Origin of the sequence: Spirosoma oryzae, assembly GCF_003002825.1 — a bacterium.
Classification (GTDB): Bacteria; Bacteroidota; Bacteroidia; order Cytophagales; family Spirosomataceae; genus Spirosoma; species Spirosoma oryzae.
Genome location: NZ_PVTE01000010.1, coordinates 56,678 through 224,105 on the forward strand (window position 1 = coordinate 56,678; position 167,428 = coordinate 224,105).

142 protein-coding genes and 2 tRNA genes (1 of these 144 only partly in view) are annotated in these 167,428 nt (G+C 55.5%); 50 read left to right on the top strand and 94 right to left on the bottom strand.

The features are described 5' to 3' along the window. Positions 1-71 carry the final stretch of a hypothetical protein gene (locus CLV58_RS13265; RefSeq protein ID WP_106138309.1) on the top strand. The gene continues 136 nt to the left of window position 1, outside the view, so only the last 71 of its 207 coding nucleotides appear in the window; its start codon lies beyond the left edge, outside the window; the stop codon is at positions 69-71. A 44-nt stretch (positions 72-115) separates the two neighbouring features. Here CLV58_RS13265 and CLV58_RS13270 read toward each other — a convergent pair whose 3' ends face one another. From CLV58_RS13270 to CLV58_RS13280, 3 genes are all read right to left on the bottom strand, one after another. After that, the gene (locus CLV58_RS13270) at positions 116-1,201 is read right to left on the bottom strand and encodes a complex I subunit 1/NuoH family protein (RefSeq protein ID WP_106138310.1); all 1,086 of its coding nucleotides are present in this window, start codon (positions 1,199-1,201) and stop codon (positions 116-118) included. Between the two features lie 163 nt (positions 1,202-1,364). Continuing rightward, positions 1,365-2,834: an asparagine--tRNA ligase gene (asnS, locus tag CLV58_RS13275; RefSeq protein WP_106138311.1), complete on the bottom strand. Its 1,470-nt coding sequence runs from the start codon at positions 2,832-2,834 to the stop codon at positions 1,365-1,367. A gap of 247 nt (positions 2,835-3,081) precedes the next feature. Then, positions 3,082-3,501 (bottom strand): hypothetical protein, encoded by a 420-nt coding sequence (locus CLV58_RS13280; protein ID WP_106138312.1) that lies wholly within the window; start codon positions 3,499-3,501, stop codon positions 3,082-3,084. A gap of 190 nt (positions 3,502-3,691) precedes the next feature. Here CLV58_RS13280 and CLV58_RS13285 point away from each other — a divergent pair, with 190 nt between their 5' ends. From CLV58_RS13285 to gloA2, 3 genes are all read left to right on the top strand, one after another. Then, positions 3,692-4,195, top strand: coding sequence for a SixA phosphatase family protein (locus CLV58_RS13285; RefSeq protein WP_106138313.1), 504 nt, complete (start codon positions 3,692-3,694; stop codon positions 4,193-4,195). Positions 4,196-4,285: 90 nt separating this feature from the next. Then, positions 4,286-4,489, top strand: coding sequence for a hypothetical protein (locus CLV58_RS13290; protein ID WP_106138314.1), 204 nt, complete (start codon positions 4,286-4,288; stop codon positions 4,487-4,489). Positions 4,490-4,492: 3 nt separating this feature from the next. Further along, entirely contained in the window at positions 4,493-4,882 is a 390-nt protein-coding gene (gloA2, locus tag CLV58_RS13295; protein ID WP_106138315.1) for an SMU1112c/YaeR family gloxylase I-like metalloprotein, read from the top strand. Positions 4,883-4,958: 76 nt separating this feature from the next. Here the strand turns inward: gloA2 and CLV58_RS13300 are convergent, their stop codons facing one another. From CLV58_RS13300 to CLV58_RS13310, 3 genes are all read right to left on the bottom strand, one after another. Then, positions 4,959-6,149, bottom strand: coding sequence for an aminotransferase class V-fold PLP-dependent enzyme (locus CLV58_RS13300; protein ID WP_106138316.1), 1,191 nt, complete (start codon positions 6,147-6,149; stop codon positions 4,959-4,961). A gap of 80 nt (positions 6,150-6,229) precedes the next feature. Further along, positions 6,230-6,688, bottom strand: a complete 459-nt coding sequence (locus CLV58_RS13305; RefSeq protein ID WP_106138317.1) for a hypothetical protein — start codon at positions 6,686-6,688, stop codon at positions 6,230-6,232. 85 nt (positions 6,689-6,773) lie between these two features. Continuing rightward, the gene (locus tag CLV58_RS13310; protein WP_342748907.1) at positions 6,774-8,477 is read right to left on the bottom strand and encodes an Ig-like domain-containing domain; all 1,704 of its coding nucleotides are present in this window, start codon (positions 8,475-8,477) and stop codon (positions 6,774-6,776) included. Between the two features lie 198 nt (positions 8,478-8,675). Between CLV58_RS13310 and CLV58_RS13315 the strand changes: the two genes are divergently transcribed. From CLV58_RS13315 to CLV58_RS13335, 5 genes are all read left to right on the top strand, one after another. Continuing rightward, on the top strand, positions 8,676-10,187 hold the full coding sequence (locus tag CLV58_RS13315) for a hypothetical protein (RefSeq protein ID WP_106138319.1): 1,512 nt from the start codon (positions 8,676-8,678) through the stop codon (positions 10,185-10,187). 77 nt (positions 10,188-10,264) lie between these two features. Further along, positions 10,265-10,708: a hypothetical protein gene (locus CLV58_RS13320; RefSeq protein ID WP_106138320.1), complete on the top strand. Its 444-nt coding sequence runs from the start codon at positions 10,265-10,267 to the stop codon at positions 10,706-10,708. Positions 10,709-10,809: 101 nt separating this feature from the next. Then, positions 10,810-12,300 carry a hypothetical protein gene (locus CLV58_RS13325; RefSeq protein WP_106138321.1) on the top strand — a complete coding sequence of 497 codons (1,491 nt, stop codon included), beginning with the start codon at positions 10,810-10,812 and terminating at the stop codon, positions 12,298-12,300. 117 nt (positions 12,301-12,417) lie between these two features. Continuing rightward, positions 12,418-15,855, top strand: a complete 3,438-nt coding sequence (locus CLV58_RS13330) for an acetate and sugar kinases/Hsc70/actin family protein (RefSeq protein ID WP_106138322.1) — start codon at positions 12,418-12,420, stop codon at positions 15,853-15,855. 115 nt (positions 15,856-15,970) lie between these two features. Then, positions 15,971-17,362 carry a hypothetical protein gene (locus CLV58_RS13335; protein ID WP_106138323.1) on the top strand — a complete coding sequence of 464 codons (1,392 nt, stop codon included), beginning with the start codon at positions 15,971-15,973 and terminating at the stop codon, positions 17,360-17,362. Between the two features lie 81 nt (positions 17,363-17,443). On the opposite strand, the gene CLV58_RS13340 is transcribed toward CLV58_RS13335, so the two are convergent. Next, positions 17,444-18,001 (bottom strand): thioredoxin-like domain-containing protein, encoded by a 558-nt coding sequence (locus tag CLV58_RS13340; protein WP_106138324.1) that lies wholly within the window; start codon positions 17,999-18,001, stop codon positions 17,444-17,446. A gap of 47 nt (positions 18,002-18,048) precedes the next feature. Here CLV58_RS13340 and CLV58_RS13345 point away from each other — a divergent pair, with 47 nt between their 5' ends. Both CLV58_RS13345 and CLV58_RS13350 read left to right on the top strand, forming a co-directional pair. After that, positions 18,049-18,615, top strand: a complete 567-nt coding sequence (locus CLV58_RS13345) for a retropepsin-like aspartic protease family protein (protein WP_106138325.1) — start codon at positions 18,049-18,051, stop codon at positions 18,613-18,615. An 89-nt stretch (positions 18,616-18,704) separates the two neighbouring features. Continuing rightward, positions 18,705-20,099, top strand: a complete 1,395-nt coding sequence (locus CLV58_RS13350) for a WG repeat-containing protein (protein WP_106138326.1) — start codon at positions 18,705-18,707, stop codon at positions 20,097-20,099. A 7-nt stretch (positions 20,100-20,106) separates the two neighbouring features. On the opposite strand, the gene CLV58_RS13355 is transcribed toward CLV58_RS13350, so the two are convergent. The 3 genes from CLV58_RS13355 to CLV58_RS13365 are packed head-to-tail and all read right to left on the bottom strand — an operon-like array spanning position 20,107 to position 22,323. Next, on the bottom strand, positions 20,107-21,012 hold the full coding sequence (locus CLV58_RS13355) for a hypothetical protein (RefSeq protein ID WP_106138327.1): 906 nt from the start codon (positions 21,010-21,012) through the stop codon (positions 20,107-20,109). Between the two features lie 12 nt (positions 21,013-21,024). Then, positions 21,025-21,981 carry a hypothetical protein gene (locus CLV58_RS13360; RefSeq protein ID WP_106138328.1) on the bottom strand — a complete coding sequence of 319 codons (957 nt, stop codon included), beginning with the start codon at positions 21,979-21,981 and terminating at the stop codon, positions 21,025-21,027. Positions 21,982-21,990: 9 nt separating this feature from the next. Further along, positions 21,991-22,323: a PKD domain-containing protein gene (locus CLV58_RS13365; RefSeq protein ID WP_106138329.1), complete on the bottom strand. Its 333-nt coding sequence runs from the start codon at positions 22,321-22,323 to the stop codon at positions 21,991-21,993. Positions 22,324-22,544: 221 nt separating this feature from the next. On the opposite strand from CLV58_RS13365, the gene CLV58_RS13370 reads away from it, so the two are divergent. Beyond that, positions 22,545-26,174: a PAS domain S-box protein gene (locus CLV58_RS13370; protein WP_425443522.1), complete on the top strand. Its 3,630-nt coding sequence runs from the start codon at positions 22,545-22,547 to the stop codon at positions 26,172-26,174. 115 nt (positions 26,175-26,289) lie between these two features. Further along, positions 26,290-27,786, top strand: a complete 1,497-nt coding sequence (locus CLV58_RS13375; RefSeq protein ID WP_106138331.1) for a helix-turn-helix domain-containing protein — start codon at positions 26,290-26,292, stop codon at positions 27,784-27,786. Positions 27,787-27,895: 109 nt separating this feature from the next. Here the strand turns inward: CLV58_RS13375 and CLV58_RS13380 are convergent, their stop codons facing one another. Beyond that, positions 27,896-29,602: a glutamine--tRNA ligase/YqeY domain fusion protein gene (locus CLV58_RS13380; RefSeq protein WP_106138332.1), complete on the bottom strand. Its 1,707-nt coding sequence runs from the start codon at positions 29,600-29,602 to the stop codon at positions 27,896-27,898. Between the two features lie 196 nt (positions 29,603-29,798). Here CLV58_RS13380 and CLV58_RS13385 point away from each other — a divergent pair, with 196 nt between their 5' ends. The 4 genes from CLV58_RS13385 (at position 29,799) to CLV58_RS13400 (ending at position 36,445) form a co-directional block, all read left to right on the top strand. Next, the gene (locus tag CLV58_RS13385) at positions 29,799-31,139 is read left to right on the top strand and encodes a TolC family protein (protein WP_106138445.1); all 1,341 of its coding nucleotides are present in this window, start codon (positions 29,799-29,801) and stop codon (positions 31,137-31,139) included. A 140-nt stretch (positions 31,140-31,279) separates the two neighbouring features. Then, positions 31,280-32,401 carry an efflux RND transporter periplasmic adaptor subunit gene (locus CLV58_RS13390; RefSeq protein WP_106138333.1) on the top strand — a complete coding sequence of 374 codons (1,122 nt, stop codon included), beginning with the start codon at positions 31,280-31,282 and terminating at the stop codon, positions 32,399-32,401. A 91-nt stretch (positions 32,402-32,492) separates the two neighbouring features. Further along, positions 32,493-35,690 carry an efflux RND transporter permease subunit gene (locus CLV58_RS13395; protein ID WP_106138334.1) on the top strand — a complete coding sequence of 1,066 codons (3,198 nt, stop codon included), beginning with the start codon at positions 32,493-32,495 and terminating at the stop codon, positions 35,688-35,690. A gap of 320 nt (positions 35,691-36,010) precedes the next feature. After that, complete coding sequence (locus CLV58_RS13400) at positions 36,011-36,445, top strand: DUF4890 domain-containing protein (RefSeq protein ID WP_106138335.1); 435 nt, start codon at positions 36,011-36,013, stop codon at positions 36,443-36,445. Positions 36,446-36,528: 83 nt separating this feature from the next. On the opposite strand, the gene CLV58_RS13405 is transcribed toward CLV58_RS13400, so the two are convergent. Next, positions 36,529-37,119, bottom strand: a complete 591-nt coding sequence (locus CLV58_RS13405) for a hypothetical protein (protein WP_106138336.1) — start codon at positions 37,117-37,119, stop codon at positions 36,529-36,531. 269 nt (positions 37,120-37,388) lie between these two features. Here CLV58_RS13405 and CLV58_RS13415 point away from each other — a divergent pair, with 269 nt between their 5' ends. Next, on the top strand, positions 37,389-38,570 hold the full coding sequence (locus CLV58_RS13415; protein ID WP_106138338.1) for an MFS transporter: 1,182 nt from the start codon (positions 37,389-37,391) through the stop codon (positions 38,568-38,570). Here CLV58_RS13415 and CLV58_RS13420 read toward each other — a convergent pair. From CLV58_RS13420 to CLV58_RS13455, 8 genes are all read right to left on the bottom strand, one after another. Further along, a complete protein-coding gene (locus CLV58_RS13420; protein ID WP_106138339.1) occupies positions 38,565-39,143 on the bottom strand; it encodes a chemotaxis protein CheB in 579 nt (192 codons plus the stop codon). The genes CLV58_RS13415 and CLV58_RS13420 overlap by 6 nt on opposite strands. Next, positions 39,125-39,934: a CheR family methyltransferase gene (locus tag CLV58_RS13425; protein ID WP_106138340.1), complete on the bottom strand. Its 810-nt coding sequence runs from the start codon at positions 39,932-39,934 to the stop codon at positions 39,125-39,127. The genes CLV58_RS13420 and CLV58_RS13425 overlap by 19 nt, the downstream gene beginning before the upstream one ends. A gap of 9 nt (positions 39,935-39,943) precedes the next feature. Continuing rightward, the gene (locus CLV58_RS13430) at positions 39,944-40,309 is read right to left on the bottom strand and encodes a response regulator (protein WP_106138341.1); all 366 of its coding nucleotides are present in this window, start codon (positions 40,307-40,309) and stop codon (positions 39,944-39,946) included. Positions 40,310-40,442: 133 nt separating this feature from the next. Continuing rightward, on the bottom strand, positions 40,443-44,048 hold the full coding sequence (locus CLV58_RS13435) for a response regulator (protein WP_106138342.1): 3,606 nt from the start codon (positions 44,046-44,048) through the stop codon (positions 40,443-40,445). A 70-nt stretch (positions 44,049-44,118) separates the two neighbouring features. Continuing rightward, positions 44,119-45,696: a sensor histidine kinase gene (locus tag CLV58_RS13440; protein ID WP_106138343.1), complete on the bottom strand. Its 1,578-nt coding sequence runs from the start codon at positions 45,694-45,696 to the stop codon at positions 44,119-44,121. A 233-nt stretch (positions 45,697-45,929) separates the two neighbouring features. Further along, positions 45,930-48,164, bottom strand: a complete 2,235-nt coding sequence (locus CLV58_RS13445) for a xanthine dehydrogenase family protein molybdopterin-binding subunit (protein WP_106138344.1) — start codon at positions 48,162-48,164, stop codon at positions 45,930-45,932. 26 nt (positions 48,165-48,190) lie between these two features. Continuing rightward, a complete protein-coding gene (locus tag CLV58_RS13450; RefSeq protein ID WP_106138345.1) occupies positions 48,191-49,192 on the bottom strand; it encodes an FAD binding domain-containing protein in 1,002 nt (333 codons plus the stop codon). Next, the gene (locus tag CLV58_RS13455) at positions 49,189-49,809 is read right to left on the bottom strand and encodes a (2Fe-2S)-binding protein (protein WP_106138346.1); all 621 of its coding nucleotides are present in this window, start codon (positions 49,807-49,809) and stop codon (positions 49,189-49,191) included. The genes CLV58_RS13450 and CLV58_RS13455 overlap by 4 nt, the downstream gene beginning before the upstream one ends. 214 nt (positions 49,810-50,023) lie before the next feature. Here CLV58_RS13455 and CLV58_RS13460 point away from each other — a divergent pair, with 214 nt between their 5' ends. Continuing rightward, the gene (locus CLV58_RS13460) at positions 50,024-51,061 is read left to right on the top strand and encodes a spore photoproduct lyase family protein (RefSeq protein WP_106138347.1); all 1,038 of its coding nucleotides are present in this window, start codon (positions 50,024-50,026) and stop codon (positions 51,059-51,061) included. Here CLV58_RS13460 and CLV58_RS13465 read toward each other — a convergent pair. Together CLV58_RS13465 and CLV58_RS13470 are read right to left on the bottom strand one after the other, a co-directional pair. Next, positions 51,058-51,474, bottom strand: a complete 417-nt coding sequence (locus tag CLV58_RS13465; protein WP_106138348.1) for a DoxX family protein — start codon at positions 51,472-51,474, stop codon at positions 51,058-51,060. The genes CLV58_RS13460 and CLV58_RS13465 overlap by 4 nt on opposite strands. A 79-nt stretch (positions 51,475-51,553) precedes the next feature. Then, positions 51,554-51,748: a hypothetical protein gene (locus tag CLV58_RS13470; protein WP_106138349.1), complete on the bottom strand. Its 195-nt coding sequence runs from the start codon at positions 51,746-51,748 to the stop codon at positions 51,554-51,556. A 123-nt stretch (positions 51,749-51,871) separates the two neighbouring features. Between CLV58_RS13470 and CLV58_RS13475 the strand changes: the two genes are divergently transcribed. Beyond that, positions 51,872-52,582, top strand: coding sequence for a DUF2461 domain-containing protein (locus CLV58_RS13475; protein WP_211300857.1), 711 nt, complete (start codon positions 51,872-51,874; stop codon positions 52,580-52,582). Positions 52,583-52,637: 55 nt separating this feature from the next. Beyond that, positions 52,638-53,096 (top strand): RidA family protein, encoded by a 459-nt coding sequence (locus CLV58_RS13480; protein ID WP_106138351.1) that lies wholly within the window; start codon positions 52,638-52,640, stop codon positions 53,094-53,096. Between the two features lie 57 nt (positions 53,097-53,153). Here the strand turns inward: CLV58_RS13480 and CLV58_RS13485 are convergent, their stop codons facing one another. The 10 genes from CLV58_RS13485 to folP form a co-directional block, all read right to left on the bottom strand. After that, positions 53,154-54,641 carry a glutamate synthase subunit beta gene (locus tag CLV58_RS13485; protein ID WP_106138352.1) on the bottom strand — a complete coding sequence of 496 codons (1,488 nt, stop codon included), beginning with the start codon at positions 54,639-54,641 and terminating at the stop codon, positions 53,154-53,156. Between the two features lie 10 nt (positions 54,642-54,651). Next, positions 54,652-54,900: a DUF4926 domain-containing protein gene (locus tag CLV58_RS13490; protein WP_106138353.1), complete on the bottom strand. Its 249-nt coding sequence runs from the start codon at positions 54,898-54,900 to the stop codon at positions 54,652-54,654. Positions 54,901-54,903: 3 nt separating this feature from the next. After that, positions 54,904-55,230, bottom strand: coding sequence for a DUF6883 domain-containing protein (locus tag CLV58_RS29150; protein WP_353887416.1), 327 nt, complete (start codon positions 55,228-55,230; stop codon positions 54,904-54,906). Between the two features lie 3 nt (positions 55,231-55,233). Further along, on the bottom strand, positions 55,234-59,835 hold the full coding sequence (gltB, locus tag CLV58_RS13500) for a glutamate synthase large subunit (protein ID WP_106138354.1): 4,602 nt from the start codon (positions 59,833-59,835) through the stop codon (positions 55,234-55,236). A gap of 522 nt (positions 59,836-60,357) precedes the next feature. Continuing rightward, positions 60,358-61,614 (bottom strand): arsenic transporter, encoded by a 1,257-nt coding sequence (locus CLV58_RS13505; RefSeq protein WP_106138355.1) that lies wholly within the window; start codon positions 61,612-61,614, stop codon positions 60,358-60,360. A gap of 26 nt (positions 61,615-61,640) precedes the next feature. Further along, a complete protein-coding gene (locus CLV58_RS13510) occupies positions 61,641-62,762 on the bottom strand; it encodes a metallophosphoesterase family protein (protein WP_106138356.1) in 1,122 nt (373 codons plus the stop codon). A gap of 19 nt (positions 62,763-62,781) precedes the next feature. After that, positions 62,782-63,228 (bottom strand): DMT family transporter, encoded by a 447-nt coding sequence (locus CLV58_RS13515; protein ID WP_106138357.1) that lies wholly within the window; start codon positions 63,226-63,228, stop codon positions 62,782-62,784. Positions 63,229-63,368: 140 nt separating this feature from the next. After that, complete coding sequence (locus CLV58_RS13520) at positions 63,369-63,938, bottom strand: hypothetical protein (protein ID WP_106138358.1); 570 nt, start codon at positions 63,936-63,938, stop codon at positions 63,369-63,371. Between the two features lie 504 nt (positions 63,939-64,442). Beyond that, positions 64,443-64,518, bottom strand: a tRNA-Lys gene (locus CLV58_RS13525). A 60-nt stretch (positions 64,519-64,578) separates the two neighbouring features. Continuing rightward, positions 64,579-65,451, bottom strand: coding sequence for a dihydropteroate synthase (gene folP / locus CLV58_RS13530; protein ID WP_106138359.1), 873 nt, complete (start codon positions 65,449-65,451; stop codon positions 64,579-64,581). 91 nt (positions 65,452-65,542) lie between these two features. Here folP and CLV58_RS13535 point away from each other — a divergent pair, with 91 nt between their 5' ends. The 3 genes from CLV58_RS13535 (at position 65,543) to CLV58_RS13545 (ending at position 67,945) form a co-directional block, all read left to right on the top strand. Then, positions 65,543-66,097, top strand: a complete 555-nt coding sequence (locus CLV58_RS13535; protein ID WP_106138360.1) for a DUF1599 domain-containing protein — start codon at positions 65,543-65,545, stop codon at positions 66,095-66,097. A 106-nt stretch (positions 66,098-66,203) separates the two neighbouring features. Next, complete coding sequence (locus tag CLV58_RS13540; protein WP_106138361.1) at positions 66,204-67,349, top strand: BT_3928 family protein; 1,146 nt, start codon at positions 66,204-66,206, stop codon at positions 67,347-67,349. Positions 67,350-67,438: 89 nt separating this feature from the next. Further along, positions 67,439-67,945, top strand: coding sequence for a shikimate kinase (locus CLV58_RS13545; RefSeq protein ID WP_106138362.1), 507 nt, complete (start codon positions 67,439-67,441; stop codon positions 67,943-67,945). Between the two features lie 84 nt (positions 67,946-68,029). On the opposite strand, the gene CLV58_RS13550 is transcribed toward CLV58_RS13545, so the two are convergent. Continuing rightward, positions 68,030-69,652 (bottom strand): hypothetical protein, encoded by a 1,623-nt coding sequence (locus tag CLV58_RS13550; RefSeq protein ID WP_106138363.1) that lies wholly within the window; start codon positions 69,650-69,652, stop codon positions 68,030-68,032. 153 nt (positions 69,653-69,805) lie between these two features. Next, on the bottom strand, positions 69,806-71,167 hold the full coding sequence (locus tag CLV58_RS13555) for a hypothetical protein (protein ID WP_106138364.1): 1,362 nt from the start codon (positions 71,165-71,167) through the stop codon (positions 69,806-69,808). Positions 71,168-71,383: 216 nt separating this feature from the next. Between CLV58_RS13555 and proS the strand changes: the two genes are divergently transcribed. Next, positions 71,384-72,856: a proline--tRNA ligase gene (gene proS / locus CLV58_RS13560; protein WP_106138365.1), complete on the top strand. Its 1,473-nt coding sequence runs from the start codon at positions 71,384-71,386 to the stop codon at positions 72,854-72,856. A 159-nt stretch (positions 72,857-73,015) separates the two neighbouring features. Here the strand turns inward: proS and CLV58_RS13565 are convergent, their stop codons facing one another. Together CLV58_RS13565 and CLV58_RS13570 are read right to left on the bottom strand one after the other, a co-directional pair. Beyond that, positions 73,016-73,537 carry a hypothetical protein gene (locus CLV58_RS13565; protein WP_106138366.1) on the bottom strand — a complete coding sequence of 174 codons (522 nt, stop codon included), beginning with the start codon at positions 73,535-73,537 and terminating at the stop codon, positions 73,016-73,018. A 49-nt stretch (positions 73,538-73,586) separates the two neighbouring features. After that, positions 73,587-73,952: a PadR family transcriptional regulator gene (locus CLV58_RS13570; protein ID WP_106138367.1), complete on the bottom strand. Its 366-nt coding sequence runs from the start codon at positions 73,950-73,952 to the stop codon at positions 73,587-73,589. A gap of 175 nt (positions 73,953-74,127) precedes the next feature. Between CLV58_RS13570 and CLV58_RS13575 the strand changes: the two genes are divergently transcribed. Then, positions 74,128-74,580 carry an FKBP-type peptidyl-prolyl cis-trans isomerase gene (locus CLV58_RS13575; RefSeq protein ID WP_106138368.1) on the top strand — a complete coding sequence of 151 codons (453 nt, stop codon included), beginning with the start codon at positions 74,128-74,130 and terminating at the stop codon, positions 74,578-74,580. A 63-nt stretch (positions 74,581-74,643) separates the two neighbouring features. On the opposite strand, the gene CLV58_RS13580 is transcribed toward CLV58_RS13575, so the two are convergent. After that, complete coding sequence (locus CLV58_RS13580) at positions 74,644-75,045, bottom strand: hypothetical protein (protein ID WP_106138369.1); 402 nt, start codon at positions 75,043-75,045, stop codon at positions 74,644-74,646. Positions 75,046-75,171: 126 nt separating this feature from the next. Here CLV58_RS13580 and uvsE point away from each other — a divergent pair, with 126 nt between their 5' ends. Then, the gene (gene uvsE / locus CLV58_RS13585; RefSeq protein WP_106138370.1) at positions 75,172-76,071 is read left to right on the top strand and encodes a UV DNA damage repair endonuclease UvsE; all 900 of its coding nucleotides are present in this window, start codon (positions 75,172-75,174) and stop codon (positions 76,069-76,071) included. A gap of 53 nt (positions 76,072-76,124) precedes the next feature. Here the strand turns inward: uvsE and CLV58_RS13590 are convergent, their stop codons facing one another. The 3 genes from CLV58_RS13590 to CLV58_RS13600 form a co-directional block, all read right to left on the bottom strand. After that, positions 76,125-76,874: a hypothetical protein gene (locus CLV58_RS13590; protein WP_106138371.1), complete on the bottom strand. Its 750-nt coding sequence runs from the start codon at positions 76,872-76,874 to the stop codon at positions 76,125-76,127. A gap of 24 nt (positions 76,875-76,898) precedes the next feature. Continuing rightward, positions 76,899-77,954: an AMP-binding protein gene (locus CLV58_RS13595; protein ID WP_106138372.1), complete on the bottom strand. Its 1,056-nt coding sequence runs from the start codon at positions 77,952-77,954 to the stop codon at positions 76,899-76,901. Between the two features lie 91 nt (positions 77,955-78,045). Continuing rightward, positions 78,046-78,501 carry a QcrA and Rieske domain-containing protein gene (locus CLV58_RS13600; RefSeq protein ID WP_170108702.1) on the bottom strand — a complete coding sequence of 152 codons (456 nt, stop codon included), beginning with the start codon at positions 78,499-78,501 and terminating at the stop codon, positions 78,046-78,048. Positions 78,502-78,612: 111 nt separating this feature from the next. Here CLV58_RS13600 and CLV58_RS13605 point away from each other — a divergent pair, with 111 nt between their 5' ends. From CLV58_RS13605 to CLV58_RS13615, 3 genes are all read left to right on the top strand, one after another. Further along, positions 78,613-79,071 (top strand): DUF2452 domain-containing protein, encoded by a 459-nt coding sequence (locus CLV58_RS13605; protein WP_106138374.1) that lies wholly within the window; start codon positions 78,613-78,615, stop codon positions 79,069-79,071. 99 nt (positions 79,072-79,170) lie between these two features. Next, entirely contained in the window at positions 79,171-79,995 is an 825-nt protein-coding gene (menB, locus tag CLV58_RS13610; protein WP_106138375.1) for a 1,4-dihydroxy-2-naphthoyl-CoA synthase, read from the top strand. A 433-nt stretch (positions 79,996-80,428) separates the two neighbouring features. Then, on the top strand, positions 80,429-81,151 hold the full coding sequence (locus tag CLV58_RS13615; RefSeq protein WP_106138376.1) for a YqjF family protein: 723 nt from the start codon (positions 80,429-80,431) through the stop codon (positions 81,149-81,151). A 76-nt stretch (positions 81,152-81,227) separates the two neighbouring features. Here the strand turns inward: CLV58_RS13615 and CLV58_RS13620 are convergent, their stop codons facing one another. The 18 genes from CLV58_RS13620 to CLV58_RS13700 form a co-directional block, all read right to left on the bottom strand. Continuing rightward, positions 81,228-82,901 (bottom strand): IPT/TIG domain-containing protein, encoded by a 1,674-nt coding sequence (locus CLV58_RS13620; protein WP_106138377.1) that lies wholly within the window; start codon positions 82,899-82,901, stop codon positions 81,228-81,230. A 255-nt stretch (positions 82,902-83,156) separates the two neighbouring features. Beyond that, positions 83,157-84,359, bottom strand: a complete 1,203-nt coding sequence (locus CLV58_RS13625; RefSeq protein ID WP_106138378.1) for a glycosyltransferase family 4 protein — start codon at positions 84,357-84,359, stop codon at positions 83,157-83,159. Between the two features lie 51 nt (positions 84,360-84,410). Next, positions 84,411-85,652, bottom strand: a complete 1,242-nt coding sequence (locus CLV58_RS13630) for a glycosyltransferase family 4 protein (RefSeq protein WP_106138379.1) — start codon at positions 85,650-85,652, stop codon at positions 84,411-84,413. Positions 85,653-85,663: 11 nt separating this feature from the next. After that, on the bottom strand, positions 85,664-85,795 hold the full coding sequence (locus CLV58_RS28980; protein WP_281257910.1) for a hypothetical protein: 132 nt from the start codon (positions 85,793-85,795) through the stop codon (positions 85,664-85,666). A gap of 10 nt (positions 85,796-85,805) precedes the next feature. Continuing rightward, complete coding sequence (locus CLV58_RS13635; protein WP_106138380.1) at positions 85,806-87,065, bottom strand: glycosyltransferase family 4 protein; 1,260 nt, start codon at positions 87,063-87,065, stop codon at positions 85,806-85,808. Between the two features lie 153 nt (positions 87,066-87,218). Then, entirely contained in the window at positions 87,219-88,523 is a 1,305-nt protein-coding gene (locus CLV58_RS13640) for a glycosyltransferase family 4 protein (RefSeq protein ID WP_106138381.1), read from the bottom strand. Between the two features lie 41 nt (positions 88,524-88,564). Beyond that, positions 88,565-89,449 carry a glycosyltransferase family 2 protein gene (locus CLV58_RS13645; RefSeq protein ID WP_106138382.1) on the bottom strand — a complete coding sequence of 295 codons (885 nt, stop codon included), beginning with the start codon at positions 89,447-89,449 and terminating at the stop codon, positions 88,565-88,567. Between the two features lie 23 nt (positions 89,450-89,472). Then, positions 89,473-90,702 (bottom strand): O-antigen ligase family protein, encoded by a 1,230-nt coding sequence (locus CLV58_RS13650; RefSeq protein WP_106138383.1) that lies wholly within the window; start codon positions 90,700-90,702, stop codon positions 89,473-89,475. Next, a complete protein-coding gene (locus CLV58_RS13655; protein ID WP_106138384.1) occupies positions 90,699-91,865 on the bottom strand; it encodes a glycosyltransferase in 1,167 nt (388 codons plus the stop codon). The genes CLV58_RS13650 and CLV58_RS13655 overlap by 4 nt, the downstream gene beginning before the upstream one ends. 9 nt (positions 91,866-91,874) lie before the next feature. Continuing rightward, complete coding sequence (locus CLV58_RS13660) at positions 91,875-92,783, bottom strand: glycosyltransferase (protein ID WP_106138385.1); 909 nt, start codon at positions 92,781-92,783, stop codon at positions 91,875-91,877. Positions 92,784-92,881: 98 nt separating this feature from the next. After that, positions 92,882-94,261 carry a flippase gene (locus CLV58_RS13665; RefSeq protein WP_106138386.1) on the bottom strand — a complete coding sequence of 460 codons (1,380 nt, stop codon included), beginning with the start codon at positions 94,259-94,261 and terminating at the stop codon, positions 92,882-92,884. Between the two features lie 28 nt (positions 94,262-94,289). Further along, complete coding sequence (locus CLV58_RS13670; RefSeq protein ID WP_106138387.1) at positions 94,290-95,051, bottom strand: WecB/TagA/CpsF family glycosyltransferase; 762 nt, start codon at positions 95,049-95,051, stop codon at positions 94,290-94,292. A 27-nt stretch (positions 95,052-95,078) separates the two neighbouring features. Next, on the bottom strand, positions 95,079-95,774 hold the full coding sequence (locus CLV58_RS13675; RefSeq protein WP_106138388.1) for a sugar transferase: 696 nt from the start codon (positions 95,772-95,774) through the stop codon (positions 95,079-95,081). A gap of 75 nt (positions 95,775-95,849) precedes the next feature. Further along, entirely contained in the window at positions 95,850-98,144 is a 2,295-nt protein-coding gene (locus tag CLV58_RS13680; protein ID WP_106138389.1) for a GumC family protein, read from the bottom strand. Positions 98,145-98,179: 35 nt separating this feature from the next. After that, positions 98,180-98,941, bottom strand: coding sequence for a polysaccharide biosynthesis/export family protein (locus CLV58_RS13685; RefSeq protein WP_245882315.1), 762 nt, complete (start codon positions 98,939-98,941; stop codon positions 98,180-98,182). 786 nt (positions 98,942-99,727) lie between these two features. Then, positions 99,728-103,147, bottom strand: a complete 3,420-nt coding sequence (locus CLV58_RS13690; RefSeq protein ID WP_106138391.1) for a right-handed parallel beta-helix repeat-containing protein — start codon at positions 103,145-103,147, stop codon at positions 99,728-99,730. A gap of 287 nt (positions 103,148-103,434) precedes the next feature. After that, positions 103,435-104,331 carry a glycosyltransferase family protein gene (locus tag CLV58_RS13695; RefSeq protein WP_106138392.1) on the bottom strand — a complete coding sequence of 299 codons (897 nt, stop codon included), beginning with the start codon at positions 104,329-104,331 and terminating at the stop codon, positions 103,435-103,437. Positions 104,332-104,437: 106 nt separating this feature from the next. Continuing rightward, complete coding sequence (locus tag CLV58_RS13700; protein ID WP_170108703.1) at positions 104,438-104,758, bottom strand: LytTR family DNA-binding domain-containing protein; 321 nt, start codon at positions 104,756-104,758, stop codon at positions 104,438-104,440. A 633-nt stretch (positions 104,759-105,391) separates the two neighbouring features. Between CLV58_RS13700 and CLV58_RS13705 the strand changes: the two genes are divergently transcribed. Both CLV58_RS13705 and CLV58_RS13710 read left to right on the top strand, forming a co-directional pair. Further along, on the top strand, positions 105,392-106,288 hold the full coding sequence (locus CLV58_RS13705; protein ID WP_106138394.1) for a hypothetical protein: 897 nt from the start codon (positions 105,392-105,394) through the stop codon (positions 106,286-106,288). Between the two features lie 513 nt (positions 106,289-106,801). Then, complete coding sequence (locus CLV58_RS13710; protein WP_106138395.1) at positions 106,802-109,948, top strand: right-handed parallel beta-helix repeat-containing protein; 3,147 nt, start codon at positions 106,802-106,804, stop codon at positions 109,946-109,948. Here CLV58_RS13710 and CLV58_RS13715 read toward each other — a convergent pair. From CLV58_RS13715 to CLV58_RS13730, 4 genes are all read right to left on the bottom strand, one after another. Continuing rightward, entirely contained in the window at positions 109,932-111,008 is a 1,077-nt protein-coding gene (locus CLV58_RS13715; RefSeq protein ID WP_106138396.1) for a hypothetical protein, read from the bottom strand. The two genes, CLV58_RS13710 and CLV58_RS13715, sit on opposite strands and share 17 nt — an antisense overlap. Further along, positions 110,992-111,639: an ABC transporter ATP-binding protein gene (locus CLV58_RS13720; RefSeq protein WP_106138397.1), complete on the bottom strand. Its 648-nt coding sequence runs from the start codon at positions 111,637-111,639 to the stop codon at positions 110,992-110,994. Before CLV58_RS13720 ends, CLV58_RS13715 begins: the two co-directional genes overlap by 17 nt. Positions 111,640-111,708: 69 nt before the next feature. Continuing rightward, the gene (locus CLV58_RS13725) at positions 111,709-113,832 is read right to left on the bottom strand and encodes a TonB-dependent receptor (protein WP_342748908.1); all 2,124 of its coding nucleotides are present in this window, start codon (positions 113,830-113,832) and stop codon (positions 111,709-111,711) included. 237 nt (positions 113,833-114,069) lie between these two features. Beyond that, complete coding sequence (locus tag CLV58_RS13730) at positions 114,070-115,155, bottom strand: SMP-30/gluconolactonase/LRE family protein (RefSeq protein ID WP_106138399.1); 1,086 nt, start codon at positions 115,153-115,155, stop codon at positions 114,070-114,072. A 204-nt stretch (positions 115,156-115,359) separates the two neighbouring features. Between CLV58_RS13730 and CLV58_RS13735 the strand changes: the two genes are divergently transcribed. Further along, positions 115,360-116,406 (top strand): SMP-30/gluconolactonase/LRE family protein, encoded by a 1,047-nt coding sequence (locus CLV58_RS13735; RefSeq protein ID WP_342748909.1) that lies wholly within the window; start codon positions 115,360-115,362, stop codon positions 116,404-116,406. Between the two features lie 28 nt (positions 116,407-116,434). Here the strand turns inward: CLV58_RS13735 and CLV58_RS13740 are convergent, their stop codons facing one another. Further along, the gene (locus CLV58_RS13740) at positions 116,435-117,718 is read right to left on the bottom strand and encodes an erythromycin esterase family protein (RefSeq protein WP_146141438.1); all 1,284 of its coding nucleotides are present in this window, start codon (positions 117,716-117,718) and stop codon (positions 116,435-116,437) included. Between the two features lie 143 nt (positions 117,719-117,861). After that, complete coding sequence (locus CLV58_RS13745; protein ID WP_106138401.1) at positions 117,862-118,767, bottom strand: LytR/AlgR family response regulator transcription factor; 906 nt, start codon at positions 118,765-118,767, stop codon at positions 117,862-117,864. Between the two features lie 153 nt (positions 118,768-118,920). Between CLV58_RS13745 and bioB the strand changes: the two genes are divergently transcribed. The 3 genes from bioB to CLV58_RS13760 all read left to right on the top strand — a co-directional run bounded on the left by bioB (position 118,921) and on the right by CLV58_RS13760 (position 122,226). After that, positions 118,921-119,916 (top strand): biotin synthase BioB, encoded by a 996-nt coding sequence (gene bioB / locus CLV58_RS13750; RefSeq protein ID WP_106138402.1) that lies wholly within the window; start codon positions 118,921-118,923, stop codon positions 119,914-119,916. 191 nt (positions 119,917-120,107) lie between these two features. Then, positions 120,108-121,616, top strand: coding sequence for a glycosyltransferase family 39 protein (locus CLV58_RS13755; protein WP_106138403.1), 1,509 nt, complete (start codon positions 120,108-120,110; stop codon positions 121,614-121,616). Positions 121,617-121,854: 238 nt separating this feature from the next. Then, positions 121,855-122,226: a hypothetical protein gene (locus CLV58_RS13760; protein WP_106138404.1), complete on the top strand. Its 372-nt coding sequence runs from the start codon at positions 121,855-121,857 to the stop codon at positions 122,224-122,226. Between the two features lie 115 nt (positions 122,227-122,341). Here the strand turns inward: CLV58_RS13760 and CLV58_RS13765 are convergent, their stop codons facing one another. Further along, the gene (locus tag CLV58_RS13765; RefSeq protein WP_106138405.1) at positions 122,342-123,235 is read right to left on the bottom strand and encodes a bestrophin family protein; all 894 of its coding nucleotides are present in this window, start codon (positions 123,233-123,235) and stop codon (positions 122,342-122,344) included. A gap of 262 nt (positions 123,236-123,497) precedes the next feature. Here CLV58_RS13765 and CLV58_RS13770 point away from each other — a divergent pair, with 262 nt between their 5' ends. Next, positions 123,498-123,926 (top strand): GNAT family N-acetyltransferase, encoded by a 429-nt coding sequence (locus tag CLV58_RS13770; RefSeq protein WP_106138406.1) that lies wholly within the window; start codon positions 123,498-123,500, stop codon positions 123,924-123,926. Positions 123,927-124,035: 109 nt separating this feature from the next. Here CLV58_RS13770 and CLV58_RS13775 read toward each other — a convergent pair whose 3' ends face one another. The 4 genes from CLV58_RS13775 to CLV58_RS13790 all read right to left on the bottom strand — a co-directional run bounded on the left by CLV58_RS13775 (position 124,036) and on the right by CLV58_RS13790 (position 126,789). Further along, positions 124,036-124,566: an outer membrane beta-barrel protein gene (locus CLV58_RS13775; protein ID WP_245882316.1), complete on the bottom strand. Its 531-nt coding sequence runs from the start codon at positions 124,564-124,566 to the stop codon at positions 124,036-124,038. A gap of 145 nt (positions 124,567-124,711) precedes the next feature. Next, positions 124,712-125,320 (bottom strand): outer membrane beta-barrel protein, encoded by a 609-nt coding sequence (locus CLV58_RS28040; protein WP_146141439.1) that lies wholly within the window; start codon positions 125,318-125,320, stop codon positions 124,712-124,714. 177 nt (positions 125,321-125,497) lie between these two features. Next, positions 125,498-125,734 carry a heparin lyase I family protein gene (locus CLV58_RS13785; RefSeq protein WP_170108704.1) on the bottom strand — a complete coding sequence of 79 codons (237 nt, stop codon included), beginning with the start codon at positions 125,732-125,734 and terminating at the stop codon, positions 125,498-125,500. A gap of 320 nt (positions 125,735-126,054) precedes the next feature. Beyond that, the gene (locus tag CLV58_RS13790; RefSeq protein WP_106138410.1) at positions 126,055-126,789 is read right to left on the bottom strand and encodes a hypothetical protein; all 735 of its coding nucleotides are present in this window, start codon (positions 126,787-126,789) and stop codon (positions 126,055-126,057) included. Between the two features lie 265 nt (positions 126,790-127,054). Here CLV58_RS13790 and CLV58_RS13795 point away from each other — a divergent pair, with 265 nt between their 5' ends. Next, on the top strand, positions 127,055-127,876 hold the full coding sequence (locus tag CLV58_RS13795) for a UDP-2,3-diacylglucosamine diphosphatase (protein WP_106138411.1): 822 nt from the start codon (positions 127,055-127,057) through the stop codon (positions 127,874-127,876). 80 nt (positions 127,877-127,956) lie between these two features. On the opposite strand, the gene sucC is transcribed toward CLV58_RS13795, so the two are convergent. After that, positions 127,957-129,180 (bottom strand): ADP-forming succinate--CoA ligase subunit beta, encoded by a 1,224-nt coding sequence (sucC, locus tag CLV58_RS13800; RefSeq protein ID WP_106138412.1) that lies wholly within the window; start codon positions 129,178-129,180, stop codon positions 127,957-127,959. Positions 129,181-129,367: 187 nt separating this feature from the next. Between sucC and CLV58_RS13805 the strand changes: the two genes are divergently transcribed. Beyond that, entirely contained in the window at positions 129,368-130,027 is a 660-nt protein-coding gene (locus CLV58_RS13805) for an ABC transporter ATP-binding protein (RefSeq protein WP_106138413.1), read from the top strand. A 508-nt stretch (positions 130,028-130,535) separates the two neighbouring features. Here CLV58_RS13805 and groL read toward each other — a convergent pair. Then, a complete protein-coding gene (groL, locus tag CLV58_RS13810) occupies positions 130,536-132,176 on the bottom strand; it encodes a chaperonin GroEL (RefSeq protein WP_106138414.1) in 1,641 nt (546 codons plus the stop codon). A gap of 82 nt (positions 132,177-132,258) precedes the next feature. Further along, complete coding sequence (locus CLV58_RS13815) at positions 132,259-132,555, bottom strand: co-chaperone GroES (RefSeq protein WP_106138415.1); 297 nt, start codon at positions 132,553-132,555, stop codon at positions 132,259-132,261. A 264-nt stretch (positions 132,556-132,819) separates the two neighbouring features. Between CLV58_RS13815 and CLV58_RS13820 the strand changes: the two genes are divergently transcribed. Beyond that, positions 132,820-133,500, top strand: a complete 681-nt coding sequence (locus tag CLV58_RS13820; RefSeq protein WP_342748910.1) for a hypothetical protein — start codon at positions 132,820-132,822, stop codon at positions 133,498-133,500. Between the two features lie 237 nt (positions 133,501-133,737). Here CLV58_RS13820 and secG read toward each other — a convergent pair whose 3' ends face one another. From secG to tamL, 6 genes are all read right to left on the bottom strand, one after another. Next, complete coding sequence (secG, locus tag CLV58_RS13825) at positions 133,738-134,130, bottom strand: preprotein translocase subunit SecG (protein ID WP_106138417.1); 393 nt, start codon at positions 134,128-134,130, stop codon at positions 133,738-133,740. A 62-nt stretch (positions 134,131-134,192) separates the two neighbouring features. Further along, complete coding sequence (locus CLV58_RS13830) at positions 134,193-135,023, bottom strand: hypothetical protein (RefSeq protein ID WP_106138418.1); 831 nt, start codon at positions 135,021-135,023, stop codon at positions 134,193-134,195. Between the two features lie 98 nt (positions 135,024-135,121). After that, positions 135,122-135,751, bottom strand: a complete 630-nt coding sequence (lptE, locus tag CLV58_RS13835) for an LPS assembly lipoprotein LptE (RefSeq protein WP_342748911.1) — start codon at positions 135,749-135,751, stop codon at positions 135,122-135,124. Beyond that, positions 135,732-137,108 carry a sigma-54 interaction domain-containing protein gene (locus CLV58_RS13840; RefSeq protein ID WP_106138419.1) on the bottom strand — a complete coding sequence of 459 codons (1,377 nt, stop codon included), beginning with the start codon at positions 137,106-137,108 and terminating at the stop codon, positions 135,732-135,734. Before CLV58_RS13840 ends, lptE begins: the two co-directional genes overlap by 20 nt. Before the next feature lie 128 nt (positions 137,109-137,236). Next, positions 137,237-138,691: a tRNA (N6-isopentenyl adenosine(37)-C2)-methylthiotransferase MiaB gene (miaB, locus tag CLV58_RS13845; protein ID WP_106138420.1), complete on the bottom strand. Its 1,455-nt coding sequence runs from the start codon at positions 138,689-138,691 to the stop codon at positions 137,237-137,239. Between the two features lie 185 nt (positions 138,692-138,876). Next, entirely contained in the window at positions 138,877-141,474 is a 2,598-nt protein-coding gene (gene tamL, locus CLV58_RS13850) for a translocation and assembly module lipoprotein TamL (RefSeq protein ID WP_106138421.1), read from the bottom strand. 9 nt (positions 141,475-141,483) lie between these two features. Here tamL and CLV58_RS13855 point away from each other — a divergent pair, with 9 nt between their 5' ends. Continuing rightward, positions 141,484-142,245 (top strand): TrmH family RNA methyltransferase, encoded by a 762-nt coding sequence (locus CLV58_RS13855; RefSeq protein WP_106138422.1) that lies wholly within the window; start codon positions 141,484-141,486, stop codon positions 142,243-142,245. Positions 142,246-142,255: 10 nt separating this feature from the next. Here the strand turns inward: CLV58_RS13855 and CLV58_RS13860 are convergent, their stop codons facing one another. Beyond that, positions 142,256-143,044, bottom strand: coding sequence for a queuosine precursor transporter (locus CLV58_RS13860; RefSeq protein WP_106138423.1), 789 nt, complete (start codon positions 143,042-143,044; stop codon positions 142,256-142,258). Between the two features lie 28 nt (positions 143,045-143,072). Beyond that, positions 143,073-144,479: a hypothetical protein gene (locus CLV58_RS13865; RefSeq protein WP_106138424.1), complete on the bottom strand. Its 1,407-nt coding sequence runs from the start codon at positions 144,477-144,479 to the stop codon at positions 143,073-143,075. A 192-nt stretch (positions 144,480-144,671) separates the two neighbouring features. On the opposite strand from CLV58_RS13865, the gene rbfA reads away from it, so the two are divergent. Both rbfA and CLV58_RS13875 read left to right on the top strand, forming a co-directional pair. After that, positions 144,672-145,052, top strand: a complete 381-nt coding sequence (rbfA, locus tag CLV58_RS13870; RefSeq protein WP_106138425.1) for a 30S ribosome-binding factor RbfA — start codon at positions 144,672-144,674, stop codon at positions 145,050-145,052. Between the two features lie 78 nt (positions 145,053-145,130). Continuing rightward, on the top strand, positions 145,131-146,348 hold the full coding sequence (locus CLV58_RS13875; protein WP_106138426.1) for an ABC transporter permease: 1,218 nt from the start codon (positions 145,131-145,133) through the stop codon (positions 146,346-146,348). A gap of 162 nt (positions 146,349-146,510) precedes the next feature. Here the strand turns inward: CLV58_RS13875 and CLV58_RS13880 are convergent, their stop codons facing one another. The 6 genes from CLV58_RS13880 to CLV58_RS13905 form a co-directional block, all read right to left on the bottom strand. Further along, entirely contained in the window at positions 146,511-147,194 is a 684-nt protein-coding gene (locus CLV58_RS13880) for a hypothetical protein (RefSeq protein ID WP_106138427.1), read from the bottom strand. 95 nt (positions 147,195-147,289) lie between these two features. Then, entirely contained in the window at positions 147,290-148,576 is a 1,287-nt protein-coding gene (locus CLV58_RS13885) for an adenylosuccinate synthase (RefSeq protein ID WP_106138428.1), read from the bottom strand. Between the two features lie 62 nt (positions 148,577-148,638). Continuing rightward, positions 148,639-148,989: an HNH endonuclease gene (locus CLV58_RS13890; RefSeq protein ID WP_245882317.1), complete on the bottom strand. Its 351-nt coding sequence runs from the start codon at positions 148,987-148,989 to the stop codon at positions 148,639-148,641. Beyond that, positions 148,973-149,206: a hypothetical protein gene (locus CLV58_RS13895; RefSeq protein ID WP_106138429.1), complete on the bottom strand. Its 234-nt coding sequence runs from the start codon at positions 149,204-149,206 to the stop codon at positions 148,973-148,975. Before CLV58_RS13895 ends, CLV58_RS13890 begins: the two co-directional genes overlap by 17 nt. Before the next feature lie 30 nt (positions 149,207-149,236). Further along, positions 149,237-149,776 carry a Fur family transcriptional regulator gene (locus CLV58_RS13900; RefSeq protein ID WP_106138449.1) on the bottom strand — a complete coding sequence of 180 codons (540 nt, stop codon included), beginning with the start codon at positions 149,774-149,776 and terminating at the stop codon, positions 149,237-149,239. A 106-nt stretch (positions 149,777-149,882) separates the two neighbouring features. Then, positions 149,883-152,171, bottom strand: coding sequence for a RelA/SpoT family protein (locus tag CLV58_RS13905; protein ID WP_425443521.1), 2,289 nt, complete (start codon positions 152,169-152,171; stop codon positions 149,883-149,885). 186 nt (positions 152,172-152,357) lie between these two features. On the opposite strand from CLV58_RS13905, the gene CLV58_RS13910 reads away from it, so the two are divergent. The 3 genes from CLV58_RS13910 (at position 152,358) to CLV58_RS13920 (ending at position 154,559) form a co-directional block, all read left to right on the top strand. After that, a tRNA-Leu gene (locus tag CLV58_RS13910) sits at positions 152,358-152,439 on the top strand. A gap of 106 nt (positions 152,440-152,545) precedes the next feature. Further along, the gene (tig, locus tag CLV58_RS13915) at positions 152,546-153,913 is read left to right on the top strand and encodes a trigger factor (RefSeq protein ID WP_106138431.1); all 1,368 of its coding nucleotides are present in this window, start codon (positions 152,546-152,548) and stop codon (positions 153,911-153,913) included. Positions 153,914-154,067: 154 nt separating this feature from the next. Continuing rightward, on the top strand, positions 154,068-154,559 hold the full coding sequence (locus CLV58_RS13920; protein ID WP_245882318.1) for a DUF2147 domain-containing protein: 492 nt from the start codon (positions 154,068-154,070) through the stop codon (positions 154,557-154,559). Positions 154,560-154,631: 72 nt separating this feature from the next. On the opposite strand, the gene CLV58_RS13925 is transcribed toward CLV58_RS13920, so the two are convergent. The 6 genes from CLV58_RS13925 to mltG all read right to left on the bottom strand — a co-directional run bounded on the left by CLV58_RS13925 (position 154,632) and on the right by mltG (position 160,283). Continuing rightward, positions 154,632-155,633 (bottom strand): hypothetical protein, encoded by a 1,002-nt coding sequence (locus CLV58_RS13925; protein ID WP_106138432.1) that lies wholly within the window; start codon positions 155,631-155,633, stop codon positions 154,632-154,634. 52 nt (positions 155,634-155,685) lie between these two features. Next, positions 155,686-156,306, bottom strand: coding sequence for an L-threonylcarbamoyladenylate synthase (locus CLV58_RS13930; RefSeq protein WP_106138433.1), 621 nt, complete (start codon positions 156,304-156,306; stop codon positions 155,686-155,688). A gap of 56 nt (positions 156,307-156,362) precedes the next feature. Then, a complete protein-coding gene (locus CLV58_RS13935; protein WP_245882319.1) occupies positions 156,363-157,406 on the bottom strand; it encodes a glycosyltransferase in 1,044 nt (347 codons plus the stop codon). Positions 157,407-157,802: 396 nt separating this feature from the next. Next, positions 157,803-158,720: a YihY/virulence factor BrkB family protein gene (locus CLV58_RS13940; protein WP_106138434.1), complete on the bottom strand. Its 918-nt coding sequence runs from the start codon at positions 158,718-158,720 to the stop codon at positions 157,803-157,805. 107 nt (positions 158,721-158,827) lie between these two features. After that, positions 158,828-159,241, bottom strand: coding sequence for an acyl-CoA thioesterase (locus tag CLV58_RS13945; protein ID WP_106138435.1), 414 nt, complete (start codon positions 159,239-159,241; stop codon positions 158,828-158,830). 4 nt (positions 159,242-159,245) lie between these two features. Further along, positions 159,246-160,283, bottom strand: a complete 1,038-nt coding sequence (gene mltG / locus CLV58_RS13950) for an endolytic transglycosylase MltG (protein WP_106138436.1) — start codon at positions 160,281-160,283, stop codon at positions 159,246-159,248. Between the two features lie 217 nt (positions 160,284-160,500). Here mltG and CLV58_RS13955 point away from each other — a divergent pair, with 217 nt between their 5' ends. From CLV58_RS13955 to CLV58_RS13965, 3 genes are all read left to right on the top strand, one after another. Continuing rightward, entirely contained in the window at positions 160,501-161,622 is a 1,122-nt protein-coding gene (locus tag CLV58_RS13955; protein WP_245882320.1) for an MFS transporter, read from the top strand. A 75-nt stretch (positions 161,623-161,697) separates the two neighbouring features. Next, positions 161,698-161,943, top strand: a complete 246-nt coding sequence (locus CLV58_RS13960) for a hypothetical protein (RefSeq protein WP_106138438.1) — start codon at positions 161,698-161,700, stop codon at positions 161,941-161,943. Positions 161,944-162,286: 343 nt separating this feature from the next. Then, on the top strand, positions 162,287-162,706 hold the full coding sequence (locus tag CLV58_RS13965; protein WP_106138439.1) for a hypothetical protein: 420 nt from the start codon (positions 162,287-162,289) through the stop codon (positions 162,704-162,706). Here CLV58_RS13965 and CLV58_RS13970 read toward each other — a convergent pair. Together CLV58_RS13970 and hslU are read right to left on the bottom strand one after the other, a co-directional pair. Beyond that, positions 162,683-163,645, bottom strand: coding sequence for a YihY/virulence factor BrkB family protein (locus tag CLV58_RS13970; protein WP_245882321.1), 963 nt, complete (start codon positions 163,643-163,645; stop codon positions 162,683-162,685). The two genes, CLV58_RS13965 and CLV58_RS13970, sit on opposite strands and share 24 nt — an antisense overlap. A 129-nt stretch (positions 163,646-163,774) precedes the next feature. Beyond that, entirely contained in the window at positions 163,775-165,172 is a 1,398-nt protein-coding gene (hslU, locus tag CLV58_RS13975; protein ID WP_106138440.1) for an ATP-dependent protease ATPase subunit HslU, read from the bottom strand. A 200-nt stretch (positions 165,173-165,372) separates the two neighbouring features. On the opposite strand from hslU, the gene CLV58_RS13980 reads away from it, so the two are divergent. Continuing rightward, on the top strand, positions 165,373-167,253 hold the full coding sequence (locus tag CLV58_RS13980) for a beta-N-acetylhexosaminidase (RefSeq protein WP_106138441.1): 1,881 nt from the start codon (positions 165,373-165,375) through the stop codon (positions 167,251-167,253). Positions 167,254-167,428: the final 175 nt, after the last annotated feature.

Consider the following 167,428-nt stretch of genomic DNA (forward strand, 5'->3'; position numbering starts at 1 on the left):
AAATGCAACGTCAATTCAAGCAGGATGATATCCGGCTCACGCGGGTACGTATTGGCTTTGCCGGTGCTTAAGCGGGCGTTGGTTTGAACAGCAGCAGGCTGATCGAGACAGTCCGTCAGACCATTAACAGCCGCCAGATGCCGGAGAGCAGCAGTAGTAGCAGGCCGATGGGAGTAAGCACTTTCCAGCATAGAAACATCATCTGATCGACGCGGACGCGCGGAAAAGTCCAGCGAACCCACATCTGAACCAGAACCGCCAGGAAAGCCTTGCTCAGCAGCCAGAAAGCACCCGTGACATTGCCCCAAACGGTACCGGGTGCACCGCTTGTCCAGTCGGCCAGCCGAACCGGTCCTATGTTCGGTAGGGGAGTGTTCCAGCTACCCAGGAAGAGTACCGCGCCGAGAAACGACACCAGTAACATCATGGCGTATTCGGACAGATACAGCAGGGCGAAGCGCATGCCGGAGTATTCCGTGTGAAAACCGGCCACGATCTCCGATTCACCTTCAGGCAAGTCGAAGGGAGCGCGGTTGCTTTCGGCCAGCGTGCAGATAAAAAAGATGACGTAGGCAATGATCAGAAAGGGGTTACGAACGATGTTCCAACTGAAAATACCGCCCCAGTCCGTCACATTGATGTTTAGCGCTTTCAGACCGAACAGGTAGTTCGCATCCGTCGTGAAGATACCCTGCTGTCTGCTAATTTCTTGCAGATCAAGCGTTTGGCAGATCATTACAGCGCACAAAATCGTTAGCCCCAGCGGTATTTCGTAGGAAATAATCTGCGCGACCGACCGCATCGCGCCAAACAGCGAGTACTTGTTGTTTGATCCCCAGCCCGCCATCAGAATACCGACAACGTCGAACGAGACGATGGCCATCAGGTAAAACACACCCACAGCCGCGCCGGACGCCTGTAGGTCGGGGGTGAGCGGCAGTACGGCAAAACCGGCGAAGACCGAGGCAAAGATGACCGCCGGAGCCAGCAGGAACAACCGCCGGTCGGCGGCCGTCGGAACGATGTCCTCTTTTTGCAACAGCTTCAGCAAATCGGCAAATAGCTGCAACAGTCCCCATTTCCCCGTCTCCATCGGGCCCAAACGGTCCTGCATAAACGCCGAGATTTTCCGCTCGGTATACACGCCGACGACGACAAACCCAGACGACAACGCAAGAAAGATAGGAAGGGCGAGGAGCATGACGGTTTACGGTTTACGGTATGCGGTTTTCAGTGTGCGGGGTGCGCGTGTTGGTTTTGCACATAAGACGTATAAAGGGACGCTCACCGTGCGACGGACCGCGCCACGGTGGCCGCCGTGCGACGGACCGCCGTAAACCGTACACTGAAAACCGTAAACCGACTTAAAATTCTGCCTGCTTGGGGGCGCGGGGGAAGGGGATAACGTCGCGGATGTTGCCCATGCCCGTGACGAACAGCACCAGCCGCTCGAACCCTAAGCCGAAGCCGGCGTGTGGGGCCGAGCCAAACCGACGCGTGTCAAGGTACCACCACAGGGCGTCGGGCTCGATACCGACTTCTTCCATGCGGGCTACCAGCTTGTCGTAGTTGTCTTCCCGTTGCGATCCGCCGATGATTTCGCCGATACCCGGAAAGAGTACGTCCATCGCCCGGACGGTAGGCCCGAACACGTCGCCCCGCCCGTTGGTAGCCGGCTCGTCGTCCTGCTTCATGTAGAACGCCTTGATTGCCCGGGGGTAGTTGGTCAGGATTACCGGCTTCTTGAAATGCTTCTCGACCAGGTAGCGCTCGTGCTCCGACTGGAGGTCGACCCCCCAGCTCACTTCGTACTGAAACTGCCCTTTCTTGGCTGGTTTCGAATTGAGAAGAATCTCGATCGCTTCGGTGTAGGTCAGCTTCTGAAACTCGTTGTCGACAACGAAACGCAGCTTTTCGAGTAGGCTGAGTTCGCTTTGCTCTTCTTTCTTTTTGGTTTTCTCTTCCTCTTTAAGCCGGTTATCGAGGAAGGCCAGATCATCAGCGCAGTGATCGAGGGCGTAGCGAATTACGGTCTTGACGAAATCTTCGGCCAGTGCCATGTTGTCGTCCAGTTCGTAAAAGGCTATTTCCGGCTCGATCATCCAGAACTCGGCGAGGTGACGGGTCGTGTTGGAGTTTTCGGCGCGGAACGTTGGCCCGAAGGTGTAGATTTTGCCCAGCGCCATCGCGCCCAGTTCACCTTCCAACTGCCCGGAAACGGTCAGGTTGGTTTCGCGCCCGAAAAAGTCCTGACTGTAGTCGACGGCTCCGTCATCAGTGAGGGGCGGTTTGGTAGCGTCGAGCGTCGTCACGCGAAACATCTCGCCGGCTCCTTCGGCATCGGATGCCGTAATAATCGGTGTGTTGAGGTAGTAGAAACCGTTGTCGTTGAAGTACTTGTGTACGGCAAACGCCAGCGCATGCCGAATGCGCAACACGGCACTGAACGTATTGGTACGGGGCCGCAGGTGCGCAATCTCGCGCAGAAACTCCAGTGAATGCCGCTTGGGTTGGAGGGGGTATTTGTCCGGATCGGCGGGACCGTAGACGAGTACGTCGCTGATTTTCAGTTCGACGGCCTGACCAGATCCCTGCGATTCGACCAGTTCGCCCGTTACCGACAGGCAGGCTCCGGTCGTAATCAGCCGCAGCACGTCATCAGCGAGCTGATCTGGCTGCGCTACGGCCTGAATTGTATTGATGGTTGAGCCATCGTTCAGGGCGATGAAGACGGCGTTTTTGCTTTCCCGCTTGGTGCGCACCCATCCCTTTACGGTAACGACCGTGCCGACGGGGGCGGTTTTCAACAACTGCTGTATGGATTGATAAGGCATAGACTCGAAAGATACCGGCTTGCGTTCGGAGCGCAAAAATAGGCATTGTCGGCCGAACCGCCGAGTCTAGGGCTAAGTTGAAGGTTGCTTCCACAAAATGGCACTTATTGACGTATAAGCGTAACTCGTACTATATACGCTTGGTATAGGCCCGTTTGTGTCACGATACACGACCTTCTATTAAACAGATCGTTATGAATCAGTCGGCTGACGGACAGGCGGCCCTATCGACGCTTGTCCGACACTGTCAATTCGCAAACCAGTGTTGTTTGTTGAGCGACTCCGCTAAAAAACTAACTTCGCGCTGCCGAACGTCGAGACGAACGGACAAGGGAAAAGATGTGTCCCAGTGCCACCAGGCCGGTATTTCGGACAGATCGAACTGAATTTCAAACAGAAGCGGATCGCTGCCAGCGGGAGAAAGGCGACGGGCTAGTTGAAGGGGCTCGGGGAGTCTGATGTCGCCGTCGGCACCCGTCAGCAGCCACTGCTGCAATAGGTCGAGATCAGTTTCGCGAAACAGTGTGCTGAACCGAACAGCGGGGCGTATGGCATCGTAATATGGGTTTGCCGAGTCTTGGGGCCACAAGGTGCCCAGCAGCTGTACCTGGTTCTGGCGGGGGTGGAGGCCGAAAGACAGCGTACAGGTATCGCCTTCAAAGTGCATGTCGCTGTCACCCGTTTCAGGGCGGTTTGTTTACCGGTAAAACTAGTCGTTCTGTAACAGATACTACAAAAAAAGCCGATTTCTGTTTAGGACCATCCAAACAAAAATCGGCGCATAAACTTAGTTAAAACAAAAAAAACAACCGTTGACTGCCTGTTCATCGGGTGCACGAGACACAGAATCAGATAGTATGGCGCTTACCCTTTATATCGTTCGTCACGCGAAGGCCGAAGATCGGGCCACGTTCATGAGCGATCACGACCGCGAATTGATTTCGGAAGGCATTATGGCCGCTGCCCGCATCGGGCGATTTCTGCGGGAGAAAACCGTTCAACCCGATCAGATCGTCAGCAGCACCGCTCCCCGCGCCCGCGACACGGCAAAGGTTGTCGCGGAACAGATTGGCTTCGACCGGGAGCAGATTCAACTCGACGATGCGCTGTTCGAGGGTGGCCCCAAAGCGTACCTCGCAGCCGTCAACCGTCTGCCGGCTTCGGCGCAGTCGGCCATGATCGTGGGGCATAATCCCGATGTGTCGTACTTTGCTGAGTTTCTGACGCATCAGTCGGTTGGCTCGATGAGTAAAGGAGCGGTGGTGGCCGTACAATTCGAGGGGCTAAGCTGGGCCGAAATCTCCGGTCGTACCGGCTCGATTCTGTTCACCATCGCGCCAAAGGAACTGCGCAATAGCTAAAAAAAAGGTTACGGTATACGGTGGGGCAACTGAATCAACAACCTACTTCCCGTAAACTGAATACCGTAAACCGAAAACCGTACATCGATTATGAACCGCAACCGACGCATCTTTATCGTCGTTTTTATTGTCTTCACGACCGTTGTTGCCTTACTGGCGATCGATATGGGGCGACGGACGACGGCCCCCTGGAACCGGCGACGGGAAGCCGAACGCGCTTTCGACGGGACCAACAAAACAAAGAAGGACGGTACGAAGGTCGATACCCTGGGCGATACCTTACTGACTCCCTAACGTATGTCATTACTGAAAGCCATTCACCACGTCGCCATTATCTGCGCTGACTACGAGCGATCGAAGCAATTCTACACCGAGACGCTGGGGCTGACCATCGTGCAGGAAACGTACCGTGCCGAACGACAGTCGTACAAGCTTGACCTGGCCGTCAACGGACACTATCAGATCGAGCTGTTTTCGTTCCCGAACCCGCCCGCTCGCCCGTCGAAACCGGAGGCTTTGGGACTGCGGCATCTGGCGTTCGCCGTTACCGATATCGATGCTGCTATTGCCGACCTGAACAGCAAAGGCGTGGAAACGGAACCCGTTCGTATCGACGACCTGACCGGCAAACGCTTTACGTTTTTTGCCGACCCCGACGGGTTGCCGCTTGAACTTTATGCGGTATAATGAAACACGGCCATCGGTTTGCTTTGCTTGAAAATCAGCTGAGCAAAACGATGGCCGTATTCGGGTAAGTCGTGACTTAACGGAGCGCAACGCGCAGTGCGTCGACCAATGCCTGCGCATCGTCGGGGGTGTTGTAGAGGTGTGGTGCAATTCGCAGCACACCCGACCGGGCTGAAATCGACACGTTTCGTTCGTGCAGCACCTGTGCTACAGCCATCGGGTCAGCCCGTTCCGGTAGCCACACCCCAACCAGGTGATGACTCCGGCCGACCGTCCCGTCGATAGCGTCGACATGGCAACCCAGCGGCTCCAGTTCGGCCCAGACAGGGGCCATCAAGGCTTCGGTATAGGCTTGAATACGAGCGGGTTGCCAGTCGAGCAACTGCGTCAGAGCCGCGTCGAGCATTGGCATCTGAATAAAGTGTGTCTGTTCGCCGACATTGTAGCGGTACGCCTTCGGGCGATACAGCGGCTGGTAGTCCATGAGTCGGTGAAACTGATTGCTATCGAGTCGGTTCATCCAGCCTTCTTCCAGTGGGACACCGCCGTCGAAGGCGGGGCCGAAGCAGGCCAGCCCCATCGAATAAGGGCCCATCAGCCATTTGTAGCCGGCGCAGATCAGCACGTCGGGCTGTACTTGCTGCCAATCAAACGGCAACGCCCCGACCGACTGCGTACCGTCGACGGCCAGCCAGGCCCCGACTTCCCGCGCCCGTTGGCCAATCGCCACCAGGTCGAAGCGGGTGCCGTACATCCAGTGGGCCGGTGGCGCTACGACCAGGGCCGTATCGGTTGTGATAGCATCGAGCAACTGCTCGTTCCAGCGTGACCCTTTAGGGAATCCCTGCGGCATCGGCACCGTGCGGATGGTCAGACCCAGCTCAGCCACGACCCGGTCCCAGGCATACACATCGCTTGGGAATTCATCACCCACCAGCAGAATGTGCTGCCCCGCCCGGATACCCGGCTTGTGGGGTAGGTTACGGGCAACGATCGCCATACCATACGAAACGGACGGAATCAGGGCCACCCGCTCCGGGTCCGGCAGGTTGATTAGTTGCGCAAACTTCGTCCGGACAGCGTTGCTACCGTCAAAAAAGTCATCGGGTCGTAATCCGAACGGATTAGCATGCCGTGTCAGCGCATCGTGCCCGGCCTGTTCAACCGATAGGCTGAATGGCGAACGCGTGGCGCAGTTTAAATAATGGACACCATCAGGCAGGCGGAAGAACTGTTTCTGGCAGAAGAGGGGCGTGGACTGGGACATATAAGCAGGTTATAATGACTGGCTAAAACGATAGGATACCAGTTGGCGCTATGGTGTTGGAGACGTTTTGGGAACAACGATTACTTTATCCGAACGTACCGTTCGCTATTCAGCCGGTCGATCCCGGCAGCCGGGATTTTCTCGACGCCCTGCTGAACGAGGGTATCGTTTTTGATCGTGATGGTAAACGGAAAGGTATGTCCTTCCCACTGCCGATCCGTGCAGTATTCCAGTTGTTCGGTGTAGGTGCTGTCGGTCAGGGTATAACGCCCTCCGCCGGAATTGTAGCTGGGCGACGGGCCTTTGCCGTTGGTCAGGTCGTGGTTGAAAAAGGCGAAGTGGGTGTCGTTAATGATTTTGATGAACGACGCGCCTTTTGTGTAGTCGGTCACGGCCGTATCGCCTTTTTCGATAAGCGTCCCCGACAGCAGTTTCCAGGTCCCGACGATGGGTAGTTTGTCCTGACCCTGGTCAGCCGCCTGCTTCGGCTCCGTCTTACAGCCGATAAGCAGGGTAGTCAGTAGAAGTAGTTTTTTCATGGTAGTACTTGTAGAGACGCGACCCTTCGCGTCTCAGCATGCGTTAGCAAAACCATCCGGCGCTGAGACGCGAAGGGTCGCGTCTCTACTGAAAATCGATATCAGTCAACTCGAAATTCTGTTTGAGGGGTATCAGGCCGCCCTCCTCGGCACCGGGGTGATAAATAATGGTTTCGGGTTGAATGCCCTTCTGCACATTACCGATGTCGCGTCGTCGGTTGCCGTTGGCGTCGATGACCAGCCGAACCCGATAGCGACCGGGTTTCAGTCGGGCAAAGCTGTACGACTTCGTGCCATACGCTGTTCGAATAACGGTATACTTGTCGTCCAGCAACTCGACAATAAACTTGTCGTCCGGGCGGTTGACGCGTCCGGCAATCAGGCCGAAGCTCTCGTCATCGGCCAGTCGGTACTTCGAGAAAAAGCGAGGCAAGGTGTCGCCCTGTACACTGATGAATGAGCCTTTTTCCAGCAACACGACCAGACTATCACGCAGGTTCGTTTTCTGCTTGATGTTCAGCCGGGAATAGCTGTTGCTCCAGCGCAGCATGCTGGTGTCCAGCTTGATGGGCTTGGTTGTGTCGGGGCCAATAATAATCGATGGGAGCGCGTACCGCAAGACGGGTTTGTTGAACGTCAGCGTGAAGTCAAGGTCGTTGTCGATGGGGTCGCCACTCGTGGGCGTTATCTGCACCGCCAACGGTTTACGATCACGGGCGCGGGTCTTCAGCGGTGAGAAATACACGCGTTCCTTCAAATCCGTGGTATTACCGACGGAGTCGACGGCCGTTATGCCGACGTTGATCGTATCGCCGGCAGCCCGGTTAGCCGGTCGGTAGATACGAATGAGTTTGGGCGATTCCAGAAACGAAATCAGGCTGTCACTGGCCGTTGTCGATGCGGGTTTCGTCACGCGCAGGGTGTAGCTGGCAATACCGCTGCTTAGTTCGAGACCAAGCGTTTCATCGGTACGCTCGCGCCGGCTGACGCGTGGCTTGCCATATCCCCGAAAAGCTACCAGGTCGATACCCGTATAATCGCGGGTCAGATTGAGTACACTGTCGCGGAAGGCTACCCGCTCACCCGGCGTGTTGTTGACCAGATTCAGGTCTTTGTCGTCAAACCCGTATACTTTGTAGCGGCCGGCCCGGACGTTTTCGATGCGGAAGTTGCCGCTACTGTCGGTCCGGTCGAAATACTGCGGCCGTTTGCGATTGATGGGCAGCGTGTCGGTAGGCGCAAACAGGCCGACCACAAAACCCAGAATCGGCTGGCGGGTTTCATCGTCGATAACCGTTCCCGACAGGTAGAGCGAATCGATTGTCGGGCCGGTGCTGAACACGATTTTCGCGTCTTTGGCAATGTTGCCTTCCGAGATGTCCTTGATCCCATCCGAAAAATCGATGGTGTAGGTTGTGTTGGGCTGGAAAGGCCGGGCGAAGGTCAGCCGCACCCCTTCCGGCAGCGATTTGACGATGTACGTGTTGCTGTCCTGGGGGGTAACCGTAATCTTTTGCTGAATATTTTCCGTCTTGACGTATTCGTCGAAGTACAACTCTACCGTCTTGCCTTCGTAATTCAACTGCCGCATGGTGGGAACGGTAGCGACGACTTTCGGGGCCAGCGAATCTTTCTTGCCACCCGGCGGCTGAGCAACCTGTGCGCAGTTCTGAAGCAGGAAAGGAAGCGTTGTCAGAAGAAAAAGAACCAGCCAGCGAAGCGCTCTATGTACGGACCCAGCCGTAGAAAAGGGATATGGAATCAGACTTTCGCTCGTTCGCTCTTTCACTCTTTCGCACATTAGTTACGTCTACAAAGGTAAACGCCCGTTCATCGTTAAACCGTACCGGCCGACATAAAATGGGTACCTGCTTCGTTACGTTTACTAGAAATTTAAGAAAATTTAGGCATTGTCGGTAGCCGTGCGGGTAAGCCGTTAGTTTTGCCAGTACGGAACCTAGTACCAATCCCACCTAATTAGCTACGAATGACCCGTAATTCTGTTTACCTGTCGGCGCTGCTGCTGGCGTCGGTCTGCACATTGAGTGGCTGCTCCAGTCCCGCCGACGACCTCGATTCGCAGGTGTCCGACGCCCTCAGCGACAACGCCATCGACGTATCGGAAGCCGACGCCCTGCGCGTGTACATCGGCCGCGAGAACCGCGAACTCGGTAAAGACGACAAAACCAAAGCCATCATTCTACCCGATGGTAAGATCGACGAGTCGGCGCTGCTGGCGTTCGTCAAGCGCAACCGCACCTACCGAAAGCTGGCCAAAGAAGGGAAGACACCCAGCGTTGCGCTGTCGGGTGGAGCCACTGCCGCCACGAAGCCGATCAGCCTGAACCTGTACCTGGAAGCCAGCGGTAGCATGTTTCCCTACGACGCGCCAAGCGGCAACGGAACGTTCAAGCGGACGCTCAACGACCTGCTCACCGGCTTCGACGCGACCAACGCCGGGCAGGGGAAAATCTACGTCGTGAATACCGAGGTAAATCCGTTGGGCTTGTCGCTGTCGCAGTTTTTTAAAGAGCGCAATATTTTCACCGTTGCCAAAACGAAGGGAAAAACGACGAGTACCGACTTCGAGAAGATCTTCAAAACGATACTATCGGAAACGTCGGGGAATAACCTGAGCGTCCTGGTCTCGGACCTGATTTATTCCGACCCGGCCCTGACGGGCATGAGCGCGCAGAAAACACTCGATGCGGCTAGTTCGCTGCTGACGACGGTATTCAATCCCTACGTCAACACCCACTCAATGCTGGTGCTCAAACTCGACGCTGACTTCGACGGTACGTACTACAGCTGGAACAATGTCAAGCGGACGTACAAGGGGGAGCGGCCCTACTACCTCTGCCTGATTGGTCGCAACGAGGTGATGCAGCAGTTGTACGCCAGCCCGACCTACGCGCAGATTCGGCGGTTCGAGCAACTGCCGGGTTTCGCCGACTCGTGGTTCTTCGGGAGAACCGACGGGGCAGCCGCGCCCGCATTTACGGTCCTGGTAAACGACCCCACGAAGAAAGGCCGTTTCAAACGATCAGCTGACGAAGTACGGGAACGGGCTAAAGTTGTTCATGCCCTGACGGATGTACAGCCCGACGTTGCCGATAAAAACCTGACCATCCCCGTGGCGGTCGATCTGTCGGCGCTGCACCTGCCTACGTCCGTGCTGACCGATCCCAGCCAGTACGTTGTTGATGGGAAAGATAATTTCAAGGTGACGGCGGTACAGCCGTATCAGGGGGCTAACGGCATGACGCACAAGCTGCTGCTGACGTCCGACCGGCCGGCGCGGGGCGACCGCACGGCCAGCATCCGGCTGCGTCGTCAGTTTCCGCCCCGCTGGATTGCCAACACGACCACGACCAACGATCAACAACCCGACGCGAACTCGACGTTCGGCCTGCAAAACCTGCTTCAGGGCGTCGACCGTGCCTACAACCCCAACAACCAACCCGAGTATTTCACGCTAACAATTGAATTGAAAGAGTGAAAGAGCGAATGAGCGAAAGAGTGGCTGCCGCCAGTAACTTTCGCTCATTCACTCTTTCGCTCTTTCGCTCTTTGACTATGGAAGAATCACTCTATAATTTTTACAACCTGTTTGTTAACAGCAATTTGCTGGAAGATCTGTATCAGGAAGAACTGCTGTCGCCGTTGACCTGGACAGCCATCGGGATCGCTTTCGTCGTGGCGTTCGCGTTTTACATCTGGCCATTGAACAAGGTCAGTTTTAGCGGGATGGGGCACTGGCTGCTCATGATGGGTATCAGCGCCCTGTCGATGTTTGTGATCTCGCTGGTAACGCTCTATCAGAAAGCTGGTCAGGAAATTCCGCGCGACGAATCGGATCTGGAGCAGGGGAATCTGTTCGACGAGGGCGTTAGTGTATTCCTGAGCTATTCCTTCACGATGGCGCTGCTGGCGGCCGTCATCTTCTTTATCATCTCACTCATTCTCAAAAATTTCAGCAAAAACGCCAAGCACCGCCCCATGCTCTGGCCTTCGAAATAAGGGTATACGGCTTACAGTTTTCGGTTTACGGTGCATTGCTTACCGATACTGGCGCTGACAGGAAACTGTAAACCGTATACTGAAAACTGAAAACCGAACTTATGGCTAAACTATTTGTCTTTGCGATTGGCGGAACGGGGTCGCGGGTGCTGAAGTCGCTGACGATGCTGCTGGCGTCGGGCGTCACGCTCAGGAATACCGACGAGGTGATCCCGATCGTACTCGACCCGCACGCGACGAACGATGATCTGCTGCGAACGAAAGAATTGCTGCGCGAATACGGCAACATTCGGGCAGGGTTGCAAACCAAGCCGTCGTCAGGCTTCTTTGGTACCGAAATCAAAACGCTGAACCGGTCGATCGGCGGTAACGCGACCATTGCCGACACCTACGTGTTCGAGTTGCAGGGTGTTCAGCAGGAGAAATTCCGCGACTATATCAACTACGAAGGACTCGATACGCCAAGTAAGGCTTTTGCCAGTCTGTTGTTTTCGGAGGAGAATCTGGAAACCAAGATGGACATTGGCTTCGTCGGCAATCCGAATATTGGCAGCACGGTGCTCAATCAGTTCCGGTATTCCGACGTGTTCCAGGCGTTTGCGGAGAATTTCGGAGCCAACGACCGCATCTTCATCGTCAGTTCGATCTTCGGCGGGACGGGGGCGGCAGGCTTCCCGATTCTGCTGAAAAATATCCGGGGGGCGCAGGCCATCGGGCAGATTCCGAACCCGGCTTTCCTGCGCGATGCCAAAATCGGGGCCGTGACGGTGATGCCGTATTTCAGCCTGACAACGAACGATAACAAGCTGATCGACCCGGCTTCGTTCATAGCTAAAACCAAGGCGGCACTCAACTACTACCAGAAAGGAGTCAACCCGTCGGTGAATGCGCTGTACTACATCGGCGACGATCAGACGAAGGCATACACCTACGACCCCGGCGCGGGTGGGCAGAAAAATGAAGCCCACTTCGTTGAACTGGCGTCGGCGCTGGCGATTGTCGACTTCATGAACATTGACGACAGTAGCCTGAGCGTGTCGAACGGTCGGCCGACGAGCCCGGTTTACAAGGAGTTTGGCGTGGAGCAGGACGGTACGACGCTGCAACTGGGTAATCTGGCCAGTGCCACGAAGGAGCAGATCAATCTGCCCCTGACGAAAATGGCGCTGTTCAGTACGTACCTCAGTCAGCGAATCAAGGCAGCGGCCGGTACCGTGCAGTGGGCCAAGGCGAACCCGCCCATTTCGAGTTCGTTCCTGAATTCCGGTTTTTTCAACAGCGTCAAAAATTTCGACATCGGCTTCCGGCAGTGGTTGTCGGAGATGGGGGCCAACAAACGCGCCTTCGATCCGTTCGTGCTCGACGCGGGCAATCTGGGGCATACCGTCCGGGGTTTCGAACCCAAAAAGCGCGGCCTGTTCGGTGGAGAGTCCGACGTCAAGCTCGACATTGTCGACGACTTCGATCAGACGCTTAACAAGACAGCCGAGGGGAAAGCGTACCCCAGCGAACCCGATAAATTCGTCCAACTGTTCTCGGAAGGTACCGAGCGTTTCGCCCGCGAACGACTCCCCAAGGTGCTGGATTACTAAATCAGTTTGTGGTTTACGGTATTCAGTTTACGGTTTGTAGCCTGCGCCAACTGACGTATGCCTCCCACCGCAAACCGAATACTAAAAACCGTATCCCGAAAACTGTACACCGACATTATGCCCACAACATTCAGCTTACATAACCCGACGCCGGGGCTGCACTGGTACGTCAGCAAACCGCTCGGTACGGATCAGATTGCCGCCATCCGCGACCCGCAGGGCGGACAGACCGTCAAGCAGCCGACGTCGATACCGAGTCCGTTTGCGCGCATCGACCTGGTGCGGTCGGCCTTTCTGAACCTGGCCCTGCGTCCCGACCTTAACGGCACAATCAACGATCAGCGTGTTGTCTCCGATGCGCTCGACGTAGGTGAACTGTTTTTCAACTACGACAAGCTCAAAACCTACGTCACGATTACGCCCTTCGACGTACGCACCGACCTCGACCGGCTGCGAAGCTCGATGAACACGGGGCACCGGCGGCTGGGCGATGCGCTTAAACTGTTTCTCGATCAGGACGCTGCCGAGTATAACTTCAACGAGATCAACCGGTTGTTTATCCTCAGCTATCGGGGCCGTGTGGTCGGTGGTACGTCGCCCAAGACGCTGTTTTTCAGTGGTGGAAATGATCTGAGCTGGGTCGATGTATCCATTGGTAACGACCGGTTGTTCGATCCGTCGACAACACCGCTGTACCAGCGTGATATCGAGTATCAGAAATTCTGGTACGCCATCAAACTGTTCATGCCCAACTTCCGGGAGCGGTTCCGGGAAGTGGACGATTACCTGAACCGGAGTCGGACGCTGCTGCAACAGCAGAATCCGACGCTGTTCTACCAGCACATTGAAGCGCAGAACGGGCAATCGCTGCTGACCCGCGAACAGTTCGATAACGAATTCGAAGAGCTGATGACCGGCCCCGGTGACATCGTCGAGGTGTTGGGCTTTCCGCTGCGCAAGAAAAAGTCGGACTCGCGGGCTATCAGTCAGGTCAGTGATTTTATCATCAAGTCTGACAAGTACAACCGGATTTACGGCAGCAGTCTGCCGCGCCCGATGGTCTTGCAGAACCGCTTTTTTCGGCAGTTTACCTACGTGCCGCAGGCGCAGTGGAACCCCAACACGCCCGTGCCGTACTATGTCCGGGAATCGTGGCGCGACAACCAGCGGTCATTACCCGGTCAGCCCGGCAACTACCCCTGGCTGACGGTCAGCGACTTTCTGGAGCCGTACCTGATTCGGTTGCCGTACCCCACCGACCGGGGGCGCTTCTACGACGGAAATCTGCAAACGCCCGCCACTGACAAAGGCTTTCTGATTCCGCTGAAACGCGACTTCTTCGATTTCTTCGATGTCGACGATCTGTTGACGGGACGCGTGCGATTGAAGATGGTCCCGCAGGGCAGCGGCATTCAGGTCTCGCTCGACATTCCTGTTACGGCACCCGGTCAGCCCGGCAACCAGTTTGTGACGTTCGAGCGTCAGTACAGCCCCGCCATTGGGCAGTCGGCCGCGCCAAACGAAACAACCAATGAGGGCATTATTCTCGAAAACTCGTTCACTGTCAATGTCTATCCATTCGTGCGGTCTGGCTCGGTTACTGTTCCGGCCGACTACCGCGTGCAGTTGATCGAATCGGGCTTCGACAGCCAGAATCAGTACAAGCTGACCTACTACAAGCAGCAGGATAACGCGGACGTGGTGCCCGAATCGACGCATCAGCGTACGGTCCGGCAGCAAAACACCGACGGGTCGAGCGTGTACGACGTGCTTCGGCAGGAGTTCGATTACATGCAGACCAACATCCGGGCCGACGGGCGGGAACTGAACGGATTGCTCATTCCCCGCTGGCAACTCTACAACGGCGGCAGTAAGCAGTTCGCCTTCTCGGTCGATTTCGGTACGACCAACACGCACATCGAATACAGTGTCGACGGTGGGACGCCCCGGCCGTTCGACGTTGCGGAGATTACGCCACAGGTCGCGACGCTGGTGGCCCCGGCGCAGTACAACCCGGCCCTGTTTGAGCTGTTTCTGCTGTACGATCTGGAGTTTGTGCCGCCCACGATTGGCCCCGGCAAACCCGATAGTTTCCCAACGCGTACGGCTATTGCCGAGCCGCTGAACCTGAGCTTTAACCAGCAGACGCAGGCCCTGGCCGACTTCAATATTCCGTTCTACGTCGAGCGGCAACCGGCCGGGTCGAACCGTATCACGACGAACCTGAAATGGGCCAAGAACAACGATCAGACCGAACGGCGGGTCGAGGCTTTTCTGGAAGAACTGCTGATGCTGATCAAAAACAAGGTGCTGACCGAAGGGGGCAACCTGTCGCAGACGACTGTGTTCTGGTTTTTCCCGGCCAGTATGACGCCCGGCCGCGTCAGTCAGCTCCGGGCCGACTGGCAAACCCTCTATGACCGCTACATCGGCGGAGCACCGGGGCGACTACGCGAAGTATCGGAGTCGGTCGCACCGTTTTACTATTACAAGCAGAACCCTACGCTCAGCGCGTCGGCCCGGCCGGTTATTAACGTCGACATCGGCGGGGGAACGTCGGATGTGGTGGTCTACGAACGCAACGAACCGCGTCTGCTGACGTCGTTCCGCTTTGCCGGTAACGCCATCTACGGCGATGCCTTTAGCGAATACGGAGCTGCCAGTCATAACGGCTTCGTTCGCAAATACGCCGATCGGATACAGACGCTGCTCGATAGTCAAAGCCTGGGTAACCTAAGCGATAACAATCGCCGGATGCTTGACACCAACCGGTCGGAGGATATTCTGGCGTTCTGGTTCTCGATTGAGAAGAGCAATGACGTGAAGGCGAAGAACATGCTGTCGTTCAACGGCATGCTGGCCAAGGACGAGGACCTGAAGGTGGTGTTCGTGCTGTTCTACACCGCGCTGATTTACCACATCGCGCAGTTGATGAAGCATAAGGGAATCGGGTTGCCGGGGGCCATCACGTTCAGCGGTACCGGCTCGAAACTGCTCACCATCATCAGTACCGACGATCAGATGCTGGGCAAACTGGCCCGGATCATTTTCGAGAAGGTGTACGAACAAACCTACGACGCCAGCGGCCTGACGCTTTTCTACGAACGGAAAGGGCCGAAGGAAGTGACTTGCAAAGGGGCGCTGATGCAGCCGACCAACAGCCGTCCGGTCGATACTGAAGCGATCAGCTATGTGTATCCGGCCACCTTCCAGGATGAGTATTCGGCGCTGACCTATGCTGATCTGCGGAAACCGGAGGTGACGAACTCGCTCCTGAAAGAAACCGCTGCGTTCATCGACTTTTTCTTTGCGCTAAATCAGGAGTTCAGTTTTGCCCGGAATCTGAACGTATCGGCCCGGTCACTGGCGATTGCGCAACAGGAACTACGGACGCATCTGGACACGTCGCTCATGGATGGTATTCAACGGAAAGAAAACGAAGTAGCGGCTGAATTCAGCGGTATGGCCGATGCGCTGTCGTCACCCATCGAGGAAACGCTGTTTTTCTACCCGCTGATCGGCGCGATCAATAAACTGGCTAATGCGCTGGCATAGTAGAGACGCAACCCTTTGCGTCTCACTGACCGGATGGTGTCGCCTGCCGGATGGTGTTGCTGACGCGTGCTGAGACGCAAGGGGTTGCGTCTCTACATAAAAAAACAATGGCTGTATGCGAACAAACATTCTTTTCCTGACCCTGCTGGTCGGGGTTGGGACAGTACCAGCGATAGGCCAAACCGCCAACGATAACCAGGCGGCTGTCGATACGCTGACGAAGGAAGTGGCTAAAGCTGTCTTCAGGACGATCGATCAGCCAAAAGCACAGGCCATCTACGCCCAGTTGTTGACCTGTGACGACGGCTGTGATGCCCGCGATATCATCCGAACGGTGGGCAGCTGGGATCAGGTAGGGCAGCGCATCGAAGAACTGGCTACGCTGAAGAATACGAAGAATTTCGTGAGCATGAGTCCCGCCGATGCCAATGTGGCCATTCGGCAGCAACTGGCGCAGTTCTACCAGAAGAACCGGGCCTACGCCAGTTATGCCAAGGCGCTGCCACCCGCAGTGCAACAGGGCATTTTGGCCAAGATCGACGCGATGCTGCCGCCCAACGCAACGGCGTCGACGGACGACGTACCACCCAGTGATGATCCGGCGGTAGAAGATGCCGACGCCCAGTCACCAGGTATTACAGGCGGTGCTGCTGAAGGCGACAACATCTCAGGGTCGGCGCTGCAACTAAGCAAACTGGAACGGGGTCTTAACGACGCAAAAGACAAACAGATGTGGCTATTGCTTGGGGGCTTACTGGCAGGTTTGATCGTTGGCGCTGGCGGCATGTGGGCATTAGCCAGAAAGCAGCGAAACAACGATGCTGACGATTACCAGCGGCAGATTGAGCGGCTAGCTGCTCAACTGGATAGCGAAAGCCGAAAAGCGAAGGCGGCAACGAGCACTCCGGCCAAGCCGACACCCGTCCAGGCAACGGAGACCGAGCGCGTAACGCCCAAACCTGCACCAGCTCCAACGCCAGCTACTGCACCGCCGGTTTCTACCGACTCCACGACGGTCGCGGAGTCGGCTACGGTTGAGCCAGCCGTTGGGCCGTCGAAACCAATACGAACGGGCGATATCAGCACGAGCAGCGAACCAGCACCTGTGACTGTCGTACCGGAATCGTCCGGGCAGGTGCAGTCGCAGGGGAGTGGGCCGATTGCTACGCCTACACCACCCCGTAGTCAGGTGTTTTACTGTCCGCCCCCCGATCCGAGTGGTCAGTTCGACCCCAGTCAGCAGACCGACATGCTATCACCCGAATCCGCTTATCGCTTCAGTGTCGATGCGACCCAGCCCACTACGGCAACCTTCCGGTTTGAAGCCGAGCCGGGTCGGCTAGCCCGCCTGTTGACTTATCGTAATTACATGATCGAGCCGGCCTGCGAGAGCGAGAACACTTACGCGAACGGACACACGCGTGTGGCCATGCGTCGCGATGGCGTAGCCGTACAGGAAAATGGCGTCTGGCGAGTCAAGACAAAGGCGCTGATCCGCTATGAATAACGGTTTATGGTATTCAGTCTACGGTTGACGGTCGTCAGCATGCGATAGCCGCCGTCAACCGTCAACCGAATACCGTAAACCCTAATTGATTAAACAGCCGACTGGCGTTGTGCGGGGTATGGCGACGGGCTGATTCGTCAGCGTTGCATCGATCGCATCACGGAGATAGAAAGCCGTGGGAGCCGGTCGGGCGCGGCCAAGGCGGTAGAACTGATCGTCGACACTGCCCTGATAAAGAACCTTTCCATCGGCCGACAACAGAACCACCTCGGGCGTTGTCGTGACGCGGTATCGCTTGACCAGCTTATGGCGTGGGTCGAGCTGGTAGGGCAGGCGTAGCGAGTAGGCTGTTGCGAACGCCTGTGCTTCTGCCTGCGTTACCGTTTCGGCTGGAAACACGGCCTCGAAGCGTACCTGACCCGCATACGTGTCTGCTAACTGCTGCGTCCGTCCCGTCGTTTTCTGGCAAATCGGACATTCCGTTTCCAGAAAAATAAGCACTCGCAGTGGGGCTGCATCCGGCTTTGGTCGGGCCGATACAAACAGAAGACTAAGTGCAATCAGATTCAGCCAGGTGGCCCAGGGTCGTTTAAACGTCAGCCGCCTTTTTCGATCTACGGTACAGGTCGATGGAAGCATGTGTAACGGGTAATCCATTTACCAAACTACGAACAACGAACGAAATTATGCCAACAGGAACGCGATACATCGTCTGGTTTTGCCTGCTCGTACTGAGTCAGCTGGCGGGCTGCTCCGGCTGTTCGCGTTCGGGTAGCCATCAGCCACGACGGACAAAACGAAAGCCAGCTCCGGATACGGTCAGCACCCGGACGACGGCTCCGCCGGTATTGAAACAGATCGGCGATGGCCCCACGGAAGTGGCGATGGAAAAGCGAAACGGCGTCTACGTTGTCCCCGTCACGATCAACGGGCAACCGATGCACTTCATTCTCGATACGGGGGCCAGCCTGATTTCCATGTCGACGACGGAAGCTGAAACCTTATTCAAACAGGGAACGATCACGAGCCGTGATATTATCGGGCAGTCACGATTTCAGGATGCCAACGGCGATATTTCCCCCGGTTCTATCGTTCGGCTGCGTTCCGTTCAGATCGGTGACCGGGTGCTGGAGAATGTCAGCGCCAATGTGGTTGGCAATACGAAAGCCCCACTACTGCTGGGGCAGTCGGCGCTGTCGAAGTTCGGACGGATTTCGCTCGATTATCGGCGGAACATCGTGACGTTTGACTGACGTTGGGTGTTTTGCTGGTATAGGCCGAACTTTGCCGTCATCACTAGTGCAAATTACCCAACGGGTCGGCTCGTTGGCCCCACTCAATCATGACCGAAACGGAACTCACCGACCGACTGCGTGAACAGCTTATACTGAACGGACCCGATGCGTGGCAGACGGGCGATTACCCATACCAGGCCGCTCAACTGGGCCTGTCGGATGAAGACGCCCGGAAGCGGGCAATGGTTGTGCGCGACGAGGTGCTGGCCAACAGCCTGCTGCTGGATCAGATTCGGGCCCGTATCGCGCGGCTGATCGAACCGTCGCGGGTACACCTCTACGAGCAGGATCTGAGCAAGATCATCAATGCCGCCGGCTCGCTGGGTCTCTCCCCCGATTTTGTCCGTTCGCGCTGGATTCCGGCCGAGAAGGCGCGTCTGATGCCAACCCCGCCGGTTCAGCCACCTATGGACATGGTGCAACCGACACCTGAACCGCGCGTTGTCGACGAACCGGTCAAGCCCGTTGTCGTACCGCCCGTGGTAGTTCTCCCTCCCGTTGAGGAGCCGCCAGCGCCCGTCGTTGTTCCCGAGCCAGTTATCACGCGGTCCGAGCCGGTTTTGCCGCCGGAGCCAGCGCCGATATCCCGTCGGGAACCCGAACCCACTGTCGGCCCCCCGCCGGTCGTTCGTTCGTTCACGGCTACGCCGGCCCGCGTGAAGCGGGGGCAACCGGTAACGCTCGACTGGGATGTTGTCAATGTGCTGGCCGTCACGATCGATGACCTGGGCGAAGGACTTTCACCGAAAAATCGCGGCTGGGTGAAACCGTCCAAATCGACTGATTATACCTTGTTCGATGCCAACAACAATCCGCTCAGCACGGTGCGTGTCGAGGTGATAAAGCCGGATAGAAGTGGCCTCTACGGTGTGCTGTTCGCCCTGGCACTACTGGTGATTATCTACTGGTTTGTCCGATCGAGCAACACGCGGCAACCGCCCAAACGGGAAGAAACGCGGCAGGAAGAAACCCTGAACCGGCAACTGCCCTACACCGAGCGTGAACCGGTGACATCCGCTGCTGATGAGCCGGTACCCGCCAGTACGGATACGGTGGCCACGTCTGTTGCGGAAGCACCTGTAGCAACCGAAGCCAGCCCGGAAAAAACGACGAAGGAGTCGGAACCCGCCGTCGAGCAGACTACCGATACGCGGACAGCCTCGACTGATAACACACCGACTACCCCCAGCGACGCCCGGCAGGGACGCTACGAAGAATCGTTTGGTAACAGCCCGTACGACAAAGTGGAGTTGGGTGTCGACGATCACGGCTGGCGTCGGGCCCGCAAAAATGGCCGGTGGGGGTACATCGATCAGCACGACAACTGGGTTATCGAGCCCCGCTTCGAAGCCATCACGCCCTTCCGCAACGACATCGCATCGGCTTTCCTCGACGGTCAACTGCTAAAAATCGACCGCTCGGGCGAGCCTGTTCGTCCCTGAAAATCCCTCACCGATCGATCCAGTCGTCGGGGCCGAGTGTGACAAGTAACTTCTGGAAGGATGTCCAGTCGCCCGAACTTGTCACGCCAATGCGATTGCCGGGCAAGGGCTCGAACACGAATGGACTGCCCCGCACCTCCCGCTGATTGATGTACACATGCAACGCTTTCTCGACGCGCCGGATTACCAGCTGATTCCGGTTTGGCTCGACAGGTACGCCCGGTCGAAAGAAATCGTCGGTCATTACCGAATCGGTAGCCTGCCCGTCAATCAGTCGGGTGAGCGCCATCGTGCCGTCGCTGCGCAGGCGGAAGGCGCACAGATTCAGCGAGTCACGAACCCCGAATAGTAGCCCACCCGACGGTACCCGGCCCGAATCCGCCACCACGTCGATTCGGATCGTGAAATAGGGGGCCAGGTTGAGGTTCATCTCCGTGGGTAGCGGCACGACGCTGTAGGCTACTTCGCCGGGTGCCGGGCTTAGTCGCCGGATGTTGTACTTGCCGAAGCCAATCTGATAGTGGTAACCGCCCTTCCGGCCACCGCGCCAGCCACTGCGGTTCGTGGCAAAGTCGCCCGAGAAGGCAGGGCGGTAGCTCTGGGGCCGTGCTGGCACGCGCCCGATTGCCGGTGCCGGACGGGTTGGCAGCGTCGATGCGGTAGGCGCGGAAGCGGGTACTGTAACTGTAGCAACAGCCGTAGTGGGTGCTGGTGTTGGCCGGGTTGGGTTAGGAACGTTGGTCGGGGCGGGGGAGGCATGCGTCGCATGTCGGGACAGCGATACCTGTTGCCACTCGCTGCTGGTCGATTCGGTTTCTTCTACGGTTTGCGTGGAGTCCGGCTGCGTTTGCGCGTAGCTTACCACCGAACCAACTAGTCCGGATAAAAGCACGAAAACAGCCAGATAGCGCATAGACGAATTAGGTTAGAATGTATACCGAAGTTGCGCCGTCGGTTGCCCGGCCTGCAAACCGGGCCGGAGCGTAACACCCTCTACCCGTAGCGACCGCTTTTGCCGATTGTTGTTAAGGCCGCGCAGAAACGTTAGCACGACATCGGCCGCTGCAATGGCAATCGCGCCCCGTGTCGCCACATAATAACGATGGTAATGGGTATTTGCTGTCTGATAGTAGGGTTCGGCAACCGTACTATTTCGTTGTTGCTCATAAAGCGCATAGGCTGCATCAGCATCACGCTTTTCCTTTAACCCGTAGAGAATCAGGCTGTACGTCGTAGCAAACACGATCGGACGAAAGCCAACGCGCGGACGGGGTGTCTGGACGAAAATATTTCCGATGCCCGGTGCCACAGCCGATAACAACGCCCAGGCCGGCCCCACATACCGGTTCGAAGACCGCGTACTAGCGGGAACAGTCTCCGTATCGGCCAAATCAGGTGACGTTGCTGGTGCTGCCGCGATCGCTGTTGTAGGGGTGGGGGGCGTCTGTACGGCTTCCGTCGGTACAGGTGTAGCCGCCGGTTTAGGCGTTACTGACGGTTCAGGCGCTGTCGGCTGGCTGGGGCGGGACGTTCGGCGCGCAGCCGCAATCGGCACGTGCGTGCGAATCAGCACCGATACTTTGATTTCTTCGTTCAGTGTGTAGCCGTTGGCGCGGGCATTCCAGACTACGCGCCGGTCTGATCCGGCGGGGACGTTCATCCCGATGTCGCCCTGAATCAGCTCGGGTCGAATGCGGAGTAGTCCCCGAATCCGACTACGAATCTGAACATAAACGGAATCGCCGGGACGGGTATTGAGCAGGTCGTACTGGATTTCCAGCCGTGCCGAATCGATACTGCGAAAGCGGATGTTGCTGACCCGGTTTTGCGCTGTTGCCGACAGGTAGAAACAGCAAAAAATGAGCAGGTAAAAAAAACGCATGGTCGGTGGTTAGCGGACGGTAATCTGGCGAGTAGTGGTAAACGTATCGTCGCAGGTATTGACAAGGGTGAGCCGGACGGTATACGTACCCGCCTTTGCGTAATTGTAAATCACCCGCAGGCCGACCCGGTTGACGCCGGAATCATCGCCAAAGTCCCAGCCTGCCAGTCCGATGTCGCCTTGTGGGTTGTCGACGAAAAAAGCGAGGTCGAGGCCGGTACCGGATACGCCGATCGTAGCCGCAGGACTGGCACAGCTAGGAAACGACTTCCGTTCTAGGTTGTATGGTTCGCAGCCGGTTAGCAGCAGCATAGCGAGAAATAACACGTAACAGTTGCGCATTGGGGAGGATCGGATCGTTATGTAGGCGATGCCAGCGCGAGGTGCGGCCCGAATACGACCCCGTTACCCGCTGATTTTGCCCGAAAGCAGTAATTTTTTGTAAATTTAATGGTTTGACGGTCACACCTCCGTGCCACCCCACTATGCAAAGGTCTGTAAAAACCAAACGTGAACCGATTTCGGATAGTAAACCCGCTACTGCACAGCCCGACGCCGGACTGATGGCCGACGAGGCCATGCGGCAGCATACCCGGCAAACGGTCGACCAATTAAACCTGATCGGTATCACCATTGATCGCGACGGAACGCTCAGCTACGCCAACCCCTACACGGTACGGGTGACGGCCTGGCAGGCGGACGAAATCGTGGGCAAAAACTTCTTCGATATATTTGTTCCGGCCACCGACCGCGCCCGGCTTGAACTGGATTTCGACGACCTGCTGTTGCGCGGTAAGCTGCCTGAGAACCGGGAAATCGCCCTGCTGACCCGGAGCGGCTCACTGCGAAACGTGCAGCTTAACTCGCTGCTCGTTGATCGTGACGAACACGCCAGCGAAGTCATTACGGCGATCACGCTGATCGGTGAGGATATTACCAACAAACGCCGGGTCGCGTCGGCGCTGTCGAATACCAACGCGCAATTGCAGGATCTGGTCGACAACACCTCCGATCTGATTCAACTGCTGACGCTCGACGGTAAGTTTATCTTCGTTAACCGGGCGTGGCGCGAAGTGCTGGGCTACGCGTCGAGTGAGATTGCGTCGCTCAACCTGCGCGACGTGCTGCACCCCGACTACGCCGACAGTACGATTGCCCTGCTGAAACGTATCGAGTCGGGGTCGATGCTGCCGTATTTCGAAACGGTATTCCGCGACAAATCCGGCAAAACGATCTTTCTGTCGGGAAGCGTCAACTGCCGGTTCGACAACGGACGGCCAACGGCGTTCCGCTGTATTCTGCACGATACGACCAGCCGGATACGGGCGGAAAAGTCGCAGAAACTGTACTACAGCATCGCCAACTGGACCATCAACACGCCCAATCTGGATGATCTGTACCAGAAAATTCACCACGAACTGGGCAACATCATCGACGCGCGCAATTTCTTTATCGCGCTCTACGATTCAAGCAAGACGTACCTGTCGTTTCCCTACTACGTCGATGAATATTTCGGCAACAGCATGCGGTTTACGAAGCGCCGGCTGGGAAACGGCCTGACGGAATACACGATCCGGGCCAACAAACCGCTGTTTCTGTACGAAAAAGATATTCGCCAACTGGCCGAGCAGCACAAAATTGACCTGTACAATCAGCGGCAACCGCAGGTGATGCTGACGGCTCCGCTGCGCATTGGCGACGAGATTACGGGGATTATCGGGGTGAAGTCGTACAACGATGCCCGCACCTATGGCCCCCGCGACCTCGAACTGCTTGAATTTATTTCGGGGCAGGTGGCGCTGGCGATTGCCCGCAAGCAGTCGGAACTGGTACTCGATAAGCAGAACGCCCGACTCAACGCCATCTTCGACAGCAGCACGTACCTGATCTGGTCGGTCAACAAGGGGCTGCTACTGACGTCGTTTAATAAAAACTACCTGCGGCTGATCGAAAACCAAACCGGCGATCAGCCACGGCTGCATACCAGTGTGCTCCAGAATGGCTGGCGCATGCTCAACGCCGATAGCCGCCGGATGATGGAAGATCATTACCGGCTGGCTTTCAAGGGGGCTGCCCAAAGTTTTGAACTCCATTTTACGACTGGTAAAGGCGAAACCTACCTGGAAATTCACCTCAACCCGATTCTGCTGACAGGGGGCGTTATCGAAGAGGTGTCGGGCATTGCGCGGGACATCACTAACCGGAAACGGGCCGAAATTGCGACGCTGCGCAGTGAGGAAAAATTCCGGGGAATCTTCGAAAACCTACAGGACATCTACGCCCGTGTCGACCGGAAGGGGAAGATTACGATGGTCAGTCCGTCGGTGTTTAAACGGCTGGGCTACACGCCCGACGAGGTGCTGGGGCAGGACGTTACCCAGTATTTTGTCGACAAGAGCGTGATTCACCGGGCCATGATCAAACTCGGCCGGACGCACAGCCTGCGCAACTTCGAGGTGAGCATGCGCCGAAAAGACGGTACGGAGCGGCAGTTTATGTTCAACATGCTGCTGCTTCAGGACGATGCCGGCCATTACTCGGTTGTTGCCGTATTGGCCCGCGATATTACCGAGTTGAAGCGGCAGTCGGCCGAACTGGTGAAAGCCCGCGATGAAGCCGAACGGTCGCTGAAAGTGAAAGAGCAGTTCCTGGCCAATATGAGCCACGAAATCCGGACGCCGATGAACGGGGTAATTGGCATGATCGACCTGCTCAACGACACCCAACTCGACGACGAACAGCGCAGTTACGTCAAGACGATCAAGCGGTCGTCGGAAACGCTGCTCAATATTCTCAACGATATTCTCGACCTGTCGAAGATCGAAGCGGGCAAGATGGTGCTGCACGAAGCCCCGATTGCCTTCCGCGAAATTTTCGAGAAGCTTATCGCCCTGTTCGGGCAGCAGGCGCATTCGAAAAACAACGATCTGACCTATCACCTCGCACCCGATCTGCCTACGTTCGTGATCGCCGATCAGACGCGATTGCTTCAGATTCTGTCGAACCTGACGTCCAACGCCATCAAGTTTACGGAGAATGGTACGGTGCAGGTCAAGGCGTCGCTTGTCAGCAAACGGGGTAAGTTCAACCGGATTCGGGTAGCTGTCGAAGATTCGGGTATTGGCATTTCTCCCCAGAACATCAATCTGCTGTTCAACTCGTTCAGTCAGGTCGATACCTCGTCGCGCAAGTCGTTTGGTGGTACGGGGCTTGGGCTGTCCATCTCGAAAGAACTGGCGCACCTGATGAAAGGCGAGGTTGGCGTCGAGTCAGTGGTAGGGAAGGGGAGCACGTTCTGGTTTATCATCGAACTAAAGGAAACGGCTATCAGTCCGTCGCAGCAAACCACTGAAGCCGCCGAGATTACGCTGGCCAACTTCTTCAGCACCTACCACCCGCAGGTGTTGCTGGTCGACGATAATGCTGTCAACCGGAAAGTCGCCAGCGAAATTCTGCGGAAAGCGGGCTGCGTGGTGACGACGGCCGATAGTGGACCGGCGGCTATCGCGCAGGTAAGCGAGCGATTCCAGGCGATCGAGAAGGGTGAATCGGACTCGTTTGACGTAATCTTCATGGACATTCAGATGCCCGACATGGACGGTGTTGAAACGACCCGGAATCTGCGCGAGCAGTTCGGTAAGCGCCTGCCGACGATCGTGGCCATGACGGCGTACTCGATGCGCGAAGACCGCGAACGCTTCATTCAGCAGGGACTGGACGATTACATTGCCAAGCCGATTCGGGCGCAGAGCCTGATAGCGAAAGTCAAGGAATTATCGGATGCGAACCGGGCCCGGCAGAAAACCGACGCGCCCGTGGCGGCTCCGATACCGGTAGTAGTGCAAAGTGACCCAGCGCTCCCCATCATCGACCCGGAAATCATCGGGCAACTGCGCGACATCGGCGGGCAGGAACTGGTCGACAGTATTCTGGACGAATTTGTCACGGAAGCGGCCGAGCTGGTCAACGGCGCGATCGACGCGTACAAACTGGGCGATATTCCGACCGTAAAGAGCCACCTGCACACGCTGAAAGGCTCTGCCGGTACGATTGGTGTCTCCCGCGTGGCCGACATTGCCCGTACGGCCGAGGGGAAGCTGAAAGTGGCCGATACCAGTGGGTTATCCGATGCGCTCGACGCACTTAGCGCAGCCTTCAACGACTTTCTGGCAGAACGCGAAAAACCGGCGTAACTTTGTGAAGTCAGTTTACGGTATACAGTATACAGTTTTCGGTGGCTATCGCACGATCGGTCCCGGCGGCCGTAAACTGCATACCGTAAACCGTATACTGTAAACCGATCCAATTTTGACCCTTCCTGCTGATCATATTCGCCTGCTGTTTGGCTTGAAATTAAGGCAGCTTCGACTCGACAAGGGGCTGTCGGCCAGCGATCTGGCGCAGCAGTCTGGTATGTCGGTGTCGTACATCACCGAAATCGAAAAGGGGCGGAAGTACCCGAAAGCCGACAAGATTGCGGCCCTCGCCAACGCCATGCAGGTCGACTACGACTCGCTGGTGTCGCTGAAACTGAGCAAGAAGCTGGAACCCATATCCGATCTGCTCCGGTCCAAATTCCTGACCGAGATTCCACTCGAACTGTTCGGCATCGACCCGTCGGATCTGCTGGAACTGCTGGCCGAAGCACCCGCCAAGGTCAGCGCCATGATCCGCACGTTCATGGATATTGCTCTGACGTACAACATGAGCGTCGAACGGTTGTACATGACCATGCTGCGGTCGTATCAGGAGATGCACGACAACTATTTCCCGGAGATCGAAGCCGACGCCGACCGATTTCTGGCGGAGTACACGGCGTCGGGGCAGGCCGTGTCGGAGAATCTGCTGGTCAATCTACTCAAGATAAAATACGACGTGCAGATCGTGCCGTTCGATCCGGCCGAGCAGCCCGAACTGACGGCGCTGCGCTCGGTGTACCGTCCCGAACGGCGTACGTTGCACCTGAACGCCAGCCTGAATACGGCCCAGCGGACGTTTATTCTGGCGCGGGAAGTCGCGTTTCAGTACATGGGACTGAAAATTCGGCCTTATACCTATTCGTGGGTCGAAGCCGAATCGTTTGAGCAGATTCTGAACAACTACCGGGCTTCGTATTTCGCCGGTGCTATCCTGATCCGTCGCGACGTACTCGTCGCCCGGTTGACGGAACTATTCGACCGCGATACCTGGAGCAACGACGCTTTCCTCGACCTGATCCGGGATTTCAACTCAACGCCCGAACGTTTCTTCTACCGGCTCAGCAATGTGTTGCCCAGTCAGTTCGGCATCGATCAGCTGTTTTTTTACCGGTTCAACCATACGGCTGGCGAAACGGATTTTCACCTGTCGAAAGAAATGCACCTGTCGCGATTACAGGGTAGTCAGGGTGGGCCACGCGGTATCATCGACGAACACTACTGCCGTCGCTGGATTGCGCTGACGATCTTGCAGGAACTGCATTTCCTCCAGCAGAACAAAGGCGTCGACAGTACCCTGTGCCGGGCGCAGCTATCGGAATACGCCGATTCGGGCGTGCAATACCTGATCGTCTCGGTAGCCCATTCGCACCGGCCCGACGTGCAGCAGAACATGAGTGTGTCGATGTGTTTTGCCGTCAACGATGCGCTGCGGAGCCGGATGAAGTTCATGCAGAAGCCCACCCCCGACATTCCGGCCCGGCTGGTCAACGAAGCCTGCGAGCGCTGCGGTATTTTCGACTGCCGCGAACGGGTGGCCGCGCCTACCGTACTCCAGAAGAAGCGGCAGTTTGCCGGTATGAAGCAGGCGCTGGAGAAATTGGCTTGAGTCTGATTGTCTTGAACTGTGATTCTTGTGATTACGCTGATAGACTGTGATTATTTAAATCAACGAAATCAGTAAATCAAACGAATCACAGTTCAAGACAATTCGAACGTCATCCCTTCTTTTGCTCTTTCGCCCAGCCGTCTTTGAGGGTGGCGGTGCGGTTGAAGACGGGCAGCGCGTCGGTGGAGTCGGCGTCGAGGATGAAATAGCCTTTACGCATGAACTGTACGTTGGTCAGTGAGCCAGACCGGGTGGCCGCAACCAGGGCGGGTTCGACAAAGGCGCGGACCGTTTCGAGCGAGTTGGGATTGATAAGCTCTTTAAAATCCCGTTCGTCGGCGGCTGGGTTCTCGACGGAGAACAGCCGATCGTACAGGCGCACTTCGGCTTCGACCGCATGCGGGACCGATACCCAGTGAATCGTGCCTTTGACGTTGATGCCCGACGTATCGGAACCGCTCCGGCTTTCAGGAATGTACGTACAGCGCAATTCGATGATCTCGCCGGCATTGTCTTTCACGACTTCCTCACACTTGATGATGTAAGCCCCTTTCAGGCGAACCATTCCCCCCGGAAATAAGCGGAAGAATTTCTTCGGCGGGTTTTCCATGAAGTCGTCGCGCTCGATGTACACTTCCCGGCTAAACGGCACGTCGCGTACGCCCGCCGACGGATCTTCGGGGTTGTTTTCGATGTGCATGATCTCCTCCCGACCGAGGTCGTAGTTGGTAATGACCAGCTTGAGCGGTTTCTCGTCAAGCACAGCCATCAGGCGGGGGGCCGTCCGGTTTAGCTCTTCGCGAATGCAGAACTCTAGCAAACCTACGTCGATCAGGTTGTCGCGTTTGGCAATGCCGATCCGGTCGCAGAACTCACGTATACTGGCAGGCGTGTAGCCGCGCCGACGAATACCGGCGATGGTCGGCATACGCGGATCGTCCCAGCCGCTGACGTGCTTCTCTTCGACCAGCTGTTTGAGTTTCCGCTTGCTCATGACCGTATAAGTCAGGTTGAGCCGCGCAAACTCAATTTGCCGCGACGGGAACAGCTCCAGTTGCTGAATGAACCACTCGTAGAGCGGGCGGTGTACTTCAAATTCCAGCGTACAGAGCGAATGCGTGATGTGCTCGATGGCGTCCGACTGGCCGTGGGCGAAGTCGTACATCGGGTAGATGCACCAGGCGTCGCCCGTGCGGTGGTGATGCGCGTGTTTGATGCGGTAGATGATCGGGTCGCGCAACTGCATGTTCGGCGACGCCATATCGACCTTCGCCCGCAGTACTTTAGCGCTGTCGGGGTAGTCGCCGGCACGCATCCGTCGGAACAGGTCGAGGTTTTCGGCAACGCTTCGATCGCGGTACTGATTCAGCCGACCCGGCTCGGTTGGCGTGCCTTTCTGCGCCGAAATTTCTTCCGCCGTCGAATCGTCGACGTAGGCCAGTCCTTTCTGAATCAGGGTTTCGGCGAACTGGTAAATCTGCTCGAAATAATCCGACGCGTAGAACTCGTTTTCCCAGTCGAAGCCCAGCCAGCGTACGTCGTTCTTGATCGAATCAACATACTCGGTATCTTCCGTTACGGGGTTGGTATCGTCGAAGCGGAGGTTCGTTTGTCCGCCGTATTCGTCAGCCAGTCCGAAGTTCAGGCAGATCGATTTGGCATGACCGATATGGAGGTAGCCGTTCGGTTCGGGTGGAAAACGCGTATGCACGCGCCCACCGTTTTTGCCGGCGGCAATGTCTTCGTCAACAATCTGTTCGATAAAATTCAGGGAACGTTCAGTGCGTTCGTCTGAGTCGCGGGGCGCTTCCGTCATGAGGCAGGATAACTGGTAAATAGTCCGAAATGTACGGCGATCGGGTGGTTTTGGCAAATTGGCTCCGCGCCGATAGCCTGGGCAATTCGCTAGAATTTAGTCCTTGGCTGAACAAAAAGCAGCGGTCTGGTAGTTGATGGATAGTACACAAGATTGACTATTTGGGTCAATGACTGGTACCGCCATTCACAATGTTATGAAAAAAGGGGTTATTGGCCTTCTCTGCGTTCTTTTGAGCAGCTTGGGAAGCCCACTACTGGCACAAAAGCCAGCGGATTCATTAACCAGGCAAGCGTACCTGAATGACTGCCTGGTGTACGCGCTGAACAATTATCCGGTCGTTCGTCAGTCGCTGATTGATCAGGAAATCACAGACCGGAACATTAAAGTTGCGCAATCGACCTGGTACCCACAGCTTACGGGCGGGTACTCGCTGATTCATTACCTGAAACTTCCTGTCACGCAGATCCCTGACGTGAATACCGGGGAACGGCGGAACGTGACGCTGGGCGCACAGAACACGTCGGTCGCGTCGTTTTCCCTGTCGCAGAATATCCTGAACCGCGATCTGCTGCTGGCTAACCGAACCGCTGATGCTTACCGGGTACAGGCCGCACAAACGACGACGCTGAACAAAATCGACGTGGTTGTCAACGTCAGCAAGGCCTACTATGACGTGGTGCTGACGCAGCGGCAGGCCGACATCCTTACCGAAGACATCGTTCGCTTACAACGCAGCTTGCAGGATGCGTCGAATCAGTACCAGAGTGGGGTCGTCGACAAAACCGACCCGCAGCGGGCGCAGGTAGCGCTCAACAATGCACTGGCGCAGCGAAAACAATACACCGATCTGGTGGGCGCGAAGATTCAGGTGCTCAAGCAGTATATGGGCTATCCGCCAACGACCCGGCTGGGGGTGGCGTACGACACGCTGCAACTTGTCCGCGACACGGCCCTGGATACCCTGCAACTAGCCAATCCGGCCAGCCGGGTCGAGTACCAGCAACTGCGAACGCAGCGTGAACTGCTTGATGCGAATGTACGCTACGCCCGCTGGGCTTACCTGCCGTCGGTCTCGGCCATTGCCAACTACAACTTTCAGTATCAAAACAACACCTTCACACAACTCTACTCGCAGGTATTTCCCAACTCGCTGATCGGTTTGTCGGTGGCGCTGCCCATTTTTCAGGGTGGCCGACGGGTGCAGCAGTTGCGTATTGCTGAGTTGCAGGTGAAACGACTCGACTGGGACTTCGTCTCGCTAACCAACAGCGTCGATGCGGAATACGCGCAGGCGCTGTCGGTCTACAAGGGTAACCTGGCCAACTATTACGCGCTGGTGGCGAATCAGCAGCTGGCGCAGGATAACTACCGCATCATCAACCTGCAATACCGCTCCGGCGTCCGGGCTTATCTGGACGTGACGGTTGCCGAAGCAGACCTGCGTACGGCCCGGCTCAACGTGTTCAATGCCTTGTATCAGGTGCTGGTGAGTCGTGTCGATGTGCTCCGCGCGCTGGGCGAGTATAGATTTTAAGTGCGGTATTCGGTTTACTGTATACGGTTTACAGTTCTCCGTCATGCATGGTCTGTCGATTGATAGCTAACAGATCAGGTAATCACCGTAAACCGTAAACCGAGAACTGTATACCAAGAACTACAAACACGAGTGACGTTATGACAACGGTAAACTATCGACTGCTGCTGCTGGGTGGGCTGGTAACGCTGGCCGGCTGCGGGGGTAGTAAAGACGATAAAAAGCAGCAGGCCCCTCCGCCGACGGCGGTATCTGCCGTGCGGGCGGAGAAAGGTAGTGCGACCTATTACGACGAGTTTCCCGCCACGATCACGGCGTTCCGCGAGGTGGAAATTCAGCCGCAGGTGTCGGGAAACATTACCGGTATTTTCTTCGAAGACGGGCAGCACGTAACGCGTGGGCAGAAGCTGTACACGATCGATCCGCAGCAATACCGGGCTTCCTACGATCAGGCCGTCGCTAACCTGAACGTGCAGAAAGCCAACCTCAACCGGGCGCAGAAAGATGCCGACCGGTACACAACGCTGGAAAAGCAGGATGCTATTGCCCGGCAGGTTGTCGACAATGCCAATGCAACCCTGGAGGCTACCCGCATGCAGGTGGCCGCAGCCCAGGCCAACATTCAGCAGGTGGCTACCAACCTGAAATACACGATGATCTACGCGCCCCTCGACGGCACGATTGGTATTTCGCAGGTGCGACTAGGGGCAGCCGTGGCACCCGGTGGCGGTGTTCCGCTTAACACCATTTCAGCCGATAATCCGCTGTCGGCCGATGTGCAGATCGATGAGTCGCAGATCCCGCGCTTCACAGCTTTACAGAACAGCGCCGGAAAAGGAAACGATTCGACATTCCTGCTCATGCTGCCGAACGGCGCTCAGTATCCGTACCCCGGCTCGATTCGCATCGTCGATCGGGCTGTCGATCCACAAACGGGTACGCTGCGTGTCCGGGTTGCATTCCCGAATCCGAAAAATCAGTTGAAAGTCGGGCAGAATGGTAACCTGCGCGTCCGCAATCAGACGCCCGGTGCGCAACTGCTGATTCCGTATAAGGCCATAACAGAACAGATGAGCGAATACTTCGTCTACGTCGTGGGCGATAGCAGCAAGGTAACCCAGAAGAAGGTGACGCTCGGCGCTCGTATCAACGACAAGGTTGTTGTGAAGAATGGCTTGAGCGAAGGCGAACTGGTAGTGACAGAGGGTACGCAGAAAGTGAAGGAAGGCGCGAAGGTAAAGGTCACGAACCAAGCGAAATAGTAGAATGATTGACTGATTGAGTGATTGAATAGGCTCACATGTCACTTACTCGATCATTCAATCATTCTACTACTCAATCATTAGATAAACCATGTTTGAAGTATTCATCAACCGACCCGTTACGGCCATTGTGACGTCGATCGTCATCGTAGCCCTGGGCATACTGGCGCTGCTGACATTGCCCGTCAGTCAGTACCCGGACATTACGCCACCGGTGGTGCAGGTGTCGAGTAGCTATACCGGGGCCGATGCGCAGACGGTAGAGCAAACGGTGGCGACGCCCATCGAAACGCAGGTCAACGGTACGCCCGGTATGGACTACCTGCAAACCAATGCGACCAACGACGGCCGGATGACGATGAACGTCACGTTCAAAGTTGGTACCGACGTCAACATTGCCGCTCTCGATGTGCAGAACCGGGTTGGTATCGCGACGCCCCAGATTCCGGAAGAAGTGACCCGGCTGGGGGTAACCGTTCGGAAGCGGAACCCATCGCTGTTTATGCTGGTGGCCTTGTACTCGCCCAACGGTACGCACAACGTCTCGTTTCTTGACAACTACGTCAACATCTATATCCGCGACGCCCTGCTGCGGGTGCCGGGGGTAGGGGATATTTTCAGCCGGGCCGACGATTTCAGTATGCGAATCTGGCTGCAACCCGACAAGCTGGCGCAGCTGGGTATGACGCCGACTGATGTGACAAACGCCCTACAGGAGCAAAACCTACAGGTCGCGGGTGGCTCGGTCGGTGGGCCGCCACAACCGACGTCGCAGGCTTTTGAATACACCGTCTTCACGAACAGCCGACTGAGCAAGGAAGACGAATTCCGGAAAATCATCGTGCGGAGCGACCCGACGAAAGGGGCACTGGTTCGACTAAGCGACGTGGCCCGCGTACAACTCGGTAAGTTCTCATACGCCAGCAACTCGTTTGTCGACGGGAAGCGCGCATCGTACCTACTGGTGTATCAGCTGCCGGGCAGTAATGCGCTCCAAACGGCCGAAGGCGTTTACGCAGCGATGAACGAGCTGAAAAAGACCTTCCCCAAAGACATTGATTACGTAGTGCCGTTTGAATCGGTATCGGTTATTCAGGTATCGATCAGCGAGGTGGTCGAAACGCTGCTTGAAGCACTCGTACTGGTCGTACTGGTGGTATTCCTGTTCCTGCAAAGCTGGCGAGCTACGCTGATTACCCTGCTCGCGGTTCCGGTGTCGATCATCGGTACGTTCGCGCTGTTTGTGCCGCTCGGCTTTACGATCAATACGCTGACACTCTTTGCGTTCGTACTCGCCATCGGTATTGTGGTCGATGATGCCATCGTGGTGGTAGAGGCCGTGCAGGCCAACATCGACAAGGGGAAGTCGCCGAAGGAAGCTACTGTGGAGGCCATGCGCGAGATTTCGGCCCCGGTTATTGCCATCGCGCTGATTCTGGCGGCCGTGTTCGTGCCGGTTGGTTTTATTCCCGGTATCGTCGGCCGTTTATACCAGCAGTTTGCCATCACGATTGCCGTATCCGTGTTGATTTCGGCTTTTGTGGCGCTCTCGCTGACGCCCGCGCTCTGTACATTGCTGTTGCGCGAAGAACACATCGACGAGAACGCGAAAGGGCTGAACAAGTTCTTTTACAAATTCAACCAATGGTTCGAGCGGGTTACGAACTCGTACTCCGGCATAGTCAAACGCCTGATCAAGTCAACGCCACTGGTTATCATCGGCCTGGTGGTACTGTATATCGGTACCGGGCTTTTGTTCCGCGCCAAACCGACGGGCTTTATTCCGACGGAAGATGAAGGCCGGCTAATCGTTACCTACGAGATTCCGGAAGCGGCTTCGACAACGCGTAGCTTGCAGGTGCTCAACGAGATGATGACCACGCTGAAAAAGCAGCCCTTCGTCAATCACTTTGCCGCACTGGGTGGCCTGAACGCCATCACGTTCGCGTCGAAGTCGAACAGCGGTACAGTGTTTATGCAGCTGAAGCCGTGGGAAGACCGGAAGGAGCGAAATATGCAGGCTGACTCGCTGGTGGTGAAGTTGCAGAAGATCTTTGCCGGTATCAACGACGCCCGTGTGCAGGTGCTGCAACCCCCGGCTATTCCGGGTCTGGGACAATCGTCCGGGTTTACGTTCGAGATTCAGCAACGGCAGACCAACGACGATGTGCAGGCGTTCGACGGCGTGGTGCAGAACTTCCTGGCTGCGGCCAGCAAGCGACCCGAAATAGGCCGGGCCTACTCGTACTTCACGGCTAAATCACCCGCCTATCGTGTCAACGTCGACCGGGAGAAAGCAAAGAAATTAGGGGTTAGCGTGTCCGACGTGTACCGAACGTTGCAGACCTATCTGGGTAGTCAGTATGTCAACGACTTCATCATTTACGGGCGTAAGTTTCGGGTTGTCGCGCAGGCGGACACCTCGTTCCGTACCGACGTGCGGGACATCAGTCAGTTCTACGTTCGGAATCAGGCGGGCCGGTTGCTGCCGATGACGGCGGTCGCATCGACGTCCGTGATCGAAAACGCTCCGCTGATCTCGCACTTTAACCTGTTCCGGTCGGTCGAAGTTAACGGGCAGGCGGCACCGGGCTACAGTAGTTCGCAGGCTAACGATGCCCTGCGTGAAGTGGCGGCTCAGGTATTGCCCGAGGGGTATTCGTACGACTTCTCAGGCCTGAGCCGGGAAGAGATTAGTGCTGGTAACAGTTCTGTCTACATTTTCGCGCTTAGTGTTGGCTTCGTATTTCTGTTCCTGGCGGCTCTATACGAAAGCTGGTCGGTACCGTTCTCCGTCCTGCTCTCCGTGCCGATCGGTGCGTTCGGGGCCATCCTGGCGCTGGTGCTGTTTCCCTACCTGACCAACAACGTCTACGCGCAGATCGGTCTGATTACGCTGATTGGTCTGGCGGCCAAAAACGCCATTCTGATCGTGGAATTTGCCAAGGAACGGGTCGACAAGGGCGAAGACCTGCTGGAGTCGACACTAGAAGCCGTCCGCCTGCGCCTGCGCCCAATTCTGATGACGTCGCTTGCGTTCATCCTTGGTGTGGTACCGCTGGCTATTGCCAGTGGTGCTGGTGGCGTGGCCCGTGCAACTATCGGCCGGACCGTGCTGGGTGGTATGTTGGCGGCAACGTCGCTGGCGATCTTCGTTGTACCAGTGCTCTACGTAGCCATTACGCGACTGGCCTACGGTAAGAAAGGACTGGAAGAGCTGAAGAAGAACGCGGAGAAAAAGAAACAGGAAGAAAAACCGGAAGAGCAACCACAGATGGTTGACAAGTAGCGGTTCGTGCGCCAACTAAAACGCCCTGACTAGTCCAACTGGTCAGGGCGTTTTTTGTAGTATGTAGCCTGGACGTCCACGTCCGGGTGGACGTCAGGCCAACTATGTAAGGCGGCAGCAATACCTCAGATGGTACTAACGAGAATCTACTAACTGTATCAGGCCAACCAAGCAAGGTGGAAGCTTTATTGGTCGCTTCGCGCCCATCCAGACCGGGAGGTCTGGGCTACATAAACTATTAACAGTCAATTAAATCAACAACGCCGGGTAAACTACCGTTGCCATTGTTCGTCTTACAGAGCAAACAACGCCTTACAATCATGTTTACTAAACTTGCCTATACCGGGCTGCTTTGCTCGCTGCTTTCACTGCCGCTACTGGCTCAGCAGGCTCCTATGTCGACCGTGCCGCATCAGCAGGGGACAAAGCAGGGTCAGAAAATGGCCGATCCCACGATCCGTGCCCAGCGCATGGCCGACCGGCTGACAAAGGAATTAGGGCTGGATCAGGCCACGTCGCAGAAGGTATATACGGCAGCGCTAGCCCGCGCGCAGAAGATTGACAATATTCAGGCTAGCCCCGACGATAATCGGACAAAGGCGAAAGCACTCAAAGCTAATGCTGACGATTTCAAAGCGCAGCTGAAAAGCATGTTGACGCCCGACCAGTTTACGAAGTTTGAGAGCATGCGCGGCCGGATGCGGGGAGGCCGGGGCGGTATGGGTCGACCGGATAGCGATACTGATCAGCCGTAACGACGCGCTGCGATTTTTCCGCAGTGATTGTCGAACACCCTAATCAGCATGAGCTGGTCAGGGTGTTTTGCTTGTATAGGTCATTAGTTGTCGACTGTCAACGTCAGATCGTCAAAATACACGTGGCCTGTCGTTCTGGGCAGGTACACCATGAATACGAGCAGATTGTCGATGTTGCCGGGGTAATTATCCAGCGTGACCGAATACTGTTTAAACTCGCTGGTACCCGTAATTGACGTTGTTCCTTGTGTTGTCTGGAAAAACATAACCTGGCTTCCCTTGTCGCCCCGAATCGCAATTGCCACGCCCTGTCCGGTCAGGTTAACCGGCTTTATTTTCGCCGTCAGCGTGAGTTTGGCACCAACTGGAATAGCGCTAACGGGTATGTTGTTCTGTCCGTAGAAGCAGAAAGCCGAATCGTTTTTGACCGTATTACAATTGATTTTTAGCGAATACCGGGGCGACGATGCGGCTTCGTCGGTGTGGCCGAACGCAAATCCGTTGGGGTTGGCTGTATGCGATGCGTCGTAATTGAAAAACCAGTTCTGCGACTGTTGTTCAACGCTCCCGTTCCTGAGCAGGTTATTCTCCTGCGGCTGCGCATCATTGGACGTACAGGCTGAGAGGACAGATAATACGGCTAGCAGAGCGCAGAATGGCAGAAATCGGTTCATGGCAGATGTGATATGTATAGGTCCGAAAAGGTAACGAGATTGTCATCTTTTTGTATTAATTGGTGATTTAATTTATTTATTGGGGGTAGAATTGGTGTTTTTGGTCTGTAGCCTGTTGCATATGTAGCCTGGACCTCCAGGTCCGGGTGGGCGCGATAGCGACCAACAACGCTGCCGCCTTACATAGTTGGCCTGACGGCCACCCGGACCTGGAGGTCCAGGCTACAACTAAAACGCCATGGTCGATACCGTATTTCTTATCTTTGGTCATGCCCGATTCGTTGCTTGGTCGTGTTCGTCTGCCGGTGATTGTGCTGGCGCAGTTTGCGGGCACGTCGCTGTGGTTTGCCGGAAACGCGATTTTACCTGACATACAGCCGCTATTGAATAACCCGGCTCTGAACGGCTGGATTACGTCGGCGGTACAGCTTGGCTTCATCGGCGGTACGCTGCTTTACGCGTTGCTGGCTATTCCCGACCGCTTTCCGACAACCAGGGTGTTTCTGGTATCGGTACTACTGGCGGCTGCGGCCAATGTGGGCTGGCTGTTTCTGCCGCTTCAGGCATCGACGGTGTTGGTAAGCCGGGCACTGACGGGTTTTTTTCTGGCGGGTGTCTACCCCGTCGGTATGAAGCTGGCTGCCGACTGGTTTCGGCCGGTGTTGGGCCGGGCAATGGGTTTTCTGGTGGGGGCACTAGTGCTCGGAACCGCCTTCCCGCATCTACTGCGTGGACTAGGGACAAGCCTGCCGTACCGGAATCTGATGCTGGCGGTGAGCGGACTGGCCATTGGCGGAGGCATACTCCTGTATCTGGTTGTGCCATCGAAACCACTGCCAACGCAACGTACTCGTTTCCAGTTGGATGCCCTGCGCACGCTCGTTCAACCGTCGGCATTTCGGCCGGCCATGCTCGGCTATTTTGGGCATATGTGGGAGCTGTACACCGTCTGGGCGTTTCTACCGTTGCTGATCGGTTCGTACAATACGCTTCACCTAGCCGAACCGCTGAATGTGTCGCTCACGTCGTTTCTAACCATTGCCGCCGGTATGCTGGGTTGTGTGCTGGGCGGGTACGGCGCGTTACAGATTGGTAGCCGTCGGGTTGCCCGCTACCTGCTGATTACCTCGGGGCTTTGCTTACTGCTACTGCCGTTGCTGATGGGTTTACCCCCGCTGTGGTTCGCCCTGTTTTTAGCCATCTGGGGTGCTGCTGCCTCCGGTGATTCGCCCCAGTTTTCGACGCTCGTGGCCAGTTATGCACCAGCCGAAAGCCGGGGCAGTACGCTGACGCTCGTGACCAGTATCGGCTTTCTGATTACCGTCATTTCCATTCAGACTATGGCTGGGCTGGTAGCGCAGTTTGGTGCATCGGTCTGGCTGTTCTGGCTGCTGCTGCCGGGCCCCCTGCTGGGCGTGCTGGCTGTATCGACCAACGACGAACGGTCATAAACTGTTGATGTAGGCAATCATGTCGTCAACGTCAACCAACTGATCGAACGCCTGCTGCTGAACAGCCTGCTGCGGCATAAAATCGACAAGGGCCGTTTCGGGTTTCTGGACCAGTGCCCGCCCACCCGCCTGTCGAATAGCCAGCAATCCGTTGACACCGTCGGCGTTGGCACCCGATACCAGAATGCCCGTCAGCCACGGACCGTAGACGGCGGCTGCCGACTCGAAGGTGACGTCGATGGCTGGGCGGGTATAGTTTATTTTTTCGGAATCGTCGAGTGAGAACGTAAAGTCGGTTTCGATCAATAAGTGGTAATCAGCCGGAGCGAGGTAGATGACGCCCGCTTCAACCGGTTCCTTTTCATCGACTTCTTTCAGCGGGATACGGGTGCGCAGAGCGAGCAGTTCACTCAGCGTGGAGTCGGCGGTGTTCCGGCGATGTACGACAACGATCAGTGCCGACCGTAGCGGACTGCGCAGGCCGGGCAGTAGTGTCAACAGGACCTCGATACTACCGCTCGAACCGCCAATCACCACAACGGGATGGGGTTGCGTCAGCCAATCTTGCGCCATATTTTTTCGTTGTTCAGTTGTTTGTAGCGTGGCTGTAACGACGAGAATTTCAACGTCTCTTTGGAGCCGAGGGCCAGATAGCCGAGCGGTCCCACACTCCGGTCGAAAAGCGTAAGCACGTGTTCCTGCAACAGCTTATCGAAGTAGATCAGTACGTTCCGGCACAGGATCAGGTCGAACTCGTTGAACGAACTGTCGGAGACGAGATTATGGGTCGAAAAAACCATTTTTTCGCCGAGGTCTTCGCTGAATTTGGCGTAGCCGTAGTGGGCCGTATAGTAATCGGAAAAGTCCCGCGTACCACCCGCAAGCCGGTAGCTTTCGGCGTATTGCCGCAAGGGGGCCATGGGAAAAATGCCGCTGCGGGCCCGGTCCAGTACCTCCGGGTTGAGGTCCGTTGCGTACAGCAGCGATTTATACAGCAGGCCCGTTTCGCGCAGCAGGATCGCCATCGAGTACACTTCTTCACCCGTCGAGCAGCCCGCGTGCCAGATACGAATAAAGGGTTTAGCCGTTAATGTTGGCAGCACGTCGTTGCGCAGCGCCAGATAGAACGACGGATCACGAAACATCTCCGTGACATTTACTGTGATGCCCTCGACAAATCGCTGCGCGTAAGTAGCATCGGATCGGACCCGGTAGCGTAGTTCGGCGAAGCTGGGGAATTTCTCCAGATTCCACAGCCGATCGACCCGGCGTGTTAGCGATGCACGCGAATAGTGGGTGAAATCGTAGCCATACCAGTCCAGCAAGTCGGTGAGCAGCAAATTCAGTTCCTCAGTGCTAATCATAAGTAGCTGTCAAAGCGTCGACAGTAAGGTAATCAGGCGATCGACATCGATCGGTTTGGCAATGTAGTCGGTCGCGCCGGCACGTAGGCATTTCTCCCGGTCGCCAACCATGGCCTGCGCCGTGACGGCGAAAATAGGGGCATCGGCATAGGCGGGAATGGCGCGCATGCGGGGAATGGCTTCGTAGCCGTCCATGTCGGGCATCATCATGTCGAGCAGAATAGCGTCGATACCGGCGTCGGCCTGCAATAGCGTAAGCGCATCCGGCGCACTCGTACACGACACGCAGTCGAACGAACGACTTTTCAGCAGTGCCGTCAGCGCAAAGATATTGCGGGAGTCGTCGTCGACGAGTAGCAGGCGTTTCTTAACCATGGGTTTGTTGGAGAAAAGAAGAAAGAGGTGAGATGTGAGAAGAAAGAAGCGAGATGTGAGAAGAAAGACGAAAGAAGAAAGACAGGTTCTCATCTCTTTTTTCTTTCTTCTTACCTCTTTCGTCTAAAGACGCCTACCGCTCGTACAACCATACGCGCAGCAGCGAAATAAGCTGATCGATGTCGACCGGTTTGGTGATGTAATCGGACGCACCCGCCTGAATGCACTTGTCGCGGTCGCCGGTCATGGCTTTGGCCGTCACGGCGATGACGGGTAGCTTACGCCACTGCGGATTGTCCCGAATGCGGGTAGCCGTTTCATACCCGTCCATCTGCGGCATCATCATATCCAGCAACACGATGTCGATAGCCGGATTTTCGGTCAGCTTTTGCAGGGCTTCCTTGCCGTCGAGCGCCGGAATGATCGTCATGTTGTACTGCTCCAGTGCTTTGGTGAGCGAGAAAATATTCCGCACGTCGTCGTCGGCAACCAGTACGGTTTTGCCAGACAGTATCTGACTTAATTCGCCCAGTCGCCGGTTGGTCGATGCGTTATTGGCTGGCTGCTTCTGCTCCTCGACCAGGTGGAGAAACAGCGACACCTCATCGAGCATTCGTTGATAGGAGTGGGCCGTCTTGACGATGATCGAATCGGCATACTGGCGAATCCGCATTTCTTCCGTCATCGACAGGCTTTTGCCGGTGAAAATGATGATGGGCAGCTTCTCCAGATTCGGGTCTTTGCGGGCTTCATCGAGCAGGCTATATGCGTTGTGGTCGGGAATGCCCATGTCCAGAATGACGCAGTCGATCTCCTCACGTTTCAGCGCGTTCAAGCCCGCCGATATATCGCTTTTCAGCTCCGAATGGATGTCGAATGTCGATAGATAGTAAGCCAGCGCCTTGGCGTGTTTAGGGTTGTCCTCAATGATCAGCACTTTCCGGCTGTCGCGACTCAGGACATATTCGATCTTACTGAAGACCTCGCTAAGCTGTTCGAAAGCGACGGGTTTGTCGACAAAATCGATCGCGCCTTTCAGCAGGCTTTCCTTCTTCACCTGCATCGACGACATGATATGGACCGGGATAGGGCGCGTCTGCGGATTCGCTTTCAACGCGTCCATCACGTCCCAGCCGCTCATAACGGGCAGTTGAACGTCGAGCAGAATGCCAGTTGGCTGAAACTCCGTGGCCAGCCGGATACCTTCGTCACCCCGAACCGCCACGATGCCTTTGTACCCTTTCTGCCGGGTGTAGTCGAGCAGCGACCGGGCGAAATACGGGTCGTCTTCCACGATCAGCATGACTTTGTCGCCGGTCCCGACGCTGTGCCGGTCGTCAGGAATATCGTCGGGAATGACCGTGCTGATTAGCGGATCGGCACGCCGGGGGGCGACCGGGGGCGTAGCTGCCGGTGGATCGGCTACAGGTTGCGTTACCGGTTGAACGACGGATCTGGTAACCGGTATCGATGACCGATTGGCAGTGGCGGGTATGCAGAGCGTAAACGTGCTGCCCTGCCCGACCTGACTGCTAAGGGTAATGTCGCCCCCCAGAAGCCGGGCCAGTTCGCGACTGATCGAAAGACCAAGTCCCGTGCCACCGTATTTACGTTTGGTCGACCCGTCGGCTTGCTGGAAGGCTTCGAAGACGAGGGCCTGCTTCTCGGGCGCGATACCGATACCAGTGTCTTTCACGCTGAAACAAAGCCCCCCGACCGGGTCTGTCGCCCGGCTGATGGCCAGCGTAATGTTGCCCTGTTGCGTAAATTTGAGCGCGTTGGAAATCAGGTTTTTCAGGATCTGCCCCAGCCGGACGCGGTCGGTTTCGAACGTCAGCGGAACGTCGGGCGCGACGTCGACGATGAAGGCCAGGCCTTTCTCCCGGGCCAGCAGACCGAACAGGCTTTGCAACTCGGCGGTAATGTCCTGCACCGATACCGTCAGGTATTCGAGCGTCATCTGACCAGCTTCGATCTTCGACAGATCCAGAATTTCGTCGATCAGCCCCAACAGTCCATTCCCCGATGCCTGGATGACGCGGGCGTATTCGACCTGATCGGTGTTGAGCGTTTCTTCCGCGTTTTCGGCCAGCAGTCGACTCAGTAGCAGGATCGAATTGAGCGGGGTGCGTAGTTCGTGCGACATATTGGCCAGAAACTCCGACTTGTAGCGCGTACTCAGCTCCAGTTCGTCGGCTTTCTTCCGAATCTCGTCGTTCCGTTCCTCCAGCAGCATGCCCCGTTCTTCCAGCTCAGTGTTGGCCTGCTGTAATTCTTCCTGCTGCACGCGCAATTCTTCCTCCGACGCCTGTAGTTTCTGCGTCTGCATTTCCAGTTCGGCGTTCAGGTTTTCCAGTTCGCCCTGCTGCGCCTGTAGCTCGGTGGCCTGCGCCTGCGACTCTTCCAGTAGCTGCTGTAACCGGTTGAACGACAGGGCCGCATTCAGCCCAATGGCCACCGACTCCCGGCTGGATTCCAGTAGTTCCAGAACCCGATCGTCGGGCTTTCTGAAAAAAGCCAGTTCGATAACACCCACGCTGGTTTCGCCCACCAGCAGTGGAACGACCAGCAGTGCCCCCGGTATGGTTTCGCCCAGCGACGAGCTGATGCGGAGGAAGTCGGGGGGGAGGTTGTCGACGAGCAGCGTTTTCTGCTGCTGCATGGCTTGCCCGACCAGGCCATCGCCCAAAGCGAGTGCGGGCGGGGCCTGCTTTGTAGCATATTGGGCCAGCAACTCATGGCTACCACCCGGCTGGGTCAGGTAGATCGTTGCCAGCGGAGCCTGCACGTATTCGGCCAGTGTTGTGAGCAGGCGATTCGCCAGGGTGGGCAGGTTGCGTTGCCCCCGGAGCGCGTCGCCGATTACCGCCCGACCTGTGCGAAGCCAGTTCATCTGGTTGAGGTCGGTGAACGTATGCTCCAGCGAATCGGTCATGTCGTTCATCGCCCGGGCAATACGGCCCAGATTGTCGTCGGTCGTGTCGGGGTTGCGTTTCGTGTAGTCGCCGGCTGAAATCAGGCGGGTGATGCCTTCCATAACACCGATGCGGTGGGTCGTCTGCGCGTATTCGGCTTCGTCGTGCTGTTGTTTCAGGATGCGGGCGTCGATGTCTCGTTTGATACGTACGTAGGCAAACGCCGTAATGAGTATCGACAGTATACCGGTTATCAGGAGTAGGAAAGGTGTGTAGCCGATGTAGACCTGCTGCTGCGAAATCTGCTCGTTTAGCAACGCATTCTCCTGCCGCTTGATCCGGTCGAGTACGATCCGGGCCCGGTCCATGACCTGCTTGCCCCGCTGCATTTCCTGCTCAAGCGTTTCCAGCGACATACTCCCCCCGCGCTGGAACAGCCGGATGATGCGCTGCATCTGCTGAAACTTGGCTTCGTACAACTGCTTCAGCTCGATCATATTCTGCCGTTGATTGGGGTTGTCGACGGTCAGCTGACTGATTTGATCGTAGAAGTAGTCGGTTTTCTCGTAAGCGCCGTTGTACGGTTGCAGGAAAACCGGATTGCGCGTGACCAGGTAGCCACGGTGGCCCGTTTCGGCATCTTTCATAGCCGCCAGGATATTGTCGGCCTGGGTCAGTACGAGGTTGGTGTGATTGATGCGCTGCGAGTTCTCGATCAGTTGCTGAATGCTATAATACGAGGCTACCAGACTGATGAGCAGCAGGATGGTAGAGGCAATGAAGATGAGCCGAAGCTGCTTTATGACGGCGGTAGATCGGGACATGAGTAAATGAGTGATTGAATGATTGAGTGAATGAGTGAAACCTATCCGGTCAGATCACTCAATCACTCAATCATTCAATCACTCGTTGGGTGATTGGTAGTACGAATGTGAAACAACTGCCTTCATTGGCCTTACTGCGAACCGAAAACAAACCGTGATGGGCGCTTACGTTCTTGTGGGCAATGGCCAGGCCAATGCCGGTGCCTTCGTAGCTGTCGCGGTTGTTGAGTCGCTGGAAAATGACGAAAATACGATTCGAGAACTTTTCGTCGAAACCAATGCCGTTGTCGCTGACCGTGAACCGGTAGAAATCGCCGGTTGGGTCGAGTGGTGCATCGGTGGCGCATTCGCTGATTCGCTCGGCACGGATGGCGATACGGGGCGGAACGCCGGGTCGGACAAACTTCAGCGCATTGGACAGCAGGTTCTGGAACACCTGCCTGATACGGGTTGGCATGGCCTCGATCACCGGCATTGGCTCAATCGTGACGATGGCTTCTTTCTGCCGGATAATCACTTCATAATCAATCCGAAGGGTTGTCAGTAAGTCGTTCAGGTCTGTCTGCTGGAACGTTTCGGGGGCCGATAGCTGCGAGTAGGCCAGCAGGTCGTTAATCATCGTCGATAGTCGGGCCGACGACTGAATGGATCGGTCGAGGTACGCCGTCGCTTCGGGATTGTCGGCGAGGTATTTCTGTTTGACCAGATCGCTCATCAGCTGAATTTTGCGGAGCGGCTCTTTCAGATCGTGCGAAACGACCCAGGTAAACTGCTGCATTTCCTGGTTGCTGCGTTCCAGCGCGCTGTTCTTGCGCTGTAGCTCACTCGTGCGCAGGGCCACTTCTTTTTCAAGCGATTCGGCGGTCTGCTTTTGGTCCTGAATGTTGGTAAACGTACCAATCCAGCGAATCAGCTGGCCCTGTTGCCGAACGGGCATAACGTGCAGCAGGTGACAGACGTAGGTGTCGGCTTCCCGATCGTGGAGTAGCACCTCCCGACTGTAGCCCGTGTCGGGGGCCTGTAGGGCCTCGCGCCAGATCACGGCCATATCGTCGTCGGGGTGCGTATCGGGAAGAGCTACCGGGCTGCGGGCGAAGCGAAACCAGTGCTGATTGACGTATTCCAGCCGTCCGTCGGGGCCCGCCGTAAACGCCAGCTGCGGCAAGGTGGCCAGTACAGTCTGCAACTCCTGCATGCGCATGGTCAGCGCCTGTTCGGCCTGTTTTCGCACTTCGATTTCCTGCTGTAGCGATGCCTGCGTTGCCCGTAATGCCTGCTGCTGCTCGTAGAGTTTATGCAGCATCTTGACTTTCAGTACCAGAATATCGGGGTCAACGGGCTTTGTCAGGTAGTCGACGCCCCCCGAGGTGTAGCCCTGGGTGATAAATTTCTTGTCGGTGTTGACCGCCGACAGGAACATGATCGAGGTGTGTTTGGCCCGACCAAACCCGGCAATGGCATTGGCTACCTCGAAGCCGTCCATATCGGGCATCTGTACATCGAGGATGATGACAGAATAGTCCGTTTTTAGTACTTTTTTCAGCGCTTCTTCACCCGAATAGGCCGTGTCGACGGTGAAGTGATGCAGATCAAGGATCTTCTTCAGCGGAAGAATATTTTCCGATCTATCATCGACAAGTAGAATCATTCAGCAGTCAAATTAACAATAGGGAGTAGGCACAAAAACGGCCTTTCGGTGTCGGTATAACAAGCCAACGGCCCGAAAAACCAGAAATTATGTGAAGATACGCGGTTTGGCCGGGTACCGCTAAAAACACGCCCGAACGGTCTCGGTACTACCTGGTTGATGCCGGTCCAAACAAAAAAGCCGACCACTATGCACAGGCATACCAGTCGGCTTGTGGAGACAACAGCCTGTCGTCAGGCGGTAAACGATAGAATCTTGTCGGGGGTAATGGGCAGTTCCCGGATACGTTTGCCCGTGGCGTGGTAAATGGCATTGGCGATAGCCGCTACCGAACCCGTAATGCCGATTTCGCCGATTCCTTTGACCCCCGCCGGGTTGACGATCTCGTCTTTCTCATCGATGAAAAACGCGTCGATGTCGGGAATGTCGGCGTTCACCGGCACGTGGTATTCAGCCAGGTTGGCGTTCATGATTCGGTTGGTGCGCGGGTCGTGAATGGCATGTTCCAGCAACGCCATGCTTACGCCCCAGACGATGCCGCCGACGAGTTGGCTGTGGGCCGTTTTCGCATTGACGATTCGGCCGGCTGCGTACGCCCCCGTTAGTTTCGACACCCGAATTTCCCCCAGCGCTTCATCGATACGCACTTCGGCAAACTGCGCGCCGTGGGCATACATCGAATACTTTTCCTTTTCCTCACCCGATTTCGAACTGGTCGACGCTTCCAGCGCGTTACCGCCGTTGCGCTTGAGCAGTGCCGTCAACGCTTCTCCTTTTTTGGGATCACTTTTCAGGAAAAGCCGGCCTTTTTCAACGGCCATGTCGCTTTCTTTCTGCCCGTTCAGTGGCGATTTGAGATCATTGAGGGCGAGTTGTTTGGCTTTGAGAATGACAGCTTCCGCTGCCTGCACGACCGCCGAGCCCGCACTGGCGGTCGTACGCGAACCGCCCGACACGGGGGTTTTGGGCTGACGGGTGTCGCCCGCTCGTAGCGTTACCCGGTCTGGCGAAATGCCGAACGCATCGGCCGCCAGTTGCGTCATGGCCGTGTACGAACCGGTACCGATGTCCTGCGTACCAATGCTAAGCAGCACCGTCCCGTCGGCGTTGAGTTTGATTTTGGCCGATGCTTCGTCGCGGATGGTTGGGTAGATGGCCGATGCCATGCCCATACCGATCAGGATGTTGCCGTCGCGCATGGAACGGGGAGCGGCCAACCGTTTCGACCAGCCAAAACGGTCGGCCGCCTGCTGGTAGCATTCCCGCAGCGATTTGCTGGAAAACGGCAGCTCTTTCTGCTGATCGGTTTCCGCGTAGTTTTTCAACCGCAGCGCAATTGGGTCCATGTTGAGCTGGTACGCCAGTTCGTCGATGGCCGATTCGAGGGCAAACATACCCGGTGCTTCCCCCGGCGCGCGCATCGGCGACGGCGAACCGATATTGGCCCGGATCGACCGGTGGGTCACTTCCTGGTTCGGGCACTTGTACAGCACCCGGGTCAGGATACCGGCAGGCTCGGAAAAATCGTCGAATACTGATGTCTGATTCAGTGACCGGTGAGCCATACCCAGGAAGTCGCCACTGCGCGACGCCCCGATGTCAAGCTGCTGGCTGGTTGCTGACCGGGAGCCGACCATACCAAACATATCGCTGCGCCGAAGTTCGAGCTTCACGGGGCGTTTGACATATTGAGCGGCCATCGCGGCCAGGACGCCATCGGCCCAGACGGGGCCTTTGCTGCCAAACCCGCCACCGACGAACTGAGCAATGACCCGTACGTTTTCGGGGGGCAGAGCAAAGTACTCGGCGATGCGTTCCCGCGACGGGAAGATACCCTGCGTCGCCTGGTAAATTGTCAGTTGTTTCCCCTCCCATATCGCTACCGATGTGTGGGGTTCGAGCGCGTTGTGGACCTGCGTCGGCGTGTGATACGTCTGCTTAAACGAAACTTCGGCCGCTGCCATCGCTTTGTTTAGGTCGCCCCGTTGCGTATCGACCGGATCGTCGGGGCGGGGTAGCTTCTGCGGTCGGAATGGTTCGGCTTTGCTGGTCGGCAGGCCCGGTGCGGGTGTTTTCGCCTGGTAGGTAACCCGTACGTGGTTGGCCGCATCGACCGCGTGCTCGAACGAATCGGCGATGGCCATGGCAATGGGCTGATTGCTGTAATCGACCCGGTCGTCGTGCAGCAAATGCAACACTCGTCCGAGAGCCGTCGCGCCGGGTTTGTTGGCGTCGTAGCCCGGTAGCCTGGGCGTGTTTTTGTGCGTCATGATGGCCAGCACACCGGGTAGCTTCTCGGCGTCGGCGGTGTCGATGTCTCGGATGGTACCGTTGGCGATGGTGCTCATCACCAGCACGGCATAGGCCATTTCCGGCTGTTTTATATCCCCGGCGTAATGCGCCCCACCGGTTACTTTTTGCTTCCCGTCGATACGATCGACGGGGTCGCCAATGAGTTTTGGTTCCATGAGTAGCTTGTTGGATGGATTACCGGCTAGGCGGCTACCGTTTGCAGGGCCCGGACGATCGCTGACTGAGCCAGCTCTATTTTAAACGCATTGTGTTCGAAGCCTTTCGCCCCGGCCACCAACTGGCGAGCGGCTTCGCGGAACGAGGCTTCTGTCGCGGGTTTGCCGATCAACTGCTGTTCGACGCTGGTCAGCCGCCAGGGCTTGTGGGCCACGCCACCCAGGGCCAGTCGTACGTCCTGAATTCGGCCGCTCTCGACAACCAGCCGGGCTGCCACCGATACCAGCGCAAACGCATACGACGCCCGGTCGCGTACTTTCAGGTAGTGAGACTTACCTGCCCGTTGGGGAGTCGTGAGATCAATCGACGTAATCAGTTCGTTGGGGGCCAGTGTCGTATCCTGCTGCGGTTTTTTGCCTGCCAACCGGTGAAAATCCCGGATTGGAATCGCGCGCTGACCGGCTGGTCCACTTACGTTCACCACCGCGTCGAGGGCAGCCAGCGCCACGTTCATGTCGCTGGGATTGGTCGCAATACACGACTGATTCAGATCGCCCGATTCAAGCCCCAGAATGGCATGAATACGATTGTAACCCTCCAGTGCCCCGCATCCGGCCTGCGCGGTTGGCCCCTGTCGTTTGTTGCAGGGCTGGCTGATGTCGTAGAAGTAGTTACAACGGGTACGCTGCATCAGGTTGCCGCCCAGCGTTGCCATGTTCCGCAACTGGGGCGATGCACCCGCCAGCAGTGCTTCCGCCAGTAGGGGAAACTGACTGGTGACGAGCGGATGTTCCGCCATGTCGCTGTTGCGGGCCAGCGCACCAATGCGTATGCCCGTGGCTGTCTTCTCGATTTTAGCCAGTTCCAGCCGACTAATGTCAATTAGCGTGTCGGGCTGCTCAATGCCGTATTTCATCAGGTCGACCAGGTTGGTACCGCCCGCGACGAATTTCGTGTCCCGGCCCGCGCCGATCTGCTGCACAGCCTGTGCGGGTTGACTGGCTTCGGTATACTGAAAGTTTTTCATCCCGGCGTACCTCCTTTCTTCACCGATTGAATAGCGGCTACAATGCCTGGATAAGCTCCGCACCGACAGATGTTGCCACTCATCCACTCGCGAATCTCGTCGGCCGAGCCGGTATGTCCTTCCCTGAGCAGCGCAGCACCCGCCATCAGCTGACCGGGGGTGCAGAAGCCGCACTGGAAGCCATCGTGCTCGATGAACGCAGCCTGTAGCGGATGCAACGCCGATTCCGTGCCCAGCCCTTCGATGGTCGTGATGTCGCGGCCCTGTTGCATAACCGCCAGCGTCAGGCACGAGTACGCCCGTCGCCCGTCGATATGTACCGTACAGGCACCGCACTGACCGTGGTCGCAACCTTTCTTGGAGCCGGTCAGATTGAGTCGATTCCGCATCAGATCGAGGAGTGTCTCACGTGGTTCGGCCGTCAGTTTGTACGTCTTTCGGTTGACGCGCAGGGTAATCGGTCGGGCAGTTGAGCTTGCGGCTGGTACGGTCCCCGGAAGCGCCGACGATGGGGTAGCGAGTGGGGGTAACAGCAGGGTGCCGGCCAAGGCCGTGGATTGCTTTAAAAACCACCGTCGTCCGGCACCGTCAACCATATAGTTGTCGTTGTCAGTCATAAGTAACGTCGAGTATTAAGTTGTTCTACTAAACTAATCGGGTAAAAAAGTGATTTAAAATCCCGTTTAGTGGCACAATCAGTCGGGGCATTAGTATCCTGATTAGTCGGTAAAAAATGATTCTTAACTATCTGTAATACAGGATTTTGTATATAAATAATGGCGAACGATTACAGGTGATAAGACGTTCTATAAACAGACCATCGCTGCTTCTATGCCCGACTTCAATCCCAGTCTGATTCTGTACACGGCCGATGCCATTAACCAGCATGGTGCCAACGTACTGACGCGTTTTCCCGAAGCCGAAACGATGGTCGTCCGGCAGCACAACCGTCTACCGGAACTGGGGATGAACCATTTCAAGATCAAGTCGGACGTGCTGGTGCTGGGAACGCTCAAATCGAAGGAGATTCGCTGGAGCGGGCGCAGCTCGGACTATATCGCGCCGAGTCTGGCCAACGGTTGTTTCGGGGGCTGTGCTTATTGTTACGTCGATCGGCACAAGAAAGTCAACCCGATTACGCTCTTCACCAATACCGACGAGATACTAACTGCCGTCGATCAGCATGTGATGAGCCAACCGTGGCCCAAGCCCGCGAACCAGACCGATCCGCAGTTTTACACCTACGACATCGGCTGTAACTCCGACATTTCGGTCGATTATGACCTAAGCGATGGGATTCAGCAGGCCTTTGCGTTCTACCGCGATCATCCGCGTGCCAAAGCGACGTTCGCCACCAAGTTTGTCAATCCGGCTATGCTATCGTTTGATCCGCAGCGTAAAGTACGAATTCGATTCAGCCTGATGCCCGCCGAGATCAGCAAGCTGGTCGACGTGCGGACCGATAGTATCGAGAAGCGTATCGCGGCTATCAATGATTTCTACGAAGCGGGCTACGAAGTACACGTCAACTTTTCGCCGGTAATCGTCTACGGGGGTAAGCAATGGCGAACCGACTACCGACGACTGTTTCAGCAACTCGATGTGGCCCTGCATCCTGCCGTAAAGGCGCAACTTAAGTGCGAGATCATCTTTCTAACGCACAATCAACAACAGCATCAGGCGAATCTGGCGATTAATCCGAAAGCGGAAGAATTACTGTGGGTACCCGAATTGCAGGAAAACAAAGTCAGTCAGTTTGGCGGTTGGAACATCCGGTACCAGCACCAGCTGAAAAGCAAGATGATCGCCGTATTTGAACGATTGCTGGCGGAAGAAATCCCCTGGTGTCAGGTACGGTACAGTTTCTAAAAACGACGCTTACCCAGCCGGGCGTCCAGACTGTATTCACCCGGCCCCAGGATAAGCAGCACCAGAAGCATCGTAATGAACAAGCCGTTTTTCTCCCCATCGCCGAAAAGCGCACCCTGATGGGCCACGAACAAGGCTGTCAGCATCGTGATGATTAGCGGAACGGTGGCGAATCGCGTGAATAAACCGACCAGCAACAGGAGAGAACAGCCCAGTTCGGCCGACATGGCCAGTACCAGCGACAGTTTTGGGCTAAGTCCCAGGAAACTGACGAACTCGTTCTGCATCTTGTCGAATCCGTTGAGCTTCTGCAAACCGTGGGGAATCATGAGCACGGCAGTGCCGATACGCAACAGTAGTAAGGCCCCGTCGACCATGGCAGTGGTATAGCGGGTGGAGATGAGGGAGTTCATGGCAGGAGCGGATTGGAAAGCGGTAATAAAAACAAAAACGACTACCTCCAACGGAGGTAGTCGTTTTTGTCAATCGAATTTAGTTGCTGTGGCCACCTTTAGAGCCGCCCGTCGAGCCACCGGCACTGCTGCCGCCTTTCGACTTCTTGCTACTCTTGTGCGAGGTCGAGCTGCCGCCCGTTCCCGTGCTACCATGTCCGGTGCCGTTGTCGCCACCACCGACCTTCTGGTCTTTGTATTCTTCCTCTACTTTTTCGAGTGTTTTGTCTGCCATGACGTTGAGTGATTATTGACTGGTTGTTAGTCCACTCATAACCGGCGAGTCGTGGCTGGTGTTTAAAAAAGCTGTTGACGGATAGTGTCGACCGAGCCGTTCGGAAGTGTTATCTTTGAGTGTATGCCAACTAAGAAAGAACCTAATGCAACATTGACGACTGACACGCTCCGTTTCATGAGCGACCTCGTCGAAAACAACAACCGGGAATGGTTTCAGGTGAATCGCAGTCGGTACGATGCGGCCAAAACCGAACTGATCCGCCTGGTCGATCAGGTGCTGCTGCGGATGAGTGCTTTTGAACCACTGGCGAACACGAGTTCGAAGGATTGTATCTTCCGCATCAACCGCGACATCCGGTTTTCGAAAGACAAGAAACCGTATAAATCAAACCTGGCGTTTGCCATTGGCCCCGGTGGGCGGCATTCCGGCCGGATCGACTACTACGTACACATTCAGCCTGGCAATCAATCATTTCTGGGGGCGGGTATGTGGCAGCCTACGCCCGCCAACCTCGCCAAATTCCGGCAGGAGGTCGATTACAATGCGCAGGAATTGAAAGACATCATCGAAGCTGATGCGTTCAAGGCGTATTTCCCCGAAGCTGCGGGCGAGGTGATGAAAACAACGCCGAAAGGCTATCCCGCCGATCACCCTGAAATCGAACTGCTACGTCGGAAGGAATTGTTTTTCATGCATCGCTACACGGACAAAGAAGTCCTCAAGGCCAACTTCGTCGACGAACTGGTGCGGGGCTGTCAGATTGTGAAGCCCTACTGCGATTTTCTGAATTATCTGTTCTACGACGAAAAAGAAGAATCCGTCGAACTTTAACGCTGGCCCGATTTTTTCGGGCTATCTGACAACGAACGTTATCCGGTAATCGATTATGAACCGACGTCTTTATTTACTGGCTTTGCTGCTGGCGGGTGGCCTGGCGCATGCGCAGACGACTACAACCCCGCCCTACAAGCCGGGCTATACCTACAAAGTAGAAACGGCTGTCCCCGGTCAGACGGTCTACATCAGTGGGCAGCGCCCGTTCAACGCCAATGGGCAACTGGTTGGTCCGGGGAATCTGGCGCGGCAGACAACGCAGGTGTTTGAGAACCTCAAAGTTGCCCTCGCTGAATTCGGTATGACGCTCGCCAACGTAAAGCAGATCACCTACCACGTGAAAGGCGAAACGGGGCAGATCGACCCGGCAACAACGCAACTGCTCGACGCGGCAACAAACGATTACGTTGCGCAGGCTAGTAACGATACGCCGATTCAGTCGCAAAAGTCGATTCCCAAGATTGTAAATGATGACATACTGATTGAGATCGAAGTGATCGCTGCGAAATAACGAAAGCGGGTATCCTCCGTGGAGAATGCCCGCTTTCGTTTATACGAATTCAGCCGTCTAGGCTACTTCAATCATCGAGACCGCTTTCGCTTCCAGGATGGTTTCACCCATCAGGTAGCAGTCGGCGGCACGGGCGGCCTCACGACCTTCCGAGATTGCCCAGACCACCAGCGACTGGCCCCGGCGCATGTCGCCGGCAACAAATACTTTCGGGTTATTGGTCTGGTACTTCGTCGCTTTGACATTGCCGCGCTCGTCGTATTCCAGCCCCAGATCGTCCAGCAGGCCTTCATGCTGCGGGTTCAGGAAGCCGGCAGCCAGCAGGGCCAGTTCGCAGGGAACGTCGCGCTCGGTACCCGGCATTTCAACCATCTGCATCCGACCGTTTTCGTTCTTCCATGTCAGATCGACCAGCCGCAGTGCTTTCAGATTGCCGTTTTCGTCGCCGATAAACGCTTTCGTGTTGATCGACCATTGCCGCTCGCAACCTTCCTCGTGTGAGGTCGAGGTGCGCAGCATCATCGGCCAGTTGGGCCAGGGTGTGTTAGCGGCCCGATCCTTGGGTGGCATCGGCATCAGCTCGATTTGCGTGATGCTGTTCGCGCCGTGCCGGTTCGACGTACCAACGCAGTCAGATCCGGTGTCACCGCCACCAATGACGACGACGTTTTTACCCGTAGCCAGCAACTCCCCATCGCCGTAGGCTACCCCCCGGTGATCGACTTCGACGGCCAGGCCTGCATTCCGTTTGTTTTGCTGACTCAGGAATTCCATGGCCGGGTAAATGCCTTTCAGCTCACGACCGGGGATGGGCAGATCGCGCGGAACGGTCGAGCCACCCGTCAGCATGACCAGATCGAACTGATCGAGCAGGTCGGCCGCTTTTACGTCGACGCCTACATTGACACTCGTTTTGAATTGAACGCCTTCGGCTTCCATAACGGCAATCCGCCGGTCGATCGTCCATTTTTCCAGCTTGAAATCGGGGATACCGTAGCGCAACAGGCCACCAATCTGATCGGCCCGTTCGAATACCGTTACGGTATGTCCGGCTTTGTTCAGCTGGGCGGCTGCTGCCAGACCCGCCGGTCCTGATCCGACAATGGCAATCTGCTTGCCCGTGCGGGTTTTCGGTGGCTTCGGTACGACGTAGCCCTTCTCAAACGCTACTTCGGCGATCGATTTTTCGATGAACTCGATGGCTACCGGCGGCTTGTTGATACCCAGTACGCAGGAGGCTTCGCAGGGTGCCGGGCAGATACGACCCGTAAATTCCGGGAAGTTGTTGGTGCTCGCCAGAATCTCGTATGCGTACGCCCAGTTTTGCTCGTATACCGCATCGTTGAACTCCGGGATAATGTTTCCCAGTGGACAGCCGCTATGGCAGAACGGTGTACCGCAGTCCATGCAGCGGGCGGCCTGCCGTTGGGAGTCCTGCTCCGAGAACGGCATTTCGATTTCTTTATAATCGTGAATCCGCTGTTGCGGGTCGCGCTTCTTCGGCAGTTCGCGCGTAAATTCTAAAAATCCGGTAGGTTTTCCCATTGTATGCTGATTACGCTGCTTCCAGCGTTCGTCTGCTTAGTACATCATGTTCGGTCAATAACTCAATGTCGTGCTCGTACACAACAAATACGGCAATCGTATTTCCCAGCGCGTTGAACGCTTCTACACAATACCCGTTCGGAACGCCTGCCTTCGGTGACTGTAAAAATTCAACTGTCGTTACTACATCACCAGCTTTGAGCCCCTTCTCGGGGAAATCGCTTAGTAACGCAACTTGCTGATACAGGGGAATTGTCATGATTCATCGAGGAGGATATAACGTGATGAATTTAGTCAAACCGGTGCTAATTTCCCGCATCCAGATTGTTTTTACCCGTAGCTGTCGTTCGTTCGGGCCTGTCAATGTGCTTACGATACTAAACGAGTCACCATATTCGGTTACGTCCTCGAGCGTTGCCGGTTCTGTCTCAGCTAATAGTAGCAAATCCCGCGCTAAAACTGGCCAGTTATCAAGTGTATAACCAGCCAGTTTTAGGTACGTAGACTTGTCATTAGTAGGGAGCGGAGTTAATAGATAGCGAGTCAGTTTTTCTTCCGCAATGTGAATTGGTGGCTTCAGTCTCACCACCCCTTACCCCTGCGTCACGTCAACGGTGATGTCCTGATAGACCACGTTTTTGTCGCGAATCTGCTCCGCCAGCGAAATACCCCGGCCGGCCAGTGCCTTGCGGAAGTCGCTTGGCATCACCTTCACGAACTGGCCGATCTGGGCGTCCCAGTTTTCCAGCAGGTTCAGCGCCACGTTGCTCGTCGTGTATTGGAAATGCTTCTCGACATATTCGCGCAGGATACCCTGATCTTCGTCCGTCAGTGATTCCAGGCTAACCATCTCTGCGTTTACCTTCGACGCGAACGAACCGTCCTGATCGTAAACGTACGCCACCCCGCCCGACATACCGGCGGCAAAGTTGCGCCCCGTCTGTCCCAGGATGATGGCCAATCCACCGGTCATGTATTCCAGCCCGTGATCGCCGATGCCCTCCACTACGACTTTCGCGCCGGAGTTCCGTACGCAGAACCGTTCACCGGCCATACCCCGGATAAAGGCTTCGCCCGCCGTTGCTCCGTAGAACGAGACGTTACCGACAATGCTGTTCGCTTCCGGCTTGAACGTAGCCGCCCGGTCGGGGTACACGATCAGTTGCGCACCGCAAAGTCCCTTGCCGAAGTAGTCGTTGGCGTCGCCTTCGAGTTCGAGTTTGAGACCACTCGTAGCAAAGGCACCGAAGCTTTGTCCGGCCGTACCGCGCAGTTTGACGTGGATCGAGCCAGCTGGCAGACCCGGTCCGCCGTAGACTTTCGAAATTTCGTTCGACAGCATCGTACCGATACTCCGATCGATGTTGCGTACGGGGAACTCCGCGTAGATCGACTCACCCGAACCCAGCGAGTTGCCCGTCAGGGCAGGCTGCGCGACTTCGATCAGGCTGCGGTCGAGCACCTCGTCGAGGTAGTGATTCTGCTCTTCCTGCTTGTAAAGGGCTACGTCCAGGTTAGTTGGCTCCTTGTACAGCAGCGCGTCGAGTTTGAGGTTTTTATATTTCCAGTGCGGTAGGTTCTGACGCATCTCCAGCATCTGCGACTGCCCGACCATCTCGTTGATCGTACGGAAGCCCAGCTCGGCCATGATTTCGCGCAGTTCCATTGCCAAGAACGTGAACATGTTGACCACATGCTCCGGCTTACCGGTGAACAGCGCACGCAGCTCCTTGTTCTGCGTCGCTACACCAACCGGGCAGGTGTTCAGGTGACACTTCCGCATCATGATACAACCCGTAGCGACCAGTGCCGCCGTCGCAACACCGAATTCTTCGGCACCCAGCAGCGCGGCAATCGCCAGGTCGCGACCCGTCCGCATCTGCCCGTCGGTTTGCACCGTCACGCGGCCACGGAGTTTGTTACGAACCAGGGTCTGATGCGCTTCGGCCAGCCCCAGTTCCCACGGCAGACCCGCGTGACGAATCGAGGAAAGGGGAGACGCGCCCGTACCGCCGTCGTGACCCGACACCAGAATATGGTCGGCATGGGCTTTGGCAACACCGGCAGCAATCGTACCAACACCCGCTTCCGATACCAGCTTCACGCTGATGCGGGCATCCCGGTTGGCGTTTTTAAGGTCGGAAATCAGCTGCGCCAGATCCTCAATCGAATAGATGTCGTGGTGAGGAGGGGGCGAAATCAGCCCTACACCGGGCGTCGAGTGCCGGGTCCGGCCGATCCAGTCGTCGACTTTAAAGCCGGGTAGCTGACCGCCTTCGCCGGGCTTGGCACCCTGCGCCATCTTGATTTGTAGTTCGCGGGCGTTGGTCAGGTAGTAGCTCGTCACGCCAAAACGGCCCGAGGCTACCTGCTTGATGGCCGAGTTCAGACTGTCGCCGTTAGGCCGCTCCTTATAACGCAGTTCGTCTTCGCCACCTTCACCAGAGTTACTTTTACCACCAATGCGGTTCATGGCAATAGCCAGCGTCGTGTGGGCTTCCCACGAAATCGACCCGAACGACATAGCACCCGTCGCAAACCGTTTGAAGATGGCTTCGATGGGTTCGACTTCATCGAGCGGCACGGGCGTGCCTTTCTTGAACTTAAGCAGCCCCCGCAGCGTGATTGCTTTGGCGGTCTGATCGTCGATCAGCTTCGAGTATTTCTTGAAGATGCTGTAGTCGTTCTTTTGCGTCGACTGTTGCAGCAGGTGGATGGTGTCGGGGTTGAAAATGTGCTTTTCGCCCCGCTGCTTCCACTGATAGATACCACCCACTTCCAGGCGCGGTGCCGTAACTGGCTTGTCGGGGAAGGCAATGCAGTGGCGCACTAGAATTTCGCGGGCGATTTCGTCCAGACCCATACCACCGATACGCGATACGGTGCCGGTGAAATAACGGCTTACGACGTCGGCGTTGAGTCCCAGACACTCGAAGATCATCGCACCCTGGTACGATTGCAGGGTCGATATACCCATCTTCGAGAAGATCTTCAGCAGTTCGCCATTGACCGCCTTGACGTAGTTTTTGTACAGCTTGTCGAGGTCGTAATCGACCTGGAGCAGGCTTTTTTCTTTCATGCTGGCGATGGTCTCGAACGCCATGTATGGGTTAACGCCCGACGCGCCGTAGCCGATTAGCGTAGCGACATGGTGCGTTTCCCAGACGTCGCCCGCTTCGACAACGATACCCACCTTACCGCGCAGCCCCTGCCGGATCAGGTAGTGGTGAATCGCTGCGGTAGACAGCAGTGACGGAATCGGCGCGTGGCTCGAATCGATAGCCCGATCCGACAGGACCAAAATCGAGTACCCGTCCTGAATCGCGTCTTCGGCGTACCGGCAGATCCGGTCGAGTGCGCGTTCCAGCGACTTACCGTTGCCGTCGGCCGTGAACAGACAGTTGATTGTTTTGGCCTGGAACTTCGGCTTGTCGATGAATCGCAGCTTATCGAACTCCTGCGTCGTCAGCACCGGCTGTTCCAGCTCAACCTGCCGGCAGTGTTCGGGCGACTCGCTCAACAGGTTGTAGGTAGCCCCTACGAACGAGATGAGCGACATGATGGACCGTTCCCGAATCGAATCGATTGGGGGATTGGTCACCTGCGCAAAGAGCTGCTTGAAGTAGTGGCTCATGTGCTGACTCTGCTCCGACAGAATCGCGAGCGGTACGTCGGTGCCCATCGAGCCGAGCGCTTCTTTCCCCGTCTCGACCATCGGTGCCAGAATCATCCGCAGATCTTCCGACGTGAAGCCGAACGCCTGCTGCATCCGCAGCAGTTTCGCCGGATCGTAGTGGTTGTACGACCGAATCGGTGCTTCGAGGTCCTGAATTTTTATCTTGTTCTCTACCAGCCAGTCGCCGTAGGGCTGCCGGCTGCTGATCTGTTGCTTGATCTCTTCGTCGGCGACGATGCGGCCCTGCTCCATATCGACCAGGAACATCTTACCCGGTTGCAGACGGCCTTTCGACACCACTTTCGCCGGGTCGATGTCCAGTACGCCCACTTCCGACGCCATGATGACGATGTCTTCGTTGGTTACCCAGAAGCGCGACGGACGCAGGCCGTTCCGGTCGAGCGTCGCACCAACGATACGGCCGTCGGTGAACGAAATCGAGGCCGGACCGTCCCAGGGCTCAATCAGGGCCGCATGGAATTCGTAGAATGCTTTGCGTGTCGGGTCCATGTGCTCGTTGCCGTCCCAGGCTTCGGGCACCAGCATCATCATAACGTGCGGCAACGACCGACCGCTCATCACGAGTAGCTCGATGGCATTGTCGAGGTTGGCCGAGTCCGACTGCTTCGGATCGCAGATCGGCAGCAGCATGTCCATCTCGTCTTTCGTGAACTTGCTCGACTCCAGCAGCCCTTCGGCGGCTTTCATCCAGTTCACGTTGCCGCGTACCGTATTGATCTCGCCATTGTGGGCGATATAGCGGAACGGCTGCGCCAGCTTCCACGATGGAAAGGTGTTGGTCGAGAAACGCGAGTGAACCACGCCCAGCGCCGACACGACGTCTTCGTTTTGCAGGTCGGGGAAATAAGGCTCCAACTGCAAGGTTGTCAGCTGACCTTTGTAGGTAATGGTGCGGCACGACAGCGACGAAAAATAGAAGTGATCGACGCCCTTCACGCTTTCGTTGATGATGCGTGTACTGACGTTCCGCAGAATGTACAGTTTCCGCTCAAAATCGTCGGGGTCGGTGATGCTGGCTGGCCGTTTGATGAACACCTGTTCCATCTGCGGTTCAGCCGAGCGAGACCCGGTACCCAGATCGCTGTTGTTGACCGGCACAACCCGGTAGCATAGCAACTCCAGCCCCAGCTTTTTCATTTTCCGGTTCAGGATGGCGCGGCACTCTTCGCGCAGCCACACATCCTTTGGAAAATACACCATCCCGACGCCGTATTCCAGCGCAGGAGGCAGGTGGACGCCCAACTTGCGGGTTTCGTCTACGAAAAACTCGTGGGGGATTTGAATGAGCAGCCCGGCTCCATCGCCGGAATTGGCTTCTGCACCAACCGCCCCCCGGTGTTCCATCCGCCGAAGCATTTGGAGGGCATCCGAGACAATCTGGTGTGATTTCCGCCCTTTGATGTGGGCGACGAAGCCGATACCGCAGTTATCGTGCTCAAATTCCGGGCGATATAGGCCCGCAGGTACCTGCGCGTGTTGGTCAACCTGGTCAGACATGGCCGTACAGTGTTGGGTTGAGCCGTCATTATTTGCTGTTCGATTATCAGAATGGCAAATAATGATCGAATTTTTTAAGAAATACTAAATTACGGTCGGTTCGAGGAAACAATGTATCTGGCGATCAGAACCGAACTATCGAGTGTTTGCGACAAAGTCTTGCAATATACTACATAGAAAAATTTGGTAAAAATAGTCTTTACCGGAATTTCTTAGCAGAAGGGGACTATTATGACTTTGATTATAGATGTTCTTGGTAAATGCCAATTTATATTAATTTGTCTGCCTGACTACCCTAGAAAAAATACTTACTTACAGAAAGAGCAGGCGAGGTAGCCACTCAGTCAGGCTTTGTCGGTCGAGCATAATAGCTTTAGCATAGTTTCCCCAGGTGTGGATATTAACAAGCTTACTATCGGCAAGCGTCGATGCGACAATAAGCGCGGTTAACGAAGCATCGTAATCGTTACGGTACTTCGTTAGCCGCGCTCCGGTGAATAGCCCTTCTCCGCGCCCAGCGAATCAGTGCAACTGATACTGAACCCATACCGTAGCCAGACTGGCCAGCAGGGCAATCAGCATAACCGGTATGCCCAGTTTCAGGAAGGCTCCGGCACTGACGCGGATGCCTTCCCGGCGCAGGGCTACCAGCCACAGGATTGTCGCCAGCGAACCGGTGACCGATAGGTTGGGCCCTAGATCAATACCAATCAGCAGAAAGCTTTTGATCATATCCGGTACTGAGCCCGCCTGAATAACCGATCCTACGATCAGTCCAGCTGGCAGGTTGTTCATCAGGTTGCAGGCCAGTGCCAGACCGGTACCGCTGATCCAGGCTGTTTGCGAGATGGAGTGAGCCGTCCCTTCTTTCAATAACGTTGTCAGGTAGCCGACCAGTCCCGTTTTGTCGAGTCCTTCCACCAGTACGAACAGACCGGCAACCAGCGGCAAAACTGACCACGATACCTGTTTGACGACAACCCACGGGTTGGTGCGGGTCTTTATCAACACAGCGACGGAGGTAAGTATCCCGGCAACGGCCGTGGGCAGGCCTAGCTCGGCATCCAGTGCCGACGCCCCCAACAGTACCAGTGCCGTCAGGATGATGCCGATCAGGGCCATCCGCCCGCCCGCCGATAAAGTCGGTACTGGAATAGACGTAGCCACGGAACCTTGCAGGTCGGCGCGCTGGGTGAACCGCAAAACAGCGTAGGTAACGGCGATCGACACCAGAGAAGGGAGACCATACTGGGCCAGCCATTGCAACAGCGACGGCATGTGGGTACCGTAAATGACCAGATTCGCCGGGTTGGAGATGGGCAACACAAACGACGCAGCGTTGGCGATGAACGCGCAGATAAAGAGATAGGGCAGCGGCCGGTCGACATTGGCGGTCTTGACAGCGGCTGCGACGGCTGGGGTCAACACAACGGCCGTCGCATCGTTCGACAGAAAAGCGGTAACGACCACGCCGACCAGATAAACAAGCCCGAACAGCCGACCAGCCGACCCATCGGCCCGGTTGGTCGCCAGCACGGCCAGCCAATCGAACAGGCCCTGATCGCGGGCTGTCTCGGCCAGCAACATCATACCCGTCAGGAACAGGTACACGTCGAGTCCCTTCCGGACGCCGTTCAGTGCGTCGACGGGCGTAATCAGCCCCAGCAGGAGCAACAAAACAGCGCCTGCCACCGCCCAGACAAATTCGGGAATATTGAACGGGCGGATGATGATGCCGGCGATGGCGATAAAGGCGATAATCCAGATACTACTAACCATGTAAACAAGTAAGAAAATAAATAGCGTTACGAGGGGCCACCGTTGCGGTTTGGGCCGAGCTGTGTACCCGGAATGCCGTTCTGCGGCCAGGCACCAACCGAATCCGCATCGCTGCCCGCCTTGTGCCGGTGTGTTCCTGCCGTGAAAGGCGCAGCCAGGTCGATGGTATGTCGGCCCGGTCGGCCCCGGTCATCGACGGCTTCGACGGTAAGCGACAGAAAATCATCGCTGGGAATGCGCAGTTCGACCGCCCAGAACGTACCATCGGCCGACGCGACCATTGGAACCGGACTGTTCTGATTCAACTGACAGGTAACGCGGCTGACTGGTTGCCTTCCGAATACGACGGCGCGGATCTGCGTCAGGCCAACCGGTCGGCTCTGGTCATCCTCGCGTACTAGTCGATAGTCGGCTGGCGTGGTGATGAGCACGAACGGAAAGGCTTCCTGCAACGCCTTAAACCGCCAGCTTACCGTACCCTGATCGATACTGACCAAGGAATACCCAACAGGCCCTTCTTCAATCTGTCCGGTCGACCGTGTGGCGGCAAAGATAGTGTGCCCGTCATTGGCCAGCTCGTTATAGTGCGTGTGCCCCATGTCGACCAACACCACCGAATGGTCCGCAATAAGTTGATTGAGCCGTTGGGTTTCCTGCGCGTCGGTGCAATCGACGGGATAGGTGTGTATGAACAGCGCTACCGTTTCTCGCTGCTCCGCCGACTGAGCCAGCTCATTGGCCAGCCAGTCCAGTTGTTCGTCGCCAAGCCTGAAGTCAGGGCCTCCGGTACCCGTACCACACATGTCGAGAAACAGGCACCGCACCCCCTTCACCGTTACCGCCATCGGTAATGGTTGAGTCGCTGGCATTGAATAGAACGCAGCCAAACTCCCCGATGCCATATCGTGATCGCCAGTGATGACATAAACGGGCTTCGTGACCAGCCTGAGTGCCGTCGATACCAGTGCGTACTGGTCCGGACGGCCATCGTCAGCATTGTCGCCGGGCAGTACCAGAAAGTCAACCTGACTGCATTCGCTGTCAAGTTGAATCAGAATAGACAGAAAGTCGAGGTAATTCTGACTGGCAGCGTTGGTAATGTGCAGGTCGCCGATGTGCGCGAAGAGCAGCGGGGGGGAGGTAGTCATGTACGCTGGGCTGACTTGGTCAATATTTAGATACCAGGTAGATACCAACAACCAACAGCACGGCCCCGGCAATCCGGCCCAGACTGAGCGGGTGCTGTTCCATGCCAAACCAGCCGTACTTATCGATCAGAATCGACATTAGAATGTTGGCGGTAATCGTCAGACCGGCTAATGTACCCGCACCGACCTTATTGACGAACATTAGCCCAACGACAACGGCCCCGGCCCCGACGAGTCCGCCGAGGGGTGCCCACCAGGGCATACTCGCCAGGCTTTCGCCCGAGGGCATCGGCTTGGGTATGCACAGAAAGACACAAATGAGGAAAGCCAGCACGGGCAAAAATGAAATCGCGCTGGCCAGCCAGGGATTGTTGATCGATTTTAGTAGCGCACCGTTCATGGGCGGCCCCCAGGCTTGCAGGGCACCAGCGGCAATGATGAGTGGGTAAAGCCAGGCTTGGTTCATAACGAAGTAATGTTAAGTGTGCAATAAATCCGTGAAAAAGCGATCTGATTAGTTGGCTCCCGACATGGGTAATCGACAGTCAGCATCTGGTGATACCGACTGTCGATTATGATTAATTTATAGAATCCGACGGATGCGACTTAGTCATTGGCAGGAAATGACTCACCGTTTATGCTGATGCTTTTGAGGTGATACACCGTCAAACCGTGCTCCTGAACGAAGCCCGAGTCGGTGCGTGGTTCGGCTTCAATGACCAGTGTCGAATCGGGGCGAATAGTATCGCTGATCTGTTTATTCTTTGGCAGATGGATGTATTTGTCGGCCACGCGAATGGCGATCGGCTTTTCTTTTTTGTCGAGAACCAGCGTAAACTGATCGGGTGTAATCGTTTCAGTCGTGTCGTTCTTCGCTGGCTTTTCGGGTTTCTTGTCACCGATAAACATCGATTCGCCGTGTTGTTCTTTCCGGACGGCTTTCAGTACAGCCTTTGGTTTCTTGTCTGGCTTGGCTTCTTCAGCATAATCGACGTAAACTGTCTCGCCGGCGGCAACCTGCGCCATGACCGACTTGGCGGTATGCGGTGGAAAGTGAAGCGTTAAAGGCCCGTTGTCGGTGGTAATGACAAGGCCATCAACGTCACCGTGTTTGTTGCTTTTGAATGCCTTGAGTACACCATTCGCTTGTGTCAGTGTTTTTTCTGTCGTGTTCATAACGTTTACTCAGTTTTGTTGCAGTTCAGTACATATACTGAGTAAGACTTGAATGGTTTCCGGCTTAAATGGGCCGGGTGGCGTTACGCGTCAGCTTTTTAATGACGACTGTTTCTATTGAAAATCAGGTAGTTGATTGCTAATTTGGGCGGTGCGATTGCACAAAGTCTTTGCTTTTCGATAGCTGGTTAGTCGGAAAGATTAACGGCTATTTAATGGTTTTTACTCAGATGATTCTTGCTTAAGAATCCCCATAAGTCTGTTTAGGTCGACTGGATTTGATTGCGTCGTCGATACCCCCAATGCATATGATAGACGGGGCGGTATCTCCCAATGACTGAAGGTCTCTCAGAACTACGCTGGAAGTGGTGGGCTACAGGCCTTAACGATGCCAGGTATGGACGCTTGCTGACGCGGGGGGAAGCAGAAGGAGAGGAAGGCCCTGGGGCTTGTCGATACAATGAAAAAGCCCCTACAGTGACTGTAGAGGCTTTTTGCTACTGGTGGTGATCCGGCTGGGATTCGAACCCAGGACCCATACATTAAAAGTGTATTGCTCTACCAGCTGAGCTACCAGATCGTTTTTCCCGATTTGGGACTGCAAAAGTAGGGGTTGGAATTATTGAACGCAAGTAATCACCTAAAAAAATTTTAATTCTTTCGTCAATTTAATGGCTTCAACGGCTTCCCGTACGTCATGAACGCGCAAAATCGATGCGCCCTTTTGTAGGGCGACCGTATTCAGTACCGTTGTACCGTTCAGGGCTTCGTCGGCGGTTATGCCCAGTGTTTTCCAGATCGTTGTCTTACGGGACAAGCCAACGAGCAGTGGCTCGTCAAACAAACCAAATGCATCGAGATGGCTGAGTAGATCAAAGTTTTGCGCGGGTGTTTTTGCAAACCCAAAACCAGGGTCTAATACAATGTCGACTGCACCTAAACTGCGTAATCTGGCAAGCTGAACCGCCATTTCGTCGATGACTTCGGTCGTCACGTTCGTGTAAGTTGCCAGCGACTGCATGGTCTGCGGAGTGCCGCGCGTGTGCATCAGCACGTAGGGTACCTTTAGTTCGGCGACGGTAGCGAACATCGCCGGGTCGAGCGTACCGCCCCCAACGTCATTGATTAGCTGCGCACCAGCATTTACCGCCTGCCGGGCGACCGACGCCCGAAAAGTATCGACCGAGAGTAAGGCGTCGGGATAATCACGAAGGATGGCGTCAATGGCCGGTAATACGCGGTCTGCTTCTTCGTCGGGGCTGATGTCGGCGGCACCGGGGCGGGTCGAGTAGCCGCCAATGTCGAGGAAGGTCGCCCCGTCGGCAAGCATCTGCCCGGCGCGTTCCAGTAACCGGTCAAGGGTCTCACCGGTATCCAGCACCCGGCTACCCGCGAAGAAGGAATCCGGCGTGACGTTGAGGATGCCCATAACCACCGGCGTATCGAGTCTGACCAGTCGTCCACGGCAGTTCAGGCAATGCCGCGCTGCTGTTTTTTTCGTACCTTTCGGCATTCATTTCAGGTTTTCGGTTTTCGGTTTACTGTGTTCGGTAGCCGTGGATTTTATGCCGAAAACCGAAAACTGTGAACCGAAAACCAGTTTCATGTCCAAGACAGAGGCCGAATATCGGCAGGTGATTGAGCGCTGCAAAAGTTTGTTCCTGAAAAAAAATCAGGACTACGGCACCGCTTGGCGAATTTTACGCTTACCCAGCATTACCGATCAGATTTTTATCAAAGCCCAGCGCATCCGTACGTTACAGGAAACGGGCGTCAGCAAAGTAGGCGAGGGTATTGAACCCGAATTCGTCGGCATCATCAACTACTGCGTGATGGCGCTGATTCAGCTTGATTTTCAGGCTACTATTGGCTCGGAACCCGCCCGCATGGATATCCCGACGGACGAGCTGGAAACGCTGTACGACGCGCAGATTAACCGGGTAATGAACCTGCTGTTTGCCAAGAACCATGACTACGGCGAAGCCTGGCGCGACATGCGGGTTAGCTCGATGACTGATATTGTGCTGATGAAGCTGCTGCGTACGAAGCAGATCGAGGACAATCAGGGGGCAACGCTGGTATCGGAGGGCGTCGAAGCCAACTATATGGATATGATCAACTACGCCGTTTTCTGTCTGATTAAACTGACAAATAATTGACAGGATTACAGGATTGACAGGATGAATAGTGTGTAGTCAACAAATTGGCTAAACGAAGAATCCTGTCAATCCTGTAATCCTGTCGATTCACCTATCAACATACTACATGAACCCTGCAACGACGCAGCCTAAAATCAAAACCGGCACGCCCCCCATGCTGTGGGCTGCCCGGATCGCGCGGTTTCTGGTCGGAATCGTGTTTATCTTCTCGGGTCTGATCAAACTGAACGACCCGGTCGGTACGCAGATCAAATTCGAGGAATATTTCGAAGTGTTCGCGCAGGACGTACCGTTTCTGCACGATTTCTTCATGGCGCTGGTACCGTTCACGCTGACGATGTCGGTGCTGTTCTGTGCAGCCGAAATCATTCTGGGGGTCGCCTTGCTGGTATCGTATAAACCCAAGCTGACGGTTTGGCTGCTGTTTTTCCTGATCGCTTTTTTCACGTTTCTAACCTTCTATTCGGCGTATTTCAACCGTGTTACCGACTGCGGCTGCTTTGGCGACGCTATCAAGCTAAAGCCGTGGACATCGTTCGGGAAAGACGTCGTGCTGACCGTACTGATTCTGTTTATCATCGGGCACCGAAACCGGATAACGCCCCGCAAAACCGGCTGGGTCGTGTTTCTGACGACGCTGCTGACGCTGGGGCTGGGTGTCTACGCCATCTCGTTCCTGCCGCCCCTCGATCTGTTGCCGTATGCGGTTGGCAAGAGCGTTCCGGCGCAGATGAAACCATCGGAGCCGCTGCGCTATCGGTACGTCATGGAAAAGAACGGGAAGACCGAAACGTTCGAGCAGTACCCAACCGACACGACCTACAAGTTCAAGGAGATGCAACTCGTCAACGAAAGCGCGAAGCCCAAGATTACGGACTACCGCGTCTGGAACGATGAAGGCGATTTCACCCAACAGACTTTCGACGGCAAGAAACTGTTCATTATCGTTAAGAAAACGACCGATGTCGACGCCGGAAGCCTGCCTGCTATCCGGGCGCTGGTCGATGGCCTGAAAGGGTCGGACGTCAAACCGTACATCCTGACGTCGGTCAGTGACAAAGAAATCAACGCCTTTCAAAACGAGTTTCAGCTAACGAACGTGCCGTACTACAAAGTCGACGCGACGGTGCTGAAAACGATTATGCGCTCGAATCCCGGTACCTGGCTCATGCAGGACGGCGTCGTGCGCGGCAAATGGCATTATAACACCACGCCCAGCGCGGAGGAGGTCAAAAAATTGGTGAATGATTGAGTGGTTGAATGATTGAGTGACTGAATGGTTGGCTACGAATCATTCAATCACTCAATCATTCAACCACTCAATCATTCGCGCATTCGCGCATGAAGAACGTTTTTCTAGTCGGGATGCCGTCGTCGGGCAAGAGTACGCTGGGGAAGCGTATCGCCGAAGCCCTACACTACCATTTCCTGGATACCGATCGAATGATCGTGCGGGAGGAGGGTCGGTCGGTGCCGGAGATCTTTACCCAGTCGGGCGAAGCGTATTTCCGGGAGGCTGAGCGCCGAATACTGCGAACGATTCAGCCGGGTCGTAGCCTGGTTGTGTCGACGGGTGGGGGGATGCCCTGCTACCACGGCAATATGGCATACATCAACGAGACGGGTATTTCCGTATTTCTCGACGTGCCGCCCGAGATTCTCCACCGACGTATGGTGGCACACGGACAGGCCGATCGGCCGTTGTTCGATGCCTCAGATCCGCAGCTGCTGGCCGATCTGCAAAAGCGATGTACCGACCGAGCGCCCTTCTACACACAAGCCAATATCGTCGTATCAGGCGAAACCGACGCGGAACACGTCCTGCGCCAATTGGGGCGGTGGCTGTAATAGAATGATGGAGTGATAGAATGATTGATTAAGGGGGAACAGCCGGTTATTCAATCAGTCTATCACTCCATCACTCAAGCATTGTTAAAAGAACGTTCCGACCGATAGCGTCACGTTCGTGCCCCGGTTGCTGGTCAGGACGGTTGGCGTGTTGGCATCGCTGGGTAGCGAGTAGGGGGTAAAACCTGACGAATAGGTTAGGTAAGAACCCGACAGGTCGGCGAAGAAGCGGTCGTTACGAACCCCCAGTCCGGCTGATACCAACAGCTTAGACCGGTCGGCGCGCGGTACCCGATCCAGATCGAATACGTACGCGCTGGGTAAGTAACCGACACCGGCCCGAACACGCGCGATCCCCGCCCGGAATTCGGCCCCTGCCCGCAGGTTTACGACGCTTTTGTACGTTGCCTGCACTTCGCGTGTTACATCCGAGCGAAACTGATTGTTTGTCTGAACGTCGTTGAAAGCTGTCGTGCGCGCCCGCATGCCACCGTAGCCCACGTATTCAGCGGTTGCCGTTAGAAAACCGGCTTTTCCGAGGAATACCGTAGCACCACCCGTTGCCCGGAAAGGCGTCTGCATCGAGTACGGAAAGTTATCGTTGCCGGTGACAACGGCTACGCTGCCCGGAGGAGTTGGGCCGTTCGGCGGGTTGATGATGTTCGGGTCTCTGGGGCTTGCCGACAGACTTTGCTGGAACTGCTCGCGCACGCTACTGAACGTCGGACTGACAATCGTTGCACCAACCTGCACTTCCGGCACCAGCTTATAAATAATCCCCAGCGTGGCATTGATACCCGTACCGGTTACTGTTAGCGTGTTGGTTTGAACGTAGTTGTTAAACGCCGTGCCATTGATAGGCGTTTCGGTAAACGCGTAGGTCGAATTGAAGCGCAGGCGCGTGATACCCAGCGAACCGCCGATGTAGAATTTGTCGTCGAAGTTACCCGCATACGCCAGCGTCCACTGCGAACTCGCACCCGACCGACTGATCGTAGCCTGTTGCTGCTTTGCCGTGTTGGCATCCGCCCGCGCATACGGTGGACCAAATATCTGCCCACTCGCGTTCTGACCTACGACGCCGGTTGGGTCAATCAGGTACAGCTGGTAAGCCGCAGCGGCCGAGTTAGCTGCCTGATTTGAGTTGAAATCGTACAGGTTGTTTATGGCTGCTCCCGTATAGCCATTTGGGTTGTTGTTGTCACCCGCGTTGGCCTCATTGACATACGTTTGCAGAATGGACGAGTTCCGGTTCTGATTGATGCCAACGGCGTTGATATAGTTTTGAAAATTCAGCGCCTGCGAATACGAGATACCGAAGTTCGACCGGCGGACACGCCGATTTTCGGGACCGTTGTCGCGACCGGAGAAGACGACGCTAAACTGGCCGATGCTGACGTTACCCTGCGTGCCGGTCGTCTGCGACCCCAGGTAGGAACTACGGTTGTTGACACCGTTGAACGATGGGCTGATACTTAACTCCGAGCGGTTGTAGAAGCCGAGACCAGCGGGGTTGCCAAACAGGTTACTGGCATCACCGCCAAGTGCCGCTTGATTGCCACCCAGACCCCGAAAGCGGGCCGTTCCATTCAGCGTGTTTTCTGAATACTGGTACGTGGCATCGGCATAAGCCGCCGGTGTATCCTGACCGTAGGTTAGCTGTGCTACCGACAGCAGCAGGGCTGTCGTAAAGATAGTGTGTCTCATAGATGTACTGGTTCAGGGATTGTTAAGTGCCCTTTAGAGTGCGTGAATGATGCGCCGTTTAACCGCGCGACTACTCGTTGTGCATACAAAACGAAAAAACCCGACGATTGTAAGAATCGTCGGGTTTTTTTTAAGCAAATCTAATCTTGTCGACTAGCGTGGGCCACGGCCACCGCCACCACCTACACTACCGCCACCGCTGCTACCTCCGCCTGAGAAGCCGCCACCCGAGGGGGCACTGTAACTGGGTTGGCTAAAGCCCCGGCTCTGACTTTGGTACGAAGGCTGCTGGTAGCTGGGTTGCTGATAGCTTGGCTGCTGGTACGAACGGCTCTGACTCTGATAAGTCCGTTGTGGGGCCTGATAGCTTGGCTGCTGATAGCTTGAGCGGCTGTTACCATTACCATTGCTGTAGTAATCGTTCGAGTTTGAATAGCCCCGACCACCGCGCGGTGCCGAATACGTACTCGTTGCATTAGCACTACCGGTGTAGGCTGGTACGCTATTACCCGACGACCGGGCTGCGCTACCATTGTCGTAGTAGTACGAGTTGTTACGCCCACCTCGTGGTGATGCATAGTAACCGCTGTTCGAGGTACTACCGGTTGTGGCTGCCCCCGACGAGTTGGCGTACGTACCCGTTGCGACCCGACGACCACCGGCGTTGTACCCCCGATTCGTATTGTCGAAATCAGACGTGTACCGACCAGCTGTGCGACTGCCGCCGTAGTAAGCGCGGTTGTTACGATATGGATCAGCACCCGTAACGATTACGTTGTTCACGTACCCCGGATAGCCGTAGTAGCCACCGCCACCGTAGAAGCCCGACCCGAATCCATAGCCGAAGGGGCTATAACCAAACGGACTATATGCGAAAGCACTATAGCCGAATGGCGAGTAAAACGGCGAATAGAATGAACTATAGCCAAACCCACCGAATCCGCCATAGCCGTAGGGGCTGTACGCAAACGAGTCATACATGTATGGTGAACCGAAGCCACCGTAGAAGGGGCTGTAGCCGAAACCGCCTAGTCCACCGTAGCCCAGGCCCATTCCTAGACCAAGGCCGCTGTAAAAGCCGAGGTTATTAAATCCCCAGCGGTTCCAGCTAAGCGCCGACGTCTGAGCGGCACTGTAACCGTTGGCAAAACCGTTGTTGTAGCTGTTGGTCGAGTTGTCGCTCCAGCCTGGGTCGGGTGAAAGACCCCGGTTCAGCTTACGGGTAGTCAACTCCGAGTAGTACTCATCGGCGTTGGAGCCAGCACCGTACTGTTGCTCGTCGTTATAGTCAGGGTTCGCGTTTCGACCCCGTGTCAATGCGCGCTGGCGGGTTGGGCGCTGCGCCACCGACGACGCATCGTTTGACGCGCTGGCGTACACCTGCGCGTTGCTCGACGACCCGTACAGGTCATCGACTTCGCCCGTGTTCTGAGCTGTCTGAAGTGATGAGGTACAACCCCATATACTCAACAGCGCAGCCATCGACAAGTAGCGATATAAAGGTTGCGTTTTCATTTGGCAAGGATTTTAAGCACGACGTTCGAACTGCACATAGCTCTTCTGCATATATAACAGCAGAACAGGCCGATTGATTACAAAAATAGGATTAAAACCTATCTTTGCAAGTGTTCATCTACTAGATTCCAACCACTGCCGGTTGGTTTAAATCAGTTTTAAATAAAGTGCGATTAAATCGGTTTATCTATCGACAAACCGGGTCGCTATATACGCATGGCAAAAGCAATTCCGTCGCGGAGCGAAAACTACTCTGAGTGGTACAATGAGTTAATCAAACGAGCCGATCTGGCCGAGAATTCCGCCGTCCGGGGCTGCATGGTGATCAAGCCCTACGGCTTTTCGATCTGGGAAAAGATGCAGCGTGCCCTCGACGATATGTTCAAGGAAACGGGCCATACCAACGCTTACTTCCCGCTCTTTATCCCGAAATCGTACCTGAGCAAAGAAGCGTCGCACGTTGAAGGGTTTGCCAAAGAGTGCGCTGTCGTGACGCACTATCGGTTGAAGAATGCGGAAGACGGCTCGGGCGTGATTGTCGATCCGGAAGCCAAGCTGGAAGAAGAACTGATTGTGCGGCCGACATCGGAAACGGTGATCTGGAGCACGTACAAGAACTGGATTCAGTCGTACCGGGATTTGCCGCTGCTGATCAACCAATGGGCGAACGTCGTGCGCTGGGAAATGCGGACCCGTATTTTCCTGCGGACTGCCGAGTTTTTGTGGCAGGAAGGGCACACCGCCCATGCGACGGCCGAAGAAGCAGAAGCCGAAACCCGGCAGATGCTGGACGTGTACGCAACCTTCGCGGAAGAGTGGATGGGGGTGCCGGTCGTTCGGGGCGCGAAAACACCATCGGAACGCTTTGCTGGTGCGGTCGATACGCTGTGTATCGAAGCGATGATGCAGGATGGCAAGGCGTTACAGGCAGGTACGTCGCACTTTCTCGGGCAGAACTTTGCCAAAGCCTTCGACGTACAGTTCCTGAACAAACAGAATCAGCTGGAACACGTGTGGGGTACGTCGTGGGGGGTATCGACCCGGTTGATGGGCGCGCTCATCATGGCGCACTCCGACGACGATGGACTGGTGCTGCCACCAAAATTGGCTCCCATCCAGGTGGTGATCGTACCGATCTATCGTACCGACGAACAGCTTGACAGTATCTCGGCCAAGGTAAAACCACTGGTGCAGGAACTGAAAAAAGCGGGTATCTCGGTTAAGTTCGACGATTCGGACGCCAACAAGCCCGGCTGGAAATTTGCCGAGTACGAGCTGCGGGGCGTTCCTGTCCGGCTGGCCATGGGCGCGCGGGATCTCGAAAACGGCACCGTCGAAATCGCCCGGCGCGATCTGAAAACAAAAGAAACGGTTCCGTTCGAGGGGTTGACCGAGCGCATCAAAGCCTTGCTCGACGACATTCAGGCGAGTATCTACAACAAGGCGAAAGCCTTCCGGGAAGCGAACACGTTCAAGGTCGATACGTTCGAGCAGTTTCAGGAGCAGATCGAGAAAGGCGGTTTCATTCTGGCGCACTGGGACGGTACGGCCGAAACCGAAGATGCCATCAAGGAAGCAACCAAAGCCACGATTCGCTGCATCCCGTTCGACCAGGAACCGGAAGACGGCGTCGATGTTTTCTCCGGCAAACCATCGAACGGCCGGGTACTGTTCGCCAGGGCATATTAACGGGTTTCAGTATTCGGTTTACCGTTCAACAAAAAGAGAGACGCAACAGCTGTTGCGTCTCTCTTTTTGTTAAGTATTCGTTCTCCACTTATTCGTGCGCTTGCTGGCGGAAGCGCCGTAAACCGACTACAGAAAACCGTAAGCTATATCCTGAAAACCTCAAACCGAAAACTGCTGCTCGCGCACGCGGGCGAGGTACCAGCTGACACCGGCGTAGGTCATCCCGGCGACGCCCAGAATCCAGGCCAGCCCCGTCAGGCTGACGTACGACCATTCCTTGCGGTTTAGCCCGTCCAGAATAGCGACCAGCATCAGGCAGAAACTGACGGCCATAATGATGGCGTTGCGCATGGTTAGCCGATACGATTGCCGGAGGTCGTAAGCACCGTAGGCTTTGTTGCGAAACTGAAAAACGATGTCGTCCAGGCTAGCCTTCTGCAACTGCTCGTCGCTCATGGTCAGCTCCACCTGATACCGTTCACGCAGGTGTTTGACGGCCGTGTGGGTTGCCTGATCGGTTACGGTTTCCAGCGCCTTGTCAAACGGCAACCCAATCCAGACATAGTGTTCGACTTCGCAGGCAAGGTGGTCGATCAATTCGTCGATCAGGGCATCGGAGGTGCCCGTTTTGAGCAGGTGTCGGCGTAGCGTGGCTACCTGTCCGTCGTTGAGTTTTTCCATGGCCGTAACGGATGTTTGTAACGAGGGTTTAGATCGATAGAGACAGCAATTAGCCCGGTAGCAGTTCGCCGGGCGATTGTAACAAACTTCGTACTGAGCGGACAAACCGCTCGAAATCGGATGTCTTCTGGATGGCAGCCTGATTGCCCTGCGGGGTCAGGGCGTAGTATTTACGCAGCCGACCCTCGACTTCCACCGTGTCGGTCAGGAGCAGACCATCCTGCTCCAGCTTGTGCAATACCGGATACAACGCGCCGAACGAAAGCGTAAGGTCGCCACGGGTCCGGTCGTGAACGGCCTGCGTGATTTCATAGCCGTACATCCGGCGCGGACCGGTTGGGGTGGGTTCAGCCAGCAGATTCAGTACAATCGTTTTGAGCGTACCGCGCAGAAATTCCTGACCAGATGATTCCATAAGTGTTGTAACGACAGATTGGAAACAAACATATATAAGTTTCCGATAGGGTCAAATGTAGGCGCTAGAAAATTGATTAATACCTCGTTTTTTTTGTAAAAAAGGGGCAAACATTCCGGCCCTCTGAACGCTTATCTGTCTTTTGGGTTTCTAAGCAAAACTAGTTCTACTAACTATGGCACAAGCAAAATCCGGAGACACCGTTCAGGTGCATTATAAAGGTACACTGACCGACGGAACCGTGTTCGATTCATCGGAGGGACGCTCTCCACTTGAGTTCACGGTCGGCAGCGGTCAGGTCATCAGAGGGTTTGATGAAGGCGTGCTGGGCATGAACGAAGGCGAACGGAAGACGATCAATATACCTGTGGAAGATGCGTACGGTCCGGCAAACGAAGAAATGATCTTCACGCTGAACCGCACCGATATTCCCGATGATATTCCACTTGAGGAAGGCATGACGCTCAACATGCACGAGGATGGCAACCCCCGGCCCATTCCGGTGATCGTTCGCAAACTGGACGATACCAACGTTACGCTCGATGCGAACCACCCGCTGGCGGGCCAGGATCTGACCTTCGACGTCGAGCTGGTGAGCACCAAGTCGCCGTCTGGTATCATCCTTTAGTTGACCCGTCGGGTTGACCTGAAGTCGACAAAAAAGCGGTTAGGAGCGATCCTGACCGCTTTTTTAGTGCTTTTCCAATTCCAGCAGGTGCTGAAGCTCGCTGATGGCTGAGTGAATACCTTTCCGGTTGGCCCGGGCAACGTGAGAGGCCAGGGCGACGATCATGGCCCCCAGACCGAGGGCCAGCGTTAGGTTGATGGCTGTCTGGAGCCGTGCCCGAACGTGCTGTACCAACTGCTCGATCGCTTCGGTCAGTTGCTCGCCCTGATCGACGGCGGGGTTTACGGTACGGGTATGCAGGTCATGGGCCCTGCCAAGCAGGCTGTTCTGATACGCATTCAGGTCGAGCTGTTGTTCGTAGGAAAATTCGGCCCAGCGTACCAGCTGAAACTCGGCCAGCGTCCTGGCCATCAGCTGATAGTTGCTGACAATCGTGGCTCGCTGAAGTGGGGTCAAATCGTTCATGAGGGGAGACAAGGCATGAGGGTAAGCATCAATATACCAGGTTAATCAGGAAAGCTGGTCGCGTAGTGGCCTACTTTTGACGGAACGGTCGCAAAACCATCGCTCCCAACGAATCGTTGACTACCTATGGAATCGACAGCGCCAAACGTGGGCTATGCCTGCATCAACCTGAGTCTACAGGCTGACAAGATCACGACGAACCGGGGGATGATTCGGAAAACGTTCATGGCCAGGGGAATCGCCTACGCGTCAGAACTGGCCCTGAAAAACGTCACTGATCTGCTGAAAATCGTCGACTGGAATCTGGCGAACGGCTTTCGCATCTTTCGAATGTCGTCGGATATGTTTCCGTGGGCATCAGAATATAAACTGGCTGAATTGCCGGATTTTCCCGAGATCCGGGCAATACTGGAGGCCATCGGTACACGCCCCATCCGTCTGACCATTCACCCCGGCCCCTTCAATCACCTGGCGGGGCAGGGGAGCGTACTCGACAATACGATCAAAGACCTTGAATACCAGTCCGAGCTGTTCGACCTGATGGGGCTAACGCCGTCGCACTGGAACAAAATCAACATTCACGTGGGCGGTACCTACGGCGACAAAGAGGCTACGCTCATCCGGTTTGCGCAGAATTTTGGCTTGTTATCGGAGAACCTGCGTGCCCGCCTGACGGTCGAAAACGACGACCGTGTTAGTCTGTACACCGTAGCCGACCTGGTGCCCCTGTCGGAAACGATCGGTGCTCCCATCGTCTTCGACTATTTTCACCATTCGCTCAATCCCGGTCTGCAAACGGAACAGGAAGCGTTTATGGCCGCCTATAATACCTGGGATGTTCGGCCGGTGTTTCATTTCTCGGATTCGCGGCAGCACAACGAAGATACCACGGCCCGGCGCGAAGCCCATGCCGACTGGATTTACTCGCCCGTCAACACATACGGCAAAGAGGTCGACATCATGTACGAGTCGAAGATGAAGGAATTGTCGCTGCTGCGGCTGCGCGGTGTTGAGGTGACGGTATAGAAGCACATACCGAACCGTGTCGACTGCGCCTATACGGACCCGGCTACACGGGTTTATAAAGTCTCCAGCTTCTCTGTAAGGTCAGGAAACGCACTGATGTTGTACCATTCGTCGGTGCCGAGGTTTAGCCATTGACCGGGGGCTTTCGGGCGCTTGAGTTGCGCCATGTCGGGATCATAGTCGTTGGCAAATACAGCGGTCATAATGTCCTGCAACGCCGTCCAGGGCAGTGAGCGGTTGCGTTCGCGCCGATTGCGGATGGTCGTGAAATTGACGTTCCGTTGCGCAAACGAAGCGATCAGCCGCACTTCATGATCTTCAGGGCCGATACGCAGGTATGTCAACTCAAACGGGCGCTCCCGACCATCGGCTTCGAACGTAGCCTGGGTTAATTCCTGCACCAGATACTGCCAGTTGTCGGTACTACCAGGACCAGTAGCCGCCGGACGGCCCTGCCGATCGGGGCCGGGGTTTTGCTTCAGGGTCAGCTCCCAGAAATCGTCGTCTTCGTCCAGATCATCCTCCCCGGCTGGCTGAAGTTTTGTCTGTTCGGCCAGCTTGGCAACGGCCTGTAGCCAGGGTTTCGATAGTCGGCCCGACCAGGTAAAATCATCGTCGCGCGTAAATCCTTCCGCGATCAGTTCGTCGTCCTCGATATCGTCGCGGTCGGGGTATGTGATCGACAGATCGACCTGTAAAAAGTCGCCGAAGGCCGGCCGCATGTCGAGTGTGTAGAAATAAGCGTAAGGCGCGGGTAGCGACCGGGCGGTCTGGAAACGAATGCGAAGATTGGTAAATGACATAGCGTAAGAGTCGGCCGCGCAAAATTAGCGGATTTGGTCGATTGTCGCCCGTCGATCGATCTTGCCGGTGGGTGTTTCGCTGAATACGTCGACGGAATGCCAGGCTTTCGGCACGGAATACGGACCGAGTGCAGTACGAACAATCTGTTGAATCGTCGTCCATTGGGGCTCCGTCAGCGATGATCCTTCCAGCACGAGTACGACGCGTTGTCCCAGCCGGTCGTCGGGTAAGCCGGCGATAAACAGTCGGGGGCTGCGGTTGTGTTCGGCAAGGTAGGTCTGAATAAGCCGCTCAACAGGCTCGGGCTGCACCTTGACGCCCCCGCTGTTGATGACACTGTCGGCCCGGCCCAGCAGTCGGAACTGCGTCGCATCCCGTAAGTCAACGACATCGTTGGTCTGCACGCGTTCGAAGTTGGTGGCGGCTGACGTAATGTGCAGGCAACCCCGTTCATCGGTGCCTAAATCGACACCGGGCAGTGCTGTAAACAGGTCGGATACGGTCGGACCATTAAGTCGGTGGAGGGCGATGTGCGAAACCGTTTCCGTCATGCCGTAGGTCGCGTAGACCGGCGCGGTGATCGACTGAATAAGCCCTTCGAGTGCCGGGCTGGTAGCGGCTCCGCCTACCAGAATGGCTTTCATCCCGTCCAGAACAGCCTTTTTTTCAGGCGTTTCGGTCAGGATCGTTTGCAGTTGCAGAGGAACAAGGGCGGTGAACGCGAATGACTTACCCACCACTTCCGGGCGGATAAGCGGATTGCTGACCGGCTCAACAACCGTCATCGGTAGCGCCAGTTCCAGCCCCCGCACGAGCATCATCGTTCCGGCAATGTACCGCGTGTTCAGGCAGACCAGCGCCGAATCCCCCGCCTGCAATCCCAGTGCCTGCCCGGTCAGCTGTGCGCTGGCCCGCATCTGAGCACGGGTCAGCTCGATGGGTTTTGGCGTACCCGTCGAGCCGGAGGTGTGCAGCGTGAATGTTTCCTGGCCGCTCTGCCAGGCCCGGCAAAACTGCTGGGTGTGCGCTTCGTAATCGGTCTGCGCCGGTGGAAAGGGGCGGTCGGGTAAAAGAAGCATGGACTACAAATACGATGACCGGGTCACGATGACCGGGTCACGATGACCGGGTCACGATGACCAGGTCGCGGTGATCGGGTCACCTAATCGATTACTGAGGAGTTATCTGCAAGACACCGGCGCTCGGGCTGGACACGTTGTATACCTTGAGTGGAACCGTAGCCGGACCGCTGATAACCCTGCCGCTCAGGTTATACCGCGACAGATCGAGCGGGCAGTAAAACTGATTTTCGGCAGCCCGAAAGACTAGCGCCGTGTTGTCGTGGGTGCAGCGACCACTGACGGCTACGTACTGATCGGCATTGGTATGGGCCACGACGATGTTGTTGGTCAACACATAGCCCCCTTTCTGCATCAGCCCCTGATTGACTTTATCGGTCAGATTCAGCGTCATTACGTCGGATTGGGGGTCGGGGGCGGCTTCGTTGCCGGAACAGCCCGAGGTGTTACCGGAGAAAAGCAGCGTTGTGAAGGCTGCGCCCAGCACGTGAAAAAACGACTGCCGGGAGAGGAGCGGCTGGTTCGATGGGGTAGAAGCGGTTTCCATAGGTTTGTCGTACTTTTGCCGAAATAGCGGATATAGTGTCGTAAAGATGCTTTTTTTTATCAACAAACGCTGGAGAAACAAAGCCATTCATCCGGCGGTTTGCTAATACGTATGGAAGAAGCAAAAGTTGTTGTCAATCCAATCTCGCCCGACAAGGTAGCCGCGTCGCCGGGCTTGCTCGAATACGCCCACACGGCGGGCGGTGCCGTCATTCGGCCCGAAGATAAAGGTAAGATCACCGGTCGGGCCGTTGCCGCCATGCGCGAACAGACCGACATGCAGCTCAGTCAGCTCTATAAGCAGATGCAGCTGCTGGCCGAGCAGGCGACCGCCATTCGGCACCGGGTCGAAATTTCCGAGCGTATTTACGCGGCACAGATGAGTTTCGAACCGGTAGTCGGACACACGTATCACTTTTACCAGCGCAAAAATGGTACCGATCTGCTGTCGATGGTTGGCCCGACGGAGTGGGGGCGTACCTTCCCTTTCGAGTGTTGCCTGGCTACCGTCCGCATGATGGCCGACCACACCTGGGACGTACAGTATCACGATGTTTCATATTCTGAATGATAGAATGAATAAGTGACAGAATGATTGAATGGTCTGCACCTGTCGACTCATTTACTTATTCTGTCATTCAGTCATTCCACCACTCAATCACTACTAGCCATGACAAGCAATTACCCTTGGGAGACTATTAAGGAGTATCAGGAAATCCTGTTTACGTATTACGACGGGATTGCCAAAATAAGCATCAACCGGCCGCACAAGCGCAACGCGTTCACTCCGCAGACGGTGAAGGAGATGTCGGAAGCGATGGAAATTGCCCGGCAGGACGAGCGTGTGGGCGTGGTTATTCTGACCGGCGAGGGGGGCGAAGCGTTCTGCTCCGGGGGCGATCAGTCGATTCGGGGACATGGTGGTTACGTCGGCGAAGACAAAGTGCCGCGTCTGAATGTGCTCGATCTGCAAATGCAGATTCGCCGGATTCCCAAGCCTGTTGTGGCGATGGTGGCGGGCTATGCGATCGGGGGCGGTCACGTACTGCACGTCGTCTGTGACCTGAGCATTGCCGCCGAAAACGCCCGCTTCGGCCAGACCGGCCCGAAAGTCGGCTCGTTCGACGGTGGGTTCGGTGCTTCGTATCTGGCGCGGGTCGTAGGGCAGAAGAAAGCCCGCGAAATCTGGTTCCTCTGCGATCAGTACGACGCGCAGGAAGCCCTCGATATGGGACTGGTCAACAAGGTTGTGCCGCTTGATAAGCTGGAAGAAACGACTATAGCCTGGTGCCGGAAGATGCTCGAAAAAAGCCCGATTGCGCTGCGGATGCTCAAGGCATCGTTCAATGCCGAACTCGACGGACAGGCGGGTATTCAGCAGCTGGCCGGCGATGCAACGTTGCTCTATTACCTGTCGGAAGAAGCGAAAGAAGGGAAAGACGCCTTTCTGGAAAAGCGCAAGCCCGACTTCAGCAAGTTTCCCAAGTTCCCGTAAGGTTTCATAAGCCACGGCTACAACTGGCCATAACCCTTCCCTAACGGGCTGTTTGTGTAGGGGTGTTGCGCAGGTGAGTCTGCGACGCTGTTTACATGCCTTTTTTACCCCTAAATCCCCTGAAGGGGACTTTGATCATACATAGACAAAGTCCCCTTCAGGGCAGGGCTGTTAAGTTCTTGATTGAATGCTGGTATTGGCCAAATTTCCTTCGGCTAAACCACCCCCCAGCCCCCTAAATGGGGAGCCGTTCATCCGCAGAATGCTCCCCCTTTAGGGGGCTGGGGGGTGGGGCTACCCAGAACTTAACGGCCCTGCCCTTCAGGGGATTTAGGGGTAGAAAGATCCCACATGTTCAGCCAATTAATTAGCTAACACCAACAAAAAGCCCTACACGAGTAGCCCTGGGGGCATCGGTTCAGACACAATTACAATGGCGTTCACGTTTTTATCTGCCGACTGGTGCAACCTGATCTTCGCTAACTACCCGATCGATCGGGCGGTGCTGCAACCGCTTGTGCCGCACGGAACCGAACTCGACGACTATAATGGCGTCTGTTTCGGTAGTCTGGTTGGGTTCAACTTCGAGAAGGTACGGATGCTGGGTGAGGTACCGGTGCCGTTCCATACCGAATTTGAAGAGTTTAACCTTCGTTTCTACGTCCGACGCAAAACGGAGAAGGGCTGGCAGCGGGGTGTCGTGTTTGTTAAGGAAATCGTGCCGAAACCGGCAATCGTATGGGTTGCGCGAACGCTCTACGGCGAACCGTACGAAACCCGACCCATGCGCCACACCTGGCAATTCCGCGATGATAGTCAGCACATTCGCTACGAATGGAAGGTAGGCGACGACTGGAATTACATCGATGTTGAGGCTAGTCGGGCGGGGGAACAGGCGCAGCCGGGTAGCGAAGAATGGTTTATTACCGAAAATTACTGGGGCTATACCGCACGCGGAGCGAAGCATACGTCGGAATTCGAAGTCGTTCACGACCGCTGGAAAATTTATCCCGTCAGCCAGTTTGACGTACGTTGCGACGTGGCCCAGTTATACGGCTCCCAATTTGCGCCCTTCTTTACGGGACCGCCAAGCAGCGTGTTTCTGGCCGATGGCGCGCCGGTAACGATTCGTTCAGGGCAGGAGATAAAAGCGTAGCCGCGAAATCTAGTGCCAAAACGAGAAGGGGGAACCAGATCTGGCTCCCCCTTCTCATTTTGCTGACAAAAACAGCCTATCGGTCGTAGTCGACGGCCTGCGGATTGTAATTCGTCCAGTTGGTGGCCCAGTTGTCGGTGCCGAAGGCTCCGCGATAGGTTACCGCAGTGAAGAAACTGTTGAGTCGGTTGCCGCTTACCGCGTCGCTCAGCAAGGGCGAACCTGACTGGGGCAGGAAGGCCGGTGACGTCAGCGTAAAGTTGCTGCCATTCAGCAGTAGCGCTGCCAGGTTGTTCGATGGGACGATCTGGTTGTTCCGTCCTACCGTCTGAACATACTGCGACACCTGATCGCTGGTGACGGCTCCACCACCCACCACCGGCGATAGGGTGTTCGCCAGTACAACCCCGCGCAGATCGACTGTGCCACTGGTCAGGCTGCTGGGGCCGGTAGTCGACTCGATATGAACGCCTTCCGGATAGCCGTAGAACAGCGAGTTATAGACCGCAATGGCGCTGTTCCGCCGGACAAACAAACCAGCGCGCGCGTTACCTGTCGTCGGCGTTGTGTTGTAGGCGAAACTGCTGATGTTGGCAAAGACCGGTACGTTTTGCGCCTGGCCGTTGATTGGCGTAACCAGCGATACGTCGGTGTCGGCCGTTTCGTAGTTCTCGACTTCCAGTCCGTTCGAACCCGATGCGTCGAACACGCTTGGGTCGCGCAGAGCCGCAGCAAACTGTACGTTCCCCGTATACCCCCAGTCGACCGTCCAGTCGTCGTCGGTGGTGCGGAAGGCCATCAGATTCTTCGCGTTGACCGTACCGCCAAACCAGCTGTACGCATCGCCACCGCTGTTCGATACCTGGATGTGATCGATGGTTGTGCCCGTGCCTACGCCGATGAACGATAGCCCGGCCAGCCGAACGGCCGTGTTGCCCGCCATCGGTGCACCCGCGTATTCAATTCGGACGTACTGCATCGCACCCGAATTACTGGCGGGTTCGCCGTAGGTTTCTACCGTACCGCGAATGCCCCGTGGGTTCGCGGTCGTACCGGCCCGGTTAACCGGTGACCGACCGATCAGCACCACGCCACCCCAGTCGCCTGTCGCCCGCTGACCGGCGGTTTTTGCTGAGGTGAAGACAATTGGCTGGCTGGCTGTACCCCGGGCGTTGATAAAGCCCCCGCGCTCGATCACCAGCGCGCCGGGCATGTTCGCTCCTGACGGGTCGGCGTCGGCACTGGCTCCGCGAATAACGGTTCCCGCCGGAATCGTCAGCGTGTAGGTCTGTGGCACATACACGATACCCCGCAACAGGTACACCGTGTCGCGGCTGAGCGTGCGGCTGCTGAAGATCGTTCCCTGCAAGGTAACAACTGGTTTGACGGATGGTAAGGTTACCGTCAGCGACGTCTGGCTCTGGGCCGTCTGACCACCTGCCGATACACTGACCGGACCGGTAGTGGCGCTGGTGGGAACTGTCACGACCAGGCGGGTCGACGAGGCCGACACGATTGTGGCCGGGACGCCCCCAATCGTGATCGTGTTGCTGGCCGGGTCGGAACTGAAGTTGGTACCCGTGATGGCAATGGTACTACCGACCGGCGCTGACGTTGGATCGATGCTACTGATCGTTACCGTCGTCGGTGTGGGGTTGACGACTGGGTTGGGGTCTTTGCAACTGACGATAAGTCCCGCCAGACCGATGAATAGGGACAGCAGGAGTAGCCTGCAATTGGTTGGTTTCATATGCGTAATTGGTTAGTGGATATACAAAGCCGTGAACAAGGGGTAGACAAAACCCGGTAGGCGTTCGGCTGCGGATTGACGTGGCTGATGGATCAGCGGTGCATTGTCGGGGTTGGTAGCGAATCGGTTTGTTCCTGTGTCATCGTCCCCGCTTCAGTCATAACGGAGAAAGGGCAACGACACGGGCGTTAACTTGTATGTGTGGGTACGGACCGGTCAGCGTCAAATCGACAGGGCAGGGCCTTTTCGACTTGCTCAGGCAGCTACCGGACGACGGTCCGGGTGCAGCGATTGTTCGTACAGGGCCATGTACTGCGCAGTTACCTGAGTTAGATTGAACCGGTCGGCAACGCTGGCCTGTGCCTTGCGGGCAATCGACTGCGCCAGTGGCCGGTTCGTCAGCAGGCGGTCGACGGCGGCAGCGATGGCGCTGGCATCCATTACGTCGACCAGCAGCCCACCTTCGCCAACGACCCAGGGAACCGCTCCGCTGCGCTGCCCGGCAACGACCGGCACCCCGCAGGCCATCGCTTCAGCGGGTACCATACCAAACGACTCCTCGATCGATGTGTGCAGCACCAGATCACTCTGCGCCATCCCCTGTAACATCGCCTGATGGGGGGTAAGACCCAGGAACTGAACGTTTGTGATCGCGTGCTTCTGACAGAAATCGTCGGCCTGCTTGCCGGGTTCGAAGGCCGTGCCGTAACCCGCTAGTACAGCATCGGGGTGCTGCTGCTGAATCGTTTTGAAGGCCAGCAACGCCGTTTCCAGATTCTTGTGCAAGGCCCAGCCGTTGACCGCCATCGCGATAACCGGATGCGCCGGACGAACCACTTCGTCAAGGTTCGGCATCATAACCGGATTCGGTACGACCTGAATGCGCGCCGAAGTCCAGGGCTGAACCGACTGGGCCGTGTAGGGCGATACCGCCGTAAACCGACGCCCTTTGCGGAATACGTACCGGGCCATGCCTAACATAAACAGCCGCTCCAGCGTAGGGATGTACTTCAGAATCAGCCGGGCGTTGTCGTGAACGGTAATCAGCGCGTCAGGATCGTAGGCCATGGCAGCCATCGCAAATTCATACGTCCAGTGGGCATGAACGACTTCCGGCTTGTACTGGCGGAGAATGGCCAGAATGTGCTTCCGCTCGACGCGGAAAAAGTCGGCCGTGCGACCGGGGCGTTTGCCGTTCGGCCGGAAAATACGCTGCCGGCTCGGCGCGACCACGTACGTAAGCTGCCCCTGCTCGTAAACGAACGGTGGCTGATCGTCGTCCAGGTTTCGATCGGTCGTGATGGCTAGTACCCGGTGACCCTGGCGGAGTAATTCCAGAATCAGGTGGCTGATCAAAGGCGCTTCGGCCCGTCCCTCCGGGAACGAGCGTCTGACGGCCGGGTCCAGATCAACCAGCAGGTCGGCGGTGGCAATGGGGGCAGCAATGGCAATGTGCATAACCGGAACGGCTTTGTTGTTTACGTGGGTAGCGGACGGGTAAGGTGCCGCTTAATTCACAGGTTCGAGTTTGAGCAGCGCGTCGTAATACGTGTGTAGCAGTCGGTTGATCTTCTTTTCCCAGCACTGATCCTGGGCAAAGTGGTAGGCGTTGAGCCCCATCGCTAATCGCTTCTCTTCGTTATAGTACATCCATTCGATGGCCTTGCCCAGCTCATTGGCTACGGTTTCGGGGTCGGTAACCGGCACGCGGATACCGGTCGAGTCGTCGACGAGTTCGGCCTGTCCGTGCAGCATCAACGTCACGACGGGCAGCGTATAGCCCATTGCTTCCATCAGCTGACCCGGCCCGGTATCGCGCAGGCTGGTAAAGTAGAACACGTCGGCATTGGCGTAGTACGACCGCAGCTCCGTATACGGAACTTTGCCCACCCAGGTTACCCGCTGTTGCAGCTTGTATTTCTCGATGTATTCCGCCACGTACTTCCCCATCTCGCCGTCGCCCACGATGGTAAAATGCACGTGACAGGTTGGATTGACGCGACTCAGACCGTGCAGGGTCAGTTCTAGTCCTTTGCGGGGCATCAGCCGACCGACCCAGATCAGTTCGAGGACATCCCGTGAGGGTCGGTGCATGGGGGCGGCCGGAATAAAGTTTTTGTCGATACCGCCGAATACCTTGTCGACTGCCCGTTTGCGGCCGAGTTTGTGGATCATCCGGCTGGTGTCTTCATTCCAGGACAGCACGTAATCGGCCCGGCGCACCGACTCGTAGCAACCCGGATTAAAACGCAGCATGAGGTTACTGACGGCCGACCGTAATTGCTCTTTCAGCCAGAATTCCTTGAAGTAGTGCCGAAACGTAGTCGGCGCTTCCTGCCCGCCACCCACCGGCCCGAAGATGAACGGTTTCTTCAGGCGGTACAGGAAGCTGCCCATTTGCAGGCTGGTGTAACTGACGTGGTGAACCAGGTTGAAGCCATGCTGTTTGTTGAGCGCCAGCGCTGTTTTCGAGGCCGTCCACTGCCAGTAGATGTAGTGAAAATACAGTCCGAACAGCCCTTTGTGGTACGCATTGTCGATCCATTTAGGTACCGTTACGTACACAAAAGTCAGGTTCGGATTCGGGTATTTCGCCAGCTTCTCCTCAATCTCTTGTTTGCCGATATCGCGGGTGATGCACCAGACTTGATAGCCCTGTTTGCTGATGAGTGAGGAGTAGTTCCATCCATTGCCTTCCTCAGACCCTCGGTCGGGTATGCAGGCATAGGCAGAGATAAGGATCTTTTTCATAACGCTGGTTATCAAGAGGGAGTAAAGAAAGAAAGCGCATAAGCCGTCGATGGCCCGGCGATTTCTGAATACGTATCGATGATCGACAGAAGAAGTAAAGCGGCTGCGGTACTGATCGCCGATGGTAGCGGTGGGATAGGCATGGTGTCGTGTCTAGTCGTGTTCCGCCAGTACAGCCGGCTCGCTCAGTATCGCCGGGTAAATACGGTCGGTAAACAGGCGGATTTTGGTGTCCCACAACTGCGTCTGGGCAAAGTCGTAGCCGGCCTGGCCCATCGCGAGCCGCTCGGCCGGGTGGTGGTACATCCACTCGATGGCGCGCGCCAGGGCCGCTACGACCTGCTCCTCCGTACCGACCGGCACGCGGATACCGGTCGAATCGTCGACGAGTTCGGCCTGTCCGTGCAGCATCAGCGTCACGACCGGTAATGAGTAGGCCATCGCTTCCAGCAACTGATGCGGGCAGGAGTCGCGCAGGCTGGTGAAGAAGAAAACGTCCGACTGCTCGTAGTAGGCCTTCACCTGCTGAAACGTGACGTGCCCCACCCAGTCGACTCTGTCGGCCACCCCGTAGCGTTCCAGGTAGCCCGGTACGTGATCGACCATCTCGCCCTTGCCGCCGACAATCGTCAGCGTGACGGGGATGGCCGGGTCGACCTGACCCAGTGCCTGAATCGTTAGTTCGAGCGCTTTGCGCGGCAGGAGTCGCCCCACCCACAGCAGCTTCAGCGTCGCGCCGGGCGTGTGCTGAATCGGTTCGGCGGGCAGAAACGTCCGGCTCAGGCTGGCGTCCCAGATGCGCTCGACCGGCGCTGTTGGCCGTAGCGTACGGGCCAGCCGGAGTGTATCGAGATTGGTGACGATTAACTGATCGGCCTGCCGCACCGTCCGGTAAAAGGCGGGATTGACGTATTGCAACAGCGTACCCACCCAGTCGCGCATCCATTCCCGCGTCCAGAAACTGCCGAAATAGCGTTTCAGCGACTTGGGAGCCCGCTGCCCGCCACCGACCGGCCCGAATACAAACGGTTTATGGAGCCGGTACATGAAACTGCCCAGTTGAATGCTGCCGTATGAAACGTGGTGAATCAAATCGATCGGGTCTGTTTTGTCCAGTGCCAACGCCAGGTTCGAGGCCGTCCATTGCCAGTAGAGGTAATGGAAATACATGCCGATCAGTCCCTTTCCGCAAAACGTATCGACCCAGTCGGGAACGTGTACGTAATGGACCGTCAGGTTGGGGTACTGACCGGAAGCCAGGATCGGATCGATTACCGACTGACCGTCTTTCTTGGTCAGGCAGTGCACCCGATACCCGTTCTGACTCAATGTCGACGCGTAGGTCCAGCCGGTTCCTTCTTCGGAGCCCTGACCAGGTATGCACGCGTAAGCCGAGATCAATACAGTTTTCATAACGTTGGAATAAGACGCGCTAACCGGTGGGGTACACCTGAAAAACAGTCGGGCAGGCGTCGGATGAACTGTCGTTGCGGAGTTAATCAGCGGGTAACATGATGCGGTTGGTCGATGCGTGGGATAGATAGATATACTGTTGACTACCTGTGGTTAGCCGAGCCGGTAGTCCGAAAACTGACCCAGTTCGACCGGTTCCGGCTCCCGAACCGACTGCTGTACTGCTGCGGTTGCCAGGGCCGGGTACCAGTTGTCGGAGAAGAGCTTTACTTTCCTGTCCCAGAGCTGCGTAAGGGCAAACCGGTAGGCGGTCTGTCCCATCTGTTGCCGCTCGGTCGGGTGGTGCCACATCCAGGTCAGGGCCGCTGCCAGATCGGTCGTGACCTGCTCGGGCGACCCGACCGGCACGCGGATGCCGGTTTCGTCGCTGACGATTTCGCCCTGGCCGTGCAGGTTCAGTGTCACGACCGGTAGCGAATAGGCCATCGCTTCCAGCAGCTGATGTGGCCCCGAGTCGCGCAGGCTGGTCAGGAAAAAAACATCGGCCTGTTGCAGGTACTGTTTGACTTCGTTGTGCGATACGTGCCCAACCCAGTTGATGCGATCCTGCACGCCGTATTTCTCGATGTACCCCGGAACGAGATCGACCATGTCGCCCTTACCGCCAACGATGGTTAGCCTGATCGGTACGCTGGGGTCTACCTTGCTCAGTGCGTGAATGGTGAGTTCCAGCGCCTTCCGGGGTAGCATCCGGCCGATCCAGAGCGCGTTCAGTTCGCGACCGGGTTCGTGGCTGATCGGCCCTTCCGGTAAAAACGATTGCCCGATGCCGCCGTCGAGTACTTTGTCGATGTCACCCGTCCGGCGGTAGCGCCGGGCAAGTTCGTAGGTGTCCGAGTTGGTCACGATGACGCGATCCGCTCGTTTGATGGTGTTGACGAAGGCGGGATTGATTCGCTCCAGCACCGCGCCGACCCAGTCGCGCATCTGTTCGCGACGCCAGTAGCCGCCGAAATACTGCTTCAGCGACGCCGGCGATTTCTGCCCACCACTGACCGGTCCGAAAATGAACGGCTTGTTCAGGCGGTACATGAAACTGCCCAGCTGAATGCTGCCGTAGGTAATGTGATGCACCAGATCGAATGGACGCCGACGATCCAGCCGGCGGGCTACCTGACTGGCGGCCCACTGCCAGTAGAGGTAATGGAAATACATGCCGGCAAGCCCCCGGCCGTACGATTGCTCGACCCAGTCGGGAATCGTTACGTAATGGACCGTCAGGTTGGGCCATTGCCCACTGGCCAGCGCCGTGTCGATGGCGTCTTTCCCTTTTAGTTGGGTCAGGCAATGAACGTCCATCTGTTCCTGACTCAGCGTAGTCGCGTATAGCCAGCCGGTTGCTTCTTCCGAACCGATGTTAGGGATGCAGGCGTAGGCCGATAGTAGTACTTTTTTCATAGTGCGTGTGTGGAGAATTAACAACCGTTGCCGATGCGTGCTTAGCCGAGCCGAACTGTCCGCAGTTTACGCAGCAGGAAGCCCGCGCAGATCCGGCCAATGTCGAAGCAGAAATACAGGTGCTTAGTGCGCGAATGTTCGAGTGCGAAGTTGTACCGGACGGTTAGGTTGGTTGGGGATTTTATGGAGGTGAAACTATTGATAAACTGTTTGAACGTCAGGCCCTTCTCGACCTGGATGCCCGTCGCCTGAACGATTTCGTAGACAATACTTTTGGCGTCGACGATCAGGCGGTACCCGGCTTTTTTAGCCCGGATCGAAAACTCGATGTCGGCCATGTAGTGCGCGTACTTTTCCGCGTTGAACAGCCCCGCTTTGGCGAAAACGTCCATCGGGATCAGCGTACCCCGGCCCGGCAGCGACTGCGACTCGACGTGGTCGGTTTTGCCGATCAGGTTCGCGTAGCTGTACTGGTAGTCGGCCGCGAGATGGCGACCACCGGCCGTGTAGAGTTCAAAGGCCGAGCCGGCGTATTCGAGCCGCTCCGGATTGGTGCTGTCGACACTGACCGATCCAACCAGGCAGGGGTGGTGCACGTCGTAGGCATTGAGCATGCTTTGCAGGTAGTCGGGCTGCACGATCGTATCGTCGTTCAGCGTCAGCACGAAATGCGGCCCATTGCCGTCCGGCTGCTTCATCGCGTACCGGATGCCGACGTTGGTGGCTTCGGTCCACCACAGGTTCCCATCGCCTTTGATCAGCACGACGTCGGGAAACTCGGTCTTTATCATGGTATCGGTACCATCGGTCGACCCGTCGTCGACGACAATCACCCGGAAGTCGCGGTAGGTCTGGGCCGATAGGCAGTTCAGGCATTGTCTGGTATAGGCAAGCCGATTGTGGACAGGAATAACGACACTAATCATAGGTAAGAACGTTAAGTAGCGGACTATTGATGAATCGGTTCGAGCAGGTGTTCTTCTTCGTGTTCCTCCGGCATGGTGAACTGGGGCGTGGGGCGCTGCCGACCGTAGAACATGCCCAGCCCGAGCAGGCCCCAGTAGTACACGGGAAGCTGGTACGAGATACCGTAGACAAGGCCACCGGCCAGAAACCCAAACAGAACCAGTTGCTCGATGGAGTACGACCGTTTGCCGCTGTACAGGACATAGAGCGTGCCCAGGATAAGCAACAGGTTGATAGCCAGACCAACTGCGCCGTAGTTATACAGCTGGTCGACATATTGCGAGTGGATGATCGTGCCTTTGTCGGGGAAATCTTCGTGGCGCATCACTTCCCCGCGATCGTAGCCTTCGTAGCGCCAGCCCAGAATCGGCCGTTCGGGGACCAGCGCCATGTAGTGCTGCGATTGTTCGAGCCGCCAGCTGCCGGTATTGTCTTCCTTGGGGTCCAGAATACCGCTGATGCTTTCCATGAAATCGTCGAACTTATGCTCGGGCAGCATGCCCACCAGCGGGGTCGACAGGCCGATCAGCATGATGAACAGCATAAACGTCCGGGCAATGGGAAAGCCGTTCACCGACGAGCGGCTGATCATCATCAGGCCCGTGACCAGCCCGGCCGAAAACACCGCCGTCGAGATAACCGAGCGGTGCAGCAGGATGACGATGAACAGAAAAACGGCCAGCGACGCGAACAGGTGAATCAGCTTGTGCTCCTTGTAGTACTGCACCAGAAAATACAGGAACGGCACGACCAGATACAGCGATTCGGGGGCTGTCGTGGTGCGGCTTTCCGACGAGAACGAGTAGGCGTAAATCTGACCGAGCAGAATCTGGTTGACGAAAAACAGAATCAGCACCAGATACCCGATGTACTCGAACCGGATATGGCCCGCCCGTACGGCTGCGTAATAGGCCGTGATGGTAAGCGCACAGTAGGTGAATCGCTTGATGACGAAGTAGGAATATACGTATTCGCCGTATTCGTACTTCGACTCCAGAAAGAGCAGCAGCGCCCCGATAAAGATGGGCCACGACATGACCTTGTAAAACCGGGGCATGTCGAAGTAGCAGATAACCAGTGAGACCAGGCCGACCAGGGCCATACCGCTCGTTACCTTGTCGAGGATCGGGTTCAGGGAATCACCACCGTAGGTAAGCGGACTCAGCCCGAACAGAATCATGAAGAGCGCGAATCGAAAGAGCCAGATCATCATGACAGTACAGGGGTAGGTGCCGGCGCAACGGGTTGACTGGCACGGGTTAGCTGTTGATAGTAAGCGAGAAGCTCGCTAAGATTTTGCTGGTGGTCGAAGACCTGCGCGGCATGAGCCGCCTGCTGATCGGCCACCGCCTGCCGCTGATCGACGTCGAAGTAAGGCAGCAGTTCATCGACCAGCTCCGTCGGTTCCTGACTCGCCAGCAGCCCAACGCCATTGGGCACCATTTCCGGGATGCCACCCGTTGGCAGAGCCACGACCGGCACCCCAACCGCCATTGCTTCGATGAGGGCGTAGGGGCAGTTGTCGTTCAGAGCCGTGTGCACGTACAGATCGCTCTGTGCCACCAGCGTCCAGGGGGCCGACTGCCGACCGTGGAAAACGACGTGGTCGGTCAGTTGCCACTCGGTAGCCAGGGCTTCGTAGTCTGCTCGTTTCGGGCCGTCGCCGATCAACTGGATGCTGAAGTCTGTCCGGCCGCGTCGCAGCAATTCCCGACCGATTGCCAGCAGCAGTTGCTGATTCTTGCGCTCGTCGAGGTAGCCCACGTTGCTGATCGTCAGCTGCCCCGTGTCCATACTGCGCCGACGAGCCACGCTGTCGAGCTGAACCGAGTTACGTAGAATCCGCTTGTCGATACCCGCCGGTAAAAAGTGCTTCGATGTCGTATACGCGTAGTTTGAGACGAAGACGTAGTGGCGGATGTGCGAAAACAACCGCATGTACCACTTCGTCAGCTGCCGCGTCACCGCCGGCTTCAGCGAAAAGGCGTTCGTCAGTTCGCTGACCGGGTCATCGTTGAAGTGACAGGTCAGCACGACCGGCGTGTTAGTGCCAAGCGCCAGCCGGGCCGCTGCGCCCGACCGGGGGTCCTGCGCGTGAATCAAATCGATGCCCGTGTGCCGCAGCCGACGGGTGGCCAGGTATACCCCGGTGAAGTAGGCAAACTCGTCGTAGGTGACCGCGAAGGTGCCGCCCAATGGCCGCATCAGCCGTTTGGCCAGCCCAAGAAACTTACGCCAGCCAACGGGCGTACTGCTCGCGTCGACTACCTGCACCCCAACACCGTTGGCCGCGAGATCGCGGGTCAGCGTTTGGGTGTACGTGACCACGCCCGAGGGCGAATCCGTAGCCAGATAGGTTGCAATCAGTACGTTCATCGACAGGGCTTATTTATTCATGAATTGATAGAGCCGCAGCGTGTAGATGGTATTGGGGCGCTTGCGGAAGTTGTTGAGCAGGCTGTCGGCAGCTGCTTCGCCGTAGAGCAGGAAGTTGTAGAACCGGTTCTTCCGATCGGTCGACAGCTGACTGAACGTCGCCTTAACCGACCAGAACATAAACATGAGGAAGCCGTACTTATTACCGTGCGCGTTCTGGAAGACCCGGCGCTCGTTCCGAATGCGATAGTAGTTCTTCCACGCACCCGGCCAGGGGATACCATCGCGGTCGACGGACGGTGGGTGAAACAGCAGGGCGGTGGGCACCGTAACCACCGGGAAGTTCATCTTGATGGCACGCGTCATGTACTCTACTTCGTCGCCCCAGATAAACAGCTTCTTGTCGGGGATACCGATGGCCCGGATTACCTCCGAGCTGATGAGCGTTCCGTTGAACAATGACGCTACCCCGTATACGAGGTCGTAACCGCCCATGTCCGACACCTTCTGGAAATCCTTGTTGTTCAGCCGGACGAAGAACGCCAGCTCCTCGTGATTCTTGTTACTGATCGACACGCAGTTCTTGATCGCCGGGCCGATGTTGGGCGACGTCATCAGGTTGTGCAGTGCGTCGGGCGTTGGTACGCAGTCGTCGTCCATGCACCAGATTTCATCGTGCCCATCTTTGTACGCCCGCTCGATGCCCGTCGCGAAACCACCCGCCCCGCCCAGGTTCGCCTGCGTAACGACGGTCAGGTCCGGTTGCTCGGCGAGCCACTCGGCGGTACCATCGTTGCTGCCATTGTTGACGACATAGATGGCGTCCGACTGTAGTGTTTGTTCGCGAATGCACGATACGCACACCTTCAGGTCGCTCAGTCGGTTGTAGGTAACGATTAACGTTGCTATTGTTTTCATAACTCGTAAGCGCGCATCAGCACGATTGGGTTGGCTGATGGACAGGTTCTGTAGCCGTTGGTTAGTTGGAGCAGGTGAGGGTATTCGCACGACCGTGGTCAATGCCGCGAAGGAATCAGTTTGGTTACGGTGCGCAGCCGGGCTTTGGTGAAGGCAACGGCTTCGCTGAACGCAGACAGCTGAATGACGTCCACCTGCTGTGACCGCAAGTAGATATACATGGCTACCGTGATGCAGCCTTCGGTAATCACCCAGGCCCAGGCCGCGCCCACGTGGCCGGCCGTTTTGATGAGCAGCAGGTTCAGGCTCAGCCCGATGACCGAGCCCATGGCGGTAATGGCAAAAAAAGCTTTGTCCATCCGGAGGTTCAGCATCGTATGCAATCCCAGCAGGTTGCTGAGGCCGATTGCCAGCGGCAGCAGCGACACGATGCGCAGGATCGTAACGGCATCGCGGAACGCTTCACCGTAGAACAGCGTGATGAAAAACGGCGCGATAATCCAGAGTCCCAGCGAGATAAGGCCCATGAAAGCTGCCAGTGGGAAAAACGTCGTTCGGACCAGCCGCAACCCCTGTTCGCGGCTCCGCCCGAAAGCGTTGGCAACGATGGGGAAAAAGGCCTGGTTGAGCGCGATACCGGCGAAGGCGCGGCTGATGCTTTCCAGCCGGGTGCCGGCCGAGAAGATACCGACGTTGTAAGCGTTGCTCAGCAGGCCCAGCAAAAAGACGTTGGAACCCGCATACAGCGTAATCGTCATCGATGAGAAGAACAGCGTACGGTCGTCGATAAAGCGTTGCTTCAGGTTGGTCCAGAGCGGCCAGGTTATCGTCAGGTTGTAGCGCCGAATAGCGACCACCAGTGCTACTACGCTAACCAGCACCTGGGCAATGCTCATCGACAGGTTTTGGTAGATGTAGTCGCCTGGCTGCCGGATCAGTACGAACACGGAAAGCGAGAACAGTACCTTGACAATCAGGTTGAACAGCGCGACCCGGCTCAGGTCTTCCATGCCCTGGTACAGCCAGAGCGGAAACAGCACTATCCCGATGCAGGTCAGGTACGAGCAGGTATGCAGCACCCACTGTTCCCGGAATTCCGGAACGGCGATGACGATACCCGCAAACAGCACCGTCGACAGTAGCCACAGCAGGATTTTACCGGCCAGCACTTCGCAGAACACCCGATTTATTTCGGCCGTGTTGCTCCGGTTTGCCGCGATACTCCGAACCGCAGCCATGTCGAAGCCGTAGTTGATGACCAGGTTGAAGTAAGCAATAAACGCCAGCGAGAAATTGAGCATACCCAGCCGCTCCGGCCCGATAATGCGGACGACGTAGGGCACGGTGAGCAGCGGTAACAGCATGTTGGCCAGTTGCACGCTGAACAGCGAGGCCACGTTGACGACGAAGCGTTTGATGACCGACTGAGACTCAGCAGCCGTGGGTTCCTCGATAGATTTGATTTCTTCGCTAACCATTGGTGGATATTAACAGCAAGAATGCGGATCAGGCGTGTGACGAACGCGGGCCGGTCAGGGCTTCTTTCAGATTGAACAGGATAAACAGGGGCACGACGCGCAGGTAGCGGCTTGCCAGTCGCTTCGGCTCCATCATCAGGCGGAAAAACCATTCCATCGACAGCCGTTGAATCCAGCGCGGAGCCTGGGCTACCCGGTTCGTGTGAAAGTCGAACGCGGCACCGACCGTTACCAGAAAGTTGACGTTTACCAGTTGCGACAGGCGGGCGGCAAAACGCTCCTGCTTGGGACTACCCAGGCCAACCCAGACGATGTTGGCACCCGATTCGTTGATGGTTTTGGCCAGCGCGTGCAGTTCGTCGTCCGTCATCTCGCGGAAAGGCGGGCAGTACGTGCCCACCACCCGGCTGTTGCCGAACTTGCGGCTGACGGCCGTTTTCAACTCATCCGCGACGCCTTCCTTGCCACCGCAGAAGAAGTGGGTTACCTCACGGCTGGCACCCTGCGACAGGACCAGTTTGAAGAAGTCCGGGCCGTAGCAGCGGGTCATCTGATCCGCGCCTTTCCAGCGGCCCAGCCATACGCTCGGCATACCGTCGGGCAATACCCAGTAGAACGAGTCGAGCAATGCCTTGAACTCCGGCTTTTTATAGGCCGTTACCAGCCCGTGCGCGTCGGTCGCGCTGATGCAGTGACTGTGGCGGGGCTGCGTTTTGGCGCAGGCGTCCAGACAGGTTTGTACGGCCGAATCCAGACCGGTGTCGTACAGATTGATACCTAATACATTCATGGGTTGGGGTAGTTAAAGCACTGAGGGTTAGCGAGCGTTCTTGTTGCCGTTCAGGGCCGCTTTGACCGTCCACCAGCAGATTTTTACATCGAGCCGCGACGATTGCCGACGGATGTAGAGGTGATCGTACCGAACGCGGCCCTGCATCTTGTAGAGTACGTCGGTTTCGCCCCGTGCGCCCCGTGCCTGGGCCAGTCCGGTGATTCCCGGCCGAACGGCGTACCGGTCTTTGTAGCCCGGCATCGAGTGCCAGTACTTGGCGTCGAGGGGGAGCGGGTGGGGGCGAGGGCCAACGACGCTCATCTGACCCAGCAGCACGTTCAGAAACTGAGGCATCTCGTCCAGGTTGCTCCGGCGCAGCATGTGTCCCAGCCGCGTAACCCGAACATCATTCGCCGTTACCTGCTTGAATTCCGCATTGGGTGCGTGGGTCATGGTGCGAAACTTGAAGCAGCGAAACGGCTTCCCGTCGCGTCCCGTGCGCATCTGCACAAACAGAATCGGTCCCCGCGACGACAGCTTTATCAGCAGGCCAATCAGTGGGATAAGCCAAACCAGTACCGTAACCGACACAATACCGGCTATGGCCAGGTCGAAAGCCCGTTTCTCCAGGTTCCGCAGGTCACTGCGGCTCAGAATCCGGGTTTTTTTATGTGAGCTGGTGAGTACGTCCCCTCGTTCCTTCTGAGTCTGTTTGCTCAGATGAGTATACGTTGTCGACATAGCTAGTGTAGTTAACAAAAAATAACGTGAGAAGTAGCGCGTGATTCAGCCTGAATCCGTCTGATTCGTACCGGTTTAGCGGTACGAGTAACTGTTTTTATACTGGTGGCTGTAGTGGTACGAATTGCCGCGTTCTACTGCGTTGAGAATGATGCTCAGGTTCTGGAAACGCTGTTCCTTATGCATCTTGTCCAGAATCTTCAGGCAATGCTTGGGTGTCAGGCCATGCCGAACGACGAACAAGGTCGAGTCGGCCATCGGAGCGAGCAGCTGCGCGTCCGTGACAATACCGATTGGTGGCGCATCGACCATGATGTAGCGGAATCGCTCACGCAGCTCACTCATCAGCGTCCGCACTTCCAGACCGCTCAGCAGCTCGGATGGGTTCGGTGGCAGTGGTCCACTGGGGATGATGAAATAGTTTGGGTGGCCCGGTACGGGTTGCAGGATTTCGTCCAGCGTCGCGTCGCCGTTGAGGTAGTTACTCAGTCCAACGCTGTTGTCGATGCCGAATACCTGGTGCAGGCGGGGCATGCGCAGGTCCATCTCCAGAATTACCGTGGGCTGTTTGAGCATAGCCATGCTGGCACCCAGGTTAAGCGACACGAACGATTTGCCTTCCCCGCTGATGCTCGACGTAAACAGGATTACCTGACTGGCCGTGAGGTCGACGTTGCCGATTTGCAGGTTGGTGCGGATGGTCCGGATCTGCTCGGCAATTACCGACTGCATATTCTGACCAACGACCATTACGTCGCGTTTCCGTTTGTTCATCACCTCCCCCAGAATCGGGACGTGGGTCATATCTTCGACGTCGAGCCGGCGCGTCACCTTTGTGTTGACGGCGCTTTTACCCGCGATCAGCGCCGTTGGAACCAGCAGACCGACCAGCCCGAACAGAGCGTACATCACCGCGCCGACGGGTTTGACCGGTGCGCTGCCAGCCGCTGGGAGGTCGACTACCCGGCTGTCGGCCTGGGTGGCGGCAAACAGGACCGCCAGTTCTTCCCGCTTTTTCAGCAGGTAGGTATAAAGGTCGTTTTTGATACCCTGCTGCCGCGTGATGTTGACCAGTGCCCGTTCCTGCTGCGGAATGGCCCGAATCGACGTTTCCGTTTGCTGACTCTTGCCCGAATACTCCCGCTGTGAGTTTTCCAGCTGGCTTTTCATCGTCTCGATGTTCTGGCTGATGTTGGCCTTCGTGTTGCGGATCTGCTTGTCGAGCGTTACCAGCATCGGGTTTTCCTCCGAGGTGGTCGACGCTTTGGTTTCGCGTTCCAGTTCCAGGTCCGACAGCTTATTGATCTGACCAAGCAGGGTAGCGTCCGTCAGGCCGAGCGTTGCGGGGGTGCTGCTACGTTTCCCCGATGAATTGTTGATGAACTTTTGCAGATCGTTCAGCGACGCCAGTTGAATGTTGATCTGGTTTAGCTGCGCATCGTTCTGCCGGGCCGTCTCGACCAGCGCCGTCGCTTGCGAACTCAGGTCCGTGATACCCTGACTCGATTTGTAGGATTCTACGTCGCGTTCAACCGACGACAGTTCGCCCGATACCATACGCAGCCGTTCTTCCACGAACTTGAGCGTACTGGCCGCTACTTTGTTTTTGTCGAGAACAGCCGCTTGGTTGTATTCCTGAATCAGCCCGGTCAGCACGGCTTCGCCTTTTTCCGGCACGGCATCGTCGAGCGTCAGGTTAATCACCGTCGACGTCTTGCTGGTTGGTTCAGCCTTCAGTTTGCCCAGGTAGTTACCGATGGCAGCAGCCCGTGGCATGGCCTGGAGGAAAATGCTTTCGGTCGTGTCGCTGACGGGCCGGCGGGTGACGATCCGCAGTTCACCGTACGGCGTACTGGCCAACTGGTTCAGCGGATAGTTTTTCTCATCGATCCGCACGGTTTTGTTATCGACGAAGTCGAGTTGAACCGGCTGCTTGTACAGTGCATCGTTGCCCTGCACGACGGTCACGATTACCGGTGAGTTGGCGTAGATTTCGCGTTTGCCGAACGAGGTTTGCCGCAGGTATTTCGACGTCAGGTTCAGGTTATCGACAACCCGGCCCATGAGCGACGATGACTTCAGTACTTCCAGCTCGTTCTCGACCACTTTCTTGGGCGAGTAGGTTTCCAGTTCTTTCAGCGGATTGCTTTGTTCGCTCCCCCGCTTTTCGTCCTGAAGCATCAGGCTGGCTTTGGTACGGTAGATGGGTTGCTGATACAGCAGGTACACGTAGGCACCGGCCAGTGCAACGACCAGCGATGCCACAAACCAGGGCCACCGCTGCAAAAACGGCTGTAAATGAGCCATCGCCGATGAATTGGTTGGTTCAACCACCTGGTAAGGGACGTATGATTGGGAGGATTTGGCCATAACAAGTTGAGTTAGCTAGGGATGCATAACGGCTATTAGCGCCGGGTAGCGATGATGGCAAGGAGGGATAGAACGCCGGTAATGACTGGGGCAATGATGTAAGCTCGGTCGACACTGGTAGCGCGTGCCTTACCCGGTTCGACGTAGATGATATCGTTGGGGCGCAGGGCGTAATAAGGTGATTTAAACGTCTCGCGCTGGGTCATGTCCAGGCGGGCGAAAATGCGTTTGTTCCCCTCATCGCGAATGACCAGTACGTTGTCGCGTCGGCCATAAATGGTCAGGTCGCCGGCTAGTCCCAGGGCTTCGGGTAGCGTTATCTGCTCATTGGGGATCGTGAACAGCGACGGGCGGGCCACTTCGCCGAGTACGGAAATCCGGAAGTTGGTATTCCGCACAATCACAGTTGGTTCCTTAAGGTACACTTTCAGCTTGCTGGCAATCAGGTCGCTGGCTGCCGTATTGGTCAACCCTTCGACCGCCAGCTGCCCGATCAAGGGTAGTTTGATCGTGCCGTCGGCCGCTACCAGATAGCCGGTCTGACGAGCCAGCGGGTTGGTCGTCGCGTTGAGCGTGGTGTTGTTGTCGGCTACGGCGGCCGGATTGAAATAGCCCGATGCTTCGGCGTTCAGGCTGCTGACCTGTACCGACAGCATGTCGCCTTTACGAATGGTAGGTACGTAGGCGGGGGCTACGGTCAACGTGTCTTCCCGGGTTCCGGCCGACTGGAAATAGGCTAGTTTTTTGACGGGAGTACAGCTACTGATCAGTACAATGCCTGCAATCAGGGCAAGCATATACGTTCCGATGCGTTTGCTGTTATTTTTGGGGGTACCTGGCATTACTATGAATCTTAAAATATGGGTAATGGTCGTGGTTGAACGAAGGGCAGTTTTCTGTATTATTGGGTAAAAAAGTAGCGTTAACACAAACAATACAATTGTTCGTGTTTTAAGGTCTTCGGTACTTGTCTGTGGTTACTTATCGAATGAAGAATTGCGTTTTTTTATGCCCCAATCGAATCGTTAACGTCAACTTTCCAAAAAGAAACGGATGCACTGAGCCTTGTGAGCAGTCAGAAAAAGTCAACGCGTCAATTGCGTTGATTCAGGTCAGTATGGAAGTACGGTAGCAGCAGGAAAAGCGCGCCGTTTTGCGGCCGATTTCCTAGTCAAATATCAGGTATAAGACGATTTTGATGCGCCTAACAGATACTAATGTGATCTATTGGCTAGGTATATTTATTGAATAAAAAATTTATAAATACGTTGATTTATAGCTGTTTGTAATATTATAAGTTTTCTTATACAAGAAAAGGTAAATAAATGAATTTACCTTTTCTTGTTGTTAATATGACTTTTACAAGTAATACCATCTAAGACATTTATTGACGTAACTGTCCTTTTTGAGGGAGTGGTGATGCCGAATTATATCCAACAATGAAATCGTTATATAATAAATACGCAACTAATTTATCGGGCTGGTACTTTATCGTGTGACCTGGTAGGTTTTTACTTTTTTAGCGTAGCAGAATGGACTGCATTTTTATAAATGTGTCGATAAATAATGAGTAGAAAAGCCCATTAGCGTGTCCGGAATAAAAGCTGTGTCTGATCGTCCTCACCGTTGGTAAATCCATTGCCGGGTGTTGAGTCAATATCGGGCGTCTGGCAGCCGGAAATTTCCGCGTTGCCGGTCCATGTTCCTGGCTGACTGATTTTCACGCGGAACCAGACCGTTTGCTGACTACCGACCGAAATACTTGCCAGACTTGTCGACACGACGGAACCGGAACTAGCCCAGTTCGCACCGTCGACAAATTGGGCACCCGTTGGTAACTGGTAGCGCAGTTGAACCGGGCCGGACGCGCTCCCGCCGGTATTGGCCACCGTCAGGCTTATACTGATCACGTCGCCCACCGCAGCAACCGGTTGACTGATTACGCCCGCCAACGACAGGTCCGTGTAAGTACTGTTCGGGACCGGCTGATTGGTAATCACAGGCGGCAGGGGAATCTGGTTCGGATTGGCTGATGCGTAGATAACGTCGGCCGGTTCGATGGTGCGCATATCGATCTGGGCCGCATCATCCTCCCCGTCGGCGGTGCCTGAGTTCGGCGAACTGTCTGGGTCGGGGAGGGGGGCGCTGCTGATCTGAGCTGCCAGTCGATACAGACCCGCCTGTTGCGGACTGACGGTGAACACAAAGGTTGTGTCGCTGCCGGCATCCAGGTGATAGGCCGATCCGGTTAGCAGGCCATCCTGATACAGCAGGCCGGGGGCCGACGCTACGGCGAGGTTCGCCGGGAGCCGACACGTCCACTGTACCCGACCATTCATGGGGCTGCTGTCCTCGTTCCGCAGCGTTACCAGTACGGTCTGTTTGTCGTTCAGCCGGACAGCCCGGCTCATGGTACGAAGGGTCAGCGATAGATCAATGGAAGCTGGTCCCGTCAGCAAGGATGTATTACGCATCAGAACGACCGATGAGAACGGGCTGACCTGTATGGTGCCGTCGGTATTCTGATTCGTCGTGGCGTTGGCCTGTAAGGCCGTTGTAATCGTGCGGTTTCGGTAGATGTTGCTGAGTTGAATCAGGCTGTCGCGGGAGGTGGGGTTGTAAGCCAGGTGAATCGAATCGGCGGGGCTGGCGACGGTTAGTTCAGCTTCCCGCAGGTTGACGTTATCGAACCAGACCGTTTGCCCATTTTCCATCAACTGCGTTACCAGGAGTGTATTTGCTTCGCTGTCGGTGGCTGTAAACGCCATTTCGACGTGCTGCCGGTCGGGGCCAACCCAGATCGTTTTCCGATTGCTGACATCCCGGTAGCCGGCGTCACGTTGCCGCAGATAGAACGGCAGCTTCTGCCCCGCACCCGACCCAATCGCGTCGAACTGAAGCAGGTAGTTTTTGCCCTTCGTCACGGCCCCCACGTTGACGAAGGCAAACAGGTACGAGTCACGCTGGTTCGACGCGCTGGTAAACCCGATACGCAGGCTGTTGCCGTCGAGCTTGCCCGACTTGTCCTGCACAACCTGGGTGTTGTTGTTCGGACCCCAGGTCGACCAGTCGCCGTTGTTTACGTCAAATGTCTGGTTCAGCCGGACGTTACCAAGCTTGGTTACGGTATAGTTACGATACAGCACCGGGCTGTTGACCGAGGATGCATCCTGCCCTGACTGGGCCTGCCATTCACTCAGCGACAGGTCGTTGCCGATAATCGATCCGTTGACCCCTTTGACGGCTCTGATCTTGACCAGATCATCGAACGGACGGGCGTAGGTATTCTTCGTGAACGTACCGTAGCTGCTGAGGTCGTCCATCGTCGATTCGTAGGCCGCAACGAGTTGACTGGCGGTTTTACCGATGAACAGGTTGTTTTGTACCGTGTTGTTGCGCGCCGGACACACGTTGTTGTTATGGGAGATCCGGAACTGCGCTTCGTCGTTGTCGATGCTGGTGTTGTCGCTGGTGATGGTCGTATTGGTGGCGTGCAGGTAAATACCAATTCCCGCGCAGCCGAACACCGTGTTCGACTTGGTTTCGATGTTGTAGGTGCAGTCGTCGAGGTAGATACCGTTGGCACCGGAATAGGCCCCGCCGGGTGTGCCTTCGGGGGCCCCCATTCCGCCGTAGACAATGTTCGACAGAATCCGGTTGTTGTTCATTGCCAGCTTATTACCATTCCAGACGTAGATGCCGCCCCCGTCGCTTTTGGTCAGGCAGAAGTTGGAAATGATGTTTCGCTGGACCAATGCATTGTTGACGAAGCAAATGCCGTTGAAGCCCAGACTGTCGAGGACGTTGTCTTCCAGCACCAGCCCCCCCGAGCCGTTGGACAGAATCCCGACCGACTGCCCATCACCACTGCGGCCCCGGCCGGCCAGTACGCCCACGTTACGGATGGTATTCCGGCGGATGGTAACGTTCTGGTAAGGGGCCGACGTGATACCGTTGTTGTTGATGTTGTAGAGTTGCGAGTTCTGAATGACGGCGTTACTGCCGTTACCTTCCAGCAGAATACCATCTTCCCCGGCGTTACTAACGTAGAGTTCTGTCAGGGTCAGGCCAGTTGCATTGACCGCCCGCAGGTTGGTTTTTCGTGCCTGCGTTATGTGCAGGTTCTGCACCGTTACGTAACTGCTGCTGATAAGGACCGCTTCGTCGTAGGCCGTGGCGGTCAGCGCGTTCGACACCGGTTGCTGAGTCTGGTAGAGCTGAACGGTTTTGCTGGTCGCGTCGTAGTACCATTCGCCGTTCTGATCGAGCGTAGCCGGGTGATTCTGGATGAAGTAGCCCCAACCGTCGGCCAGCGTGTAGTTGGTATTGTTCGTCAGTGAAAGTGTGTTCCCATTCTGACTGGTGATCGGTGCCCGGTCCAGAATCCATTGAACGGGCCTGACTACGACTTCCGCTCCGACCCAGTTGGTTGTCAGGGCCTGCTGGCTGGTTAGCTGCGTTTTGCCGCTGTGTGCCTGCACCGTCAGGTACCCTTTGTTGGTGTCGGTCAGATTCGGGTAGCGGCCCAGCGGCAGGGCTATGTTATTGGCAAACAGCCCCGTTACGCGGCTCCCACAGTCGGGGCAGGCAGCCTGCCATTTGTTGGTGCCCATCTGCACCCAGCCGGTCAGGGGCAGGCTGCCACTGAGCGTCGGTCGCTGCCCGGTACCATACGCGTCGATACGAATGGGGGCGTTGGTGGTGCCGGCCTGTCGGATGGTGAGCGTACCGCGAAAGGTGTCGCCCCGCCGGAACAGAACAGCGTCGCCGGGGCGCAACGTCAGGGTGTTAAGTTTGGTCAGCGTCAGGAATGGCGCATCGGGCGACTGACCCGAGTTCGCATCATTGCCTGAATTGGCGATGTAGTAGGTCGTTTGTGCCGTGCAGGTACCGGTGAGCAGCAGGCTACGGATAAGAAGGAGGTAGACGAACAGGGGCGCAGATAGCCGACGGCGGATCGTCGCCGAATGGATTCGGCAAAACTGGGTAGTAAAAAGTCCCATTAACTGGCGTAAAGTCGGTAGGTATAGTCACGGTATTTTCTGAATGGGTTAGCTTGGTCAGCGTTCGCGAGGAGCGGTCAGCGCTGCCGTATAAATGCGCTGTGCACTAAGTGTACCAAATTTCTATATACTAACTTGGTTAAGCTTTTCTGTTGCCTATATTATAAAAATAGTAACACAAAATAGTAAAATAAGTCAATAAAAAGCCCTGCCTACCGGACGAGTTGATGTGTATCAACTCATTCCGGTAGGCAGGGACAGGTATTTTTGAAGACTAACTGCAGGAATTAGCGCATACCAGCGTACGTCTTCAGCTTATTGAAAATGCGGGTTGGTATGCTGTATTTGTTTAGCGTCTGCCGATGATAATAGGGTGTCGTATCGATATGGTCTGTTAACGTAAACGTGCGTCGTGTTCCATCGTCAAGCTGGGTTTTATACCGATTGTAGATGTTGGTATGCGTTGCCTGGTCGCCGAAGCCAATGTTTTGAACCTTCGACACGGTCGGGTAAACACTGAGTCCGTCGGCCCGAAACCGATTGTAGCAGAACCGAATATCCCAGGCATCCGAACGGCCTTCCATCTGATCCTGTAACATCTTTACTAAATCGGAGCCGCCCTGCATAAACGCTTTCTGCTGCCGCCGATCACCCGCAAAAGCCGGGTAATCGGTCATGTCCCAGTCGATGGCCTGCCAGCGGTCGCGCCAGGTGGCCCAGCCCCAGGGACTGTGCCGTGGAATCAGGTACGTATCGGTCGTATGGTCGACCGGCTGTTTGAAGGGAAAGGTATACCCGGCAATCGAATACACGCGCTTGTGCGACTCGTAATGAACCAGACACTGATTCATGTAGTCCAGGAAATTGGGGGACGTGATCAGATCGTCTTCAACGATGATCGCCGTTGGGTACCGGTCCAGCACATACGAGATGCCCCGGATAATGGAGTCCGCGCAACCGATGTTTTTCTCCGCATAATCCCGGTAAATCGACTTGAACCCCGTGATACCATCCATCACGGCATGCACGTCGGCAACACCGGCTTCATCGGTTGGTTTTTTGGGAGCGTCGACGAAAATAAACAAGTCACTTTCGGGGGCCAGGTAATTGGCCTGAAGTGCTTTTATCGTTGCTTTCAGCTCGGTGGGACGCTTGTAGCCGAACAGAACAATAGGAGCAGGCATAATTGGACAAGCAAAGGATACATACAGGTCGCTTACGATTGCCGGACAGACTCGGTACGACGACTGGATACGGGGTCAGGCGACGGTTACTGACGTGGCCGAACCGCTATTGAACAGCTTTAAGTTGTGTATCGGTGTAGGTCAGGCGACTGCGCGATACGGGTAAAATCTTGCCATTGTGCAGTTGCACCCAGCCCGCTCGGCTTTTGCGTTGTTTGAATTCACGCACGTACATCGGGTTAACGATCGCGGAGCGGTGAACCCGGATGAAATCGAGCTTTTGGTCGAACCACTGTAACGGATGCGTGACCAGCGTGAAGCTACCATCCCGGTAATGTACGCGGGTATAGTTGGCCTCGCCCTCAAGCCAAACGATCATGTCGACAGGGGTAGGCTGCCTGTGCGCAGGCAATTGAACTGTAGTCATAGTTCTTTGTTCGTTGTGTAAGATATGGGTCATTACAGAATGTACCCGCTGTGGCAGCACAATGCGGTAGCATTATGCACGGCAATACAGGAATTTTCAAAGACAGCTACGGCTACTTGACGGCATACTGTATTTAGCTTCGGGGGAAGGGCAATCAGCAATTACGTCGTCAACGGTGTACAAATATTTAGCGGGGAAAATTGATATACACAATAGCAAACGGGATTATTATCTACCGTGCCGATAGTGTAAGTAAACCGGAGATAGAACTGTTGTTCACGAAAGAGCAGGAGGTGAGATAGGCAAGATACCATAACTGGAAATAGGTAAATAAAAGCACGGTACTTTTCTTATTTCCTATGAAACTTATTCGATAAATGCCCACTAGTACAGTTATCCCGTTTTGGCATCTAAGCAGGTTTTCTAGAGTCAACGATCATAGTCTACAAAATGACTGCTTTTTTAATGATCTTATAATGAGATAATTAGGCCGGGGGCCATACGATAATCATTCATGGAACAGTGGAATCCTGGTTGGAATGATGCGTATCTTCGTAAAGTAATCAACAAGATCTGTTACCAGCTACAGCATACACGGCGGAGCCAATCAGCCCCTGATGTAGCGATTGGCCTATGACAACCTCTGAATTAACCAGCAGTGAGCAGTCGCTGACGTTTCCCAAAACGATACCAGGCAAACCTGTGTTTCTGGTGCTGCGAGTAACGACCGATGAAAAAGACGGGCGCGTGACAGCCTCGACTGACCTGCCTGCGGTATTTCAGCTTGCCAGTGACGCGCGCCCGATTTTTGGCGCGATGCTCTCCCTGACTTACGAGCCGTCGGGAACGTACATACATATACGATACCAGCCCGACCGGGCGGGCTTGCATGAAGGTACACTGACACTCCAGTCGGCAGTCGGTACCCGAACCGTAGCGCTGACCGGGCGATGCAGCCGTATCGCAGCTACGCATACCAACGCCAACAAGGTACTGACCCAAACCGTCGCGTCGCGGGAAGCGAATTCGACTACCCGGCGAACCGGCAAGCTGATCGCAGGCGCTGCGGTCGTAGTCGCCCTGCTTTATACGGGCGTTACCTATCGTTGCCAGTTGCTGCCGTCTTTGTGCCGGCAGGACGCGAGCGTTGGTTCACAGCCGGTGGTTCGGTCAACTCTACCGGCAGTAGGTACCACGGCTCCTGTACCGGTTCCAGAACGAACGGCAGCGGTCGAGCCGATTACCGAACGTGCCGTGCCAGAAGCCGCCGACCGGAGCCGGCAGAAACGGGTACGTACCAGCGCGGAGGGGCGTGACCGGCGATCGGCACGCGTAGCTGAGCCCACCCGGACCGCCGAAGTCAAGCCCTCGCTAGCCGCGAATCAATCGGCTACTCGTTCGGTTGTCACCAAGCCGGTGCGGGCCGAGAAGCCCCGGTTCGAGCCGGTTCGTCCGGCAAAACCAGCCGCCGAAACCGAAGAGAGCGATCTGGAACGTGAATTAAACGGTCGTACCAACCAGAATCGGTAGCCCACAAAAACCCGGTTTTCAATGACAGTCCCTCGATAGACGCGCTACTGCGTACGTCTGGGGCCTGCTCTGTTACCAGGGTAATCGTTTTCGGGCGTGCATGCGTTTATAGTATACCGGTTAGCCACTTTGCTTTCCCCCCAGCGTTCACTGTTTACGATACTACAACCGTAAAAACACTACGCTTACTAAATAAATAAAGCGCGAAATCACTAGTACTTATCAGGTAAGATACTGATTGATAGAATATTGTATGGATTTGGTAAATGTGCGTACTGAACAGTGATACAACTTAGTCTACAGAAATAGGGTTTTATCGAGGTAGATTTGCAGATTTACCGTGCCTGAAAGCAATTCCCGGTTCTATCGACACCATTAGAAAAGTGGCGCGTGGTATCCGGGGATAATCGCAGGCAGGCGTTCGCACCAGGCTAGTGCTTCTTGTTTACATCTTCAGCTACAATTGCAGCTACTGCCTGATGGTTGTCAGCGCTGTCTGTTTCGTAAGTACCTATGAATACGTTGCGTTTTGCTGTGCTTTGGGGCTGTATGCTGTCGGTCGTGTCGTCGGTCGTCATTCAGTCGTGGGCGCAGACAACGTACTACGTAGCCGTCAACGGGAAAGACGCCAATGATGGTAAGTCCGTCGTGACGCCGTTTCAAAGCCTGAGTAAAGTCAGTAGTCTACAGCTTGTGCCCGGCGACGCTGTTCTGTTCCGGCGGGGCGACACCTTTCGCGGTACGCTCACCATCCGACAGGCCGGCACTGCCAACGCCCCCATTCGCATCGACGCGTATGGTACCGGGCAGCGACCGATCCTCAGTGGCAGCCTGCCCCTGACCGGCTGGGTGCAGACGGGCACCAACAAATGGCAGGCTGCCTGCCCCGACTGTGGGAGCCGCGTAACGGGACTGTTTGCCAATAACATAGCCCTACCGCTGGGCCGCTACCCGAATCCGCAGGAAGCCGATGCCGGTTTTCTGACAGTGCAGGGACACGTTGGCAACAATCAGTTGACCAGTCGGCAGGCCCTGACGACCAATTGGGTTGGCGCGGAAGTTGTCGTCAGGCCTACGCACTGGATCATCGACCGCGCCACCATCACCGGGCAGCGTGGTAACACACTCAGCCTGACTAACCCATCGAACTATGCCTTAACGGATGGTTGGGGCTACTTCATTCAGAACCACCCGGCAACGCTCGACCAGGACGGCGAGTGGTACTACGACCCAGCGAAAAAGGTCATCTTGCTCTACCAGAGTCGTACTGACCCCAATGGGCAGTCAGTCACGGCTACAGTGTTTGATGATGGTGTCGTACTCACCGACGTGTCGAACATCAGCATTCAGAATGTGCAGATCATGCAGACGCGGAGTCACCATCTGTATGGCAGTAACGTGTCTGGCCTGACACTGACGAACGTCGACCTGATACACGCGGGCGAAGATGGTATTACGCTGGTTGGGACGGGACAAAACGTATCCATCAGTCAGGTGCGGATGACCAACGTCAATAACAACGGGATCAACGTCGGCCAGTATCAGAACGTAACGCTGCGTAACAATACCCTCCGCACTATTGGCCTGAACCCTGGCCGGGGGAAAAGTGGCGACGGACAGTTTTGCGCCGTTCAGTCGCTGGGGCAGGACGTGCTGATCGAAAACAACGTCATTGACAGTGTTGGCTATAATGGGCTGTCTATCTGGAACAACACGACCGTCCGGCGAAACAGCATCAGCAACTTTTGCGCGATCAAGAGCGACGGGGGCGGGATTTACCTGTGGAACGGCAACAAGCTGCCGATGAGCAATATCGCCCTTCAGCAAAACGTGATCTGGGGGGGGATCGGCACGACCTCGGGTACGTCCGATATGGTGTTTAGCGGTGCCCACGGTATTTTCATGGACGATTGCACCGCAGGCATTACGATTCAGGACAATACGGTATTTGGCTGTAATGGCACTGGACTGGCGCTGCATGGGGTCAACAACGTAAAGGTGCTGCGCAACGTCAGTTTTAATAATCAGCTTGGGCAACTGAGCCTATACACCTATTCGGGTGAATGTCTGCCCCGTGACAACGTCATCCAGAACAATAAATTCGTTGGGCGGAATAGTACGCAACCCGTGGTACTTTTCCTGTCGAGTCAGGACGATCTGCCCGCTTACGGCGCAATCGATCATAACTACTACGCCCGCCCCTTCGACGATGTACTGACGATCAGGACAGTGTATAACGGAAACGTCGTGGCTAACCTGTCGTTGTCGCAGTGGCAGGATAAGTTTCAGCACGATTTGTTCTCGCACACAAGTCCGCTGCGTTACACGGGTTACACACTGCAAAACCTGAGTACGTCCAGCCGCATTGCCGATTCCTTCAGTCAAGCGGTCAACGGCTGGGAGTCCTGGAGCCTGCGCGGGAACGGCCTGGTCGGCTGGGACAAGAACAGTCCACTGGATGGCGGTAGTCTGCGGATGACGTTTTCGCCCCCGTCGCCTGCCCGTGACTCGTACCTGTTGCTGTACAAATCCATGCAGGCGGTGGCCAAAGGGAAATCGTACATACTGCGGTTCGATGCCATCACGCAGGGCGTCGATCAGCGCATCGACGTGTACATCCGCCGGCGCGACGCCCCGTACAGCGACCTGACCTCCCGATCGACCCGGCTGGTCACGACGGGACGCCAATCCTACGAAATCGCGTTTACGGCTACGGATTCGGAGTCGGATGCGCTGCTGGCGTTTCAGCTACAGGAAAATGGGCAGCCCATCTGGCTCGACAATGTGTCGGTGCAGGAAGCGACCGTCAATGCCGTCGAACAGGGGGCGTACATGCAGTTACTGAACAATCCGGGTCTTCGCGATAGCACGTTTACGCTCGCTGGTAATGCCCGCGACCTGCAAAACCGTGCCTACACCGGACAGGTTACACTGTCTCCTTTTCAGTCGGTTGTGTTGCTGCGGGATACCTTACCAGCCGTCGACGTAAGCCTGGCGATGCAACTGGCGAAGGCAACGGTGCCGATTGATGAACCGGCGGTGGTATCGGTGCGCCTGCGCAGCGGAGCGGGGGCGGTGAGTCGGGTTGCTAACCGGGTGCAGTGGGCGTGTCGACTGCCCGCTGGTCTGACTTTGCTGGATGCGCCGGGGCTGGTCTGGCGTGACAGCACCGTCATGGGTACGGTGCGAAAACTGGACCGCGACACGACCTTTACCTTTCGGGTCCGGGCTACGCAGACCGGGACGTATCAACTGGCCGCGCAGGTTACGGAAACGGCTTATGCTGATCCCAACAGCTCGTCGGATTCGGGAACGGACGACAATGAAAACGACATGGCCCGGATCAGCTTCAAAGTCGTCACCCGTGGTTCGCTGGATACGGTCAGCATCGTAACCGATATCGAACCGACCTTACCGCTGATCTTGAACGCCGTCTATCCGAACCCATCGTCGGGGGGCTTTACGTTCGTCGCGGACGGTGATCTGCAACAGCTGCGTGTTTTCGACCTGGCGGGGCGCGAACACCTGCATATCGGTCCGACCCGGCGCGAACAGCCGATTCGGTTCGGTTCGGAACTACCGACCGGGCAGTACGTGCTCCGGCTGATTTACAGCAGTGGCGACGCCCGTTCCGTAACGCTTATCAAGGCGCAACCCTGAGCGGAAGCCGTCGGAATCGGCTAACCACGATCGTTGCACCCCAGCCCAGGGCGCACCAGACTGACGCAGGCACATGAGCCATAATCGTCAGTAAACCAAGCACGAAAGCCGCAAACAGACAGGCCAGCCAGCGGTCGGGATCAACCTGTCGGCCGTAGACCAGCGTGTGCAGCAGCAGCAGCCAGCCCAGTCCAGTCAGCCAGAGTAGTAGCACGTACTGTACAGCAACCGCGTCGGGACAATGACGCAGCAACAGGGCCAGTTCCGGTAGCCAGATTAGCGCGTACAGCGCCAGATACTGCGTAATCCGTTGCCAGACCGAATACGGCATGTTGTCGAGCAGGAGCAGGTAATGCCGGTCAAACGCGCTAACCTGACGACTGACGGCTGCATGAAACAGAACCGCCAGCAATAGGCCAATCAGAAGTAACCGCTCGTCATAGTCGTCGGTGGGGTAGAGTAGGCATACACCCACCAGTAATAGGCCCGAGGAAACCTTCGTCAGTACCAGCGAAATGGGTTCTTTACGAAGCCAGTACGTCGGAAAAAAAAGCAGATAGGGAATGGGAAGGGACGGTAGCGAAAGCCGTAGCCGGGTCGGCGACGGGTGTCGTAGCCGGTAATCGACCCAGATTACGCTCACGGTAACCAGCCCCGTTACCGCTGTGGTGATGGCGTAAACGGCAGGCCACTGCGCAAAACGGACGGCCCGAAACAGCATCCAGCCCGCATAGCCGAGGATTGGAATAAGCAAGTCAACAACTACCCACAGCCAGATCAGTCCGCGAACCGGGGCCGCGATCAGCCGAAAGGCGTTGAAAAACAGCTGCTCAGGAGCCGCGAGCTGTGACCGGACGAAAGCGACTGCCTTCAGGGTATAAAGCCCCCACAGGAACATGAAGAAACCGAGTAGCATCGGTGAGCCGAGGGCCGCGTCGATCAGGGCTTCGTGGTCGGATGCGCGCATAAAGCCAAATGCCAGCAACAGGCCGATCAGCAGGGTACCGGCGTTCTGCGCGTAGAATGGGCGTACAAAGAGCCGGCTAACCAGTGAACGCATCGGATGTCAGGTGTATCGTGCCAGTACTGATCTGCCAGGTGGCTGTGATGGGTAATCCGGTGAGCGCAACGTCCTGGTGGGAGGTCAGCCAAACCGAAACGCCCCGTCGAACCTGCTGATGCACAAAGTCGAACAGCCGGGCAGCCGTTTCGACGTCGAGTGTCGTCAGGGGCTCGTCGAGCAAGACCAACTGCGGCCGACCCAGCCAGGCCAGCAAAAGCGATAGTTTCTTGAGCATACCACTCGAATACGTTCGGGTCGGCTGCGTCCAGAAGGCTGTAACGCCCAGCAGATCGGCCAATTGATCAACTTGCCCGGCAGGCGCTCGTTTAGCCTTGGCGACAAAAGCGGTCAGGTCGCGGGCAGTCAGAAAGTCGGGGTAAACCGGCTCTGCTTCCGCGTAATTCACCCGAAGCCGATAGTCGACAGGCTGGCGTTGGCTGTCGTAGGTGTTGTCGAGCAACACCGTCCCGGTGAAGGGCAGCAGCCCCGCTACGATACGCAGGAAGGTCGTTTTGCCCGAGCCGTTGCTGCCCCGGAAATAGTGAATGCCGGGCGGAACGGTCAGTTTAGGAACGGTCAGTACGGTTTTCCCTTCGTACGCTTTGTTTAGGTCGGTAACAGTCAGCACAGGTAGTGGCTAGGGCAGAGGTTCGGCTGTAAAACTACGCCCGTAAGCCTGCTGCACCTGTACCGCTCATCACCATTTCAGACCAAGCCGCAGGCCGGCGAGTGCATTCCGGGCCGGAGAAGCATTGTAGTACCGGTTACCGACAGCGTTGATATCGTAGCCCAGCGAATACACCTGATTGAGCAGATTGTCGCCACTCACGTACAGGTCAGCGGTCCAGCGCTGCGCCCAAATGCGCCGGTAGCCCAGCGTGGCCTGAAGAAGTCGCGTCGGGTCAGACTGTACCGTACCGGCATCGTTCAGCGGAAACGGATTCAGGTATTGGTAGGTCAGGTGCGCGTATAAGCCCGGCCGCGACTCGAAGTCGAAACCCGCGACGACGGTCACCGGCGCGACGCCCGGTATGCGGTTGTTCGACAGGTCAGCGTTGCCTTGCTGGTAATCACGGAAGCTGTAATCGGTCAGGGTCAGACTCGTCCAGAGCCGACCCAGCGTGACAAAGGAATGAGTGGTAGCCGCAAGACCGGGTTGGAACAGATCGTACGAAAACTGGCCCTCCAGCCCCCGCTGATCGGTACGACCCGCGTTGACGAAAAACTCGGCACCGGCCGCATTTGATCGACGCACAATAGTCTGGCGTAATCCCAGCTGATACAGGGCCAGGTCGACGCGAAGTCGTCCGTCGCGGGTCGATCCGCGCAGGCCAACCTCGTAGCTTGCTCCTCGTTCGGGGTCCAGTGTCGTGTTGAACCCGCCCGCCGACGGCCGTACTTCCTGGCTCGATGGGGCCGAATAGCCGGTGCTGATGCTGACAAAAGCTGACAGTCGTTGACAGAACGTACGCAGCAACGCCACGCGGGGCAGCCAAACGGGATCGAAAGTGCGGGTCAGCAACTGAGCCGGAATGGCATTGGTCGCCTGAACGGGGAAGCGCGTAAACCCGTAGCTAACGTTGTTGCGGCTCAGGCCCGCCGTCAGGCGAAACTGGGCAGGCAGTTTCATCTCGGCCTGTGCAAACAGCGTGAGCTGCCGCGCGGTCAGCTCCTCGTCGGTCTGAATGGTGTCGGGTACACCCTGCCGGTTACCAAAATTCCGGTCGACCGTGAAGTTGCGCAGAAACTCACCGCCGACCGTAAACGTGGTTGGTATTGGCCCATCGGGTAGCCGGAACTGCGTGATCGTGCGCCCGCCCAGCCCCAGGTCAGCCCGCTTTTCGTAATTGGTAATAAACGGATTGGCAAAGTCGGTCGTCGATCCGTAGAGCACGGTTGTGTTCTGAATGCGGTCGGTCCAGCGGTATTCCTGCGCCACGCCCAGCAGCCCAAATTTCTGGTAGATGCCGGCCTGTTGCTGAGCACTGCCGGGCAGCGTCGCCGTTGCCGGGCGCGACGCTCGTGGATTGGCCCGATACTGATTTTCGTTCAGACCGCCCGGCGTTTCGTAGTGCAGGTCGGAATATAAGCCCAGTACGGAAATCGTGCGTTTGGGCGATACGGCGAATGAGCTGGTCAGGCTGAAGTTATCCCGGACTAAGGCACTGTGATCGCGATACCCGTCCGATTGCAGGTGATTGTAACTGACCGATAAAGCGGAGTTTTCGCGTCCTGTCTGCACCGACACCCCGTTGCCGTAAAGACCGTAGCTGCCTGCCAGCCCCGACAGTTCAACGCTGGTCTTACCGCTGGGTACCGACAGGCCACTAAACAGCAGCGTGCCCCCCGTACCGGCACCGTACAGACTACCCGACGGGCCTTTGATGACTTCCAGCCGCCCCAGCGCCCGCACATCGAGGGCATTCAGCGGGGTATTACCGCCCGCATCGGTCAACGGTATTTCATTCCAGTAGGTCTTCACGTTGCGCACACCGAATGGCGAGCGAATGGCGCTGCCCCGAATTGCCAGCCGGTAACTGCCCGGCGACCGCTCGTCGGCCCGAACACCGGGCAAGGTATTGAGGGCCGGAACCAGCGTCGGGATGCCGAACCGTTGATTCAGGTCGCGACGCCCGAGCAGGCCAATCGACGCCGGTGTTTCCAGCAACCGGCGGTTGGTCGCGTAGCCCCGGACGATGACCTCGTTGAGCTGTAAGGTATCGTCGAGCGAACGGGTCAGCGAATCTGGTCCCGGTGTTTGTGCCGACGCCAGAGTCATCGTGCCAATAAGCAGTGCTGTTGATGCGTAATAAGCCTTCATAGAACCCAATAAGAAGCCACCCAACGGCAGCGGACCGGGGTGGCTTGGTACGGGATTAACCCGGAATTAACGCAAATGGTCGCGTACCGCGAATAAATTGAGCGAACAGGTCAGTTGATAGTTATAAAGTTGTAAGGTCGTAAAGTTATAAAGTTGCTGACGCCAGCGGTACTGGACGCGGTAGTCCCGGCGGGGAACCGCAACTTTACAACGCTACAACTATCCAAATCTATAACTCTAGTTAGGAAGTTTCATCCGGTACAGGCGGTACGGATAATCGGTCTTGTCTTCCCCGTCGTTGTATTTTTTGCCCCGGTTGATCTGCGCACAGGTCAGGTACAAATAGCCGTCCCAACCCACAGCGAAACTATCGGGCCAGATCAGCCGCCCGTCGCGGACAAGCGTCTTCAGCTCCCGCTTCGGCGTAAAATACCGCACGGCTTGGTTCGGTGAATCAGTCAGGTAGACGTTGCCGGCCTTGTCGGATGTCATACCGTGCGATACGCCTACTTCACCCATCGTTTCGACCGCTGCCGACAATTGCGCCGGACTGAGCGATTCGTTGCGCAGGGCTTCGGTCGGGATGCGGTACAGCTTGGTCTGGTTGATGGCCCGGTAATAGAAGTACGTGTTATCGTCGGTCAGAGCAATGCCGTTGACGTTGCTACTGAACGGCTTCCCCGTCTTGTCTTTCACGACCTTGCCATCCAGCCGTAGCGTAAAACCCGGTTCGGCTTTGGTCGATTTGTCGTCGGTCAGTACCGTCCGGCTTTTGCCCGTTTTCAAGTTTAGTACGACCACCGACGACCGCTTGGGGTCCGACAGGTAAGCGTACTGATGTTCCGTGTCGATGCGCACGTCGTTGAGCGCCGTTTGTTCGCGGGGCAGATCCTCGAACCGGTAAATCTGCTCGACTTTATTGGTCGCGAGGTCGATCTTCATCAGCTTAACGCCGTCGGGAATGGTCGCTTCCTCGCCGGGATTGCCGGGGTCGAGTACCCACAGCGCGTTGGTATTGTCGACGTACAGCGCCTGTACGTTCATGAACCGGTCTTTCGGTTTTAGCGAATCCCACTGATTCCATTCGGCATTGGGGTACGGCTTTCGTTCGCCATTGACAATTTCGGCCAGCCCGTAGTTGTAGTTCGTCGGCTTCTTGGGGAAGGTGACGAAGATTCGGCGCTCTTTGGAAACGCCAAGACCGATGGGCTGGAATTTGCCGAATTCGGCGACCGTTTCGAGTGGGGTTTGCGATTGACCCGGCTGGGCCTGCGTGGATGCAATACTCATCAGGGTAAACAGACCTAGTAGCTGCGTTTTCATGCGTTGAGCGTAACAGATAACCTGCTCAGATAACCGGGCGTGTGCGCTAAGGTTTCAAAATCAGCCCGGCTGGCACAGGTGGGGTGTCACAATATGATCATCATTGAAATCAATAACATGCTGCGAGTAGTTTTCAGTTTGTCGCCCTTAGTTCTGCCATTGCCGATCAACCACGAACGACAAACTACAAACCGAATACTCAACATGATGCGATTTCTCTTCTTCTGTGTCGTCAGTAGCTTACTGGCCGGGTCCGTGCTGGCCCAGTCTGCCCAATACACCACCATCGGTGCCGTCGTCCGGATGGACCCCCAGCTCGACAAACTGATCGCTCCGGGTACGGTCATCGAAGTTGTCGGGTCGGGGTTTGCGCACTTAGAGGGACCTGTCTGGGCGAAAGACAGCAGCTACCTGCTTGTCAACGACACGAAAGCGCAGATCACCTATAGCTGGTCGCCAACGAAAGGGACGACAAAGTTTCTGGAACATTCGGGCTATACTGGTCGACTGCCGTATGGCGAAGAGCCGGGAGCGAATGGCATGTCGATCGATCCGCAGGGGCGACTGGTGATGGCTGAACATGGCGACCGGCGCATTGCCCGCATGCCGCTGATTGGTCACGGGGGTAAGGAAACGGTGAGCGACGCGTACCAGAACAAACGCTATAATAGCCCCAACGACGTACTCGTCCACACCGACGGTAGTATTTACTTCACCGACCCGACCTATGGACTGCCGAAGAAAGACACTGATCCGGCGCGTGAACAGCCCGTGAAAGGTGTCTACCGCTTGCCGGCCGGTGGACGGGGTGCCGCTACGCTGCTCGTTAGTGACCTGACGTATCCCAACGGACTGGCGCTGTCGATGGACGAAAAAACGCTGTTCGTGTCGCAATCCGACTCGGCCAGACCGATCATTATGGCGTATCCCGTGCTGGCGGGTGGCTCGCTGGGTAAAGGCCGTGTCTACTTCGATATGAGCAAGCTTCCCCGGCTCCGGTACAAAGAAGTACCCGATGGCCTGAAAGCCGATCAGGCGGGGAACCTGTGGGCGAGCGGACCGGGTGGTTTGCTGGTCATTGCGCCCTCGGGAGCCGGGAAGACCGGTAAACTGATTGGGCGGATCGATACGGGCGAGGTGATCTCGAACTGCGCCTGGGGCGACGACGGGTCGATGCTGTATATCGTGTCGGGTACGTATCTCTGTCGCGTCAAAACCAACACAAAAGGCCACCTACAGGGCAAACCGTAACTGGCCTTTTGCGCTGGAAGAGAACGTGTTAATTGGCTAGTGGCTCGGTCATCGGGGAGTCGCGGACCAGCATAACATACTGGAAGTAAGCCGTCATTGGTAGTGCTGGATTAAACTCGATGCGCTGGGCCATGGCCGACGAATAACGAATTCGTAGTGGGGTTGTGCGGGCAAAGGAACCGGGCCGGTCGAGGGCAAACAGGGTTACGGAACGCGGCCTGGTCAGTGCCCGCATCACGTCGATGCCTTCGGTATGCATCATCTTTCCGTCGTTGTTGAACAGGCTGACCGGTGAAAAGCGCTGCCCCGGCGTTCGTGCTTCTATGGGTAGGTACGACGATGGTGACATCATGAAACTGTCGAGGTAAGCGAACGTAATCGACACAATTTTGTCGTGCAGGTACAGGTTCGATTCCCGAATGCGGCAGGCCAACGGTTTTCCGCTGTTGACGGGTTTTTCCTGCAATACGTGAAAGAAGCCCCAGAGTCCGTACAGTTTTTCACCGTTCAGGCCGGGTAGTAGCTGCGCGAAATTGGCGAACAGGGTCGCTTCGCGACTGGGTATCGTCCGCAGCCAGCCAATGTTGGTCAGTAACTGCCGCGTTTCGGTATACGTCGATTTTAGGAGCCGCTGGTAAGCCGCTGAATCGGCTTTGAACCGGTCGAGCAGCGGCAGTGCCGTTGCGCCAACGATACTGTCGGGGCGACTACTGCGCAACTGGGCCAACAGCGTATCGACTACCGCGCGATCGTCGTTCGATAAGCGGACGGTGGCGAGCAGACTGCTCAGATGATCGGCGGCAAGGGGATTGTCCTGAATCCGGTCGATACCCACGAATCGAATCTGTCGCCGGTTGGGTAGCGTCTGATTCAGCGCCCGGATGCGCTGAATTTTTCGGTAGAAATCGGCATTGCCCCACTGCGCCTTTTGCTTTACCCAACGAGTGAACACTCGCTTAAGCAGGGTAGTGTCGCCAGTTTGCAGGTATTGATTCAGCAGTCGGGCCTGTGAGGCATCGACTTCGGCCAGGTAATGGCGTAGGCCAACGCGCTGATTCAGGTGCCGGAGCAGGGTGAAGTCGACCGCCTGGGGTGTCTGGAAGCCGTGAGATTCGCCCAGTAGAAACAGCTGGTTTTTGTAAAACGAATCGTCGAAGAGCGGAAACGGATTCGCTGCGTCGAGTTGAACAGGCTGGTGGGGGACTGAATTGTACGAACTGTCGGATTGCGCCAGCAGTCGGTAGGAGACAAACAATAGCAGTAGCCCTGTCCGAAAGGCGTTCAGCATGGAGGAAGGAAAGGTAGCAGTCATAAGTAAGCCGTTACTTGATCGATCGATGCGTTGTCGATCTGTCAAAACTAGGCGTCACAAAGTCGTTACGCCTATCAGTAGTGACAGGGTGGCTGCTACAGGGATAAACGGGATAAATCAGGGACCGGTCGGCTGCGTTGGGATCAATGGGAGCGGGCTACCGTGTCGAAGCGCGCATCGAAGGTGTCTACGAAGGAGCGCGAAACCGGAATGCGGTTAGGAACGTCGGTAAGCGTAAGCTGATAGCCACGCGCATTGCCGTCGGCATGACTGACCGCCCGTAGGTTGACGAGAAACGCCCGGTGGCAGCGCAGAAAGTCCGGGTGTGACGCGAGCGTAGCTTCGATTTCCTTCAACGTACTGCGCAGTACCGTCTTGTGCAGCGCCCCCGTGTGTAGCCAGTACACATCGACATAATTACCCACCGACTCGACGTAGCGCAGTTGATCGGGTATCAGGCTGAGTTTGTCGCGTCCGTTTTCCGAGCTAAGCACAATGGGCGCTACTGTCGGTTCTGGTTTGGCGGTCATTACCGACTCAGTCACAGGCGGATCAATGGCAATGCGGGCCAGTTGCTGATTCAGCAATTGTGCGTGGGCCAGATTCCGTTTCAACCGTCGTTGCTCGTTGCTGAATACGCCGACGCTGATGGGAAAGAATCCGATCAGCGTAACGCTGGCATACATCTCCCAGAACGTAGCGTGCCCTATACGCAGTAACCACATCACGATCATATTGCCGACGCTAACGCACAACAGGACAAACAGAACCTGTACGATCTGTCTGCCAACCGTCCAGCGGTCTTCGTCATAAAGGGCAGGGAGGAGCGACGGAACAAGCCAATTGGCTACCAGCGTCGACAGAACACACCCGAGCCCGAACAGAGCGAGTAGCCCGGCCCGAGACCAGTCGTCGGTATGACCACCCCCGAACAGGTACACAAATGCAAAAACGTAAACGCCACTGAGCAGCGACTGTCGAACTTGGTTGGTAAAGCCAAAATCTTCAGCCACAGGCCGGTTCAGGAAGTGATGAATCGAACGAAGCATCGACAAAAATAAGTAGTGATGCCAATCGACGCGCCAAATCCATCCCGCCGATTATCTTTGTTGACCAGGTTTACAGTATTCGGTTTACAGTCATGCGATGGCAGCGGTAAACGGAATACCGTGAACCGTAAACTGTAAACCATAAACTACGTTATGCTGCGTACCGACTGGACCCGTGCTGAAATTGCCGATATTTATAATTCGCCCGTACTGGAACTGATCTACCGGGCCGCTACCGTACACCGCGAACACCACGATCCACAGGAGGTGCAGGTATGTACGCTGCTGTCGGTCAAGACGGGCGGTTGCCCCGAAGATTGTGCCTATTGCCCGCAGGCTGCCCGCTACCATACCAGCGTCAAAACCCACAAACTGCTGGAGGTCGACGAAGTACTGACGGCGGCACAACGGGCGAAAGACACGGGCAGCACGCGTTTCTGCATGGGCGCGGCCTGGCGTGAAGTGCGCGACAACCGCGACTTCGACAAAGTGCTCGACATGGTGCAGGGCGTCAACGAAATGGGCCTTGAAGTGTGCTGTACGCTCGGTATGCTCACCGAAAGTCAGGCGCAGAAACTGAAGGATGCCGGTCTGTACGCCTACAACCACAACCTCGACACCAGCGAAGAATACTACGGCGACATCATCAGCACCCGCACCTACGACGACCGGCTCGATACGCTTGGTCACGCGCGTAAAGCCGGAATCTCGGTTTGCTCGGGTGGTATCATCGGCATGGGTGAGTCGCATACGGATCGGATCGGTATGCTGCACACGCTGGCTACGCTGCCCCAGCACCCGGAGTCAGTACCGGTCAATGCGCTGGTACCGGTAGAAGGTACACCGCTGGAAGATCAACCCCGCGTGTCGGTCTGGGAAATGGTGCGTATGATTGCGACGGCGCGTATCATCATGCCGAAAACGATGGTGCGGCTGTCGGCGGGACGCGTGCGGATGAATACGGAAGAGCAGGCGCTGTGCTTCCTGGCCGGGGCCAACTCGATCTTCGCCGGCGACAAACTCCTGACCACGCCCAACCCCGACGAAGACGCCGATCAGCAACTGTTCCAGACGCTCAACATCCGACCTCGTAAGGCGTTCAAAAACAACGATCAGCCGGCCGTCGTCTTCGAGCAGATTCCGTTATAAGTCAATTCGCTGGCAAGTCAGTCGCTGATTGACATGATATGAAAAGCCGTTTGAACTCAGTAGCGCGTCTAGTGAGTCCAAACGGCTTTCGTTTGTTGACGCGTAGCTTGTCGAGAAGTAGAATTCGACTCGATCGTCGCTTAAGCGCATGTGCAGACAAGTCGTTTGTTTTACAGTCCGAATAGCAGTCGATGACGAAAAGAACGGTTCTGTTGGTTGGCTTTATCGTCCTGAAGTTTGCGCTTCAATACGTCCTGATCGATCCTGAATACGATCTGCATCGGGATGAATACCTGCATCTGGATCAGGCTGGCCATCCGGCTTGGGGGTACCTGTCTGTGCCACCGTTCACATCCTGGGTTGCGCAGGTTATCCGCTGGCTGGGTAATAGCACAAATGTCGTGCGGTTCTTTCCCGCCTTCTTTGGCGCGCTCACGATTTTGGTAGTCTGGAAAACGGTAGAGGCCTTGGATGGTAAGCTGTTTGCCTGCGTGTTGGCGACTACGGGCGTGCTGTTTTCCGTTCTGTTGCGACTGAATCAACTGTTCCAGCCCAATTCGATGGACGTCCTCTGCTGGACAACACTCTACTTTACCCTAATCAAGTATCTGAACACAAAGCGCCACCGGTGGCTCTACGCATTTGCTGTTGTCTTTGCCGTCGGGTTTCTCAACAAATACAATGTCGTTTTTCTGCTCATCGGACTTGTTCCCGCGCTGCTGCTAACCGAACACCGTCGACTGTTACTAAACCGACATGTGTATCTGGCCATGGGCGTCAGCCTGCTGCTGATCCTGCCCAACCTGCTCTGGCAATACCAGCATGCGTTTCCCGTTGTTCACCACATGCAGTTGCTGGCCAAGACCCAACTGGTCAACGTCAGCCGGGTCGACTTCTTCAAGGAACAGGTACTATTCTTCATGGGGTCGATCCTGCTTATTGGCGCTGGCCTGTACGGACTGCTGGTATACCGACCGTTGTCGACCTATCGGCTTTTCTTTTTTGCGCTGCTGTTTACGCTGGCCGCGTTTGTCTATTTCAGAGCCAAAGGCTACTACGCGATAGGCATCTATCCCATTTATGTAGCCTTTGGGGCTGTATTCATAGCGGCCAGGACGACGGCAGTATGGCTGCGAACGGCCTGGGTAGCGCTTCCTGTACTACTGTTTGTTCCGTTGTACAGGGTGGCTTTCCCCAACAAAAGTCCGGCGGAAATTGTCCGGCAGTCGGAGCGGTACAAACGGTTGGGGCTGTTGCGCTGGGAGGATGGCAAAGACCATGCGCTGCCGCAGGATTTTGCGGACATGCTGGGCTGGCGGGAACTGGCGGCTAAAGTAGATGCTGCCTATGCGCGCCTACCTGATCCGGGACGAACGCTGGTGCTGTGCGATAATTACGGACAGGCCGGTGCCATCAATTACTACGCGCGCCAACCCATCAAAGCTGTCACGTTCAACGCTGATTACATAAACTGGTTTGACCTTAGTAAGCCATACCGCCATCTCATCCGAATCAAGACGGGAGGTGAAACGGCTGAAGAGCTTGCCGAAACCGGACCCTTGTTCGCGAAAGCGTCCATCGCCGACTCCGTCAAAAGTACCTACGCCCGTGAGCGGGGAACCACCATTTTCGTCTTCGAGTCGGCCAGGGTAAACATTAACCCACGGCTGGCCAACGAGATTGAGCAGGAGCGTTGGTAAGCTGATCGGTGCTGTGTACTGTCGAGTCGCCCGCAACCAGGTGGAGCCATTAGCGGATAACTGTCGGATTCGTTTATCCGCTGGCAAGGTGTTTTGCGAAGCACACGCGACACTACCGCTCGCGTTTCGACCGAAGACAGATGAATTTATCGGGTTACCGACGCAACCAGCAAGGCTGTTTGTTCATCTATCGGCTATCCGGCAGAGGGACTGTCCGGTTACTATCAAAACCATCCTGATGAATCGATTTGTCGCATACGTTGCCGTTAGCTTACTGTTTAGTGCCTGTACATACGTCAAGAACTGGCAGGGAACAACGAACCCTGATCTCGTTCAGGCTACATTCGATGCGTTACAGGGCGAACAACGGTTTGTAATCCACGTGCCCAACAATGATACATACCTGACTTACCGTTTCGCTGAAACGTCGGGTGATTTACAGGCATCCATAAAATCGCCCTCGTCGGTTGTATTTGCCAAAAAGATCGACGCTACTGAAAAGAACAGTGTCCATCTGGTCAATCAGAAAGGAACTGCCTACACGGTGGTAGTCAAGGGGAAGCGCGCGTCCGGCGAATTCGATGTTCGGTTTGCACCGTCGGCCAACTAAGTCTCCAGTGCCTCGCGTCTACTAAAACGAACGGTTGAAAATGGAGCCGTTCACCAGCGAAAAGGGCCAGCTGACGACGTCGACTGGCCCTTTTCAGGTACTAACCTAAACCCGATCAGGACAGGTAATAGTCAGTCGGTTCAACGGGTTTAGGAATCGTATGTTCACCCAGCAACTGCCGAATATTAATCTCGATGTTGCGGGCAATGGCCGTCATGGCCGTGTCGGTCGGCTGATTGTTGAATGGGTCCTGTAGGCTGTCGGCAGTTTTTTCCAGCAGGAAAAAGCCCGTCGAGATCGCCAGCAGCAGGGGAAGCTCAAAAATGATGTCGATTTTTCCCAGTGCAATCGACAGGACGATGGTAAACAGGTAAATAATCCAGTGCAGGTATTGCCGGTAGGTAGCCGGAAATACCGTCGATTTGATACGCTCGCACATGCCCATCTGGTTGGAGAAATTGACCAGCGTCGCGTTGAGCTGAATCAGGGAAAACAGGGGGAGTTGCCCGTCCTGCTGCAAACCCGACAGGTCCAGGCTGTTCCGTTGCAGAATCGCGAGGGGCTTGTTGGTATGCGCTTGCAGGGCATCCAGGTCGGTCTCGCTCAGGTAAGGGGCCAGATTCTCGGTTGGGTCCAGCCCGCGAAGGGCCTGCCCCAGGCTGTACAGCCAGGCAATGTGTCGATGGGCAATGGCCTGAATGCGGGTTTCATTACCGGCCTGAACAAACGACTGCATCTGAATCACGAACGTACGGCTGTCGTTGACGATACCGCCCCATACTTTTCGTGCTTCCCACCAGCGGTCGTACGATTGGTTGAGTTTGAAGGATAGAAGGACCGAGATAGCTGTACCGATAAAAGCAGGAATGCTGATGGGCATATCAGGAATCTGGTTCCGAAAATGATTTTTCAGGTAGTGGGTCAGGAGTCCGATGACCAGGATATAAAGCATTTCGTGCTTTACATTGCCAAATAGGTAGCGGAGCGGAATCTGTTTGTTAAGCAGCATTATAACGGAACAAATGAGAAAAGAAGTTGGCTGTAATTAGTTGGTTTACAGTGCCGGATTGTTGCAAATATAGCTAGCTACCACCATGGCGCAGTCCCGTGCGCTAAACGCTTGTAAACGGATTTAGCAGCTTACCGGTACGCACGCCACCGCGTAGGGCTATTGTAGAAACGAACAGACTACGGGGTACGATATAGAAACAGTGATAGCCAGACTGGCTGGCTGTAGATAAAGAAACGTAAAACGCGTAATTGACCAACCTATGAACTGGCGTATCGTTCCGTACCGGACTGAGCATACTGAATCGCTCCGGCTTGTCTACCAACAGGCTCGTCAGGTAGCTTTTCCCTGGATCGATCCAGTCAGTTTTCGACTGACTGATTTTGACGCGGTCACTCGGGAAGAAACCGTATTGGTCGCGGTTGAGCAGGCGACTCCTGTCGGGTTTATCGCCTGGTGGCCACCGGACAATTTTATCCATTCCCTGTTCGTCAGTCCCGCGTATATCGGACGAGGGATAGGCAAAGTGCTCCTACGGACCTGCCTGGCAGACATAGGCCGTCCGGTAACGCTCAAATGTAAAGCAGCCAATCAGCGGGCGCTCCAGTTCTACTATTCGCAGGGATGGCAATTTGTTGAACAAGCGGAAAGCCCGCAGGGGGCCTATGTGCTACTTACGTACGGCGGTTGAATGGTTGAATGATGGAGTGGTTGAGTGGTTGAGTGGTTGAGTGATTGAGTGATTGGCTATTTATTCAACAACCATTCAATCACTCCATCATTCACTCATACAATCTGCTCTACCTCAGCTTAAACGAAAGGCCGATATTACCCTGCCAGCCGCTGTGATCGGGAATCAGGTACGTTTGCTTTAGCTGACTACGTTCAACACTAGCCTCGATAGACCAGCGAGCCCCGAGTCGGTACTGCGCCCCAGCGCCGGCTGTCAGTTGCCAGGTGGTTCCTTTAAGGGCAGAAAGGGGGCGGTAGGGGTCTGTCGGTTCGACTTTGCTGTAGACATGTTGACCAACGCTGGCCCCTACCTGACCAAACAACGCCAGCCGATTACGGCGCAGGAAATAATACCGGGTCGATAAGCCACCCCCCAGATAGCTGAAGTCAGGTCCCGTTCTGCTATACCGAGCTTCGGCCTGCAACGCCCAGCCATCGGCCAGGAAATACTGAATGCGTGGTGTGATGTTCGTTACCACCCCCAGTCCGCTACCATAACCACCCCCGCCACTAACGCCGACAGACCAATGGCCTTTTCCCAACAGATCGTCCTGTTTATCATCAGCCGTTGATTGAGAAAAACTCCAGAATGGGAGCAAACACAAACAGAAAAGTAGGATTACACAACGTCGCATACGTAACAAACGGTTTTGAGATACACCAAGAGGACAGCCGACCGTATGCACGGGTTGGAACTCATCGCCGTTTTTGACTTATTTTAACAAATGCCAGTCGATCGAACGCTCAAAAACGATAGAGCAACTGGGCCTGTATACCGACGTTATACGATTGGTAATTTGAGAACTGATAAACGACGTCGTTAACAGGCGGGGAAAAGGAATAGCTAGCTGTTGGCTGAACGAGTAGTGACATAACAGGGCCTAACTGGTAGTCGATACCTGCTGCAATGACGCCGTCGGTTTGTAGTGGGGAAGTAAATGTAATGCTCTTGGTAAAAAACGTACCGGCCGAGAAATAAGGCGATAACCGCCGGTTAGTCAGTCGGTAGCTGACCAGTAATGGGAATTGCACCGCTTGACTGGTAAAGGCCGAGGGCGCGCCATAGGGACTCTGAGGACGTTGTACATGGTCAGCTGGCCGGGCGTAAAGTCCACCTATCGCCAAATCCCAGCGCGTGGTGAACTGGTAACGTATCACCAGGCCTACTGATGAAATAGCCTTATAACCACTGACTTGTGTGTCGGTCTGTTGACCATTAAAATCCGTGGCAACGCGATATTTGTAAGGATTATATTGAAACCAATACGTTGGTGCAACTGACAGACGGTGTTGGGCTGTCAAGTGTGTCGCACATATGACCCATAGTGCAAGTATAAGGGGAAGCGTTTTCATACGTTGATCAGATTGACTCGTTGGTTATATAAGTCAGTCAATGGGTCGAATTACCCCTTATAGAATGTACGCAGTACAATGCTGAATCATCTCAAGTTATTGTTATTGAAGCAGATCAGTGACACGGCGATGGGTATTCAATCACTCAATCATTCGTTCATTCAATCGTAAAGTGTTTTAGTTAGTCTGGCCAGGTTTCACAATTTCGTACGTAGCTGTAGCGTTACCGATCCGCACTTCGTCATAGTAAAGCACGCGTTCAGCGTATTTTGATTTACTCGTCCAGGCATAGATGCCTATTTCCCAGTAAGGCTTGACCAGTTCCCGATAGCCAATATTGACGTTCTGTTCGTCAACAATCTGCTTACCGTCCTGCCAGATTTCCAGGATGCCTGTGTTGCCAGTAGGTCCCACTTTACATGCACAACATAGTCGACCCATTTGTCATAAATGCCTGAGCCTAAATGAATAATCTTCTGACTTGTTGGTGCCTGCTGGTATCTGGTAATGGATACGTCTGAAGCACGATAGTAGTACCAGATCGGGCCGTGTGAGCCTAGTCAGAGAAAGGCTGACAAGAAGAGTTATCAGTGTTGCCATACCTGTTAGCTGAGCAACCTCTGGACCTAACGAAAGCGTTTACTGTATCGGCGGGTATACCAAGCAGAAAGCGGTGCCAGTTTGCACTGGCACCGCTTTCTGTTAATGCTGACTCGTTGTATGAACGGAGTAGCTTAGTGGCTTTCCATGTGTCTGAAGTATTCTTTGTCCAGAATACGTTCCATCAGTACTTCAGCCATTAGCTTGGCGCGTTCTTTCTTCACGTCATTTTTGTCTTTGGTCTCCACCTGAACGTTAATGATGTGATTGATATACAGCACGTGCAGGGCACCTTCACTTGCATTCCAGACCGCCTTATCGCCGAAGTCTTTGACTGGCTCATAAGCACCGTGCGCAACGGCCGGCTTGATTTTATGCTTATCGTCGTCTTGCTTGGCACCCGCTGAATCAGGGGGCGTACCAGCACCTGCTTTCGGGTCGGCCGTGACCGTAGCACCCGAGATGGTATCGGCTTTCGCTACGTCATCCTCACCCGTTGCTTTGCCCTGGAACATCTTGTCGAACTGATACGCAGCGGTAAACATCGACTGATACGGCCGGCGGCCGCCAAACGACAGCAGTACTTTATTGCCTGCCCACTCAAATTCGCATCCCTTGCCAGCACTGACGTCTTCGAGTTTAACGTCTTCGCCAAGGTTAAACGTTTTCCGCATGAATTCTTCGTCAATGATGGCGCAAGGCTCCTCATAGATGACGTCGGACTTGATCATATTCACGCCAGCGACTTGCTTAGCCAGTATTGCGCTGCCGTTATCAGACGTGTTACCCGTTGATGCATCAGTGCCTGTGTTGTAGCAGGAGGTAAGCATCAACACGGGTAGAGCGAACAGAAGTGAGTTGATTTTCATAGAAAAGTGATAATGCGCAAAAATAATAACGGTTGGCTCTAATACTACCAGTTTCAGTAAGATGTTTGTGATGGGTCAGCCAGGATTACCGAATTGACGGGCTTACGCCTACTGGTGCTGAACCTCATTCCCGGCCGAAATGAACTGAACGCCCGACACCGGACGTACAAACACCAGATTGAAGTCTGGCTCAGGGTAAAGAAATCCGGTTCATCCTGTCATCCTGTCGAAAACAATCTTATCAGAAGCCGTAGCTTTGCCGGTCATGACCGACGTTGAAACCATTCTGTTGCCGCCCGGCCGTAAAGCGTATTTTGCTTCCGATTTTCACCTGGGTACGCCCACGCCCGAACAAAGTCGTGCCCGCGAACGGGCCGTGGTTGCCTGGCTCGATCACGTAAAAACCGATGCCGCCATTATCTTTCTGGTGGGCGACGTCTTCGACTTCTGGTTTGAATACAAGCACAGTATCCCGAAAGGATTTGCCCGCCTACAGGGTAAGCTAGCTGAACTGACGGATGCCGGCCTTCCGGTCATTCTCTTCACGGGCAACCACGACATGTGGATGGACAGCTACTTCACCGATGAAATGGGCATTCCCGTGTACCGGGCACCACGGCAGTATCAGCTGGGGGAGAAGACGTTTCTGATTGGACATGGTGACGGACTCGGACCGGGCGATCACGTCTACAAACAATTGAAGAAAGTATTCGAAAATCGCCTGGCCCGACGCCTGTTCCGCTATGTTCACCCGGACCTTGGCATCGGTCTGGCGCATAAATGGTCGCGCAGTAGCCGGGCGAGCAATGAGAAGAAAGATGAGGAACGTTTCCTGGGTGAAGACCGCGAATGGCTGATGCAGTATTGCCGCGAGGTCGAGCAGCAGCGCCACCACGACTACTACATTTTCGGCCACCGCCACCTGCCACTCGATCTGAACGTAACGACCGACAGTCGGTACATCAACCTGGGGGAGTGGGTGTCGGCTCGTACCTATGCCGCGTTCGACGGGGCTGATTTGCACTTACTGACCTGGCCCGATAATCAGCCGTATAAAATGAAACACCGCCAGACCGACGTCAGGTAGTCAAGGGTTTCCAATATGACATAAAGGCAACGGCCCGAACGCATGCATTCGGGCCGTTGCCTTTGTTATGTAGTGGAAGCTTACGCCTGCTGACCCTTCAGCACTTGCTCAACTTTCTCCGCAGCTTCCTTCAGCAATACAGCCGAGTATACTTTCAGCCCCGACTCGTCGATGATACGAGCACCTTCTTCGGCGTTGGTACCCTGCAAACGAACGATGATCGGAATGTTGATGTCGCCGATGGCTTTGTAGGCTTCAACAACGCCCGTCGCCACGCGGTCGCAACGAACGATACCACCGAAGATATTGATCAGGATCGCTTTAACGTTCGGATCTTTCAGAATGATCCGGAAACCGGCTTCAACCGTCTTGGCGTTGGCACCACCCCCTACGTCGAGGAAGTTCGCCGGTTCACCACCCGACAGTTTGATGATATCCATCGTCGCCATTGCCAGGCCGGCACCGTTCACCATACAGCCTACGTTACCATCGAGTTTAACGTAGTTCAGGTCGCTGGCCGTTGCTTCTACTTCGAGGGGATCTTCCTCGGCAACGTCACGCAGGTTAGCCAGGTCAGGGTGGCGATACAGGGCGTTGTCGTCCAGGTTTACTTTGGCATCGACCGCCAGGATTTTGTTGTCAGACGTTTTCAGGACCGGGTTGATCTCAAACATCGACGCGTCGGTTTCGACGTACGCTTTGTAAAGCGAGGTGACAAATTTCACCATCTCTTTAAACGCTTCGCCTTCCAGACCCAGACCGAAGGCTACTTTACGCGCCTGGAACGGCTGCAAACCAACGGCCGGATCGACCCACTCCTTCACGATTTTCTCGGGTGAATGCTCGGCGACTTCTTCGATGTCCATACCGCCTTCGGTGCTGGCCATGATGACGTTGCAGGCTTTCGACCGGTCGAGCAGGATACTCAGGTACATCTCTTTAGGCTCCGAAGCGCCGGGGTAAAAGACGTCCTGGGCAACCAGAACCTTATTGACTTTACGGCCTTCCGGACCCGTCTGGTGGGTAACCAGTACGTTGCCGATCAGATTTTTGGCGATATCCCGAACGTCGTCAACCGATTTGGCCAGCGCAACGCCCCGCTGTTCCGAACCGACAACTTTGCCTTTACCGCGACCACCAGCGTGGATCTGCGACTTCACGACAACGAACTTCGAACCCGACTGTGCCATGATCTGCTTGGCCGCTTCAACGGCTTTCTCGGGCGACTCGGCTACGATACCTTCCTGAATCCGGACACCGTATTTTTTGAGAATTTCTTTACCCTGATACTCGTGTATATTCATGGTAATGGCAACATGGAGTGTTGGAAATCGTATTTTTGTGCGGCAAGTTAAGCATAAATGAGTTCGTAGTTTGTGGTTTGTCGTTCGTAGTTTGTCATTGCCGAACCCGATTCCCGGAATCGTTTACCAACAAATCCCGGCGGGGAGCCGCGCTAACTACAGACTGCCACTATAAACCACAAACCGAGTGCCCCTGCTGCAAACGACCAACCTACGCCGTCAGTACGGCGATCTCCCTGTCCTGAAAGGAATCAACCTCAGCATCGATGCCGGGGAAGTCGTGTCGATTGTTGGCGCGTCGGGGGCTGGTAAAACTACACTCCTCCAAATCCTCGGCACGCTCGACCGACCCGATACGGGTACGCTGGAAATTGATGGGCAGGATGTATTTGCCCTGAACGACCGCGACCTGGCCCGCTTTCGCAACGAGACGATCGGCTTTGTCTTTCAGTTCAACAACCTGCTGCCTGAATTTACGGCGCTCGAAAACGTCTGCCTGCCCGCCTTCATCGCTAAACGCGACGAAAAAACGACGCGACAGCGGGCTGAATCGCTGCTGAAGACACTTAATCTGGGGCATCGACTCAATCATTTTCCGTCGCAGATGTCGGGTGGGGAGCAACAGCGAACTGCCGTGGCGCGTGCTCTCATCAACGAACCGGCCATTGTCTTTGCCGATGAGCCGAGTGGTAACCTCGATTCACAGAACGCCGAAGAACTCCATCAGCTTTTCTTCCGCCTGCGCGACGAACTAGGCCATACGTTCATCATCGTGACGCATAACGAGACCCTGGCCACCCTTGCCGACCGTACGATAACAATACGAGACGGTGTGGTTAAGGTATAAGGAGGAAAGCCTACTTAGGGTTCTTTTTACATACTTGTGTAAGTAGTAATACTTAAATCGTTATTTTTTATCGGTTATAAATTGTGGATTAACTAGTTGATAGGTAGCTAGTTGATTGACGGAACGAAAAAATATTTACGGATAAGAACCAATTATCATCACATTTGTTTTATCATTGTGTCGAAAAGAAAAGTTTTTCATAACGTTGAGTAAATCAGAAAGCCAGGGGAGAGTCTCGCTTGGCTTTTTTGTTTGTCCATACCGCAAAGCGCCCCGCTTTGCCCGGCCACAATAGCAGACACAGGCCGAAGAATCTTCTCCCAGATTACGTTTACCCTCATTCGTTGTTTGCTGTTAGGCAACAATGGTTTGCTGTTTTTGTTTGCCAGAACGGGGCTAATCAGTCCATGCTTATTCGTTGTTTATAAGCTTATAAAAAGCAAAACCCTCCGACCATACGGTCGGAGGGTTTTTTTATCACGCTAATCAGCGTAAGCTAAGCCATGAATTACATCATGCCGCCCATGCCACCGCCTGGGTGACCGTGGCCTGCGCCACCGGCTGGAGCCTCTTCAGGCTCGTCAGCGATCACACATTCGGTCGTCAGCAGCAGACCAGCGATCGATGCTGCGTTTTCCAGTGCCAGACGGGTTACTTTCTTCGGATCGATAACACCAGCGGCAAACAGGTCTTCGTACGAGTCGTTTTTAGCGTTGTAGCCAAAACCACCCTGACCGTCTTTCACTTTATTCACGACAACCGAACCTTCGCCACCGGCATTGGCAACGATCGTACGGAGCGGAGCTTCCAGGGCCGTGCGGATAATCGCAACACCTGTCTTCTCGTCTTCGTTGATGGTGCTGACACCGTCCAGTGCCGAGATGGCACGGATCAGGGCGATACCACCACCGGTTACGATACCTTCTTCAACGGCAGCGCGGGTAGCGTGCAGGGCATCGTCAACGCGGTCTTTCTTTTCTTTCATTTCTACTTCGGTAGCGGCACCGATGTACAGGATGGCAACACCACCCGACAGTTTGGCCAGACGCTCCTGAAGTTTTTCCCGGTCGTAATCCGAGGTCGTGTTCTCGATCTGGGCTTTGATCTGGTTGACCCGGCCCTGAATATCGTCTTTCGCGCCAACACCGTTTACGATCGTCGTGTTGTCTTTGTCGATCGTTACTTTGTCACACTGACCCAGGTACTCAATCGATGCGTTCTCCAGTTTGAAGCCACGCTCTTCCGAGATTACCTGACCACCTGTCAGGATAGCGATATCTTCCAGCATTGCTTTCCGACGGTCGCCAAAGCCCGGAGCCTTCACGGCGGCAACTTTCAGCGCACCCCGGATTTTGTTAACCACCAGCGTAGCCAGTGCTTCACCGTCAACATCTTCTGCGATGATCAGCAGCGGACGGCCCGTCTGAGCCACCTGCTCCAGCACCGGCAGCAGTTCTTTCATCGACGATACTTTCTTCTCCGAGATCAGGATGAACGGACGGTCCAGTTCAGCTTCCATTTTCTCGGTGTTGGTTACGAAGTAAGGCGACAGGTAACCGCGGTCAAACTGCATACCTTCTACCGTTTTTACTTCGGTTTCGGTACCACGCGCTTCTTCAACCGTGATCACACCTTCTTTACCCACTTTCTTCATAGCCTCAGCGATCATCGTCCCGATCTCGTCGTCATGGTTCGCCGAGATGGTAGCAACCTGCTGAATTTTGCCGAAGTCATCACCAACGGTTTGCGCCTGATCGGCCAGATTTGCCGTTACAGCGACAACCGCCTTATCGATACCACGCTTCAGGTCCATCGGGTTTGCACCAGCGGCTACGTTTTTCGCACCGATCGAGTAGATCGCCTGCGCCAGAACGGTAGCCGTAGTCGTACCGTCACCAGCCGAATCAGCCGTTTTCGACGCTACTTCTTTTACCAGCTGCGCGCCCATGTTTTCCATGGCGTCTTTCAGTTCGATTTCTTTCGCTACCGTTACACCGTCTTTGGTGATGGCAGGCGAACCAAACTTCTTGTCAAGGATAACGTTGCGGCCTTTAGGACCGAGGGTAACTTTTACCGCGTCAGCCAGCGTGTCAACGCCTTTCTTGATGCGCTCACGGGCTTCTGTATCGAAAAATATTTTCTTAGCCATTGTGTTAAGATAAGATCGTTTACGGGTTACAGCTTACGGATGTCATGGTCGTAAACCGATTACCAATCAACAGTAAACTGAATTAAAGAATTGCGAAAATGTCTGACTCACGCATGATGAGGTACTCCTTACCGTCGATGGTCAGTTCAGTACCGGCATATTTACCGTAAAGAACCGTATCGCCCACCTGAACCGTCAGCGGCTCATCTTTCTTGCCAGCACCTACAGCGACTACCGTACCACGTTGTGGCTTTTCTTTCGCCGTGTCAGGAATGATAATCCCGAACGAGGTTTTCTCTTCTGCCGGAGCGGCTTCTACCAACACCCGGTCGGCCAGCGGTTGCACGTTCACTTTCACGCTTTCCGTTTCTGTTACCATGATAATGAGTTGATTAAGGTTGTTAACTGAACTATTCGATCAGTACGACGGTTTCTGTTCGCCAATTACTGTGCCAGAGCAAAATCCTGCCAGATTTACCGCTTTTTGCCTGACAGGCTGTCGTTTTTGTTGAGCAACTGGCTAATTGTTTGGTGTAAAGGCGATAGCTGGCAACAATCTTTTGAGAAAAGGAGTAAATAGGATATATTCAACTTGACACCATTCCTGCTCTCTCGCATGCAAGCCTTATCATCTGACTGGTTTATGCAAAATTGGCTGGATTCCGAATACCAGCAGTATGTCGTGATGGCATATTTGCAGTCCGTCAACACGCACTTTTCCAATAACCAATTGCACCCCGCGCTACCTGATTTGCGCGAACACTACAAAGCTGGTGTAGCGTACATGCAGGGAAAAGGGGCGTTGCGTGCGTCGTTCCCCCGGCGGGTACGGGGTATCAAAGGGCCGCCCCCCCGTATCGACTACGTATCTGATATTCCGGACGACACATTCCTGTCAGAAATAGAGACGACACTGGAATTTGCTTTGCCGCGTTTCCGACAGGCAGTCGCTGACGGCGAACAGCGCTGGGCCGACATCAGTGGTGCGTTGACCCTGGAACCGGTTGGCTTACTGCCGCTGCAACCGGAAGAAGGTTATCTGTTTATTTACGCCACCCAACAGCGATCGACCGACGTATACCATTTCCGGCTAACGCTCTACGACGATCAGCTACCGGGTGGGCGAGTGGTACGGTTTCGGTATGTCGAATCGGTGCAGCAAAGCCTGGTGTATACGCTCGAACAGATAAAGCTAGACCTTATCCGGCGTCATCGGCAGCTGCCCAATCCCGCAACGTTCCGGCTGGAAAGCAAACAACCACTACCTGTTGCCGAAACGCTGCTACCCATCGCCAACCAACTGCTGGTACAGGCGGTGGCGTAGCGATATTCGGTATACAGTTTTCGGTTTACGGCGTAGCCATGTGTAGCTTGGAGCCACGCTGGCGGGCGAACCGGTCCACGTCCGGGTGCCTGTCAGGGCGATTGGTGCGGGCGGTAGCTGACAGGTCGCTGTCGCGCCCTCCAGACGTGGACGTCTGGGCTACAAAGAAACAGCCGCCATTCCCGGTAGAGAATGGCGGCTGTTTCTTTGTAGTTCGGAAAACCGGCTACCGAGAAATTACTTCTGCGGGGTCAGGGCCGAGGTTGACGCGCCCGGTGTAGCAGCACCCGGAACAGCCTGACTTGGGGCCGCACCCGACGCGGCTGGTGTAGGCGCTGTAGATGGCAGCGTCTGATTCTGCGCCCGGTCAACGTTGATGCTATTGATGATACCCGACTGATTCCGATCGATCATAACATACGATGCCAGTGAAAGTACCATCACGCCGATGCCCAGCCCCCAGGTGATTTGTTCCAGCAGGTCTGTGGTTTTCTTGACACCCATGAGCTGATTAGAACCCAGACCGCCAAATTCGCCGGCCAGACCGCCCCCTTTCGAGTTTTGGATCAGCACAATCAGGATGAGCAGTACAGTAAGAATACAAATAATGACAATGGTTGCCGTTAACATGAAAGTAAATTCTACGAGTTAAAATGCGCGTATTGCTGGGGAAAGAAGAGCAGTTGTGGATGTTACTGCTTGGCTGCGTCCAGTTCAGCTATTTTTGCCGCAAAGTACGCATTTTTCTGCGGGTTTCGCTGCATTAGCTGTTGGTATATTTCGCGGGCCTTATCGGTTTTACCTTGTTTGATCAGAATTTTGGCCAGGCTTTCCGTTACGAGTGAGCCACTGCTGGCGGGTGTACGCTTGGCCAGGTCTTCCTGTTCCTGCGGTTCGTCAATCCGGCGCTGTATCCGTGAAATGCTGGGTTCTTTCTGGATAAACGAATCGATCAACTCAAATTGACGCTGCCGTTCGATCTCGGCTGCTGTTGGTTCGGGAACCGGTGCCGTCTCCGCAATCTGAACGAGGTCCTGCTGTAGTGTCGATTCCGACAGCGTAGGATCTTCCGGGGTTGGCGTTGTCGGCCTGATGTCGGTAAATGCCTGCTCCGGCTGGTCAGTCAGTCGCATACTCGGCATGGTCAGGCGGGGGAGTCCACCGGCAAGGCCGTCTTTCGACTTGAAGAAAGCATAACTTTCCTGCTGGTAATCGTCGGGGATTGGTACGTGCCGGGCCGACAGTTCGTTTAGCCGCGATAGTAGGTTATCTGACCACTGAAACTCGTTGTCGATCAGTTTACGAAGCGCATTCCGGCTCAGGGCATGGGCTGCTGCCTGCCGAACGTGTGGTATCGTTTGCCCTTTCTGGTGTATAGAGGCTGCCTTCGCTGCCAGCGTGTGCAGCGACTGGCAATAGGGATAGTCGGCGAGACTCTCCTGAAGCTGAGCTAAGTCGTTGGCCGTCAGGTCGTCGGGGTGCGTAACCCAGTAGGAAAATGTTTCTTTGTCGATTGGCGTCACGGTAGGTAAGTAAGATGCTGCGTTGTCGTCCCGCGAACGGGCGCACCACGAAAGTGGCAAAAAATCACGTAACAGGCAAAGTCAGTAGTTGATATGACCTACCAGTCTGCTGCTGTTTTATTGAAGATGTCGAGTACGATCTGGTCCAGAATCTGCGGTACCAGCCGACTTTCGTTCTGGCTCAGTGTCTGACTCTGTGGGAAATCCTTGTAAAAGGAAAACGGCTGTTCGAAGTTCTTGGTCTCGTCTTTGTTATTGTAAAACCGTACCAGAATCGTGATCTGAAGCCGGTTTACCCCCGCCTGATCCTGGGCGGTAGGAGCTACGGCGATGAGTTCATAACCTGTAATGTTTCCTTCCAGTACCAGATCGCCATTGGCCGGTACAACTTTCAGATTCGTATAACGCTGGTAGTATTCTTTCAGCCGTTCGTTAAAGGTCAGCGGCAGGTTGGCGGGGCCCCCGGCCGTCGCCAGCACGAAATTGTTGACAGTAACGGTCTTGATTGTCGGCGACAAAGTAGTACCCGTAAATGAATATACGCCACAGCTACTGGTTATCAGTGAACAGATAAGTAGCAGCAGGTATAGGGTATACGGTTTTCGGTTCGCGGTTTTCAGCTCGCAGGCGTCTGCACCCGACCCGATTGTCGACGGGGAGTCGTGACCCGTAAACCGTAAACCGTATCCCAAAAACCGTAAACCGGCTTTACTCTTCATCAATTTCATACTGCTTGATTTTACGGTAGAGGGTACGTTCGGAGATGCCCAGTGCCTGCGCGGCATACTTACGCTTGTTATTGTTCCGGCGTAGTGCTTTCAGAATCATCTCTTTCTCCTGGCGTTCGAGCGACAGTGAATCGTCGTCGGCGGTTTCGTGCGTTACATCCTCTACCTCCGTCAGATCGTTGACGTCACCGTCGGTGTCGTTGTAAATCTGCACGGGTGGGTGCGCGCCGTAGGTTTCCGAGGGGGGGGGCGTAGCCGCCCGGGGGGTAGTGTTACTGGCTGGTGGTAAATAACGGGCCGACGACGGTTCCGCTGGCGCGTAGGCATCTGCGTCGTTCGGGATCGAATCGAACAGATCCTTGTGGTTATTCAGCACCTGTCGCCCATCGACCTGATCGTTACCCAGCACGTCGCGTACCAGCTTTTTCAGGTCATTGACATCCCGACGCATGTCGAACAACACCTTGTACAGTAACTCACGTTCCGAGAAGTTTTCCGTGCCGTTGCCGGCTGTTCCCGGTGGGAACAGGGCCAGCGCGCGGTTGGGTTGCTGCGCCTGTTGGGGCTGCGGCAGGTACTTCGAGAGCGTCAGTGAATCGATGGGCTTGTTCTGCTCGGACTCAAGGATCGACACCTGTTCCGCAATGTTTTTCAACTGCCGGATATTGCCCGGAAACGGAAACGCCATCAGCGTCTGCTTGGCATCCTCGGTTAGTTGCAGCGGGTTGATACGATAGCGTTCGGCGAAGTCGGTCGTGAACTTGCGAAACAGCAACTCGATGTCGGCACCACGTTCGCGCAGGGGCGGTACGAAAATAGGAACGGTGTTGAGTCGGTAGTACAGGTCTTCCCGAAACTTGCCTTTCTCGACGGCATCCATCAGGTTGACGTTGGTAGCTGCCACGACGCGCACGTCGGTTTTCTGCGTTTTCGATGAACCGACGCGGATAAACTCGCCATTTTCGAGTACGCGCAGCAGCCGGGCCTGTGTGCCGAGGGGCATCTCGCCGATCTCGTCCAGAAAAATAGTCCCGCCGTTGGTCGTCTCAAAATAACCTTTGCGTGAATCGACGGCACCGGTAAACGAGCCTTTTTCGTGGCCAAACAGTTCGGAGTCGATCGTGCCTTCCGGGATGGCTCCGCAGTTGATGGCAATGAACTGACCGTGTTTGCGGGCACTCAGGCTGTGTATGATTTTGGAAAACGATTCTTTACCGCTACCGCTTTCGCCCGTTATCAGCACGGTCAGGTCGGTGGCGGCTACCTGCATGGCTACGTTGATGGCGTAGTTCAAAGCGGACGCGTTGCCAATAATGCCGAACCGTTGCTTAACGGATTGTATTTCCTGATTATTCATTCGTATCTGTGTATTCAGTACACGGTTTTCGGTATACGGTTTCCGGCTGGCCACAATCCGTGTCGCACCGGTGGACCGATCTGGGCTATAGATTGCGTCAGAAAACCGTAAACTGAAAACTGTATACCTTAAACTACTTCGCCCCGCAGCGTGGCCGAGGTGCATTCCGTGACCAGCACGTTGACGTACTGTCCTTTTTGCCAGTCACCACGCGGGAAAACGACCATCTTGTTTTGATCGTTGCGGCCGCACAACTCAGCATCCGAACGCTTCGAAGGCCCTTCGATCAGTACGCGCTGCACCTGACCGATGTGCCGCTGATTGCGGGCGGCTGAGTGCGCCAGCTGCTTGGCGATGATCTCGTTTAACCGCCGTTTTTTCACGTCTTCGGGAATGTCGTCGGCGTATTTCTTGGCAGCCAGCGTACCGGGGCGCTCCGAGTAAGCGAACATATAGGCGTAATCGTACTGAACGAAATCCATCAGCGACAGCGAATCCTGGTGTTCTTCTTCTGTTTCGGTGCAAAAACCCGAAATCATGTCTGTCGAGATGCCGCAGTCTTCGCCCAGAATACGGCGGATGCTGTGAATTTTCTGTTCGTACCACGGGCGGTCGTACGTACGGTTCATCAGCTTCAACACCCGGCTGTTGCCACTTTGGGCGGGTAGGTGAATGTAGTTGCAGATGTTGTCGTAGCGTGCCATGATGTGCAGCACGTCGTCGGTGATGTCTTTGGGGTGCGATGTCGAGAAGCGTACGCGCAGATCGGGGTGAATCAGCGCAACAAGTTCGAGCAGGTTCGCAAACGTGACGGGAGCTGTCGACCCCACCCCCGTCCCCTCTCCGTCAGGGAGGGAGGAGGACTCGGCCCATTTGTAGCTGTCGACGTTTTGGCCGAGCAGCGTGACCTCGCGGTAACCCTGATCGAGCAGGTCCTGACATTCACGGACGATGCTGTGCGGATCGCGGCTGCGCTCCCGGCCCCGCGTAAAGGGGACGACGCAGAACGAACACATATTATCGCAGCCGCGCATGATCGATACGAAGGCTGTTACACCGTTGGAGTTCAGTCGAATCGGCGCAATGTCGGCGTAGGTTTCTTCACGCGACAGGAATACGTTTACGGCTTTTTGCCCCGATTCCGCTTCTTCAACCAGCTTTGGAATGTCGCGGTATGCGTCAGGACCGGCGACCAGATCAACGACCTTTTCTTCTTCCAGCAGCTTGGTTTTCAGGCGCTCGGCCATGCAACCCAGCATGCCAACCAGCAGTTCGGGCTTTTGCCGTTTCAGGCCCGTCAGGTGCTTGAGCCGGTTACGGACTTTCTGCTCCGCATTGTCGCGGATGGCGCAGGTGTTCAGGAAAATAAGGTCAGCGTCTTCAGCAGAGGAAGTGGTGGCAAAACCAGCATTGCGCATTACCGACGCGACAATCTCACTGTCGGCGAAGTTCATCTGGCAACCGTAGCTTTCGATGTACAGGCGCTTCTTGCCGATGGCCGGTTCGTCGGCAGAGGTACGGGGTAGGTCAACCTCTTCCTTGTCAGCCGGTTGTAATATTGTTAATTCCGAAATCAGTGTCATACGTAAGCCTGTCAGCTTTGTCAACTGGAAAGCTGATAGGCAAATTTACAAAGAACCGCCTGGAACGCTGTCATTTTGTCAGGAAATACCACGTTAAAAATTGTGAATAACGGACTGCGTTGGACGGTTTACAGTGGATCATCTCGTCACAAAATACTGTAGACCGAGAACCGTAAACGGCAAACTTAGAATGGATACCCGATACCGAAGTTAATCACCAGCGGGTTGGGACCACTACTTAGCTGACGAAGCGAAAACTTGGGCAACAGGAAACGCTGGTCTTCGACAGTGCCGTCGGCCGTAAGTACGTTTTGGCGGGCGGGGTCCCATACTTTGATGCCCCCGTCGAGCCGGATTACGAAGAAAGAGAAGTCAATTCGTAAACCTACGCCTGTGCCGACGGCGATTTGCGGAAGAAAGGTGTCGAGCTGAAACGTAGAGCCGGGGCGGGTGGCATTGTTCTGCCGCAGTGTCCAGACGTTACCGGCATCGACAAATACGGCCCCGTTGATGTCGGCCCCCAGGTGAAACAACCTGCCGCGCAATTCGGCAGACCCTTCCAGCAGTACGTTGCCGGGTTGTTCGAAGAGGTAAATATACTGCCCGGTTCCGGTTTGGTCGGGCAGCGTGGAACCGGGGCGGAATGGATAGGCACCACCCGGCCCAAGCCGTCGGGGAAGCCACGCCCGGACACTGTTGCTACCGCCCGCAAAAAACAGTTTTTCGTAGGGTACCGGCCCCCCGTCAGGACCATAACCGTAGGCTACCCCTGTATTGACCCGGAAGGCCAGCATCGCCCGGTTTCGCAGTGGAATGTAGTGTCGGAAGTCGACGTTGAACCGCAGGAACTTGTAAAACTGTAGATTGGTGTTCGCCGTGTCGATAAAGCGGTTCGGCAGGAAATTCAGTGTTGTGCCGCCCGACTCTACAACGGTGCGCAGAAAATTGGTCGGTCGTCGTAGTCCCCCCGCCGTAAGGCCGGGTGCGCTGTTGTTGTAGGTGTAGGCAAAGCTGAAGCTCGAACTCAGCGACCGCCGAAAACTAAGCAGAATCGTACTGCCTAGCTGGGCGAGCGAATCGAGCTGCTGCTTAAACAATTTACCTAGATACGTGTCAAAATTGGCGTTGATAAGATTGACGTCGGCAATCAAAAAACTAAACTGCTTGGTAGGGGTAGTCTGCCAGGTGTACGCCATCGTTCCACGTAACAACGACCGGCGAAAGTCGGGTCGTAGCGTGTTGTTGAAGCTAATACTGACCTGCGTACGCGGATTATACGGATTGAACCGGCTGCGAATCTGGCTTGGGAACAGAATCTGTGGGAAAGTAATCGACGAACTAATACCCAATTCCTGCGAGGTATAAACTTGCCTTATATCTCCGGGAACCGTCAGGAAACCGGTCTGGGCTTCCAACCCGTAGCGGCCGGTTATCTCGAAGGTTTCCAGCCCACCCAGCAAGTTTCGGGCGCGGAACGACAGGCTACCAAACCCACCCGGAAACCCCTGTGACTGGTAAATCAGTCCGGTAACGCCCCCTTCGGCTGTGGCTTCGTACTTGTCGAGTGGGGTCGCCGTAACCAGCGTCTGTAGCCGTCGATTCGTCGTATCGGTGAAGTTCAGGTTGACGAACTTGAACTGGTTGAGCAAGAACAGTTGCCGCTGCGTCTCGCGGTACTTGGTCTGACTATACAGTTCGCCGGGACGGAGCAGAATCTTGTTGTTGAGAAGGCGCGACGATAAATTCCGGCCGTTTAGCAGGTACAGTACGCCGTTGCGGGTTACCGTATCCGGGCGACTGACAAAGGCGGCTGGCTGCGTTTCGTCGGGGCTGATACGCACTTCCACGTCGCCGATGCGATACACGGGGTGGGCGGTCAGGCCTGGTGGGTTCAGGATGGTAAGCGATACGTCGACTGGTCGATGCAGCGAATCGGTCTGTAGCCGATCGGTAGCGCGCCGGATGGTATCGACGTCGTTGAATTGCACGTATTGCCGGGTGAAGGCATAATAGCCCTGATCGCGTAGCTGCGACTCGATACGGACACGCTCTGCCGATATGGCGTCCAGATCGAACCGGTCGCCGACTTTGAGCGCGGCCCGGTCGAGCGATTGCCGCACCAGCGAGTCGACGCGGGGATCGTCAATTTTATACGTAACGGAGCGCAGGTAATAGCCGGCTCGTTCGGCTATCCGGTAGTTTACCCGAATCTGACGACCCAGCAGCGTGTCGAGCCGGTAGCTGGTTTGTGCGTTGAAGAATCCTTTGTCGAACAGGTAGCGCTGCATCTTCGCGGCATTGGCCTGTGCGTCTCGTTCGGCGAAGTAGGAGGGTGGCTGGCCCAGATTACGCATCAGCCAGTTCCCCTGTTCGGCCTTTATCCGTAACCGTTTCAACTGACGCTCGTATCGTCTGTTTAGTTTGCGCAGGGCTTGCGGGTCGTCGGACAGTTGCTGGCTTTGCTGCTCAAATTCGTTAGTTTTGACCTGTAAGGCACGCACGGCGGCTTCGCGGTTATAGCTGCGCTGCCCCAGTTCATAAAACCAGAGTCGGGGTGTAATGGGCAGCCCCAGTACCCGGCTGTTGGGTTTTTGCGGAATCAGGCTTTCGAGCTGACTTGTTTCGACGATGCGGTTGCCCCGCACGTTCTGGGACGTCAGCAGGTAGCCGTTGCGGGGGCTACGGGTTGTCAGACAGCCGGTCAGACCCAGCAACAGGCTCAGTACGAGCAGACCCAGACGGCATGCGTGTAGTGTACGGGGGCTGGGTTGCCGATTCACCATCAAGGATGTATGCTTTCTAAAAATCAACTTAAATACGTTCAGTCGCTGCACCAGAAGAAGTTTCGGCAGCAGCACGGAGCCTTCCTGGTCGAAGGTGCCAAGAGTGTGCAGGAAGTACTCGCAGCCGATTTTACGGTCGAACTGCTACTGGCTACCGAAGCCTTCCACAAAGAAAACAGTCGGCTGACAGACCGCCAACGAACACCGGTTGAAATCGCGACCGTGGCTGAACTCGAACGGGCTGGTACCCTCGAAAGCAACAACGCAGCGATTGCTGTGGTCAGAACGAAAGAAAACCGTCCTTTAGTCGCAGAAGCGGGCGAAATCGTATTGGTACTCGATGATATCCGCGATCCGGGAAATCTTGGTACCATCCTGCGCATTGCCGACTGGTACGGTGTCCGTAAGATTCTCTGCTCCGACACGACCGCCGATGTCTATAATCCGAAAGTTATTTCGGCCAGTAAAGGCTCGTTTACGCGGGTCGCGTGGTGGTATGGCGACATTCAGCCCGTACTGGAAGCCGCTGCCGGACAGGCTGACTTTGCCGCGTACGGAGCCTTCCTCGACGGGGAAGACGTGCACAGCCTGTCGTTCGGGCGGGGTGGCTATTTGATTATGGGTAACGAATCGAACGGTATTCGGCCGGAGGTGGGCCGATTCGTGACAAAGCGCGTAACCATCCCCCGTTTCGGTGATGCCGAATCGCTCAACGTCGGCATTGCGACGGCTGTGCTGCTCGACAACTGGCGACGGGTTCTGAACCAGTAATTCGGTTCGTTTACATGAAGCTGCTCATGGCTGACTCGTTGGCCAGTTCCTCGGCATGCTCTTTTCCCAGATACCGGTTGATGAAATGGTGGGCGACGTAAAGCAGGGGCGTCAGCACAATGGCCGATGTTGCTTTGTAGATGTAGTTGATGATGCCCACCGCCAGTACCTGTGTCAGCGACCAGTTGCCGAAGATGTAAAAGGCGATGCCCAGCACCACGAACGAATCGACAAGTTGCGAAACCAGCGTCGAGCCCGTGGCCCGGAGCCAGATTTTCTGACTACCCGTAATCCGGCGTAGCGAATGAAAGACATAAACGTCGAGAATCTGTCCGATCAGAAACGCCGTCAGCGACCCGATGATGATACCCAGGCCCTGCCGGAAAATTAGCTGAAAGGCATTGTTGATGTTGATTGGATTACCGGCTCCATCTTTCGCGTTCACGTCGAGCCAGAACTGAGCGGGGGGCAGGTTGGTAACGGCGTAAATAACGAAGAAGCTGTAGGCTACGAAGCCTGCCGTCAGAAACGAGATGCGCCGAACGCCGGCCTTGCCGAAATACTCGTTGATAATATCGGAGGTGACGAATACGAACGGCCAGATGACTGCTCCTGCCGTCAGGTTGAAATCGAGCGTAAAGCCACCGAACAGGTGAATCTGCGCCGGTGCCACGCCCAGCAACGCTTCGGCCGAAAAAATCTTGACGCCGATGATTTCGGCAATCAGGGCATTCGTCAGAAAAATAGCGCTTAGAAAAATGTACAGGTTCGTGCGCTTGTTGGTAAACGAGGGAGACATAGGTTCAGGTTACAGTATACCGTAAACATCACTTCAATTTATACACATCAGGGTAGGCCGTCTTTTCGTAGCGGGCCGCCAGGGCGGGGATACGCTGGAACAGCTTGCCGACGACCTGCTCCCGGTCGATGATGAACGTCGGCGGGTCGTTGCGGAAATTGTCGAACACGTGTACCACCGCCTGGTAATTGTCCAGGTTTTTCAGGTCATACTGGGCGAGGTCCCAATTGAGGTAAGGGGTAGCCGGCCGGTTATCGCGGTAGGCGCTCAGGTCTTCGCCAATCACCAGAATCGGTTCGTTGCGAATAGCCGCCGGTAGCGACGTCTGCTGCACCCGCAGGTTGGTAAGCTGCCCCAACTGTCCCGGAATCAGGCCGAGTAGTCCCTGATAAAAGAGCAACAGCATCAGCGTGAACGATAACCCAAACGCCGTTTCGGCCAGCCAGTTTTTGCGTTGATTCTCGAAATAAAATACCGCGAAATAAGCCATCGGTGGAACGAAGCTTAGAAACGACATCGGGGCCAGGTAAGGTACCAGCGCAATGGTCAGCACTGCCGTAACAAACCAGAGCACCATGATCTGCTGAATGCGCTGTTGTACGTTGACATATCGATTGCGGGTGTTGAACAGGCTCAGGAACCCCAGTACTCCCAGCCCCATCGGGATGAGTAGCGAGAACAGCAGGGACTGAAAATCCGACAGCGCGTATTGCCGCACCCGAAAGACCGACGACAGCAGGTTGCGGTTGACGTCGTCCAGTCCGTCGCGCATGTAGTAGAACAGGGCCATCACGGCAAAAGGGAACAGAAAGCCGAAAAAGGTCAGCGAATGCTGCCGGAACGTAGCCCCGGTATACAGCAGGAGCGACACCGATGCCCAGACGATAAAGAGGGCTGAGGGCAGGTAAAACAAAGCCGCTAGACCCAGGTAAAACCCGACTTCAAAGACTTCGTCGGTGGCTCCGCGTCGCTCCATCTGCCGGATCAGCGTGCCAAAGGCCAGCAACAGAAACGACGTAGCCATCAGCACCGGCGACAGCGTCAGGCAGTCGAACGACAGGTGCAAAAACAACATGTAAATCAGGCCCGGCCAGAAAGAGCGGTCGGAGTACACGTCGCGGGCGTTGGTCAGGTAGTTGAAATACACGATCTGAAACACCGACACAACGGTAGCGGCCAGGTGCAGGGCAATGACCGAGCGCCCAAACAAACTGTGGATACCCCAGTAAACCGTGGCGGAGAGCGGGCTGATGCTATCCCACACGTCGCGGTAGAGCAGGTGGCCCGCGCTCATCTGTTCACCCACCAGCATCCAGTTCAGTTCAGGGATGAGCAGGGGCATGGGGCGCAGGAGCAGCGGTAGCCGAATCAGTAACAGTAGCCCAATGAGCGCCACGTACTGATAGGAAAAATAAGAGCGGAAGAAACTGAGCAAAACGAGCGCGTAGCGTTTCGGTTAATAGTAAAGTCGCCGGTCCGACGCTATCAGCGAAATTACGGCCATTTTCGGCAGAACGAAAAAAGGTGCGGATATTTGCAGTCGGGTCGGAAGAGTGACGACGTATTCAGCGGAAGCGAAGAACGATTTTGTCGACTGACTGTTCATCAACGTACCCGACCTAGTATTATGGAATCGAAACGACAACAAAAAGTAGCCCGGCAGCTACAAAAAGACCTCAGCGAAATTTTCCAGCGCGAGGTACCGCACCTGTTCAGTGGCGCTTTTATCACCGTAACCAGCGTACGGGTATCGCCCGATCTGAGCGTTGCCCGCGTATACCTGAGCTTTCTGGCTACTAAAAACAAGCAACTGCTGCTGGAGACCATTCAGGAAAAGGGTAAAGTAATCCGGCAGCACCTCGGCGACCGTGTCCGGCATCAGCTGCGCATCGTTCCCGAGTTAAACTTCTTCATCGACGACACGGTCGAGTACGCCGATAAAATGGACAAACTCTTCGCCGGTCTCGACATCCCCCCCGCGCCAGAAGAGGACGAGGACGAAAAGTGAAAGAGCGAAAGAGCGAAAGAGCGAACGGGAAGAGCCGCTCTTTCACTCTTTCACTCTTTCGCTCTTTCATTATAGTGAATGAACCTTGCCCCCTGGATTGCCCGACGGTACTTCTTTTCCCGCAAAAAACGCAGCTTCATCAGCTGGCTGTCTATTCTCTCGATGCTCGGCGTGGGCGTGGGAACGATGGCGCTGGTGGTCGTACTGTCGGTGTTCAACGGGATGGAGGAACTGAACCGGGAAATCTTCAAGACGTTCGAAGCAGACCTGACGGTGTCGCCGAAGCTGGGCAAACGGTTTGCGGCTCCGGCTGCGCTGCTTGACAAGGTGCAGGCAGTGGCCGGTGTGCAGGCGATTACGCGGGTGGCCCAGGACAATGCGCTGGCGCGTTATGCCGACGGGCAGACCGTGGTTCGACTAAAAGGTGTAGACGACAATTACCTCAATCAGACCGCCCTCGACTCGGCACTGCTGGAAGGGCGACTGCTGCTCCGGCAGGACGGCGTCAATTACGCTATTGTGGCCGACGGTGTTCGCGCTGACCTGTCGATTTCGCCCGCCGACATCCTGACCCCGCTCGACATCCTGTACCCGCAGAATGGTAAAACGCTCAACGCGCTCAACCCCGACATTTTCAATGAGCAACGGCTGACTGTCGCCGGTATTTTTTTTATCGAATCGCGCTACGACAATTACGTACTGGCCCCGCTGGCCGTAGCACGTAACCTGTTCGATTACAAGCCCGACGAGGTGACAACGCTGGAGATTCAGTTGAAACCGGGTGCGAACGAAAATCAGGTGAAACGCGCCTTGCAGACTGTCGTTGGCGAGCAACTGCTGGTGCAGAATCGTGACGACCTGAACCTGGATCTGTACCGGGCGATTCGCGTGGAGAAACTGTTCGTGGCTGTGACACTGGCGCTGATTATTCTTGTCGCCAGCATCAACATCTTCTTCTCGCTCTCGATGTTGGTCATCGAAAAGAAAAGCGACATTCAGATCATGTACGCCCTGGGTGCCACCAGTAACCTTATCCGTAACATCTTTCTGACGGAGGGAGCCATCATTGCCCTCAGTGGGGCTTTTGCCGGGTTGATTCTGGGTATCGGACTGTGTCTGGCGCAACAGACATACGGCTTCGTCAGCATGGGGATGACTAGTTCGATTATCGACGCGTATCCGGTACGGCTTGAATTGAACGACATAGTGCTGACGGGGGCGCTGGTTATTTTGCTAACCGTGCTGACATCCTGGTTTCCCGCCCAGCGCGCAGCCGCACAGGGAACTGGTAAATAAAGCCATACGGGTTATCCTCTTTATTCTTCGGGCTACTTCACCGCGCCACAATGGCAGCCCGCTGGTCGGCACTGCTTTGACTTATCCAAAGGGCTTACTGGGTCTGCCACCGTGGCGCGGTGAAGACACAGACCTTGGGAAAGCGGGAAAATCAGACGCAACCTAGTCCCGACCCAGAAATACCTGTTGCAATGCGCCCCATAGCCGCCGTTTCAGGTTTTGATCGGCTTCGATGGTCGGCAGCGAATCGGCCATCAGGAAGTTGATGCCGAAGAAACGAACCGGATGGTAGCGGTCCATGGCGATGTCGAGTTTGATTCGACTGAACGGTACTCCAAACGTGATGAAGTGATGAATGTGCTTGTCCTGCACCATGGCCGCAAAGTCAATATCCCGCGCCCCGTTCAGGTTCAGAATGTCAACTCCGTCGATGTTGAGGTTGACCGCTTTGAGAATTTTTTCCAGAAAGAGCAGATTGCTGGGGTCGAGTTCCTCGTCAGCCAGCAGCAGCACTTTATGATTGAGTGGTGCCGGACGCGCGGTGGGCTGAACGGGCGTACGCATGGGGGGCGTCGACGGACGGGGTGGAGCCGTAGGTAACACCGTGATCGATTCAGGGGGCGCAACCAGCGTGGACGTCGGCAGTTCGATGGCGGGCGCAGGACCAGCGGCCAGTCGGTCGAGGTCAGCCAGCAGGTCAGGCTTATCGAGTATCGGCTCATCGACCGTTTCGATCACCAGCTTCGCTTCCGGTTGCTTCACCGATACGTCGCCCCACGACTCGTTCGGCAGGTGAAACAACTGGTCGGTTTGGTAAAACGTCTGGTAGAAAGCAGTTGCGGACATACGACAAAGATACAGCTTACGGGCCGCAATGCCCGACAAGAAAAAGCCGAATCTACGGAAGCAGATTCGGCTTAAAAAAATCGTAAACCAGGTTATTAAGCCGTAACCGCCTGCCGGTGAATCAGGGCCTCCCGGTCTGGGCTGGTCGAGATGAAGCTGATTGGTAGGTTGAGCGTTTCCTCCAGGAACGATACATAGGCAGCTAGTTCAGCCGGCATATCATCGAACGTGCGGGCGTTCTTCAAATCAGTTTTCCAGCCGGCAAACGAACGATAAACGGGCGTAATATCCGTGTCGGTCAGGTCGTATGGCATCTGCTCCGATAGCGTGCCGTCGGGTAGTTTGTAGTGCGTACAAACCTGAATTTCGTCGAACTCATTCAGCACGTCGACTTTCATCATGATCAGTTGCGTAACGCCACTAATCATGATTGTGTAGCGAAGCGCGGGCAGGTCGAGCCAGCCGCACCGACGTGGACGACCCGTCGTTGCACCAAACTCACGGCCTTCCTGCCGGATACGTTCACCAGTTTCGTCGTGTAGTTCGGTTGGGAACGGACCGCTCCCAACGCGGGTGCAGTAGGCCTTGAAAATGCCAAACACGTCGCCGATCTGCCGGGGGGCAACGCCCAGACCGGTACAGGCACCGGCAGCCATCGTGTTCGACGACGTGACGAATGGGTACGAACCGAAGTCGATGTCGAGCAGCGATCCCTGTGCGCCCTCCGCCAGTATTTTCCGGCCGTCGTTCAGGGCGTCGTTGATGGCGTATTCACTATCGGTCAGCGAGAACTGCTTCATGAACTCGACAGCCGCGAAAAATTCTTCTTCCGCCTGGGGCAGTACCGACGCGTAGTCGAAGTTGTTCTGCTCCAGAATGACTTTGTGAATAGCGACCAGCTTGTTGTATTTATCGGCGAATTTTGGCGACAAAATATCGCCGACGCGCAATCCCTGCCGGGCTACTTTGTCCTGATACGTGGGGCCGATACCACGCAGCGTCGAGCCAATTTTCGATTCGCCTTTTGCCTGTTCGTAAGCCGCGTCGAGCAGCCGGTGCGTAGGGATGATGATCGACGCCTTGCGCGAGATCTGAAGGTTCTGGGTCAGTGGCAGGTTGTATTTCGCCAGCCCATCGATTTCTTTTTTGAAGATAATCGGGTCGAGTACAACACCGTTGCCGATGATGTTCTGGATGTCACTCCGGAAAATACCCGACGGAATCTGATGCAGTACGTGTTTGAACCCGTCGAATTCCAGTGTGTGACCCGCATTGGGACCACCCTGAAACCGGGCTACGACCTGATATTGTGGCGCGAGTACGTCCACAATTTTCCCTTTTCCTTCGTCGCCCCACTGGAGGCCTAATAAAACATCAACCATGAACTGAGAATTAAAAGATGCCCCTGTCTGAGAGCCTTATTTTATCGTTGAATCGTAAAATATCAACGGTTACTTTTCCTATTTGTCGTCAGCGGTTCGATAGAACCATTCACTAATCGAAAGTGCTCAGCCCAAATATCGGTACGGGGATTGTAGAAACGAACGATTTCCCGGTTTTCCCAATCGATAGAGGCAATATCACTCCCCTTGTTACGATTACAGTCAGGACAGGCATAGGCTAGATTGGCCTCGTGATTCGAGCCATGATGTTTACGACTTATGATGTGGTCTACTTCAAAGCCTAAAAACGAATCAGCGTCTTCTGCCAAACAGTATTCGCATGTGTAATGGGCCCGATTGGCAACTAGTCGACGTGTCGCTGCTGGGACGGACACGTTATTGGTGGTGGACATGTTGCCGGGCTTTCGCTTTAGCCAAACGCATGATGTGTTCGACCTGCATAAACTTGCTAATGAGATCTATCTCTTCCGCCGTTGCCGACCCATTTTTTTCTTTTTCCAAAAGCTGGTAAAAACGATCATGCTGTTCCTGCGTTGCTCGAAACGACAGGACCGTTTCGGGCTTCATATGAACTAGCAAAAAATCAGCTAAGTCAGCATATGGATTCATAACCGAACAGGTTTTGGTGTTTCCCTGAATTTACTGATGCTCCTGAACGTCGGCTGGGTAGTCTACCGTACCCTGCCGCGCATCGGGATGACTGGCGGGGGCGGGGTGCTGGCGGTTTTCACAGACGTCACGGGTGCAGGACCCGTAAAAAATCAGCGAGTGGTGCATCACGTTGAATTTCAACATATCGCCGACCATGTTCTGGATGTTCTGCACACGCGGATCACAAAACTCCATTACCTTGTGGCAGTCCGTACAGATCAGGTGGTCGTGCTGCCGGTATCCGTACGATTTTTCGTATTGCGCCAGGTTGCGGCCGAATTGATGCTTCGTTACCAGGTCACAATCGACCAGCACGTCGAGGGTGTTGTACACGGTCGCGCGGCTGACTCGGTATTTTTTATTCTTCATGGAAATGTACAACTCGTCGACGTCGAAGTGGTCTTCGCGGTTGTAGATCTCTTCAAGGATGGCAAAACGTTCGGGGGTTTTTCGCAGGCCTTTCCGTTCGAGGTAGGCCATGAAAATACTCCGGGCGGCATCCAGATTCGTTTGCTTCGGCGCAGGCATATCCGTTCCGATTGGGTTAATCAACTGCAAAGGTAGGGGTATTCGGTTTACAGTTCACGGTTTTCAGTAGATCGACCGAAAACCGTGAACTGTAAATCGAATACGGTTATGAGTCGAACCGGATGACTTCATAGACGCCCTGCACCCGTTCGAGTTTGCGCATCAGCGTTTCCAGGTGTTCCGTATCGTGAACGTACAACCGGATGTTACCTTCGAAGATCCCGTCTTTCGAGTCGATCGCTACTGACCGCATATTGATGTGCAGCTCGTTGCTGATGACCCGCGTTACGTCGTTGATCAGGCCTACCCGGTCAGTACCGGTGATGCGCAGCCCGGCCAGGAAGGCCAGTTCTTTCTGACTCGTCCACTTCGCCTTGATAATCCGGTTCCCGTGGTTCGACATCAACTCAACCGCATTGGGGCAGGTAACGCGGTGAATCTTGATGCCGTCATTGATCGTCACGAAGCCAAACACGTCGTCGCCCGAAATGGGGTTGCAGCATTTTGACAGCGTGTAATCGATACGGTCCATGTCTTCGCCGATCAGCAGCATATCCGCGTCGGCTCGTTCGCCGTGAATCCGCTTTAGTTCTTTAGTGAACGATTTGCCGTCCTGAATGGCATCGGTGTTGATCTTGTTTGCGCGGTTCTCGCGGGCCTCCTTGTCGGCCTTGAACTTCCGGATTTCCTGCGGATCGATGTGTCCCTTGCCGACGCGGTAGAAAAAATCGTCGGTGGTTTTCGAGCCGAAATAAGCCCGCATCTGATTGATGACTTCGTTGGTCATCTCCAAACGCAGCACCTTTAGTTTCTTCTGAACCAGATCGCGACCGTCGGTAACGTAGCGCTTGTTCTCCTCTTTTATGAGGTCTTTGATCTTGGTTTTGGCTTTCGACGTCACCACGAAGCGCAGCCAGTCTTCGCTGGGCTTCTGCCGGTTCGAGGTGATGACCTCCACCTGATCGCCGTTTTGCAACACGTAACTCAGCGGTACTAGCGTATTGTTGACTTTGGCGGCCATGCAATGCGCGCCAACCTGCGTGTGAATGTCGAACGCGAAGTCGAGCGCCGTTGCCCCCCGTTGCAGCACTTTCAGATCGCCTTTCGGCGTAAACACAAAAACCTCCTCGCTGTACAGGTTCGAGCGGAAGTCGTCGACAAATTCGATAGCCGCTTTCTTATCCCCGCTCCCCGCCGACTCGATCATATCGCGAACCTGACTGATCCAGGTTTCGATCCCCGCGCCGGTTTGTGTGTCGTTGCCTTTGTATTTCCAGTGGGCCGCGTACCCTTTTTCGGCAATCTCGTTCATCCGCTCCGTGCGGATCTGCACCTCTACCCACTGCCCTGACTTGCTCATCACCGTCGTGTGCAGCGACTCATAGCCGTTGGTACGTGGCGTACTGATCCAGTCTTTCAGTCGGTCGGGATTCGGCTTATAATGATCGGTGACAATCGAATAAGCCCGCCAGCAGGCTGCTTTCTCCTGATCGGCCGGTACGTCGAGGATAACGCGAACGGCAAACAGATCGTAAATTTCCTCGAACGGCTTCTTCGACTTATCCAGCTTGTTCCAGATGGAGTAGATCGATTTGGGTCGTCCTTTTATGACGTACTTGATACCTGTTTCCGTAAGGTCGCGGTCAATCGGTTCGATGAAGCGGCTGATAAACCGGTCGCGGGCCAGCTTGGTCTCGCGTAGTTTCTTGGCGATGTCTTTGTACGCTTCCGGCTCGACGTGTTTCAGATACAAATCTTCCAGCTCCGATTTGATAGCGTACAAGCCTAACCGGTGGGCGAGGGGGGCGTAGATGTAAATCGTTTCCGACGCGATCTTCAATTGCTTATCGCGGGGCATCGAGTCCAGCGTCCGCATGTTGTGAAGCCGGTCCGCAAGTTTGATCAGAATAACCCGGACATCGTCGGAAAGCGTCAGGAGCATTTTTCGGAAATTCTCCGCCTGCTGCGAGGTACCGTACTCGAAGTAACCCGAAATCTTGGTCAATCCGTCGATGATGCGGGCGACTTTGGGGCCGAAAACCCGGTCGATGTCGGCAATGGTTGTTTCGGTATCTTCCACTACGTCGTGCAGCAGGGCCGCCACGATGCTGGTCGGACCTAGTCCAATCTCCTCGACGGCAATCTGCGCTACCGCAATCGGATGGTAGATATACGGCTCCCCTGACCGTCGACGCATGTTCTTATGCGCTTCGGCTGACGTATTAAACGCTTTCTTGATGAGCTTGGCGTCGTCGCCTTTGAGCATGGGTTTGGCGGCCCGCAGTAACCGACGATAGCGCTTTAAAATTTCCTGTCGTTCCAGTTCCAGATCAATCACGGGCTCAGCAGTGGGGGCCGGACGCCGTTCGGTCGTATCCATCATCGTAGGTTGCATTTTTCGGGTAAGACAGGCCCGGTGGTTGTACTCGCTCTTCCAAGATAACAATTAATTAACGGGAAAATGAGTGGCGTTGACCAAAAAATATAAAGAGTCGAAATTTTTTTTGGTAAGTAGAAAACCTTGGTTACTTTTGCACCCTCAAACATGAGTTAATGAGCTAGCTCAACGACTCCTCTACCAGCGGGCGTGGCGAAATTGGTAGACGTGCCAGACTTAGGATCTGGTGCCGCAAGGCATGGGGGTTCGAGTCCCTCCGCCCGTACAAATACTTGAATGACTGAAGGATTGATTGATTGAATGTTCGGCTCTCAGTAGCTATTCAATCACTCTGTCAATCAGTCATTCAATCATTTTAAACCGACACAAACGTGGAGATTACCCTGGACAAAGCCAGTGAGACAAATGCCTCGCTGAACATTACCCTTACTCCGGCCGACTACAAGCCTGAAGTTGATAAAAAACTGAAGCAGTACAGCAAAACGGTTGCGCTGAAAGGTTTCCGGCCGGGTCATGTACCGGCGTCGCTGGTGCAAAAGATGTACGGTAAGAGCATTCTGGTTGAAGAAATCAACTCGATGCTGAGCAAAACCGTCAGTAACTACATCCGGGAAAATAAATTACAGGTTGTTGGTGATCCGGTGCCGAACCGCGAACAGGCCGATGCCGTCGATTGGGACAGCCAAACCGATTTTGCGTTCAGCTACACGCTGGGTCTGGCGTCGGAGTTCGACATCGACTTCGCTGATCTGCCAGCCGTTAATCAATATGATATTCAGGCGGGCGACGCCGAAGTAGACAGCACGATTGCTGACCTGCAAAAGCGTTTTCACGAGCATGCGCATGCCGAAGAGGTTGGCGAGGGCGATACCATCTACGGTGAGCTGAAGCAAGTGAACGCGCCGGACGGTGGCGAAGCCTTTACCGCTAAAACGGCGTTCCCGCTGAATCAGATGGCGGAAGAAGCAAAAGGACAATTCGTCGGTAAAAAGAAAGACGACGTAATCACGTTCAACCTGGAGCAGGCGTTCCCCGACGAGAAAGCACGGGCTACGGCTACGGGTGCGCCGAAAGACGAAGCGGCCAACCTGACCGGTGAGTTTACGTTTGCTATCGATGACATCACCCGTCATGAGCCAGCTGAACTGAACCAGGCGTTCTTCGACAAAGTACTGGGTGCCGGTGCCGTTTCGGATGAAACCGAATTCCGGGCGAAAGTTGGTGAGATCATCAAGAGCAACTACAACCGGGAATCGGAGCAACTGCTGCGCCTGGACATCGAAAAAACGCTCCTCGACGCAACACCGATCCTGCTTCCCGACGAGTTCCTGAAAAACTGGCTGCTGGAAGTCAACGAAGGCAAGTTTACGCCGGAGCAGATCGATGAGCAGTACGGCGATTTCACCAAGTCAGTGAAGCTGCAACTCATCAAAAACAAGATTGCTGACAAGGCTGACATCAAAGTCGATCAGGAAGAAGTACTGGAAGCGACGCGTCAGATGGTGCGGGAGCAGTTCGGATTTGCCGGTGGCGAAAACGAAGAAATGAACCAGACCATCGACCGGATCGCTCGCAACTACCTGACCGACGAGAAAAACAACGGGCAGAACTACACGAGCACGTTCAACCGGGTGTTCGACGATAAAGTGGTCGGCTACGCTAAGGAGCAGATGACGATTGCGTCGCAGGACATAACCGTTGACGACTTCAAAACGCTGGTTGAAAACCGGCAGGCGTAGTTCTTCACCGACCTGATACAACAAGAAAGAGCGGCTTTCCTTACGGGAGAGCCGCTCTTTTTTTGTCGCCTGACTTGACAAATGCCGGGTTGCACGATCAAAGTAGCGCGATTTGCAAACCATACGGCCCCCTTGCGTCGTTTATACCTGACTAATGAACAACGAGACTAAACCACGATTTTTTATTTCGTACATGACCCGTTTCCTGTTGATTCCTGCGCTACTTGGCTGCCTTCTGCTTACGGCCCTGACTCCAGCCGCCGACGACCCCGACGCTGTTGTGGGGCGGTGGTTAAGTAGCAAGAAACGAAATCAGGTACAGATTTTTAGACAGGGTGACAAATACTATGGTCGGCTGGTGTGGATGCTCGAACCAAATGATCCGGTTACGAAGCGGCCCAAAACAGATATGCAGAATCCGGATGTTTCATTACGCAATCGCCCGTTGATGAACATGATTATGATGTCTGACCTGGTCTACAAAGGTGATAATACCTGGACCGGTGGGCAGGTATATAACCCGGAGGATGGCAAGACGTACAGCTGTGATCTGACACTGCGCGATCCTAATTCGCTTGATATTCACGGCTACGTCATGGGTATAAGTCTGCTGGGCCGGACAAAAACCTGGACACGGGTTAGGTAGACAGCAGCGTTTTTGCACGAAAAAAGGTCGCCCGGATGAGCGACCTTTTTTCGTGTACGGATGAGTCCGTGCTTACTGGTACTGAATGTACATCGGTTTCGGATCGAGCGCCAGAACTTCGGCCGGCGTCATGATGCGCGAACCGGGCTTGCGGAAATCGTTGTCGTAAAACAGCTTGAATCCTGTATACTGAACCGGCTCCTTCTGGATGTAGTCGTGGTACGAATCTTTCTTCAGTACCGGCGGTCCCCAGCCATCCATATCCATAACGATCTGTACGTTCGGGTTCAGCTTGATATTTTTGTAGTTCTTGATCATTCCCTGCGTGAAGCGGTGTACAACCAGCACTTTAGGCGGCAGGTTGTTTTCCTTTACTACGTTGCTCAGGAAGTTGACAGCCTGGTTGACGTCGGCTGCGTCGTAGGAGCCAATCTTGGTACCCGGACGAGCACCCGTTACCATCGAAAACTCCGGATCGATACCCAGGTGAACGAACGGCAGCTTCAGGTATTTCTCCAGATACTTCATTTCGGGGCCCAGAGGAGCATGACCGCGCTGAATGTCGAGAAAAACAATGGCGTTATGCTCATTCCCCCACTTGATGACCTTCTTGATTGTCTTGTCGGACATCCGCAGGCGGTAGCCACCGTCTTTGCCGGGGGCACCCTGCGCCGAGATGGCGACCAGGTGAAGCGCGGGCTGAATCGGGGTGGCGGGATCGGCTTTCTGCCAGTTTTTGATTTCCTGGTCCAGCCGTTGCAACATTTCTTCTTTGGGATATTTACCCAGAATCCCCATTTTTTTGGAATGCGGATTACCGTAGTACGCGAAAATCCGCTTTTTGGGCAGAATGGCTTCGGTGGGCGCGTACGTGAGGGAGTCGAGCGTTGAGTCGCCGGTGCTGACCGATCCGGCAGGACGGGTAGTTGGCCGGGCGGCTGTGGTATCCTTTTCGTCGGTTTTCGTCGAGTCGCCGGTAGTGGCCGATGTTTTTTCTTTGGATTCCGTTGAGGTACAACTGATGGAAAGATGTCCCAGCAGCAGCAATGATAGAGCAGCTAGCGGTAAGCGCATAGAGAGATTTCGGATCGATTTTCCTACAAGTATAGGAGGAAGGGGCGGGTTTTCAAAGCACTAGCTCGCCCAGCCCCTGTCGGATCACCGTGAAGTCGTCGTCCGTAGCATCAACGATGGTCGATGGTATGTTGCCGCCGTACCCCCCGTCGATCACAATGTCGACCTGATGCTGAAATTTTTCAAAAATCAGTTCCGGATCAGTGGAGTACTCGATTACTTCGTCTTCGTCCCGAATCGAGGTAGTAATGATTGGGTTACCTAATTCGTGAACGATCTGCCGGGGCACCTCGTTGGCGGGCACCCGAATCCCGACCGTCTTTTTGTTGGTGTTCAGCAGTTTCGGTACGTTACCGCTTGCTTCCAGCAAAAACGTATACGGCCCCGGCAACACACGCTTCATCAGTTTGAAGGCGGAGTTACTGACACGCGCGTAATCGGCGATGTGGCTGAGGTCGTAACAGATAAACGAAAAATCGTTTTTGGTCGGCTTAACGCCTTTAATCCGCGCCACCCGCTCGACGGCTCGGGCGTTGTGGATGTCGCAGCCCATACCGTAGATCGTATCGGTTGGGTAGATGATGACAGCGCCCCGGCGTAAAGCCGCTACGATATAATCGATTCGGCGCGGGTCAGGATTGTCAGCATATAACTTCAGGAATTCAGCAGCCATGGCAAAGCGGATTCAGAATGGCCGAACCGCTGTTCAGGGTCGGTTCGTATCCGCTATTAACGCGGTACGGCCCCGGCCGGTTTCAGCTGTCGTGCCTGTTGCCACTGCTGGAAGCGCCTGTACACGCCATTGACGGGCAGGTGCAGGTAGCTCATACCCAGAAAAAGCCGCGTCGATGGACCAACCGGTTGAATCCGGCTTAGCAGATGGCCGAAGCGAAGAGCGAGATCGAACTGTTCGGCGTAAAAGGCTTTCCGGACAAACCGCCCAACTCGCCGGGCCAGAATGTGCTGTTCATCGGCAGAATGACAAACATCGTAAGCGCGCTGACAAACGATCAGCGAAGACGCCAGTAACTCATTATGCCGGTGCGTAACCTGGGTCGACATGGAGTTGGGTAACCGCCGTTTGTACGTCAGAACGTCGTCCAGGTACGCGTAGTGGTACGAGCGGGATGAGCGAACCCAGAAGTCAAAATCTTCAAACGCCAGCGACTCGTCGTAGCCACCCAGTTCATCGAGGATCTCCCGGCGCATCATCATGGTAGGGGTACAAACGAAATAGCGGTCGAGAATATCGCTGAACACGTCGCCCGACGGCACCCGTACTTTCGATCGTCCATTGCTGTCGATGGGGTAGTGGGTACCCAGTCGTTGCCCGGCTGAATCGATGAAAGCCGCGTTGGAGAACACGACGGCATAGTGAGTAGGCAGTCGCTCGAACAGATCGACCTGTCGGCGGATTCGGTCGGCGAGCAGGACGTCGTCGGCCGCAAGATCGATGATATAACGGCCCGTGGTCAGGGCAAACCCCTGATTGAACGCGCGGTTCAACCCGATGTTGGTTGGGTTTTTGACAAAGCGCACCGCTGGGTGTTTGGCTACGAACCGGGCAATCCGATCGGCCGATTGATCGGTGCTGCCGTTATCAATCACGATCAGTTCGACATTGGGATAGTCTTGTTCCACAACGGATTGCAACGCTTCCTCGACGAATGCTTCGTGATTATAACAGGTACAAACGATACTTACCCAGGGTTTGAGACTATTCAGAAAAGAGCTCATCGGCAGATTTGTCGTCTGAACCGTTACAGAAGCCATACTGGAATGGGGTTGTTTACTACCGAATAAAACCACTAGTCAGCAGCGAAACAGGGTACCTGAGCTGCTGATAAGCAAACATACCCAGGACCGGGCAGGTTTCTGGCGTGGTTTTGAGTAAACGGAAAGAACGGACTGCCAGCCAGACTAATCAGCAGCCGGTGACGTACGGATAGAAGGGGACCGGCTACTAAGAAGCAGGGTAGCGGACCAGGCTGTTAGGGCAGAAAGAAGCAATAAAAAGGTGTAAAGAAGAGCCGTTGCACAAATAGTTGGCACGGTTTTGGTCTCTTTTTCGACTGTAGCCGGCACTGTCCGCTACAAGGTACTTACATTTATGGGTTAGGGTTGCAAACACCACTTCGGTTACTTGGAGGTGGTGTTTGTTGTTTTTAGTCAGTCTGCGGTTTTGCGTTCGCCTTTCTCGCCGTAGAGGATTGCGTTCGTCTCAAAGCCCAAAATCAGCAACAAGGCAATCAGATTGATCCAGATCATCAGGGCGATCAGCGTACCAATCGAGCCATACACTTTGTTGTATGAGCCGAAGTTGGACACGTAGTACGAAAAGCCCAGTGTCGTCAACACGATCAGCACCGATGCGGCCACGCTGCCCGGCGTGATAAACGACCACCGCAGATACTTGTCGGGGCCAAACCGGTAAATGACCGATATCGTCATGACAAAGACCGCAAAAACGATCAGGTAACGGCCCACAGAAAGCAAATAAACCGTCAGGTCATTGTTAAACACGTTGAACCGGAGCAGGTAGTCGCTGACGATGCCGCCGACGATCAACGTTAGAATCGCCAGGAACAGGGCAAACGCCAGCGCGAATGTTAGCCCGACCGCGACCAGTCGCATGCGCAGGAAGCCGCGACTGTCGTCGCCGTGTGAAGAATTAAAGGCGTTCATGAGCGCTACCAGTCCGCTTGTAGCCGAGTAGAGGGCGAGTAAAAAGCCAAAGGACAGCACGTTGCCGCGTGGCCGACTGACAATGTCCCGGATGGTGGTGCCCACCGTGCTGAACGTATCACCGGGCAACACCTCGCCCAGAAAACTCATAATCCGGTCGTCGAAGTGAGGGATAGGGATGAACGGGATAAGTGTGAACAGGAAAATAACGGTGGGAAAGACGGCCAGAATCAGGCTGTAGGAAACCGAGGCTGCCCGCTCACTCGTGTCATTCTCGATAACCTTGTTTCCGAGTCGCGTGAGAAAGGAGTACCAGGTGATACGCGACCCGAACGGATGATGGTTATACAGCCATGCACGAATACCGCGCATGGGCTTTAACGCCAATAGCTTATCAAACATGAATGGTCGTTTGTGGGGTTCCGTTTACTGTATTCAGTGCACGGTCCGTGGTGTCCGAAAGGCACGATTAACCTGTAGACCGGGCGCTGCAAACCTACCAAAGCAACCTACGCGCCGAAAAAAGGTTTGGCTAAAACGGCCAGTTCAGGCGGTACAGGGCAGGGGCGACCCGTTGCCGACCGAACGAAAACCAGCGTTGTGCTGCCCGTGTTGAGCAGATCGCCGTGCTGATTGAATACCTCGTACTGAAACACCATGCGGGTGGTCGGCATCTGCGCTACCGTTACCCGGATCGTCAGCAGATCATCGTAGCGGGCGGGGCGGATGAAGCGGGTCGACATGTCGTAGACAGGCATGCCGATGCCGTCGGCTTCGAGGTCTTTATAGTCCATGCCGATATGCCGCATTAGCTCGACCCGGCCGATTTCGTAAAAACGGGCGTAGTTGCCGTAGTACACGATCCCCATCTGATCGGTATCGTAGTAGCGGACGCGGATACCCGTAACGTCGTGTGTCAGCATGGGCTTACTTCATGATGCGCATTTTCGTCAGCGCCTGCTGGTAAAGACGGGCGTTGGCGATGTGCTCCGACAGGGTTTTGGAGAACGTGTGGTAGCCGTTGAAGCGGGCGTCGACAACGAAGTACAGGTAGTCGTGCTTCTCGGCGTTCAGTACCGCATCGATGGTGGCCGGCGGGGGCAGGTTGATCGGACCCGGTGGCAGACCGGCGTAGCGGTACGTGTTGTATGGCGAATCAACCGAAAGTTGTTTGTTGAGCAGTCGCCGGATACCAAAGTCACGCAGGGCAAAGATCACGGTTGGGTCGGCTTCGAGTTTGATGCCCCGCTTCAGCCGATTCAGGTACACGCCCGCTACGCGGGGCTGCTCGTCGACCTTATTGGTTTCCGCTTTCACAATCGACGCCAGTACCTGCACCTGCGTTTGCGTCATGCCCAGTGCTTCCGCTTTTGCCTTCCGTTCGGGTGTCCAGAATTTCTTGTATTCGGAGCCCATGCGCTCCAGAAACGCGTCGGGCTTGATGGTCCAGAAAAATTCGTAGGTGTTGGGTAGGAACAAGCAAACGATGGTTGTGGTATCGAACCCGAATTTTTCGCAGACGGCCGGGTCGTTGAGTCGCTTGCCGAGGGCCTCGGGACCAAACTCGAACTTGCTGCCCAGCCGCTGAATCAAATCGCTTTTGAGCCGAATGTTGTTGAATGTGACCGGCAGCGGGTCCTGACTCCCGTTGCGCAGTTTGACCAGGGCCTCGCGGTTGCCCATGCGGGGTTGAATTTCGTAGCGGCCTACCTTGACGTGTTCGGGATACTTCATCAGCTTGGCCAGAAAGCGAAACGACACCTCATCGTCGACGACGTCGTGCGCCTTAAGCGTGTCCATGACCGACTCGAACGTCGAGCCACTGGGAATTAACAGAGCAAAGGTTTTGTCGCCTTCCTTGGCTTGCAGATTCGGCGTTTTAATAATCTGCCAGAAGTAAAAGGTAAAGGTGGTAAACAGGATAGAGACCGTCAGAAACAGGCCAATCTTAACATTGCGCGACATAACTGAGAAGTAAGTAAGCGACGGCAAAGGTACGAAAGAGCAAATAGGTGAACGCGCGAATCCGTGAAAGAATCCGCTTCTCAATGGGGCACATTTCGCCCCGTCGACTCCGTCAGCCCCTTATCTTTGTCAACGAATCATCCCCGACGCTCCACTGAAAACGCTGCTCATCCGCCACCCCTTCGGCCAATCGGCTCTGTATACGCTCTCCTTCTGGTTGCTGTGTGCCAGCAACTTCCTGTTTACGGCCAGTTTTCAGATGATGATTCCCGAACTGCCCGACTATCTGACCCGACTGGGCGGGCGGGAGTACATAGGGCTGATTATCGCGCTCTTTACCCTGACGGCAGGGGTGTCGCGTCCGTTCAGTGGCAAGATCACGGATACGGTGGGCCGGGTGCCGGTCATGGCCTTTGGGTCGATCGTTTGCTTCCTCTGCGGCTTTCTGTACCCATATCTACTCACGGTCGGCGGCTTTCTCACGTTGCGACTGGTGCACGGCTTTTCAACGGGTACCAAACCCACGGCGACTTCGGCCTACGTAGCCGACATTGTACCGGCCAACCGGCGGGGCGAAGCAATGGGCATGCTGGGCTTGTTTACGGCGATGGGCATGTCGCTGGGGCCGGCCATCGGCAGCTGGCTGGCCGAATCGTTTTCGATGAACGTTATGTTCTGGACCTCGTCGGCTTTTGCCCTGCTGTCGATTCTGATTCTGATTCAGATGCCGGAGACGCTGGTTAACACGCAGCCGTTCCGGTTTCGGCTGCTCCGGCTGCGTAAAGAGGAAATCTTCGACAGGCAGGCGATTCCACCGTTTGTCGTATTACTGCTTCAGTCGTTTTCATCGGGTGTGGTGCTGACTGTCGTGTCGGGACTAAGTAGTTCGCTGGGCATTACTAACAAGGGGCTATTCTTCAGCGTGTACACGCTGGCGTCACTGGCGGTACGGCTCATCTTCAGCCGGTCGTCGGACCGGCACGGGCGGGTGCCGGTACTGCTCGTCTCTACCTCGGTACTGGTTATGGCTATGGCAACCCTGATGTTTACGCATTCGACGCTCTTGTTCTGGACGGCAGCGGTGTTGTTTGGTATGTCGTGGGGGATGAATTCGCCGACAATTACCGCCTGGACGGCCGATCTGAGCGATGAAGCGACCCGTGGCCGGGCGATGGCGACCATGTACATCGCGCTGGAAGCGGGAATCGGCATTGGAGCTGTGGTGTCGGGCTGGTTACTCAACCGCTTCGGTGTGGCGCAGGGCATGTACGTGTCGTTCGGTGTGGCTGCCGGGCTGGCGCTACTGGCGGTTGGCTACCTCGCTACCCGCCAACGATAAAGGTGCTGTCATAAGTTGTGGCGATGCGGTTTCCGTCGGACTTTAGTGCCCCATATCCATACTAGTGATTAGAGCATGAATCGGTTGATTTGCGCTGTTCTCAACTGGCTCGGTTTTTTTGTCGGCCGACCAATCTCAGGACTACTGACCGGGTATGAGCTGCCGCGTGACTTTAGCCTGCGGTTCGACACCGATAGCCCGCTCTGCTTCGGCATTGGTGCCAGCCGGGGCCAAACGATTCGGCTGTTGCAGTCGTGCTACAAGTGCCCGACCAATCCCGTATTTGAATCGGCTTCGGCGACGTTCAGCACTCCGAGTTGAGTTCACTACTGCCGATGAATCTGGATCGGTTGAATAACATTTTTGCGCAGGAAGAAGTCGTATCTGTTGAACAGGGACAGGTCGGTACGCTCAGTTAGGTTTGCCGAACGCATCAGATTGACCAGACTGATTGCCTGAAAATCGATACGCAAGGGGCCGAATCGCCTGTGTTACAAGGGAAAGCGAGTTATTCCGGCGGAAGCAGACCGAAGCAATTTGGCTGGAGTTTAACTTTGCCGACCAGTACGTCGGCCAGTCAGACCCGCTGGATGTGATGCGTTTCCTACGCGACAACCAGCGTACCACGTAATACGACAACACGTCCTGAGCCGACTTTATACGCATGAATCATACAACCGACACGATCGAACCAACCATCCGCCCACTAGTCGACGCGCTGAACGCAACCGGACTGGTACAAACCTTCTCAAGCTGTGAAGGCCACTTTGGGCCCGACGAGCAAACGATGGTCGACCGGAATCTGGCGTATGTGCAGTTTGTTCCGGCTGAAGACGTATCGGCTGCGCTGGTTGAGCATTTGTTGATGTCGGTACTGACGCGCTTCAAGAAAGCGCATGGGCTCATGCCGGTCGTGGTGGGGGGCTACAAACGCTTTACGCCCGTCGATGGCGATCAGATCGATGAAACGTTCGTGCTGGATTTGCGGCCCTTCAATCGCTTCGACCCCGCCGACCGCAAGCGAAGCGACACCGACCGCGCCATCGAACAGGTGACCGGTTTAGTCCGGCAACTGCTGTTTTGAGGGGCCGGGACGGTCGGCCGTTGCCGTGATGTTATCTTCCTCCGGTAGTTCCTGAATCTGGTAGGCAACGGCATCGTTAGCCGGTTCGGCATCAAGGTGAAGCCAGTTGGCGTATTCACGGGTAAAACTGGCACCGTAATACAGGATCAGGGCCGAATAGAAGATAAATAGTAGGATCAGGATGATAGCCCCCGACCGGCCGTACAACGCCCCCACCGGACTCTTGATCAGCAGCCGATCCAGAATTTGCTGACCGATGTCGAAGAGCAGCGCCGTTACGAGGGCTCCGCGCCAGACGGCCTGCCAGCGAATCTTGATGTCGGGTAAGTACTTGAAAATAACGCCCAGCCAAAGCGTCGACAGGGCCGTCGATAGTACGTAGCGACCGACTTCAATCAGCCAGTTGGGTGGCCCGAACGTATCGGGCAAACGCACCTGAAAGCGCAGCAGGACTTGCTGAACCAGCAGCGACGCCAGCACGAGCAGACCCGAAAACAGAATAATCCCAAAGGCTATCGCCCGATCCGCTGCCGACGCCCACCAGCGCCGATGAGCCGCGTGTTTCACCCGCCAGAGCTGGTTGAGCGAGTTCTTGACGATAGTAAACAAGGTTGTCGATGCCAGCAGCAACAAGGCGATGCTAAGCGCCGTTAGCCATCCGCTCGACCGGGGCTGTTGCAGCCGCTGTGAAATATCCTGCAACTGACGGGCACTTTGCCAGCCAAACAGATCGGCCATGGTGCGAAACAGCTCCGTACTTACCTGCCGATCCGCGTCGGTCAGGACGTGGCCATAAAGCTGGGTCAGGATGATAACGATTGGCGGCAGCGCGAAAAAACTAAAAAACGCCGTCGCTGCCGCCATCCGAATGGGGTCGTTATCCGCCAGATTGGTAAACGCCCGGCCCGCAAGCTGAGCGAAAGAACGAAGCTGTGTCAAAGCAGAACCGTTTTTTGTAGAGACGCAATCCGTTGCGTCTCAGCACCCGGATGGTATACCGCCAGCCAGACGGTGTTTGCCGCCAAACGGCTATGGCTACCGCGTACTGAGACGCAAAGGATCGCGTCTCTACAGAATGAACTGACTCAGGTCGCGGTTTTTGACGAGTCCGTTCAGCTTTTCGTTGACCAGTTCTTTCGTCACGACTACCTGCGCATTGGCACCGATCACGTCGGGAATGTCGAACATGAAGTCGTTCATTAAGTGACTCAGCACGGTTTGCAGTCGGCGGGCACCGATGTTTTCGACTTCGCTGTTGACCTCAAACGCAATCCGGGCCAGTTCCCGCAAGGCATCGTCGTTGAACGTTAGCGCGACCGATTCTGCCTGTAACATGGCTTCGTATTGCTTGGTCAGCGCGTTTTTCGGCTCCTTCAGAATCTGGTAGAAATCGTCTTCCGACAGACTTTGCAACTCCACCCGGATCGGGAAGCGCCCCTGCAATTCTGGGATCAGGTCGCTGGGTTTGGCAACGTGGAACGCCCCGGCGGCAACGAACAGAATGTGGTCGGTATGAATCATGCCGTACTTGGTGTTGACCGCACTGCCTTCGACAATCGGGAGCAGGTCGCGTTGTACGCCTTCACGGCTCACGTCAGGACCACCCCCGCCGTTACCCGACCGGGCCGACGCCACCTTGTCGATCTCATCGATGAAAATGATACCGGCATCTTCGGCTTTGCGGATGGCTTCTTCCTTCACCTCGTCCATGTCGATCAGCTTGGCGGCTTCTTCCTCCAGCAGAATCGTGCGGGCTTCGGCGATGGTCACTTTCCGCTTCTTGCCTTTCTTCGGCATCATGTTGCCGATCATCTCCTGAATATTCATCATCGACAGGTCATCCATACCACCACCCATGATGCCAATGTTGGGGGCCGCTGACTGCTGTACATCGATGTCGATTTTACGATCGTCCATTTCGCCGGAGCGGATTTTCTCCCGGAACCGCTCACGGGTCCGTTCATTTAGTTCGGCGTCCGATGAAGCGGAGGAGTGCTGTTCGAAGCCAACGGCTGTCGTTGCTGGCGCAGCCGGTTTGACGGGCGGAATCAGAATGTCGAGAATGGCGTCTTCCACATTCTGCTGCGCCCGCACTTTCACTTCTTCTTTTTTCGCCGTCCGCACCATGTTGACCGCCTGTTCGACCAGGTCGCGTACCATGCTTTCCACGTCGCGACCGACATAGCCGACTTCGGTAAATTTCGACGCTTCGACTTTTACGAATGGCGCATCGGCAATCTTGGCCAGCCGACGGGCGATCTCGGTCTTGCCGACGCCCGTTGCGCCGATCATCAGAATGTTGTTGGGCGTGATTTCGCGCTGCATATCGGGCGCGCTGTTCATCCGGCGCCAGCGGTTCCGCAGGGCGATGGCTACGTTCCGCTTGGCGTCGTGCTGCCCGATGATATATTGATCAAGTTCGGCAACGATCTGCCGGGGGGTAAGGTTTTTCAGCAATTCAGTCATTGACTCGTCTGTAAACGATGGCTTGGTATTAGACAGCTAACACCAGAAACCGCAAAATGTGTCCGATCGGGGCGGAATTTGTCGAGAGGCCGGACTGGGCGTGCTGCTACGGGCCGAGGTTGCCGCAAATCTGCTACCTTTGACTAGCCTATACGGTGCCGCCACCGAGGGGCAATCCTACCTATACTCTTTTCTTTACTATGCACATTGCCCGCCTACTGGTGCTGGCGCTTGGCGTAACGATCGCCCGGGCGCAGACACCCGTCCACCTGATTCCGCAGCCGGTTAGCCTGCAACAACAGAAAGGTCTATTTACGCTAACCCGATCGGCCAGTATTCAGTACAATCAGGCCGACGGCAAAACCGCTGCTGACCTGCTGGCCAAGCAGTTGAATGGTCCCACGGGTTTTTCCATCCAGCCTAAAACCGGTACGTCGGGTACGATTCAGCTAACGCTGAATGCTACGCCCGATGCTAAACTTGGCGACGAAGGCTACACCCTGAACGCTACCGACAAGGGGGTTCATATTACGGCCAACAAACCCGCTGGTTTATTCTACGGGGCGCAGACGCTGACCCAACTGTTGCCCAAAGAAATTGGCAGCAAGACAAAAACCAGCGCCAACTGGACGGTGCCCGCCGTACTGATCACCGACTACCCACGCTTCGGCTGGCGGGGAATCATGCTCGACGTAAGCCGCCATTTTTTTCCGAAAGAAGACGTTAAAACGTTTATCGATCAGATCGCGAAGCTGAAATACAACACGTTGCACTGGCACCTGACCGACGACAACGGCTGGCGTATCGAGATCAAGTCACTGCCGAAACTGACAAGTGTCGGTGCCTGGCGCGTCGCCCGGTCGGGGCACTTTGGTGATCGGGAAGATCCGAAACCCGGCGAACCAACGCCCTACGGTGGCTTTTACACGCAGGATGATGTTCGCGAGATTATCCGCTACGCGCAGGACCGTAACGTGACGATTGTCCCCGAAGTCGATATTCCGGGGCATAGCATGGCCGCCCTTGCCGCTTACCCCGAATTGAGCTGCACGAAGCAACCGGTCAGTGTCAACCCCGGCACCAACTTCGCCGACTGGTACGGCAACGGAACCTTCAAAATGAAAGTCGAGAATACGCTCAACCCGTCGGATGAGAAGGTGTACGAGTTTCTGGACAAGGTATTCACGGAAGTCGCGGCCCTGTTTCCCAACCCGTACATCCATGCGGGTGGCGACGAGTGCTACAAAGGCTACTGGGCGCAAGACCCCGGCTGTCAGGCGCTAATGAAAAAGCTCAACATCCGCCACGTCGAAGACCTGCAAGGCTACTTCATGGGCCGGGTCGAAAAAATTCTGGCGAGCAAAGGCAAGAAGTTTCTGGGTTGGGATGAGATTTTGGAAGGCGGCATTTCGCCGACGGCAACGGTGATGAGCTGGCGGGGAGTAAAGGGTGGTATCGAAGCCGCCCACATGGGCCACAACGTGGTGATGACGCCAACCACGTTCGCCTACCTCGACTACAATCAGGGCGATAATGCCGTCGACCCGCCGATCTACGCGACGCTTCGGGCGCAGACGAGCTACAATTACGAGCCCGTTCCCGACGGTATCGATCCTAAATTCATTCTGGGTGGTCAGGGCAATTTATGGACCGAGCAGATTCCGAACCTGCGCTATGCCGAGTACATGATGTACCCGCGCGGCTGGGCCCTGGCTGAAGTGTACTGGTCTCCCAAGGAAGCCAAAAACTGGCCCAACTTCGTTCAGCGCATGGAAACCCATTTCGACCGGGCTGATGTCGCGCAGGTAAACCATGCCAAAGCGGTTTACGACGCAATCGTCAAGACCAGCATGAACGGCGATAAACTGATGCTGAACATGGCGGGTGAAATTCCAAATCTGGATATCTACTACACCACCGACGATACCATGCCCGATCAGTTTTCGACGAAATACACGCAGCCCGTCGAACTGCCCGACGGCCCCATCACCCTGCGCGTGATCACGTACCGGGCCGGCAAACCCATCGGTCACCTGATTACCCTGTCGCGCGATGCGCTGATGAAGCGGGCGGGTCGGTAATCTCCATTCCAGGGTCCTTGTTATGACCCCCCGTCCCCCTGAAGGGGGTGAGGCTATCGCACAGTCTTCACCCCCTTCAGGGCTAATCTTGTAGGGGTTTTAATTCGGATTGAGTCCATAACCTAGTTTGATGAAATAAAAACGCTCCACTGCCTGACTCAACACCCTGAGACCA

Coding starts and splice junctions, on each gene's coding strand:
- CLV58_RS13270 (WP_106138310.1), bottom strand. CDS start 1,201: ATGCTCCTCGCCCTTCCTATCTTTCTTGCGTTGTCGTCTGGGTTTGTC.
- asnS (WP_106138311.1), bottom strand. CDS start 2,834: ATGCCTTATCAATCCATACAGCAGTTGTTGAAAACCGCCCCCGTCGGC.
- CLV58_RS13280 (WP_106138312.1), bottom strand. CDS start 3,501: ATGCACTTTGAAGGCGATACCTGTACGCTGTCTTTCGGCCTCCACCCC.
- CLV58_RS13285 (WP_106138313.1), top strand. CDS start 3,692: ATGGCGCTTACCCTTTATATCGTTCGTCACGCGAAGGCCGAAGATCGG.
- CLV58_RS13290 (WP_106138314.1), top strand. CDS start 4,286: ATGAACCGCAACCGACGCATCTTTATCGTCGTTTTTATTGTCTTCACG.
- gloA2 (WP_106138315.1), top strand. CDS start 4,493: ATGTCATTACTGAAAGCCATTCACCACGTCGCCATTATCTGCGCTGAC.
- CLV58_RS13300 (WP_106138316.1), bottom strand. CDS start 6,149: ATGTCCCAGTCCACGCCCCTCTTCTGCCAGAAACAGTTCTTCCGCCTG.
- CLV58_RS13305 (WP_106138317.1), bottom strand. CDS start 6,688: ATGAAAAAACTACTTCTACTGACTACCCTGCTTATCGGCTGTAAGACG.
- CLV58_RS13315 (WP_106138319.1), top strand. CDS start 8,676: ATGACCCGTAATTCTGTTTACCTGTCGGCGCTGCTGCTGGCGTCGGTC.
- CLV58_RS13320 (WP_106138320.1), top strand. CDS start 10,265: ATGGAAGAATCACTCTATAATTTTTACAACCTGTTTGTTAACAGCAAT.
- CLV58_RS13325 (WP_106138321.1), top strand. CDS start 10,810: ATGGCTAAACTATTTGTCTTTGCGATTGGCGGAACGGGGTCGCGGGTG.
- CLV58_RS13330 (WP_106138322.1), top strand. CDS start 12,418: ATGCCCACAACATTCAGCTTACATAACCCGACGCCGGGGCTGCACTGG.
- CLV58_RS13335 (WP_106138323.1), top strand. CDS start 15,971: ATGCGAACAAACATTCTTTTCCTGACCCTGCTGGTCGGGGTTGGGACA.
- CLV58_RS13340 (WP_106138324.1), bottom strand. CDS start 18,001: ATGCTTCCATCGACCTGTACCGTAGATCGAAAAAGGCGGCTGACGTTT.
- CLV58_RS13345 (WP_106138325.1), top strand. CDS start 18,049: ATGCCAACAGGAACGCGATACATCGTCTGGTTTTGCCTGCTCGTACTG.
- CLV58_RS13350 (WP_106138326.1), top strand. CDS start 18,705: ATGACCGAAACGGAACTCACCGACCGACTGCGTGAACAGCTTATACTG.
- CLV58_RS13355 (WP_106138327.1), bottom strand. CDS start 21,012: ATGCGCTATCTGGCTGTTTTCGTGCTTTTATCCGGACTAGTTGGTTCG.
- CLV58_RS13360 (WP_106138328.1), bottom strand. CDS start 21,981: ATGCGTTTTTTTTACCTGCTCATTTTTTGCTGTTTCTACCTGTCGGCA.
- CLV58_RS13365 (WP_106138329.1), bottom strand. CDS start 22,323: ATGCGCAACTGTTACGTGTTATTTCTCGCTATGCTGCTGCTAACCGGC.
- CLV58_RS13370 (WP_425443522.1), top strand. CDS start 22,545: ATGGCCGACGAGGCCATGCGGCAGCATACCCGGCAAACGGTCGACCAA.
- CLV58_RS13380 (WP_106138332.1), bottom strand. CDS start 29,602: ATGACGGAAGCGCCCCGCGACTCAGACGAACGCACTGAACGTTCCCTG.
- CLV58_RS13385 (WP_106138445.1), top strand. CDS start 29,799: ATGAAAAAAGGGGTTATTGGCCTTCTCTGCGTTCTTTTGAGCAGCTTG.
- CLV58_RS13390 (WP_106138333.1), top strand. CDS start 31,280: ATGACAACGGTAAACTATCGACTGCTGCTGCTGGGTGGGCTGGTAACG.
- CLV58_RS13395 (WP_106138334.1), top strand. CDS start 32,493: ATGTTTGAAGTATTCATCAACCGACCCGTTACGGCCATTGTGACGTCG.
- CLV58_RS13400 (WP_106138335.1), top strand. CDS start 36,011: ATGTTTACTAAACTTGCCTATACCGGGCTGCTTTGCTCGCTGCTTTCA.
- CLV58_RS13405 (WP_106138336.1), bottom strand. CDS start 37,119: ATGAACCGATTTCTGCCATTCTGCGCTCTGCTAGCCGTATTATCTGTC.
- CLV58_RS13415 (WP_106138338.1), top strand. CDS start 37,389: ATGCCCGATTCGTTGCTTGGTCGTGTTCGTCTGCCGGTGATTGTGCTG.
- CLV58_RS13420 (WP_106138339.1), bottom strand. CDS start 39,143: ATGGCGCAAGATTGGCTGACGCAACCCCATCCCGTTGTGGTGATTGGC.
- CLV58_RS13425 (WP_106138340.1), bottom strand. CDS start 39,934: ATGATTAGCACTGAGGAACTGAATTTGCTGCTCACCGACTTGCTGGAC.
- CLV58_RS13430 (WP_106138341.1), bottom strand. CDS start 40,309: ATGGTTAAGAAACGCCTGCTACTCGTCGACGACGACTCCCGCAATATC.
- CLV58_RS13435 (WP_106138342.1), bottom strand. CDS start 44,048: ATGTCCCGATCTACCGCCGTCATAAAGCAGCTTCGGCTCATCTTCATT.
- CLV58_RS13440 (WP_106138343.1), bottom strand. CDS start 45,696: ATGATTCTACTTGTCGATGATAGATCGGAAAATATTCTTCCGCTGAAG.
- CLV58_RS13445 (WP_106138344.1), bottom strand. CDS start 48,164: ATGGAACCAAAACTCATTGGCGACCCCGTCGATCGTATCGACGGGAAG.
- CLV58_RS13450 (WP_106138345.1), bottom strand. CDS start 49,192: ATGAAAAACTTTCAGTATACCGAAGCCAGTCAACCCGCACAGGCTGTG.
- CLV58_RS13455 (WP_106138346.1), bottom strand. CDS start 49,809: ATGACTGACAACGACAACTATATGGTTGACGGTGCCGGACGACGGTGG.
- CLV58_RS13460 (WP_106138347.1), top strand. CDS start 50,024: ATGCCCGACTTCAATCCCAGTCTGATTCTGTACACGGCCGATGCCATT.
- CLV58_RS13465 (WP_106138348.1), bottom strand. CDS start 51,474: ATGAACTCCCTCATCTCCACCCGCTATACCACTGCCATGGTCGACGGG.
- CLV58_RS13470 (WP_106138349.1), bottom strand. CDS start 51,748: ATGGCAGACAAAACACTCGAAAAAGTAGAGGAAGAATACAAAGACCAG.
- CLV58_RS13475 (WP_211300857.1), top strand. CDS start 51,872: ATGCCAACTAAGAAAGAACCTAATGCAACATTGACGACTGACACGCTC.
- CLV58_RS13480 (WP_106138351.1), top strand. CDS start 52,638: ATGAACCGACGTCTTTATTTACTGGCTTTGCTGCTGGCGGGTGGCCTG.
- CLV58_RS13485 (WP_106138352.1), bottom strand. CDS start 54,641: ATGGGAAAACCTACCGGATTTTTAGAATTTACGCGCGAACTGCCGAAG.
- CLV58_RS13490 (WP_106138353.1), bottom strand. CDS start 54,900: ATGACAATTCCCCTGTATCAGCAAGTTGCGTTACTAAGCGATTTCCCC.
- gltB (WP_106138354.1), bottom strand. CDS start 59,835: ATGTCTGACCAGGTTGACCAACACGCGCAGGTACCTGCGGGCCTATAT.
- CLV58_RS13505 (WP_106138355.1), bottom strand. CDS start 61,614: ATGGTTAGTAGTATCTGGATTATCGCCTTTATCGCCATCGCCGGCATC.
- CLV58_RS13510 (WP_106138356.1), bottom strand. CDS start 62,762: ATGACTACCTCCCCCCCGCTGCTCTTCGCGCACATCGGCGACCTGCAC.
- CLV58_RS13515 (WP_106138357.1), bottom strand. CDS start 63,228: ATGAACCAAGCCTGGCTTTACCCACTCATCATTGCCGCTGGTGCCCTG.
- CLV58_RS13520 (WP_106138358.1), bottom strand. CDS start 63,938: ATGAACACGACAGAAAAAACACTGACACAAGCGAATGGTGTACTCAAG.
- folP (WP_106138359.1), bottom strand. CDS start 65,451: ATGCCGAAAGGTACGAAAAAAACAGCAGCGCGGCATTGCCTGAACTGC.
- CLV58_RS13535 (WP_106138360.1), top strand. CDS start 65,543: ATGTCCAAGACAGAGGCCGAATATCGGCAGGTGATTGAGCGCTGCAAA.
- CLV58_RS13540 (WP_106138361.1), top strand. CDS start 66,204: ATGAACCCTGCAACGACGCAGCCTAAAATCAAAACCGGCACGCCCCCC.
- CLV58_RS13545 (WP_106138362.1), top strand. CDS start 67,439: ATGAAGAACGTTTTTCTAGTCGGGATGCCGTCGTCGGGCAAGAGTACG.
- CLV58_RS13550 (WP_106138363.1), bottom strand. CDS start 69,652: ATGAGACACACTATCTTTACGACAGCCCTGCTGCTGTCGGTAGCACAG.
- CLV58_RS13555 (WP_106138364.1), bottom strand. CDS start 71,167: ATGAAAACGCAACCTTTATATCGCTACTTGTCGATGGCTGCGCTGTTG.
- proS (WP_106138365.1), top strand. CDS start 71,384: ATGGCAAAAGCAATTCCGTCGCGGAGCGAAAACTACTCTGAGTGGTAC.
- CLV58_RS13565 (WP_106138366.1), bottom strand. CDS start 73,537: ATGGAAAAACTCAACGACGGACAGGTAGCCACGCTACGCCGACACCTG.
- CLV58_RS13570 (WP_106138367.1), bottom strand. CDS start 73,952: ATGGAATCATCTGGTCAGGAATTTCTGCGCGGTACGCTCAAAACGATT.
- CLV58_RS13575 (WP_106138368.1), top strand. CDS start 74,128: ATGGCACAAGCAAAATCCGGAGACACCGTTCAGGTGCATTATAAAGGT.
- CLV58_RS13580 (WP_106138369.1), bottom strand. CDS start 75,045: ATGAACGATTTGACCCCACTTCAGCGAGCCACGATTGTCAGCAACTAT.
- uvsE (WP_106138370.1), top strand. CDS start 75,172: ATGGAATCGACAGCGCCAAACGTGGGCTATGCCTGCATCAACCTGAGT.
- CLV58_RS13590 (WP_106138371.1), bottom strand. CDS start 76,874: ATGTCATTTACCAATCTTCGCATTCGTTTCCAGACCGCCCGGTCGCTA.
- CLV58_RS13595 (WP_106138372.1), bottom strand. CDS start 77,954: ATGCTTCTTTTACCCGACCGCCCCTTTCCACCGGCGCAGACCGATTAC.
- CLV58_RS13600 (WP_170108702.1), bottom strand. CDS start 78,501: ATGGAAACCGCTTCTACCCCATCGAACCAGCCGCTCCTCTCCCGGCAG.
- CLV58_RS13605 (WP_106138374.1), top strand. CDS start 78,613: ATGGAAGAAGCAAAAGTTGTTGTCAATCCAATCTCGCCCGACAAGGTA.
- menB (WP_106138375.1), top strand. CDS start 79,171: ATGACAAGCAATTACCCTTGGGAGACTATTAAGGAGTATCAGGAAATC.
- CLV58_RS13615 (WP_106138376.1), top strand. CDS start 80,429: ATGGCGTTCACGTTTTTATCTGCCGACTGGTGCAACCTGATCTTCGCT.
- CLV58_RS13620 (WP_106138377.1), bottom strand. CDS start 82,901: ATGAAACCAACCAATTGCAGGCTACTCCTGCTGTCCCTATTCATCGGT.
- CLV58_RS13625 (WP_106138378.1), bottom strand. CDS start 84,359: ATGCACATTGCCATTGCTGCCCCCATTGCCACCGCCGACCTGCTGGTT.
- CLV58_RS13630 (WP_106138379.1), bottom strand. CDS start 85,652: ATGAAAAAGATCCTTATCTCTGCCTATGCCTGCATACCCGACCGAGGG.
- CLV58_RS28980 (WP_281257910.1), bottom strand. CDS start 85,795: ATGCCTATCCCACCGCTACCATCGGCGATCAGTACCGCAGCCGCTTTA.
- CLV58_RS13635 (WP_106138380.1), bottom strand. CDS start 87,065: ATGAAAACTGTATTGATCTCGGCTTACGCGTGCATACCTGGTCAGGGC.
- CLV58_RS13640 (WP_106138381.1), bottom strand. CDS start 88,523: ATGAAAAAAGTACTACTATCGGCCTACGCCTGCATCCCTAACATCGGT.
- CLV58_RS13645 (WP_106138382.1), bottom strand. CDS start 89,449: ATGATTAGTGTCGTTATTCCTGTCCACAATCGGCTTGCCTATACCAGA.
- CLV58_RS13650 (WP_106138383.1), bottom strand. CDS start 90,702: ATGATGATCTGGCTCTTTCGATTCGCGCTCTTCATGATTCTGTTCGGG.
- CLV58_RS13655 (WP_106138384.1), bottom strand. CDS start 91,865: ATGAACGTACTGATTGCAACCTATCTGGCTACGGATTCGCCCTCGGGC.
- CLV58_RS13660 (WP_106138385.1), bottom strand. CDS start 92,783: ATGAAAACAATAGCAACGTTAATCGTTACCTACAACCGACTGAGCGAC.
- CLV58_RS13665 (WP_106138386.1), bottom strand. CDS start 94,261: ATGGTTAGCGAAGAAATCAAATCTATCGAGGAACCCACGGCTGCTGAG.
- CLV58_RS13670 (WP_106138387.1), bottom strand. CDS start 95,051: ATGAATGTATTAGGTATCAATCTGTACGACACCGGTCTGGATTCGGCC.
- CLV58_RS13675 (WP_106138388.1), bottom strand. CDS start 95,774: ATGTCGACAACGTATACTCATCTGAGCAAACAGACTCAGAAGGAACGA.
- CLV58_RS13680 (WP_106138389.1), bottom strand. CDS start 98,144: ATGGCCAAATCCTCCCAATCATACGTCCCTTACCAGGTGGTTGAACCA.
- CLV58_RS13685 (WP_245882315.1), bottom strand. CDS start 98,941: ATGCTTGCCCTGATTGCAGGCATTGTACTGATCAGTAGCTGTACTCCC.
- CLV58_RS13690 (WP_106138391.1), bottom strand. CDS start 103,147: ATGGGACTTTTTACTACCCAGTTTTGCCGAATCCATTCGGCGACGATC.
- CLV58_RS13695 (WP_106138392.1), bottom strand. CDS start 104,331: ATGCCTGCTCCTATTGTTCTGTTCGGCTACAAGCGTCCCACCGAGCTG.
- CLV58_RS13700 (WP_170108703.1), bottom strand. CDS start 104,758: ATGACTACAGTTCAATTGCCTGCGCACAGGCAGCCTACCCCTGTCGAC.
- CLV58_RS13705 (WP_106138394.1), top strand. CDS start 105,392: ATGACAACCTCTGAATTAACCAGCAGTGAGCAGTCGCTGACGTTTCCC.
- CLV58_RS13710 (WP_106138395.1), top strand. CDS start 106,802: ATGAATACGTTGCGTTTTGCTGTGCTTTGGGGCTGTATGCTGTCGGTC.
- CLV58_RS13715 (WP_106138396.1), bottom strand. CDS start 111,008: ATGCGTTCACTGGTTAGCCGGCTCTTTGTACGCCCATTCTACGCGCAG.
- CLV58_RS13725 (WP_342748908.1), bottom strand. CDS start 113,832: ATGAAGGCTTATTACGCATCAACAGCACTGCTTATTGGCACGATGACT.
- CLV58_RS13730 (WP_106138399.1), bottom strand. CDS start 115,155: ATGAAAACGCAGCTACTAGGTCTGTTTACCCTGATGAGTATTGCATCC.
- CLV58_RS13735 (WP_342748909.1), top strand. CDS start 115,360: ATGATGCGATTTCTCTTCTTCTGTGTCGTCAGTAGCTTACTGGCCGGG.
- CLV58_RS13740 (WP_146141438.1), bottom strand. CDS start 117,718: ATGACTGCTACCTTTCCTTCCTCCATGCTGAACGCCTTTCGGACAGGG.
- CLV58_RS13745 (WP_106138401.1), bottom strand. CDS start 118,767: ATGCTTCGTTCGATTCATCACTTCCTGAACCGGCCTGTGGCTGAAGAT.
- bioB (WP_106138402.1), top strand. CDS start 118,921: ATGCTGCGTACCGACTGGACCCGTGCTGAAATTGCCGATATTTATAAT.
- CLV58_RS13755 (WP_106138403.1), top strand. CDS start 120,108: ATGACGAAAAGAACGGTTCTGTTGGTTGGCTTTATCGTCCTGAAGTTT.
- CLV58_RS13760 (WP_106138404.1), top strand. CDS start 121,855: ATGAATCGATTTGTCGCATACGTTGCCGTTAGCTTACTGTTTAGTGCC.
- CLV58_RS13765 (WP_106138405.1), bottom strand. CDS start 123,235: ATGCTGCTTAACAAACAGATTCCGCTCCGCTACCTATTTGGCAATGTA.
- CLV58_RS13770 (WP_106138406.1), top strand. CDS start 123,498: ATGAACTGGCGTATCGTTCCGTACCGGACTGAGCATACTGAATCGCTC.
- CLV58_RS28040 (WP_146141439.1), bottom strand. CDS start 125,320: ATGAAAACGCTTCCCCTTATACTTGCACTATGGGTCATATGTGCGACA.
- CLV58_RS13790 (WP_106138410.1), bottom strand. CDS start 126,789: ATGAAAATCAACTCACTTCTGTTCGCTCTACCCGTGTTGATGCTTACC.
- CLV58_RS13795 (WP_106138411.1), top strand. CDS start 127,055: ATGACCGACGTTGAAACCATTCTGTTGCCGCCCGGCCGTAAAGCGTAT.
- sucC (WP_106138412.1), bottom strand. CDS start 129,180: ATGAATATACACGAGTATCAGGGTAAAGAAATTCTCAAAAAATACGGT.
- groL (WP_106138414.1), bottom strand. CDS start 132,176: ATGGCTAAGAAAATATTTTTCGATACAGAAGCCCGTGAGCGCATCAAG.
- CLV58_RS13815 (WP_106138415.1), bottom strand. CDS start 132,555: ATGGTAACAGAAACGGAAAGCGTGAAAGTGAACGTGCAACCGCTGGCC.
- CLV58_RS13820 (WP_342748910.1), top strand. CDS start 132,820: ATGCAAAATTGGCTGGATTCCGAATACCAGCAGTATGTCGTGATGGCA.
- secG (WP_106138417.1), bottom strand. CDS start 134,130: ATGTTAACGGCAACCATTGTCATTATTTGTATTCTTACTGTACTGCTC.
- lptE (WP_342748911.1), bottom strand. CDS start 135,751: ATGAAATTGATGAAGAGTAAAGCCGGTTTACGGTTTTTGGGATACGGT.
- CLV58_RS13840 (WP_106138419.1), bottom strand. CDS start 137,108: ATGAATAATCAGGAAATACAATCCGTTAAGCAACGGTTCGGCATTATT.
- miaB (WP_106138420.1), bottom strand. CDS start 138,691: ATGACACTGATTTCGGAATTAACAATATTACAACCGGCTGACAAGGAA.
- tamL (WP_106138421.1), bottom strand. CDS start 141,474: ATGGTGAATCGGCAACCCAGCCCCCGTACACTACACGCATGCCGTCTG.
- CLV58_RS13855 (WP_106138422.1), top strand. CDS start 141,484: ATGCTTTCTAAAAATCAACTTAAATACGTTCAGTCGCTGCACCAGAAG.
- CLV58_RS13860 (WP_106138423.1), bottom strand. CDS start 143,044: ATGTCTCCCTCGTTTACCAACAAGCGCACGAACCTGTACATTTTTCTA.
- rbfA (WP_106138425.1), top strand. CDS start 144,672: ATGGAATCGAAACGACAACAAAAAGTAGCCCGGCAGCTACAAAAAGAC.
- CLV58_RS13875 (WP_106138426.1), top strand. CDS start 145,131: ATGAACCTTGCCCCCTGGATTGCCCGACGGTACTTCTTTTCCCGCAAA.
- CLV58_RS13880 (WP_106138427.1), bottom strand. CDS start 147,194: ATGTCCGCAACTGCTTTCTACCAGACGTTTTACCAAACCGACCAGTTG.
- CLV58_RS13885 (WP_106138428.1), bottom strand. CDS start 148,576: ATGGTTGATGTTTTATTAGGCCTCCAGTGGGGCGACGAAGGAAAAGGG.
- CLV58_RS13890 (WP_245882317.1), bottom strand. CDS start 148,989: ATGTCCACCACCAATAACGTGTCCGTCCCAGCAGCGACACGTCGACTA.
- CLV58_RS13895 (WP_106138429.1), bottom strand. CDS start 149,206: ATGAATCCATATGCTGACTTAGCTGATTTTTTGCTAGTTCATATGAAG.
- CLV58_RS13900 (WP_106138449.1), bottom strand. CDS start 149,776: ATGCCTGCGCCGAAGCAAACGAATCTGGATGCCGCCCGGAGTATTTTC.
- CLV58_RS13905 (WP_425443521.1), bottom strand. CDS start 152,171: ATGCAACCTACGATGATGGATACGACCGAACGGCGTCCGGCCCCCACT.
- CLV58_RS13920 (WP_245882318.1), top strand. CDS start 154,068: ATGAACAACGAGACTAAACCACGATTTTTTATTTCGTACATGACCCGT.
- CLV58_RS13925 (WP_106138432.1), bottom strand. CDS start 155,633: ATGCGCTTACCGCTAGCTGCTCTATCATTGCTGCTGCTGGGACATCTT.
- CLV58_RS13930 (WP_106138433.1), bottom strand. CDS start 156,306: ATGGCTGCTGAATTCCTGAAGTTATATGCTGACAATCCTGACCCGCGC.
- CLV58_RS13935 (WP_245882319.1), bottom strand. CDS start 157,406: ATGGCTTCTGTAACGGTTCAGACGACAAATCTGCCGATGAGCTCTTTT.
- CLV58_RS13940 (WP_106138434.1), bottom strand. CDS start 158,720: ATGTTTGATAAGCTATTGGCGTTAAAGCCCATGCGCGGTATTCGTGCA.
- CLV58_RS13945 (WP_106138435.1), bottom strand. CDS start 159,241: ATGCTGACACACGACGTTACGGGTATCCGCGTCCGCTACTACGATACC.
- mltG (WP_106138436.1), bottom strand. CDS start 160,283: ATGTCGCGCAATGTTAAGATTGGCCTGTTTCTGACGGTCTCTATCCTG.
- CLV58_RS13960 (WP_106138438.1), top strand. CDS start 161,698: ATGAATCGGTTGATTTGCGCTGTTCTCAACTGGCTCGGTTTTTTTGTC.
- CLV58_RS13965 (WP_106138439.1), top strand. CDS start 162,287: ATGAATCATACAACCGACACGATCGAACCAACCATCCGCCCACTAGTC.
- hslU (WP_106138440.1), bottom strand. CDS start 165,172: ATGACTGAATTGCTGAAAAACCTTACCCCCCGGCAGATCGTTGCCGAA.
- CLV58_RS13980 (WP_106138441.1), top strand. CDS start 165,373: ATGCACATTGCCCGCCTACTGGTGCTGGCGCTTGGCGTAACGATCGCC.